The sequence below is a fragment of the Massilia terrae genome, assembly GCF_024753145.1.
Classification (GTDB): domain Bacteria; phylum Pseudomonadota; class Gammaproteobacteria; order Burkholderiales; family Burkholderiaceae_D; genus Telluria; species Telluria terrae.
The window spans coordinates 627,280-857,965 of record NZ_JANUGU010000001.1; the positions used below are offsets into that span (position 1 = coordinate 627,280).

Annotated in this window: 174 protein-coding genes, 1 tRNA gene, 1 pseudogene and 2 riboswitches (2 of these 178 running past the window's edge); of the genes and pseudogenes, 114 read left to right on the forward strand and 62 right to left on the reverse strand. The window is 65.9% G+C overall.

The features are described 5' to 3' along the window. The 7 genes from NX778_RS02905 to NX778_RS02935 all read left to right on the forward strand — a co-directional run. Positions 1-1,947: the 3' portion of a RelA/SpoT family protein gene (locus NX778_RS02905; protein WP_258810176.1), read on the forward strand. 300 nt of this gene lie to the left of the window's left edge; 1,947 of the gene's 2,247 nt are visible here — the last part of the coding sequence; its start codon lies beyond the left edge, outside the window; the stop codon is at positions 1,945-1,947. A gap of 181 nt (positions 1,948-2,128) precedes the next feature. Further along, on the forward strand, positions 2,129-2,935 hold the full coding sequence (locus NX778_RS02910) for an ABC transporter permease (RefSeq protein WP_258810177.1): 807 nt from the start codon (positions 2,129-2,131) through the stop codon (positions 2,933-2,935). A 7-nt stretch (positions 2,936-2,942) separates the two neighbouring features. Next, entirely contained in the window at positions 2,943-3,869 is a 927-nt protein-coding gene (locus NX778_RS02915) for an MlaD family protein (protein WP_258810178.1), read from the forward strand. After that, positions 3,866-4,498 (forward strand): hypothetical protein, encoded by a 633-nt coding sequence (locus tag NX778_RS02920; protein ID WP_258810179.1) that lies wholly within the window; start codon positions 3,866-3,868, stop codon positions 4,496-4,498. The genes NX778_RS02915 and NX778_RS02920 overlap by 4 nt, the downstream gene beginning before the upstream one ends. 104 nt (positions 4,499-4,602) lie before the next feature. Continuing rightward, the gene (locus NX778_RS02925) at positions 4,603-7,407 is read left to right on the forward strand and encodes a type VI secretion system Vgr family protein (protein ID WP_258810180.1); all 2,805 of its coding nucleotides are present in this window, start codon (positions 4,603-4,605) and stop codon (positions 7,405-7,407) included. An 18-nt stretch (positions 7,408-7,425) separates the two neighbouring features. Then, positions 7,426-9,003 carry a hypothetical protein gene (locus NX778_RS02930; RefSeq protein WP_258810181.1) on the forward strand — a complete coding sequence of 526 codons (1,578 nt, stop codon included), beginning with the start codon at positions 7,426-7,428 and terminating at the stop codon, positions 9,001-9,003. A gap of 30 nt (positions 9,004-9,033) precedes the next feature. Continuing rightward, a complete protein-coding gene (locus NX778_RS02935; protein WP_258810182.1) occupies positions 9,034-9,636 on the forward strand; it encodes a hypothetical protein in 603 nt (200 codons plus the stop codon). Here NX778_RS02935 and NX778_RS02940 read toward each other — a convergent pair. Genes NX778_RS02940 through tssK form a run of 4 tightly spaced genes read right to left on the reverse strand, consistent with a single transcriptional unit; the run spans position 9,575 to position 13,544 of the window. Beyond that, entirely contained in the window at positions 9,575-10,552 is a 978-nt protein-coding gene (locus tag NX778_RS02940) for a formylglycine-generating enzyme family protein (protein ID WP_258810183.1), read from the reverse strand. The genes NX778_RS02935 and NX778_RS02940 overlap by 62 nt on opposite strands. Before the next feature lie 8 nt (positions 10,553-10,560). Beyond that, positions 10,561-11,931: a hypothetical protein gene (locus tag NX778_RS02945; RefSeq protein ID WP_258810184.1), complete on the reverse strand. Its 1,371-nt coding sequence runs from the start codon at positions 11,929-11,931 to the stop codon at positions 10,561-10,563. Further along, positions 11,924-12,187 (reverse strand): PAAR domain-containing protein, encoded by a 264-nt coding sequence (locus NX778_RS02950; protein ID WP_258810185.1) that lies wholly within the window; start codon positions 12,185-12,187, stop codon positions 11,924-11,926. Before NX778_RS02950 ends, NX778_RS02945 begins: the two co-directional genes overlap by 8 nt. 16 nt (positions 12,188-12,203) lie before the next feature. Further along, positions 12,204-13,544, reverse strand: coding sequence for a type VI secretion system baseplate subunit TssK (gene tssK, locus NX778_RS02955; protein WP_258810186.1), 1,341 nt, complete (start codon positions 13,542-13,544; stop codon positions 12,204-12,206). 189 nt (positions 13,545-13,733) lie between these two features. Here tssK and tssE point away from each other — a divergent pair, with 189 nt between their 5' ends. From tssE to tssG, 3 genes are read left to right on the forward strand one after another with little or no spacing between them, the layout of a single operon-like run. Then, positions 13,734-14,210: a type VI secretion system baseplate subunit TssE gene (gene tssE / locus NX778_RS02960; protein WP_258810187.1), complete on the forward strand. Its 477-nt coding sequence runs from the start codon at positions 13,734-13,736 to the stop codon at positions 14,208-14,210. A 3-nt stretch (positions 14,211-14,213) separates the two neighbouring features. Next, complete coding sequence (gene tssF, locus NX778_RS02965; protein WP_258810188.1) at positions 14,214-16,058, forward strand: type VI secretion system baseplate subunit TssF; 1,845 nt, start codon at positions 14,214-14,216, stop codon at positions 16,056-16,058. Then, the gene (gene tssG, locus NX778_RS02970) at positions 16,022-17,053 is read left to right on the forward strand and encodes a type VI secretion system baseplate subunit TssG (RefSeq protein WP_258810189.1); all 1,032 of its coding nucleotides are present in this window, start codon (positions 16,022-16,024) and stop codon (positions 17,051-17,053) included. Before tssF ends, tssG begins: the two co-directional genes overlap by 37 nt. Here tssG and NX778_RS02975 read toward each other — a convergent pair. Together NX778_RS02975 and NX778_RS02980 are read right to left on the reverse strand one after the other, a co-directional pair. Beyond that, positions 17,035-17,997 carry an NAD(P)/FAD-dependent oxidoreductase gene (locus NX778_RS02975; RefSeq protein ID WP_258810190.1) on the reverse strand — a complete coding sequence of 321 codons (963 nt, stop codon included), beginning with the start codon at positions 17,995-17,997 and terminating at the stop codon, positions 17,035-17,037. The two genes, tssG and NX778_RS02975, sit on opposite strands and share 19 nt — an antisense overlap. Before the next feature lie 69 nt (positions 17,998-18,066). After that, the gene (locus tag NX778_RS02980) at positions 18,067-18,984 is read right to left on the reverse strand and encodes a cation diffusion facilitator family transporter (protein WP_258810191.1); all 918 of its coding nucleotides are present in this window, start codon (positions 18,982-18,984) and stop codon (positions 18,067-18,069) included. A gap of 234 nt (positions 18,985-19,218) precedes the next feature. On the opposite strand from NX778_RS02980, the gene NX778_RS02985 reads away from it, so the two are divergent. The 10 genes from NX778_RS02985 (at position 19,219) to NX778_RS03030 (ending at position 28,082) form a co-directional block, all read left to right on the forward strand. Beyond that, positions 19,219-19,295 (forward strand) — tRNA-Val (locus NX778_RS02985). A 210-nt stretch (positions 19,296-19,505) separates the two neighbouring features. After that, entirely contained in the window at positions 19,506-21,416 is a 1,911-nt protein-coding gene (gene thrS, locus NX778_RS02990; RefSeq protein WP_258810192.1) for a threonine--tRNA ligase, read from the forward strand. Between the two features lie 36 nt (positions 21,417-21,452). Beyond that, on the forward strand, positions 21,453-21,974 hold the full coding sequence (gene infC / locus NX778_RS02995; protein ID WP_258811029.1) for a translation initiation factor IF-3: 522 nt from the start codon (positions 21,453-21,455) through the stop codon (positions 21,972-21,974). Positions 21,975-22,259: 285 nt separating this feature from the next. After that, a complete protein-coding gene (rpmI, locus tag NX778_RS03000) occupies positions 22,260-22,457 on the forward strand; it encodes a 50S ribosomal protein L35 (protein WP_026354218.1) in 198 nt (65 codons plus the stop codon). 21 nt (positions 22,458-22,478) lie between these two features. After that, complete coding sequence (gene rplT, locus NX778_RS03005; protein WP_078031238.1) at positions 22,479-22,838, forward strand: 50S ribosomal protein L20; 360 nt, start codon at positions 22,479-22,481, stop codon at positions 22,836-22,838. Positions 22,839-22,970: 132 nt separating this feature from the next. Next, entirely contained in the window at positions 22,971-23,987 is a 1,017-nt protein-coding gene (pheS, locus tag NX778_RS03010) for a phenylalanine--tRNA ligase subunit alpha (protein WP_258810193.1), read from the forward strand. A 16-nt stretch (positions 23,988-24,003) separates the two neighbouring features. Further along, positions 24,004-26,430, forward strand: coding sequence for a phenylalanine--tRNA ligase subunit beta (gene pheT, locus NX778_RS03015; RefSeq protein WP_258810194.1), 2,427 nt, complete (start codon positions 24,004-24,006; stop codon positions 26,428-26,430). A gap of 109 nt (positions 26,431-26,539) precedes the next feature. Further along, positions 26,540-26,887: an integration host factor subunit alpha gene (locus NX778_RS03020; protein WP_258810195.1), complete on the forward strand. Its 348-nt coding sequence runs from the start codon at positions 26,540-26,542 to the stop codon at positions 26,885-26,887. A gap of 8 nt (positions 26,888-26,895) precedes the next feature. Continuing rightward, entirely contained in the window at positions 26,896-27,300 is a 405-nt protein-coding gene (locus tag NX778_RS03025; RefSeq protein ID WP_258810196.1) for a MerR family transcriptional regulator, read from the forward strand. Between the two features lie 149 nt (positions 27,301-27,449). Further along, entirely contained in the window at positions 27,450-28,082 is a 633-nt protein-coding gene (locus NX778_RS03030; RefSeq protein WP_036228513.1) for a response regulator, read from the forward strand. A gap of 168 nt (positions 28,083-28,250) precedes the next feature. Here the strand turns inward: NX778_RS03030 and NX778_RS03035 are convergent, their stop codons facing one another. Further along, complete coding sequence (locus NX778_RS03035; RefSeq protein WP_258810197.1) at positions 28,251-29,060, reverse strand: Crp/Fnr family transcriptional regulator; 810 nt, start codon at positions 29,058-29,060, stop codon at positions 28,251-28,253. Between the two features lie 256 nt (positions 29,061-29,316). Here NX778_RS03035 and NX778_RS03040 point away from each other — a divergent pair, with 256 nt between their 5' ends. Then, entirely contained in the window at positions 29,317-29,982 is a 666-nt protein-coding gene (locus NX778_RS03040; protein ID WP_258810198.1) for a response regulator transcription factor, read from the forward strand. Next, positions 29,979-31,280 (forward strand): sensor histidine kinase, encoded by a 1,302-nt coding sequence (locus NX778_RS03045; RefSeq protein WP_258810199.1) that lies wholly within the window; start codon positions 29,979-29,981, stop codon positions 31,278-31,280. The genes NX778_RS03040 and NX778_RS03045 overlap by 4 nt, the downstream gene beginning before the upstream one ends. A gap of 246 nt (positions 31,281-31,526) precedes the next feature. Here the strand turns inward: NX778_RS03045 and NX778_RS03050 are convergent, their stop codons facing one another. Genes NX778_RS03050 through NX778_RS03075 form a run of 6 tightly spaced genes read right to left on the reverse strand, consistent with a single transcriptional unit; the run spans position 31,527 to position 38,674 of the window. Beyond that, entirely contained in the window at positions 31,527-35,558 is a 4,032-nt protein-coding gene (locus NX778_RS03050; protein ID WP_258810200.1) for a pilus assembly protein, read from the reverse strand. 16 nt (positions 35,559-35,574) lie between these two features. Continuing rightward, a complete protein-coding gene (locus tag NX778_RS03055; protein WP_258810201.1) occupies positions 35,575-36,144 on the reverse strand; it encodes a hypothetical protein in 570 nt (189 codons plus the stop codon). Further along, entirely contained in the window at positions 36,141-37,199 is a 1,059-nt protein-coding gene (locus NX778_RS03060) for a PilW family protein (RefSeq protein ID WP_258810202.1), read from the reverse strand. The genes NX778_RS03055 and NX778_RS03060 overlap by 4 nt, the downstream gene beginning before the upstream one ends. Before the next feature lie 10 nt (positions 37,200-37,209). Continuing rightward, positions 37,210-37,794, reverse strand: a complete 585-nt coding sequence (gene pilV, locus NX778_RS03065; protein ID WP_258810203.1) for a type IV pilus modification protein PilV — start codon at positions 37,792-37,794, stop codon at positions 37,210-37,212. Positions 37,795-37,799: 5 nt separating this feature from the next. Next, positions 37,800-38,270 (reverse strand): GspH/FimT family pseudopilin, encoded by a 471-nt coding sequence (locus tag NX778_RS03070; protein ID WP_258810204.1) that lies wholly within the window; start codon positions 38,268-38,270, stop codon positions 37,800-37,802. Beyond that, positions 38,264-38,674: a type IV pilin protein gene (locus tag NX778_RS03075; protein ID WP_307727898.1), complete on the reverse strand. Its 411-nt coding sequence runs from the start codon at positions 38,672-38,674 to the stop codon at positions 38,264-38,266. The genes NX778_RS03070 and NX778_RS03075 overlap by 7 nt, the downstream gene beginning before the upstream one ends. A gap of 196 nt (positions 38,675-38,870) precedes the next feature. On the opposite strand from NX778_RS03075, the gene NX778_RS03085 reads away from it, so the two are divergent. Continuing rightward, the gene (locus NX778_RS03085) at positions 38,871-40,526 is read left to right on the forward strand and encodes a peptide chain release factor 3 (RefSeq protein ID WP_258810205.1); all 1,656 of its coding nucleotides are present in this window, start codon (positions 38,871-38,873) and stop codon (positions 40,524-40,526) included. A gap of 92 nt (positions 40,527-40,618) precedes the next feature. Here NX778_RS03085 and NX778_RS03090 read toward each other — a convergent pair whose 3' ends face one another. After that, entirely contained in the window at positions 40,619-40,951 is a 333-nt protein-coding gene (locus NX778_RS03090; protein WP_258810206.1) for a DUF6677 family protein, read from the reverse strand. Positions 40,952-41,060: 109 nt separating this feature from the next. Between NX778_RS03090 and NX778_RS03095 the strand changes: the two genes are divergently transcribed. Then, on the forward strand, positions 41,061-42,731 hold the full coding sequence (locus NX778_RS03095; protein WP_258810207.1) for a methyl-accepting chemotaxis protein: 1,671 nt from the start codon (positions 41,061-41,063) through the stop codon (positions 42,729-42,731). Here the strand turns inward: NX778_RS03095 and NX778_RS03100 are convergent. The 4 genes from NX778_RS03100 to gcvT form a co-directional block, all read right to left on the reverse strand. Next, positions 42,728-43,510, reverse strand: coding sequence for a fibro-slime domain-containing protein (locus NX778_RS03100; RefSeq protein ID WP_258810208.1), 783 nt, complete (start codon positions 43,508-43,510; stop codon positions 42,728-42,730). The genes NX778_RS03095 and NX778_RS03100 overlap by 4 nt on opposite strands. Before the next feature lie 263 nt (positions 43,511-43,773). Then, positions 43,774-46,668, reverse strand: a complete 2,895-nt coding sequence (gene gcvP, locus NX778_RS03105) for an aminomethyl-transferring glycine dehydrogenase (protein ID WP_258810209.1) — start codon at positions 46,666-46,668, stop codon at positions 43,774-43,776. Between the two features lie 194 nt (positions 46,669-46,862). Continuing rightward, positions 46,863-47,246 carry a glycine cleavage system protein GcvH gene (gcvH, locus tag NX778_RS03110; RefSeq protein ID WP_258810210.1) on the reverse strand — a complete coding sequence of 128 codons (384 nt, stop codon included), beginning with the start codon at positions 47,244-47,246 and terminating at the stop codon, positions 46,863-46,865. A gap of 65 nt (positions 47,247-47,311) precedes the next feature. Next, complete coding sequence (gene gcvT, locus NX778_RS03115; RefSeq protein WP_258810211.1) at positions 47,312-48,430, reverse strand: glycine cleavage system aminomethyltransferase GcvT; 1,119 nt, start codon at positions 48,428-48,430, stop codon at positions 47,312-47,314. Between the two features lie 42 nt (positions 48,431-48,472). After that, positions 48,473-48,578: riboswitch (glycine riboswitch) on the reverse strand. A gap of 18 nt (positions 48,579-48,596) precedes the next feature. After that, a riboswitch (glycine riboswitch) is annotated at positions 48,597-48,683 on the reverse strand. Between the two features lie 144 nt (positions 48,684-48,827). Between gcvT and NX778_RS03120 the strand changes: the two genes are divergently transcribed. After that, on the forward strand, positions 48,828-49,388 hold the full coding sequence (locus tag NX778_RS03120; protein ID WP_258810212.1) for an ATP-dependent Clp protease proteolytic subunit: 561 nt from the start codon (positions 48,828-48,830) through the stop codon (positions 49,386-49,388). Between the two features lie 6 nt (positions 49,389-49,394). Here the strand turns inward: NX778_RS03120 and NX778_RS03125 are convergent, their stop codons facing one another. The 3 genes from NX778_RS03125 to NX778_RS03135 all read right to left on the reverse strand — a co-directional run bounded on the left by NX778_RS03125 (position 49,395) and on the right by NX778_RS03135 (position 51,912). Then, on the reverse strand, positions 49,395-49,889 hold the full coding sequence (locus NX778_RS03125) for a GNAT family N-acetyltransferase (protein ID WP_258810213.1): 495 nt from the start codon (positions 49,887-49,889) through the stop codon (positions 49,395-49,397). A gap of 194 nt (positions 49,890-50,083) precedes the next feature. Beyond that, entirely contained in the window at positions 50,084-50,416 is a 333-nt protein-coding gene (locus NX778_RS03130) for a hypothetical protein (RefSeq protein ID WP_258810214.1), read from the reverse strand. Positions 50,417-50,604: 188 nt separating this feature from the next. Then, complete coding sequence (locus NX778_RS03135; protein ID WP_258810215.1) at positions 50,605-51,912, reverse strand: methyl-accepting chemotaxis protein; 1,308 nt, start codon at positions 51,910-51,912, stop codon at positions 50,605-50,607. Positions 51,913-52,142: 230 nt separating this feature from the next. Here NX778_RS03135 and smc point away from each other — a divergent pair, with 230 nt between their 5' ends. The 9 genes from smc to NX778_RS03180 all read left to right on the forward strand — a co-directional run bounded on the left by smc (position 52,143) and on the right by NX778_RS03180 (position 64,482). Further along, positions 52,143-55,667 carry a chromosome segregation protein SMC gene (gene smc / locus NX778_RS03140; RefSeq protein WP_258810216.1) on the forward strand — a complete coding sequence of 1,175 codons (3,525 nt, stop codon included), beginning with the start codon at positions 52,143-52,145 and terminating at the stop codon, positions 55,665-55,667. After that, positions 55,664-56,791, forward strand: coding sequence for a cell division protein ZipA C-terminal FtsZ-binding domain-containing protein (locus NX778_RS03145; protein ID WP_258810217.1), 1,128 nt, complete (start codon positions 55,664-55,666; stop codon positions 56,789-56,791). The genes smc and NX778_RS03145 overlap by 4 nt, the downstream gene beginning before the upstream one ends. A 13-nt stretch (positions 56,792-56,804) precedes the next feature. Further along, the gene (gene ligA, locus NX778_RS03150; protein WP_502572584.1) at positions 56,805-59,159 is read left to right on the forward strand and encodes an NAD-dependent DNA ligase LigA; all 2,355 of its coding nucleotides are present in this window, start codon (positions 56,805-56,807) and stop codon (positions 59,157-59,159) included. 5 nt (positions 59,160-59,164) lie between these two features. Beyond that, positions 59,165-60,052, forward strand: coding sequence for a UTP--glucose-1-phosphate uridylyltransferase GalU (gene galU, locus NX778_RS03155; RefSeq protein WP_258810218.1), 888 nt, complete (start codon positions 59,165-59,167; stop codon positions 60,050-60,052). Positions 60,053-60,054: 2 nt separating this feature from the next. Then, on the forward strand, positions 60,055-60,591 hold the full coding sequence (gene def, locus NX778_RS03160) for a peptide deformylase (protein ID WP_258810219.1): 537 nt from the start codon (positions 60,055-60,057) through the stop codon (positions 60,589-60,591). Positions 60,592-60,596: 5 nt separating this feature from the next. After that, entirely contained in the window at positions 60,597-61,073 is a 477-nt protein-coding gene (locus NX778_RS03165; protein ID WP_258811031.1) for a hypothetical protein, read from the forward strand. Between the two features lie 140 nt (positions 61,074-61,213). Beyond that, positions 61,214-61,639 carry a hypothetical protein gene (locus NX778_RS03170; RefSeq protein WP_258810220.1) on the forward strand — a complete coding sequence of 142 codons (426 nt, stop codon included), beginning with the start codon at positions 61,214-61,216 and terminating at the stop codon, positions 61,637-61,639. Continuing rightward, complete coding sequence (locus NX778_RS03175) at positions 61,636-63,105, forward strand: ATPase domain-containing protein (RefSeq protein WP_258810221.1); 1,470 nt, start codon at positions 61,636-61,638, stop codon at positions 63,103-63,105. Before NX778_RS03170 ends, NX778_RS03175 begins: the two co-directional genes overlap by 4 nt. 9 nt (positions 63,106-63,114) lie before the next feature. After that, positions 63,115-64,482 (forward strand): hybrid sensor histidine kinase/response regulator, encoded by a 1,368-nt coding sequence (locus NX778_RS03180; RefSeq protein WP_258810222.1) that lies wholly within the window; start codon positions 63,115-63,117, stop codon positions 64,480-64,482. Between the two features lie 6 nt (positions 64,483-64,488). On the opposite strand, the gene NX778_RS03185 is transcribed toward NX778_RS03180, so the two are convergent. The 3 genes from NX778_RS03185 to NX778_RS03195 form a co-directional block, all read right to left on the reverse strand. Beyond that, positions 64,489-65,112: a glutathione S-transferase family protein gene (locus NX778_RS03185; RefSeq protein WP_258810223.1), complete on the reverse strand. Its 624-nt coding sequence runs from the start codon at positions 65,110-65,112 to the stop codon at positions 64,489-64,491. 2 nt (positions 65,113-65,114) lie between these two features. Continuing rightward, entirely contained in the window at positions 65,115-66,863 is a 1,749-nt protein-coding gene (locus tag NX778_RS03190; protein ID WP_258810224.1) for a DUF885 domain-containing protein, read from the reverse strand. Positions 66,864-67,075: 212 nt separating this feature from the next. Then, a complete protein-coding gene (locus NX778_RS03195) occupies positions 67,076-68,716 on the reverse strand; it encodes a M28 family peptidase (protein ID WP_258810225.1) in 1,641 nt (546 codons plus the stop codon). Between the two features lie 74 nt (positions 68,717-68,790). On the opposite strand from NX778_RS03195, the gene NX778_RS03200 reads away from it, so the two are divergent. Then, complete coding sequence (locus NX778_RS03200) at positions 68,791-69,057, forward strand: RNA-binding protein (RefSeq protein ID WP_258810226.1); 267 nt, start codon at positions 68,791-68,793, stop codon at positions 69,055-69,057. Here NX778_RS03200 and NX778_RS03205 read toward each other — a convergent pair. Next, positions 69,054-70,271 carry a pyridoxal phosphate-dependent aminotransferase gene (locus tag NX778_RS03205; RefSeq protein ID WP_258810227.1) on the reverse strand — a complete coding sequence of 406 codons (1,218 nt, stop codon included), beginning with the start codon at positions 70,269-70,271 and terminating at the stop codon, positions 69,054-69,056. The genes NX778_RS03200 and NX778_RS03205 overlap by 4 nt on opposite strands. Positions 70,272-70,403: 132 nt before the next feature. On the opposite strand from NX778_RS03205, the gene NX778_RS03210 reads away from it, so the two are divergent. The 3 genes from NX778_RS03210 to NX778_RS03220 all read left to right on the forward strand — a co-directional run bounded on the left by NX778_RS03210 (position 70,404) and on the right by NX778_RS03220 (position 74,009). Beyond that, the gene (locus NX778_RS03210) at positions 70,404-70,871 is read left to right on the forward strand and encodes an acyl-CoA thioesterase (RefSeq protein ID WP_258810228.1); all 468 of its coding nucleotides are present in this window, start codon (positions 70,404-70,406) and stop codon (positions 70,869-70,871) included. A gap of 67 nt (positions 70,872-70,938) precedes the next feature. Continuing rightward, positions 70,939-71,676 (forward strand): ABC transporter ATP-binding protein, encoded by a 738-nt coding sequence (locus tag NX778_RS03215; protein WP_258810229.1) that lies wholly within the window; start codon positions 70,939-70,941, stop codon positions 71,674-71,676. Next, positions 71,673-74,009 (forward strand): type II CAAX endopeptidase family protein, encoded by a 2,337-nt coding sequence (locus tag NX778_RS03220; RefSeq protein WP_258810230.1) that lies wholly within the window; start codon positions 71,673-71,675, stop codon positions 74,007-74,009. The genes NX778_RS03215 and NX778_RS03220 overlap by 4 nt, the downstream gene beginning before the upstream one ends. Positions 74,010-74,075: 66 nt before the next feature. Here the strand turns inward: NX778_RS03220 and NX778_RS03225 are convergent, their stop codons facing one another. The 3 genes from NX778_RS03225 to map are packed head-to-tail and all read right to left on the reverse strand — an operon-like array spanning position 74,076 to position 78,246. Further along, positions 74,076-74,822: a pseudouridine synthase gene (locus NX778_RS03225; RefSeq protein ID WP_258810231.1), complete on the reverse strand. Its 747-nt coding sequence runs from the start codon at positions 74,820-74,822 to the stop codon at positions 74,076-74,078. 15 nt (positions 74,823-74,837) lie between these two features. Beyond that, the gene (locus tag NX778_RS03230; RefSeq protein WP_258810232.1) at positions 74,838-77,420 is read right to left on the reverse strand and encodes a [protein-PII] uridylyltransferase; all 2,583 of its coding nucleotides are present in this window, start codon (positions 77,418-77,420) and stop codon (positions 74,838-74,840) included. A gap of 1 nt (position 77,421) precedes the next feature. After that, positions 77,422-78,246 (reverse strand): type I methionyl aminopeptidase, encoded by an 825-nt coding sequence (gene map, locus NX778_RS03235; RefSeq protein ID WP_258811032.1) that lies wholly within the window; start codon positions 78,244-78,246, stop codon positions 77,422-77,424. A 340-nt stretch (positions 78,247-78,586) separates the two neighbouring features. On the opposite strand from map, the gene rpsB reads away from it, so the two are divergent. The 17 genes from rpsB (at position 78,587) to NX778_RS03320 (ending at position 95,324) form a co-directional block, all read left to right on the forward strand. Next, positions 78,587-79,333: a 30S ribosomal protein S2 gene (gene rpsB, locus NX778_RS03240; protein ID WP_258810233.1), complete on the forward strand. Its 747-nt coding sequence runs from the start codon at positions 78,587-78,589 to the stop codon at positions 79,331-79,333. A gap of 130 nt (positions 79,334-79,463) precedes the next feature. Further along, complete coding sequence (tsf, locus tag NX778_RS03245; RefSeq protein ID WP_258810234.1) at positions 79,464-80,372, forward strand: translation elongation factor Ts; 909 nt, start codon at positions 79,464-79,466, stop codon at positions 80,370-80,372. A 277-nt stretch (positions 80,373-80,649) separates the two neighbouring features. Beyond that, the gene (gene pyrH, locus NX778_RS03250; protein WP_258810235.1) at positions 80,650-81,366 is read left to right on the forward strand and encodes a UMP kinase; all 717 of its coding nucleotides are present in this window, start codon (positions 80,650-80,652) and stop codon (positions 81,364-81,366) included. Positions 81,367-81,393: 27 nt separating this feature from the next. After that, complete coding sequence (gene frr / locus NX778_RS03255; RefSeq protein ID WP_258810236.1) at positions 81,394-81,954, forward strand: ribosome recycling factor; 561 nt, start codon at positions 81,394-81,396, stop codon at positions 81,952-81,954. Between the two features lie 99 nt (positions 81,955-82,053). Continuing rightward, on the forward strand, positions 82,054-82,803 hold the full coding sequence (uppS, locus tag NX778_RS03260) for a polyprenyl diphosphate synthase (protein ID WP_258810237.1): 750 nt from the start codon (positions 82,054-82,056) through the stop codon (positions 82,801-82,803). After that, entirely contained in the window at positions 82,803-83,633 is an 831-nt protein-coding gene (locus tag NX778_RS03265) for a phosphatidate cytidylyltransferase (protein ID WP_258810238.1), read from the forward strand. Before uppS ends, NX778_RS03265 begins: the two co-directional genes overlap by 1 nt. Before the next feature lie 13 nt (positions 83,634-83,646). Then, positions 83,647-84,825 carry a 1-deoxy-D-xylulose-5-phosphate reductoisomerase gene (ispC, locus tag NX778_RS03270; protein ID WP_258810239.1) on the forward strand — a complete coding sequence of 393 codons (1,179 nt, stop codon included), beginning with the start codon at positions 83,647-83,649 and terminating at the stop codon, positions 84,823-84,825. Positions 84,826-84,829: 4 nt separating this feature from the next. Continuing rightward, complete coding sequence (gene rseP / locus NX778_RS03275) at positions 84,830-86,170, forward strand: RIP metalloprotease RseP (RefSeq protein WP_258810240.1); 1,341 nt, start codon at positions 84,830-84,832, stop codon at positions 86,168-86,170. 73 nt (positions 86,171-86,243) lie between these two features. Beyond that, entirely contained in the window at positions 86,244-88,583 is a 2,340-nt protein-coding gene (gene bamA, locus NX778_RS03280; protein WP_258810241.1) for an outer membrane protein assembly factor BamA, read from the forward strand. A 35-nt stretch (positions 88,584-88,618) separates the two neighbouring features. Beyond that, on the forward strand, positions 88,619-89,140 hold the full coding sequence (locus tag NX778_RS03285; RefSeq protein ID WP_258810242.1) for an OmpH/Skp family outer membrane protein: 522 nt from the start codon (positions 88,619-88,621) through the stop codon (positions 89,138-89,140). A gap of 28 nt (positions 89,141-89,168) precedes the next feature. Continuing rightward, positions 89,169-90,218, forward strand: a complete 1,050-nt coding sequence (gene lpxD / locus NX778_RS03290; protein ID WP_258810243.1) for a UDP-3-O-(3-hydroxymyristoyl)glucosamine N-acyltransferase — start codon at positions 89,169-89,171, stop codon at positions 90,216-90,218. Beyond that, complete coding sequence (gene fabZ / locus NX778_RS03295) at positions 90,215-90,715, forward strand: 3-hydroxyacyl-ACP dehydratase FabZ (RefSeq protein WP_258810244.1); 501 nt, start codon at positions 90,215-90,217, stop codon at positions 90,713-90,715. The genes lpxD and fabZ overlap by 4 nt, the downstream gene beginning before the upstream one ends. Beyond that, positions 90,715-91,506, forward strand: a complete 792-nt coding sequence (gene lpxA / locus NX778_RS03300) for an acyl-ACP--UDP-N-acetylglucosamine O-acyltransferase (RefSeq protein WP_258810245.1) — start codon at positions 90,715-90,717, stop codon at positions 91,504-91,506. The genes fabZ and lpxA overlap by 1 nt, the downstream gene beginning before the upstream one ends. Continuing rightward, positions 91,490-92,644 carry a lipid-A-disaccharide synthase gene (lpxB, locus tag NX778_RS03305; protein ID WP_370661302.1) on the forward strand — a complete coding sequence of 385 codons (1,155 nt, stop codon included), beginning with the start codon at positions 91,490-91,492 and terminating at the stop codon, positions 92,642-92,644. The genes lpxA and lpxB overlap by 17 nt, the downstream gene beginning before the upstream one ends. Before the next feature lies 1 nt (position 92,645). Beyond that, a complete protein-coding gene (gene rnhB, locus NX778_RS03310; RefSeq protein ID WP_258810246.1) occupies positions 92,646-93,293 on the forward strand; it encodes a ribonuclease HII in 648 nt (215 codons plus the stop codon). Beyond that, on the forward strand, positions 93,290-94,075 hold the full coding sequence (locus tag NX778_RS03315) for a TrmH family RNA methyltransferase (RefSeq protein WP_258810247.1): 786 nt from the start codon (positions 93,290-93,292) through the stop codon (positions 94,073-94,075). The genes rnhB and NX778_RS03315 overlap by 4 nt, the downstream gene beginning before the upstream one ends. 52 nt (positions 94,076-94,127) lie before the next feature. After that, a complete protein-coding gene (locus NX778_RS03320; RefSeq protein ID WP_258810248.1) occupies positions 94,128-95,324 on the forward strand; it encodes an EAL domain-containing response regulator in 1,197 nt (398 codons plus the stop codon). Positions 95,325-95,399: 75 nt separating this feature from the next. Here NX778_RS03320 and ppsR read toward each other — a convergent pair whose 3' ends face one another. After that, the gene (gene ppsR / locus NX778_RS03325; RefSeq protein ID WP_258810249.1) at positions 95,400-96,248 is read right to left on the reverse strand and encodes a posphoenolpyruvate synthetase regulatory kinase/phosphorylase PpsR; all 849 of its coding nucleotides are present in this window, start codon (positions 96,246-96,248) and stop codon (positions 95,400-95,402) included. Positions 96,249-96,423: 175 nt separating this feature from the next. Here ppsR and ppsA point away from each other — a divergent pair, with 175 nt between their 5' ends. Then, entirely contained in the window at positions 96,424-98,868 is a 2,445-nt protein-coding gene (ppsA, locus tag NX778_RS03330; protein WP_370661303.1) for a phosphoenolpyruvate synthase, read from the forward strand. 220 nt (positions 98,869-99,088) lie between these two features. On the opposite strand, the gene NX778_RS03335 is transcribed toward ppsA, so the two are convergent. The 3 genes from NX778_RS03335 to NX778_RS03345 form a co-directional block, all read right to left on the reverse strand. Then, a complete protein-coding gene (locus tag NX778_RS03335; protein ID WP_258810250.1) occupies positions 99,089-100,573 on the reverse strand; it encodes an alpha-L-fucosidase in 1,485 nt (494 codons plus the stop codon). 300 nt (positions 100,574-100,873) lie between these two features. Beyond that, a complete protein-coding gene (locus NX778_RS03340; RefSeq protein ID WP_258810251.1) occupies positions 100,874-103,363 on the reverse strand; it encodes a TonB-dependent receptor domain-containing protein in 2,490 nt (829 codons plus the stop codon). Between the two features lie 208 nt (positions 103,364-103,571). Further along, positions 103,572-104,018, reverse strand: coding sequence for a hypothetical protein (locus tag NX778_RS03345; RefSeq protein ID WP_258810252.1), 447 nt, complete (start codon positions 104,016-104,018; stop codon positions 103,572-103,574). A gap of 529 nt (positions 104,019-104,547) precedes the next feature. Between NX778_RS03345 and NX778_RS03350 the strand changes: the two genes are divergently transcribed. The 4 genes from NX778_RS03350 (at position 104,548) to lepB (ending at position 107,071) form a co-directional block, all read left to right on the forward strand. Then, on the forward strand, positions 104,548-104,970 hold the full coding sequence (locus NX778_RS03350; protein ID WP_258810253.1) for an NfeD family protein: 423 nt from the start codon (positions 104,548-104,550) through the stop codon (positions 104,968-104,970). Positions 104,971-105,003: 33 nt separating this feature from the next. Further along, the gene (locus tag NX778_RS03355; RefSeq protein ID WP_258810254.1) at positions 105,004-105,915 is read left to right on the forward strand and encodes an SPFH domain-containing protein; all 912 of its coding nucleotides are present in this window, start codon (positions 105,004-105,006) and stop codon (positions 105,913-105,915) included. A 39-nt stretch (positions 105,916-105,954) separates the two neighbouring features. Next, on the forward strand, positions 105,955-106,320 hold the full coding sequence (locus tag NX778_RS03360; RefSeq protein WP_258810255.1) for a hypothetical protein: 366 nt from the start codon (positions 105,955-105,957) through the stop codon (positions 106,318-106,320). A gap of 85 nt (positions 106,321-106,405) precedes the next feature. After that, entirely contained in the window at positions 106,406-107,071 is a 666-nt protein-coding gene (lepB, locus tag NX778_RS03365; protein ID WP_258810256.1) for a signal peptidase I, read from the forward strand. A gap of 2 nt (positions 107,072-107,073) precedes the next feature. On the opposite strand, the gene NX778_RS03370 is transcribed toward lepB, so the two are convergent. Beyond that, the gene (locus NX778_RS03370; protein WP_258810257.1) at positions 107,074-108,150 is read right to left on the reverse strand and encodes a TIGR03118 family protein; all 1,077 of its coding nucleotides are present in this window, start codon (positions 108,148-108,150) and stop codon (positions 107,074-107,076) included. A gap of 179 nt (positions 108,151-108,329) precedes the next feature. Here NX778_RS03370 and NX778_RS03375 point away from each other — a divergent pair, with 179 nt between their 5' ends. Next, positions 108,330-109,538: a multidrug effflux MFS transporter gene (locus NX778_RS03375; protein WP_258810258.1), complete on the forward strand. Its 1,209-nt coding sequence runs from the start codon at positions 108,330-108,332 to the stop codon at positions 109,536-109,538. A 97-nt stretch (positions 109,539-109,635) separates the two neighbouring features. On the opposite strand, the gene smpB is transcribed toward NX778_RS03375, so the two are convergent. Beyond that, a complete protein-coding gene (gene smpB, locus NX778_RS03380) occupies positions 109,636-110,085 on the reverse strand; it encodes an SsrA-binding protein SmpB (RefSeq protein ID WP_258810259.1) in 450 nt (149 codons plus the stop codon). Between the two features lie 98 nt (positions 110,086-110,183). On the opposite strand from smpB, the gene NX778_RS03385 reads away from it, so the two are divergent. Both NX778_RS03385 and NX778_RS03390 read left to right on the forward strand, forming a co-directional pair. Continuing rightward, positions 110,184-110,615, forward strand: coding sequence for a type II toxin-antitoxin system RatA family toxin (locus NX778_RS03385; protein WP_258810260.1), 432 nt, complete (start codon positions 110,184-110,186; stop codon positions 110,613-110,615). Continuing rightward, positions 110,608-110,904: an RnfH family protein gene (locus NX778_RS03390; protein WP_258810261.1), complete on the forward strand. Its 297-nt coding sequence runs from the start codon at positions 110,608-110,610 to the stop codon at positions 110,902-110,904. The genes NX778_RS03385 and NX778_RS03390 overlap by 8 nt, the downstream gene beginning before the upstream one ends. 69 nt (positions 110,905-110,973) lie before the next feature. On the opposite strand, the gene NX778_RS03395 is transcribed toward NX778_RS03390, so the two are convergent. Beyond that, the gene (locus NX778_RS03395) at positions 110,974-111,492 is read right to left on the reverse strand and encodes a DUF4124 domain-containing protein (RefSeq protein WP_258810262.1); all 519 of its coding nucleotides are present in this window, start codon (positions 111,490-111,492) and stop codon (positions 110,974-110,976) included. 174 nt (positions 111,493-111,666) lie between these two features. On the opposite strand from NX778_RS03395, the gene guaB reads away from it, so the two are divergent. The 5 genes from guaB to NX778_RS03420 all read left to right on the forward strand — a co-directional run bounded on the left by guaB (position 111,667) and on the right by NX778_RS03420 (position 119,141). Continuing rightward, a complete protein-coding gene (gene guaB / locus NX778_RS03400) occupies positions 111,667-113,127 on the forward strand; it encodes an IMP dehydrogenase (protein ID WP_258810263.1) in 1,461 nt (486 codons plus the stop codon). Between the two features lie 167 nt (positions 113,128-113,294). After that, complete coding sequence (guaA, locus tag NX778_RS03405) at positions 113,295-114,905, forward strand: glutamine-hydrolyzing GMP synthase (RefSeq protein WP_258810264.1); 1,611 nt, start codon at positions 113,295-113,297, stop codon at positions 114,903-114,905. 97 nt (positions 114,906-115,002) lie between these two features. Beyond that, positions 115,003-116,385 (forward strand): MBL fold metallo-hydrolase, encoded by a 1,383-nt coding sequence (locus NX778_RS03410; protein ID WP_258810265.1) that lies wholly within the window; start codon positions 115,003-115,005, stop codon positions 116,383-116,385. A gap of 42 nt (positions 116,386-116,427) precedes the next feature. After that, a complete protein-coding gene (locus tag NX778_RS03415) occupies positions 116,428-118,644 on the forward strand; it encodes an OsmC domain/YcaO domain-containing protein (RefSeq protein WP_258810266.1) in 2,217 nt (738 codons plus the stop codon). 98 nt (positions 118,645-118,742) lie between these two features. Beyond that, on the forward strand, positions 118,743-119,141 hold the full coding sequence (locus NX778_RS03420) for a VOC family protein (protein ID WP_258810267.1): 399 nt from the start codon (positions 118,743-118,745) through the stop codon (positions 119,139-119,141). On the opposite strand, the gene ftsZ is transcribed toward NX778_RS03420, so the two are convergent. The 6 genes from ftsZ to NX778_RS03450 form a co-directional block, all read right to left on the reverse strand. Beyond that, positions 119,138-120,292, reverse strand: a complete 1,155-nt coding sequence (ftsZ, locus tag NX778_RS03425; protein ID WP_258810268.1) for a cell division protein FtsZ — start codon at positions 120,290-120,292, stop codon at positions 119,138-119,140. The two genes, NX778_RS03420 and ftsZ, sit on opposite strands and share 4 nt — an antisense overlap. Positions 120,293-120,469: 177 nt before the next feature. After that, the gene (locus NX778_RS03430; protein ID WP_258810269.1) at positions 120,470-121,690 is read right to left on the reverse strand and encodes a M24 family metallopeptidase; all 1,221 of its coding nucleotides are present in this window, start codon (positions 121,688-121,690) and stop codon (positions 120,470-120,472) included. Between the two features lie 9 nt (positions 121,691-121,699). Then, the gene (locus NX778_RS03435) at positions 121,700-122,944 is read right to left on the reverse strand and encodes an FAD-dependent oxidoreductase (protein WP_258810270.1); all 1,245 of its coding nucleotides are present in this window, start codon (positions 122,942-122,944) and stop codon (positions 121,700-121,702) included. Next, positions 122,941-123,204, reverse strand: coding sequence for a 2Fe-2S iron-sulfur cluster-binding protein (locus NX778_RS03440; RefSeq protein WP_258810271.1), 264 nt, complete (start codon positions 123,202-123,204; stop codon positions 122,941-122,943). Before NX778_RS03440 ends, NX778_RS03435 begins: the two co-directional genes overlap by 4 nt. Continuing rightward, positions 123,191-124,309, reverse strand: coding sequence for an NAD(P)/FAD-dependent oxidoreductase (locus NX778_RS03445; protein WP_258810272.1), 1,119 nt, complete (start codon positions 124,307-124,309; stop codon positions 123,191-123,193). The genes NX778_RS03440 and NX778_RS03445 overlap by 14 nt, the downstream gene beginning before the upstream one ends. After that, entirely contained in the window at positions 124,306-125,202 is an 897-nt protein-coding gene (locus NX778_RS03450; RefSeq protein WP_258810273.1) for a dihydrodipicolinate synthase family protein, read from the reverse strand. Before NX778_RS03450 ends, NX778_RS03445 begins: the two co-directional genes overlap by 4 nt. Before the next feature lie 155 nt (positions 125,203-125,357). Here NX778_RS03450 and NX778_RS03455 point away from each other — a divergent pair, with 155 nt between their 5' ends. Next, a complete protein-coding gene (locus NX778_RS03455; RefSeq protein WP_258810274.1) occupies positions 125,358-126,116 on the forward strand; it encodes an AraC family transcriptional regulator in 759 nt (252 codons plus the stop codon). On the opposite strand, the gene NX778_RS03460 is transcribed toward NX778_RS03455, so the two are convergent. Further along, entirely contained in the window at positions 126,113-127,051 is a 939-nt protein-coding gene (locus tag NX778_RS03460) for a 4-hydroxyproline epimerase (RefSeq protein WP_258810275.1), read from the reverse strand. The two genes, NX778_RS03455 and NX778_RS03460, sit on opposite strands and share 4 nt — an antisense overlap. A gap of 192 nt (positions 127,052-127,243) precedes the next feature. Here NX778_RS03460 and NX778_RS03465 point away from each other — a divergent pair, with 192 nt between their 5' ends. From NX778_RS03465 to NX778_RS03480, 4 genes are all read left to right on the forward strand, one after another. Next, positions 127,244-128,200: a DUF4886 domain-containing protein gene (locus tag NX778_RS03465; protein WP_258810276.1), complete on the forward strand. Its 957-nt coding sequence runs from the start codon at positions 127,244-127,246 to the stop codon at positions 128,198-128,200. Between the two features lie 225 nt (positions 128,201-128,425). Further along, a complete protein-coding gene (locus NX778_RS03470; RefSeq protein ID WP_258810277.1) occupies positions 128,426-131,209 on the forward strand; it encodes a TonB-dependent receptor in 2,784 nt (927 codons plus the stop codon). Positions 131,210-131,281: 72 nt separating this feature from the next. Next, positions 131,282-132,790, forward strand: coding sequence for a tryptophan halogenase family protein (locus tag NX778_RS03475; protein WP_258810278.1), 1,509 nt, complete (start codon positions 131,282-131,284; stop codon positions 132,788-132,790). A 19-nt stretch (positions 132,791-132,809) separates the two neighbouring features. After that, positions 132,810-134,342 (forward strand): beta-N-acetylhexosaminidase, encoded by a 1,533-nt coding sequence (locus NX778_RS03480; RefSeq protein ID WP_258810279.1) that lies wholly within the window; start codon positions 132,810-132,812, stop codon positions 134,340-134,342. 12 nt (positions 134,343-134,354) lie between these two features. Here the strand turns inward: NX778_RS03480 and NX778_RS03485 are convergent, their stop codons facing one another. The 7 genes from NX778_RS03485 to NX778_RS03515 are packed head-to-tail and all read right to left on the reverse strand — an operon-like array spanning position 134,355 to position 144,021. Then, positions 134,355-135,179: an alpha/beta hydrolase gene (locus tag NX778_RS03485; RefSeq protein ID WP_258810280.1), complete on the reverse strand. Its 825-nt coding sequence runs from the start codon at positions 135,177-135,179 to the stop codon at positions 134,355-134,357. Positions 135,180-135,197: 18 nt separating this feature from the next. Continuing rightward, the gene (locus NX778_RS03490) at positions 135,198-137,336 is read right to left on the reverse strand and encodes a phosphocholine-specific phospholipase C (RefSeq protein WP_258810281.1); all 2,139 of its coding nucleotides are present in this window, start codon (positions 137,334-137,336) and stop codon (positions 135,198-135,200) included. Further along, positions 137,333-138,283 (reverse strand): 3-keto-disaccharide hydrolase, encoded by a 951-nt coding sequence (locus NX778_RS03495; RefSeq protein ID WP_258810282.1) that lies wholly within the window; start codon positions 138,281-138,283, stop codon positions 137,333-137,335. Before NX778_RS03495 ends, NX778_RS03490 begins: the two co-directional genes overlap by 4 nt. Beyond that, positions 138,274-138,819, reverse strand: a complete 546-nt coding sequence (locus NX778_RS03500; RefSeq protein WP_258810283.1) for a gluconate 2-dehydrogenase subunit 3 family protein — start codon at positions 138,817-138,819, stop codon at positions 138,274-138,276. Before NX778_RS03500 ends, NX778_RS03495 begins: the two co-directional genes overlap by 10 nt. A 4-nt stretch (positions 138,820-138,823) precedes the next feature. Next, on the reverse strand, positions 138,824-140,509 hold the full coding sequence (locus NX778_RS03505; protein WP_258810284.1) for a GMC oxidoreductase: 1,686 nt from the start codon (positions 140,507-140,509) through the stop codon (positions 138,824-138,826). Continuing rightward, positions 140,506-143,154, reverse strand: coding sequence for a beta-glucosidase family protein (locus tag NX778_RS03510; RefSeq protein WP_258810285.1), 2,649 nt, complete (start codon positions 143,152-143,154; stop codon positions 140,506-140,508). The genes NX778_RS03505 and NX778_RS03510 overlap by 4 nt, the downstream gene beginning before the upstream one ends. 9 nt (positions 143,155-143,163) lie before the next feature. Further along, positions 143,164-144,021 (reverse strand): glycoside hydrolase family 16 protein, encoded by an 858-nt coding sequence (locus NX778_RS03515; protein ID WP_258810286.1) that lies wholly within the window; start codon positions 144,019-144,021, stop codon positions 143,164-143,166. 277 nt (positions 144,022-144,298) lie between these two features. Between NX778_RS03515 and NX778_RS03520 the strand changes: the two genes are divergently transcribed. The 19 genes and pseudogenes from NX778_RS03520 to NX778_RS03610 all read left to right on the forward strand — a co-directional run bounded on the left by NX778_RS03520 (position 144,299) and on the right by NX778_RS03610 (position 171,503). Then, positions 144,299-145,534 carry an ABC transporter substrate-binding protein gene (locus tag NX778_RS03520; RefSeq protein WP_258810287.1) on the forward strand — a complete coding sequence of 412 codons (1,236 nt, stop codon included), beginning with the start codon at positions 144,299-144,301 and terminating at the stop codon, positions 145,532-145,534. 4 nt (positions 145,535-145,538) lie between these two features. Then, positions 145,539-146,417, forward strand: a complete 879-nt coding sequence (locus tag NX778_RS03525; protein WP_258810288.1) for a carbohydrate ABC transporter permease — start codon at positions 145,539-145,541, stop codon at positions 146,415-146,417. Further along, on the forward strand, positions 146,414-147,274 hold the full coding sequence (locus NX778_RS03530) for a carbohydrate ABC transporter permease (protein ID WP_258810289.1): 861 nt from the start codon (positions 146,414-146,416) through the stop codon (positions 147,272-147,274). Before NX778_RS03525 ends, NX778_RS03530 begins: the two co-directional genes overlap by 4 nt. Before the next feature lie 3 nt (positions 147,275-147,277). Further along, the gene (locus NX778_RS03535; RefSeq protein ID WP_258810290.1) at positions 147,278-148,330 is read left to right on the forward strand and encodes an ABC transporter ATP-binding protein; all 1,053 of its coding nucleotides are present in this window, start codon (positions 147,278-147,280) and stop codon (positions 148,328-148,330) included. Positions 148,331-148,356: 26 nt separating this feature from the next. Further along, entirely contained in the window at positions 148,357-149,790 is a 1,434-nt protein-coding gene (locus NX778_RS03540) for a glycoside hydrolase family 30 protein (RefSeq protein ID WP_258810291.1), read from the forward strand. An 82-nt stretch (positions 149,791-149,872) separates the two neighbouring features. Continuing rightward, positions 149,873-150,886: a LacI family DNA-binding transcriptional regulator gene (locus tag NX778_RS03545; protein WP_258810292.1), complete on the forward strand. Its 1,014-nt coding sequence runs from the start codon at positions 149,873-149,875 to the stop codon at positions 150,884-150,886. A gap of 108 nt (positions 150,887-150,994) precedes the next feature. Then, the gene (locus tag NX778_RS03550; RefSeq protein WP_258810293.1) at positions 150,995-152,374 is read left to right on the forward strand and encodes a GH1 family beta-glucosidase; all 1,380 of its coding nucleotides are present in this window, start codon (positions 150,995-150,997) and stop codon (positions 152,372-152,374) included. 129 nt (positions 152,375-152,503) lie between these two features. Beyond that, positions 152,504-154,984 carry a glycoside hydrolase family 3 protein gene (locus NX778_RS03555; protein WP_258810294.1) on the forward strand — a complete coding sequence of 827 codons (2,481 nt, stop codon included), beginning with the start codon at positions 152,504-152,506 and terminating at the stop codon, positions 154,982-154,984. Next, a complete protein-coding gene (locus NX778_RS03560; RefSeq protein ID WP_258810295.1) occupies positions 154,981-155,952 on the forward strand; it encodes a glucokinase in 972 nt (323 codons plus the stop codon). The genes NX778_RS03555 and NX778_RS03560 overlap by 4 nt, the downstream gene beginning before the upstream one ends. Positions 155,953-155,974: 22 nt before the next feature. Then, the gene (locus NX778_RS03565; RefSeq protein WP_258810296.1) at positions 155,975-157,273 is read left to right on the forward strand and encodes a sugar MFS transporter; all 1,299 of its coding nucleotides are present in this window, start codon (positions 155,975-155,977) and stop codon (positions 157,271-157,273) included. Positions 157,274-157,387: 114 nt separating this feature from the next. Then, the gene (locus NX778_RS03570) at positions 157,388-159,052 is read left to right on the forward strand and encodes a right-handed parallel beta-helix repeat-containing protein (RefSeq protein ID WP_258810297.1); all 1,665 of its coding nucleotides are present in this window, start codon (positions 157,388-157,390) and stop codon (positions 159,050-159,052) included. A 51-nt stretch (positions 159,053-159,103) separates the two neighbouring features. Further along, positions 159,104-160,162, forward strand: a complete 1,059-nt coding sequence (locus NX778_RS03575) for a LacI family DNA-binding transcriptional regulator (protein ID WP_258810298.1) — start codon at positions 159,104-159,106, stop codon at positions 160,160-160,162. 169 nt (positions 160,163-160,331) lie between these two features. Then, entirely contained in the window at positions 160,332-162,770 is a 2,439-nt protein-coding gene (locus NX778_RS03580) for a TonB-dependent receptor (protein WP_258810299.1), read from the forward strand. A gap of 72 nt (positions 162,771-162,842) precedes the next feature. Continuing rightward, on the forward strand, positions 162,843-163,610 hold the full coding sequence (locus NX778_RS03585) for an SDR family NAD(P)-dependent oxidoreductase (protein WP_258810300.1): 768 nt from the start codon (positions 162,843-162,845) through the stop codon (positions 163,608-163,610). Between the two features lie 35 nt (positions 163,611-163,645). Further along, positions 163,646-165,319 carry a sodium:solute symporter family transporter gene (locus NX778_RS03590; protein ID WP_258810301.1) on the forward strand — a complete coding sequence of 558 codons (1,674 nt, stop codon included), beginning with the start codon at positions 163,646-163,648 and terminating at the stop codon, positions 165,317-165,319. A gap of 41 nt (positions 165,320-165,360) precedes the next feature. Continuing rightward, a complete protein-coding gene (locus tag NX778_RS03595) occupies positions 165,361-167,550 on the forward strand; it encodes a glycoside hydrolase family 88 protein (RefSeq protein ID WP_258810302.1) in 2,190 nt (729 codons plus the stop codon). A gap of 12 nt (positions 167,551-167,562) precedes the next feature. Further along, positions 167,563-168,627 (forward strand): annotated as a pseudogene (locus tag NX778_RS03600) (hypothetical protein); the annotation flags it as partial. Between the two features lie 18 nt (positions 168,628-168,645). Continuing rightward, positions 168,646-169,944, forward strand: a complete 1,299-nt coding sequence (locus NX778_RS03605) for a polysaccharide lyase family 8 super-sandwich domain-containing protein (protein WP_258811035.1) — start codon at positions 168,646-168,648, stop codon at positions 169,942-169,944. 92 nt (positions 169,945-170,036) lie between these two features. Continuing rightward, the gene (locus NX778_RS03610; protein WP_258810303.1) at positions 170,037-171,503 is read left to right on the forward strand and encodes a DUF4214 domain-containing protein; all 1,467 of its coding nucleotides are present in this window, start codon (positions 170,037-170,039) and stop codon (positions 171,501-171,503) included. A gap of 2 nt (positions 171,504-171,505) precedes the next feature. Here NX778_RS03610 and NX778_RS03615 read toward each other — a convergent pair whose 3' ends face one another. Next, complete coding sequence (locus tag NX778_RS03615) at positions 171,506-172,663, reverse strand: glycoside hydrolase family 88 protein (RefSeq protein WP_258810304.1); 1,158 nt, start codon at positions 172,661-172,663, stop codon at positions 171,506-171,508. Between the two features lie 160 nt (positions 172,664-172,823). On the opposite strand from NX778_RS03615, the gene NX778_RS03620 reads away from it, so the two are divergent. From NX778_RS03620 to NX778_RS03630, 3 genes are all read left to right on the forward strand, one after another. Further along, positions 172,824-174,224 (forward strand): glycoside hydrolase family 88/105 protein, encoded by a 1,401-nt coding sequence (locus tag NX778_RS03620; protein ID WP_258810305.1) that lies wholly within the window; start codon positions 172,824-172,826, stop codon positions 174,222-174,224. Between the two features lie 139 nt (positions 174,225-174,363). Then, positions 174,364-175,536, forward strand: a complete 1,173-nt coding sequence (locus NX778_RS03625; RefSeq protein ID WP_258810306.1) for an MFS transporter — start codon at positions 174,364-174,366, stop codon at positions 175,534-175,536. A 197-nt stretch (positions 175,537-175,733) separates the two neighbouring features. After that, positions 175,734-176,471 (forward strand): polysaccharide deacetylase family protein, encoded by a 738-nt coding sequence (locus tag NX778_RS03630; protein WP_258810307.1) that lies wholly within the window; start codon positions 175,734-175,736, stop codon positions 176,469-176,471. A gap of 42 nt (positions 176,472-176,513) precedes the next feature. On the opposite strand, the gene NX778_RS03635 is transcribed toward NX778_RS03630, so the two are convergent. From NX778_RS03635 to NX778_RS03645, 3 genes are all read right to left on the reverse strand, one after another. Beyond that, on the reverse strand, positions 176,514-178,499 hold the full coding sequence (locus NX778_RS03635; RefSeq protein WP_258810308.1) for a glycoside hydrolase family 2 protein: 1,986 nt from the start codon (positions 178,497-178,499) through the stop codon (positions 176,514-176,516). A 17-nt stretch (positions 178,500-178,516) separates the two neighbouring features. Next, positions 178,517-180,442 (reverse strand): NPCBM/NEW2 domain-containing protein, encoded by a 1,926-nt coding sequence (locus tag NX778_RS03640; protein WP_258810309.1) that lies wholly within the window; start codon positions 180,440-180,442, stop codon positions 178,517-178,519. A gap of 68 nt (positions 180,443-180,510) precedes the next feature. Next, positions 180,511-182,469 carry a sialate O-acetylesterase gene (locus NX778_RS03645; protein ID WP_258810310.1) on the reverse strand — a complete coding sequence of 653 codons (1,959 nt, stop codon included), beginning with the start codon at positions 182,467-182,469 and terminating at the stop codon, positions 180,511-180,513. Positions 182,470-182,664: 195 nt separating this feature from the next. On the opposite strand from NX778_RS03645, the gene NX778_RS03650 reads away from it, so the two are divergent. Then, positions 182,665-184,965 (forward strand): glycoside hydrolase family 31 protein, encoded by a 2,301-nt coding sequence (locus tag NX778_RS03650; RefSeq protein WP_258810311.1) that lies wholly within the window; start codon positions 182,665-182,667, stop codon positions 184,963-184,965. Positions 184,966-185,001: 36 nt separating this feature from the next. On the opposite strand, the gene NX778_RS03655 is transcribed toward NX778_RS03650, so the two are convergent. Next, complete coding sequence (locus tag NX778_RS03655) at positions 185,002-186,378, reverse strand: alpha-L-fucosidase (protein WP_258810312.1); 1,377 nt, start codon at positions 186,376-186,378, stop codon at positions 185,002-185,004. A gap of 246 nt (positions 186,379-186,624) precedes the next feature. Here NX778_RS03655 and NX778_RS03660 point away from each other — a divergent pair, with 246 nt between their 5' ends. The 4 genes from NX778_RS03660 (at position 186,625) to NX778_RS03675 (ending at position 191,512) form a co-directional block, all read left to right on the forward strand. After that, complete coding sequence (locus NX778_RS03660; protein WP_258810313.1) at positions 186,625-187,842, forward strand: XylR family transcriptional regulator; 1,218 nt, start codon at positions 186,625-186,627, stop codon at positions 187,840-187,842. Next, a complete protein-coding gene (locus NX778_RS03665) occupies positions 187,842-188,897 on the forward strand; it encodes an aldose epimerase family protein (protein WP_258810314.1) in 1,056 nt (351 codons plus the stop codon). The genes NX778_RS03660 and NX778_RS03665 overlap by 1 nt, the downstream gene beginning before the upstream one ends. Positions 188,898-189,000: 103 nt before the next feature. Beyond that, a complete protein-coding gene (gene xylB / locus NX778_RS03670) occupies positions 189,001-189,795 on the forward strand; it encodes a D-xylose 1-dehydrogenase (RefSeq protein WP_258811036.1) in 795 nt (264 codons plus the stop codon). A gap of 76 nt (positions 189,796-189,871) precedes the next feature. Next, the gene (locus NX778_RS03675; protein WP_258810315.1) at positions 189,872-191,512 is read left to right on the forward strand and encodes an alpha-L-fucosidase; all 1,641 of its coding nucleotides are present in this window, start codon (positions 189,872-189,874) and stop codon (positions 191,510-191,512) included. Between the two features lie 44 nt (positions 191,513-191,556). Here NX778_RS03675 and NX778_RS03680 read toward each other — a convergent pair whose 3' ends face one another. Beyond that, the gene (locus tag NX778_RS03680; protein WP_258810316.1) at positions 191,557-192,459 is read right to left on the reverse strand and encodes an alpha/beta hydrolase; all 903 of its coding nucleotides are present in this window, start codon (positions 192,457-192,459) and stop codon (positions 191,557-191,559) included. A gap of 76 nt (positions 192,460-192,535) precedes the next feature. Here NX778_RS03680 and NX778_RS03685 point away from each other — a divergent pair, with 76 nt between their 5' ends. Continuing rightward, positions 192,536-195,394 (forward strand): glycoside hydrolase family 97 catalytic domain-containing protein, encoded by a 2,859-nt coding sequence (locus tag NX778_RS03685; RefSeq protein WP_258810317.1) that lies wholly within the window; start codon positions 192,536-192,538, stop codon positions 195,392-195,394. A gap of 12 nt (positions 195,395-195,406) precedes the next feature. Here NX778_RS03685 and NX778_RS03690 read toward each other — a convergent pair whose 3' ends face one another. Further along, positions 195,407-197,512 carry a beta-galactosidase gene (locus tag NX778_RS03690; protein ID WP_258810318.1) on the reverse strand — a complete coding sequence of 702 codons (2,106 nt, stop codon included), beginning with the start codon at positions 197,510-197,512 and terminating at the stop codon, positions 195,407-195,409. 243 nt (positions 197,513-197,755) lie between these two features. Between NX778_RS03690 and NX778_RS03695 the strand changes: the two genes are divergently transcribed. From NX778_RS03695 to NX778_RS03725, 7 genes are all read left to right on the forward strand, one after another. Next, the gene (locus NX778_RS03695; RefSeq protein ID WP_258810319.1) at positions 197,756-198,883 is read left to right on the forward strand and encodes an acyltransferase family protein; all 1,128 of its coding nucleotides are present in this window, start codon (positions 197,756-197,758) and stop codon (positions 198,881-198,883) included. Between the two features lie 77 nt (positions 198,884-198,960). Next, positions 198,961-201,201 carry a glycoside hydrolase family 3 C-terminal domain-containing protein gene (locus NX778_RS03700; protein WP_258810320.1) on the forward strand — a complete coding sequence of 747 codons (2,241 nt, stop codon included), beginning with the start codon at positions 198,961-198,963 and terminating at the stop codon, positions 201,199-201,201. 5 nt (positions 201,202-201,206) lie between these two features. Beyond that, positions 201,207-202,688: a tryptophan halogenase family protein gene (locus tag NX778_RS03705; RefSeq protein ID WP_258810321.1), complete on the forward strand. Its 1,482-nt coding sequence runs from the start codon at positions 201,207-201,209 to the stop codon at positions 202,686-202,688. A 173-nt stretch (positions 202,689-202,861) separates the two neighbouring features. After that, positions 202,862-205,939 carry a TonB-dependent receptor gene (locus tag NX778_RS03710; protein ID WP_258810322.1) on the forward strand — a complete coding sequence of 1,026 codons (3,078 nt, stop codon included), beginning with the start codon at positions 202,862-202,864 and terminating at the stop codon, positions 205,937-205,939. Positions 205,940-206,017: 78 nt separating this feature from the next. Beyond that, entirely contained in the window at positions 206,018-207,679 is a 1,662-nt protein-coding gene (locus tag NX778_RS03715) for a GH35 family beta-galactosidase (RefSeq protein WP_258810323.1), read from the forward strand. 28 nt (positions 207,680-207,707) lie between these two features. Beyond that, the gene (locus tag NX778_RS03720; protein ID WP_258810324.1) at positions 207,708-209,210 is read left to right on the forward strand and encodes a tryptophan halogenase family protein; all 1,503 of its coding nucleotides are present in this window, start codon (positions 207,708-207,710) and stop codon (positions 209,208-209,210) included. Positions 209,211-209,254: 44 nt separating this feature from the next. After that, positions 209,255-211,609 (forward strand): dockerin, encoded by a 2,355-nt coding sequence (locus tag NX778_RS03725; RefSeq protein ID WP_258810325.1) that lies wholly within the window; start codon positions 209,255-209,257, stop codon positions 211,607-211,609. A 51-nt stretch (positions 211,610-211,660) separates the two neighbouring features. Here the strand turns inward: NX778_RS03725 and NX778_RS03730 are convergent, their stop codons facing one another. Both NX778_RS03730 and NX778_RS03735 read right to left on the reverse strand, forming a co-directional pair. Next, positions 211,661-213,238, reverse strand: coding sequence for a family 43 glycosylhydrolase (locus NX778_RS03730; protein WP_258810326.1), 1,578 nt, complete (start codon positions 213,236-213,238; stop codon positions 211,661-211,663). Next, positions 213,235-215,583, reverse strand: coding sequence for a glycoside hydrolase family 31 protein (locus tag NX778_RS03735; RefSeq protein WP_258810327.1), 2,349 nt, complete (start codon positions 215,581-215,583; stop codon positions 213,235-213,237). Before NX778_RS03735 ends, NX778_RS03730 begins: the two co-directional genes overlap by 4 nt. 184 nt (positions 215,584-215,767) lie before the next feature. Here NX778_RS03735 and NX778_RS03740 point away from each other — a divergent pair, with 184 nt between their 5' ends. From NX778_RS03740 to NX778_RS03765, 6 genes are all read left to right on the forward strand, one after another. Then, positions 215,768-217,369, forward strand: a complete 1,602-nt coding sequence (locus NX778_RS03740; protein WP_258810328.1) for a GH39 family glycosyl hydrolase — start codon at positions 215,768-215,770, stop codon at positions 217,367-217,369. Positions 217,370-217,403: 34 nt separating this feature from the next. Then, entirely contained in the window at positions 217,404-218,978 is a 1,575-nt protein-coding gene (locus tag NX778_RS03745) for an aldehyde dehydrogenase (NADP(+)) (RefSeq protein ID WP_258810329.1), read from the forward strand. A gap of 2 nt (positions 218,979-218,980) precedes the next feature. After that, complete coding sequence (locus tag NX778_RS03750; protein ID WP_258810330.1) at positions 218,981-219,772, forward strand: SDR family NAD(P)-dependent oxidoreductase; 792 nt, start codon at positions 218,981-218,983, stop codon at positions 219,770-219,772. Between the two features lie 55 nt (positions 219,773-219,827). Beyond that, a complete protein-coding gene (locus NX778_RS03755) occupies positions 219,828-221,993 on the forward strand; it encodes a WD40/YVTN/BNR-like repeat-containing protein (RefSeq protein ID WP_258810331.1) in 2,166 nt (721 codons plus the stop codon). A gap of 87 nt (positions 221,994-222,080) precedes the next feature. Next, entirely contained in the window at positions 222,081-223,283 is a 1,203-nt protein-coding gene (locus tag NX778_RS03760) for an AraC family transcriptional regulator (RefSeq protein WP_258810332.1), read from the forward strand. Positions 223,284-223,579: 296 nt separating this feature from the next. Next, entirely contained in the window at positions 223,580-224,782 is a 1,203-nt protein-coding gene (locus NX778_RS03765) for an AraC family transcriptional regulator (protein ID WP_258810333.1), read from the forward strand. A gap of 94 nt (positions 224,783-224,876) precedes the next feature. Here the strand turns inward: NX778_RS03765 and NX778_RS03770 are convergent, their stop codons facing one another. From NX778_RS03770 to NX778_RS03785, 4 genes are all read right to left on the reverse strand, one after another. Then, a complete protein-coding gene (locus tag NX778_RS03770) occupies positions 224,877-226,553 on the reverse strand; it encodes a sodium:solute symporter family transporter (RefSeq protein ID WP_258810334.1) in 1,677 nt (558 codons plus the stop codon). Positions 226,554-226,853: 300 nt separating this feature from the next. Next, positions 226,854-227,633 (reverse strand): DeoR/GlpR family DNA-binding transcription regulator, encoded by a 780-nt coding sequence (locus tag NX778_RS03775; RefSeq protein WP_258810335.1) that lies wholly within the window; start codon positions 227,631-227,633, stop codon positions 226,854-226,856. Then, entirely contained in the window at positions 227,627-228,595 is a 969-nt protein-coding gene (locus tag NX778_RS03780; RefSeq protein ID WP_258810336.1) for an ROK family protein, read from the reverse strand. Before NX778_RS03780 ends, NX778_RS03775 begins: the two co-directional genes overlap by 7 nt. A 91-nt stretch (positions 228,596-228,686) precedes the next feature. Then, positions 228,687-230,686 carry the 3' portion of a TonB-dependent receptor domain-containing protein gene (locus NX778_RS03785; protein WP_258810337.1) on the reverse strand. The gene runs 970 nt beyond the window's last position, so 2,000 of the gene's 2,970 nt are visible here — the last part of the coding sequence; its start codon lies off the right edge, out of view; its stop codon occupies positions 228,687-228,689.

The window sequence follows — 230,686 nt, forward strand, 5'->3', positions numbered from 1 at the left end:
CTGGGCGTGCACCAGCTGATCCGCCTGCGCGACCTGACCGCCGCGCAGCAGCAGCCGGTCGGGCGCGGCAAGAACGCCAAGGAGCAGGCCGTGGCGCAGGTCGAGACCTTGCGCAAGATGCTGCTCGGGATGGCGTCCGACATGCGCGTGGTGCTGGTGCGCCTTGCTTCATGCGCGACCACGCTGCGCTATTTCGCCGACCAGAAGCGCTTCGACGAGGTCACCCACGCCTACGGCCGCGAGGTGCTGGACCTGTACGCGCCGCTGGCCAACCGCCTGGGCATCTGGCAGCTCAAGTGGGAGCTGGAAGACCTGTCGTTCCGCTTCATCGAGCCCGAGACCTACAAGCGCATCGCCAAGATGCTCGAAGAGAAGCGCATGGCGCGCGAGGGCTTCGTGCAGGGCTCGATCGACCGCCTGGAGCATGAGCTGAAGGCGGCCGGCATCAAGGCCGAGGTCAGCGGACGGCCCAAGCACATCTACAGTATCTGGAACAAGATGCGCGGCAAGGAGCTCGACTTCTCGGAGCTGTATGACGTGCGCGCCTTCCGTGTCATCGTGGCGGACGTGAAGACCTGCTACACGGTGCTCGGCCTGGTGCACAACATCTGGACGCCGATCCCGAGCGAATTCGACGACTACATCGCCAAGCCCAAGGCCAACGGCTATCAGTCGCTGCACACGGTGGTCACCGCCGAGGACGGGCGGCCGCTGGAGGTGCAGATCCGCACCCAGGAGATGCACAACTTCGCCGAGTACGGCATCGCCGCGCACTGGCGCTACAAGGAAGAAGGCGGCTCCAACTTCAAGAGCCAGAAGTACGACGAGAAGATCGCCTGGCTGCGCCAGCTGCTGGCGTGGAAAAACGACGTGGCCGACAACGTGGCCGAGCACGAGGACCAGCAGCGCGAGTGGGTCGAGAAGCTGAAGGCGACCACGCTGGATGACCGCATCTTCGTGCTGACGCCACAGGCGCGTGTGCTGGAACTGCCGGTGGGCGCGACGCCGATCGACTTCGCCTATCACCTGCACAGCGAGATCGGCCACCGCTGCCGCGGGGCCAAGATCGACGGCGTGATGGTGCCACTGAATACGCCGCTCAAGAACGGCCAGACCTGCGAGATCATCACCGCCAAGGGCCAGGCCGGCAATGCAGGGCCGTCACGCGACTGGCTCAGCCCCGGCTATGCGGCCAGCAACCGCACTCGCACCAAGATCCGCGCCTGGTTCCACGCGATGGACCTGGCCGCGACGCTGGCGCAGGGCCGGGCGATGGTCGAGAAGTCGCTGCAGCGCGAGGGCAAGACCGCGGTCAACCTGGAAGCGCTGGCGCACAAGCTGGGCTTTGCCAAGCTGGACGACCTGTTCGTCGAAGTCGGCAAGGACAAATTCAGCCTGCGCCAGGTCGAGGCCGCGCTGCACGACCAGCCGGAAGCCGCGCCTGTAGTGGAGGACGCGGCGGTCGTCAACAAGAGCCGTTCGTCGAGCGTGGAGCAGGGCGCCAAGTCGGGCGTGCTGGTGGTCGGCACCGAGGGCCTGATGACGCAGCTGGCGCGCTGCTGCAAGCCGGCGCCGCCGGATCCCATCGTCGGTTTCGTCACGCGCGGGAAGGGTGTGTCGATCCACCGCACCACCTGCAAGAACTTCGGCGAGATGAGCGCCAAGAATCCGGAGCGCGTGCTACAGACCGCGTGGGGTGCAGCGGAATCGGACACGGTCTACCCGGTGGACCTGTTCATCATGGCCGGTGACCGCCAGGGCCTGCTGCGCGATATCTCGGAGGTTTTCTCGCGCGAGAAGATCAACGTGATCGGGGTGAACACGCAAAGCTCGAAAGGGCAGGCGCGCATGGTCTTCACGGCGGAGATCGCGTCGACCGGGCAACTGCAGAAGGCGCTGGCGGCGATCGGCGAGGTGCCGGGGGTGAGCCAGGCGCGCAGGCAGTAAGCCGCGGGTCGGGTAACTCAGTATGGGTTCCGGCCTGCGCCGGAACGACGGAGCTATCTTTAGCTACTAATCTAAGAACCGTCGTCCCGGCGCACGCCGGGACCCATGCTGAGCGTGCATCTCCGCGCCCCAATACGATACATTTCGAGCCCCTACCCACCAAAAAATGTATCATTTGGCAATGCGTAGCTCATCCGTCCTGCACACCAACCCGAGCCTGTGGGGCCTGCGCGCCCTTCGCTACCTGCGCAGCTGGTGGTACATGATCCATCTCGGCGCGGTCGCGCTGGTGATGGCGTTCAGCCCATCGACCTGGAGCCGCGCTACCCGCCTGTCCACCTCGCGCTACATTTACGCCGCGACCTGGCAGGTGCTCCCGTGGTTCACCATGTTGACCGCGCTGATCGGCCTGGTCGTGATTCGCATCGTGCTGGTCACCGCGCGCAGCTACGGCCTGTCGCACTTCGCGCTCGAGATGGTGGTGCGCGTGCTGGTGCTCGAACTGCTGCCGCTGTCGGCCGCGATGTTCGCCGCGCTGCGGGCCAGCATGGCCTTCGACTCCGCCGCGCTCGGCCTCGCGCGCCGCGGCGTCCCCACCGAATCGGTCAGCGCCGAAGCACTGCGCCAGTTGCGGCGAGACTTGGTGCCGCAAGTACTGGCCAACGCCTTCGCGGTCCTGAGCCTGGCCGCAACCAGCGGGACCGTCGTGCTGCTGCTCGCCTACGTTAATGTCTACGGCCTGTCGCCGTGGGGCCTGACGGAATACACCCGCACGGTCGGCCGCATCTTCGAGCCGATCGTCGCCATCGGCTTCGCGCTCAAGACCCTGCTGTTCGGACTGGCCGTGGCGCTGGTGCCGACCGCCGCCATCCTCGAACTGCAGCGCTATCCGCGCCGCCTGTTGACCCAAGTGCAGCCGGGCGCCCTGCGGCTGCTGTTCGTGCTGCTCCTGATCGAGGCCGCATCACTTGCCATCAAATACATCTGATACCGCCATGACCGACCAAAATCCCGACGAACCGGCCCACGTGGAAGCGAAAGCGGCGATCCTGCTGCTGCTGATCGGCGCTCTCGTTGTCGCTTTCGTGGTGTACGTGATGTACGCGCGTGGCGTGTTCGAGCCGACCCAGCGCCTGATCCTGGAGACCGACAACTCGGAAGGCGTCGCGCCGGGCATGGACCTGACCTTCGCCGGCTTCCCGATCGGGCGCGTGAGCCAGGTCGGGCTGGGCGCCAACGGCCAGGTGTCGATCTTTGTTGACGTGCCGCGCAAGGATGCCAAGTGGCTGCGCGTGTCGAGCGTGTTTACCCTCGAACGCAGCCTGGTCGGCGAGACCCGCCTGCGCGCCTTCAGCGGCGTGCTGACCGATCCGCCGCTGCCACCGGATTCTGCGCGCACGCTGCTGCGCGGCGACGTCAGCGAGCAGATCCCGCGCATGGTCGCGAGCGCCCGCGAGCTGCTCGAGAATATGGTAAGCCTGACCGCGTCCGGCTCGCACATCGATACCACGCTGGGCAACGTCGAGACGATCAGCAACCGCATGGCTGGCCGCTACGGGCTGTTGGGTGCGCTAGGGGGCGACGCCGAGGCCCAGAAGCTGCTGCAGACGCTGGACCGCGTCAACGCGCTGATCGCCAAGGCCGACCAGCGCGTGTTCGGCAAGGACGGCGTGGTGGACGACTCGCAGGCCGCGATCCGGCAGCTGAACGGCCTGCTGATGGATGCGCGGGTCACCCTGCAGAAGGCCGATGCGGTGCTGGTCGAGGCGCAGGGCGTGGCCGCCAACGCGAAGAGCGCCACCAACGACCTGGGCACGCTGCGCGGCGAAGTCGAGGCCAGCCTGCGCAAGGTGAACCGGCTGGTCGACGAGATCAACCGCAAATGGCCCTTTGCACACAGCACGGAGATCAAGCTGCCATGAAGCGCATCCTCATCCTCGCGGCGCTGGCCTTGGCAGGCTGCGCCAGCAAGCCGGTGCCGCCGGCGTGGCAGACCAATGCGCAGGACGCCACCGGCGCTTTCACGGACGCCTACCTGTCTGGCGACACGCGTGTCGCCGACGCGGAGTACGCGCGGGCGCGGCTCGCGACCAGCAGCACCGGCCGGCCGGACGCGGTCGCGCAGATCGAGCTGGTGCGCTGCGCTGCGCAGGCGGCCAGCCTGGTATTTGAAGGCTGCCCCGGATTCGCCGCGCTGGCCGATGGCGCGACACCGGCGCAGCGCGCCTACGCCGCCTACATCGACGGCCGCTGGCAGGACGCGAAGCCGGAGCTGCTGCCCGAGCAGCATGCCGCCGTGGTGCGTGGCGGCGCGGTGGCCGCGGTCACGGATCCGCTGGCGCGCCTGGTCGCCGCCGGCGCTGCGTTCAAGGCCCAGCGTCTGCCGCCGGAGGGCATTGCCGCCGCCATCGATGCGGCGTCCGCGCAGGGCTGGCGCCGTCCGCTGCTGACCTGGCTCGGCGTGGCGGAGAAGCGTGCGCAGGCGGTCGGCAATGCGGCCGAGGCGGAGCAGATCCGGCGGCGGATTGCGCTGGCGTCATCGACGAAATAGCCGACTGTGCTGGCTGTCCCGGCGGCAAATTGTTGCGGGGGCTCAAGAGTTGGGCAGGGGATTTGGCATCAAATGCTATATCCTTCCCCTTGCGCCGCTCCCTCATGCCCCCGCTTGCCTCGCTTTTCGCTGCCCACTTCACCCAAGACACGCGACTGCTGCGCCTGACCACGCCGCTGGGGGACGACGTCCTGCTGGCGGAAAGCGTTCACGGCGAAGAATCTATCGGGAACGGTTACCGGTTCTTGATCACGGCCCTGTCGCTCGATGCGGGAATTTCGCTGCGTTCGCTGCTCGGGCAGCCGGTCTCGCTGGAGCTGCGGACTGTCGAACGTGGCGTGTGGCGGCCATTTCACGGCCATGTAAGCTCGGCTGAAATCAAGGGCGCGAACGGCGGATTCGCGCGCTATGCCTTGACACTGGAGCCGTGGACCGCGTTTCTCGCCCATGGCCGGGATAGCCGGATTTTCCAGGACAAGACAGTCCTCGACATCCTCGACACCGTGTTCAGCGGCTGGCAAGGGCAGGGCAGGCTGGCACCGGAATGGCGACTCGACGTCGCCGACCGCAGCGTCTATCCGGTTCGCAGCCTGACAACGCAATATCAGGAATCCGACCTCGCATTTTCCGAGCGGCTGATGAGCGAGGAGGGGCTTTTCTACTTTTTCGAGCATGAGCGGGACGCGCACCGGCTGGTGATCGCCGACCACAATGGCGCGTTCGCGGCGAATGCGCAGGCTGCGGTGCGCTTCACCCAGCCGGGCGCGGTGATGAAGGAAGACAGCATGGACCGCTGGCGCCGCGAAGTGCGCTTGCAGACCAACGCGGTCGAGCTGTCCAGCTGGGATTACCGGACACGTGGAGTGCGGCCGGTTTCCTGCGCGAGTCCTTCCGATATCCAGCTGGTTTGCCGCGATGTGCCGGGGCAGTACGCGTACGCGAACCGCCAGCACGGCGAGCGCATGGCCGAGCGCCAGCTGCAAGCGATCGAGGTGCGCTGCGAGACCTTCACCGGCGCGGGCACCGTGCGCACGCTCGCGCCGGGAACGACGTTCCGGCTCGACGGGCATGCGGTGGCGGATCGGGAGCCGGACGGCGAAAGGACATTCCTCGTCACGCGCGTCTCACACCTCATGCACAACAACCTGAGCGCGGAACTGAAAGGAGCGGTCGTCGAGCGCCTTGGCGATACCACCGCCGGGCTGGGCGAGCGCGCGCTGTATCGGAACCGGATCGATGCGATTCGTTCGACGGTGCCGTATCGATCTGGAGGTCCGATGCGTCCGCGTCCGACTGTGCGCGGGCAGCAGACAGCGGTGGTGGTCGGGCCACCCGGCGCGGCGATCCATACGGACCGTGACCATCGCGTGAAGGTCCAGTTCCACTGGCAGCGCGGCGCCGGCAACCAGCCGAGTCACAACCGGCTGAGCCATCCCAATCCCGAAGGGCAAACCGGCGCGCCCGGCGACGATAGCGCCGGCACGTGGGTGCGCGTGGCGACGCCGCTGGCGCCGATCGCCGGTGCGAACTGGGGCAGCCATGCGCTGCCGCGCGTCGGACAAGAGGTGCTGGTTGATTTCATGGACGGTGACATCGACCGGCCGGTGATCATCGGCAGCGTGTACAACGGCTGCGGTGAAATGGACGCGCAGTTCAACAAGATCAGTCATGGCGCGGGAGCCGCAACCGGCAATGCGCCGATGTGGTTTCCGGGCGAGACCGATGGGCACGCTCATCCGGCGGCGCTCTCCGGGATCAAGAGCCAAGCCATGCAAGCGAGCCAGGACGGCAGCGGCGCCTACAGCCAGCTGGTGTTCGACGACACGGCGGGGCAGGCGCGCTTATCCCTGCAGCGTCACGCGGCCGCGCATAAGGGCACGGACGAATTGAACCTGGGCTGCCTGCGGCATCAGGCCGATAACCAGTTGCTGCAGCCGGCCGGCTTCGGCGCCGAATTTAAATCCGAGCACAGCGTTGCGCTGCGTGCGGGGCAGGGGATGCTGTTGTCTGCGGATGTGCATGGCGATCAAATGGACTCTCGCGCTGCAAGCGAACAGATCGCCGCAAGACGAGCGATGCAGCGGACTTACGCTGAAACTGCCGCAACGCATAATGCCAAGTTGCCTGGCGAGGTGCTCGACAATGGCGAGGTCGCGGTTGTAGCAAAGCTAGGCGCTGCGGCGGAAACCGTCAATTTCGCAAGCTCTGGTTCAACTGCATACAGTGAGCCGCAACTGCAGCTTTCGAGCCCCAAGGGCATTGTCGCTACCACGCCGGCGAACGCGGTCCTCAATGCGGGCGGTACGACCTCAATTTCCGCCGCTGCGGATATCAATCTGGTGGTGACGTCAAATTATGGTCACGCGGTGGCCGCTGGCATTTGCTTTTTCACTTACGGCAAAATAAACCACAGCAGGCGGCCGAATCAGGAAACGGGCATCAGATTTCACGCCGCGACCGGCCACGTTGTTTGCCAGAGCATTTCCGGTGCAACGAATCTCGTTGCCGACAAGTGCGTCACTGTCGCAAGCGTAAGCGGGGGCGTTCGCGCTGCGGCTAAAACCTACGTCTTACTTGCCGCCCAAGGCGTAGCGATGAAGCTTGAGGGCGGAGATATCACGATCCAGGCACCGGGTAAGGTGGAGTTCAAATCAGGCACGAAGGAGCTCGGTGGCCCGGTCGATGGCAGCTTGAGTACGACGGTTTTGCCGCAGCCCGACCAGATATACAACGAGGCCTTTGTCGTCGTCGACGAGGAAACCAAAAAGCCTTTGGCGCACGTGAGATACCGGCTCGAATCCGAGAGCGGGATCGTCATCGAAGGTATTACCGATGCATGTGGACGGACACAGCGAATCTTCAGCTCCAAACGCGAGAAGCTGACCCTGCATTTGCCGAAAGAAGAATGAGCCTTCAAGGAGAAGCGCATGAGTGAGGTGCTGGCGCCGGTCAAGTATGCTCCTACGACCACCCCACGGGAGACATTCGTACAGGCGGATCGTTCACTGACGGAGGGCGTTCTCGTTTACCGTCCTGAAGACAATTCATTTATCGCCTTGTATCCGGATGAATGGCTGGCATGCCGCGCTGATGGCTACGCCAAGAAGACGGCAATCGATGAACTACAGGCTGCGAACCGGGATGTGACCGCGAACTCGCTGGCGCTGCATGATCTCCTCCAACAACCGAATCCACCGAAAGCTGCTCTTGACGAAGCTCGCAGGCAGCTTGACGTGGCCCTGGACATTCTGGCCAAGAAGAGCGAGGCGGCCAAAAAGCACGTGGAGCCAATCGTCAATCAAAAGAGCGACCCCAACAAAATTGTAGAGCTTTTGCCGTTGACGCTAAAACGTATCGAGGGGCGGACTGCGACCCCGATTTACGTCAGCGCGGAGCACTTGAAGCGGGCGCTTGCGGACAAAAGGGTTTATATGGTCGAGGGACCCGCCGAGCACAAGAAGGGGGCGAAACAGAAATTATTTGATGGTACGAAGCTGAATGCCGACGAGCTCAGGAAGCGGATGCTCAGTAAGGTGCAGGACAAGGCGAAATTCTCCAAGAAATGGAAATGGGCGCCGAAAGACGAGGAACATTTCGGCGGCATTTTGACGGATTGGGCGAAGGTGATGGGGGCGGAGGCAACGGAGTTTCTGCAGCGTGGCCAGCGGGAAATCGTCGAGGGAATCGTGGGATCAGAAAGCGCTGATCCCGATAACCCATACCGCAAGATTGACGTGAAGTCAGTAGCGCAACTTTTTCGCTGGACGGCGGGCGCTGGCTCCGAGCTCAACTTTTCGCCCCTGCAGGGGGCGTCAAACGATCTGCGTGACCTGAACTGGTTTCAACGCTTCAAGCGGATGGCAAAGGCCGCGCAATTCGGACTTAAGGCTAACGGAGAGGGCTCATTTGCGGTTGGCGAGGCCAGGGTCGATACGGTTCTCTATCTGCCGCATGCGGCCGGATGGCATCTCGACACAACCATTGCAGAGCAGCTCTTTGACTTGGGCTATTTCCGCCTTCGAGGAGACCTATCGCTCTTCGCGCTCGCTGGCGCGAGCGTCGTTCTTGAAACCGGTGTCAGCATCACAGTGACGGGGGACAAGCAAGGAATCAAAGGCACGCCCAAGGGCCAGGGCGGTGTAAAAACAAGGCAGGGAGCGAAGGGCGAAGCGAAGATTTTCGCCGGGCTAAAGGAAGGGGTTGGCTTGTCAGGAGCGCTGCAGTGGTTAAACCCGGAAGGATTGGTGCCCAGCGTCCCCAAGAAGGTGGATCTTAACAAGGCAATTGCCGCCTATGTTGACGTTGCGGAGGTCAATGGCGACGTGAGCCTGATCGAAGGCTTGGCAGCCAAGGGCGGCTTCGAATGCGATTATCGAGACGGCTATTTTGTGATCGCAGCCAAAGGATCCCGGTGCCTTGGCCTGGGCTGTGAAGTGAACATTGCAGCGAAGGTCGGGGCAAAGCAGATCAGTGCATTCTTGATGTGCATTGCGCACCAGATGTAGCAAGCCGGCTACAAGAAGTTGACGGACCTGATGAACGCAGATGCCTTCGACACGCTCAATCAACTCTTCTATTTGCTGAGCGCGGATGGGAGAGAACCTGGAACGCTCGTGGGACTGAAGCCGCGTGCTGTCCGCGAAATGTATTCCGAGGCTCGCAATCGCTTAACAAGATCAGGTGCTCAAGGCATGCACCAGCTTGAGTTAAGGCTACGCACAGGTTGGGGGTGGCACGTCTATCTGCCTCCGGAGGCGCGAGGTGCAGTGATTCATGCAGTGATCGAAGCTGTGAAGAATGGTCAAAATATCGGCGATAATCGCCTCAGACAGGCAGCTGCGTTCATTATCAATGAACTATTAGCCACAGTTCAGTCAATTAGCCAACTTAACAATACGATCGATCGAGTCACTTCGGATATTGGCTTGGCGCCAGGTCGCAACCATGGCGTTCAGCTCATTAATTCAATTGTTGATCGCACCGTCTACGCCGACTGCATCGAGCGCTGCCAGACTGAGTTAATTCGATCGCATCCACTATGCGGGCGTCCGTTCCTCCGCAATGACGAACGGGAATTTATCGCCGCCTCGCTGCCTTTACATCACCCGGGGTATTCCGGCGGTCTTGAAATGGCTTAACACTAACGGCACATCGGAACGTATCTACTTCATACGCGGAGTAGCCAGCCATTGGGACTTCAACGGGATGGTTGATATCTCCGTCGGGATAGTTGGGATGAAACCGTTGAGGTGGGCTATTTGCCCGCATGAATACTGCCGCTGCTATTTCAGCTCTTCCCCCGACACTGCCGCGCTGAGTCTTGAACTGGCCATGCTCCGGGCCGCGCGGATTGATTTTCGGTGAAATCGAATAGTATTTGTCGTCGTACCAGTCGTTGACCCACTCGCCTGTATTCTCCGACATGCCATACAATCCGGCCGGATTAGGCGGGAAGCTCCCGACGTCTGGCAACGGCGGTCGCGGGCCGTCCTCCCATTCTTTGGGGAAGTTCCGGCCTCGCTCGATCTTACCGTTGTCCGTTGCAAAAAGTACCCTCCGGCCGCCTGATCTGGCCGCATATTCCCATTGCGCCTCGGTTGGAAGGTCGAATGGCAAGCCAGTCAGCTTACCGAGCCAATTGCAGTAGGCTTTTGCCCCATGCCAGTTGACGCCAGCAGGTCGTTTGGGGGCACGTTCACGGATGCCCAAGTCGTCCATATCAATCCGCTCGGAGCCGATAGCGTCGGTAAAAATGTCGAAATCATCGTAGGTGACCTTGTAGGCCATCATGTAAAAGCCATCCAGCGTCACTTTGTGTAGCGGGCTGGAGTCGCGCTCAAAGTCGTAATGGCGACCAGGGCTTGGCCCCCAGTCGCCCATCTCGAAGGTGCCCGATTTAAGCGGACGAAGCGAGGCTTTCACTTTCGCGACCAGTTGTTGAATACGCTGGTTTATTGGAGCGTCTGATTTGCTGCTGACAGTGGATGGTTGACTACTCACTGCGAACCCGTGGATGCTGCCGCACAGTGCAAGGGCAAATAAGGAGCGATACATATTTCCTCCTATTCCGACGATTGAACGACTTCGGGACGTACGATTGCGACAGCACGCCACATCGCATCTTCATTGCTGGCCCAAGCGATTGGCTTTTGCTGTTTGCAAGCGCAGTGCTGCGCCAGAATCACGGCCGCGAGAGATGGGACTGCGCTGCAATCGCAGCACGCTGCGCCAGTCCTGATCACATCTTCGGATGTATCCAGTTCGGACGATATGGCAGACGCCAACGCCATCATTTCAAGCACACGATTCGGCCGATGACCTGTGTCGCTGACAATCGCAGCCAGCTCTGTTGCCTTAAGTTGTGCACGATCGATCGCGCGCACCGCCAGATCTGTGAGCAGTTTCGAGTCCGTGTTCCGTAAGTTGTCGGCAGCGGTATCCCGGCGATCTTCTTCGACTTGATGCAACACCGCGTGTGGTAGGGCAGTTTGTTCTGGCGCGTGCAGCAAGTCGGAGACAAGCAAGCCCGCCGCGCCTTCACCTGGAATCCTCCCGTTTGAGTTTGAGGACGTAAAAAGTGTTCTGTCCTCGCTCCAGCGCGCCACGGTCTGGTCGCCCACGTTCGATGCGAATGCCACGACCATTGTCAGTACAGCAGTCTCTCCAGACACGGCCAATCGATTTAGAATCTCCGCTAGCCTTTCCGAACCTGTTGCTTCCGACCCCTGCGTGATGCGATCTGCCGGCCACCCGGTTTGGATGATGACGTTCACCATCCACGCACCAGCAGCACGCCGTTGCACGCATGTCCAGTCCTCAGGGGCGATTGCTTGTAAATGAAGCGTCTGCGTTTTTGTCCCAATTGCGCTCGCGAGATCATCGACCACTTGTGTGGCCAGCACTAGCGCGCGCCAGTGCTCGTCGATGAATTCCGCGTTGGCGAGACCGTTTGCGGCCATCCACTCCGCGATCTCATCGCGCAAGCTCTCGTCATCGGCGAGCGCGCAGCGCGCCGTCATCACGGGAAAGCCATCATCGTCGAGCAGTTCGCGGTCGAGATCGGGCCGCGCCTTGTTCGAACGGATCGCGGCGTAGACTTCCTCTGCCGATGATCCGCAGGGCAGCCGCAGCGCGCTGTCGAGGATGAGCAGGCCGCGATCACCGGCGGCGCTGGCTGCGACTGGCGCGGAAGCGGGCGAGGGCGTCGCGCGCTGTTCAAGCATCCTGCGCGACAGCCACACACCGCTGGTGACGAGCAGTGGCGCACCGACCAAGCAGAATGCCAGCTCGCCGGCCGTCGGCATGCGATCCGTAATTCGCCAGTAGAGAATCGCGGCGCCCCAGCATCCGATGAAGAGCAGCCCGACCAGCAGCGCCGTCTTGCCCCACGCCGGCATCGGGCTCGCCACTGCCGCATTGACGGGGCTAGACATTGTCCACGCTCGTCTGCTGTCCGGCGATGAGCGTAGCACCGCACCCGGTCCTGTCGCCGTGCCGTGCGGCCGGCTTGCCGTCCACGATCAAGGTCATGTCTCCGCTCGCGATTTGCGTGTTGCCGTGGATCGGGCAGCTCGCCTTGTCGCCCATGCGCGCGATGCCGACGCCGTCGATGTCGGAATGCTGCGATGCTTCGACGACGGTGCCTCCGTGCGAGGTCTTGTCGCCCAATCGGATCAGTGCTCCGGCCATGCGAGAGTCTCCTTGATTACGATGTCACGGCCAGAAGCTCCAGCCGCAAGTCCTTCAGTCCCGAGGGCACATAGATCGATGCCGACTGCGCCTGCAGCATGCGTTCGTACATTTGGCCTTTCGCCTCGAGCAGGAAGTAGCTGGTCTCCGGCCGCACCGGCACCGCCGCCGGAAGCTGCGGCGCATGCTGCAGCCGGACGCCGGGCAGCGCCGCCAGCACGCATTTCTCGACGTCGTCCGGCGCGCCGACCTTGAACCTTCGCGGCACGATCTCAATCAGTTCGATGGCAGCGATGTCAGCGGAGACCGCGATGTAGAAGTTGGTCTTGTCGTCGATCTTTCCCGAATCGAGTTTGCCGTGGTGGTAGGACGGCCGCGCCTCGGTCAGCGCAATCGCGAAGTATTTGGACGAGATGACGGTGTCGAGCAGCTCACGGATGATCATGTGCAGCCTGGCGAAGCCCGGCGCGGGATCGGCATGCTGGTAGGCCGGCAAATCGGCCAGGGTCCAGCTCTTCGAGAAGGTCAACAGCTGGCCGGCCACGCCGAGCAGCTGTTCGAACAGCCGCTCTGGATGCAGGTCCGGATGGTTGATGTAGTGCGTGAGCGAAGCGCAGGCCGCGCTGGCGGTGTGCAGCAGCCAGAACGAGGACGCGTCGCCCGAGCGGAATTCGATCACGGTGCGGCTCGGTTCGCGCTGGTGCCCGTACAGCGCGCTCACCTTGGCCTGCAGCGCGTCCAACAGGCGGCGCAGCTGCAGGAACAACACCGGCGAAGCGCCAATTGACAGCGACGGCGGGACGAGGCTGTCGTCCAGCTCGAAGCCTCCGGTGGTGGCGCGCCGCAGGCGCAGCAGCGGGAAGCAGATGTACGAATCGCGCGGCTCGAATTCGGACACGATCCGCACCGCGCGCTTCAGGTAGGCCATCTGCACCGGCGCCGCCTGCGTGTACAGATCGGCCGTCTCCTGGTTGGCCTGCACGTAGCGGGCGGCGTTCGATGCCTGTCCCGGTTGCGCGAAATTGCCGCTGAAGGGCTTGAGGCCGGGAAGGGCGGCGTAGTACGTGACCGTTTGCTGCGCCGGCTGCAGCAGGTTCAGGTCCACGGTCTCCGGCAGCTCGTCGATGTCCGGCGCGTCATACAGTTCCCCGTCCTGGTAGCGCAGCGACAGCGCGAGGATGCGCAGCACGCTGTTGGCGAGCGCATCGCGGTCGACCTTGAGCGCCTCGACGCCCCAGGCATAGGGGTGCACGGCGTGGATGCTCTTGTGCAGCCGGTGCTCGTGGTATTCGTCCTGGCGCTGGAAATGCTGCGGACGCAGCAGCAGCCCTTCTCCCCAAAGTACCTTGCAAGACATTTCCCCTCCTAAACATTCGCCGGCAAGCTCTCACCATAGCTTTTTGGGATGAGCTTTTGCACCCAAACAATAGCTACTCTTGCGCCTGCTCAAGGTGAGCGTGGCCGCCAAGCGCCGCGCCTGTTTTTTCCGTCGGATATGTGCAAAGATGTCTGTTGGAAATGCCGAACAGCACCCACCGGGAGGCGCATGAAAGGTTTCACGCCAGGCTTGTTCGACCGCTTGCTGGGCTTGCCGGCACGCTCCGGAACGGCCGCGGTGCGCATGACGGCGGAGGAATTGAAGGACGCAGTGGCGCGCGACCTGGAGGCCTTGCTCAATACGCGCCTGGTGATCCGCGAGGATGCACTGAAGGCCTTCCCCGAGTCCAGCAATTCGATCGTAAGTTACGGACTCACGGACTTCGCCGACCGTTCCCTGTCCAGTCCCGCGGATCGCGCTTTCATCTGCGCCTGCATCGAGAAAGCCATTGCGCATCACGAGCCGCGCCTGCGCAATGTGCGTGCGTTGCTGGAAGTGCGCGAGCAGGCGGTCAACCGCCTGGCGTTTTCGATCTCCGCCCTGCTGGTGGCCAGCAGCACCCATGAGCCGGTGCAGTTCGATGCGGTGCTGCACCCGTCGACGCTCCAGTACAGCATCAGCAAGTCCACCCGTCCGGGAGCCTGAGGGATGGAGGACCTGCTTCCATACTACGAGCGCGAACTGGCCTGCTTGCGGAGCGGCCTGCGCGAATTCGCGGAACGCTATCCGAAGATCGCCGGGCGGCTGCTGATCGGCGGGGAAGTGTGCGAGGACCCGCATATCGAACGCATGATCGAGTCCTTCGGCCTGCTCAATGCGCGCATCGCCAAACGGCTGGACGACGACTACCCGGAATTCACCGAGGCCCTGTTCGAGGCCCTGTATCCGCACTATCTGCGTCCGTTCCCATCGTGCTCGATCGCGCGCTTCGAATTTGGCAGCGCGGTCAACCAGCAGACCAGCGCCGGCGTGATCGCACGCGGAACGCAACTGGGCACAAGGCCGGTGCGTGGCGCGCCGTGCACCTTCCGCACGGTGTATCCGGTGGCGGTGGCGCCGCTGACGTTGGCTGATGCCGCGTTTGCGCCGATCATTCGGGCTCCGGAAGCAGTGACGCTGCCGGCCGGGATCACATCGGGCATCAGCATCACCATCGCCAGTACCGCCGCGCAAGCGTCGGTCTGCCAGCTCGGCGTGGAGAGGCTACACATCTTCATCGATGGCGAACCCTCGTTCTGCGCGGCGTTGCGCGATGCGCTGCTCATGCGCACAGCCGCTGCCTGGGTCGAAGCGGATCGGGGCAGCCGCTGGGTGCCGCTCGGTGCGATCCCGGTGAAGCCGGCCGGCTTCGAGCTGGACGAAGCCCTGATCGATTTCCCGGCGCGCTCGCATGCGGCATACCGGCTGCTGACCGAATACTTCTGCTTCCCGGAGAAGTTCAACTTCGTCGACCTTGACCTCGCCGCCATCGCCGCCGCTCTGCCGCCGGAGACGCGCACGATCACGCTGCACCTCGGCCTCGGCGGCATGCGTTCGGACTCGAACACGGCGCGCATGCTCGGCACGCTGTCGACCAACAATCTGCTGCTCGGCTGTACTCCAGTGGTGAACCTGTTCCGCATGCGCGGCGAACCAATCCGCGTCACGCACACCAGCGCGAGCTATCCCGTGCTGGCGGATGGCCGCCGCGCCTATGGCTTCGAGGTGCATTCAATCGATTCGGTCAACCTCGTGCGCCAGACGCCGCAGGGCGAATCGGTGGTCGAGTTCCTGCCATTCTATTCGCTCAAGCACGGCCAGGCGCCCGAGCGCGAGGGCCACTATTGGGTGATGCGGCGCGACGAGCGACTGGCAGAAAAAAGCCCCGGCTACGAGACCGAAATTTCAATCGTCGACATCGACTTCGACCCGGCCGAGGTGGAGATCCACACCCTGAATCTGGAGTTGACCTGCACCAACCGCGACCTGCCTGCAGCCCTCGGCTACGGCCAGGCCGGTGGTGACCTGTTCGCGGAAGGAGGATCGAGCGTGAAGACGATCAGCTTCCTGCGCAAGCCCAGCCTGTCTTACCGCTTCGAACGAGAACGCAGCGCGCACTGGCGGCTGATTTCGCACCTGACGCTCAACCACCTGTCGCTGACGGACGGCGGCGCAGACGCCTTTCGCGAGATGCTTGCGCTGTACGACCTGCCTCGCTCGCCGTCCTCGCGAAGGCAGATCGGTGGCATCGTCGGCATCGGGCAGAAGCCGGCGACGGCGTGGCTGGCCGGGAATCCGTTCTCCTGCCTGGTGCGCGGCGTCGAGGTGCGCCTTGTCATCGACGAGGAGGCCTTTGTCGGCAGCGGCATCCACGCTTTCGCGCACATCGTCGAGCGCTTCCTCGGGCTGTACGTTCACGCGAACAGCTTTACCCAACTGCTGCTGGTCTCCGCCCGGACCGGCGATGAGCTATTGCGATGCGCACCGCGAAGCGGCGATTTGAGCCTGCTGTAATCGAGCGCCTGTTCAAGGAACCGTATCGCTTCCGGTTCTTCCAGGCGGTGCGCCTGATCGAGCTCTGGCTGCGCCGGCGCGGCGTCACTGGCGATGTGTCGAGCTACCTGCGCTTCCAGAATTCGATGTCGCTCAGCTTCCCGGCAAGCGAGCTGGAAGCCATCTGCGTCGAGCCGGCAGGCGCCGCGCCGGCCGAATTGCGGTACATCCGCATCACGCCCAGCTTCATGGGCTTCCTGGGCGGCCGAGGAGCGCTGCCAGTGCATTACACCGAGCGGCTGGCGCAGCACCAGCTATACCAGCGCGACGACGGACCGCGCGCCTTCCTCGATGCGCTGTCCAACCGTTCCCTGCTGATGTTCTACGAGGCGTGGCGCAAGTACCGGCTGGAGTTCAAATGCCAGGCCGATGGCCGCGACCAGTTCCTGCCGCTGCTGCTGTCGCTCGCGGGCATGGGCGGAACGTCCCTGCGCGGGAGGCTCGCTGCGGACGGAATCCGCGATGAATCGCTGGCCCATTTTGCGGCGGCGCTGCGTCACCGTCCCGCCTCGGCGGCGCAGATGGCGCGTGTGCTGTCGGCGTATTTCGGACAGCCGATCAGCATCGGGCAGTTTTCTGGTGCGTGGTACGAGGTCCCGCACGCGCAGCAGACCACACTTGGCGGCGCCGACGCCGTGCTGGGCGCGGGCGCGCTAGCGGGTTCGCGTGTGTGGCAGCGCGACTTGCGGCTGCTGCTCACCGTCGGTCCGCTCGATTACAGCAGCTTCGACGCCTTCCTGCCCGGCGGCCCGGCCGCACGGGCGCTGCGTGGAATGCTGTCGATGTTCACCGGCGCCGCGCTGGAATACGAAGTCGAGGTCGTGCTGCGCGCCGCCGAGGTGCGCAACGCGGCGCTGCGGCAAGGCGAGGGCGGGCGGCTGGGATGGGACGCTTTCCTGGTCCGCGGCCCGCAAACGCAGGACCGACGCGACGTGCGCTACCTGCTGCCGGATTGAGGCGGCTGGCGCAGCGCGGGTGGCAGGACGTTGTGGATGCGCGTGGCGGCCACCGCCGCCTGTCCGGCCGCCACCGCGATCTGGTTCAGGCTATGGGTGACGTCTCCGACCGCGTACACGCCCGGCACCGTGGTGCGCTGGTGCTTGTCCACTACCAGCTCCGCGCACTCCGTGGTCTCGGCTCCCAGCGCGACGGCCAGCTCCGAACGCGCAGTCTCGCCCAGCATCGGATAGAACACGTCGGCCTCGTAGTCGGCGCCGTCCTGCGTGTGCATCCGCGGCTTCATGTCCGCGGTCAGGGTCACGCCGCGCAGTTGCGATTCAACGTAGCGCACGCCGGCCGCTTCCAGCCTGCGGCGCTGTTCGCCGTCCAGCGAGCACTGCTCGGCGCGCTCGAACAGCGTCACGTCGGCGCTGAAGGTGCGCATGAACAGGGCGTGCCCGACCGGGTTCCTGGCCGCGGTGGCGACCGCGATCTGCTTGTCCATCACGTCGTAGCCATCGCACACGGGACACAGGCGCACCGCGCCGCAAGCGACGGCTTCCTCCCAGTTCTCGATCGGCAGGCCGGCGTCGGCGATGCCGGTGGCCAGCAGCACCGTCAACGCGCGCAGCTCGTGCACGCCGCCTTCCTCGTCGTGGTACTCGGCGGCGAAATGGCCGTCCTCGATCTGAAGGCGCTTGATTTCGCCGCGCATCACACTGCCGCCGTATTGCCCGAGCTGGCGCTCCAGGTTTTCGATCAGGCTTTCGCCGTTCACGCCAAGCGGGAAGCCGGGGTAGTTGTGCGACACCGGAATCAGGCGCAGGCGGCTGCGCCCCTTGTCGACCAGCGCGACGTTGCGGGTGAAGCGGCGCAGGTAGATCGCGGCGGTCAGGCCGCCGGGGCCGCCGCCGATGATGAGCGTGTCGTGGACCTTGGATGCTGGGACGAGCGGAGTCATCCCCGGATTATGGGAAAAGGAGCAGGGGCCGCCTATCGGTCCGCGCCTCAGCGGAGGGTAAGAACCGGCTTACAGGTGACCTACAGGTTCCGGCTGCAGGGTCACGTGGTCGATGCCGTATTTGGACAACAGCATGCCGCGCACGCGGTGCAGCACGGCCGGCCATTCGGCAAGGTCGCGGATTTCCAGGTGGCCAATGAGGGCAGGGTGGCCGGGCGACATGTCCCACACGTGCAGGTCGTGCACCGACAGCACGCCCGCAACCTGGGCCAGGTCGTCGCCCACCTGCAGGTAGTCGATGTGATGCGGCACACCTTCCATCAGGAAATGGTAAGACTCGTGCAGGATGCTCCAGGTCGAACGCAGGATCAGCAGCGACACGAAGATCGACAGCAGCGGGTCGATGCGCACCCAGCCGCTGAAGTAGATGACGGCGCCGGCGATGATGGCCGCGACCGATCCCAGCAGGTCGCCCAGCACGTTGATGAGCGCGGCGCGGGTGTTGATGTTCTGCTCTTCGCGCGACAGCACGAAGGCGACCAGGATGTTGATGCAGGCGCCGATCGCCGCCACCACCAGCACCACGCCGCCCTTCACCGGTTCCGGCGTGGCCAGGCGCTGCGCCGCTTCGTAGACGATCCAGCACACCAGCGCGAGCATGGCCAGGCTGTTGACGAAGGCCGCCAGCGCCTCGGCGCGCACGAAGCCGAAGGAATGGCGCGCCGACGGCGGCCGCTTGGCGATGACCTGGGCCAGCAGGGCCAGGCCGAGGGCGGCGGCATCGGTCAGCATGTGCCCGGCGTCGGAAATCAGCGCGAGCGAGTTCGACAACCAGCCGGTCACCGCCTCGACCGCCGCGAACAGCAGGGTCAGGCCGAGCGCCAGCGCCATCGCGGTCTTGCTGCGCTCTTCGATGTAGTGGGCGTGGCGGGCGTCGCCGGCGCGGTGCTCGTGCAGGTGCGCGGAGGAGGTCGCTTGTTCAGGCATCGTTGTTATAGTGGATAGTGCGATCGGCAAGTGTACTGGAAAACGGGCGGGGGATCAGCCAGCAGCTGTGAAACGCCGTCCCGGCGGAGGCCGGAACCCATTCTGACTGTCCGAAGTAGCAAACGGTCGATGGGCCCCGGCCTGCGCCGGGGCGACGGGGCTATTTCAACGGTGTAATTTTTTGCAGTGCAACGCTTGCGCTGGCAGGGCCGCTTCTCTATAATTGCTGTTCTCGGGCGGTTAGTTCAGCTGGTTAGAATACTTGGTCGACATCCAAGGGGTCGCAGATTCGAATTCTGCACCGCCCACCAGAACACTCTAGTAAGAGCGAGAAAGGCACCGACGGTTATGACACCGCGAACTACCATGATGATGTGGGAGAATCGCTAGACGCGGTATCGGTGTTCTATTGCTCGACACTTCGAAATAAACGCGCCTGGTGCGCGTTTTTTTTCGTCTTTTGTTTTTATCCTTAGCTTCAACGTCCTTTAACTGGCGCGGTGCGCCGAATGGAGATCAGTATGCTGAACGTGCGACTTCCCGATGGTTCTGTCCGCCAATTCGATGGCCCGGTCACCGTCGCCCAGGTGGCGGCGAACATCGGCGCCGGCCTGGCCAAGGCCGCGCTCGCGGGCAAGATCGACGGCAAGGTGGTCGACACCTCGCACCTGATCGACCATGACGCCGAACTGGCCATCATCACCGACAAGGATGCCGAGGGCCTGGACGTGATCCGCCACTCGACCGCCCACCTGCTGGCCTACGCCGTTAAGGAACTGTTCCCGGACGCCCAGGTCACCATCGGCCCGGTGATCGACAACGGCTTCTACTACGACTTCTCGTACAAGCGCCCGTTCACCCCGGAAGACCTGCAGGCCATCGAAAAGAAGATGACCGAGCTGGCCAAGAAGGACGAGCCGGTCACCCGCAAGGTGCTGCCGCGCGACGAGGCGGTGGCCTACTTCAAGTCGATCGGCGAAGCCTACAAGGCTGAAATCATCGCCTCGATTCCGGCCAATGAAGACGTGTCGCTGTACACCGAAGGCAGTTTCACCGACCTGTGCCGCGGCCCGCACGTGCCCTCGACCGGCAAGCTGAAGGTGTTCAAGCTGATGAAGCTGGCCGGCGCCTACTGGCGTGGCGACTCGAAGAACGAGATGCTGCAGCGGATCTACGGCACCGCCTGGGCCAGGAAGGAAGAGCAGGAGCAGTACCTGCACATGCTGGAAGAGGCCGAGAAACGCGACCACCGCAAGCTGGGCAAGGCGCTCGACCTGTTCCACTTCCAGGAAGAGGCGCCGGGCCTGATCTTCTGGCACCCGAAGGGCTGGACCGTGTGGCAGCAGGTCGAGCAGTACATGCGCAACAAATACCAGGTCAACGGCTACAACGAAGTGAAGGCGCCGCAGATCCTGGACGTGACCCTGTGGCAGAAGACCGGCCACTGGGACAACTACCGCGAGAACATGTTCACCACCGAGTCGGAGAACCGTTCCTACGCGCTCAAGCCGATGAACTGCCCGGGCCATGTGCAGATTTACAACGCCGGCCTGCGTTCCTACCGCGACCTGCCGCTGCGCTACGGCGAGTTCGGCCAGTGCCACCGCAACGAGTCCTCGGGCGCGCTGCACGGCCTGATGCGCGTGCGCGGCTTCACCCAGGACGACGGCCACATCTTCTGCACCGAAGAACAGATCGCCGGCGAAGTGACCGACTTCCACGCCCAGGCGATGCAGGTGTACGGCGACTTCGGCTTCGAGAACATCGACGTCAAGATCGCGCTGCGTCCAGATAACCGGATCGGCTCGGACGAAGTGTGGGACCAGGCCGAAGAGGCCCTGCGCGCGGCCCTGCGTTCCTGCGGCGTGAGCTGGACCGAGCTGCCTGGCGAGGGCGCGTTCTACGGCCCGAAGATCGAGTACCACCTGAAGGACAGCCTGGGCCGTCCGTGGCAGGTCGGCACGATGCAGGTCGACTTCTCGATGCCGGGCCGCCTGGGCGCCGAATACGTCGCCGAGGACAATACCCGCAAGGTGCCGGTGATGCTGCACCGTGCGATCGTGGGCTCGATGGAACGCTTCATCGGCATCCTGATCGAACACTATGCGGGCGCGCTGCCGCTGTGGCTGGCGCCGGTGCAAGTGGCGGTCCTGAACATCTCGGATGCGCAGGCGGAGTATGCAAAACAGGTGGCGGATACCTTGCGCAAAGCGGGCTTGCGCGTGCACGCTGATTTGCGAAACGAGAAGATTACCTATAAAATACGCGAGCATTCCGTCCAAAAACTGCCCTACATCCTGGTAGTTGGCGACAAGGAACGTGATGCAAACACAGTGGCCGTACGTGCACGTGGCAATGTCGACCTGGGCGTGATGCCGGTCGATGCGCTCCTGGAACGCCTCTTGGGCGAACAATCCTCCAGGGCGAAGTAAGCGGCCGAATCTTCCCTAACATTCAAAGGAAACAACATAGCTACTGACAAGCAGAATCGCATCAATGGCGAAATCACCTACCCGGAAATGCGTCTCAACGGGGTGAACAACGAGCCGCTGGGCATTGTGAGCCTGGCTGAAGCGTTTCGTCTGGCCGAAGAAGCGAACGTAGACCTGGTTGAGATCGCGCCGACCGCGGTTCCCCCGGTCTGCCGTCTGATGGACTATGGCAAGTTCAAGTACTCGGAGCAGAAGAAGGCGCACGAGGCCAAGCTGAAGCAAAAGGTCATCCAGGTCAAGGAAGTGAAATTCCGCCCTGGCACGGACGAAGGCGACTACTCCATCAAGCTGCGCAACCTGATCAAGTTCCTGGAAGAAGGGGACAAGACCAAGATCACGCTGCGCTTCCGTGGCCGCGAGATGGCGCACCAGGACATCGGCATGCGCATGCTGGAGCGCCTGCGTGGCGACCTGGAAGCGGTTGGCCAGGTGGAACAGTTCCCCAAGCTCGAAGGACGCCAGATGATCATGGTGGTTGCGCCGAAGAAGAAGAAATAAGTTTCGCGACAGTACGCCAGGGCCGGGCCCGGTTTGCAGGAGATCCTTGCAAGCCGGCCCGGCCTTGATTTTTTGTGGGTGGGTCCCGCTGCGCGGGGACGACGGTTGGGGCATATTCAAGCCCGTCATTCTGTGCTAGAATCCCCGATTCCTGTTTTTAGGAACAGGTTGTAGTGAACCTCGCGTTCGCTGCAAGACAAGTGAAAGCAGGCATCCAAGCGCAGCAAAGGGCTGCCACCTGCAATCCTGTCCGACATGGAGCTGCCCTTAACAGGCAGAACACTCATGCCAAAAATGAAAACCAAAAGCTCCGCGAAGAAGCGTTTTCGCGTGCGTCCGGGTGGTACCGTCAAGTCGGGTATGGCGTTCAAGCGTCACATCCTGACCAAGAAGACCACCAAAAACAAGCGCCAGCTGCGTGGCACCCGCAACATCAATGCGTCGGACGTGACGAGCGTCTACCGCATGATGCCGTCTGCTTAATCTCACACTAAAGGAGCTAATATGCCTCGAGTAAAACGTGGGGTTACTGCACGTGCCCGTCACAAGAAGGTTCTTGAGCTTGCCAAAGGCTATCGTGGCCGCCGCAGCAAGGTATTCCGTATTGCCAAGCAAGCAGTCATGCGTGCTGGCCAGTACGCTTACCGCGACCGCCGCAACAAGAAGCGCGTCTTCCGCGCCCTGTGGATCACCCGTATCAACGCGGCTTCGCGTTCGCACGGCATGACCTACAGCGCGTTCATGAACGGCCTGAAAAAGTCCGCGATTGAACTGGACCGTAAAGTGCTGGCCGACATGGCAGTGCACGACAAGCCGGCTTTCGCCGCGATTGTCAACACGGTCAAAGCAAAGCTCGCTGCCTAAGCGATCTGCGCATAGCATCATCAGCGCCGCCGGCGACGGCGGCGCGAAAAGAGCGGGGCAGAGGTGCGAACCTTGTGCCCCGTTTTTGATTGTGGCGCCTCCAAGCCACTGAAAAAACAGGAACAGAACACGATGAACTCGCTGGAAGAACTCGTCGCCGCGGCAGGGTCGGATTTCGCCGCCGCCGTGGACGCCGCCGCGCTGGAAAACGCCAAAGCGAAATACCTGGGCAAGACCGGCCAAATCACCGAGCAGATGAAGGGCCTGGGCAAGCTCGCTCCCGATGAGCGCAAGGCCCAGGGCGCCCTGATCAACGCCGCCAAGGAAAAAATCGAACAGGCCCTGACCGCGCGCCGCGATGCCATCGCCAATGCGCTGCTGGAAGCGCGCCTGAACGCCGAAGCGATCGACATCACCCTGCCGGGCCGCGGCCGCAGCAATGGTGGCATCCACCCCGTGATGCGCACCTGGGAGCGGGTCGAGGAAATCTTCCGCTCGATCGGCTTCGACGTCGCCGACGGTCCCGAGATCGAGACCGACTGGTACAACTTCACCGCGCTGAACAGCCCCGAGAACCATCCGGCCCGTTCGATGCAGGACACCTTCTACATCGAAGGCAACGACAGCACCGGCAAACCGCTGCTGCTGCGCACCCATACCAGCCCGATGCAGGTGCGTTACGCGCGCACGCACACGCCGCCGATCAAGGTGATCGCGCCGGGCCGCACCTACCGCGTCGACAGCGACGCCACCCACTCGCCGATGTTCCACCAGGTCGAAGGCCTGTGGATCGGCGAGAACATCAGCTTCGCCGACCTGAAAGGCGTGTACCTCAACTTCGTCAAGGCCTTCTTCGAGACCGACGACCTGCAGGTGCGCTTCCGTCCCTCGTACTTCCCGTTCACCGAACCTTCGGCCGAGATCGACATCGCGTTCGGCTCCGGCCCGCTGAAAGGGCGCTGGCTCGAAGTGTCCGGCTCCGGCCAGGTGCACCCGAGCGTGGTGCGCAACTTCGGCCTCGATCCGGAAAAATTCATCGGCTTCGCGTTCGGCTCCGGCCTTGAGCGCCTGACGATGCTGCGCTACGGCGTCAACGACCTGCGCCTGTTCTACGAAGGCGACCTGCGCTTCCTGAAGCAGTTCAACTAATACCACCGCCAAGACTATGCAATTCTCCGAAAAGTGGCTCCGTACCCTGGTCGATCCGAAGATGAATTCGGACGAACTGGCCCATCTGCTGACCATGTCCGGCCTCGAGGTCGAGGAAGTCGAGCCGGTGGTGCCGCCGTTTAGCAATGTGGTGGTGGCGCAGGTGCTGGAAGTGACCCGCCATCCGAACGCGGATCGCCTGAACGTGTGCAAGGTCGATGTCGGCACCGGCACCATGCTCAATATCGTCTGCGGCGCCCCCAATGTGCGCGCCGGGATGAAGGCGCCGTGCGCCATGGCCGGCGCGGTGCTGCCGCCCGGCGCGGACGGCAAGCCGTTCGAGATCAAGGTCGGCCAGCTGCGCGGCGTCGAGTCGCAGGGCATGATGTGCTCCGCGCGCGAGCTCAAGCTGTCCGAGGAAAGCGCCGGCCTGCTGGAGCTGCCGGAAGACGCGCCGGTCGGCACCAATATCCGCGACTACCTGCTGCTGAACGACCTGAAGTTCACCATCAAGCTGACCCCGAACCGCGCCGACGCGCTGTCGCTGCTGGGCGTGGCGCGCGAAGTGGCCGCGCTGACCGGTGCGCCGCTGTCGGTGCCCACCGCGCGCGAAGTGGCGGTGACGCTAGACGAAAAGCTGCCCGTGAAGATCAGCGCGCCGGACCTGTGCGGCCGTTTCAGCGGCCGCGTGATCCGTGGCCTGAACGCGCGCGCCGCGACGCCGGACTGGATCAAGCGCCGCATCGAGCGCAGCGGCCAGCGTTCGGTCTCCGCGCTGGTGGACATCTCCAACTACGTGATGCTGGAGCTGGGCCGTCCCTCGCACGTGTTCGACCTGGCCAAGATCCACGGCGGCCTCGATGTGCGCTGGGGCCGCAAGGGCGAATCGCTCAAGCTCCTGAACGGGAACACCGTCGACGTCGACGAGACCGTGGGCGTGATCGCCGACGACAAGGAAATCGAATCGCTGGCCGGCATCATGGGCGGCGACGCCACCGCCGTCACGCTGGACACCACCGACATCTACCTGGAAGCCGCATTCTGGTGGCCGGACGCGATCCGCGGCCGCGCGCGCCGCTACAACTTCTCGACCGATGCGGCGCACCGCTTCGAGCGCGGCGTGGACTACGCGACCACCGTCGAGCACATCGAGCGCATCACCGCGCTGATCCTGGAAGTGTGCGGCACCGCCGATACGAAGGTCGGTCCGGTCGACGACCACGTGGCCAAGCTGCCGCAGCCGAAGCCGGTGGCGATGCGCACCGCGCGCGCCTCGCAGGTGATCGGCATCCCCTTCACCGACGCCCAGGTGGCCGACATTTTCAATCGCCTGAACCTGCCGTTCACGCAAGCTGCGGGCGTGTTCCACGTGACCTCGCCCTCGTACCGCTTCGATATCGAGATCGAGGAAGACCTGATCGAGGAAGTGGCGCGCGTGTACGGCTTCGAGAACATCCCGGCGCTGCCGCCGGTGGCGGCCTCAAGCATGCTGGCCGAGCCCGAAGAACGCCGCTCGCTGTTCGCGATCCGCCACGAGCTGGCCGGCCTGGGTTACCAGGAAGTGGTCAACATGAGCTTCGTGGAGGAGGCGTGGGAGCGCGACTTCGCCGCCAACCTTGAACCGATCCGCCTGCAGAACCCGATCGCCAGCCAGATGAGCGTGATGCGCTCGACCCTGATCGGCAGCCTGGTGGCCAACCTGCGCTACAACGTCAACCGCAAGCAGGCGCGCGTGCGCCTGTTCGAGGTGGCCGGCGTGTACAAGCGCGACGCCCAAGTGCAGGACGGCCCGCTGTCCGTGGCCGGCTTCGAGCAGCGCAAGCACGTGGGCGGCATCGCCTACGGCCCGGCGCTGGACGAGCAGTGGTCGGTGCCGGCGCGCGCGGTCGACTTCTTCGACGTCAAGGCCGACCTGGAGGTCCTGTTCGCGCCGCGCGTGCTGCGTTTCGAGAAGACCGCGCATCCGGCCCTGCATCCGGGGCGCAGCGCCGTGGCATTGCTGGACGGCAAGCAAGTGGCCGTCATCGGCGAACTGCACCCGCGCTGGATGCAGCAATACGAGCTGCCGCAGGCGCCGGTGTTGTTCGAGATCGATGCCGCAGCCCTGCAGCAGCGCGTGGTGCCGCACTATGTCGAGATCTCCAAGTTCCCGGGCGCCACCCGCGACCTGGCACTTGTTGTGAAACAACAGGTTACAGTTCAGGATATTCTCGACTCCTTCTCTGCTGAGGTACAATCGAATCCGCTCGGACGGATCGTGCAAGCCGTTGTTTTATTTGACGAATATCGCGGCAAAGGTCTGGAAACCGACGAAAAAAGTCTTGCTTTCCGGATTAGCTTGCAAGATACTCAATCGACGCTGCAGGACGATGCTGTCGATGCAATCATCGCGGCGCTGGCCGAGGCGGCGAAACAAAAACACGGCGCGCGCTTGCGTGCATGAACCATGTCCGAAACACCGTTTGAACTGAAGGCAGGGCACTAAAATTAACAATAACGATCTCGATTCGGCCGTCCTCCAGGAAGCGCTGGCCGCGGACCTGCATCGTGCGATGCAGGTGGCGCGCTCGCGCAAGGAAGCCGAAAGTGCAATGCCGACCCTGACCAAGGCCGAGCTGGCCGAGCTGCTGTTCGAGCAGGTCGGCCTGAACAAGCGCGAAGCCAAGGACATGGTCGAAACCTTCTTCGACGAGATCCGCAACGCGCTCGAACGCGGCGAAGCGGTGAAGCTGTCCGGCTTCGGCAACTTCCAGCTGCGCGACAAGCCGCAGCGTCCGGGACGCAACCCGAAGACCGGCGAGGAAATCCCCATCACGGCGCGCCGCGTCGTCACCTTCCACGCGAGCCAGAAACTCAAGGGCATGGTCGAAGAGGCCGGTCCGGCCCCGCGTGCCGCCTGAACTGAACAATGAACGAGCGTCCGAGCAAGCTTGAGCCGTCCGCGCTGCCGCCGATTCCGGCCAAGCGCTATTTCACGATTGGCGAAGTCAGTGAGCTGTGCGGGGTCAAGCCGCACGTCCTGCGCTACTGGGAGCAGGAATTTACCCAACTAAAACCGGTCAAACGTCGTGGGAACCGCCGTTATTACCAGCACCACGAAGTGCTGCTGATCCGGCGTATCCGTGAGCTGCTGTACGAGCAGGGCTTCACCATCAGCGGCGCGCGCAACAAGCTCGACAGCCGCGGCGGCGAAACCGTCGCGGTGGCCGACTTCGTGGCCGACGAGCAGGCCCCCGGTCTCGACCCGGCGGCGCTGCGCACCGAGCTTCTTGCCATCCTCGACCTGCTCAAGCACGGTCCGCGCGCTGCCTGACTCAGGCATTCGTGCGCCTGTTGAAGCATTACGCCGGAGTGCTAGAATGTCACATGCGATTTTGCTGAATCAACGCAGTGACATTGGGCGTACGGTTCAGCCTTGGCTCTTTCCTGTGTCAGGAAACTTTAAGGCTTTTAGGGAAGACAATGATACGCGTTGCCATTTGTGACGACCACCAGATAGTACGAGCGGGTTTCAAGCAGATCTTTTCGTCCTCGGGCGAGTTCGAGGTGGTGGCCGAAGGCGCCACCGGGCGCGAAGCCCTGGACATCGCCCGTCGCGAAATCTGTGACGTCCTGCTGCTGGATATCGCCATGCCCGACCAGAGCGGCATCGACATCCTGCGCACCATCCGGCAAGGGCAACCCAATTTGCCCGTGCTGATCCTGTCCGGCTATCCGGCGCAGCAATACGCGCTCAACCTGTTCAAGATGGGCGCCAACGGTTACCTCAACAAGGAGTGCGACGCCGACGAGCTCAAGACGGCAGTGCGCACCGTGTACCAGGGGCGGCGCTATGTCAGCTCGCAAGTGGGCGAGCTCCTGGCGCAAAGCTTCGATCGCGATCCCAACACGGCCTTGCACACCGAGTTGTCGGACCGCGAGTTTCAGGTGTTCTTGCGGCTGGCCAAGGGGGCGACGGTGTCGGACATCGGCAATGCTTTGTCCCTGTCGATCAAGACCGTGTCGACCTACCGCACCCGGATCATGGAAAAGATGGGGCTGCAGTCGAACAGCGACCTGACGTATTACGCGATGAAGAACAATCTGCTCGATTGAGCGGTTGCGGTGCTGAAGAGAATGACGGCCGCGTTGCGGCCGTTTGCTTTTGTTAGCCCGAGTGCGTGGAGGCAGCGTTTTTTCTCGCCAGCACGTCGTGTCGGCGGTGGCTGAAAAAGAGAAAGCGCCCCGCAGGGCGCTCGCTTTTCATTCACTGTCGATGCGGGCTTAGCGCGCCACGTCCATCAGCAGGCGGTCATATTCGGATTTGGCCACCTTGTAGCATTCGCCCGCGTATTCTTCCAGCCCGGTGCGGTCCAGCACGGTGATGTTGCCGCGGCGGTATTGAATCAGGCCTTCTTCCTGCAGCTTGCCGGCGGCGGCGGTGATGCTTTCGCGGCGCACACCCAGCATGATCGAAATGAGTTCCTGCGTCACTTTCAGCTCGTTGCTCGGCGAGCGGTCCAGGCGGTCCAGCAGCCAGCGGCACAGCTTCTGCTCGATCGAGCTGTGGCGGCCGCCGACGGCGTTTTGCGCCATCTGGGCGAACAGGGCATTGGTGTAGCGCATCAGCAGCTGGGGCAGGGCGCCGCCGCGGTTGAAGGCGTCACGCAGGAACTGGGTTTTCAGGCGGTAACCGTAGCCGGCGCTTTGCACCACGGCGCTGCACATGGCGCGTTCGCCCATGAACAGCGACACGCCCACCACGCCTTCGTGGCCTACCACGGCGATCTCGGTGGTCGCACCATCTTCCATCACGTACAGCAGGGAAACGATGGCGGTGGTCGGGAAATACACATACTCCAGTTTGCTTCCATACTCGAACAGTTCCTTGCCGAAGGGCAGCGGGACCAGTTCCAGGTGCTCGAACAGGGTTTCCAGGTCTTGGCGCGGAAGTGCGGCCAACAGTTCGTTCTGTTGCGTACCGCTATAGCTGACAACCGGACGGGACGCAGTTTTCAGTTCCTGGCTGGTAGCGGGGATCTGGTTCAGCGACTGCGCTTTCAACGTGGCACCACCAAGTTGTACATTGTTCATTTTATGTCCTCGTAATCTTCTAGCTTTATGCATCGTTGCGGTCTGGGGCGCGCTTTGCCCGATCGCGATGTGTGTACATTAAGGCCATAGTCCGGTGCCGAACATAAGATTAGCAGTCGCACCAATGTAGGCTCTCAGCATAATGTTTTGTCAGTCCAGTCCTACTGGAGCAAGGGCTGTTTTTGGCCTGTTTTCTTAGGAACGAGCAATGAAATGCCGCATAATGGTGGACATCAAAGCAACTCAGCATTAGGCCATGCAGATCCTCCTGGTGGAAGACGACGCCGTCCTTGTCGACGGCCTGTGCCGTGTCCTGCAAGCCCAGGGCATGCAGGTCGAATTGGCCCATGACGGCCTGCGCGCGGATCAATTGCTGCATGCTGGCAACTTCGCGGTGGCCGTGCTCGACATCGGCCTGCCTGGCATCGATGGTTTCGAGGTCGTGCGCCGCCTGCGCGCCCGCGGCTCGGCCATGCCGGTGCTCCTGCTGACCGCGCGCGACGCCGTCGAGGACCGGGTCAAGGGGCTGGAGCTGGGCGCTGACGATTACCTGGTCAAGCCCTTCGCGACGCCCGAACTGGTGGCGCGCATCCGGGCGCTGGCGCGGCGCAACCAGCCGGCGCCGGCGGCGCTGGCGGCGGGCAAGCTCACCCTCGACCTGGCCGCGCGCCGCGCCCGCGTCGGCGAGCGCGTGCTCGAGCTGTCGGTGCGCGAATGGGCGGTGCTCGAATACTTGTTGCAGCACACGGGCCGGGTCGTTTCCAAACAGCAGATCGTGGACGCGATCCAGCCCTGGGGCGATGACCTGACGCTGAACGCGGTCGAGGTCTACGTGTCGCGCCTGCGCGCCAAGCTGGAAGATGCCGGCGTGGCGATCCGCACCATCCGCGGCTTCGGCTACCTGTTCGAAACGGCCGCATGAGCAGCATCCGGCTGCGCCTGCTCATTCGCCTGGTGGGCCCGCTGATGCTGGTCAACCTGGGCGCGGCGGCCCTGAGCTACCAGCTGGCATGGAAGCCGGCCCAGCGCGCCTTCGACCAATCGCTGTCGGAGGCGGCGCAAGCGCTGGCCTTACGCCCGGGGACGCTGCCGGCCGCCGCCAGCGATGGCATCGACCAGACCTGGTACGCCTTGCGTGATTCCAATGGCGCGCTGCTGGCCGGCACGGGCGACCTGCCGCTGGCTGGCCGTCCGGGCAGCGTCAGCGATGCCATGATGCGCGGCGAAGCGGTACGGGTGGCCATCGCCCAAGCAGCGGGCTCGTCCGGACCGGTGCGCATCGGCGTCGCCCGCACCGTGCGCGCCCGCACCCAGGTGCGCGACGCCATCGTGCGGACCATGGTGGCGCTGGAAGTGGTGGTGAGCCTCGCGCTGGCCGGCGTGGTGTGGTTGTCCGTCACCAACGGGCTGGCGCCGCTGGCGCGCCTGCGCAGCCGCCTGGATGGCCGCGAGAGCGGCGAACTGGAGCCGCTCGACGAGCACGGCTTGCCGGATGAACTGGCGCCGGTGGTGGTCGCCTTCAACGACCTGCTCGGCCGCGCCGCCGCCGGCGCCCGTGCCCAGCAGGAATTCCAGGCCAATGTGGCGCACCAGCTGCGCACCCCGCTGGCCGGGCTCAAGCTGCAGCTGGAATGGCTGGCCGAACATCACAAGGACGATGCCGAATCGCGCGCCTCGCTCGACCTGATGCTGCGCGCCAACGAGCGCCTGATCCGCGAAGTCAACCAGCTGCTCGCGCTGGCCCGTGCCGAGCCCAGCCATTTCGAGACGGCGCGGCTGGAGGCGCTGGACCTGTCGGCACTGGTGGCGGACGCCGTGCAGGCCCTGGTCGACCAGGCCGTGGCGCGCGGCATCGACCTCGGCTTCGCGCTGACGACGGCGCCGGTGCGCGGCGACCGTTTCCTGCTGCGCGACCTGCTCGACAACATGGTCGACAACGCGCTGCGCTACACGCCGGAGGGCGGCAGCGTCACGGTGCGGGTGGGCATGATGGACGGGGCAGCGCGGCTGGTGGTGGAGGATACCGGGCCGGGTATTCCGCCGGCCCAGCGGGCCAGGGTATTCCAGCGATTCGTGCGGCTGGACGAGCGCACCACCGGCAGTGGACTGGGGCTGGCCATCGTGCGCGACATCGCGCAGTTGCACGGCGCCCAGGTCGAGCTGGGCAACGGCCCGGAAGGGCGCGGCGCCGTGTTCACAGTGCGTTTTCCTTCAGCCTAAAATAAATCCCACCCGGGGTCAGGTCGTCCAAAGAATCAAGAGTGCGGAAGAGTCATTACACGACCACAATTTTGATCGATTGGACGACCTGACCCCGGCTAACTGATCCAATAGACGGAACGTCGTTCCCGCGCAGGTCGGAACCCGATTTTCCATGCGTGCCACTTAGCTAAAACGCAACGGCGGGCGTGAGAAATGGGGTTCCCGCTTCCGCGGGAACGACGTTCAAGGTTATCTTGCGCGTGCTTACTCGCCCGAGGTGTAGCGATACGTCCGCTTACGCTTCGAACTGATCTTCGGGCGGTGTTTCTGCGGGCCGATCGCCGAACTGCTTCCGGCCGCGGTCCCGTCGTCGCCGCCTTTCTGGATCGCGCCGATAATCACCGACACCGCCTTGCCGCCGATCGGCACGCTGTTGGCCATCACCGGCGACGGCGGCAGGCCGCCGCCAACGAAGACCGACGAACGCTGGCCGCCGCAGGTGCCGGCCGCGTTGATCGCGCCCGAACCATTGAGCAGGTTGACCCAGTAACCGCGCGCCTCGCCCAGCGCGGTGCTGCAGGATGCCGTGTCCGGCGGGATCGGCCGGTTGGTGCTGAAGGTGGCCATGCCGCTGGCGATCAGCGCCGTGGTCACCACCTGCTCGCCCTGGCCGTACTGGTTCAGGTCCATGAACCAGCCCTTCTTGGCCGAATTCGGCAGCACCGGCGTGGTCGAGCAGCTATTGGTGCTGGTCAGGTTGTCCATGGTGTCCAGGTCATAGGCGGCGGTGCTGGCCGGCGCCGCCAGGTCGTCCTTGTACACGTAGAAGCGGTTGGTCACGTTCGCATACGGGTATTGCGACTGCAGCGGATGCTCGCGGTCGCCGCTGCCCAGCGCCAGGTAGACCTTGCCGGCGGCCGGCAGCAGGGCCGGCGCGAACAGGAACTTGCGCCCGCCGCCGCTGGTGAAGGCCACCTTGCGCATGGTCCAGCCAGTGCTCGGCCGCGACGCGCCATTGCTGCTGTCGATGAAGTCCACCCGGTAGATGCTGCCACCGGTGTCCACCGCATACAGGTAGTCGGGCATGCCGTCGTTGTCGATGTCGACCATCGCCACGTCGGCCGCCAACGCGCGGTCGGTGGCGAAACTACGGATCACGGTGCCGGTGTTGGCGTCGAGGATGTAGATCTGGTTCCCCTTGCCGCCGCTGCACGACGGCGCGGCGGTGTTGGCATCCTCGCAGCGGTCGTAGCCGCCGCCGAACGCAACCGCCGGGCCGCTGGTATAGCCCTTGATCTTGGCCACGCTCGGCGTCGACCAGGTCTGGCCGATGCCGGACATGCCGGCGGTGCAGTCGGTGTCCGCGTTCAGGTCGCCGCAGCCGGCGCGCCACTTGTAGACCGGCGTGTCGGGATGGGTGATGTCGATCGCGTACACGCGGCGGCCGCCGCGGCGCATGCTGGCGTAGATCCAGACCTGGGAGTTGTCGGCGTTCTGGTACAGGCCGACCGAGCCGTCGAAGAAGTAGTCCTTCGGCGTCGGCGTCGGCGTGATCGAGGTGCTCAGGTTCGGGTAGTTGACCAGCGGCGAGTTGTCCTTCAGGCGCGACAGGCGGCTGAAGAACTCCGGCGCCACGAAGGACCAGCTTTCGACGCCGGTGGCGGCGCTGACCGCGTGCAGGGCGCCGTCGTTGGAGCCGTAGTACACCCGCACGCCGGTGGTGCCGCCGTAGTTGACCGGCAGCGGACGCGAGTGGATCACGTCGCCGTGGATCGACGGCCGCGTGGTGGCCAGCGAGGCCGGGTCGGTACTGTTCTTTTCGTTGTTGACGTCGGCGCCCTGGATGAAGCTCACCAGGCTGGCGTCGAGGCCGCTGTTGGCGGTATTGAAGGTGGCGAGCACGCCATTGGCCAGCGTCAGCATATTGCGGCTGACGGCATTGGTCGCGGTGCCGGTGGTGTTGCCGTTCCTGACGACCTCGGCGGCGCCGCCTTTTTCCACCTGCGGGCCGTCCGGCGCGTCCGAGTACTTGTTGGTGCTCGCCGTCTTGCAGTCGCTGGCGGGGTCGGGGTCGATGCCCAGTCCGCTCCAGTAGCTGCCGCTGTCGCTGGTCCAGTAGCTGGCAGCGCATGGTGTGATGAAGCCGGTCTGCGGGTTGATCGCCAGGGCGCCATTGCTGTCGCCGAGGTCGACACCGGCGCCGGAGGCCACCAACTGGTAGCGCTTCAGGTTGCCGAACCAGCGCGGGCGCGCCTTCGGATCCGGGCGGAACATGCCGATGAACACCTGGTTCTCGTTCTGGGCGCGGTTGGTGGCGTTGACCGGGAGGCTGGTCGACGCGAAACTGGTGTTGACGGCCTGGATCTCGACGATGATCTGCTTGAGCGCATCCAGGATCGCATTCTCGTTCTTGGCGGCGAAGTACTTGCCGCCGCCGGCCTTGGCCATGCTCATCAGCAGCGCGGTCTGGACCGGGTTCTGTTGCTTGTTGTAGACGTCGATGGTGTAGGTGACCACCGACGGCTTGATGCTGGAGCCGGCCACCGGCACGCCCTGGTCGTGCAGCAGGCGCGCCCATTCGTCGGCGTTGCGCGGGCCGGTGTCGAGGCTGGTGGTGCCGGTCGGCGTGTCGACCAGTTCGATGTTGACGCCATCGATCTTGTACGCGCTGGTGCCGGCCGGGCAGGAAGCCACGGTCGACGAAGTCGGCGTGTTGCCGTAGGTGCAGCTGATGTTGCTGCCGGTGCACGATGCCGCGTAGTCTCCGGTGCTGCTGGCCGGCGCGCTGGCGTAGCACTGCGAGGTCATGCCGAGCGGCGTGGTGCTGGTGTAGGCCGGGGTGGTGGTGCTGTTGACCGTGGTCGGGGTGATGGTCTGGGTCACCGTGTACTGGCGCTTGGCGGTCGCGGTCTGGATGATGTTGACCTTGCGCTGGTCCTTGCCGGTACAGCCGCCGGCGTTATTGGCCCAGGTGCCGGAATACGTGCAGGTGCTGTTGGATGGGCAGGCCAGGCCGCCGAAGTCGCTGGTGGTGGCCGGGTCCCAGTAGCCGCTGCTGGTGCCGACCCCGGCGTAGCAGGCATTCGAGCTAGTGCTGGGCGACGTGCTCTGGGTCGCGTTGCCGATCGGCGCGCCGATGCTGTAGCTGCAGCTGTAGGTGGTGGTGGCGGTGTTGTTGCCGCTGGTCGTGGTGGTGGTGGCCGGGCAGGTCAGGCTGCCATGGTCGCTGGCCGGCACGCTGCTCGCGCTGGCGTAGTAGCCGGTGGTGGCGACGGAGGGGGGGCTGGTCGGGGTGCCCTGCACCGGCACGCCCGGCGAGGTGGTGGCCGGATGGTAGACTGACTGGATCACGGTGTAGGCCCGGGTGCCGGCCGGGCAGGCGATCGGGTTGATGTTGGCGGTCTGGTCGCCGATCAGGCAGTCCTGGGTGTAGGCCGAGCACTGGGTCGCGAAGTTCGGGATCTCCGCCGCCGCCGCGGTCGGGTTGGCGTAGCACGCCGTCGTGGTCGCCACATTGGTGCGGGTGGTGGTGTTCTGGACCGTGAAGTTCGGCAGGCCGAGCTGGGTGACCGGGATCAGGGCGCCGCTCGCCGTGCGGTTGTTGGTCAGCGTGTTCAGGCGCGAGGTGTTGTCGGCGGTGTCCTTTTCCGGCCCGTTCGAATCGGTATTGCCGATGAAGATCACGAAGCTCTTGCCGCAGGTGCTGTCCGACGTCAGCGGCGAACGGAAGGTCGAGTAGTTGGTCGTGTAGCCGGCGCTGTCGGCCAGGCTGGCCGGCGTCGCGCTGGGCGAAAACGCGTTGGCGCCGGCGAAGTAGTTGTACACGTCATTCATCAGGTCGCCGTAGGGCGTGTTCGAGCTGCGCTTCTCTGGATCGTCCGGCTTGGACGATGTGACGTGGTCGAAGATGGTGCTGAGCTTGGTCGAAAAGGAGGCCTTGTAGGCGGTCGTCAGCGGCTGCACCGCCGAGCGGATGAAGCCGCCGGTGTCGTTGGCGTTGCCGCCGGTGACGAATTCCATCAGGCCCATGCTGACCGTGGTGTCCAGCGTCGGCAGCAGGCTCTGGATCGCGCGCGCTTCCGACTGGCCCTGCTGCAGGCCGCCCGGCCACTGCTGGCTCTGGCGCGACCAGTTCGAGGTATTGTCGAGCACGATCAGGATGCGCGGGTTGGACGAGGTGCCGCCCGAGGTCCCGGTGAAGATGTCGATGTCGTCCGCCGCCGCCACAAGCGGCCTGGAGATCAGGCAGCTGCACAGGGCGTAGGCGAGGCAGGTGGTGAAGGCGCTGCGTTTCATGGCGTCCCTGTTTCGGTTAATTGCAATTGGTGACCATGTCATCCTTGGCGACGCGCACGGCGACGCCCTGGGTGACCTTGACCGAGGCCTGGGTCGCGACGTCGGTCGCCACCGCGGTGACGTCCCAGATCGTGCTGCCGCATTCCGAGCTGCCGTCGTTGGCCTTGTCCACGCCCCAGTTCTGCGGCACGCCGACGGAGCAGCCGGCATCCTCGGTGTTGGACAGGTCGAGCGCGGTGTTCTTGATGGCCTGCGCCTTGACGCAGGCCGGCGACGGCGTCAGCGCGACCTTGACGTCCGCATTGCCGTCACCGTCGACGTCGACGCAGCGCACGTTGGGGCCGTCGCAGGGCGTGGCTACGGCCGCGTCCGGCGAGGCGAAGAAGCGGGTTGAGCTGATGGTTTCCTCCAGCACCTGGTTGGCGGCGGCCACGGCCTGCTCGCGCTGCTGCATATTGCCGACGATCTGCAGATTGGAATTGCCGAGGTTGATGCTGGTGAGCGCGAGCAAGGTCAGCAGGACCAGCATGATCAGGGCCACGATCAGTGTCAGGCCCTGCTGGTGGCGGTGCGGGCGCGGGCTCACGATTGTTTCCTTCCGATCGGGTTGGGCATCGGCACCAGCGACTGGAACACGTGGCGCTTGAAATGGTCGTTGGCGGCGGCGATGGTGTTGTTGCTGCCGTCGGCGAGGTGCCCCAGCACGTAGCTGCGGGTGTCCGTGTAGCCGGGCGTGGCCTCGGTGTTGCGTGCCAATAGGTTGATGCGCACCGACATCACGCTGCGCCAGTTGGCGGCGGCGCAGGCGGCGTCGGTGCAGCCGTTGGCGCTGTCGGGCGTGGGCGTGAACAGGTCGGGCTTGCCGTCGCCGTCGGTATCGACGCCGTATTCCAGTTGCATGTTCTCGATGCCTTCGGCCAGTGGCACGATGACGAAGCCGAGGGTGCCGTCGCTGGCGATGCGCAGTTCGGCGCGCTTCAGGGTGGGGATGCCGTCGCTGCCGTTGTCGTTGTTGGCGACGAAGTAGATATGGGTCTCGTAGCGGCGGGTGTCGGCCACCGTGGTGCAGTCGCGCTTGTGGCGGTTGAGGTTGGTGGTGCTGGTGTCGAGGCGGAAGTATTCGGTGATCGATGCGTTGTCCAGCTCGCTGTCGTTATTGCACAGCGAGGCCTGGAACAGCGGACCGCTCACGTCTTCCTGGCAGTCGCTGGCACCCGCGATGCAGGGCCTGGTGTGGCGTACCACCAGCACGTCGGTGCCGGCGCGCCGGTCCTGCACGCAGATGGGGATGGCGGCGGCGTCGTTGTTATAGCCCTGCACGTGCAGCGGCAGGGCCGCCGCCAGTACCGCCAGCGAGTTGCCGCACGGATCCGGGACGGACGTCGGCGTGGCCATCCCGGTCGGGTCGAATTCGCCGTAGAAGCCGGCGTTGCGCAGGTCGGTGGTCAGCAGGTCGATGCCGAAGCGGCCATTCTCGACCTGGCGGTTGGCCTTTTCGACCTCGGCCTGGGCGCGGCTGTTGCGCACGAACAGGGTGGTCATGCCGACCAGGATCAGCAGGCCGATGGCGATCGCGACCAGCAGCTCGGGCAGGGTGAAGCCGCGCGCGCGGCGCGCCGGCATGGGGGATGGTGAACGCATGCCGGATCTCCTAGCTGCAGTGGGGCAGGCCGACCGCCACCTGCACCGCGATCGCGCGGCGGTAACTGTCGTCCCTGCCGAAAGCGCCGCTGCCGCAGCTCAGGCTCGGCGCCTTGGTCGGGTGCATACCCTGCCAGGCAACGGTTAAACGGTAAATGCCGGGCTGGCAGACGCCCGGCGTGGCGTCCTGCGCCTGCAGTTCCTCGATGCAGCCGCGGGCGCCGAGCATGGCGCCGACCTTGGTATTGCTGGCTGTGTCGACCTCGGCCGCGCCCTTGAGCGTGGCGCTCCACGCGCAAAGGTCCTGGGCGGCGGTGCCGGTGAGGGTGCTGCAGTCGACCGGCTCGCTGTCGCCGGTGCCGACCGCGCTGGCGGTGACGTAGCTGGCGGCGTCGCCGCTGTTGCTGTTCAGGCGCGCGCTGATATCCTGCAGTAGCACCACGGCCTGGGCGCGCTGGTAGGACTCGACGGTGCCGACCTGGGCCTTGGCCTGCAGCGCGGCGATGCCGAGCAGGCCGAAGGCGAGGATGATCACGGTGACCAGCACTTCGACCAGGGTGGTGCCGCGCTGGCGGGAGAGGGAATGGATGCGCATGGCGGTCAGCAAGCCTCGTGTTTCTGGTAAGGGCGGCCGGACAGGTCGACCCCGACACAGCGGTGCATGGTGGCGCGGGCGGCCGAGACGTCGAAGCTCATCGGGCCGTCGCTGCCGCGCACCCGGCCGTTGGCCTGGTACACCACCGATGCCGGCCCGGTGATGGTGGCGGCCGGCACCGCGCCGTGGACTTCGATCGGGTGGCCGGTGTCGCTCGGGTTGGGGATGTGCCAGCCGCCTTGCCAGGTGGTGCCGGATGCCGGCTGCAGGGTCACTTCCATATTGCGTTTGATGGCTTCGCTGCGGGCCCGCGTCAGCGACTGCAGCAGCTCGCTGCCGGCCGAGCGCACGCGCTGGTTGGCGACCAGGGTCGTGATCGACGGCGCCCCGACCGCGGCCAGGATGCCGATGATCGCCACCACGGTGAGCAGCTCGGGCAGGGTGAAGCCGCGCGCGGCCGCCAGCCGGTTTACCATTTGTCCGCCGGCGTCCGGGCGCCGGAATTGTCGATGGTCAGGGTGCCGTCGCCGTCCTGCTGGCCGCCCACGATCGGGATCGCGCTCAGGGTGAAGGTGGCCGGCGGGCCGGCCGTGACGTCGACCTGGATGGTGTACTTGGCGCTGACGTTGGCCGGCGGCGCGAGGTTCAGGGCGGCCGTTGTCGTGGCGTAGCTGCGGGCGTCGGCGAAGTATTCGGTCTCGGCCTGCGCCAGGTTCAGCAGGTAGGCCTGGGCGGCCGCGCGGTTGCCCTTGACCACGTACTTGCTGTAGGCCGGGTAGGCGATCGCCGACAGGATGCCGACAACGGCCACGGCGATCAGCAGTTCGACCAGGGTGAAACCGGGGCTGCGGCTGCGGAAGGAGAAAAACTGGGATCGCATCAGGGCTCCTGGCGGGCAAAAGTGTGGAAATGTTGCCCAGTATAAACTTTTAAGCTGTCAAATGCCTGAAAGAATCCTGACGATTTGCTGACAGGCAACGGGGAGTGGAGGCGGTCCAGCAGGGAGGAGCCACACAAGACGCCCGCAAGCCGGTAAAATCGAGGGTTTTGCAATTGGCCACAGGATGGCCGACATCATGGCTACCGAAAACGCAGCAACGACATCCGGAACGCAGGACGCGGCCTCCGGCAACCAGCCGGCGCAGATCGCGCGCGAAGTGGCGCGCCGCCGCACCTTCGGCATCATTTCCCACCCCGACGCGGGCAAGACCACGCTGACCGAGAAGCTGCTGCTGTTCTCGGGCGCGATCCAGCTGGCCGGCACCGTCAAGGGGCGCAAGAGCGGCCGCCACGCGACCTCGGACTGGATGGACATCGAGAAGCAGCGCGGCATTTCGGTGGCCAGCTCGGTGATGCAGTTCGAGTTCCGCGACCACGTGATCAACCTGCTCGACACCCCGGGCCACCAGGACTTCTCGGAAGACACCTACCGGGTGCTGACCGCGGTCGACTCGGCGCTGATGGTGATCGACGCGGCCAAGGGCGTGGAGGAGCAGACCATCAAGCTGCTCGACGTCTGCCGCATGCGCAACACGCCGATCGTCACCTTCATGAACAAGCTGGACCGCGAGACGCGCGACCCGCTGGAACTGCTGGACGAAGTGGAATCGGTGCTGAAGATCGAATGCGCGCCGGTGACCTGGCCGATCGGCATGGGCAAGCTGTTCCGCGGCGTGTACCACCTGCTGAACGACGAGGTGATGCTGTTCAAGGCCGGCGAGGAAAAAGCCGACGGCGCCTTCGAGATCATCAAGGGCATCGACAACCCCAGGCTGATGGAGATGTTCCCGCTCGAGATGGAGCAGCTGAAGATCGAGGTGGAACTGGTGCACGGCGCCTCGCATCCCTTCGACCTGCAGCGCTTTTTGGATGGCAAGCAGACGCCGGTGTTCTTCGGTTCGGCGATCAACAACTTCGGCGTGCGCGAGATCCTTTCCTCGCTGGTCGAGTGGGCGCCGCCGCCGCGCGGGCGCGACGCCACCGTGCGCGAGGTCGAGCCGGCCGAGCCACGCTTCTCCGGCTTCGTCTTCAAGATCCAGGCCAATATGGACCCGGCGCACCGCGACCGCATCGCCTTCCTGCGCGTGTGCTCGGGGCGCTTCGAGAAGGGCATGAAGGTCAAGCACCTGCGCCTGGGGCGCGAGGTCAAGCTGTCGCAGGTGGTGACCTTCATGGCATCGTCGCGCGAGCAGGTCGAGGAAGCCTATTCCGGCGACATCATCGGCCTGCCGAACCACGGCAATATGCAGATCGGCGACAGTTTTTCGGAAGGCGAGATGCTGTCGTTCACCGGCATTCCCTACTTTGCGCCGGAGCTGTTCCGCGTGGTGCGGATCCGCAATCCGCTCAAGACCAAGCAGCTACAGAAAGGCTTGCAGCAGCTGGGCGAGGAGGGCGCGGTGCAGGTGTTCAAGCCGGTGCTGGGCAGCGACCTGATCCTGGGCGCCGTCGGCGTGCTGCAGTTCGAGGTGGTGGCGAGCCGGCTGATGAACGAGTACGGCGTCGATGCGATGTTCGAGACGGCCAGCATCAGCAGCGCGCGCTGGGTCAGCTCGGATGACAAGAAGGCGCTGTCCGATTTCGAGCAGGCGCTGGCGCCGAACGTGGCGTATGACGCGGCCGGGAACCTGGCTTACCTGGCGACCTCGAGCGTCAACCTGCGCCTGACCGAAGAGCGCTGGCCCAAGCTCAAGTTCCACGCCACGCGCGAGCACGCGGCGAAACTGGATTGATCTGTCCGGTACTGCGTTACCTGAAAACCGTCGTTCCCGGCACTGCCGGAAACGACGGCGTCTTACGGTGCGGCCAATCCTGCGTTCGTACTTTAGCGGCTTTTCTGCCCGATCACGAACGCATCGATGATCGCCCCCACCCAGCACACCCCAAACACAATCTCCGCCAGCGGCACCAGCGGCGAGCCCCCTCCTTGCTTTTCCAGCTTCGCCGCGATCGCCACCGGAACCGGCGCCAGCGCGCCACTCGTCACCTGGTCGAGGATCGTCGACACCTGCGTGGCCACGTCGCCGAACCAGATCACCGCCGCAATCAGGGCCGGCACCAAAAACAGCCAGGCCCGCCGCGGCCGGCGCAGATAGAAGTGCCCGACTCCGGGAAAAACGAGCGCCGACAGCAGGGCGGCGGCGGGTGCGCGGTTCATGTATTCATCCTCTTGAATGCCAGTACGTTTTGAGCAGACTCAAATAAGCGCGCGCGGGACAGCGTAGATTGGCTCAATGCGCCTAAGAAAATTTACGCCAAGGATCTCCATGCTCTCCCGCCTGAAGATCGGCCCCAAGCTGCTGCTGGCGCCCGGGGCCGTGCTGGTGCTGCTGGTCGTGCTCTCGTGCAGCGCCTACTATGCGATGGTACGACAGAACCAGTCGCTGGAGACGATCGTGCACCAGCGTGCCGTGCACATGCGCAGCGCGTCCGACCTGGTCGCCACCGCGCAGACCGCCCACGCCGACATCTACCGCCTGCTGTCGTGGATCAGCGGCAGCTTCCCGCGCAGCCGCACCGACCCGCTGATCGGGCAGATCCAGCGCCGCCATGCGGCCATCGACCAGGGCTTCGCGCAGCTGGCCACCCTGACCGCCGGCAGCGGCGCGGAACGCCGCTACGTCGACCAGGCCGCTGCCGCGCACCGGGTGTACGTACGCGCGGTCGACGACGTGATCGAGCTGGCCCACAACGACCAGTCGATCAGCGCCAACGCGATGCAGAAGGCCGAAGACGCGTTCACCGTGGTGGCGGCGCGCCTGACCGAGCTGTCGCGCCTCGAGCAGGAGCTGGGCGCACGCGCGTCCGGCGACGCCGCCGCCGACTTCCGCTTCACCTCGAGCCTGATGCCGGTGCTGATCGTGCTGTCGATCGCGCTGTCGCTGGCGATCACGGTGGCGGTGCGGCGCGCGCTGCTGGACGAGATCCGCGGCATCGGCGCCGCCGCCACCCACCTGGCCAGCTGCGACCTGACGGTCGCGGAGCGCGAATACGGCAGCGACGAGATCGCGCAGACCCAGCGCGCGCTGGACGCCAGCATCCGCAACCTGAACGTCACGCTGCGCACCATCCTCGATTCGGCGCGCTCGATCGGCAGCGCCTCGCGCGAGCTCGCGCTGGGCAACCTGAACCTCACCACGCGCGCCGTGTTCCGCAGCAGTTCGCTGGAACACACGGCGTCGTCGATGCAGGAGCTGGCCGCCACCGTCAACCTCACCGCCGACAGCGCGCAGGCAGCCAACCGGCTGGCCGCCAGCGCGAGCAGCGTGGCGCAGGAAGGCGGCAGCGTGGTCGGCCAGCTGATGCAGACCATGGAGTCGGTCAAGGGCAGTTCGCTGCGCGTGGCGGAGCTGGTCGGCGCGATCGACGCCGTCGCCAGCGAGACCGGCGCGCTGGCCTTGAACGCGGCAGTGGAGGCGACCCGTGCCGGCGAATGCGGCCTCGGTTTCGCCGCCGTCGCCTGCGAGGTGCGCACGCTGGCGCAGCGCGCGGGCACCGTCGCGCGCGAGATCCGCGAGCTGGCGCTCCAGTCGGTGGCGCAGATCGAGGGCGGCACCGCGTGCGCGGCCGAGGCGGGGCACCACATGGCGGACATCGCCAGTTCGGTGCAGCAGGTGGGCACGATCATCAGCCAGATCAGCAGCGCGAGCGCGGGCCAGGCCAGCGGGCTGTCGGAAGTGAACGAGGCGATCGTGCAGATGGACCAGGTCAGCCAGCGCAATTCGGCGCTGGTGGAGGAGGCGGCCAACGCCGCGCGCGGCCTGCAGCAGCAGGCGATCACGCTGTCGCGCGCGGTGGCCGCGTTCCGGCTCGACGAGGCGGTGCACGAGCCGGCGCATGCCACGCTGGCGCCGGCCCGCACGCCGGCGCCCACGGTTCATAACCGGCGGCGCAATCCATCGCATCCTCACCTGGTGCTGGCGTCCCGCCGCGACTAGCGCTGGCGGCGCGCCGCGTGGGTCCGGGCCAGCGCCAGCGCGGCCAGCCCGAGTCCGATGATGGCCACCGAATCCGGCTCCGGCACATGCACGGGCGCCAGCTGCAGCGAGGTGGTCATCGTGAAGTTCGATCCCGTCGTGTGGCGCTCGGCCTGGAAGATGTCGAGCTTGTAGTTGTTCCCGTCCACCAGGCCGTTGGCCGCGGCGAAGCTGTTCAGGTCCACGCTGGCGCTTTCGGCGCCATGCACGCCGCCCAGGTCGATCGCCAGCTTGCCGTCGATGAACACCCAGACGTCGTCGTCGCCGGTGAAGCTGAACTCGTCGTCATGCGCGGTCAGGAAGGTGAAGATGGTGTGCCACTCGGTGGTGAAGCCGTAGTTGTGGTCGTCGGTTTCCTGGTCGAGCAGCTGGCCGTCGATCGGGAAGAAGGCGCTGCTGCTGTACTGCCAGGTGGTCGGGGTCGCCGGGTCGAGGGTCAGCGTGAGCGAACCGGTGCGATTGACGCTGGGGTCGTCGTGGTACCACTGGTAGAACGAGGCGGCGCTGGCGATGGTCGGGTGGCTGCCGCTCGCGTACACCGGCTTGCCGTCCACCCCCAGCGCGGCGGCGACGATGCCGCGGTCGTCCGCGATCACGTTCTCGAAGTCGGGATGGCCGGCGACGCCGTTCCAGGTGCTGCCCCAGGCGTTGAAGTCGCGCACGGTCCCGGTCAGCGTGATCGGGGCGGCAAGGGCCAAGGCGGGAAACAGGACAGCAACGGCAGCAAAAGAGTGCTTCATGCTCGTTCTCCCCAAGAGTCTTGGTGGCGGGAGAAGGGCGAGCAACTTTCATGCCTAAACGAAATTATTTCGTAAAATCAGCATGTTAAGTTTTGCGGGGGAAATTTTAGCGGGGCGGGTGTAAGAAATCCCGACAGCGGATACTGCAGAAAACGAAGAGTTACCGTCGCCCCGCGAAGGCGGGGGCCCCATTTTGCGTGCGTGGCCATACACGCAAAATGGGGTTCCCGCGTGCGCGGGAACGACGGTCAGGTGACAGCCGATTACTCGTAGTCTTCGATCGGTGCGCAGCCGCAGAACAGGTTGCGGTCGCCGTACACGTTGTCGGCGCGGCCGACCGGCGGCCAGTACTTCTTCTTGCGCAGCGAGGCGACCGGGAAGGCGGCCACTTCGCGCGAGTAGGTGTGCTTCCAGTCGTCCGCGGTCACCACCTCGGCGGTGTGCGGCGCGCCTTTCAGCGGGTTGTCCATCTTGTCGTACTCGCCGCGCTCGACCTTGGCGATCTCGGCGTGGATCGTGATCATCGCCTCGATGAAGCGGTCCAGTTCCGCCTTCGACTCCGACTCGGTCGGCTCGATCATCAGCGTGCCCGGCACCGGGAAGCTCATGGTCGGGGCGTGGAAGCCGAAGTCCATCAGGCGCTTGGCCACGTCTTCGTTGCTGATGCCGGTCTTGTCCTGCAGCGGACGCAGGTCGATGATGCACTCGTGCGCCACCAGGCCGTCGTGGCCGGTGTACAGCACCGGGTAATGCGGCGCCAGGCGGCGCGCGATGTAGTTGGCGTTCAGGATCGCCACTTCGGTCGCCGCGGTCAGGCCCTCGGCGCCCATCATCGCGATGTACATCCACGAGATCGGCAGGATCGAGGCCGAGCCGTAGGCCGCCGCGCTGACCGCGCCGATGCCCGATTCGTCGCGGCGGTAGCCGGTCGACAGCTGGTTCGGCAGGAACTTGGCCAGGTGCGCGCCGACGCCGATCGGACCCACGCCCGGGCCGCCGCCGCCGTGCGGGATGCAGAAGGTCTTGTGCAGGTTCAGGTGCGAGACGTCGCCGCCGAACACGCCCGGCGCGGCCAGGCCGACCAGCGCGTTCATGTTGGCGCCGTCGACGTAGACCTGGCCGCCATGGTTATGCACGATTTCGCATAATTCCTTGATGCCTTCCTCGAATACGCCGTGGGTCGAAGGGTAGGTGACCATCACGCAGGCCAGGTTGGCGCTGTGCTGCTCGGCCTTCTTCTTCAGGTCCTCGAGGTCGACGTTGCCGTTCTCGTCGCAGGCGGTGACCACCACCTGCATGCCGACCATGCTGGCCGATGCCGGGTTGGTGCCGTGCGCCGACGACGGGATCAGGCACACGTTGCGGTGGCCTTCGCCGCGCGACTCGTGGTACTTCTTGATGACCAGCAGGCCCGCGTACTCGCCCTGCGAGCCGGCGTTCGGCTGCAGCGACACGGCGGCGTAGCCGGTGGCGGCGCACAGCATCGCTTCCAGCTGGGCGATCATCTCGCGGTAGCCGACGGTCTGGTCTTCCGGCGCGAACGGGTGGATGTTCGAGAACTCCGGCCAGGTCACCGGGATCATCTCGCTGGTCGCGTTCAGCTTCATGGTGCAGGAGCCGAGCGGGATCATGGTGCGGTCCAGCGCCAGGTCCTTGTCGGCCAGCGCGCGCAGGTAGCGCAGCATCTCGTGCTCGGCGTGGTAGCGGTGGAAGGTCGGGTGGGTCAGGAAGGCGCTGCTGCGGGCCAGCGCGGCCGGGTACTGGTCGGCCACCTGGGCGTCGAGTGCGTCGATGTCGATCGCGGCCGCGCCCTGCACGGTGCTCGCGAACACGGCGTACAGCGCCTCGATGTCCTCGCGGGTGATGGTCTCGTCCAGCGACAGGCCGACGTGCTTGGCGTCGATCTTGCGCAGGTTGATGCCGCGCTCTTCGGCGGCGGCGTGCAGCTCGGCGGCGCGCTCGGTCTTGACGGTCAGGGTGTCGAAGAAGCTGGCGTTGGCGAATTCAAAGCCCAGCTGCGCCAGGGCCGCAGCCAGGATCGCGGTCTGGCGGTGCACGCGCCGGGCGATCGCGGTCAGGCCCGCCGGGCCGTGGTAGACCGCGTACATCGAGGCCATCACGGCCAGCAGCACTTGCGCGGTGCAGATGTTGGAGGTCGCCTTTTCGCGGCGGATGTGCTGCTCGCGGGTCTGCAGCGCCAGGCGGTAGGCTTGGTTGCCTTGCGCGTCGACGGTGACGCCGACCAGGCGGCCCGGCATGCTGCGCTTGTATTCGTCCTTGGTGGCCATGTAGCCCGCGTGCGGGCCGCCGAAGCCGAGCGGCACGCCGAAGCGCTGGCTGTTGCCGACGACGACGTCGGCGCCCCATTCGCCCGGCGGCGTGAGCATGGTCAGGGACAGCAGGTCGGCCGCGACCACTACCATCGCGCCGGCCGCGTGCAGTTTTTCGACAGCGGCGCTGTAGTCGCGCACGTCGCCGTTCACGCCCGGGTACTGCAGCAGCACGCCGAAGCAGCTGTCTGCCAGCTCGCCCACCTTGCCGGCGGCCACGGTCTTGACTTCGATGCCGAGCGGCTGCGAGCGGGTCTCGATCACTTCGCGGGTCTGCGGCAGCACGTCGTCGGCGACGTAGAACACTTTCGAGCCCGATTTGCCGACGCGCTGGATCAGCGTCATCGCTTCGGCGGCGGCGGTGGCTTCATCCAGCATCGAGGCGTTGGCGATGCTCATGCCGGTCAGGTCGGTGATCACCTGCTGGAAGTTCAGGATCGCTTCCAGGCGGCCTTGCGAGATCTCCGGCTGGTACGGGGTGTAGGCGGTGTACCAGGCCGGGTTTTCGAAGATGTTGCGCAGGACGACCTTCGGCGTATGGGTGCCGTAGTAGCCCTGGCCGATGACCGACTTCATGACCTTGTTCTTCGATGCGATGCCCTTCAGCTTGGCGAGGGCGGCTTCTTCCGGCAGCGGCTCGACGAACTGGCCGAGGTCGAGCTGGTCCTTGCGGCGGATGTTGGCCGGGACCACGGCATCGATCAGGGCGGCGCGGGTGGCGTAGCCGAGGGTCGACAGCATGGCTGCCTGTTCGGTGTCGGACGGGCCGATGTGGCGCGGGATGAAGCCGTCGCGGGCTTCGAGTTGGGTCAGGCTGGAGCGGGTCATGGTAGCGGGGCGATTAGTTGAAACTTGAAACGTCGTCCCGGCGAAGGCCGGGACCCATGCTGAGTTACCTGGCCTGCGGCCGTCGAATGTTCGACGCCTCAAACGGTCTATGGGTCCCGGCCTGCGCCGGGACGACGGTATATCTGCTGGTGGTGCTAAAACGACACCGGCGCGATCAAGCGCCGGTTGGTATATCAATGATCTTCGGTGACCTTGCCATACGCAGCCGCGTCCAGCAGGCCGTTGACGGCGCTGGCGTCGGCCGGCTGCAGCTTGAACAGCCAGTTGGCGTAGGCGTCGGCGTTGATCGATTCCGGCGCGTCGGCGACCGGCTGGTTCACGGCGGTCACGGTGCCCGAAACCGGCGCGTAAATGTCGCTGGCGGCTTTCACCGACTCGACCACGGCGGCGTCGTCACCGGCGGTGAAGGACTTGCCAACCTGCGGCAGCTCGACGAACACGATGTCGCCCAGTGCGTCCTGCGCGTACTCGGTGATGCCGACTGTCAGGGTGCCGTCGCTTTCGACGCGGACCCACTCGTGGGACTCGGTGTATTTCAGGTCGGCCGGGATGTTCATGTGTGACTCCTATTTAGGGGTGGGCCCCCGCTTCCGCGGGGACAGGCTTGTTAGTATAAATTCGTTCAGGCGGCCAGCACTTTGCCGTTGCGGACGAAGGGCAGCTTGACCACCGAGGCGGCCAGCTTCTTGTCGCGGATCTCGACGTGCACGGTGTCGCCGACTTTAACCTCGACCGGCACGCGCGCCAGCGCGATCGCCTGCTGCATGCTGGGGCTGAAGGTGCCGCTGGTGATCTCGCCGGCATTGCCGGAGGCCGCCACCACCTTCTGGTGGGCGCGCAGGATGCCGCCTTTTTCGCGCAGGATCAGGCCGACGAAGTTGGCGTTCTGGCCCATCTTCTGCAGCGCGGCCTTGCCGATGAAGTCGCGCTCCGAGACCAGGTCGATGGTCCAGCCCAGGCCGGCGTCGAGCGGGTTGACGGTTTCGTCCATGTCCTGGCCGTACAGGTTCATGCCGGCTTCCAGGCGCAGGGTGTCGCGCGCGCCCAGGCCGGCGGGCTTGACGCCGGCCGCGGCCAGCGCCTTCCACAGCGCTTCCACCTGGCTTGCCGACACGCCCAGCTCGAAGCCGTCTTCGCCGGTGTAGCCGGTGCGCGCCACCATCACTTCGCCGAACTGGGTGTCCTTGACGATGGCGACGTTGAAGGGCTTGAGCGGCTCCGACGCTTCCTTGACGGCCGGGATCACTTCCCACACCTTGGCGCGCGCGTTCGGGCCCTGGACCGCGACCAGCGCGATCGGATCGTTGCCGTCGCGGCGTTGGGTAATGGTGAGGCCGCTGCTGGTGGCGTCGTTCTGCCGCTGGATCCAGGCCACGTCCTTCTCGGCGGTGCCGGCGTTGACGACCAGGCGGAACCAGTCTTCGGTGAAGTAGTAGACGATCAGGTCGTCGATGACGAAGCCCTGCGGGTTCAGCATGCAGGAGTACAGGGCCTTGCCCGGCACCTGCAGCTTGTCGACGTTGTTGGCCAGCAGGCCGCGCAGGAAGGCGCGCACATTGGCGCCCTTGAGGTCGACCACGCACATGTGCGACACGTCGAACATGCCGGCGTCGGTGCGCACGGCGTTATGCTCTTCGATCTGCGAACCGTAGTTGACCGGCATGTCCCAGCCGCCGAAGTCGACCATCTTGGCGCCGGCTGCGCGGTGTACGGAATTGAGCGGGGTCGCTTTGAGCGTCATGGAATCCTCGGGCAGGTAACAGGGTTAGGCACAATTGTGCCATCGCACCCCTCTGTCCTTGGTACCTGAGAGATAGCGGACGTGATCCGCCTGCCCCTTCGGTGGACCGCCGGCTGGTTTGCCGCGGCCGCTCTCCAGAGTTGGACCGCCGCGCGCTGCGCCAGCTGCCCCTTGACCGGTCCTTTTGCCTGAGAGTTTTTTGGGTAATGCCCCTTCGGCGGTCGCGTGCGCGACCCTCTCCCGGTCAAGACTGTGGAGGATATGCCAGCAGCCCTGTCGCTGTCAACCTGGAAACCGGGCCGCGCCATGTTGTCCCGCACGAATGAAGCGCAGGCAAAATGGCTTTCTCCCGGCATTTGTTACACTAGCCCGTAACACTTTTCGAGCAGGGAAGACTATGAGCGAAGAGCAAGCAAAACAGCTAAAAGAGGGCTACTTCACCCTTTCCGGCGACGTCAACAGCGACATGGTGCACCGGGTGTTCGACGCGGTGGCCATGATGACCGAGGACGGCATCGAGCGCGCCCACGTTCTGGTGCAGTCGAATGGCGGCTACGTCAGCGATGGCCTGTGTCTCTATAACTTCCTGGCCAATTCGCCGATCGAGTTCGTCATGTACAACGGCGGGGCGGTGGCGTCGATCGCGGTGATCATGTTCCTGTCCGGCAGCAAGCGCTATTGCAGCGAGACGGCGCGCTTCATGGTGCACAAATCGCATGCCACGGCTTCGCCCGGCTCGCGGCCGGATGCGCTCAACATCATCGTCGAGGGCCTGCGCGCCGACGACGCGCGCACCGAGTCCATCCTGCGCAAGCATGTGGAGCTGACCAAGGAGCAGTGGGATATCCACCAGTACTCCGACCTGCACCTCAATTCGCGCGACGCCAAGGCGGCCGGCATGGTCAACGACATCGTCGATTTCGCGCCGCCCAAGGGGGCGGTGCTGCGCAATATCTGAGGCGCCCTACAACTCCAGCCGCATCGCCTGCGACAGCAGCCTGCTGCCCGGGCGCAGCGGGACCGGCGCGCCGATGTCGCGGAAGCCTTCGCGCCGGTACAGGCGCACGGCCGGCGTGTCGCCCTGGGTGACGCCGAGCGTCATCGCGCGGAACCGGCGTTCGCGGGCCCAGCCGATCGCCGCGCGCAGCAGGGCGGTGGCGAGGCCCCGGCCGCGGGCCTCGGGCGCGACCCAGACCTGGAACAGTTCGACGATGGCCGGATCGGCGGCGTCCGCCTTGGCCCATGCGAGGCCGGCCGGCGCGCCAGCATGTTCGGCGAGCAGCGGCAATTCGTCGGGTGAGCTTGCGGCGGTATCCAAGCGATCCGCCCAGGCCGAATCCGGGCGCGCCAATTGTGCTTCCAGTGTTGCCGCGAAGGCGTCGGGGGAGTCTTCCAGCGCGCGCAGGCGCAGCGCGCGGTAGCTTTGCCAGTCGGCGGCGGTGAGGCGGAGGATCGTCAAGGTGTTTCTCAGGTAAGCGGGCTGCATATATTACAGCAGCTTTCTCAGCTAAATAGAATGGCTGATTGCGCTTGAGTCCGATATTCCAGCTTTTCGGAACTTATAAACCCCACTATTTCCCGAAGCAGGCCATATTTAAAGCCGGGATAAATAAAAAGGGCCGGCAGGCCCTTTTTGTTGCGCGTTAAAACGTATTAACGCTTGTTGTCGTTTTTGTGGCTTTGACGGCCAGCTTCGACGTGTTGCTCATGCGAGCCGCCGCGGCTGCCCGAGCCGGAGCCCGAACCCGAGCCCGAACCCGAGCCCGAGCCCGAGCCCGACGAGCCGGACTGGCGGCTGCCGTCGTTTTTGTGGCTCTGGCGGCCAGCTTCGGCGTGCTGCTCACGGGTGCCGCCGCGCATGCCCGAGCCGGAGCCCGAGCCCGAGCCTGCCGACTGGCGGTTGCCGTCGTTTTTGTGGCTCTGGCTGCCTGCCTGCACGTGTTGCTCGTGAGTACCGCCCTGCGTGCCTTTGCTGTTCGAGTTCATGATCATTCCTTTCTAAAATGGAAAATGTCTTACTCGCCACTCTGCGGGAAATATAAATCCCCAAGCAGTTTTCGGTGGAAGCCATAATGCGAGCAGAGCCGTTGCTTCGGTATCGGAGCATTACCGGATCTCGTGTAGGACATATCTTCCGATTAAAGTCTCGTTTTTTAGAAAAAATGAGCAAATGATCAAAATTCCTCCCATTCCGATTCCGCCGCGCTCATTGCGGCCTGGGCGGAACCGCGTGGGCGCCGCTGCGCGGGAGGAGGGCGCGGCTGGGTGCGTGCCTGGGGCGGCGGGGCGGGAGCCGGAGCGGGGACGGCGGCGCGAACCGGCTGGGCCGGCCGGCGCGGCATGCTGGACTGGGGTGCGCGCCCGAAGGCGGCCACCACGCGCGTCAGGGTGTCGGCCTGCTCGCGCATCCCGGCGGCGGCGGCGGCGGACTGCTCGACCAGGGCCGCGTTCTGCTGGGTCGCCTGGTCCATCGCGGCGATCGCCTGGTTGACCTGGTCGATGCCGGTGGTCTGCTCGGCGCTGGCATCCGCTATCTCGCCGATGATGCCGGTGACCCGCTTGACGCTTGCGACCACCTCGTTCATCGTGCTGCCGGCCTTGTCCGCCAGCGCGGTGCCCGCCGTGACCTTCTCGACCGAATCGTCGATCAGCTCCTTGATTTCCTTGGCCGCCGCCGCCGAGCGCTGGGCCAGGCTGCGCACCTCGGACGCGACGACCGCGAAGCCGCGCCCCTGTTCGCCGGCGCGGGCCGCTTCCACCGCGGCGTTCAGGGCCAGGATATTGGTCTGGAAGGCAATGCCATCGATCACGCCGATGATTTCGGCGATGCGCTTGCTCGATTCGTTGATCGAGGCCATGGTGCCGACCACCTCCGACACCACCGCGCCGCCCTTGACCGCCACCTCGGAGGCTGTGACCGCCAGCTTGCTGGCCTCGTGCGCGTGATCCGCGTTCTGCGTGACGGTGGCGGTCAGCTCCTCCATCGAGGACGCGGTTTCCTCCAGCGCCGCGGCCTGTTGCTCGGTGCGGGCAGACAGGTCCTGGCTGCCTTGCGCGATCTCGCCGGTGCCGCGCACCAGGGCTTCGGCGCCGCCGCGCAGCTCGCCCATCGTCGCCTGCAGGCGGCCGCCCACGTCCTGCAAGCCGTGCAGCAAGACGCGGGCGTCGCCCCCGTCGACAATGTCCAGCTTGCCGTCGAGCTCGCCATCAGCCATGCGCGCCGCGAAGGCGCTGGCCTGGCGCAGCGGCCGGGCCGTCTCCGCCGCCAGCCACAGGCCCAGCAAGGTCGCCGCTGCCGCTCCCAGGGTGAGGAAGACGAATGCGCCCACTGCCGCGCCCTCGATCTTCGCCGCCCCACCACGCCCGGCAATCGCGTCCAGTTGCCCCAGCAGCCAGGCCGACGCCAGCGCGCCCAGCCCGAACGCCAGCAGCGTGCCGCCGCACAGTTTTGTTTTATTGTTAAGTTGCCGAAGTGATTTCATTGCGCTTCCTTCAGTCGGGGAGGGGGAGCATGTTATGTTAGGGAAACGCCGTCCCCGACCTTTGCGCCGGATCAATCCGCCAGCCCGTCCGGCGCCCCCTTGGGCAAATGCAGGCCATCGGTTATAGTCGGGCGAAATCCGCGCCTCGCCCACCTTTTTACATAGCCGTAGAGCAAGGAACAGATGGTATGATTACTTTTTTAACGATTGACGCCCAGCCCTGAGACAACGTGCGACTATCCTCCATTAAATTGTCGGGATTTAAGTCATTCGTCGATCCGACCAACTTCCAGGTGCCGGGGCAGCTGGTCGGGGTGGTCGGGCCGAACGGCTGCGGCAAGTCGAACATCATCGATGCGGTGCGCTGGGTGCTGGGCGAGTCCAAGGCCTCCGAGCTGCGCGGCGAGTCGATGCAGGACGTGATCTTCAACGGTTCCACCCACCGCAAGCCGGCCGGGCGCGCCTCGGTCGAGCTGGTGTTCGACAACAGCGCGGGCAAGGCGGCCGGGCAGTGGAGCCAGTACGCCGAGATCGCGGTCAAGCGCACGCTGACGCGCGACGGCACCTCGTCCTACTTCATCAACAGCCAGCCGGTGCGCCGGCGCGACATCCAGGACATTTTCCTCGGCACCGGCCTCGGTCCGCGCGCCTACGCCATCATCGGCCAGGGCATGATCGCGCGGATCATCGAGTCGCGCCCGGAAGAGCTGCGCGTGTTCCTGGAGGAGGCGGCCGGCGTCTCCAAGTACAAGGAACGGCGCCGCGAGACCGAGAACCGGCTGGCCGACACGCGCGAGAACCTGACCCGCGTCGAGGACATCCTGCGCGAGCTGAACGCCAACCTGGAAAAGCTGGAGGCGCAGGCCGCCGTCGCCAACCGCTTCCACCAGCTGCAGGGCGACCAGGAAGAAAAACAGAAGCTGCTCTGGCTGCTGCGCAAGAACGAAGCGCAGGCCGAGCAGAAGCGCGTGTTCGCCGAGATGGAAGCGGCGCAGACGGCGCTGGAGGCGCAGACCGCCAACCTGCGTCACGTCGAGCTGGAACTGGAGCAGATGCGCCAGGCCCACTTCGGCGTCGGCGACCGCCTGCACACGGCGCAGGGCGCGCTGTACCAGACCAATTCCGAAATCGGCAGCCTGGAAGCGCAGATCAAGTACGTGATCGAGTCGCGCACGCGGCTGGCCAACCAGCTCGGCACGCTGGCGGCGCAGCGCGACCAGTGGATCGCGCAAGGCCAGGAATACCAGGAGCAGCTGGCCGAAGCCGAGATGCGCCAGGAAGAGCTGGCGGCGCGCGCGGAAGGCGCGCAGATCGCGGTCGAGGTCCACAACGAGCGCCTGCCCGAGCTGGATGCGGCCTGGCGCGCGGCGCAGGAAAAGACCAAGGAATCGCGCGAGCGCATCATGCAGCTGCAGCAGCGCATCGAGCTCTCGTCCGCGCACCAGCGCAACGCATCGAACATCCTGGCCAACCTGGCCACCCGGCGCGAGCGCCTGCAGCAGGAAAAGAACGGCCTGAATTCCCCGGACAGCGCCCACCTCGAGAACCTGCGCATGCAGCTCGAGGAAAAGCAGCAGGCGCTGGAAGAGCAGACCATGCTGCTGGAAGAAGCCACCGAACAGCAGCAGCGCCTGGACGAGGAGCGGGCCGCCGCGCACAAGGCGGTGCAGGAAGAAACCGCGGCCAACGCCCAGCTGGAGGCGAAGCTGTCGGCCCTGAAGCAGCTGCAGGACCGCGTCCAGACCCAGGGCAAGGTGCAGCCCTGGCTGCAGAAGCATGGCCTGGACAGCCTGCCGCGCCTGTGGCAGAAGCTGCAGATCGAGGACGGCTGGGAGACCGCGCTGGAGGCGATCCTGCGCGAACGCACCGGTGCGCTGGAGATGTCGAATATCGATTGGGCCAAGGCCTTCTTCAGCGACGCGCCGCCGGCGCGCCTGGCCCTGTTCACGCCCGCCGCCGGCGCCGCGCAAGTGGCGCAGGCACCGGGCCTGAAGCCGTTCGCCGACCTGCTCAAGCTGAACGATCCGGGCCTGCGCGGGGTGCTGAACGACTGGCTGACCAACGTCTATGTCGCGGACGATGCGAACGAGGGCTTCGCGTCGCGCGCGCGCCTGCCCGCGGGCGCCTGCTTCGTCACGCGCCAGGGCCACGTCATCACCCAGTCCAGCGTGCGCTTCTACGCCGCCGACGCCGAGCAGGACGGCATGCTGGGCCGCCAGCACGAGATCGACAATATCGGAAAGCAGCTGCGCGCGCAGGCCCTGCTGGCCGACGAGGCGCGTACCCGCTCGGTGCGGGCCGACGCCGCCGTGTCCGAGCTGGCGCGGCGCCTGCAGGAATCGCGCAGCCGGGTGGCGTCCTTGACCCAGCAGGTGCACGCGCTGCAGATCGACGTGGTCAAGCAAAGCGAAATCGAGGCCCGCTTCAACCAGCGCAGCACCCAGATCGAGGCCGACCTCGCGGAAATCGGCGCCCACGAGGCGGAGCAAAAGCAGGTGCAGCTCGAATCCGAGGCGGAGTTCGAACAGCTCGACATGGAACTGGCCGAGCTGCAGGGCGCGCACGAAGACCGCCAGACCGAATTCCTCGGCAAGGAGCAGGCGCTGGCCGATGCGCGCGACAAGCTGCGCGAGCTGGAACGCTCGGCGCAGGAAGCCGTATTCGCCGAACGCGCCCAGCGCAGCAAGATCGAGGAACTGGGCCGCAGCATCGCCACCGCAGCGGCGCAGGCGGCCCAGGTCGCGGACAGCATCGAGTCCGGCAAGCAGGAGCTGGCCGCGCTCGAATCCGGCACCGCCAGCGAGGGCCTGCAAGAGCTGCTGGACCGCCGTACGCAGCAGGAAAAGGCGCTGTCCGATGCGCGCCACGAGCTGGACCAGATCACCCAGAAGCTGCGTCACGCCGAGGAAGCGCGCATGCAGTCCGAGCGCAGCCTGCAGCCGCAGCGCGACAAGATCACCGAGATGCAGCTCAAGGAGCAGGCCGCGCGCCTGAACCAGGAGCAGTTCGCCGAAGCGCTCGGCGCCACCGGCGCCGACGAGGCCGAGCTGGCGCACAAGCTGACGCCGGACATGAAGGCCCAGTACCTGCAGGGCGAGGTCACGCGCCTGACCAATGCCATCGCAGCGCTGGGCGCGGTCAACCTGGCCGCAGTCGAGGAACTGGCCCAGTCCGCCGAACGCAAGCGCTTCCTCGATTCGCAGAACGCCGACCTGAATGAAGCCATCAACACGCTGGAAGACGCGATCGCGCGCATCGACAAGGAGACCCGCGACCTGCTGCAGGAAACCTTCGACCGCGTCAACCAGCACTTCTCGGAGCTGTTCCCGATCCTGTTCGGCGGCGGCCAGGCCAAGCTCGTGATGACGGGCGACGAGATCCTCGACGCCGGCGTGCAGGTGATGGCCCAGCCGCCGGGCAAGAAGAACGCCACCATCCACCTGCTGTCCGGCGGCGAAAAGGCGCTGACCGCGACCGCGCTGGTGTTCTCGATGTTCCGCCTGAACCCGGCGCCATTCTGCCTGCTCGACGAGGTCGACGCGCCGCTGGACGACGCCAACACCGAGCGCTTCTGCCGCATGGTCAAGCGCATGTCGGACCATACCCAATTCCTTTTCATCTCGCATAACAAGATCGCGATGGAGATGGCCAACCAACTGATTGGTGTGACGATGCAGGAGCAGGGCGTATCGCGCATCGTGGCGGTGGACATGGAGTCCGCCGCGAACTTCGCACAAGAGGCACAAGCAGCATGACAGATTTAGAAATGAGCCTGTTCGCCGCGGGCGGCGTATTCGTCGTCGGCGTTTTCGGCTACAACAAATGGCAGGAATACCGCGCCCGCAAGAGCGTCGAGCGCGCGTTCGCGAACGACCATGACGACGTATTGATGCGCGCCGACGGCACGCCGATGTCGCGCCACGAGCCGGTGCTCGACCTCGGCGTGGCGCCGGCCGGCGAGGGCGTGGTGCTCGAACCTTCGCTCGGCGCCACCGGCGTCGCCGACGAGGCGCCGGACGACGTGCCGCCGCCCGCCAAGCTCACGCTGCCCGGCGCCGCGCCGGACACGCCGCCGGCCGAACTGGCCGAAAGCCTGGTCGATCCGCTGATCGACTGCCTGATCCCGCTCGCGCTGGAAGCGCCGGCGCGCGGCGACAAGCTGCTGCCGGTGCTCCAGAAGCTGCGCCGGGTCGGCAACAAGCCGGTCCACTTCATCGGCCTGCACGTGAACGGCGACTGGGAGCCGATCGTGCATGGCGGCGTCTACACCAAGCTGCAGGCCGGCGTGCAGATGGCCACCCGCACCACCTCGCTGAACGAACTCGAATACTCGGAGCTGGTGTCGCGCCTGCGCCCGCTGGCCGACGAGATCGGCGCCGAACCGGAGCTGCCGGACATGATCGAGGCCGTCAGCGAAGCGCGCAACCTGCACCGATTCGTCGCCGGCCACGACGCCCAGCTGGGCGTGAACCTGCGTTCGAACGGCGCACCGTGGGCCATCGGCACCCTGATCGGCGCGCTGGAAAACCAGGGCTACGACGTGCGCCCGGATGGCCGCTTCGCAATGCCGGACGGCGATGGCGGTGTGCTGTACACGCTGTCGACCAATGTCACGCTGGGCGCGGACACCACCAACAAGCTCACGCTGCTGCTCGACGTTCCCTGCGTTGCGCCGGCCCGCGATGGCTTCGGCAAGATGATCGCCGGCGCGAAGACCCTGGTGCAGCGGCTGGACGCGACCATCGTCGACGACTACGACCAGCCGCTGGTTGACGAGGCGCTGGCCGAGATCAACAGCCAGGTCCAGGACTTCTACCAGGAGATGGAGACGGCCGACATCCCGGCCGGTTCGACCCGCGCGCTGCGCCTGTTCAGCTGAGGATTGCACCGTCGTGACGAATGAGGATTACAAGTCGCGCATGGCGTGGCTGGTCAAGGAACTGAACCGCCACATCTACGCCTACCATGTGCTCGACGCGCCCACCATCCCGGACGCCGAGTACGACAAGCTGTTCGTCGAGCTGCAGCAGCTCGAAGCGGCGCACCCTGAAGCGGCCAGCGTCGATTCGCCGACCGCGCGCGTGGGCGCGGCGCCGATCCCGGAGTTCAAGCAGGTCACCCACGCGGTGCCGATGCTGTCGCTGAACAACGGCTTTACCGATGAAGATGTCGAGAACTTCGACCGCCGCGTGCGCGACGGCCTGGACACGCTGCAGGTCGAGTACGCGGCCGAACTCAAGTTCGACGGCCTGGCGATCAGCCTGCGCTACGAGGACGGGGTGTTCGTGCAGGCCGCCACGCGCGGCGACGGCAGCACCGGCGAGGACGTCACCGCCAACATCCGCACGGTGAAGGTGGTGCCGCTGCGCCTGGCGGGCGAGAACCTGCCGCGCGTGCTGGAAGTGCGCGGCGAAGTATTGATGTTCAAATCCGATTTCGCGAAGCTGAACCAGCGCCAGCGCGACCAGGGCCACAAGGAATTCGCCAATCCGCGCAACGCCGCGGCGGGAAGCCTGCGCCAGCTCGACTCGCGCATCACGGCCCAGCGCAGCCTGCGCTTCTTCGCCTACGGCATCGGGGTGCTGGAAGGCGCGGACATGCCGGCCTCGCATTCGGGCCTGCTCGACTGGTACGTGGAGCTTGGCCTGCCGGTGTCGAACGAGCGCGCGGTGGTGAAGAACGCGGACGGCCTGCTCGGCTATTACCGCGACATCGGCCAGCGCCGCCCGACGCTGCCCTACGATATCGACGGCGTGGTGTACAAGGTCAACCGCCTGCAGGACCAGGCGCGGCTCGGCTTCGTGTCGCGCGCGCCGCGCTTCGCCTTGGCCCATAAATTCCCGGCCGAAGAGGCGCTGACCGTGGTGCAGGCGATCGACGTGCAGGTCGGCCGCACCGGCGCGATCACGCCGGTGGCGCGGCTGGTGCCGGTGTCGGTGGGCGGCGTGACCGTCACCAACGCCACCTTGCACAACGAAGACGAAGTGCTGCGCAAGGACGTGCGCGTCGGCGACACGGTCATCGTGCGCCGCGCCGGCGACGTGATCCCGGAAGTTCTGTCGGTGGTGCTGGAACGGCGCCCGGATCCGGCGCCCGCCGTGTATCACCTGCCGAAGAACTGCCCGGTCTGCGGCGCCCACGTCGTGCGCGAAGCGGGCGAGGCGGTGGCGCGCTGCTCCGGCGGCCTGACCTGCGCGGCCCAGCGCAAGGAGGCGATCCGCCACTTCGCCGGCCGCCGCATGATGGACATCGAAGGCCTGGGCGACCGCTACATCGACAGCCTGGTCGAGTGCAACCTGATCCACGGCGTGGCCGACCTGTACCGCCTGGCGCTGGACGACCTGCTGGCCATGAAGCGCGCCGCCGATGAACGCGACGGCACCACGCCGGAGACGGTCAAGCAGGGCAAGATCGCGACCAAGTGGGCCGACAACCTGCTGGAAGCGATTGCCGCCAGCACCCGGCCGCCGCTGGAGCGCCTGCTGTTCGCGCTCGGCATCCGACACGTGGGCGAATCGACCGCCAAGACCCTGGCCGACTGGCTGGGCAGTCTTGCGCTGGTGCGGCGCGCCCCGGCCGCGCTGCTGCGGCTCCTGCCGGATATCGGTGGCACCGTGGCCGACGCCATCGCCGACTTTTTCTCGGAGCCGCGCAACCAGCAGGCGCTCGATGCGCTGCTCGACGCCGGCGTGAGCCCGCAGGGCGAGCACGCGCCCAAGGCCCAGCTGCGCGACAAGCTGGACGAGGTGCTGATGCTGGCTGCGCTCGACATTCCGAAGCTGACCGAGCCACGCGCGCGCCAGCTGCTGCAGGATGGCCGTACGCTGGACGACCTGGCGCACCTGAAGATCTTCAGCGTGTTCGGCCTGCCGGACACGGTGGCCGAATCGCTGGAGAGCTGGATGGCCGTTCCCGGCCACCGCGAGACGGTGCTGGCGCTGGCCGAGCTGCGGCGCGAACTGCTGGCGCAGCTGCCGGAGCAGGCCGCGGCCGAGGAAGGAGCGCTGTCCGGCAAGACCTTCGTGCTGACCGGGACGCTGCCCACCATGTCGCGCGACGAAGCCGGCGCGCTGATCGAAGCGGCCGGCGGCAAGGTCTCCGGCTCGGTGTCGAAGAAGACCAGCTACGTGGTCGCTGGCGCGGAAGCCGGCAGCAAGCTGGCCAAGGCCGAGCAGCTGGGCGTCACCGTGCTCGACGAAGACGGCCTGATGGCGCTGCTGGCGGCAGCAAATGGAAACAAGGATTAGATCGAATGACGACAATTAAGAAGGCCGTATTCCCGGTCGCCGGCCTGGGCAGCCGCTTCCTGCCCGCGACCAAGGCACAGCCGAAGGAGATGCTGCCGATCGTCGACAAGCCGCTGATCCAGTACGCGGTCGAGGAGGCGGTCGCCGCCGGCATCACCGAGATGATCTTCATCACCGGCCGCAACAAGCGCGCCATCGAGGACCATTTCGACAAGGCCTACGAACTCGAATCCGAACTCGAGGCGCACAACAAGCAGGCCTTGCTGGAACTGGTGCGCAACGTGATCCCGAAGAACATCACCTGCATCTACATCCGCCAGTCGGCGCCGCTGGGCCTCGGCCACGCGGTGCTGTGCGCGCGCCCGGTGGTCGGCAACGAGCCCTTCGCCGTGCTGCTGGCCGACGACTTCATGGACACCGAGCCGGGCACGGCGCCGGTGCTGGCCCAGATGACCGGGCTGTACGAACGCGAAAAGTGCAGCGTGCTGGCGGTGCAGGACGTGCCGCGCGAGCATACGCGCCAGTACGGCATCGTCAGCGCTTCAGGCTACCAGCCGAACCTGGAACTGGTGCACGGCATCGTCGAGAAGCCGCAGCCGGACGTGGCGCCGTCGACGCTGGCGGTGGTCGGCCGCTACGTGCTGTCGGGCGCCATCTTCGACCACCTGGAGAACCTCGGCACCGGCACCGGCGGCGAGATCCAGCTCACCGACGGCATCGCCGCGCTGATGGCGCACGAACGCGTGCTGGCCTACCGCTACGCCGGCCAGCGTTATGATTGCGGCTCCAAGCTCGGATACCTGAAGGCGACCACCGCTATGGGCCTGAAGCATCCGGAAACCGCCGAAGGCTTCCGCGCCTTCCTCGCCGAACTGCAGAACGGACAAGGCTGACTATGGCTGTGCGTGAAATCCTGAAGATGGGCGACCCGCGCCTCCTGCGCGTGGCCGAACCGGTGCTGGCGTTCGACACGCCCGAGCTGCAGGCGCTGATCGCCGATATGTTCGACACCATGCATGCCGCCAACGGCGCCGGCCTGGCCGCGCCGCAGATCGGCGTCAACCTGCAGCTCGTGATCTTCGGCTTCAAGCACAACGCGCGCTACCCGGGCGCGCCGGCGGTGCCGGAAACGGTATTGATCAATCCGCGCCTGCAGCATTTGTCGGATGAGATGGAAGAGGGCTTCGAAGGCTGCCTGTCGGTGCCGGGCCTGCGCGGCAGCGTGCCGCGCTACACCCAGCTGCACTACGAAGGCTTCGACCAGCTGGGCCAGCCGATCAGCCGCGACGTGGACGGCTTCCATGCGCGCGTGGTCCAGCACGAGGTCGACCACCTGCTCGGCGTGCTGTACCCGATGCGGATCAAGGACTTCTCGCGCTTCGGCTTTACCGAGGTGATGTTCCCGGACCTGGTCTCCGGAGGCGATGATTGAAGGCTGTGCTGGCTGCAGCGCTGCTGCTGCTTGCGCCGCTGGCGCAGGCTGATGACGGACTGTTCACCAAAATCGATACCTCGCCAAAGAGCGAACTATGGGTCGACAGCGGCTTCCTGACTGCGCACTTCAACCGCGACAAAGACCTCAACGGCGCCAATCGCGGTCTTGGCGCCGAATATCGCTTCAATGGCGCGCTGTCGGCCGCCGCCGGGCGCTTCTTCAACAGCGACCGCGAGTGGTGCGACTACGCCGGCGTAATCTGGCAGCCCTACGCCATTGGCCCGGTGCGCCTGGGCGCGGCGCTGGCCGCATTCAACGGCTACCCGCACATGCGCGAGGGCGGCTGGTTCCCGGCCGCGATCCCGACCGCCACCGTCGAATACCAGCGCGTCGGCGTCAATATCGGCTTCGTCCCGAGCTACAAGGACCGCCTTTACGGGGGCATTTCGGTCCAGCTGAAATTCAAGCTGTTCGACTGAGGCCCGCCGGTCCGCGCTGCGGCGCACGCGGGACCGCGCACAATTGTTAATTTATTCCCATGCCGATGATGCAAACGATCTATAATCGTTTGTTTATGCGGCGCCACCTACGCGCGGCGTCCCACTCATCTTTGCGGTGCATGGAAAAAAACGACGCAAACAGACAGCAACTGCTCGTCGAGATGATGAGCGGTGTGCAGCGCACGGAAAACGGCAGGGAAGGCTTGCTCCAGCCGTGGCGGCGCGTGGCCGCCCATCTCAGCCCGCTCATTGGGGAGAGCGGATTTTGCGCCTTGCTCGGCAGGGCGCGCCGGCTGGTCGCGCCGCGATTCGGCTGGCTTTCGACAAGCAGCTCGGCCAAAACGATCGATGCCCTGATAGAAAACCTGGGTGACTGCTACGGCAGGCAAAGCGCGGACACGGCCCATGACGGGAATGCCGCCTTACTCGACACTTTCACCAGGTTGCTCGCCGGCTTGATAGGCGAGGCGCTGACGAATCGCCTGTTGCATGCGGCCGCCCGCGGCGACGGCGAACAGAAGAACGCACCGGAGCACAAGGAATGACCGACAAAGTAAGCTTGCGAAAACTGGGCACCGGCGTGCCAGGCCTGGACGTCCTGCTGGGCGGCGGCTTGACCGAGTTCTCGTTCAACCTGATCGCGGGCGCCCCGGGCTCCGGGAAGACCACGCTGGCGCACCAGATCATGTTCGCGCTGGCGCAGCCCGATTGCCGCGCGCTGTTCTTCACCGTGCTGGGTGAGCCGCCGCTGAAGATGCTGCGCTACCAGCAGCAGTACGGTTTCTTTGACCTCGACAAGGTCGGCACGGACATCCGCTATGTGAACCTGGCCGAGGACCTGCGCGCCGGCGACTTCTCCGGACTGATGGAGCGGATCATGACCGAGGTCGAGTCGTTCTCGCCGTCGCTGGTGTTTGTCGATTCCTTCCGTTCGGTGGTCCAGACCGCAAAGAGCGGCATCGAGGGCGTGGCCGACCTGCAGGCCTTCGTGCAGGAACTCGGCACGCGCATGACGAGCTGGCAGGCGACCACCTTCCTGATCGGCGAATACACGCAGGTCGACGCCGAGGCCAACCCGATCATGACGGTGGCCGATGGCATGATCGCGCTGAGCCAGAGCGAGGAAATGAACTCGGTGGTGCGCAAGATCCGCGTGGTCAAGATGCGCGGCCAGGCCCATATGGCCGGATCGCACCCCTTCCGCATCACCGGCGACGGCCTGCGCGTCTATCCGCGCCTGCTGCCGGCGCTGGCCGACGACCGCCGCCCGGGCGGCACCATCGACCGCGACGCGCGCCGCATCGCGATGGGCGTGCCTGGACTGGACAGCATGCTGGATGGTGGCCTGCCGCAGGGGCATACGCTGCTGGTGGTGGGCCCGACCGGGACCGGGAAGACCATCATGGCCACCCGCTTCCTGCAGGAGGGTGCGCGCAACGGCGAGAAGGGCATCGCGGTGACCTTCGAAAAAGGCGCGTCGCGCTTTCGCAATGCGGAGCTGGCCGAGCTGGTGCAGGCCGGGCATGTGCGCTCGATCGAAAGCCGCCTGCTGGACCTGACTGTCGAGGAACTGATCGACGACGTCATGACCGCGATCGACGAGACCGGGGCCACGCGGGTGGTGGTGGATTCGCTGTCGGAGTTCTCGCTATACCTGGCGCCGGAAGTGAAGGCGCAGTTCCGCCTGGCCGTGTTCCGCATGCTGTCGTCGCTGGCCAAGCGCGGCGTGACGGCGCTGGTCACGATCGGGCTGGAGGACCGCTACACCGAGCTGCGCTTCTCGATCGACGACATCTCCTTCCTCACCGATGCCGTCATCGCGCTGCGCTACGCCGAGATCGAAGGCAGGCTGTCCAAGGTGATGTCGGTGGTGAAGGTGCGCGGCAGCGCGCACAGCACCGAGCTGCGCGAATACCGCATCACGGACGCGGGCATCGAGCTAGCGGGGAGCACGGAACGATACAACGGCCTGCTTTCGGGGCGAACACACAAGAGCGGCACAAACCAGTAGAGATGATGCATGGGACACGTCAAAGACAAAGATTCAAAGCTTTCACAACGGGTCCCTGCTGAACACGAGGCCATCGAGGCGCCACACCTGTTGCGCATCGCCGCGCTGGAGGAGGAGCTGGAAGGGCTGCGCCGCTTGGTGCGCGAACGGGCCGCGACGGACGCGACGGTCGCCCAGCTGCGCGAGGCGAACCAACACCTGGTGCTGGCCACGGTCAATGCCCAGACCGGTCGCGACGACGCGGTCGAGGCCCACCGGCGCCAGACCGAATTCCTCGCCATGCTGGCGCACGAGCTGCGCAACCCGCTCGCCCCGATCGGCATGGCGGCCGCGCTGCTGGGACAATCGGCGGTGGTGGCATCGCAGCATCACAAGCTGTCGCAGGTGATCGGGCGCCAGGTCGAACACATGGCGCGCTTGCTGGACGACCTGCTGGATGCCGCGCGCATCAGCAATGGCAAGATCACGCTCGCGCTGCAGAACGTCGCGCTGGCCGACATCATCGAACAGGTGGTAGAGACCGTCGGTCCCGCCATACGCGAGCGCGGCCAGCACCTGGAGGTGGCGATGCCGGAGCAACCGGCCGTGATCCTCGGCGACCGCGTGCGGCTCGTGCAGGTCTTCACCAACCTGCTCGTGAATGCCTCGAAATACACCCGCGAGGGCGGCAGCATCCGCATCGCCGCCAGCTGCGCCGACGGCCACGCCGTGGCCACGGTGGACGACGACGGCGATGGCATCACGCCGGAATTCCTGCCGCAGATCTTCGAGCTGTTTACCCAAGGCCCCCGTTCGCTGGCGCGCTCGGAGGGTGGCCTCGGTGTCGGCCTGAATGTGGTGCGCAATCTGGTCGGCATGCATGGTGGCCGGGTCACGGCCACCAGCGATGGGATGGACCGCGGCAGCCGCTTCACTGTGGTGCTGCCGCTATCGGACGACGCGCCGGCGGCCCTGCCGATTCGCATGCCCGCCGCGGCCGGGCGCGGCCTGCGCCTGCTGCTGGTGGAGGACAACGTGGACGCCTGCGACACCCTGCAGCGCTTCCTGGCGCTGGAAGGGCACGAGGTGCACGTGGCCTATGACGGCGAATCCGGATTGTCCGCGGCTTGCACCGGCGATTACGATGTGCTGATCTGCGATCTCGGCCTGCCCGTTATCGATGGCCTGCAACTGGTGGCGCGCCTGCGCGACGCGGTGGCGGGGCGGCGGCCGTACGCGGTCGCGCTGTCGGGCTATTGCCAGGATGACGACCGCAGCCGCGCGGTTGGCGCCGGCTTCGATGATTACTGCGTCAAGCCGGTCGACCCGGCCAGCCTGCTGGCGCTCCTGGCCTCGGAACCTTGCCAGAGCCGGCGTGCTGCGGCGCCGGAAGGCTGATCCGCTTCACGGCAGGCCGTTGCGGCCATGCTTCAGGAAGGCCGGCCGTTCGGACAGTCGCTCGACATAGGCTTGCACGGCGGGCAGCGCGGGGTGGTCGAACGGCGTCATCAGCCAGCGGTTGGCCGACAGTCCCAGCACGACATCGGCCAGCGTGAACTGGTCGCCGCATGCGAAGGCGCCGCTGCGCTCCAGATGGCGCTCCAGGATCGCCATGTGCCGGTTCCAGCCCGCGATGCTGGCGTCGATGGCTACCGCGTCGCGGTGCGCCGGGCTGTTTTTCACCAGTGCCATGAAAGCATAGCGCCAGGCGTTGTTCAGCTCCGTCGCCTGCCAGTCCATCCACTGTTCGACGATGGCGCGCCGCGCTGGATCGGCCGGCAACAGCGCTTCGCCATGGTAACGGTTGGCGAGATAGCGGCAGATCGCATTCGACTCCCACAGCACGACGTCGCCGTCGACCAGCACCGGCACCATCGCGTTCGGGTTCAGGGCCAGGAACTCCGGCGTGTCGGTCGATTTGAATCCCGATCCCCACTGTTCGTTGTCGACGGCGAGCCCGAGCTCGTCGCAGGTCCACAGCACTTTGCGCACATTGATCGAGGGCGCCTTGCCGAGCAAGCGAAGCATGGTCATTTCTCCTGATAGGGATTGGTTCCGCCGTCGGCGATGAACTGGTCGATGCGCGCCTCTAGCACGGGCAACGGAACGGAGCCCAGCTGCAGCACGGTGTCGTGGAAATTGCGGATGTCGAACTTGGGGCCGAGCGCGGCTTCCGCCTTGTGGCGCGCCTTGGTGATCGCCATCTCGCCCAGGTAGTAGGACAGGGCCTGGCCCGGCCACGAGATGTAGCGGTCCACTTCGGTCTCGATCTCATGGTCGGCCAGCGCGGTGTTCTCGTGCAGGTAGGCCTGCGCCTGCGCGCGGGTCCAGCCCTTGGCGTGGATGCCGGTGTCGACCACCAGCCGCGCCGCGCGCCAGGCCTGGTAGCTCAGCATCCCGAAGGTCTCGTAGGCGTTCTCGTAGATGCCCATCTCGCTGCCGAGACGCTCGGCGTACAGCGCCCAACCTTCGCCGAAGGCCGAGATGTAGCCGCGCCGGAATGGGGGCAGGCCTTTCTGCTCCATCGCCACCGGCATCTGGAAGGCGTGGCCCGGCGCCGATTCGTGCAGGGTCAGCGCGGGAAGGCTGTACAGCGCGCGCGACGGCAGGTTATAGGTGTTGACGAGGTAGACGCCGGGGCCGCCGCGGCCGGCGGTGTAGTAGGGCGCCTGGTCATCCGGCACCGGGACGATGGCGAAGCGTCGGCGCGGGAGGTAGCCGAAATAGTCGCCGGCCTTGGCGTCGAACTTCTTGGCGACCCAGGCCGCGTGCATCAGCAGTTCCTGCGGGGTTTTGGCGTAGAACTGTGGATCGGTGCGAAGGAACTGCAGGAAGGCCGGCAGGTCACCTTTGAAACCGGATGCGCGGATCGTCTCCATCATCTCGGCGCGGATCTTCGCCATCTCGGACAGGCCGATCTCGTGGATCTGCTCGGCGCTGAGCGATGTGGTGGTGAACTCGACGATCTTCGACTGGTAGTAGGCTTTACCGTCGGGCAGGGCGTAGGCCGCCAGCGTGGTGCGCGCACGCGGCATGTAGTCCGTCCGCATGAAGGCCAGCATGCGCTTGTAGGTCGGCTGCACCTGGTCGCGGATGACGGCCACGGCTTCGGCGCGCAGCTGCTCCTGTTCGGCCGCCGGGATCGACGCCGGCATCTGCTTGAACGGCTTGTAGAAGATGGTGTCCTGCGGCGTGGCGGCATCGGCCACCGAGGCAAGCGGAGCGTCGCGGCCGGCCAGCGTCACCTTGGGCGGCGTGAACCCGCGCGCCAGTCCGGCACGCATATTCGCGGTCTGCTCGTCGAAGTAGCGCGGGAATTCGCCCAGCTGGTGCAGGTAGGAGCGGTACTCCTGCGCGTTCTTGTAGCCGCTGCGCGCCGAGTAGGCGAGGTTGGTGTAGAACGAGCTGTCGGCGTTGACCGGCATTTCGTATTCGTGAAAGCGCAGGGCTTCGGCCAGCGCGGCGATCTGGGCGCGGTAGACGGCGAAGTTGATGCGCTCCGGCGGCGGCAGGTCGGCAGGCGCGATGGCGTTGAGCTGTGCCAGCACGCCCTGCCAGTAGGCCAGCCGCGCGGCTTGCGAAGCGGCGTCTTCGTGCGGCAGTTCGCGGCTCGCGCCCGAGGAATCGTCGCGCGCGAGGTGCTTCTCCTGGCGCCACTTCCATTCGGCCGTGTAGATCGATTTGAAGCGCTGTTCGGCGCCGGAATCGGCATGCGCCGGCAGCGTTGCAAACACCAGCACCCCGGCCGCGCACAAGGCGGCGCCAAGCTTCTTGTTCATCGTCCCTTGTCCCTACGCCGTAAGCGGCGTTCTTATCGTTGATCGGACAATTGTTGCTCGTCGGGGGAAAAGAAGCAAGCGGCTATGGCTCAGATAGAACGTCGTTCCCGCGCAGGCGGGAACCCCATTTCTCCAAGCGGAGTGGTAAAAGCAATCGTTATCGGTGTGCCGGCAAAATGGGGTTCCCGCTTTCGCGGGAACGACGTTCGGGGCTAGCGTTTGACCCGCGCAAACGCATCGTTCGGCCGCCACACCGGCATCGCCGCCGCATTGGCCACCGCGTAGCCGAGATTCAGCGTGAACTGCGCCTGCTGCACCATGCCCGACAGGTCCCAGGCCGGATCGTATTCATCCGTCACTTGGTGATAACGCTTGGTGAACGCGATCATCTTATCGTGCGAGCCGCGCTGGTCATGCACGAACTCGAAGCTGCCGTCGCCCGAGAACACCGCCGACCCAACGTTGAAGGCCGGGACGCCCGCCTTGGCGAAGCTGAAGTGATCGGCACGGAAGTAGGCGCCGCCCAGGTCCGGCACCGGCGGCGCGATCTTCAGTCCCATCGAGCCGGCCACCCGCTCGGCGCTCGCGCGCAGCGAGCTGCGTTCGCTGCCTTGTACGCCGATGTCGCGCGTCGGTCCGACGAAGTTCATGCTGTCCAGGTTCAGGTCGGCCGCGGTCTTCGCCAGCGGCCAGAGCGGGTTGGCGACATAACCCTGGCTGCCGATCAGGCCCTGCTCCTCGGCGCAAGGCCACAGGAACACCTGGGTGCGGCGCGCCGGATGCGCCACCGCGGCCTGCGCCATCGCCAACAGCGCGGCGGCGCCGGAGGCATTGTCGATGGCGCCGTTCCAGATGTGGTCGGGTTTGACGTTGTTGGGGTCGATGCCGAGGTGGTCCCAGTGCGCCGAATAGATCACGGCCTGGTCGCGCAGTGTCGGATCGGTCCCCGGCACGATGCCGGCCACGTTGAATTCCTCGGCTGTGCGCACCGCGCTCTTCACGTGCGCATGTACGGTGGCGCCCAGTTCGACCGGTTTGAAGCCGCGCACCTCGGCCTGCGCGCGCAGTGCGTCGAGGTCTTTGCCGGCGGCCGAAAAGAGAGCGCGCGCCATGTCTTCGGTGAGCCAGCCCTGCAGTGCGTTGCCGGCGACGCCGGCCAGGTGGAACTGCTCGTGCGTGAAACTGTTCTGCGGGACGCTCCAGGCATACGAGGCCGAAGGCGTGGTATGGATCAGCAGGATGCCGGCCGCGCCCTGGCGCACCGCTTCCTCGAATTTGTAGATCCAGCGGCCGTACCAGGTCAGCGACTTGCCGCCGAAGCGGTTCGGCTCCGCGCCGGTGGGCTGCGGGTCGTTGACCATCGCGACCAGCAGCTTGCCCTTGACGTCGACACCGGCGAAATCGTTCCAGTGCTCGTCTTCGGCGTGGATGCCGTAGCCGACGAAGACCACCGGCGCATCGACATTGGTCTCGGTATTGCCGTTGGCGTTGGCGAACACGGTGTCCGCGCCGAACTGTGGCGCCAGCGTCTTGCCGCCGACGTCGAAGCTGAGCGAGCTGCCAGGCAGGGTCTTCTCGCCGACCATGCGCACCGCTTGCCGGTAGCTGTTACCGTTGGCCGGTTTCAGCCCGATCGCGGCGGCCTGCGTCTCCAGATAGCGCACCGCGATCGCGCCGCCGCGCTGGCCGGTGCCGCGGCCTTCCAGCAGGTCGTCGGCGAGGAAGGCGAGGTGGGCGCGCAGCGGCGCCTCTTGCACCACCGGCTGGCTGGTCGCGGGCGCAGCGAAGGCCGGCGGGGCGAAGGCCAGGGCAGCTGCGCAGGCGACGTGGCGGAACGGGGAAAAGCGGATCATGCGGTCTGGGGGTAAGCTTGTGGCTAAAACAAGCATTGTAGCCCTTCCGCCTAGCCCCGAAAAGGAGATTGCACATGGCCGCACTCTGGATGACCGACGTCGACCCCATAGCCACGGACGAGGAGATCAGGGACTTCCTGGTCAAGTACGGCTTCCCGCCATACGACGCGATCCAGCACATGCCGGGCGACGGCTCGCACCCGGCGGTGCTGGTCAGTTTCAAGGACGAACCGGCGGAAGCCCTGCGCACGCTGGGCTCGCGCATCAACGACATGTTCTGGCGGGTCCACAAGATCCAGGTCCACGTGATGGAGCACGCGGACGATGCGCCGTCGGCCTAGCGCCTGAACAGCCGTGCCAAGCGCTCGACGGCCTCCTCGATGCGTTCGTATTTGGTAGCGTAGGAAAAGCGCACGTGCTTGTCCGGCGCGGCGAAGCCGAAGTCCCCGCCGGGCACGATCGCCACGTGGGCCTGGCGCAGCACCGACATCGCGAAGGCGCTGCTGTCATTGGCGTCGTGGTGCGGTAGCTGGCTGATGTCGGCGTACACGTAGAAGGCGCCGTCTGGCATCACCGGCACGGCAAAGCCCAGTTCCCGCAGCGCCGGCACGATGAAGTCGCGGCGGCGCTTGAATTCGAGCCGGCGTTCTTCGTAGATGGCGATGGTCTCGGCATCGAAGCAGGCCAGCGCCGCATGCTGCGCGATGGTCGACGGGCAGATGAACAGGTTCTGCGCCAGCTTTTCGAACACCGGCACCAGCGCTTCCGGCACCACCAGCCAGCCCAGGCGCCAACCGGTCATGTTGAAGTATTTCGAGAAGCTGTTCACGGTGATGACGTCGTCGCCATAGGCCAGCGCGCTGGTGGGGCGGCCGTCGTAGGACAGGCCCTGGTAGATCTCGTCGACCACCGCGAAGCCGCCGTGCGCGCGCACCGATTGCAGCATCGCCCGCAGCTGCTCGGCCGTCATCGAGGTGCCGGTCGGGTTGGACGGCGACGCCACCACCACGCCGCGGGTGCGCTCGCTCCAGCGCTCATCGACCTGCTGCGCGGTCAGCTGGTAGCGGTCATCGGGCGAGGAGGGGATGAGTATCGGCTTGCCGCCGAAGGCCGACACGAAGTGGCGGTTGCAGGGGTAGCAGGGATCGGGCATCAGGATCTCGTCGCCTTCGGCCACCAGGGCGGCGCAGGCCAGCAGCAGGCCGGCCGAGGCGCCGGCGGTGACCACGATGCGGCGCGGGTCGACCTTCAGGCCCCAGGCGCTGGCGTAGTGCGCGGCGATCGCTTCGCGCAGCGGCGCGACGCCCAGCGAATCGGTGTATTGCGTGACGCCGGAGCGGATCGCTTCCATCGCGGCGGCGGCCACCGGCTCCGGCGCGGTGAAGTCCGGCTCGCCCACGCTCATGCTGATGACGTCGGCGCCATCGTGCCTGAGCGCGGCCGCGGCCTTGAGCATTTCCATGACGCGGAAGGGTTCGATGGCGTCCACGCGCTGTGCCAGCTGCAGGGCGCGCGCGGTCTGCGACTCAAGATTGTTCGGGGTTGGGATCGACATGCTGCTACCTGTTGGAGTGACCCCGCCATTCTATGCGAAGCGCGCGCCGCCCGCAGCCCCGGGCCGGCGCCAGCAGGTTCGCGCGGGCTGTGCTAATGTCATCCCAACACTTCTGCCCATACGGAGCCTTGCTTGAACCTGCCCAACCACCAGCTGTCCATGACCGTCCTGATGACGCCGGACACCGCCAACTTCGCCGGCAACGTCCACGGCGGCACCATCCTCAAGCTGCTCGACCAGGTGGCCTACGCCTGCGCCAGCCGTTACGCGGGCCGTTACGTGGTCACGATGAGCGTCGACCGCGTGACCTTCCGCCAGCCGATCCACGTGGGCGAGCTGGTCACCTTCCTCGCCTCGGTCAACCACACGGGGCGCAGCTCGATGGAGGTCGGCATCAAGGTGGTCGCGGAAGACATCCGCACCCAGGCGGTGCGGCACGTGAACAGCTGCTTCTTCACGATGGTGGCAGTGGATGACCAGCGCAACCCGGTCGAGGTGCCGCAGCTGGAACCGTCCACGCCCGACGAGCAGCGCCGCTTCGAACAGGCGCAGAAGCGCAAGGAACACAGGCTGGCGCTCGACGGCGGCGTGCGCGGTTAGTTTTCGATAGCTTCTGCAATCACCCGGCGGCTAGAATGTAGGCCGTCGCCATTTTCGAGACCGTCGAGTGATTGAATTCCAAGCGCTGGAAAAACGTTACGGCACTTTCGAGGCCGTCAAGCCGCTGACGCTGACCGTGCGCCGGGGCGAGGTGTTCGGCTTCCTGGGCCCGAACGGCGCCGGCAAGACCACCACCATCCGCATGATGATGGGGATCCTGGTGCCGAGCGCCGGCCGCGTCCTCATCGACGGCAAGGATTGCCATGCCGAGGCCACCGAGGTGAAGCGCCGCGTCGGCTACCTGCCCGATACCCCGATCTTCTACGACTTCCTGCGCGGCCGCGAGATCCTGCGGTTCGTCGCCGAGATGCACGGCTATTCGAAGACCGAGGCGGCCGAACTGACCGCGCGCATGCTGGCCGAATTCGCGCTCGACGAGGCGGCCGAGGAGTTCGCGGTCAACTACTCGCTCGGCATGAAGAAGAAGCTGGGCCTGGCCTGCGCGCTGATCCACGAGCCGGCGGTGCTGATCCTCGATGAGCCGATCAATGGCCTCGATCCGCGTTCCTCGCGCGACGTGCAGGAGCGCCTGCTGGCCGAGGCGGCGCGCGGCACCACCATCTTCGTCTCGACCCATCTGCTGGACATGGCCGAGAAGCTGTGCGACCACGTCGGCATCATCCATCGCGGTTCCCTGGTCGCCACCGGCACCATGGACGAGGTGCGATCCGCGGCGGCCAGCACCGGCTCGCTCGAAGAAGTCTTCCTTAAGCTGACCGACGAAGCCGGGGAGCACGCCCAATGATGGCTGCAGGCCCGGTGCGCGCGGCCTGGCTGCTGACCTGCCTGCGCCTGCGGCGCCTGGCCAACATGGTTCTGTCGCGCCGCTTCCGCGGCAAAGGAGCGCCGCCCACCACCCGCAGCGCGACCCGGCCGAAGCGGCGCCTCAGCGGCGTGCTTGGCGTCGTGCTGCTTATCTGGATGCTGTTCGCGTTCGAGCACGTCGCCCACCAGGCGGTGCTGAACATGCACTGCGGGGTAACGCCGGGCAGTCTGTGTGCGGCCGATACCGCACGCCTGGATGCCGATGCGATCGCCGCATGGGAAATCGCCGAAGACGGGGTCAGCGAGCCGCTGGCGCGCGCGGTCGCCTTCCAGCTGTCGCTGCTGCTGGTCGCCAGTTTCCTGATGTCGCTGGGCAGCCGAGAGATCGCGCAGGCCGACTGGGACCTGGAATGGCTGGTGACGCTGCCGATCAAACGCGGCACGCTGTTGGCGGGCCGCATCGTCGAACGCAGCATCGCCAATCCGTCCGGATGGTTCATGCTGTTGCCGACGTCAGTGGCGCTGGCGTGGCTGAACGGTTTGCGCTGGAGTGCGCCGCTGGCCGGTATCGTCGCCACGCTGGCGCTGCTGCCGCTGACGGCGGTGCTGCGCACTGTGGTGGACACAGGCTTGCGCATGACGCTGTCGCCGTCCAGGCTGCGCAACCTGCAGGCCCTGTGCAGCATCGCCACGCTGCCTTTCCTCTACCTGGCGATGAGCTTCGGCATGCCCGCGGGCGCCGCGCTGATCCGCTCGCTGGGGCGCGGCTTGCCGCAGTGGCTGATGTGGACGCCGCCGGGACTCGCGGTGCGGGCGATCACGGCCGGCGGTGCGGGCGTCGCGGCAGCCAGCATCGCTGCGCTGCTGGCCGAGGTGGCGCTCTTCGCCGCCGCCGGGGTCTGGGTGCTCGGCCGCCAGCTGCGCGATGGTGTCGTCTCCTCGGGCGTGCGCGAGGCCGCGCGGCGCATCCCGCGTCAGGCGCAGGAGCCGTCCGCGTTCTGGCGCCGGCTGCTGCCGCGCTCACCGGTGCAACGGCGCGAACTGCGCCTGCTCTCGCGCGACCGCAACTTCCTCGTGCAAAGCCTGCTGATGCCGGTCGTGATCGTCGGCAGCCAGGTCGTCCTGAACGGGAAGTTGAATGCCTTCGCCGCAGGCCCGGTCCCGCTCGCGCTTACCGCCTGGGGCATCAGCTCCTATATGCTGATGCTGTCGGCATTCCAGACGCTGAACAACGAAGGGCAAGCGCTTTGGATGCTTTACACCTTCCCGGCCACGATCGAGGAGGTCTTGAAGGACAAGGCGAAGATGTGGGCGGTGCTGGCACTGGTCTATCCGCTGCTCATCCTCGCCTTCGGGCTCGCCGCCGCGCCGGCTTTCGAATGGCGTCTCATCGGCGCTTTTGCAGTCGTGTTGGCCGGCCTGCCGCTGTTCTCGGCCATCGCCGTGGCGCTGGGCGTGTTCGCCTGCGATCCGCTGGCCCAGGACGTGCGCAGCAAGGTGCGGCCCAGCTACGTCTACCTGTACATGATGCTGGCCGCAATGTACGGCTACGCCATCTACGCCGAAAAATGGTTCCAGGCGCTGGTCGTGATGGTGCTCACCGCCGGGCTGGCGCAAGCCTTGTGGCAGAAGTCGCGCGATGCGCTGCCCTACCTGCTGGACCCATCCGCCGCTCCGCCGGCGCGCGTGTCCACCGCCGACGGCATGATGGCGGCGATGCTGTTCTTCGTGCTGCAGGTGCTGGGTATCTTCCTACTCAAGCGCGCCCGCGTGGACACGGGACTCGCGATGACCCTGTCCTTCGTTGGCGCGGGTGCGATCGTATATGCGCTGGTGCGCCTGGCATACCGGCGCAGCAGGACCGCCGGCGTTCCGGCGATCCTGGCCGGACAGCCACTGCAGTCCCTGGCTTGGGGATTGGGCGCAGGTCTGGCTGCGGCTTGCGTCGGCGTCGCCTACCTGTACTTCCTGAAGTCCACGCCGTGGTTCGTGGAAATGGCGCAGGCGAGAGCGGCGAGCGGCATTCAGGCGGCTTGGCTTGTCGCGCTGGCGGTGCTGGCCGCGCCCTTGTTCGAAGAGTTCATCTTCCGCGGCCTGGTGTTCGGCGGCCTGCGCCGTTCGGGCGGACTGCTGCCGTCGATGGTGCTGAGCGCCGGATTGTTCGCGATCGTGCATCCGCCGGTGTCGATGCTGCCGGTGTTCGTGCTTGGCTTGTGCACGGCCTACGCCTACGAGCGCTGCAAGGGGCTGCTGGCGCCGATGCTGGTGCATGCGGTGTACAACGCGGTGATCGTCGGTTGGCAGTTGGCCTGAGCGACGCATTGCCAGCAACGTCAAATGGGGCCCCCGCCTGCGCGGGGGCGACGGTAATGTAAGTAATTAGAACTGCTCGTCCGGTCCCAGGTAGCGCCACTGGCCCGGCGGCAGCTCGCCCAGCTTGACACGGCCGATGCGCACGCGCTTCAGGCCGATCACTTTCAGGCCGACCATCTCGCACATGCGGCGGATCTGGCGCTTCTTCCCCTCGCGCAGCGTGAAGCTGAGCTGGTCGTCGTTCTGCCAGCGCACCTTGGCCGGCAGCAGCGGCTTTCCGTCCATCCACAGGCCGTGGTTCAGCTTCTTCAAGTCGGCGTCGGGCAAGCGGCCGGGTTTGGTGTACTGCACCCGCACCAGGTATTCCTTCTCGACCGCGGTGTCCTCGCCGATCAGCTTCCTGGCGATGCGGCCGTCCTGGGTCAGCACCAAGAGGCCCACCGAATCGATGTCGAGGCGCCCCGCGGGCACCAGGCTCTTGAGCTGCGTTGGGTGGAACTGCTCGGGTGACTTGTCTTCAGCCCAGCGATTCTCCGGTCGGATCAGCGTGACCGCCGGCTTGTAGCCATCCTCGGCCTGGCCGCTGACGTAGCCGACCGGCTTGTGGATCAGGACCGTGACCCGCCTGGCCTGCTGGGCGCTGGCCTGGCGGTCGACGGTGACGCGCTGCGAGGGCAGCACCTTGCTGCCCAGCTCCGACACCACCTGGCCGTCGACCCGCACCCAGCCGCGCGCTATCCATTCGTCGGCCTCGCGGCGGGAACAGAGGCCAAGTTCGGACATGCGTTTGGACAGGCGTAGCGGTTCAGTCATCGGTACAACGAAGGTTTAAATGTGGAGCGCGTCGAGCAGCTCGGTCTCGAACTGCACCTGGGTGCGCGGATTGTTGAACACCGCGCCGTCGACCAGGAACACGTCTTCGACGCGCTCGCCGAGGGTCATGATCTTCGCGGTGTGCAGGTTGATGCGGTAGCGATTGAGCACGCCGGCCACCGCGTACAGCAGGCCGGTGCGGTCGTTGGCGACGATCGACAGCACGTGGAACTGGCCGCGTTCGTCCGGCCGCAGCTCCACGCTCGGCGCGATCGGGAAGGTGCGCGACATGCGCGACAGCCGGCCCCGCACCGGCGGCGGCAGCGGGCCCTGCGTGTTCAGGGCTTCGGTCAGCTCGTGCTCCAGCAGGCTGATGATGTCGCGGTAGCTGCCGGCGAAGGTCTGTTCGGTCACCAGGAAGGTGTCGAGCGCATAGCCGTCGCGGGTGGTGTGGATCTTGGCGTCGAGGATGGAGAAGTTCTTGCGGTCGAAGTAGCTGCAGATGCGCGCGAACAGGTCCGGCTGGTCCTTCGAGTAGACCGTCACCTGCAGGCCCTCGCCGATCGGCGCCAGGCGGCACTTGACGACCGGCTTCTCGCTGCCCAGCTTGCCGATCAGGGCGCGCGTCTGCCACGCGATGTCGGAAGCGTCATGGCGCAGGAAGTAGGCGACGTCGAGCTGGTCCCACAGCTGCTGGTGCGCGTCCGCCGGCAGGCCGAACAGGCGCAGGGTGGCCAGCGCTTCCTGCTGGCGGGTGCGCAGTTCGCGGTCGGCGCTGTGCGGTTCGCCGCCCAGCACGCGCAGGGTCATCTTGTACAGGTCTTCCAGCAGCTTGGCCTTCCACGCGTTCCACACCTTGGGGCTGGTGCCGCGGATGTCGGCCACGGTCAGCAGGTAGAGCGCGGTCAGGTGGCGCTCGTCGCCAACCAGGCGCGCGAACGAGGCCACCACGTCGGGATCGGACAGGTCCTGCTTCTGAGCCACCTGCGACATGGTCAGGTGGTTCCCGACCAGGAACACCACCAGCTCGGTGTCTTCTTCCGACAGCCCGTGGCTGGTGCAGAATTCGGTGGCGTCCTCGCGCCCCAGCTCGGAGTGGTCGCCGCCGCGGCCCTTGGCGATGTCGTGGAACAGGGCGGCCACGTACAGCAGCCAGCGGTCGCGGAAGTTGGCGATCAGCTGGCTGCAGAAGGGGTATTCGTGGGCGTGCTCGGTCATCGTGAAGCGGCGCAGGTTACGCACCACCATCATGATGTGCTGGTCCACCGTGTAGACGTGGAACAGGTCGTGCTGCATCTGGCCGATGATGCGGCGGAAGCTGGGCAGGTAGCGGCCCAGGATGCCGAGGTCGTTCATGCGGCGCAGCGCGTGCACCAGGCCTTGCGGCGCCTGCAGGATGCGCAGGAACAGCTGCTTGTGTTCGGGCTTGGCGCGGAAGGCGTCGTCGATCAGCAGGCGCGCGTGCCACAGTGCGCGCGTGGTGCGCGCGGTCATGCCCTTGATGTCGTGGCGCTCGGTCATGGCCACGAAGATCTCGAGCAGGGTGGCCGGTTCGGTCTCGAACAGGTCGTCGCGCGCGATATCGATCAAGCCGTTGACTTCATTGAAGCGCGGGTTGATCGGGGTGAGTTCGAGCGGCTGCGGGAACAGCTGGGCCTCGATGTTCTGCAGCAGGATGGTGTTCAGCTGGGTGACCACCTTGGCCGCCCAGTAGTAGCGCTGCATCAGGAATTCGCTGGCGCGGCGCGCCTCGAAGCCGGCGCCCGAGCTGGCCAGGCCGAAGGTCTCGGCGATCGCGGTCTGGACGTCGAACAGCAGGCGATCCTCGCGGCGTCCGGTGTGCAGGTGCAGGCGCACCCGGATGTCCTTGAAGGCGCGCTCCTTTTCCATCAGCTGGCGCGCTTCCTCGCGCGTGATCAGGCCGCGCGTGGCGAACTGGCTCCAGGAATTGGCCAGCCCGGCGGCCTTGGCCACCCACAGGATCACCTGCAGGTCGCGCAGCGCGCCCGGGCTCTCCTTGCAGTTCGGTTCGAGCGCGAAGGCGGTGTATTCGTACTTGGCGTGGCGCAGCCGCATCTCGGCGGTCTTGGCCAGGAAGAAGGCCTGCGGGTCCATCGCCTCGCGGTAGCGCCGCTGCAGCTGGGTGAACACGGCGTGGCTGCCGGTGACCAGGCGCGCTTCCAGCAGGCTGGTTTGCACCGTGATGTCGGCCGCCGATTCGGTCATGCACTCGTCGACCGTGCGGATGCTGTGGCCGATCTCCAGGCCCAGGTCCCAGAACAGCTGCACCAGCATCTCGACCCGCGCCTGGGTGGCGGCGTCCAGCGGGGCGCCCAGCAAAATGAGGACGTCGACGTCGGAATAGGGGAAAAGCTCGCCGCGGCCGTAGCCGCCCACCGCCACCAGCGCGCAACCCTCGGGCAGGCCGCAAGCCTGCCAGGCCTCGGCCAGCACCGAATCGACGCTCTGGCGCAGGCCGCGCAGCAGTTTCTCGGGCTTGCCGTCGTGGCGGAAGTCGGCGATCAGCTGCTGGCGCTCGGCCTTCAGGCGGTGCTTGAGCAGGGGCCGCGCCTGGTCAAGCTGCGCGCTGGCGGGCATGTCAGGCCGCCGCTTCGGCCTTGGGCAGCACGATCGCCGGCGGCGGCGGGGTCCCGGCCGACTGCGTCATGATCTCGAAGCCGGTTTCGGTGACGAGGATGGTGTGCTCCCACTGTGCCGACAGGCTGCGGTCCTTGGTCTTGATGGTCCAGCCGTCCGGCATCTCGCGGATCTCGCGGCGGCCGGCGTTGATCATCGGTTCGATGGTGAAGGTCATGCCGGCTTCCAGCTTCTCGCCGGTGCCCACGCGGCCGTAGTGCAGCACCTGCGGCTCTTCGTGGAACACGCGGCCGATGCCGTGGCCGCAGAATTCGCGCACCACCGAGAAGCCGTTCTTCTCGGCGTGCTGCTGGATGGCGTGGCCGATATCGCCCAGGTGCACGCCCGGCTTGACCATCGCGATGCCCAGCCACATGCACTCGTAGGTGACTTCGGACAGGCGCTTGGCCTGGATCGACGGCGCGCCGATGAAGAACATGCGGCTGGTGTCGCCGTGGAAGCCGTCCTTGATGACGGTGACGTCGATATTCATCACGTCGCCGGCCTTGAGCACCTTGTCGCCCGGGATGCCGTGGCAGATCACGTCGTTGACCGAGGTGCAGATCGCCTTCGGATACGGGGTGTAGCCCGGCGGCGCGTAGTTCAGCGGGGCGGGGACCGTTCCTTGCACATTGACCATGTATTCGTGGCACAGGCGGTCGATCTCGCCGGTGGTCACGCCCGGCTTGACGAAGGGGGTGATGTAATCGAGCACTTCGGAGGCCAGGCGGCCGGCGACGCGCATGCCTTCGATTTCTTCCGGGGTTTTGATGGAAATGGACATAATCGTTCGTCTTGGAAAAGGAGAGGCACGGCCGGGCAGGGTGCGCGGCCGTGCGGCAATTCGCCACATTATAATAGATGTTGCATTGGCAGCGTTCGCGCCGGCCGGCGCCGGCCCGGGGCGCTCGCCTTCGTTGTTATTATTGCAAAGACCGATTGTGTCATGCCCCGCATGACCATCTTGCCCAAGCCACGGTTGTCGGTGTAAAATCTCGGGTTGCTCGGGCAGGTGTCCGGCAAGCGGCCAAAATGGCCGTTTTTTAAGTAAATCGCGAATCCGGCCCACAAAGGGTGCCTTTCAAAGGTGACTGGCCGGATTTGAGACCTAACCCTGGAGAAATTCAATGTCCGTTACTATGCGCGAAATGCTGGAAGCCGGTGTTCACTTCGGCCACCAGACCCGTTTCTGGAACCCGAAGATGGCGCCGTTCATCTTTGGTCATCGCAACAAGATCCACATCATCAACCTGGAAAAAACCATGGCGATGTACCAGGATGCGATGAAAACCATCAAGCAGATCGCTGCCAACCGCGGCACCATCCTGCTGGTGGGCACCAAGCGCCAGGCCCGCGACATCATCGCCGCCGAAGCGCAACGCGCCGGCGTGCCGTATGTCGACCAGCGCTGGCTGGGCGGCATGCTGACCAACTTCAAGACCATCAAGACCTCGATCAAGCGCCTGAAGGACATGGAAGCCGCGATCGAATCCGGTGAAGTCGAGAAGATGTCGAAAAAAGAAGCCCTGATGTTCAACCGCGAGCTGGACAAGCTGCAGAAGTCGATCGGCGGCATCAAGGACCTGAACGGCGTGCCGGACGCGATCTTCGTGGTCGACGTCGGCTACCACAAGGGCGCCATCACCGAAGCCGGCAAGCTGGGCATCCCGGTCATCGGCGTGGTCGACACCAACCACTCGCCGGCCGGCGTGACCCACGTGATCCCGGGTAACGACGACTCGTCGAAAGCCATCACCCTGTACGCACGCGGCGTCGCCGATGCGATCCTGGAAGGCCGTGCCAACGCCACCACCGAAGTGATGGAAGCTGTCAAGGGCGGCGACGAATTCGTCGAAGTCTCCGAGCAGGCATAATCGTTGGGCAGGCCGCGCGCCTGCCTGACACCGAAGGGGGGCCTGTGCCTCCCCTTTTTTTAAGCAGAATTAGCGCGGGCGGCGGCACACCGGCGCCCGGACCCTGGATACACATTTAGGAGAAACAAACATGGCAGCGATTACTGCAGCGATGGTTGGCGAACTGCGCGCCAAGACCGACGCCCCGATGATGGAATGCAAAAAAGCACTGACCGAAGCCGAAGGCGATATGGGCCGTGCGGAAGAGATCCTGCGCGTCAAGCTGGGCGGCAAGGCGTCGAAAGCCGCAGCCCGCATCACCGCTGAAGGCGTGGTGGCCGCTTACATCAACGGCAAGGTCGGCGCGCTGGTCGAGATCAACAGCGAAACCGACTTCGTCGCCAAGAACGACGACTTCCTCGCGATGGCCAACCAGGCAGCCCGCCTGGTCGCCGAGCAGAACCCGGCCGACGTCGCCGCGCTGGCAGCCCTGCCGGTCGAAGGCGGCCAGACCTTCGACGACGTGCGTACGGCGCTGATCGGTAAAATCGGCGAAAATATGACGGTTCGCCGCTTCAAGCGCTTCGACACTACCGCCAAGCTGGCTTCCTACCTGCACGGCGCGCGCATCGGCGTGATCGTCGAGTTCGAGGGTGACGACCAGGTCGGCAAGGACGTGGCCATGCACATCGCCGCAATGAAGCCGGTGGCACTGTCGTCGGAACAAGTTCCGGCCGAGCTGATCGAGAAAGAGCGTTCGGTTGCTGAACTGAAGGCCAAGGAAGACGCCGACAAGGCCGTCGCCGAAGGCAAGCAGCCGCAATCGGCCGAGATCGTCGCCAAGCGTATTGATGGTTCGGTGCAGAAGTACCTGAAGGAAGTGTCGTTGCTGAACCAGGCGTTCGTGAAGAACGACAAGCAGTCGATCGAGCAAATGCTGAAGGCCAACAACGCGAGCGTAAAATCGTTCGTCATGTTCGTGGTCGGCGAGGGCATCGAGAAGAAAGTCGATGACTTTGCGGCAGAAGTTGCAGCACAGATGGCTGCTTCCAAGCAGTAAAATGGAAAACGGGCCGCGAGGCCCGTTTTTTTAAGGGCGGCTCCTTGTGCACCTTAAAAGGAACCGTCGTCCCGGCGCAGGCCGGGACCCATGCTGAGCTTGATCGGCATGCGGCCCGCAGCAGTACTGCACGCGTTCCATGGGACCCGGCCGCCGGGACGACGGGCAGGGGGAGCGGGCAAAAGGTAACACCTCCATCTGCGTCTGAAGCAGATGAGGCCGCCCCGGCGGCCAGACCAGAATTCGTAACATCACAATTTAAGGAGCCCGCACCATCATGACCAAACCCGCCTACCAACGAGTCCTCCTTAAACTGTCCGGCGAAGCGCTGATGGGCGACGACCCGTTCGGCATCAACCGCGCCACCATCGAGCGCATGGTGGCCGACGTGGCGGAAGTGGCGAACCTGGGAGTGCAGTTGGCTGTGGTCATCGGCGGCGGCAACATCTTCCGCGGCGTCGCCCCCGGCGCGCAAGGCATGGACCGCGCCACCGCCGACTACATGGGCATGCTGGCCACCGTCATGAACGCCCTGGCACTGGCCGACGCCATGCGCCAGCAGGGCATCACCGCGCGCGTGATGAGCGCGATCGCGATCGAGCAGGTGGTCGAGCCCTATGTGCGCCCGAAAGCCCTGCAATACCTGGAAGAAGGCAAGGTCGTCGTGTTCGCCGCCGGCACCGGCAACCCCTTCTTCACCACCGACACCGCGGCCGCCCTGCGCGGCTCCGAAGTGTCGGCCGAGATTGTTTTGAAGGCAACCAAGGTCGATGGCGTATATACTGCCGATCCGAAGAAGGATCCGCACGCTACCCGCTATGAATCGATCTCGTTCGACGAGGCGATTTCGAAGAACCTGCAGGTGATGGATGCCACCGCATTCGCCCTGTGCCGCGACCAGAAGCTGCCGATCAAGGTGTTTTCCATCGTCAAGCCCGGTGCGCTCAAGCGCGTGATCATGGGCGAGGACGAAGGTACACTGGTACACGTTTAATCCATATAGAAAACTCAGGAGAGCAGCATGTCCTTAGCTGACGTTAAGAAGAACGCCCAGGATCGCATGATCAAGTCGATCGAGACCCTGAAGGCCGACCTGGCGAAGGTCCGTACCGGCCGCGCCCACACCGGCATCCTCGACCACGTGATGGTCGACTACTACGGCTCGCCGACCGCGCTGCCGCAGGTGGCCAACCTGACCCTGATCGATGCGCGCACCATCGGCGTGCAGCCGTGGGAAAAGAAAATGCTGGCCGCCATCGAGAAGGCCATCCGCGAATCCGACCTCGGCCTGAACCCGTCCTCGTTCGGCGAGATGATCCGCGTGCCGACCCCGGCCCTGACCGAAGAGCGTCGCAAGGAGATGGTCAAGCTGTGCAAGTCGGAAGCGGAAGACGCCAAGATCGCCGTGCGCAACATCCGCCGCGATGCCAACGAACAGGTCAAGAAAATGGTCAAGGACAAGACCGCATCGGAAGACGACGAGCGCCGTTCGGCCGACGAGATCCAGAAGCTGACCGACAAGTTCGTCGCCGACATCGACAAGCTCGTGGCCGAGAAAGAAAAAGAAGTCCTCACCGTCTGACCGGTGGCGCCCGCGGGCGCCCGCGCCAAACCGGCCTGGGCCAGTAGAGGCCAGGCCGGTTTGCCCTTTTTGTTTTGTAGTGATTCCAGGTCCCGCTTTATGATTTATAAGAGTTCGACGACCGCAGTTCCCGAAGTGCCCAAGGTACCGCGCCACGTCGCCATCATCATGGACGGCAATGGCCGCTGGGCCACCAAGCGCCTGCTGCCGCGCGTGGCCGGCCACGTCAAGGGCGTCGAGGCCGTGCGCGGCTGCGTCGAAGCCTGTGTCGAGCGCGGCATCGAATACCTGACCCTGTTCGCGTTCTCGTCCGAAAACTGGCGCCGCCCGCAGGAGGAAGTCTCGCTGCTGATGCGCCTGTTCGTCACCGCGCTCGAGCGCGAGGTGTCGAAGATGCATGCCAACGACATCTGCCTGAAGGTGGTGGGCGACCTGTCGCGCTTCGACCCCAAGCTGCAGGACATGATCGCCAACGCGATGCGCAAGACCGCCAACAACACGCGCCTCACGCTGACCGTGTGCGCCAACTACGGCGGCCGCTGGGACATCATGCAGGCCACCGCCAAGATGGTGGCGGCCAACCCCGGCCTCACCGAGTTCACCGAGGAGATGCTGGCCGAGCACCTGGCGATGGCCTACGCGCCCGAGCCCGACCTGTTCATCCGCACCGGCGGCGAGGAGCGCATCTCCAACTTCCTGCTGTGGCAGCTCGCGTATTCGGAGCTGCACTTCACCGACACCTTCTGGCCCGATTTCGACAGCCAGTCGCTCGACGCGGCGATCGCGTCCTACCAGAGCCGCGAGCGCCGTTTCGGCCGCACCGGCGATCAAGTGGCAAAGAAAAGCTGATGCTGAAAACCCGGGTCATCACGGCGGTCGTGCTGCTGGCGGTATTGCTGCCGATCCTGTATTTCAACAACACCACCGCCTTCGCCGTCGTGGTGACGGTGGCCTTCGGCGCGGCGGTGTGGGAAGCCTTCCGCCTGTTCAACCCGGAATCGAAGGGCGCGGTGGTGGTGTCCGCGGTCTGGACCGCCACCTTCGCCTGGGCTTTCTTCGTGCACGGGGCCGGCAACCTGACGTTCTGGTTCGCGCTCAGCGCCCTGATCTGGCTGTTGCGGCTGGCGCCCTCGCTCAAGATCGGCCTGCCGCCGCTGGGGCAGGGTGGCAATATGCTGCTGTCGATTACCTACGCGGTCGCCATCGTCGGCTGCTTCGCCGCCATCGTCCAGCTGTTCCAGCATTCGCCGCTGTACCTGCTGTCGGTAATGGCGCTGGTGTGGGTCGCCGACATCGGCGCCTACTTCGCCGGCAAGGCCTTCGGCAAGCGCAAGCTGGCGCCGTCCATCTCGCCGGGCAAGTCCTGGGAAGGCGCGATCGGCGGCGGCATCGCCGTGCTGCTGATCGCCTCGCTGTCGGTGCTGTTCGGCGGCCAGACCATGGCCGACACCTTCGCCGCCCGCATGCAGGGCCGGTTTGGCTGGGCCGCGCTGGTCGCGAGCCTGGTGCTCATCGTCGCCGCCAGCATCGTCGGCGACCTGTTCGAATCGCAGCTCAAGCGCCGCGCCGGCATGAAGGACAGCAGCAAGCTGCTGCCAGGCCATGGCGGGGTGCTGGACCGGATCGACGCGTTGATTCCGGTATTGCCACTGGCGGCGTTGATCGGCGCCTGGCTCTAAGAGGAGCTTCACCATGCAACGCATCACCATCCTTGGCGCCACCGGTTCCATCGGCGCCTCGACGCTCGACGTGCTCGCGCGCCATCCCGGGAAGTACCAGGTTTATGCCCTGACCGCCCACAGCCGGGTCGATGAACTGGCCGCCCAATGCCGCGCCTTCCGCCCGGCGCGCGCCGTGGTCGGCACCGCCGAAGCGGCGCAGCGCCTGTCGCAGCTGCTCGCCGATCTGCCGGTGTCGGTCGAATACGGCGAGCAGGCCCTGTGCGACGTCGCCAGCAGCGACGCCACCGACACCGTGATGGCCGCCATTGTCGGCGGCGCCGGCCTCGCGCCCACCATCGCCGCCGCTCGCGCGGGCAAGAAGGTCCTGCTCGCGAACAAGGAAGCGCTGGTGATGTCCGGCCAGCTGTTCATGGACGCGGTCAAGGAGCACAAGGCCACGCTGCTGCCGATCGACAGCGAGCACAATGCGATCTTCCAGTCGCTGCCCGAGTCGTACGGACGCAAGCCGCTTGACTCCGGCGTCGCGCGCATCCTGCTGACGGCATCCGGCGGCCCCTTCCTGCAGCGCGCCGTCGAGACGCTGGAGGACGTCACGCCCGAGGAAGCCTGCAAGCACCCGAACTGGGTCATGGGCCGCAAGATCTCGGTCGATTCCGCGACCATGATGAACAAGGGTCTCGAAGTGATCGAGGCGCACTGGCTGTTCGGCGCGCCGGCCGAGATGATCGAGGTCGTGATCCACCCGCAAAGCGTGATCCACTCGATGGTGTCCTACGTCGACGGCTCCGTGGTGGCCCAGCTGGGCAACCCGGACATGCGCACCCCGATCGCGCACGCGCTGGCCTTCCCGGAGCGGATCGAGTCCGGCGTCGGCCAGCTCGACCTGACCCGGATGGCCTCGCTGCAGTTCCACCGCCCCGACTTCCAGCGCTTCCCCTGCCTGGCGCTGGCCTTCGAGGCGCTGCGCGACGGCGGCACCGCGCCGGCCCTGCTGAACGCGGCCAACGAGGTCGCGGTGCAGGCCTTCCTCGACCGCCGCATCGGTTTCCGCGACATCGACCGCGTGATCGGCCGCGTGATGGACACGCTGCCGCACGGCGCCGCCACCTCGATCGAGGCGGTGATGGAGCAGGACGGGCGCGCGCGCCAGGCCGCGGGCGAGATCGTGGCGGCCATCTCCGGGGCCTGATGCCATGAACTTCATCTACACGGTGCTGGCCTTCCTGCTGGCCCTCGGGCCGCTGGTGGTGTTCCACGAATTCGGCCACTACATCGTGGCCCGCCTATGCGGCGTCAAGGTGCTGCGCTTCTCGGTCGGGATGGGCAAGATCGTCTGGGCGCGCCGCTTCGGCCGCGACCAGACCGAGTGGGCGCTGTCGGCGCTGCCGATCGGCGGCTACGTCAAGATGCTGGACAAGCGCGACCCGTCCACCGCGCCGGCCGACGACAGCGAGCTGGATCGCGAATTCACCTCGCAGAACGTATGGAAGCGGATCGCGATCATCGCCGCCGGCCCGATCGCCAACTTCATCCTGGCGATCGCGGTGCTGGCCGGCCTGTTCATGCACGGCGTGGAGGAACCCTCGGCGCGGCTGGCCCCGGGCGCTGCCACCAGCGCCGCCTGGCAGGCCGGGATCCGCGGCGGCGACGTGGTCACCGCGATCAACGGTGACCCGGTGCGTTCGTGGCCGGAGCTGCGCCTGCAGGTGCTGGGCGCGGCGGTCGACAAGCGCGAAGCCGACCTCGAACTGCGCGGCGCCTCGGGCGGCAGCTACCGCGCCGTGATCCCGGCGGCCGCCATGGCCAAGCTGGATGTCGACGGCGACGTGATGAACGCCCTCGGCATGGACATGTGGCGCCCGCCGGCCCTGCTCGGCGAAGTGATGGCGGGCGGCGCCGGCGCGCGCGCCGGCCTGAAGAAGGGCGACCTGGTGACCGCGATCGACGGCAAGCCGGTCCCCGACTGGATCGCGCTCACCAAGACCGTCAGCGCCAACGCCGGCCGCGTGCTCGATTTCAGCGTGACCCGCGCCGGCCAGCAGATGCATATACCGGTCAGCCCGACGCTCGACCAGGCCACCGGCCGCGGCATGATCAAGGCCGCCGTCGGCGCCCAGCCCGAGCTGGTGAACGTGGTCTCGGCCCCGCTGCCGGCAGTCGGGATCGCCGCGCGCGTGGCCTGGGACCAGGGCACGATGATGCTCAAGATGATCGGCAAGATGATCATCGGGGAGGTCTCGGTCAAAAACGTGGCCGGCCCGATCACCATCGCCGACGCCGCCGGCCAAAGCGCGCATGCCGGATTGGCGGTGTTCCTGCGCTTCGTCGCCTTCATCAGCATCAGCCTCGGTGTAATGAATCTGTTACCAATTCCCGTTCTGGATGGGGGCCATTTGCTGTATTATGCGGTGGAAGTTTTGACAGGGCGCCCCTTGCCCGCGCGGATCGGAGAGATCGCCCAGCGCGCCGGGGTAGGCCTGCTGTTCATGCTGATGGCGCTCGCCGTCTTCAATGACCTGGTGCGGCTGCTTTGAAAAAAGCCAGACCAAGCACGGGGCTGAGAATACGTACGTTTGTCCAAAATGAGATTGTATCCACTGAGAGCCAATGAAATTACAACCTGATCGTTTTGCCTTGCCGTTCATCCGCCGCAGCCTCATTGGCGCCGCCGTGCTGGCCGTATGTGCCGCGCCGGCGTGGGCCGTCACCCCGTTCGTGGTCAAGGACATCCGGGTCGAAGGCATCCAGCGGACCGAGGCAGGCACCGTGTTCAGCTACCTGCCGGTGCGTGTGGGCGAGACCTTCAACGACGACAAGGCCACCGCCGCCATCAAGGCGCTGTACGCCACCGGCTTCTTCAAGGACATCCGCCTGGAAGAGGAAAACGGCGTGCTGGTGGTGCTGGTCGAGGAACGTCCGGCCATCGCCTCGGTGGACTTCACCGGCACCAAGGAATTCGAGAAGGACATGCTGGTCAAGGCGCTGAAGGAAATCGGCGTCGGCGAGACCAAGATCTTCGACAAGGCGTCGGTCGACCGCGCCGAGCAGGAACTCAAGCGCCAGTACCTGTCGCACGGCCTGTATGGCGTCAAGATCACCACCACCGTCACCCCGATCGAGCGCAACCGCGTGAACGTGATGTTCAACGTGGACGAGGGCGACGTCGCCAAGATCCGCCAGATCAACATCGTCGGCAACAAGGCCTTCAGCGACAAGGAACTGCGCGAGATCCTGCAGCTGTCCACCACTGGCTGGTTCACCTGGTACTCCAAGGCCGACCAGTACTCCAAGACCAAGCTCACCGGCGACATCGAGGCGATCAAGTCCTTCTACCTGGACCACGGCTACCTGGCCGCCAACGTCGAATCGACCCAGGTCGCGATCACGCCGGACAAGAAGGACATCTACCTCACCATCAACATCACCGAAGGCGAGAAGTACACCGTCTCCGGCGTCAAGCTGGAAGGCGAGACCTTCGGCCGCGAGGACGAACTGAAAAAGCTGATCGTGCTGCACCCGGGCCAGGTGTATTCCGGCGCCGCGCAGGAAGCATCGATCAAGCGCATCTCGGCGCGCCTGGGCACCTTCGGCTACGCCTTCGCCAACGTCACCGCCAACGCCGAGATCACCGACCCGGTCAAGCACCTGGTGTCGTTCACCTTCTTCGTCGATCCGGGCAAGCGCGCCTACGTGCGCCACATGAACATCGCGGGCAACACCACCACGCGCGACGAAGTGATCCGCCGCGAGTTCCGCCAGTTCGAAAGCTCGTGGTACAACGCGGACAAGGTCAAGCTCTCGCGCGACCGCGTCGACCGCCTCGGCTACTTCAAGGACGTCAAGGTCGACACCCCGGAATCGCAGGGCACCTCCGACCAGGTCGACGTCAACCTGGAAGTGACCGAACGCCCGACCGGCAACTTCACCATCGGCGGCGCGTTCTCGCAGGCCGAGAAGTTCACCTTTACCGCGGCGATCCAGCAGCAGAACTTCGCCGGCAGCGGCAACACCGTCGGCCTGGAGCTGAACACCAGCCGCTACAATCGCACCATCGCGTTCTCGCAGACCAACCCGTACTTCACCGACGACGGCGTGTCGCGCGCGTTCCAGCTCTACCTGCGCACCTCGCGTCCGCCGGCGATCAACATCGGCATGTTCACCGTGCGCCAGCACGGCGGCAACATGACCTTCGGCGTGCCGTTCTCCGAAGTCGACACCGTGTTCTTCGGTATCGGCGCCGAGACCACCACCATCGAGACCGACCAGACCTCGCCGGCGGTGTACAAGAACTGGGTGATGCAGAATGGCGGCCCGGCCAGCGGCGAAGGCTCGGCCCACACCTACGCGATCCCGCTGACCGCAGCCTGGGGCCGCGACTCGCGCGACAGCGCCGTTACCCCGACCGCCGGCCGCTTCCAGCGCGCCAACATCGAGATCGACCCGTTCGGCGACGCCAAGTACTACCGCCTGAGCTACGAGCACCAGTGGTATCGTCCGCTGACGCGCTGGATGACGCTCGCGCTGCGCGGCGAGGCCGACTACGGCCACGGCCTGGGCGGCAAGGTCTACCCGATCTTCAAGAACTACTACGCCGGCGGCATCGGCTCGGTGCGCGGCTACGAGAGCTCGTCGCTGGGCGTGGTCGACCCGACCACCTTCGACGCGCTGGGCGGCTCCAAGCGCCTGATCGCCAACGCCGAACTGCAGTTCCCGTTCCCCGGCAGCGGCCAGGACCGCAGCCTGCGCTGGTTCGTGTTCGGCGACGGCGGCCAGATCTGGCAGGAGAAGCAGAAGATCCGCCTGAACGAGATGCGCTACTCGGCCGGTATCGGCCTGTCGTGGATTTCCCCGGTCGGTCCGCTCAAGTTGAGTTATGCTAAGCCCTTGAACGCGAAGCCGGGCGACCGCCTTGAGCGCTTCCAGTTCCAGATGGGTACCGGTTTCTGACGCGGGACCCGTCCTGATTCACGATTGCGGAGAATATGTTGAAAACTATGCTAGCCTCGCTGCCCCGGAGCCTTGCGATCGCCGCGCTGTTCGCCTGCTCGCTGGCGCATGCCGAAGATACGATGCCGCCCAGCCGCATCGGTGTAGTGGTCACCGAGCGCCTGATGACCGAGTCGAAGATGGCCAAGGCGGCCGACGCCAAGATCCAGGCCGAGTTCTCCAAGCGCCAGAAGGCCAACGAAGACGCGGTCGGCAAGTTCAAGGCCGCCTCCGAGAAGTTCGACGCCGACGCGCCCAAGCTGTCCGACTTCGAGCGCACCAAGCGTGCGCGCGAGCTGTTCGAGATGGAAAAGGACGTGCAGCGCATGCAGCGCGAGTTCCAGGAGGACCTCCTGCAGCGCAAGAACGAGGAGCGCGCCGCGATCGCGCAGAAAGCCTACAAACTGATCGAGCAGATCGCCGCCCAGGAGCACCTGGACGTGGTGCTGCAGGAAACCGCCTGGTCGAGCCCGCGCGTGGACATCACCGACAAGATCCTCAAGCTGCTCGACAAGTAACGATTTGAAGAATTGAAGGATTAGCAGTATGGGCACTCGACTGGGTGATTTGGTCGAACGCTTCGGCGGGCATCTGACGGGTGACCCGGACATCGAGGTCACCGGCATCGCGCCCTTGCAAGACGCAGGGGCATCGCAGATCAGCTTTCTCTCCAACAGCAAGCTGCGCGCGCTGGCCGCGCAAAGCAACGCGGCGGCGCTGATCCTGTCGCCGCTGGACGATCCCACCGTGGCCGCCACCTATGCAGGCGCGCGCATCGTCACCAGCAATCCCTACGCCTACTTCGCCCGCGCGGCGCAGTACTTCGTGGCGCTCGACGCCGTGGTGCCGGAACCCGGCGTCCACCCGAGCGCGGTGGTGGCGCGCGGCGCACAGGTCGATCCCTCGGCCCACATCGGGCCGCACGCGACAGTGGAAGAGGGCGCGGTGATCAAGGCTGGCGCCGTCATCGATGCCGGCTGCTACATCGGGCGCGAAGCGGAGATCGGCGAGGGCACGCACCTGTTCGCGAACGTGACGTTTCATTCGCGCTGCATCATCGGCAAGCGCGGCGTCATCCAGTCCGGCGCCGTGATCGGGGCCGACGGCTTCGGCTTCGCCAACGAGAAGGGCGTGTACATCAAGATCCCGCAGACCGGGCGGGTGGTGATCGGCGACGACGTCGAGATCGGCGCCAACACCTCGGTCGACCGCGGCGCGCTGGCCGACACCGTGATCGAGGAGGGCGTCAAGCTGGACAACCAGATCCAGATCGGCCACAACTGCCACATCGGCGCGCATACCGCGATGGCGGGCTGCGTGGGCGTGGCCGGCAGCGCGCGGATCGGCAAGCACTGCACTTTCGGCGGCGCGGCGATGGTGCTGGGCCACCTGGAAATCGCGGACAACGTGCACATCTCGTCGGGCACCATGGTGTCGCGCTCGGTGCTCGAAGCGGGCCAGTACACCGGCTTCTATCCGCTGGCGAAGAACGCCGAGTGGGAGAAGAGCGCGGCGATCGTGCGCAACCTGGCCTCGATGCGCGAGAAGATTCGCACGCTCGAAAAAACAATCAAAAAACTCACAGAAGACAAATGACCACTACCGAAAGCAAAGTCCTCGACATCAACCAGATCAAGGAATACCTGCCGCACCGCTACCCGATGCTGCTGGTGGACCGCGTGATCGACTTCGAGCTGGGCAAGCGCATCACCGCCATCAAGAACGTGACCGTCAACGAAGAATTCTTCAACGGTCACTTCCCGCACAAGCCGGTGATGCCGGGCGTGCTGATGGTCGAGGCGATGGCGCAGACCGCGGCCATCCTGTCCTTCATGACCATGAACGTGAAGCCGGACGCGAACTCGGTGGTGTACTTCGCCGGCATCGACGGCGCGCGCTTCAAGCGTCCGGTGGAGCCGGGCGACCAGCTGAAGATGGACGTCGAGATCCTGCGCGTGGCGCGCGGCATCTGGAAGTACAAGGCGGTCGGCAGCGTCGACGGCAAGATCGCGCTGGAAGCGGAACTGATGTGCACCATCCGCGCCAACGAATCGGCCACCCAAGCGGCCCCCGCGCCGGCAGGGCAGCAGTAATGAGCCTGATCCACCAGACCGCGATCGTCGACCCGAAGGCGGAGCTCGACCCGTCGGTCGAAGTCGGCCCGTACTCGATCATCGGCCCCAACGTGCGGATCGGCGCGGGCACGGTGGTCGGGCCGCACGTGGTCATCGAAGGCCACACGACCATCGGCCGCGACAACAAGTTCTTCCAGTTCTCGTCGATCGGCGCCGCGCCGCAGGACAAGAAGTGGAACGGCGAGCCGACCCGGCTGGAGATCGGCGACCGCAACACGATCCGCGAATTCGTCACCTTCAACCTGGGCACCGCGCAGGACAAGGGCGTCACCCGCCTGGGCAGCGACAACTGGATCTCGGCCTACGTGCACCTGGCGCACGACTGCCAGGTCGGCAGCAACACCATCTTCTCGAACAACGCCCAGCTGGCGGGCCACGTCGAAGTCGGCGACTGGGCGATCCTGTCGGGCTACTGCGGCGTGCACCAGTTCTGCAAGATCGGCGCGCATGCCTTCGTGGGCATGTACACCAGCCTGACCCAGGATGTGCCGCCCTTTGTGATGGTGGCCGGTAACCCGGCCGCCGCCAAAGGCATCAATATCGAGGGCCTGAAGCGCCGCGGCTTCACGCGCGAGCAGATCGACGGCATCCGCGCGGCCTACAAGTCGCTGTACCGCGCCGGCCTGACGCTGGAAGAAGCCAAGGCCGCGCTGCAGGAGCAGGAAGCGGAATCGACCGAGGCCGCGGCCGCCGACGTGCGCGCGCTGCGCGAGTTCCTGGGTGTGAGCACCCGTGGCATCGTCCGCTGACGTCTCGCTGGCCCTGGTGGCCGGCGAAGTCTCCGGCGACATGCTCGCGGGCCGCCTGATGGCCGGCCTGCGTCCCCGTCTTCCCAACGTCCACTTCAACGGCATCGGCGGCCCGCGCATGATGGAGCAGGGCCTCGTCTCGGACGTGCCGATGGATACGCTCACCGTGCGCGGCCTGTTCGAAGTGATCCCGCGCTACCGCGAGATCAAGGGTATCCAGAACCGTCTGCGCGACCGCCTGCTGCTGGATCCCCCGGCCGCCTTCATCGGCGCCGACTACCCCGGCTTCAACCTCGGGCTGGAAGAACAGCTCAGGGCCGCCGGCATCCCCACCGTGCACTTCGTCAGCCCGCAGATCTGGGCCTGGCGCGGCGGCCGCATCAAGAAGATCCAGCGCGCGGTCTCGCACATGCTGGTGATCTTCCCGTTCGAGGAGCAGATCTACAAGGACGCCGGCGTGCCGGTGACCTATATCGGCCATCCGCTGGCCGAGGTGATCCCGCTGCGGCCGGATGTCGCCGGCGCGCGCCAGGCGTTGGGCCTGGCGCCGGATGCACGGGTGGTCACGGTGATGCCGGGCAGCCGCATGGCCGAGATCAAATACCTGACCGTTCCCTTCGTGCGCGCCGCGCGCCTGCTCGCGCAGCGCGACCCGTCGCTGAAGTTCGTGGTGCCGATGGCCGGCGAACGCCAGAAGGCCGCGTTCACCGGGCTGGTGGCCACGGCCGGGCTGGCCGACGTGGCGCTGCAGATTGTCGACGGCCAGTCGCACACCGCGATCGCGGCCGGCGACGCTGTGCTGGTCGCGTCCGGCACCGCCACACTGGAGGTGGCGCTGTTCAAGAAGCCGATGGTGATTGCGTATAAAGTGATGGAGGCGTCGTGGCAGATCATGCGCCACATGGGCTATATGCCGTGGATCGGCCTGCCGAACATCCTGTCGCGCGAGTTCGTGGTGCCCGAGTTCCTGCAGCATGCCGCCACGCCGGAAGCGCTGGCCGATGCCGTCTGGCGCCAGCTGGAGGACACGGCTGGCCGCGCGCGGCTCGAGCAGCGCTTCACCGACATGCACCACAGCCTGCTGCGCAATAGCGCGCAAGAGAGCGCCGAGGCGGTGTTGGCCGTCATCGGCAAATAAGATGAGCAAGAAGAAGATCAATTTCTATCCCGGCCTGCCGCCGCGGCTGCGCCCCTTCACCGATGAGGACATCGTGTGCGGCGTGGACGAAGCGGGCAGGGGACCATTGGCCGGCCCGGTGTTCGCGGCCGCGGTCATTCTCAACCCGAAGCGGCCGATCGAGGGACTGAAGGACTCCAAGCAGCTGACCGAGAAGCGCCTGAACGAGCTGGCGCCGCAGATCAAGGAGTTCGCGCTGGCCTGGGCCATCGCCGAGTGCTCGCACGAAGAGATCGACAGCCTGAACATCCTGCACGCCACCATGCTGGCGATGCGGCGCGCGGTGGAGGCGCTGTCGATGCTGCCCACCATCGCCCTCATCGACGGCAACCGCTGCCCGCCGCTGGCGGTGAAGGCACACGCGATCGTCGACGGCGACGACAAGGTGCACGCCATCTCGGCCGCCTCGATCCTGGCCAAGACCGCGCGCGACGCCGCGCTGGTGGCGCTGCACGAGACCTATCCGCTGTATGGTTTCGACCAGCACAAGGGCTACTCGACGCCGCTGCACCTGGCGCGCCTGCGCGAGCACGGCCCGTGCGCGATCCACCGCCGCTCCTTCGCGCCGGTGCGCGAGCTGCTCGAACCGGACCTGTTCGACGGCCTATGAAGACCATCACCTCGCGCGACAACGCGTTCTACAAGGAGCTCAAGCAGCTGGCCACCAGCTCGCAGGCGCGCCGCAAGGCCGGCCAGAGCCTGCTGGACGGCGTGCACCTGTGCCAGGCCTGGCTCGACCTGAAGGGCGCGCCGGACCACTGCCTGGTGTCCGAAGATGCGCTTTCCAATCCCGAGGTGCGGGCCATCGTGCGCCGCTGCGAGGAGCTGCACACCCACGTCACGGCCTTCCCGGAAGCCCTGTTCGGCGCCATCAGCCAGGTCGAGCATGGCGTGAACATCGCCTTCCTGGCCCAGACCCCGCGTCCGCAGCAGCCTGAGGCGATCACCGAATCGGCGGTGCTGCTGGATGGCGTGCAGGATCCGGGCAACGTCGGCTCGATCCTGCGCAGCGCGGGCGCGGCCGGCATCCGCCAGGTGTACTGCGGTCCGGGCACGGCGTTCTGCTGGTCGCCCAAGGTGCTGCGGGCGGCGATGGGTGCGCACTTCGTGCTCGACATCTTCGAAAACGCCGACTTGCCCGCGCTGGTGCGGGCCGCGCGCGTGCCGGTGCTGGCTACCAGCGGCTATGCGGCCGAACAGCTGTATGAGCTGGACCTGTCCGCGCCGGTAGCCTGGGTGCTGGGGCACGAGGGGCAGGGCGTCTCGCAGGAGCTGCTGGACCTCGCTACGCACCGCGTCGCGGTACCCCATGCGGGCCAGGTGGAGTCCCTGAACGTGGCCGCCTGCGCCGCGGTGTGTTTTTTCGAGCAATTGCGCCAGTCCCGGAGATAGACGGCTGGACCGGCTTCGGTTAATCTTCCAGTAGGGAAATACTGGAGCATCAATGGATATCGCGCATTTGAACTTTCTGGTTGCGGAAGCTGACGCCGTCCAGCGCACGGCGCTGATCGAGATGCTCAGGGGACTTGGCGCGAGCCGGGTCACCGACGTCCCGGACGGCCACGCCGCGCTGCGCTATTTCCAGGGTGGTTTCACGCCGCCGGCGGACGTCGCCATCATCGACCTCGAGCTGCAGGGCATGGACGGGCTGGAGCTGATCCGCAACCTGGCAACGCTGGACTGCCACACGCGCCTGATCGTGACCGGCAAGCAGCCTGCCAACCTGATGTTCTCGATCGAGACGCTGGCCCAGGTGTATGGACTCGAGCTGCTTGGGACGATCACCAAGCCGGTCAACCCGGGCAAGCTGGAGTCGCTGCTGGAAAATTACCAGCCGCCGCAGCCGCTGCCGGCGGAGGAAAGCGCGCCGCGCTTCAGCTTCAAGGACATCGGCGCGGCGCTGCAGCGGCGCGAATTCGAGCCGTTCTTCCAGCCGAAGATCGAGCTGGCCACGGGCCAGGTCAAGGGCCTGGAAGTGTTCGCGCGCTGGCGCCACCCGGAATTCGGACTGCTGTCGCCGTCCAGCTTCATCCACGCGCTGGAAGAACACAACCGCATCGACTTCCTCGACTGGAGCATGATCGAGCTGTCGCTGGAGCGCTGCCGCAGCCTGCACGACAAGGGCATCCCGATCTCCATCTCGATCAACCTGGCGCCGGAGACGCTGGCGCATCCGGCCTTCATCCGCCAGATGACGGCGGCGCTGAACCGGCACCGCCTGATGCCGGATTACGTGACCTTCGAGATGCCGGAATCGTCGGTGCTGAACAGCGACCCGAACTTCATCGAGCGGCTGGTGCGGCTGCGGATGATGGGCTTCGGGCTGGCGATCGACGACTACGGCACCGGTCGTTCCAACCTGCAGCTGCTGGCGCGGATTCCGTTCTCGGAGCTGAAGATCGACCGCAGCTTCGTGGACGGGGCGTCGAAGAAGCTGGCGCTGGGCACGGTGCTAAAGTCATGCCTGGGCCTGGCGCACAACCTGGACCGCATGTCGGTGGCGGTGGGCGTCGAGACGCGGCAGGACTGGGACTTCCTGCAGGGGCTGGGCTGCACGTACGCGCAGGGCTACCACATCGCCAACCCGATGGAGGCGCAGGATTTCCCAGGGTGGCTGGAAGACTGGCGCCACTTCTTCTAGAAGCTTGATTAAACAGACCGTCGTTCCCGCCTTCGCGGGAGCGACGGTCTGTATATTTGCCGGGTTCGCGGACGATTAATACTCGCGCCGGTCCGGCTTGATCTCTTGCAGAATCGTCGTGGCGATTTCTTCGATCGACTTGGTGGTCGACGACAGCCACCTGATCCCCTCGCGCCGCATCAGCATCTCCGCCTCATTCACCTCGAACCTGCAATTCTCCAGCGAGGCGTATTTACTGCCCGCCCGCCGCTCATTGCGGATCTGCGACAAGCGCTCCGGCGAAATCGTCAGCCCGAACAGCTTGTGCTTGAACTGCGGCAGCGCCGACGGCAGCCTGCCGCGCTCGAAATCGTCCGGGATCAGCGGATAGTTCGCCGCCTTCAAACCATACTGCATCGCCAGGTACAGGCTGGTCGGCGTCTTCCCCGAGCGCGACACGCCCACCAGGATCACGTCCGCCTCCGCCAGGTTCTTGTGCGACTGCCCGTCATCGTGCGCCAGCGAGAAGTTGATCGCCTCGATGCGGTTCTTGTATTCCTCGGTATCGACCACGTTGTGGATGCGCCCGATGGTGTGGGTCGACTTCACGCCCAGCTCCTGCTCCAGCGGCGCCACGAAGGTCTGGAACAGGTCCATGTGCATGCCCTTGGACTGGCGGATCACCAGCGACAGTTCCGGCTTCACCAGCGTCGAGAACACGATCGGGTTCTGGCCGTCCATCGCAAAGCTGTCGTTGATGCGGCGCGCCGCCTCGTGGGCCTTGTCGATGCTGTCGATGAAGGGCAGGCGCACCGGCCGGAAGCGCATCTCGAACTGGCTCAGCACGGCGTGGCCGAAGGTTTCGGCGGTGATGCCCGTGCCATCCGATACAAAAAAGACAGTTCTGGTTGACGGCGGGAAAGGATTGGGGGCTTCAGTGCTCATGGTCTGCGATGGCGGGAAAAATGGCTGACCCAGGTGCGGTGTGAATCCGTCCCGCACGGGTTAAAATGCTCGGCAACGGTTTCGCATTGTGCGGCACGGCGCCAAGAATAACAAGAAAACACCGTCGTCCCGCCCAGGGCACGAAAGATTTCCATCATCAAAAAGGTGTTTTACCATGACTAACTTGTCTAATGCAGGACTCCAGGTGCCTGAGCGGGCGGTAGGCGGCAGCAATGTCTACGTCGCCTCGTTCGAGGACTTGCGCATGACCGATGTCGAATCGGTCGGCGGCAAGAACGCATCCCTCGGCGAGATGATCAGCCAGCTGGCCGAAGCCGGCGTGCGCGTGCCGGGCGGCTTCGCCACCACGGCCACCGCCTTCCGCGACTTCCTCAGCCACAGCGTCGATGGCGGCCCCTCGCTGGCCGACCGCATCGCCGCGCGCCTGGAAGGCCTGAATGTCGACGACGTGCGCTCGCTCGCCGCCGCCGGCGCCGAGATCCGCCAGTGGATCGTCGCCACTCCGTTCCAGCCGCGCCTGGAGCAGGAAATCCGCGCCTTCTATGATCGCCTGGTCGCAGGTTCGTCCACCGAAGTGTCGTTCGCAGTGCGCTCGTCGGCCACCGCCGAAGACCTGCCGGACGCCTCGTTCGCGGGCCAGCAGGAGAGCTTCCTCAACGTGGTCGGCATCGACAACGTGCTCGAAGCGATGAAGCACGTGTTCGCTTCGCTGTACAACGACCGCGCAATCTCGTATCGCGTGCACAAGGGCTTCACCCACGCCGAAGTGGCGCTGTCGGCCGGCGTGCAGCGCATGGTGCGTTCGGACCTGGGCGCTTCCGGCGTCATGTTCACCATCGATACCGAATCGGGCTTCAAGGACGTGGTCTTCATCACCTCCAGCTACGGCCTGGGCGAGACCGTGGTGCAGGGCGCGGTCAACCCGGACGAGTTCTACGTCCACAAGCCGATGCTGGCGCAGGGCAAACGCCCGGTCATCCGCCGCAACCTCGGCTCGAAGCTGATCAAGATGGAGTTCACGCCTGAAGCGAAGGCCGGCCGTTCGGTGAAGACCGTCGATGTGCCGGTCGAGCTGCGCAACCGCTATTCGCTGAAGGACGAGGAAGTCATCGAGCTGGCCAAGTACGCGGTCATCATCGAGAACCACTACGGCCGCCCGATGGACATCGAGTGGGGCAAGGACGGCCGCGACGGCAAGCTGTACATCCTGCAGGCGCGCCCGGAGACCGTGAAGTCGCAACAGAAGGCGGGCGACGCGCAGCAGCGCTTCGCGCTCAAGGGCAAGGGCACGGTGCTGACCTCCGGCCGCGCGATCGGACAGAAGATCGGCGCCGGTCCGGTGCGCGTGATCCACGACCCGTCGGAGATGGAGCGTGTGCAGCCGGGAGACGTGCTGGTGGCCGACATGACCGATCCGAACTGGGAGCCGGTGATGAAGCGCGCCTCGGCCATCGTCACTAACCGCGGCGGCCGCACCTGCCACGCGGCGATCATCGCGCGTGAGCTGGGCGTGCCGGCCGTCGTCGGCTGCGGCGACGCCACCGAGACGCTCAAGGACGGCAACTTCGTGACCGTGTCCTGCGCCGAGGGCGACGAGGGCAAGATCTACGACGGACTGCTCGAAACCGAAGTCACTGAAGTCACGCGCGGCGAACTGCCGCCGCTGAAGACCAAGATCATGCTCAACGTGGGCAACCCGCAGCTGGCCTTCGATTTCCAGTCGGTGCCGAACGGCGGCGTCGGCCTGGCGCGCCTTGAGTTCATCATCAACAACAACATCGGCGTGCACCCGAAGGCGATCCTGGAGTACCCGAACATCGACGCCGACCTGAAGAAGGCCGTGGAGTCGGTGGCCCGCGGCCACGCCTCGCCGCGCGCCTTCTACGTCGACAAGCTGGCCGAAGGCGTGGCAACCATCGGCGCCGCGTTCTGGCCGAAACCGGTCATCGTGCGCCTGTCGGACTTCAAGTCGAACGAATACAAGAAGCTGATCGGCGGTTCGCGCTACGAGCCGGATGAAGAGAACCCGATGCTCGGCTTCCGCGGCGCCGCGCGCTACATCGCGCCGGACTTCGCCGAATCGTTCGAGATGGAATGCGCCGCGATGAAGCGGGTGCGCAACGACATGGGCCTGACCAACGTCGAGATCATGGTGCCTTTCGTGCGCACGCTGGGCCAGGCGCAGCAAGTCGTCGAGCTGCTGGCCAAGAATGGCCTGAAGCGCGGCGAGAACGGACTGCGCCTGATCATGATGTGCGAAGTGCCGTCCAACGCGATCCTGGCCGAGCAGTTCCTGCAGTACTTCGACGGCTTCTCGATCGGTTCGAACGACCTGACCCAGCTGACCCTGGGCCTGGACCGCGACTCCGGCATGGAGCTGCTGGCCAAGGACTTCGACGAGCGCGACCCGGCGGTCAAGGCGCTGCTGTCGATGGCGATCAAGGCCTGCCGTGCGCAGGGCAAGTACATCGGCATCTGCGGCCAGGGGCCGTCCGACAATCCTGACTTCGCAGCCTGGCTGGTGGAGGAGGGGATCGAGTCGATGTCGCTGAACCCGGACTCGGTGATCGACACCTGGCAGAAGCTGGCCAAGATGTAAGCCTGCAGGGCTTCGCTAAAAACCCTCGCCGCCTGCGGGCCGCGAGGGTTTTTTTTAGTGTTGTCTCCGTTAAGTGTTGAAATAAGCCCGGTCATTCCCGCGCACGCGGGAATTCCATTTCTCATGCAAATTGCTTCGTTGGAGTTCGTCGGCGCGCACACAAAATGGGGATCCCGCTTCCGCGGAAACGACGTGCCCATTCCAAACAGTGCCTTTCAATTTATAGCGCGGGCGCCGCACCCGGCAGCCGGAAAGCCCATGCATAACCGCCGGCGAGATGCTGGCGCGTCGCATCGGGAATATCGACCACGGTGGCGTCGCCGTCGCGGCGCCAGTCCAAGCTGGACTCGTCGCCCAGCAGCTTGACGTCGGTTCCGACGGCCGGAGCAGGGCCGGGGATGCGCACGGTCGACGGCAACGACGTTTCGCCATCAGCGGGCAGGTAGATGGCGTACACCGTGCCGTCTTTCAGCCGGGTATAGCGGAACTTGCCGGCGCTGTAAGGCGCAACGGCGCGGCTGGCGTAGATCGCTTCGCCGTTCACGCGCATCCATTGCCCGATCTGATGCAGGCGTGCGACCGCCTCGGGCGGCAACTCGCCGTTGCCATCCGGGCCGACGTTGAGCAGGTAGTTGCCGCCCTTGGCCACCACGTCGACCAGCATCTGCACCACAGTGCGCGCGGACTTGTACTTGTCATGCGGGACCCAGGACCACGAATCGCCCAAGGTCATGCAGGTCTCCCACGGATACGGCAATGGCTGGTCGGGGATCTTCTGCTCCGGCGTGCGGTAGTTCTCGTATGGCCCGCCCACTGCACGGTCCACCACGATCAGGCCCGGCTGGTGCTTGCGCGCCAGTGCGGCCAGGCCGGGCATGTCGATGTCCTCGGGGCCGGGGCGGAAGTCTGCGATCCCGGTGAGTTCCTTGTTATCGGTGGCGCGCGGCTTGCGCACCCAGCCGGCGTCGAGCCAGAGTACGTCGATTGGGCCGTAGGCGCCGCTGGTCAGCTCGCCGATCTGGGCGTGTGTGAACTTGACGAAGTTCTGCCAGCGCTCCGGGTATTTGCGCGTGTCGTAATTGACGTAGCGGTTCGGCGTGGCATAGCGGCGCCACCAATAATCGTCGCTGTGCCAATCGGCCTTGGAGAAATAGGCGCCGATGCCGAAACCCCGGGCGCGGAAGGCATCGAATACGGCCTTGGTCACGTTGGCGCGCGGGTTGGTGTGGAAGGGGACGTTGGCGGCGGTGATCTTGTAATCGCTCTGCCTGGTGTCGAACATCGCGAAACCGTCATGGTGCTTGGTGGTGAACACCACATATTTCGTGCCGGCGTCCTTGGCGATTTTTGCCCATGCATCCGGATTGAATTTCACCGGGTTGAAGGTGGTGGGCAGTTGCTCGTACGCCTTCACGTATCCCACGTAATCGTCGGCATACTTTGCGGCGAACTTGTTGTGCTTCGGCGGCCCGCACCAATCGACGTCCTCCGAGCAGATCGACCACGATTCGACCAGGCCCTTCTGGCTGTACGCGCCCCAGTGCATCATGAAGCCGAATTTCCAATCCTGCCATTGGTCCAGTTTTCGGATGACCTGAGGGTTGGTTTCGGGGACGTAATCGCCGAGTTCGTCATCGGCTGCCGCGAAGGCGGGCAGTGTCGAGAGCAGCAGGAGTGCAAGCGTGGAAGTGCGGAAGAAGTGCATGGATGATTCCCTGGACTGGAAGTAGTGGCATCTTGTCACTTTTCCATAGGATTGGCCATGCCGATGAGCCGCGACCAACGATGTTTAGCGAGCGCCGAAACAACCGGGCGAATCTGCTAAACAGGGAACGTCGTTTCCGCGCAGGCGGGAACCGTGGCACTATCGAACGCAGGTGAAGCGCCGGCAAAATGGGGTTCCCGCGTTCGCGGGAACGACGGCAGCTCTTAGTCCTCCGATGGGAGATGCAATTGCGAGAACGTCGTTCCCGCCTGCGCGGAAACGACGTTCTGTCTTAGGCTCTTATTGCTGGCTTGGCGGCTGCTGCTGCGGTTGCGCGGGCGAGCTCGCAGGCGCAGCGGCGGGAGCCGGTTGCGCCGCTTCAGCCGCCTTGGCTTGCGCGGCCGCCTTGGCTTGCACATCCTTCTCCATCTGCTGCTGGCTCTGCACCATGCGCATCGCGTTCTTTGCCGCTTCGCTGTCCATGTTCACACCCGCCGACTGCAGCGCGTTGCGCACCGCATCGTTGCCGGTTGTACCGCCGAAGGTGTAGCGCAGGCCGACGTACAGCCGGCGCTGGTGCACGCGGGTGTCGGTGCGGTCGAGCAGGGTGTCGGTCGAGACGCGGAACTTCTGGTCGGTCGAACGCAGCAGGTCGTTGGCGCGCACGTTCAGCGACAGGCGCGGGCTGTACTTGTGTTCATACGCCAGGTTGAACATGCCGAAGGGCTCGCGATAACCCTCGCCCGACAGCAACCTGCCCTGGTGGAAGGTCATGAAGGTCAGCACGTCCGTCGGGGTGACCTGCCACTGGCCGCCGCCCTGCAGTTGCAGCGACGGGGTGCGGCGCTTCTGGCCCGTCAGGCCGAGCGTGCTCACGCTGTCCTGCTCGATGAAGCCGTAGTTACCGTTGAACATGAAGCGAATGTTCGGCAGGGCATAGCCCGACACCTTCATGCCCGGCGGGATCATGCCCATGAGCGAGAACTCGATGCCGCCCGAACGGCGGTCACCCAGGTTTTCCTTCGTGGTCAGCAGCTGGCTGTCGTTGAGGAAGACGCGGCGGTCGGTGATCACATCGCCTTCGCGGCGCAGGTAGCCGCGCACGCTGACCGGCATCAGGCCCTTGATCTTGGTCTCGTAGCCCAGTTCCAGCGAATGCAGCTTGACCGGGTGCAGGCGCGGATTGCCCGAGCTGACGTAGTAATCGTTGGCGTAGTTGACGAACGGATTCAGGTCGCCCGCGTTCGGCCGCGAGATGCGGTCAGCGTAGGACAGGCGCAGGTTGGTGTTCGGGTCCAGCTTGTGCGTCAGGAACAGGCTGGGCAGGTAGTTGGTGTACTGGTTACTGGCCTGGATCGCGGTCGTCACCTGATTCAGGTCGAGGTCGGTGTGCTCGACCCGCAGGCCGCTCTTGAAGGACCACTCCTTGTTGATCGGCATCTCGTAGGTGCCGTAGGCGGCCAGCACGGTCTGGTCCAGCTGGAACAGGTTGGTGCGGCGGCTGTCGAGGCTGCCGTTGTCGAGGAAGAGGTAGCGGTTGTCGAAGGTCTGGCTGGTCTTCTGCCAGCGGCCGCCGGCGGTCAGCAGGCCCGGGCCGACCGGGCTGCTGTAATCGCTGCTCAGGTCGGTCATGCGGACCCGGGTCTCGCCGTTTTGCGCGTAGTTGCGCAGGGTCGGGGCGCCGGTGGCGGGCATCAGCACCGGCTCGTAGACGGTGCCGGTGTCATTGGTGTTGTTGTTGGACGAGTGGCGCAGGTCGACCTTGAGCGACTCGCCATCGGTAGGGTAGCGGCGTTCCCAGCCGGTCACGAACTCGTGGTTGAGTGCGTCGCCCGAGGTCTTGCGGCGCGTGAAGTAATCGACCACCGGCGACTGGCCGGTGCGGAAATCGGTGAAGTGTTCGCTCTGGCTCGCGTCGTTGCCGCGCTTGCTGAACGAGACGGAACCGGTGACGGTGTCGGTCTCGCTGTAGTTGTAGCGGCCGCCCACGCCGGCCTGCAGGAAGTCCTGGATGCCGTGGCGGTGCACGTCTTGCGTCAGGCGGCTGACGGCCTTGGTGACCGGATCGATGCGGTCGCGCTCTTCGTCGGTATCGGTGTCGTTGCCGTCGCGGCGCACGTTCAGGGTGCCGTTCACCGATGCGTAGCCGGAGCTGTAGCTGCCGTTGGCAAAGGCGTTGTGTCGGCCGCCGGGGCCGACGTTGCCGGCCACACTGCCGTTGCCGCCCGGCTTGGTGTAGCGGCGCGAGATCAGGTTCAGGATGGGACCGCCACCGGCTTCGTTGCCGAATTCGGCGCCAGGGTTATTGATCACCTGCACCGATTCGTAGTTCTCGGCCGGCAGGGCATTGATGGCGGCGGCGCGGTTGTCGCCTTGCAGCTGGGCGGTGGGCTTGCCGTCGACCAGCACCGTGACGCGCTCGCTGCCGCGCAGGCGCACCGTGCCGTTCGGGTCCACGTTCACCGAGGGCACGTTGTTGAGTACGTCGCCGATCGACGCGCCGGCGGTGCTGGCGTCGTTCTTGATGTCGTAGACCTGGCGGTCGACGCGGTTGGTCTGGCGCTCACTGACCACGGTGATGGTCGGCGTCGTCTGGCTTGCCGGCTGCGCCGGCTCCGCTGCCTTGGCTTTCTCATCGGCTTTGATTGCGGGTTTGACGGTGGGGTCAGCAGGCTTTTCGCTGCCAGGCGAGGTTTGCGCGTTGGCGCTCAGGCTGAAGACCAACAGGGCGATCGCAGCAGGAATGGCCTTGCAAGCGAATGGAAATTTGGCGGCAGTGTTACTCGACATATTTACCTGGATTGAGGATTAAGAAGCAAAAAAATTAACGGACGGAAAGTATCACTTTTCGTACGTACAATCCAGAGTTGATGCGACCAATTGACGGGAAAGTGGAGCGAAATGCAGGAATGGGGGAATGGGGCGAGGGCGTAATTGATGCCCGGCCTGTGTGCCCCTCGTTCCGAATAACGAGCGAGGGGCTTGGGTCATGAGCCATTCACATGCGCTTAGTTCGCTGCGTACGAAGCGATACGGCGGTCCTCCACAATGTCGTATTTGGAAAAAGCACCCAGATTACCTTCCAAGCATTGCGACGTACGCCTCCCACACAATTTGCAAATTGGCTTGGTGACGATACCGCGCCTTTGTAAATTAGCTGGTCATCCTCGACAAGGCTGTAAAAATTCTTTCCGTTGAAACTGGTCCGTAATAAGGTGCCATTTGGAAGAAACAACTGCTTCCATTGATGCCCCTTGATGACAGGTCGGCCGAACGCTTCGGGCTCATTTCGCGCTAACCACTCGTGAATGGCCGCAGCGCCGATCTCCCAGATCTCTTTCCTGTAGCCGGTTTTGGCAGAGGCGACTAAAAGTTGTTGGTAGGTTTCCAGGGAAATTGGAAGGGTTAGCTCGGGTACAGGTAGGCTGGCAGTGTTTGTTTTCATGGAGTCCTCGATTTATGGTCTTCTTTCTCGATGCCGCCCGATTCGCGGACGACGACACACGTTTTCCACGCGAAAAACAACGCTTTGCCGCCGATTCACTTCGACCAGACGACGTTTTTTACTGAAACCGTTGCGATTTCAGGTGACACAAGTTTTAGACACTAGCGTGCGGATATCGTTCAATTTCATAGGCAATTCGGCCAATTGCGTCATCCGGGAATGCACATTCGTAGTCGATTCGGAACGGTGAGTATGAAGATCGGGCCTAAACGTGATCAACTGGTGAATATCGCGAGGACAGGCTTTGGAGACCCTGCCCACCCGCGCCCCGTTACCGTCGGTCGCTTCGTTTGCAAAAAAACAATTACCCTGTTGACTATCCGCCAAAAAGGGATACACTGCCAGCATCAAGTTGTTTGAACAAAAAGACCATAAAAAGCGTATTACAACGTAGCGAGGACCCTCGTTACCCGGGCCGGGTTGCGGGGGTTTTGTCTTTTGAGCGGGTTTCGACTTGGGGGAGGTTGCGATGCAGGAATGGATGAACTGGCTGGTCGCCGCGGGCGTGCTGGTGATCCTTGAGCTGTTCACGGGCACTTTCTATTTGCTGATGATCGCGATCGGCCTGGCCTTTGGGGCGCTGGCCGCGCTGGCCGGGTTTTCCGGGCCGCTGCAGGCGATCGCGGCCGCCATCGTCGGCGTGATCGCCACCGGACTGCTGCACCGCAGCCGCTTCGGCAAGCCGGCGCGCAGCAACTCGGCCCGCGACCAGAACGTGAACATGGACATCGGCCAGCGCGTCCAGGTGCCGGGCTGGGAGGACGGCAAGGCGCGCGTGCTGTACCGCGGCGCGCTGTGGGACATCGAGCTGGGGCAGGGCGCCACGCCGCAGGCCGGGGAATTCAAGATCGTCGAGGTGCAGGGCAGCCGTCTGATCGTCTCGAATGCATAAGAAAAACTAATTCATCCAAAACAAGGACACATCATGTTCGGAACAGTTGCGCTCGTCATCCTCATCATTGCGCTTGTCTTCGTCATCAAGACCATCAACGTGGTGCCGCAGCAGCACGCGTGGGTGGTCGAGCGGCTTGGCAAATACCATGCGACGCTGGGGCCAGGCCTGAATATCGTGGTGCCGTTCGTCGACCGCATCGCCTACAAGCACGTGCTGAAAGAGATCCCGCTGGACGTGCCGCCACAGGTCTGCATCACCAAGGACAACACCCAGCTGCAGGTGGACGGCATCCTGTACTTCCAGGTGACCGATCCGATGCGCGCGTCGTACGGCGCGTCGAACTACATCCAGGCGATCACGCAGCTGGCGCAGACCACGCTGCGCTCGGTAATCGGCCGCATGGAGCTGGACAAGACCTTTGAAGAGCGCGATCACATCAACACCGCGATCGTCAACGCGATCGACGAGTCGGCTTCGAACTGGGGCGTGAAGGTGCTGCGCTATGAGATCAAGGACCTGACGCCGCCGGCCGAGATCCTGCACGCGATGCAGGCGCAGATCACGGCGGAGCGCGAGAAGCGTGCGCGCATCGCGGCGTCGGAAGGCCGGCGCCAGGAGCAGATCAATATCGCGGACGGCGAGAAGAACGCCGCGATCGCGCGCTCCGAGGGCGAGAAGCAGGCCGCGATCAACCGCGCACAGGGTGAAGCTGCCGCCATCGTCGCGCTGGCCGATGCAAGCGCCACCGCGCTGCGCCAGGTGGGCGGCGCGATCCGCGAGCCGGGCGGCATGGACGCGGTGAACCTGCGGGTGGCGGAGGAATATGTGACTGCCTTCGGGAATCTTGCCAAGACCAACAATTCGGTGATCGTCCCGGCGAACATGGGCGACATGGGGTCGCTGATCGCGGGTGCGCTCACGATCGTCAAATCGCAGAAGTGAGGCGTGGAGGCGTGCTGACGCGCGCCGGCTGTTTTTCGAATGACTCAACAACGTATCCTGATCGCAATCCTGCTCGTCATGCTGCTAGCTGGCGGGCTGGACGCTACTTTCAACGCGCGCGGCGAGTCATTGCCGCTGGCGCTGACGGCGCCGCTGACGCTGGCGATCAACTTCCTTTGCTTTCTCTGGTATCGGCGCGATAGCGATGTGGTGGGCTATCGGCGGTCGCCGTGGTTGAACGTGTGCGTCATCCTGCTGGTGTTTATCGGGATTCCTTACTATCTGCTGCGCAGCAGGGAGCAGGGGCGCAAGCTGCTTGCGCTGGCGAAGTGCCTGGGGTTCGGGGTGCTGATGGTGCTGGCGGATGCGGTGGGGATGGTGCTGAGTGGGCATCCGATATCCTGATCTGATGCGCGCATTAGTGTTTAAGCATCGCTAAAGAATCCCCGCGTATAAAGACATCCACAACAACTCAACGGTGGAGTCTTCAATGAAAAACTGGGTCCGCGACAACAAGGGATTCCTGGCGTTCCTGTTACTGATCGGCGTGTTCCGTTCCGCGGTGGCGGAGCTGAATGCGGTGCCGTCCGGTTCGATGCGGCCCAACCTGCTCGAGGGCGATGTGATCCTCGTGAACCGCACCGCCTACAATCTCAAAGTGCCGCTGACCGACGTGGTGCTGGCGCGCCTGGGCGATCCCGCGCGCGGCGACGTGGTCACCTTCAATTCGCCGCAGGACGGCACCCGCCTCGTGAAACGCCTGATCGCGCTGCCCGGCGACGTGGTCGAGATGCGCAACGAGCGCCTGGTCATCAATGGCAAGCCGGTCGATTTGGCGGTGCAGGGCATGATGCGCGAACCGGCCGGCGGCGGCACCGTCGACGCAGTGCGGCTCGACGAAACGCTGGCCGGCCGCCACCACAGCATCCAGCTGCTGCCCGAGGTCGATGCGCGACGCAACTTCGGGCCGATCACCGTGCCGCGCGACCAGTACCTTTTCCTCGGCGATAACCGCGACAACAGCAAGGACTCGCGCTACATCGGGCTGGTCCGGCGCGACCTGCTGGTCGGACGCGCCGAACGGGTGGTGGTGTCGGCTGACTACCTGGGCAACTGGATGCCGCGGCCGGACCGCTTCGGCCTGTCGCTGCGCTGACCTTACTTGCCCTTGGGCGCGACATCCAGGCGCCCGTACAGCCCGTCGGCCTCGCCGTTCGGGCCGGAGGCGAAGAACAGGGTGTTGGTCGGCTGGTCCTGCAGCCCGTTGCCGAAAGCGATGCCCCACAGGCCGTCGATCTGGATCGGCTTGCGGTTCGGGCCTTGCAGCCGGCCTTTCCATTCGCCGCTGTCGATATCGTAGGCGTTGATCTTACCATCGCCGAAATTCCCCACCAGCAGGCGGTTGGCGAAGCGCCCGAAGCTGGCCGGCGCCAGCGCCATGCCCCACGGCGCATTCAGGTCGCCGCGCGAGACCAGGCGCCGCACCAGCCGGCCTTCCGGATCGTAGACGTCGACGAAGCCGAAGCCCATGCCCTTGACGTCGTCGTGCCGCGCCGCGTCCTGCTTGGCATAGCTGACGTAGATGTCGCCGCCGATATTCTGGATGCCGAAGGGCGCATAGCCGTGCGGGATCGCGTGGTCGGCGAAGGCGCCGGCCAGCAGGACCGGATTGAAGGCGCCATCGAACACGTCGACCCTGGCGTTGTGGAAGTCGGCCGCGTACAGGCGCGCGCCGTTGCCGGTGGCGCTCACGGTGATGCCCTTGTAGACCGCACCGTCGTTGCCGGCGACGCGCAGCGCATGCGTGGCGTCGACATTCGGCGCCCAGGCCGAGATGACGCCATCCTCGCTGGCGAACATGAAGCGCGCCGGGCCGGAGAGCTTGCCTTGCGTGACCACGAACTCCGCGCCGCCGTAGAAGGTGATGCCGGTCGGCGTTCCCGTCGCGCCCGCGGTCGCGGCCGGGATCGTGACCACCAGCGACTGCTTGTTGCCGTCGCCGTCGTACAGCGTGGCGACGCCTGTGCCGTTGTCCGCCACCCAGGCAAATCCGAAGGGATTGAAGGCCACGCCCCATGAATTGACCAGCTGCGGGTCGTGGTGTTCGGCCGGGATCGCGGGGATGTCGGACACGAGGTTGCGTTGGAGGTAGTGACCGTGGGTCGCGCAGCCGGCGGTTGCGGCGAGCGCGGCGAAACCCAGCACTGCGGCCAGGCGGTGCATGATGATGTTCATGGTTAACTCTCCTGCAGAGGTCGTTGAACAGGCACAGCAGTACCGATCATGCGACGGGCCATGCGGGACGCATTGACGCGGCCTAAAGCGGGCTCGTGTAAATACGTCGAAAAGCGGCTACAATCGCGGCCCGTGCGCCCGTATTGCAGGGCCGGAAATTACAGAAAAAGGCGGTTGGGATGGATCGAGCGTTGACGGTGGTATTGGCGTGCCTGGGCATGGTGGGCGCGTTGGCGATCGACACCTATTTGCCCTCGATGCCGGCGATCGGCCGCGTGTTCGAGGTGGGACCCGTGGCGGTGCAGCAGACGCTCAGCGTGTTCATCTTCTGCTTCGCGTTCATGATGCTGTTCTACGGCACCTTGTCGGATTCCTTCGGGCGCCGGCCGGTGCTGCTGGGCGCGCTGGCGCTGTATGTGCTGGCTTCGGCCGGCGCCGCGCTGGCGCCCAGTTTCGGCTGGCTGCTGGCGTGCCGCGCGCTGCAGGGGCTGGCGGCGGGATCGGGCTCGGTGATCGGGCAGGCCATCGTGCAGGACCGCTTCTCCGGCGCCAAGGCGCAGAAGATGATGTCGCACATCATGATGGTGTTCGGCCTCGCGCCCGCGATCGCGCCGATTCTCGGCGGCGCCCTGGACGTGCACTTCGGCTGGCGCTCGACCTTCGTGTTCCTTTCCGTGTTCGGTGCCTTGATGATCGTGCTGTGCTTAAAGATGCTGCCGGAAAGCCTGCCGGCCGAGAAGCGGCATGCCTTCCATCCGGTGGTGATCGCGCGCAATTACCTGATGGTGTTGAAGCACACGCGCTTCCTTTTGCTGTCGCTGTCGGTGGGGCTGGCGTTTGGCGGGCTGTCGCTGTACATCGGGGCGGCGGCCAACTTTGTGATGGAAATCCTGCACCTGCCGGAGACGGCGTTCGCGTGGCTGTTCATTCCGCTGATCGGCGGTTCGGTGATCGGGTCGGCGTGGAGCGGCAAGCGCAGCGGCACTTATGCGCCTGCAACGATGAAATGGGTCGGCTATGGCTGCATGGCGCTGGCCTGCGTGCTCAATGTCGGCTACACGGCTTTGTTCACGCCGGAGATTCCGTGGGCGGTGCTGCCGCTGGCGGTGTTCACGTTCGGGCTGGCGGTGGCGGCGCCGGCCTTGCAAGTGGGCACGCTCGGCTTGTTCCCCCATCACCGCGGGCTGGCGGCGTCGATGCTGTCGTTCATCCAGATGATGTCGTTCGCGCTGGTGTCGGGGCTGGTCGCGCCGATGCTGTTCGGCAGCGCGTTCAAGCTGGCGTGCGGGGTGACGGTGGGGCTGGTGCTCAGTTTCTGTTCGTGGCGAGTCAGCTTGCGCTTGGCCGAAGCGAGCCAGGAAGTAAAGCCAGCCTTGGAAGCAAACTAAAAAACCGTCGCCCCGGCGAAGGCCGGGGCCCATGCTGAGTGTGCGACGGAGCATACGTTCCATGGGTCCCGGCTTCCGCCGGGACGACTTGCATAAGTCAGCGCTTATGCGTCTTCATCGCCTTCTCAACCTCGCGCTTGGCGTCGCGGTCCTTCTCGGTCGAACGCTTGTCGTGCTGCTTCTTACCCTTGGCCAGGCCGATCTCGCATTTCACCCGCCCCGCCTTGTAATGCAGGTTGAGCGGCACCACCGTGTACCCCGAACGCTCGACCTTGCCGATCAGCTTGTCGATCTCGCCCTTGTGCAGCAGCAGCTTGCGGGTGCGCAGCACTTCCGCGTTGCTCCAGGCCGAGGTGGTGCCCAGCGGCGTGATGTGGCAGCCGAACAGGAACAGCTCGCCCCCGCGCGTCACCACATACGCTTCCTTGATGTGCACCCGGCCTTCGCGGATCGCTTTCACTTCCCAACCCTCGAGCACCATCCCCGCTTCGTAACGGTCCTCGATGAAGTAGTCGAAAAAGGCTTTTTTATTGTCAACAATGCTCATGAAATAGCTAAAAGGCGCGGGTCGGTTAAACTATGCGTCGCGGCGCTGCGAAGCGCAAAAAATGGCAACATCCCAACATCATAGCAAACGGTTGACCAATGGCAGTAGTACACAAGTCAGTTTTCCTCGGATACAGCGCCGAACAGATGTTTGACCTCGTGGCGAAGGTCGAAGATTATCCCAAGTTCCTGCCCTGGTGTGGCGGGGTCAAAGTGATCGAACGGGGCGACGACAAACTGGTGGCCTGCCTGGCGATCAATTTCCACGGTGTCAAACAGAGCTTCACCACCTCCAACCACAACGAGCGCCCGACCCAGATGAAGATGCACCTGGTCGACGGCCCGTTCAAGATGCTGGAGGGGACCTGGCATTTCAAGGCCCTGCGCGCGGATGCCTGCAAGATCGAGTTCGACCTCGTCTACGAATTCTCCAGCATTATCCTCGAACAGCTGATCGGCCCCGTGTTCGGCATGATCGCCAACAGCATGGTCGATTCCTTCTGCAAGCGCGCGGAGACCGTGTATGGCTGAGGCGCTGCACATCCAGGTCTGCTACGCCAGCGACAAGCACGAGTTCCTGCGCGCGCTCGAGGTCGAGCCGGGCGCGACCATCGGCCAGGCGATCGAGCGCAGCGGTGTGCTGGAAGCCTTCCCGGACATTAGCCTGAGCACGGCCCCGGTCGGCATTTACGCGAAGAAGAAGACGCTGGACACGGTGCTGCGCGAACACGACCGTATCGAGATCTACCGGCCGCTGGTGGCCGATCCCAAGGATTCACGGCGTCGCCGCGCGGCCAAGAAAGACGCCGCCGCGCGCTGAAGCTGCGGGATAAACGCGCTTTAGGTATCAAAAGAGAACGTCGGTCAGTTGCTTATCGCAGTGAGCTACTCAGCGGCAAGCCGCCAGCACGTTATTCGTTTCCGCCAGGTGCCGCGCGCGTGATTCGTCCGACATCCACTGCGGCCCGCCGTCGCTGCCGGATTCGGTCATCCGCATGCCTGAGTCGAGGGCGTTCTTGTAGCGCTGCGCCTGCTCGCAATTGGCGTGCTGGGCCTGCTGGCGCTGGGCTTCATCCGCCGCTTTCTTTTCTTCCTTGGCCCGGTCCTGGGCACGCTTGCGGAAGTCCGCTTCGCGCTCGGCCAGCGTCGGCTGCTTCGGCGCGGATCCGGCGTCGGCCGACTTCGCGTCCGCCACCTCGGCCTGCTCGGGCGTTGCGAACAGCTCCGCCGGTTTGCCCGGCGTTTTCAGGATCTTGCTGGCCGGCGTGCCCGGCGGCGGCGGGCGGTCCGAATAATGCTTGACGCCTTTCTCGTCGACCCAGGCAAACTGGGCGTGGGCGATGCCGTAGGCCAGCAGCAGGAAGGCGCCGAGCAGGCGCGGCAATTGGGCGGGCAGGGTAGGACGCATGAGATGTTTCTCCACGAAAACTAAGACGATTTCGCCATGAAAGCGCGCGGCTGTCAATTGCGCGTCCTTACGGCCGGGTGGCCGATCATGCCGGCCGCGGGCCATTTTTGGGGCCTGTCGTGCCGGCCGGCGAGACTTTCTGTATAATTCACTTTTGCGCCTATAGGAAATGCTATGCGTCTAATCCAGAAAGCACTCACGTTCGATGATGTGCTGCTCGTCCCGGCCTACTCCAATGTTCTTCCGGCCGAAACCTCCCTCCGCACCAAGCTGACTCGCAACATCACGCTCAACATCCCGCTGCTGTCGGCGGCCATGGACACCGTGACCGAAGCCCGTCTCGCAATCGCCATGGCGCAGGAAGGCGGCATCGGTATCATCCACAAGAACCTGGCCCCGAAAGACCAGGCGCGCGAAGTGGCGCGCGTCAAGCGTTTCGAGGCGGGCGTGCTGCGCGATCCGATCACCATTCCGCCGGACATGAAAATCCGCGAAGTGCTGGCCCTCGCGGCGCAACACGGCATCAGCGGCTTCCCGGTGGTCGAGGGCAAGAAGGTGGTCGGCATCATCACCAACCGTGACCTGCGTTTCGAAGAGGACCTGGAAGCCGAGGCGCGCGCCAAGATGACCCCGCGCGAGAAGCTGGTGTACGTCAAGGAAGAAGCCGACACGGCCGAAGCCAAGCGCCTGATGAACAAGCACCGCCTGGAGCGCGTGCTGGTCGTCAACGACGAGTTCGAACTGCGCGGCCTGATCACCGTGAAGGACATCCAGAAGTCGCACGAGCACCCGCTGGCATCGAAGGACGCCCGCGGCCAGCTGCTGGTCGGCGCGGCGGTGGGCGTGAGCCCGCGCGACGAAGAGCGCATCGACCTGCTGGTCAAGGCCGGCGTGGACGTGCTGGTGGTCGACACCGCCCACGGCCACTCCCAAGGCATCCTGAACCGCGTGAAATGGATCAAAGATAACTACCCGGGCGTGGACGTCATCGGCGGCAATATCGCCACCGCGGCCGCCGCGCGCGCCCTGGTCGAGCATGGTGCTGATGCGGTCAAGGTCGGCATCGGGCCCGGTTCCATTTGCACCACCCGTATTGTGGCCGGCGTTGGCGTGCCGCAGATCACCGCCATCCACAATGTAGCCGAAGCGCTCAAGGGCACCGGCGTGCCGTGCATCGCCGACGGCGGCATCCGCTACTCGGGCGACATTTCCAAGGCGCTGGCGGCAGGCGCGAACACCGTCATGATGGGTTCGATGTTCGCCGGCACCGAAGAAGCGCCGGGCGAAGTCATCCTGTACCAGGGCCGCAGCTACAAGTCCTACCGCGGCATGGGCAGCCTGGGCGCGATGGTCGAGGGTTCGGCCGACCGCTACTTCCAGGAAGCGCAATCGAAAGCCGAGAAGTTCGTGCCGGAAGGCATCGAAGGCCGGGTTGCCTACAAGGGCAGCGTGGTGGCGATCCTGTACCAGCTGGTCGGCGGCGTGCGCCAGTCGATGGGCTACTGCGGTTGCCCGACCATCGACGACCTGCGCGAGAAAGCCGAGTTCGTCGAGATCACCTCGGCCGGCATGCGTGAATCGCACGTGCACGACGTGCAGATCACCAAAGAAGCGCCGAACTACCGGACGGAATAATCCACGAAGCGGCGCTGATGCGCCGCTTTTTGTACGAGCATGCAGACCACGTCGTCCCGGCGCAGGCCGGGACCCATGCTGAGGTGGCCTGCTCGCGCCGTATGGGTCCCGGCCTACGCCGGGACGACGGTTCCATTGATCAGAATTCAACTCGATTTTCGCTACCCATGCACTCCAAAATCCTCATCCTCGATTTCGGTTCCCAGGTCACCCAGCTGATCGCCCGCCGCGTGCGCGACGCCGGCGTGTTCTCCGAAGTCTTCCCCTACGACGTCAGCGACGACTTCATCCGCAGCTACGGCGCGGCCGGCGTCATCCTGTCCGGCAGCCACAACTCGACGCTGGAAGGCGAATCGCCGCGCGCGCCGCAAGCCGTGTTCGAACTCGGCGTGCCGGTGCTGGGCATCTGCTACGGCATGCAGACCATGGCCATGCAGCTCGGCGGCAAGGTCGAGAACGGCAAGGTCCGCGAATTCGGTTACGCCGAAGTGCGGGCCCGCGGCCATACCAGGCTGCTCAATGAAATCAACGACTTCGTGACCAGCGAAGGCCATGGCATGCTCAAGGTCTGGATGAGCCACGGCGACAAGGTGCTGGAAATGCCGCCGGGCTTCAAGCTGATGGGCTCGACCCCGAGCTGCCCGGTCGCCGCCATGGCCGACGAAGAGCGCGGCTTCTACGCGCTGCAGTTCCACCCGGAAGTGACCCACACCACGCAAGGCGAAGCCATCATCGGCCGCTTCGTGCATGAGATCTGCGGCTGCAAGTCCGACTGGAACATGCCGGACTACATCAGCGAAGCGGTCGAAAAGATCCGCGCCCAGGTCGGCAGCGACGAGGTCATCCTCGGCCTGTCGGGCGGCGTCGATTCCAGCGTGGCCGCCGCGCTGATCCACCGCGCGATCGGCGACCAGCTGACCTGCGTGTTCGTCGACCACGGCCTGCTGCGCAAGGACGAAGGCAAGATGGTCATGGACATGTTCTCCAAGAACCTCGGCGTGAAGGTGGTCAATATCGACGCCTCCGAGCAGTTCATGGGCCACCTGGCCGGCGTCACCGATCCCGAACAGAAGCGCAAGATCATCGGTCGCGAGTTCGTCGAAGTGTTCCAGGAGCAGGCCAAGAAGCAGTCGAAGGCGCGCTGGCTGGCGCAGGGCACCATCTACCCGGACGTGATCGAATCGGCCGGCAAGGGCAAGAAGGGCCAGACCATCAAGAGCCACCATAACGTGGGCGGCCTGCCGGAAACGCTGAACCTGAAGCTGCTCGAGCCGCTGCGCGAGCTGTTCAAGGACGAAGTGCGCAAGCTGGGCGTGGCGCTCGGCCTGCCGCACGATATGGTCTATCGCCACCCGTTCCCGGGTCCGGGCCTGGGCGTGCGCATCCTCGGCGAAGTGAAACGCGAATACGCCGACCTGCTGCGCGAAGCGGACGCCATCTTCATCGAAGAACTGCGCAAGACCCCGTTCGAAGCGCCGATGGTGCCGGGCATCGATGCCGGCAAGGCGCCGGTCAACTGGTACGAGGCAACCAGCCAGGCCTTCGCCGTGTTCCTGCCGGTGAAATCGGTCGGCGTGATGGGCGACGGCCGCACCTACGAATACGTGGTGGCGCTGCGCGCGGTGCAGACCCTGGACTTCATGACGGCGCAGTGGGCGCACCTGCCGCACAGCCTGCTGGGCACGGTGTCGAACCGCATCATCAACGAAGTGCGCGGCCTGAACCGTGTCGTGTACGACATTTCGGGCAAGCCGCCGGCGACGATCGAGTGGGAGTGATCGGAGTTCGGTAAGTAGCCGAATCCAAAGAAGGCCGTTGATCATTCCGCCAGAATGATCAACGGCTTTTTTGATTTTATGTAGAGCGCAAGCAAGCATGTCCACGCCATCGCTGACCATCTCGAGAATCCTCCACGCCGGCTATGTGTTCGAATGCGAGGGCACGCGCATTGCCTTCGATACGATTTTCGAAAACCCGTTCAGCCGTAACTGCCACGCCTTTCCCGACGTTCGCTTCGACCGCGAGCAGATCCGGCGCCAGCACTTCGACGCCGTATTCATCTCCCACTTCCACGACGATCACTGTTCCCTGGAAAGCCTCGATCTGCTGGACCGCGCCACGCCGCTCTTCATCTACTGTCTCTTCGACGAGCTGTTCGACATGGTGCGGCAACTGGGCTTCAGCCGCGTGCACGCCTTGCGCCTGGACGTGCCGGTCGACGTCGGCGCTTTCCAGGTGGTGCCGCGCGAAGCCATGGATGCCGAGGTGGATTCGATGTTCCAGGTGAAGGCGGCCGGGCTGAATGTATTGAACGTCGTCGATTCCTGGATCGACGATGCCGCGCTCGCCGGACTGCTTGCGCAAGGGCCCTGGGACATGGTCCTGTGGCCGTTCCAAACCATGCGCGAGCTCGAAGTGCTGGCGCCGTCGCGCACGGTCGCCGCTCCTCCGAATCTGCCGGAGGAGTGGCTGCCTCAGCTGCGGGCGCTCGATCCGCGCTACGTCGTGCCGAGTTCCTGCCAGTTTTTGCAGGAACCGTGGTCGTGGTACAACCGCGCCTTTTTCCCGATTTCCTACGCGCGGTTTACGGCCGAGGTGGTGGCGGCATTGCCAGGCACCCAGGTGGTGCGTCTCGATCCTTCGGTCTCAGTGCGCCTGGACGCCACATCCTTGCGGCCGGCCCCTTCCTTGAGCTGGGTGCTGCCGATCGGCGACCAGAATGTCGACTACAGCTACCACGGCAATGCTGCCGCCCCGTCCACGGCCGACATCGCGCGCCAGTTCGCGCCCTTGACGGCAGCGCAGCTTGCGCGCGTCATGGAATACTGCCGCGTGGGCCTGCCGGAGAGGTACGGCGCGGTGGACGCCGCATCCGACTATTTCGACCGGCCCCGGATCTGGCAGTTGTCGATCTACGATCACACGGGAGCGGTGACGCGGTTCCGCTATCGTCTTGAGGCCGACGGCCGCTCCTGTCCCGCCGAGGGCAACACACCGCTGGCCTGGACCACCGACATCCCAGCCGCAAAACTGTACGCGGCGCTGGAACTGGGCGAGTCACTGACGTCGATCTACCTGCGCATCAACGACGCAGGATTCGATGCCGACACCGAACGCGAGCTGGCGCAAGCCGATGTGATCGACGATCCCCTGATCCGCTGCCTGTTCAGCGACACCTTCGGGGCCTACCAGGCGGCCCAGCTCCGCCGATTGCTGGCTCACCGGCCGGCTATGCCGGCTGCCGGAAACCACGGATAATAGCGGGCTGTACCCTTTTGCGCAGCGGTTTGGAATTCTCCCATGGAAATTAAGGTTAACTTTCTCGACAAGCTACGTCTTGAAGCCAAGTTCGATGACTTCACGGTGATCGCCGACCAGCCGATCCGCTACAAGGGCGATGGCTCGGCGCCTGGTCCCTTCGATTACTTCCTGGCCTCATCGGCCTTGTGTGCGGCTTACTTCGTGAAGTTGTACTGCAACACCCGGAATATCCCGACCGACAATATCCGCTTGTCGCAAAATAATATCGTCGACCCGGAAAACCGCTACCAGCAGATCTTCAAGATCCAGGTCGAGCTGCCGCCGGATATCTCGGACAAGGATCGCCAGGGCATCCTGCGCTCGATTGACCGCTGTACCGTGAAAAAAGTGGTGCAGGCCGGGCCCGAGTTCGTGATCGAAGAGGTGGAAAACCTGGATGCGGATGCACAAGCCCTGCTGACATTGCAGCCTGCCGCCGACGCCAGCACCTATATCACCGGCAAGGACTTGCCGCTGGAGCAGACCATCGCGAATATGTCGGGCCTGCTGGCGGACATCGGCATCAAGATTGAAATCGCTTCGTGGCGCAATATCGTTCCCAATGTGTGGTCGCTGCATATCCGCGATGCCCACTCGCCGATGTGTTTCACCAATGGCAAGGGAGCGACCAAGGAAAGCGCACTGGCGTCGGCCCTGGGCGAGTACATCGAACGTGTAAGTAATAACCACTTCTACGCCGGCGCCTTCTGGGGCGAGGAGATCGCCAACGCGGCGTTCGTGCATTACCCGGACGAGCGCTGGTTCAAGCCCGGCCCCGGCGATGCTGTGCCGGCCGGGATCCTCGATGCCTACTGCCTCGAGATCTACGATCCGGATGGCGAGTTGCGCGGCTCTCACCTTATCGACACCAATTCCGGCAACGTGGAACGGGGTATCGTGGCGCTTCCGTACGTGCGGCAGTCGGACGGCGAGGTCGTGTATTTCCCGTCCAACCTGATCGAAAACCTGTACGCCAGCAACGGCATGAGCGCCGGTAATACGCTGGCAGAAGCACAGGTGCAATGCCTGTCCGAGATTTTCGAACGCGCGGTCAAGCGCGAAATTATCGAAGGCGAAATCGCATTGCCTGATGTGCCCCACGAGGTGCTGGCGAAATACCCCGGCATCCTGGCCGGGATCCGCGGCCTGGAAGAGCAGGGCTTCCCGGTGCTGGTCAAGGATGCATCGCTGGGTGGAAGCTATCCGGTCATGTGCGTCACGCTGATGAACCCGCGCACTGGCGGCGTTTTTGCCTCGTTTGGCGCGCACCCGAGCTTCGAGGTGGCGCTGGAGCGGAGCCTCACCGAGTTGCTGCAAGGGCGCAGTTTCGAGGGCCTGAACGATTTGCCCCAGCCGACCTTCGCCAGCGAGGCCGTGACCGAGCCATACAATTTCGTCGAGCACTTCATCGATTCCAGCGGTGTCATCTCGTGGCGCTTTTTCAGCGCCAAGGCGGATTTCGATTTTGTCGAATGGGATTTCACCGGCCAGGGCGAGAATTCCAACGCGGAGGAAGCCGCGACCCTGCTCGCCATCCTCGAAGAGATGGGCAAAGAGGTCTACATGGCGGTGTACGACCAGCTGGGCGCGACGGCCTGCCGGATCCTGGTTCCCGGTTATTCGGAAGTCTATCCGGTCGAAGACCTGGTCTGGGATAACACCAACAAGGCCTTGTTGTTCCGCGCCGATATCCTTGGCTTGCATGAGCTGGACGATGCCGCCCTGGCGGCATTGCTGGATCGGCTCGAGAACAACGAGCTGGATGAGTACTCCGACATCGCCACCCTGATCGGCATTGAATTTGACGAGAATACGGACTGGGGCCAGTTGACGGTTCTCGAGTTGAAGCTGCTGATTCACCTCGCTTTGCAGCAATTCGAGGAGGCGCACGAACTGGTGGGGGCCTTCTTGCAGTACAACGACAATACCGTCGAGCGCCGCTTGTTTTACCAGGCCCTGAACGTGGTGCTGGAGGTGATGCTCGACGACGAGCTCGACCTGGACGATTACGTGGTCAATTTCCGCCGGATGTATGGCGACGCGCGGATGGACGCGGTGCTTGGTTCGGTGGACGGCAGCGTGCGTTTCTACGGGCTGACGCCGACCAGCATGCGGCTGGAAGGGCTCGACAGGCATCACCGCCTGATGGATAGCTACAGGAAATTGCATAGGGCGCGGGCCGCCGTGGCGGCTGCACGCGGTTCCGGAGGCGCGTAGAGGACAATATTTTTTCGAAAGCGTGTCGATTTCGTGTGCCCCCATCCGACTAGGGATGAGGCACTGGTTGCCCATTCCACCTGAACCAAGGAGACGCCGTGAAGAAACAGATCATCCTCAACCTGCCCGTGAAGGACCTGGCCAAGTCCAAGGCTTTCTTTTCCGCGCTCGGCTTTACTTTCAATGACCGATTCAGCGGCGAGAACGCGGCATTCATGAACATCGTCGGCGACACCATCCAGGCCATGCTGACGACCGAGCCTTTCTTCAAGTCCCTGATCGACAAGCCCGTCGCGCAGGCCAAGGAAGCCAATGAAGTCGTCATCTGCCTGAGCTGTGAAAGCCGGGAGGAAGTCGACACCCTGATCGCCAAGGCCGTTGCTGCTGGCGGCCGCACGCCGCACCCGCCGGAGGACCACGGCTTCATGTACGACCAGGGTTTCGAGGACCTTGATGGCCACCTGTGGAACCTGGTCTGGGCGGCGCCGGAGGACTAAATCTGCTTGCCAGCGTCCTCGCTGGCGTTCAGCCCAGGTAAGCGCGTTCCCGTTCGCGGGCCAGCGGTCTGGCGCAGGATTGCTTGTACTGCGGAGTCGCGGTATCCACTGCCACGCATCTGGGTAGGTGAGTTCGACGCGCTGCCACTGCCCGGCGCCGAACGTGCCATCGGCGATCGCTTCGCACCGGCAGCGAAGTCGCTGGGCCGGTTCAAGCCGGTGGCCACCACGGTAACGCGCATGGCGTCGCCCAGCGATTCGTCAAAGACCGCGCCGAACTTGATGATGGCGTCGCTGCTGGTCTGGGCGCAGACTGCGTTCATCACCTCCTTGGTTTCACGCAATTTCAGCGTTTCCTCGGATGCGGCGATGTTGACCAGCAGCCCGCGCGCGGCGCGCAGGTTCGAACCATCCAGCAGTGGGCAGGAAATCGCCTCCTCGGCCGCCTTGACGGCACGATCCTCGCCGGAGTGCTGGGCAGATCCCATCATTGCCATGCCGGTCTGGCGCATGACCGTGCGCACGTCCTCGAAGTCGACATTGACCATTCCGGGAACGGTGATGATGTCCGCGATGCCGGAGACCGCCTTGCTCAAGACCTCGTCAGCGGCGGCGAACGCCTGTTTTTGCGTGATATCGTCGCCGAGCACCTCCTCCAGGCGACTATTGAGGACGATGACGAGCGAGTCGACACACCGTGCCAGCGTCGCAATTCCTTCGTCGGCGACGCGCATGCGCCGCGGGCCTTCGAATTCGAAGGGCTTGGACACGACGGCGACAGTCAGGATACCCATCTCGCGCGCCACTTCAGCGACCACTGGCGCGGCGCCTGTGCCGGTGCCACCACCCATGCCGGCGGTGATGAAAATCATGTTCGCGCCCTTGATGGCGTCAGCGATGATGGAGCGTTCGCGAATGGCGCTTTCGCGCCCGACCAGCGGGTCGCTGCCCGCGCCAAGGCCGCTCTCGCCAAGCTGGATCTGTTTTTCGGTGCGGGTATTCGTCAGTGCCTGCGCGTCAGTATTCGCGCAGATGAATTCGAAGGCAGACAGTCCGGAGGAGGCCATGTGGTTGATGGCATTCCCGCCGGCGCCGCCGACGCCGATTACTTTGATTACCGTCTCGGGGTGGGCATTTTTTTGGTCGGACAAGGAGGACTCCATTTGATGAAATTGCGCCCGGCGAGCGGTGAAGCCGCTGCGCTAGCGCTGGATAATGCAGAGTCCATTAGACTACTTGCGGATGCGCGCACGATAAAGGCTGTAAACGTTACATTCGCAAGCATTTGTAATAACGCGTGCGGCGCAGCGCGAGGCAGGGCATGCCTGTCAGTCCGAAGCAAAAGGCTGGTCAATGCTGTTTGCCGGCTGCGTGAACCATTTCGGCCCCGCCGGCGTCATGTAGAAATGGTCTTCCAGCCGCACGCCGAATTCGCCGGGCACGCAAATCATCGGCTCGTTCGAGAAACACATGCCGGGTTCGAGCAGCGTGCGCTCGCCGCCGACCAGATAAGGGCCTTCGTGAATATCGAGCCCGATGCCGTGGCCGGTGCGGTGCGGCAGTCCCGGCAATTTGTAGCCGCGTCCGAATCCATTGGCTTCGAGAGAGCGCCGCGCGGCTTTGTCCACTTCTTCGCAGGCGATGCCCAATTGCGCCGCCTCGAATGCCGCGTGCTGTGCCCGTTTCTCGGCATTCCAGACAAAGCGCTGGCGTTCCGACGGCTCGCCGAACACATAGGTCCGCGTGATGTCGGAGATGTAGTGATGGACTTTGCAGCCAGTGTCGATCAACACCGTATCCCCGCGCTTCAAGGTCTGGATGTAATTGACGCCATGCGGATAGGCGCTCGCCTCGCCGAACAGCACGATGCAGAAATATGAACCGCTCGCCCCCACCTTTCTATGAGCGAGCTGGATGAATTCCTCGACCTCGGCAGTGGTGATGCCTTCATACAGGATTGACGCCGCCGCCACATGCACTGCCATCGTCATGTCCATCGCGCACTGGATCAGCGCGATTTCCGCATCCGATTTGCGCATGCGGCAGAAGGATGTCACCGGATACGCGGTCTGCAGGACGTAGCCAGCGGTCGCTGCGCGAATCGCCTCGAACAGGAACAGTGGCGTGCTCTCGTCGATGCCGATCACCGGTGATTGCGCGGTGCCGGCCGCGATCCCCATCTTTTCCAGCACCTGGCGCAACAACGCTGCCGGCTTCTCGTGCTCATCCCAGCAATGCACGTCGCCCGGCACGACCATGAAATTGCGGATCGTGTCGTGCTCGAAGGCAGGCGCGATATAAGCCAGTTCGCCCACTGAGGGCAGGATTGCGCCAACCATGCGCTCGCTGGGATTCCATTTGGTGCCCGAAAAATAAGTCAGGTTGCTCCCGGCATTCAGGTAGAGCGCGTCGAATCCGTTTGCTTTCATGAATTCCTGCGCGCGCCGGATGCGGGCCATGTACTCGTCCAGGCTGATCGGTACAGCGCGGCCGGTCATGTTTTGCAGCGCATCGAGTGCTGCTTGTCTGGATGTTCCACCAATATTCATATTTGCTCCTTAGTCAATCTGGGAGAGGACCCGCGCACTCGCGGGCATGATCGGTAAGCGGGAAGCCGGCAATGACCAGCCGTACAGGAATTGGCAGGCAGGCCCGCAGGTCTTGCCCTGGCAAGGGCCCATCCCGATCCGCGTGTTCAGTTTTGCCTGGCGCCAATCGTGTTGGCCCGCGAGGCTGGATGCGCGGACGTCTTCGCAGCGGCACACGATGATGCCGGGGCGGCACATCTCGCGCAGGGAGGCGTCCGGCGCGAAGTTGTGTGCCAGCAAGGCCGCGAAATCATGGCACTGCCTGTGCAGCGACAGGTCGCGCGGCGAGGGAGGCAGCCCAAGTGCGCCGAGGGCGGCGATCCGTCCCTCGACGATGGCCTTGTCCACGCCGCCGACGCCGGTGCACTCGCCGGCGGCCCAGATATTCGTGCGGCTGGTCCTTTGCAGGCGATCGACCGCAATGGCGTCATCCGCAATGTCGCAGCCCAGTGCACGCGCCAGGTCGACGTTCGGCACCAGCCCAAATCCGGCCGCCAGGAAATCGCAGGCATATTCCTGTTTCGCGCCATTCTTCTCGATGACGACGCCCTGCAGGACGCCGTCGCCCCGTGCCTCGACGATCTGCGCTCCGGTAAGGTAAGGTATTCGCCACAGTCTTGCGAACAGGGAGACTGCCTGGAGAAATTTTTCTCGATGCCTGAGCAGGAGTCCGAGCCCGAATGTCGCCAGCCGCGCGGACGGCTGGTGCTCGATGATCGCCTCGACCTGTGCGCCGGCTTGCAGGGCGCTCAACGCCGTTGCGAGCAGCAGCGGGCCGGAACCTGCGATCACGACCTTGCGCTGGCGTACCGGCATGCCTCCCTTGATGAGCGCCTGCAAACCGCCCGCGCCGACGACGCCGGGCAGCGTCCATCCGGCAAACGGCAAGAGCAACTCGCGCGCTCCCGAACAGAGCAGCAAGCGTTCGAATGGGAGGCGCAGGCCTTCGCCTTCGATCTCCAGCAGCAGGGTATCCGGGGCGACGGCGCCGATGACCGATGCGCGTTTCAGCTGCGTGAAATCCGGATGCGCGTCCAGGGAATGCCACATGGCGGCGGCGCGCCGATCGATCCACTTGCCAGGGCCACCCCGCCAGATCTGTCCGCCCGGCGCAGGGTTATCGTCGATCAGGCAGACCTTGGCCCCGGCATTGACCGCAGTGTGCGCGGCGGATAGCCCGGCCGGGCCGCTGCCCACGATGTGCAGCGAACTCATGGATGGGCTCCGGTCACGATGCGCATGCCTTCCTTGCACAGGGTCCGGCAAGCCAGCACATTCGCCTTGCCGTCGACGGTCACCCGGCATTCCTGGCACTGGCCGATGCCGCACACGGCAAAGCGCGGCCTGCCGGTGGCAGACCGCCGCGTGCACAGCGTGCCGGCGGCGACCAGGGCGGCGACGGCGCTTGCTCCTGCGGGCACTTCGACCGTGATGGCGTCGACGGTCACGATACAGCTGGGCTCAGGCGTGGGCATGCGCGAATCTCGATGGTGAATAGAGGCTGGCATCGATCGTGGAAGGGCGCCCGTGCATCAGGTCGGCCAGCAATTCGGCCGTGCCGAATGCCGTGGTCACGCCCAATCCCTCGTGGCCTGCGGCGAGCCAGACATGGTCGAAGGCCGGATGCGGCCCGATGATCGGCCTGCCATCCGGCGTCGCGGGGCGCATGCCGGTCCAGGTCCTGATGATGTTCATGTCGGCCAGGCATGGCAACAAGGCGATCGCCGAACGCAGCACCTGCGACAGCACCTTCGGGTCGACGTCCGGATGGGTAATGCCATCCTGGCGGCAGGAGCCGACCAGCCATTGTCCGGTGGCGCGCGGCTGCACATTGGCGGCGACGGCCAAGGCATCGCTGCCAGCCTCGGTCTGTCCGTAAGCCATGCTGACGATCTGGTGAAACAGCTGCCCCGGATAGCGGTCCGTGATGGCGAGATGGCCTTTTCGAGGGAAGATGGGCATATCGGGAAGCAGGCGTGGTACGCCATGTCCCGCCGCAAGCACGATATCGCCCGCGAGGAGCCGGCGGCCGCAAGCGAGCAGGACGGAATGGCCGTTCAGGCCGACGACCGCCGACCCAAATTCCGTCCGGCCACCGCGCGCAACCAAGGTCTGTGCCAAATCCCGCGCCACAGCCGGCGGGTACACGACGCCGTCACGCGCGACCCTGACCCCGCCGGCCAGGCCGGGACGCAGCGCGGGCTCGACCTTCGCGAGCCCGGCGCCGGAGACCGGCGACGCGTCCCATCCGCGTTTGGCCAGACGCTCGGCGCGGGCCAGCGCGTGGCCCATTTGTTCATCGTCCTCGGCCACCCAGAGCGTGCCGCATTGCGAATACTCCGCCGGGCCGCCCCGGTTCGAAAGATATTCCTCCCAGCGCTCCAGCGACAGCAGGCAGAGATCGAGTTCGTCCGGGGATTCGTCGAGCGCGACCAGATGGCCCATGCCGGCGGCAGTCACACCGGCGCCGGGGTAGCAGGCATCGACCAGCGTGACGCAGCGGCCCCGGGACTGCAGTTCCAGGGCGCAGGCGGCGCCGATGATGCCGGCGCCGATGACGACAAGGTCCGGATGCTTCACGCCAGCGCGGGAAGCTTGGGACGGCAGGCGATCGCCGACTTGATGACTTGCTCGACCTTCGCACGGCGTTCGCCCGCCAGCGGCAGGCGCGGTGCGCGCACGCGCTCGTTCGATCCGATCGCCAGGGCTTCGGCCAGCTTGATGTTCTGGACCAGGTAGGTGGACACGTCGAGATCCAGCAATGGCCTGAACCAGCGATAGATGTCGAGCGCTTCCTTGTAGCGCCCCGCCTGGACCAGGCGATAAATCGCGACAGTCTCGTCAGGGAACGCCAGGCACAAGCCGGCAACCCAGCCGATCGCGCCGATGCTGAGCGCTTCGAAGGCGAGGTTGTCGACTCCGGTCAGGAGGTCGAAGCGATCGCCGAAGCGGTTGATGATCTCGGTGCTGCGGCGGATATCGTCCGACGATTCCTTGACCGCGACGAAACGGGCGTCTTTCGCCAGTTGTTCCATGATCTCGACCGTAACGTCGACGCGGTAAGCCAGCCGGTTGGAGTAGATCATGATCGGCAGGTCGCCGGCCTGTGCGATGGCCTTCAGGGTGGCGACCGTCTCGCGCGGATCGGTGTGGTAGATCGTGCTGGGCACCACCATCAGGCCATCGGCGCCCGCTTTCGCGGCTTTCTCGGCCAGTGCGCAGGCGTCCCTGGTGGCCGCCTCGGCGACGGTCAGCAGGGATGGCTTGTCGCCGCTCACCGCCTTGCACAGCTTGAACACCTCGATGCGTTCGTCCTGCGACAGCATCGGCCCTTCGCCCAGCGAGCCGCATGCGATCAGCCCGTCGACGCCGGCGTCCATCTGGATCTGGAAACAACGGGTCATTTCCTCATGGTCCAGGGAGCCGTCCTCCTTGAACTTGGTCGTGACGGCCGGAAGAACACCTTTCCACATAGCGATACCTCTCCTTGTCTGCGGCATTTGAAAGGCTCCATGCTAGAGCCTGGCGAAGGGACGGTCTTGCGTGAAGCGGCGAGAAAGGAGGCCGAAATCGGCACAGGCTTGCCAGGCTGGAGCACAGCGCCTATATTGTGGCTCCGGAGGAAACGATGATCGAGCAAACAGCGGTTCAGGCTTTCGAGACAATCGGCATCGAGGCGGTCGAATCCATGTTCGACGCCTTGAACGACATTGCATTTTTCGTCAAGGACAGGGAAGGGCGCTATCTCAGCATCAACCGCACCATGGTCCGGCGCTGCGGAGTCCGGCACAAGCGGGACGTGCTGGGAAAGACCGCGCTGGAACTGTTCCCGCGAGCGCTGGCCGAAACCTATCTGGCACAGGACCGGATGGTGATCGACAAGGGCGTGGCGATCGACAAGCAGCTGGAATTGCATATCTACCCCGGGCGCAGCCGTGGCTGGTGCATCACGAAGAAGACGCCGCTGTACGGCAAGGATGGGACAGTGATCGGCCTGATAGGAACCTCGCAAGACCTCGGCTTGCTCGACGACCTGCATCCCGCCTACGGAAAGATCGCGCAGATCGCGCAGACCATCAGCGAAAAGTATCAGGAGAATATTTCGCTCAAGGCCTTGGCGGAGGAGGCCGGACTATCGCTGTCGCGGGTGGAGAGGCTATTCCAGAAGGTGTTTCACCAATCCCCGCGACAACTTTTATTGCAGTGCCGGCTGTCCGCCGCCAGGACCCTGATCGAGCAAAAGCCCGGCACGAAAATCGCCGAGATCGCCTATGAATGCGGGTACACGGACCACAGCGCTTTCAGTCGCCAGTTCAAGGCCTATGCCGGCATGAGCCCGACCGAATACGGCGTGCGGATGCGCAAAGGCCTTGAAGCGACGGACTAGCGCGCTTGTGGAATGCCCCACGCGAACGGGTCGTTGTCATCGAAGAGCAGGGTGGCTTCGCCGCTGATCCAGGCGCTGCCGCGGATGGTCGGCGCAATGCGCTCCGCCTCGCGCCGGTAGCTGCCTTCGAACACGCTGCCGATGATGCTTTCCTGGCGCCAGACCGCGCCTTCGGCCAGCTTGCCGTCAGCCGCCAGGCAAGCCAGCTTGGCGCTGGTGCCGGTGCCGCAGGGCGAGCGGTCATAGGCCTTGCCCGGGCACAGGACGAAGTTCCTGCTGTCGGCAGCATTCGATGAGGAAAACAGCTCGACGTGATCGATGGGCGCGCCGCCGCTGCCGGTGATGCCCTGGTCGCGCAGGCTGTCCATGATTTTTTCGGAAAACTGCATCAGGGCAGGGATGTTTGACGGCGCGATATCGGCAGCGCCGCCGTCGACAAGGAAGAACCAGTTGCCGCCCCACGCGATATCGCCGGTCACGCTGCCGTAGCCCTCGACTTCGAGCGCGACACCCTTGCGCAGGCGATAGGACGCGACATTGTCGACGCTCACGGCACCATCCGCGTGAAGTTCGGCGGTGACGACGCCGACCGGCGTGTCGATGCGGTGCCGTCCCACCGTGATGCGACCCATGTGGGCCAGCGAAGCGACCAGGCCGATGGTGCCGTGCCCGCACATGCCGAGATAGCCGACGTTGTTGAAGAAGATCGCGCCGGCGACGCAATCCTCCGCATGCGGTTCGCAGAGCAGGGCGCCGACCAGGACGTCGGAGCCGCGCGGCTCGCACACCGTGCCGGTACGGATATGGTCATGCTGCTCCCGCATCAGGGCGAGCCGTTCGGCCAAGGGGCCGGTGCCCAGGTCGGGGCCGCCGCCGACGATGAGGCGGGTCGGTTCGCCGCCGGTATGCGAATCGATGATCGATATTTTTTTCATGGTCCCTGCTTCGAGTGTTAGCAGGCCAAGACTACCGCAGGCGCAGCGCATGGTCTTGTGCGTTTTAGGCGGCATCGCGCTGTAAAAAGGCATATTGGCCGCGCTTGCGCCTGCCTTGACTTTTCAAGGACGTGATTCCAGAATCTGCCGCGCTCCCCAACCCCTTGCCGGCCACTCACACCAGGACGCTTCATGACCAGACCCGCTGGCTCGCCCGAGCCACTAACCCGATTCGCCACGACCTTGCGCCGCGCCGCGCTGCTGTGCTGCGTGCTCGCGCCACAGGCCTTCGCCGCCAACATCCTGTTCGTCGGGAACAGCTTCACCTTTGCCGCCGGTACCCCAATCATGCAGTACCGGGCCAACACGGTGACCGACCTGAACCAGAACGGAACGGGCGGTGTCCCGGCGCTGTTCAAATCGTTCACGGCCCAGGCCGGGCTGCATTACGACGTCTTCCTCGAGACGAATCCCGGCGTGGGGATCGACTGGCATCTGGATCACGCCTTGGGAAAAATCGGCCAGCGCCGCTGGGATACCGTGGTCTTGCAAAGCTATAGCACCCTCGATGCCGCACACCCCGGCGATCCCGCCACCCTGGTCCGTTCGGTCAAGCGCATGGCGCAGGTGCTGAAGGACAAGAACGCGTCCGTCGATATCCGCCTGATGGCGACGTGGTCGCGCGCGGACCAGACCTATCTGCCGACCGGCCATTGGTACGGCAAGCCGATCGTCGCCATGGCGAACGATGTCCGCGCCGGCTACGACCAGGCCGCCGCCGGCGCCGGGCTGGTGAACCGTGTGATTCCGGTCGGCGAAGCCTGGAATCGCGCGATCCAGTCTGGCGTCGCGGACGCCAATCCCTTCGACGGCATCGATCCGGGCAAGGTGAACTTGTGGGGCACCGACAATTACCACGCCAGCGTGTACGGCTACTACCTCGAAGCGCTGACGATCTTCGGCAGCATCACCGGCCGCGATCCGCGCGCGATGGGACCGCAGGAATGCGCCGCGGCCGATCTCGGCATTTCGCCCGAATCCGCGGTCGCCCTCCAGCACATCGCGCACGAGCAGTTGAGCGCTTCCGGCGTCGCGCTGGCGTCGTCCACACCGGCCGCCAAACACGTCGCCTGCGCAACGCTGCGATGAATCCGGCGACCCGGCCCACGGCGGCCGGGTCCCCAACGTTGTTTTCCAATCTCCTCCCGTGGCGTCGCCCGACGTTCTAAAACAAAACAATTGACAAAAAACAGCGCCCGCCGCACTATCGGCCCTGAGGAATTGGGAACGATTCCAATTTGGGGAGACCGGTCGGCTTGCATTGACCATTCGATAACAATTAAATTCCGCCTAGACATGAAAAAACCAGCACCCATGAAGTCGCGCCAGCCGGCGCGCCTTTACCAACGCTTTCAGATCAAGCCGATTGCGGCAGCTTGCACGCTGCTGCTGGTGTCCGGCGCAGGCTATGCGCAAGAAGTCACCGACACCACCCAGACCGTCGTCGTGACCGGCATCCGCAAGGGGATCGAAGGCGCGATCGAAGCGAAGAAGGCGTCGAACCTGATCATCGAGGCGGTGTCGGCGGAAGACCTCGGCAAGCTGCCCGATTCCAGTATCGCCGACTCGATCGCCCGCCTGCCGGGCCTGGCCGCGCAACGGGTCGACGGCCGCCCGTCGGCGATTTCGATCCGCGGCCTGGGCCCGGACTATGCCGGTTCCGTGATCAATGGCCGCGAAGTGGTGAGCTCGGGCGACGGCCGCGCCGCCGAGTACGACCAGTTCCCGTCCGAACTGGTGAACCAGGTGCTGGTCTACAAGACGCCGGATGCGACCCTGGTCGGCCAGGGCCTGTCCGGCACGATTGACATTCGTCCGGCCATGCCGCTGGATTTCCAGGGCCGCCAGATGTCGGTCAACGTGCGCGGCGAGAAAAACTCCTACGGCAAGCTGAACGCCAATGGCGCCAGCGGCGTGGGCAACCGGATCAGCGCGTCCTACCTGAACCAGTTCCTCGACCGCACCGTCGGCTTCTCGATCGGTTTCGCCCACCTCGATTCGCCGGGCCAGGCCAAGAATTACGAATCGTGGAAATACGGTGACTACGTCGGCCAATGGGGCGCCGGCGCCACCGGCTTGCCGGCCGGCTCGGTGGCCTCGCAGGGCTTCACTGCCAGCAACGTGTCCAGCAAGCAGAAGCGCGATGGCTTGATGAGCGTGCTGGAATACCGTCCGAACAAGAATTTCCGGACCGAAGTGGACATGTACTATTCCAAGTTCACCCAGGACCGCGTCACCAACCAATGGACCGGCGACCTCGGCTTGTGGGCCGACCCGGCCTCGGCCTATTCGAACGTCGGCACGTCCAGCCTGAACGGCAACACCGTGGTCTCCAGCGGCACCGTGGCCAACGGCACCAACATCATCGACGACAAGAATTTCAACCGCACCGACGACATCCGTTCGGCCGGCTGGAAGAGCGAGCTGAAGCTGGATCCGAAATGGACCACCAGCCTGGACGTGGGCCTGTCCAAGGCCAAGCGCCACGAGCGCCTGATCGAATCGATCGCCACCGCGCAGCCGGGCAAGGCGATCTTCAAGTTTTCCGGGCTGGACAGTGAATCCGATCCGGGCTGGTCGACCAACCAGGATCTGACCAATCCGGCGCAGGTGACGCTGACCAACAACCCGAACTGGGCGCAACTGGTGACGCCGAGCTACACCGACGAGATCAAGTCGCTCCGCCTCAACGCCGCGCGCACGCTGGACAGCACGCTGTTCAGCAAGGTCCAGTTCGGCATCAACCAGACCCGTCGCGACAAGGTGGTCAACTCCGCCGAATACAGCCTGGCGCTGGCCCATGACAATATGGCGATCCCGGCCAATGCGCTGGCCGGCACCACCAATATCCGGATGGGCAATATCGACAACAACATCCTGGCGTGGAACGTGCCGGCCATCCTCGGCCTGTACACCGCGACGTCGAAGAATCCGTGGGACGCCAAGGACCAGGCCTATTCGATCCACGAACGGGTGACCACCAGCTACGCCAAGCTCGACATCGACACCGACCTGGGCAAGGTCCCGGTGCGCGGGAACCTCGGCGTCCAGGCGGTGCATACGCAGCAGCTGTCGAACGGCTTCGCCTGGAACGACAGCAGCACGCCGGGCGCGCCAGGCGCGGGCTCCGTGATTCCGGTCACCGGCGGCGCCAAGTACACCGACTACCTGCCCAGCCTGAACCTGAACTTCGAGCTGATGCCCGACCTGTACGCCCGCGTCGGCGCGGCCAAGACCATGGCCCGCCCGCGCATGGATGATATGCGGGCCGGCGCCGACCAGCCCAAGCTGACCGCGGTCGCGCTCGGCTCCAGCGTCGGCACCTGGTCCGCTGGTTCGGGCGGCAAGCCGGACCTGCAGCCGTGGCGCGCGAAGTCGCTGGACTTCTCGCTGGAGAAATATTTCGGCAAGAGCAGCTATATCGCGGCCGCCATGTTCTACAAGAAGCTGCAGACCTTTATCTACAACCAGACCACGACCCGGGATTTCAGCGGCTTCCCGAACTATTCGAACCTGACCCCGGGCTGCCCGGTCTCCAACCAGTCCTGCAACCCCAACCTGGGCACCATCTCGGCGATGGCCAACGGCGAGGGCGGCAAGGTGTACGGCATGGAGCTGAGCGCCTCGCTGGATGGTTCGCTGCTGACCCCGGTCCTGTCCGGCTATGGCGTGGTCGCCAGCGTGTCCGGCACCAGGAACCAGCTGCCGGACGACAATAACGGCAACAAGATCAACCTGGACGGCTTCTCCGGCGTGGTCAACAGCGTCACCGCCTATTACGAGAAGAACGGCTTCTCCACCCGGATCAGCCGCCGCTATCGTTCGGCCTTCACCGCCTCGACCCGCAGCATCCTGCTGAGCACGGAGTATTCCTCGCACATCGACGCCGAGTCGCAAGTCGACTTCCAGCTCGGCTACTCGTTCGAGCAGGGACCGTACAAGGGCTTGTCGATCCTGCTGCAGGTGAACAACGTGACGAATGCGCCGTCGGCGGAGACGGCCGGACCGGAAATTGGCGGCAACGGCAAGGGCCTGCTGCCGTGGAAGTACAACACCTACGGCCGCCAGTTCCTGCTGGGCGCGTCCTACAAGTTCTGAGCCTGTTTGTAGCCTGACCCTGCCGTCCCCCCCGGCAGGGTTTTTTTTATCGTATTCATGGCAGGGACGCAGATGCAAGAAAAGAATATCCGGGACATCGTGATCGTCGGCGGCGGCACCGCGGGCTGGATGACCGCCGCCGCGATGACGCGCATCCTGAAGGGCGACTACCGGATCCGCCTGGTGGAATCGGACGACATCGGCATCATCGGTGTGGGCGAGGCCAGCATTCCCCACCTGGCCACCTTCAATTCCATCCTCCGCATCGACGAAGCCGAATTCATGCGGGCCACGCGCGGCACCTTCAAGCTGGGCGTCGAGTTCGTCAACTGGGGCGCGCTCGGTGACCGCTACGTGCACGGCTTCGGCAAGCTGGGGCCGGAGCTGGACGGGCTGCCCTTCCACCATTTCTGGCTGCGCCAGATGCAGGAAGGGAAGCCCAGCGATCTCGCCAAGTATTCCATCAACACGGCGGCGGCGCTGCAGGCCAAGTTCATGCGCGCGCCGGCCGACATGGCTGGTTCGCCGCTGGGCGAGATCGTCCAGGCATACCACTTCGACGCCGGCCTGTATGCCCGTTACCTGCGCGGGCTGGCCGAGCAGGGCGGGGTGCGGCGCACCGAGGGCAAGGTGGTGCGGGTGGTGCAGCGCCCGGCCGACGGCTTCATCGAGGCGGTCATCATGGAAAGCGGCGAGAGCATCGGCGGCGACCTGTTCATCGACTGTTCCGGCCTGCGTGGCCTGCTGATCGAGCAAACTCTCAAGACCGGCTACGAGGACTGGTCGCGCTGGCTGCCCTGCAACCGCGCGGTGGCGGTGCCGTCCAGCGCGGTCGAGCCCCTGATCCCGATGACGCGCGCCACCGCCCATACGGCCGGCTGGCAGTGGCGGGTGCCGCTGCAGCACCGGATCGGCAATGGCCACGTCTACTGCAGCGAATTCATGGGCCAGGACGAGGCCACCGCCATCCTCCTGGACAACCTGGATGGCCAGCAGCTGGCCGAACCGCGCCATATCGCCTACACGTCCGGGCGGCGCAAGAAAATCTGGAACAAGAACTGCGTGGCGATCGGGCTGGCCGCCGGCTTCTTCGAACCGATCGAATCGACCAATATCCACCTGATCCAGACCGGCATCCTGCGGCTCCTGACGATGTTCCCGCGCGCCGGCTTCGACGCCGCCGACATCGCGGAGGCCAATGCCCAGGCCCAGACCGAGTACGAGCGCATCCGCGACTTCATCGTCCTGCACTACAAAGCCACGCGGCGCGACGACTCGCCGTTCTGGAACTACTGCCGCACCATGGACATCCCGGACAGCTTGCAGCACAAGATGGACCTGTATCGCAGCAATGGCCGCCTGGTCCATTCCGAAAAAGACTTGTTCGGCGAAGTCAGCTGGCTGCAGGTAATGCATGGCCAGCACATCGAGGCGAAGGGCCATCACCCGTTTGCCGACGTCCGTCCGGCCGCCGAGGTGGCCGAATTCCTGGGCGACGTGGAGCAGGTGGTGCGCAAATGCGTCGACTTCATGCCCAGCCATGCCGACTACGTCCGCCAGTACTGCGGCGTGCCGGACTGAGTACCAAGAAAGCGCAAGTATGCTGACCGACACCAGAGCTGCACTGCCGCGCCTTGTCGCGGCGTTTCTCGGCGCCTGCGCCATCGCCGTGAGCGCGCAGGCTGCGCCCGTGCTGGCCGCCGGCGATGCCGTCATTCCGCGGCCCATGCAGGCCAGCGCCGGCCAGGGCGTGTTCGTGCTCGGCCCGGCCACGCCGGTGATCGGCCGCGGCGCGGCTGCGGCGACGGCGGCGCAACTGGCGGCTGCGCTGCATCTCCCTATTGGCGCAGGCAAGAGCCCGGCAATCGTGCTGGAGATGGCGCCACCCGCCGCCGGCGCGCGCCCGGAAGCATACGCGCTGTCGGTCGCGCCGGACCGGATCCGCATCCGTGCGTCCGATAGCGCGGGGCTGTTCTATGGCGCCCAGAGCCTGCGCCAGCTGGTGCTTGCCGCCCATGGCGCGCCCTTGCCCGCGGTGGAGATCTCCGATGCCCCGCGCTTCGCCTGGCGCGGGCTGCTGGTCGATGTGGCCAACCATTTCTTCCCGAAGCAGGTGCTGATGGGGATCATGGACCAGATGGCCTACTACAAGCTCAACGTCCTGCATCTGCACCTGACCGACGACAGCGGCTGGCGCCTGGCGATCCCGGCGTATCCGAAACTGACGGAAAACGAGGACGGCCAGTTCTACACCGCAGACGACATCCGTGCCTTGGTGGCTTACGCGGAGGAGCGCCACATCACGGTGGTGCCGACGGTGGAGATGCCCAGCCACGCCGGCACCTCGGCGCGCGCCTATCCCCAGTTCTTCGACGGCGGGCATAGCATCAACCCGGCCAATCCGGACAGCTACCGCTTCATCGAGGCCGTGTTCGCGGAAGTGGCGCGCCTGTTCCCGTCGCCAGTCCTGCATTTCGGCGGCGACGAACTGGCCTTGGGCAGCAACTGGAACTCGCTGCCGGAGGTGCAGGCGCTGCGCCAGCAACTGGGCGGCAAGGACCTGCGCGCCGTGGAGGGCCACTTCGACCGGCGCGTGGCGCAGATCATCCGCGGCCTGGGGCGCCAAGCGATGGCATGGGACGAAGCCTTCAGCGCGGGCGTGGACCACACGGTGATCCAGTGGTGGCGCAAAGCCCATCCCGAGGCGCGCGACCAGGCGGTGAAGGCCGGCTTCGACGTGGTGCTGTCGCCGGTGGACCAGGTGTATTTCGATTATCCGCAGGGCCTGGGCGAACCGGGCGCGCCATGGGAGGGCAACGACAACGGCCCGACTTCGCTGGCCAAGGTGCTGGCGTGGGAGCCTGTGCCGGCGGACTATACGCCGGCCGAGTTGTCGCGCGTGCGCGGCGTGGAGGCCTGCATCTGGACCGAATACATCCGCACCGAGAGCTTCCTGCAGTTCATGCTGTATCCGCGCATGATGGGCTTCGCGGAAGTGGCCTGGTCACCGGCCGGCCCGCGCGACATGGAGAAGTTCGAAGCCCGGCTGCAGCCGCAGGTCGAACAGCTGGACGCCGCCGGCATCACTGTGCGCCACGGTCCGGACGACGCGTCGAAGTACATGGTGCATTGAAGGGCTGGCAGCCTAGTTCCGTTCCTGCCTGAACCGGGTCGAGAAGAACAGCATCTGGTACTTGATGGCGTTGGTCCAGTAGTCCCAGGTATGCCCGCCCGGACGCTCGGTATAGTCGTGCGCCACCTTCAGTTCCAGGAGACGCTGGTGCAGCGCGCGGTTGACGGGGGCGAAGAAATCGTCCACTCCGCAATCGATCGCCAGTCCGATGCCGCTGGCCCCGAGGCGCTCTGCGTTGCTGATGATCGCCTGGCTGTTCCAGTAATCGGCATTGCGAACCGGATCGCCGAAGGCTGCCTTGAGATTCCACTTCTCGGTGAAGGGGCGCGGATCGACGCCTCCACTGATGCTGCCGGCGGTTCCGAAAGTTCCCGGGTGGCCGAGCGCGATGTGCAGCGCGCCGAAGCCGCCCATGCTCAAGCCGGTGATGGCGCGCGCCTGCCTCTGCGGGACGGTGCGGAAGTGCTGGTCGACGAAGGCCACCACTTCCTCGCCGACGTAGGTATCGTACTTGTCGCCGGATGAGACCGGGCTGTCGACGTACCACTTGTCGTAGCCGCCGTCGGGCATGACGAGGATCACGCCGTAGGTGTCGGCCAGCGGGCCGGCATTGCCTTCCATGGCCCAGTCCTGATCGTTGCCCGACCAGCCGTGCAGCAGGTACACCGTGGGGTAGCGGGCGTTGCCCTGGCGGTAGCTGGCGGGCAGGATCACGGTGGTGTTGGGCGCCTTGTGCATCGACTGGCTGGGGACCGGCATCCGGAGCGTCTCGAAGGCCAGGGCCGGAACTGCCAGCGCCAGCGCGGCCGCCAGCACGCCAATTTTCAATTTGCGCATCGTGCCTCTCTCCTGAAATCAGACTGCCTGTTCGCGCGCGGCACCGAAGGCCGGGTCGCTGCGGCTCGGCATGCCGTCCTCCACGTGGCCGCAGAAGCGCCGCGCGAACGCGCCATCGTGGCCGGTGGTGATCCCGATATCGTACCAGCCATGGCTGGCCTCGACCGGCCACGGCAGAACCACACTGGCGCCGGCATCGAGCAGCAGTTCCCGCACGCCGCCACCGTAGGCGTGGTCCTCGATCCGCACGGGCGCCGCGCGCGCCGCATGATTTTCAAGCCGCAGCGCCAGGGTTCCGCGCGCTGTCTCGTCCACGCGGGCTTCGACATCGCTGTCGGCGCCGCCGCGGAACACGCGCAGGAAGCCGTTTGGCCCGTACACGCGCAAGTCGTATTGTCGGTCCCGGAATTCCTGCAGGCCCCAGCTGCCGATGGCGGCATCGCCGGGCGGCAGGGTGTAGTACCACGGTCCGCCATGATGCCGCAGCGAATACACGGTGAAGGCGGCGCCGGCCCGGCCGCTGTTGGCGAAGGCGATCCGGAAGCGGTCGCCCTCGCGCGCGCCGTCCGCCGCCAGGTGGTAGGGAAGGGGACGCGCGGGCCGGGTGGCGTCGCCGCCGGCGCCGCGTTCCTGGGCCGGCAGCGCCTGGTCCAGCGGCGGCGCCACCGGGCCATGGTTGCGGCACAGGGCGTCGGCCCGGTCGAGGTAGCTGCGGTGGCTGGTGTCGAACAGCGCGCCGGGCCGGTCCGCATTCGGATGGGCAAAGTCGAACATCGAGGTGAGGTCGCCGCAGACAGTGCGCCGCCACGGCGAAATGTTCGGCTCGGCGACGCCGAAGCGGCGTTCGAGGAAGCGCAGGATGGAAGTGTGGTCGAACACTTCGGAACACACCCAGCCGCCGCGTGTCCATGGCGACACCACCAGCAGCGGCACGCGCGCGCCCAGACCGACCGCTTCGCCGCCGCTGGTCTCGCCGGTCGTCGGCACACCGCTGTAGCCCTCGCCGGGCGATGCGGGCGGCACCGGCGGCGGCACATGGTCGAAGAAGCCGCCTTCCTCGTCGTAGCAGATGATCAGGGCCGTCTTCGCCCAGACTTCCGGGCTCGCGGTGAGCGCGTCGAGGATGCGCGCGACCAGCGATTCGCCGTAGCCGGGCGGGTTCATCTCCGGATGTTCGCAGAACTTCGCCGGTGACACGATCCACGACACGGCCGGCAGGGCGCCGCTGCGCACATCCGCGGCGATCAGGTCGACCAGCGCCTGGGCGTCCGGCGGGTTGGCGTTGACCGGAACGCCGCTGCCGTCCAGGCCCGCGGCTTCGCCGGCATAGGCACGCGCGCACCGGTAGCGCTCGCGCTGCTCCGGATCGGACAGGTCGAGCTTGCGGAACTGGGGGAAGTAGGCCAGCGCGTTGCAGCCGTAGTTATCGTATTCCTGGTAGACCTTCCAGCTCACCTGGTGCGCGCTGAGTCGTTCGGCGTAAGTGGTCCAGGTGTAAGGCGAGATCCACGCCGCCTGGTCGAGCGCCATCGGCGCCATGTAGTTCAAGTCATCGACGTTGTCCAGCGCGTGGAAGCCGTCGCGGTTCACCGACAGGCCATTGGTGCCGCTGAACAGGAACATGCGGTTCGGATTGGTCGGGCCGAACAGCGAGGCGTGGTAGGCGTCGCCGATGGTGAAGGCGTCGGCCAGCGCGAAATAGAAGGGGATGTCCTGGCGCGTCAGGTATCCCATCGAGCCGTGGCCCTTCCTGTGGACCCAGGCATCGTGGAAGGCCCAGGTGCGCTGGCTGCCTTTCCAGGTGTGCGGCAGGTCCGATTCAAGGCATTGGCTACGGTCGTCCGCGCCGCCGCCCGCGCGCAGGGCGAAGGGCAGCACGTGGCGGCCATCGTCGCCCGGCTGATACCACACCGGCCTGCCTTCGCGCAGCGTGAGCGGGCGCGGATCCCCGAAGCCGCGCACGCCGGCCAGCGTGCCGAAGTAATGGTCGAAGCTGCGGTTCTCCTGCATCAGGATGACGACGTGCTCCACATCGGCGGTGGTGCCGCTGACGCGCGCGGCCGGGATCGCGAGCGCGCGCGCGATGCTCGCGGGGAGGGCGGCGGCGCCGGCGGCGACAGCGCCCGCGCGCAGGAAGCGCCGGCGGCCTGGCTTCATGGCTTCACCGCAGGGGTGATGACGATATTGCGGTAGCTGACCTGGCCGTCCTCGCTGCCTTGGAGGACCAGCGGCCCATCCTCGCCCTCGCGGCTGTCGAGCGCGCCGCCGGTGATGCCCGGGATTTCGCGCCGGTCGATCACGGTCTGCCCGTTCAGCTTGACGGTGACATAGCGCCCGACCAGGGTGATGTCGTAGCTTTGCCACACGCCCGGCGTGCGCGGCGCGGCCGGCGACGGCGCGAGATAGCCGTAGATCCCGGCGGTGCGCATGTTCGCGGCCTCCGGTTCGCGGTCGTTCTCGATTTGCAGCTCGTAGCGGCCGCGCAGGTAGACGCCGCTGTTGGCTCCCGGCACGCAGTTGAATTCGAGGTGCAGCTTGAAGTCGCCGAAGCTGGCGACGCTGCGCAGGTCGGTGCCGGCGCCGGGGCTGGTGAGGACGCCGTCGGCGACGCGCCACTGTTTGGCTGCGGTGTCCACCGGCGTCCAGGCGCGGGCGTCCCTGCCGTCGAACAGGCTGACCGGCGTGCCCCATTTCGGCATGTACGCGGCCTTGAGCGCCGGCGCACGGGTGGCGCGCCAGGTCCAGGTGGCGCCGTCCGGGCCGGTGGTCGTGCCGCGCAGTTCGCCGCCGTCGAGCGCGCCGTCGAACACCATGTCGCCGTCCGTGCGGCCTTCTTCTTCCTTCGGCGAGACGAAGCGCAGGTGGCCATCGGAGAGCGACGCTTGGGGCAGCCAGCGCGCATGGCCCCAGCGGCCGACCATTCGCACGCGTGGCTGGCCGTGCTCGGCGCGGATCTCGAGCCACGACGAATAGGCGCGTTGCGGCGTCTTCAGGGTGACGTCCCAGCGCCCGGCAAAGGACTGCAGCGGCGTGGCGGCGCCCACGGCGAGCGGCGCCGTGCACAGCGCCGCCAGCGCCATGCGGCGCAACGCGGTCATGCCCATGAGCTCTCTCCCTTCTTGTACGGTACGCAGCCCCGGTATTTGCCGGGCACCGGCCGGTAGCGTAGCACGCGCGTGCTGCCCGGTTCGGAGGTGAAAAAACCGAGCAGGGTCAGTTGCTTCATCAGCGTGAAGTAATGGGGCGCCGGCCGGGCGGGATCGTTCGCCTGCTGCTTCGCCTCGCGGTCGAGGTCCGAGAGCAGCGCGTGGCGCTGCGCCGGGGAAGCTTGCCGGAAGCCGACCCTGGATTGTGCGCGCATCGCCGCCTCGATGTTGCCGATGCCCTGTTGCAGGCTGCGCAGCTGCGCCGGTTCGTAGCAGGTGTGGGCGTAGCGCGCGATGAAGGGACCGACGCCGGCATCCTTCGCGCCTGGCGTATCGGTGCGCGGAATGATGGTCTCGGCGATTTCATCGAGCATGGCGATATCGTGCGCCGAAAACGCGGCGCCTGCCGCCGGCGCGGCGAGCGCACGTTCGGTCCCGACCAAAGCGCAGCCGGTGGCGGCGGCGATCAGCTTGAGCAAGTCGCGGCGGTGCATGGCCTTATCCTTTCTTGAGTTCCCTGACCGCGTGGTCGACGGCGCGCGCGGTGAGCGCCATGTACAGGATCGACGGGCTCTGGTTCCCGGTGCTGGTCATGCAGGCGCCATCTGTCACGTACACGTTGCGGCACAGGTGCAGCTGGTTGTGCTCGTTGAGCAGCGAGGTGGCCGGATCGCGCCCCATGCGCACGCCGCCCATCTCGTGGATGTCGAGCCCCGGCGCCTGGTGGTTGTCGGTGGCCTGGATGTTCTTGAAGCCGGCCGCCTCCATCATCTTGCGCCCCTCGGCGAGGAAGTCCCTGACCATGCGGTCGTCGTTGTCGTCGTAGCCGACCGAGGTCACCAGCAGCGGAATGCCCCACTGGTCGGTCTGGTCCTCGCTCAGGCGCACGTGGTTGCCGGCCTTCGGGATGGTCTCGCCCTGCATATACATGTAGGCGGTCCATTTGCCGGGCTGGCTGGCGGCCTTCTTCAGTTCCGCGCCGATTCCGGCATCGGCGCCGGCCTCGCCCCAGCCCTGGCGCCCGGCGCCCGAGAAGATCACGTAGCCGCCGACGAAATCGGTGTCCTGGCGATGCACGTTGCGGAAGTTCGGGATGATGCATTCGGACGGCTTGCGCACTTCGTAGTACTGGTCCTCGAAGCCGTCGATCTCGCCGCTCATGCCGGCGCGGTAGTTCTGGAAGGCGATGTACTTGCCGAGCAGGCCGTTGTCATTGCCCAGGCCATTCGGGAAGCGCGCCGACTTTGAACTGAGCAAAATGAGGTTGGTGTTCAGGGCCGAGGCATTGACGAAGATGATCTTCGCCTTGAACACCAGGACCTCCTTGCTCTGCGCGTCGATCACCTTCACGCCGGTGGCGGCGCCCAGCTTGTCGTCGTACAGGATCGAATGCACCACCGAATGCGGCCGGATGGTGAGATTGCCGGTGCGGGCGGCCCAGGGCAGGGTGCCGCTGTTGGAGCTGAAGTAGCCGCCGAAGGGGCAGCCGCGCATGCACAGATTGCGGTTCTGGCACTGGCCGCGGCCCTGCTCCAGGTGGACCTGTTGTGGCTCGGTCAGGTGCGCCCAGCGGCCCGGCACGTAATGGCGCCCGAACTTCTCCGCGATCACGGTGCGCAGGTGCTGCTCGACGCAGTTGAGTTCATACGGCGGCAGGAATTCACCGTCCGGCATGGTCTCGATGCCTTCCTTGCTGCCGCTGATGCCGACGAATTTCTCGACGTGGCTGTACCAGGGCGCGATGTCCTCGTACGTGATGGGCCAGGCGATGCCATAGCCGTCGCGCTCCGGCGCACGAAAATCGCTGTCGGCCCAGCGAGCGCAGGCGCGGCCCCAGGTGAGCGACTTGCCGCCGACCTGGTAGCCGCGGATCCATTCGAACGGCTTTTCCTGGATGTACGGATGGTCGGCGTCCTTCACGAAGAAGTGCGCGGTGGTGGCGTCGTAGCCGGCGGCCTTGGAGATGTAGGGGTTCTCCTCCTGCTGCTGGCGGCTGATCGATCCGCGCAGCTTGAAGTCCCAGGCCGGATTGCTCATGGTCGGATAGCCGGCGATATGCTTCACGTCGCGCCCGCGCTCCAGCACCAGGGTCTTCAATCCCTTCTCGCACAGCTCCTTGGCAGCCCAGCCGCCGCTGATGCCGCTGCCGATGACGATCGCATCGTATTCCGTTTCAATTTTCATTGGCTGACCATTTTCGAAAGTGGCAGATCGCGCGAGGAGCGGCCGATGTAGACCGTGCGCCCGTCGCGGGCGTCGTGCCAGGCCTGGTCGCGCTTCGACCAGTAGCGCAGGCGTTCGGGCGCAATGTGGAGTTGCACGCGCCGTTCCTCGCCCGCCGCGAGCGTAATCCGGTCGAAGGAGGCGAGCGCGCGTTTGGCGAAAGCTGCGCCGGCGGGGGCAGGATGCGGGGCGCCAAGGTAGGCCTGCACCACCTCGTCGCCGTCGCGCTGGCCCGTGTTTTTTACCACCACGCTTGCATCGAGGCCGCCGTCGGTTGCGCGCGCCAGCTTCAGGTCCGAATAGCGGAAGCTGGTGTAGCTCAGGCCGAAACCGAAGGGGAACAGCGGCGCGAGGTCCTGGTGGTCGTACCAGCGGTAGCCGACGAAGATGCCTTCCTTGTAGACGGTTTTGCCGTTCACGCCTTTGGACGCACGTTCGGGATGGGCCGGGTCGTTGGCCGGCCCGTCGGCCAGGCGCGCCGGCCAGGTGATCGGCAGGCGGCCGGCCGGATTGGCGCGGCCGGTCAGAAGCCTGGCCGCGGCCCAGCCGCCTTCGTCGCCGGTGTACCACATTTCGAGCACGGCGCGCACCTTGTCGAGCCAGGGCATGGCCACAGCGTGGCCGGTGTTCAACACCACGACCGTATTCGGATTGACCGCGGCCACCGCCTCGATCAGCCGGTCTTGCTCACCCGGCAAGCCGAAGGCCGGATGATTGCGCGCCCATGCGAAGACCACCGCGGTCTTGGCACGGCGCGCGGCGTCGACCGCGGCTTCGAACGCGTCCTGCTTCATGCGCGGCGTGACCCAGGCGAGGCGCACCTGTACCGGCGCGCCGCTGCTGTCGGCGGTGGCCTCGACCTCGATGCGGTGCGGGCCCGCGCTGAGCTGGACCAGGCGCCGCACGTTGTCCAGGCCGTCGGTGGTCGGGATCACGTTGTCGCGGTTGGCGAACACGATGTCGCCGTGGCCGCCCCACCAGCCCATATTGCCGATCTTGCGGCCGTCGATCGCGAACTTGCCGGTGGCGCCGATCAGCTGGAGGTCGATGTCGTAGGCGCCGGCGGCGTCCACGTTCAAGGTGCCGCTCCATTTGGCGCTGGCGCCGGCAGGTAGCGCTCTGCCGGAGCGCAGGGTGTGGTCGATGTCGGCGGCAGCCGCCTGCTGCTTGCCCTCGATGCGCACCAGCCCACTGAAGGCTTGCGGCGGGATTGGCGCCCCAGTCATGTCATCGGCCACGGCCAGGCGCAGCCCGTCGCCGGCGCCCATGGCGCGCAGGGCGTGGTAGGCGCCAAGCTGGCGCTCGGCGCGGCCGAAGGACTGCTCTTCGCCGGCGACGATGGCAAAGGTCTGCTGCGCGCCGGGGCCGACCAGGGCCAGCGAATCGAGATCGGAGGGCTTGAGCGGCAGTACGCCGTCATTCTTGAGCAGCACGGCGCCGCGTTCGGCCAGGCGCTGCACCGCGCGGGCATTGGCCTCGACCGCTTGCGCCTGCACCGTATGGTTCGGCGCGCGATCGAGCCAGCCGAAGCGCTCCATCTGCCCCAGCACGTGGCCGGCCGCGCGATCGAGGTCGGCGTCGGTGACGCTGCCCTTCGCCAGCGCCGCGCCGAGATTCTTCGACATGCCGGCCGGCTCGGCTTGCGGCGCTTCGGCCGCCGGGGCGGTGATGTAGGGCTGCTCCTCCGGCACGCCGGCAGCCAGGGTTTCGACCAGCTCCGCCTTGTCCTCGTCCGTCATGCCGGCGGCGGCGGCCTCCTTGCCAAGGGCGAAGTAGGCGTCGGGGCCGATGCCCGGCTGTTCCATGTCCAGGCCGCGCGCGATGAACTCGGCGCCATGGGTCGCGCCCCAGTCGGAAGTGACGAAGCCGCGAAAGCCCGATTCCTTGCGCAGGATGCCGTTCAGGGTGGACGCGTTGCCGCAGGCGTGCACCCCATTGACCTTGTTGTACGAGCACATCACGGAGGCGACGCCGGCCTGGGCCACGGCGCGGAACGGCTCCGCGTAGATTTCGCGCAGCGCCTGGCCATCGACCTCCACATCCGCCGCCGCCGCATCGTAGGCGACAAAGTGCTTGGCCTGGGCCATCACGTTTTGCGCCTGGGCGCCGCGCACGAAGCGCGCCGCCAGTATTCCGGTGAGGACCGGATCTTCGCCGTAGGTGTTATACGCGCGCTCGAAAGTCGGGTCGCGGTAGATGTTGATGAAGGGCTGCAGGATCACGTCCACGCCCAGGGCGCGGGCGTCGCGGCCGATCAGCGCGCCCGTTTCCTCCGCATCGGCCGGGCTGAAGGTGGCCGCCATCGAGAGGGTGGAGGGCATGCCGGTCGACGGGTGGCGCACCAGCACGCCGGGCGGACCGTCGGCAAAGCGCAGGTCAGGGATGCCCAGGCGCGGGACGCCGGCGGTCCAGCCGGCCTGGCCCAGGGTTACCCCGGCCGGTTCCTGGGCGCCGCGGATGACGGCCATTTTTTCCGCGCGCGACATCTGGGACAGCAGCTGGCGCACGCGCGCGCTGCTTGCCGCTTCGGGCGCCGCGGCGGCGCACAGGCCGGCGCCCAGCAGAAGGGCGGCGAGGGTGGAGGCTTGCTTGAATTGGTGCGGCACGATCATCGCTTAGCGCCGGTAGACGCGGACGTAGTCGACTTCCATCGTGGCCGGGAAGATCTTGTCGTCCACCGGGCCGCCCATCATGCCGCCGATCGCCAGGTTGAGGATCAGGTATTGCGGGTCGCTGAATGGCCACTTGTGGTGGTCGCCGTCCTTCGGATTGGCGAACTGCAGGTAGTTGCGGTCATCGACGCCGATGGAGATGTGGTCCGCATCCCAGGTCAGCTGGTAGCGATGGAAGGCGTCGCACACCGTCTCGACCCGGGTCGGCGCGGTAATCTGGGTCTTGTTCGGCCAGTTGAACGCGCCCGTGTGCAGGCTGCCCAGCACCTCGCCCTTCTTCATGCCGCTGTGTTCCATGATGTCGATCTCGCCCTGTTCCGGCCAGCCGTCGGTGGTGCCGAGCATCCAGATCGCCGGCCAGGTGCCAAGGCCGCAGGGCAGCTTGGCGCGCACCTCGACGAAGCCATAGGTGAATTCGAATTTGCCGCGCGTGTACAGGCGCCCGGAGCTGTAGGCCTGGCCGCCGTAGTCGCTTTCACCGGCCAGCTTTTCCTTGCGCGCCGTGATCAGCAGCTTGCCATGCGCCACCCGCGTCGTGGCCAGCCGGCCCTTGGCGTAATACTGCAGCTCCTCGTTGGCCCAGCCGGTCTTGTTCATGCCGGTGTCGTAGTCCCATTTGGCGGGGTCGGGCAGGCCGGGCTTGCTGAACTCGTCGGCCCACACCAGCTTGTAGCCGGCCGGCTTGCCGCCAGGCGGCAGCGGCGCGGCCTCACTGGCGGCCGGCGTTGCGGGGCCGGCCATGGCCTGGCAGGCGGCCAGCGCACACAGGCTGGCGATGAGAAGGCTGGTCTGGTATTTCACTGGGTCTCCGTTCAGCGTTCTGGAATCGTTTCCAACTTTTCCGGAAATATATCACCCCGGCGTGCCGGTGGCGATATTTTTTTAGCGCACGGCAGACCCATCAGATGGAAGTCGGCAATTGTCGATAAACCCCGTAAAATGGCGGGGCGCCGAGGGCCGCATTGACACCAAAACATCGCGGGTGGTATAGTCCATCAAGGCGGTGGTAACGTTTCCAATCCATTTGAGAGCGGCCTCCCACCGGCAAGCGGACCCAGATCCGCTACAAGGAGATTCGATGTTCAGAGCACACAAGCTGGCGCTGGCATGGATGCTGGCGTTTGGCGCCGGCAGCGTGGCGCATGCGGCCGGGCCCAAAGCGGAAGTCATCCATTGGTGGACCTCGGGCGGGGAATCGGCCGCGGTCAGGAAACTGGCCGACGCCTACCGCGCGGCCGGCGGCGTGTGGGTCGACACCGCGATCGCGGGCAGCGAGCAGGCGCGCGCCGTGGCCATCAGCCGGGTCGCCGGCGGCAATCCGCCCACCGCCGCCCAGTTCAACACCTCCAAGCAGTTCCTCGACGTGATCGAGGAGGGCATGCTCAATAACGTCGACGACGTCGCCGCCAAAGAACACTGGGACAGCACCCTGCCTGAGCCGATCCGCGACGTCATCAAGGTCCACGGCCACTACTACGCCGTGCCGATCGACATCCACATGCCGACCTGGATCTGGTATTCGAAGGCGGCCTTCAAGAAAGCCGGCATCACGCGCGAGCCGGCCACGATGGACGAACTGTTCGCGGCGCTCGACAAGCTGAAGGCGGCCGGCCTGGTGCCGCTGGCGCACGGCGGCCAGTCGTGGCAGGAAAATATCGTGTTCATGGCGGTGCTGGCCAATGTCGGCGGCAAGGACCTGTACCTGTCGGTGTTCCGCGACCGCGATCCGCGCGCGATCCGGTCAAGCGCATTCCGCAACGTGCTGCTGGCCTTCAAGCGCCTGCGCGGCTATACCGACGCGGCGGCGCCGGGACGCAACTGGAACGACGCCACCGCCATGCTGATCTCCGGCCGCGCCGGCGTGCAGATCATGGGCGACTGGGTCAAGGGCGAATTCAATGCGGCGCGCCAGGTCGCCGGCAAGGACTACGGCTGCATCGCCGGCTTCGGCCCCAAGACCCCCTACCTGATCCAGGGCGACGCCTTCATCTTCCCCAAGACCGACAATCCGGACACGCTCAAGGCGCAAAAGCTGCTGGCCAGCGTGATCGTGGCGCCGGCCACCCAGATCGAGTTCAGCCGCCTGAAGGGATCGGTCCCGGTGCGCTCCGACCTCGACGCCTCGCGCATGGACGCCTGCGCCCAGGCCGGCATGGCCATCATGAAGGACCGCGCGCGCCACGTCGGCAACGGCGAGGTATACCTGACGCCGGCCCAGAACGGCGACCTGGCCGACGTGCTGACCGCCTACTGGAATTCCGCGATGCCGGTCGAGAAAGCCCAGCAAGGCATTGCAGCCGCGCTGCAGAACTAGGACGATGCGCGCCTTGAAGCGGGCACGCGCGATCGTGCCGTTTGCCGCGCTGCTGCCGATGGCGCTGACCGTCATCGTCGGCTACCTCGGCGCGGTGCTGTGGTCGGTCCGGATCTCGCTGACCAGTTCGCGCAGCTTCCCGTCCGACCACTTCGTCGGACTGGCCCAGTACACGCGCCTGTTCGACAACGAGCGCTGGCTGGTGTCGCAGCATAACCTGGTCCTGTATGGCCTGCTGTTCGTGGCCGCTTGCATGGTGACCGGTTTCCTGCTGGCGGTGTTCATCGACCAGAACGTGTCCGGCGAGGGCGTGCTGCGGACCGTGTTCCTGTATCCCTACGCGATGTCCTTCGTCGCCACCGGCCTGGTGTGGCAGTGGATGCTCACGCCCGATGCCGGCATCGGCCAGGCGCTCGCCCAGCTCGGCTTCGGCGCCGGCGGTTTCGACTGGATCGTCGACCAGGACAAGGTGATGTACACGATCGTCATCGCCACCGCCTGGCAGGCGTCCGGGCTGGTGATGGCGATGATGCTGGCCGGCCTGCGCGGCATCGACCCCGACATCTGGAAGGCGGCGCGGGTCGAGGGCATTCCGGCCTGGCGCGTCTACCTGTCGGTGGTGCTGCCGATGATGGGGCCGACCATCGCCACCGTGTTCCTGCTGCTGTCGACCGCGGTGGTCAAGCTGTACGACGCGGTGGTGGCGATGACCCAGGGCGGCCCCGGCACAGCCAGCGAGGTGCCGGCCAAGTTCATCATGGATAACCTGTTCGGGCGCGCCAACATCGGCCTCGCCTCGGCCGCCGCCGTGATGCTGCTGGTGCCGGTGCTGGCCTTGCTGGCGCCCTACGCCTATGCGCGCAGCCGCAAGGGGCGCGCATGAAGCGGCGCAGCTTCACGCCGGCGCGCATCGGCATCTACGCCTTCCTGCTGACGGCCGCGCTGTTCTTCCTGCTGCCGCTGTACATCATGGTGGTCACCTCGCTCAAGCCGATGGAGGAGATCCGGCTCGGGAATATCTTCGCGCTGCCGCTGCAGCTGACCGTGGCGCCGTGGCGCGACGCGTGGACCGCGGCCTGTACCGGCGTATCGTGCGAAGGCATCAGCGCCGGCTTCTGGAATTCGGTGAAGATCGCCGTGCCGAGCACCGTGCTCGCCATTTTCCTCGGCGCGCTCAACGGCTATGCGCTGTCGTTCTGGAAGCCGCGCGGCGCGCAGCTACTGTTCGGCGTGCTGATGCTGGGCGCCTTCATTCCGGTGCAGGTGATGATGTTCCCGCTGGTGCGGGTGCTGGGGGCGATCGGTATCTTCGGTTCGCTGGCCGGCATCGTGCTGGTGCACCTGATCTTCAGCATGCCGGTCATGACGCTCCTGTTCCGCAATTACTACGCGTCGATCCCGCATGAACTGTTCCAGGCCGCGCGCATCGACGGCGGCGGCTTCTGGCGCATCTTCCTGCAGCTGATGCTGCCGATGTCGCTGCCCATCATCGTGGTCGCCGCCATCATGCAGGTGACCGGCGTGTGGAACGACTACATCCTGGGCCTGGTGTTCGCGGGGCGCGACAACCTGCCGATGACGGTCCAGCTCAATAACGTGATCAACACCAGCACCGGGGTGCGCCTGTACAACGTGAACATGGCCGCCACCATCCTGACCTCGTTGGTGCCGCTGGCGATCTATTTCATTTCGGGGCGCTGGTTCGTGCGCGGCATCGCCGCCGGCGCGGTAAAGGGATAATTCATGTCGAACGTGCGTCTTCGGAACCTGGACATCCGCCACGGCGGGCACGAGGTCATCAAGGATCTCGACCTGGCGGTGGAGGAGGGCGAGTTCCTGGTGCTGCTCGGTCCTTCCGGCTGCGGCAAGTCGACCCTGTTGCACGGCATTGCCGGCCTGCTCGACGTGACCGCCGGCAGCGTCGAGATCGGCGGGCGCGACATGACCGACGCCGAGCCGAGCGAGCGCGGGATCGGCATGGTATTCCAGTCCTACGCCCTGTACCCGACCATGACCGTGGAACAGAACATGGCCTTCGGCCTGCGCGTGGCGGGCACGCCGAAAGAGGAGATCCGGCGCCGCATCGCGCGTGCCGCCGGCATGCTGCAGCTGGAGCCGCTGCTGGGCCGCAAACCGGCGCAGCTGTCCGGCGGCCAGCGCCAGCGTGTCGCGATCGGCCGCGCGCTGGTGCGCGAGGCCGGCGTGTTCCTGTTCGACGAGCCGTTGTCCAACCTCGACGCCAAGCTGCGCGCCGAGCTGCGGCGCGAGCTCAAGCTGCTGCACCAGGCGCTTGGCTCGACCATGATCTATGTGACCCACGACCAGGTCGAGGCGATGACCCTGGCCACCCGCATCGTCGTCATGCGCGCCGGCCGCGTCCAGCAAGTGGGCGCGCCGGCCGAGGTGTACCAGCGCCCGGCCAACCTGTTCGTGGCCGGCTTCCTCGGGGCGCCCGCGATGAACTTCATTCGCGGCGAGCTCGATGGCGGTGGGCGCTTCGGCGCCGGAACGCTGGCGCTCGATCTGCCGGCCGCCGCCACGCTCGGCGCGCGCCCCGTGGTGCTCGGCATCCGGCCGGAGCACATCGCCATCGAGCCCGGCGCGCCCCTGGCCGGCAAGGTCACCCTCGTCGAGCCGATGGGTAACCACCAGGTGGTGAGCATCGAGGCCGGCGGCCAGCAGCTGTCGGCGATCGACTACGCCCAGCGTGGCTTCGCCATCGGCGAGGAACTGCGCTTCGGCTTCGACGCCGATCGCGCCTCCCTGTTCGACCCCGCCAGCGAGCGGCGCTTATGAGATTCAATAACGAAGGAGAGGGAAGCATGACGGGACTGTCTGGAATGCGGCTACGCGCCGTGCTGCTACCGCTGTTGGCAGGTGTCGCGCTGCAGGCCGCCGCCGCGCCGCAGCCGGTGCAGGCATGGATCACCACCGGCGACCAAAAGCTGCTGCTCGCGCGCGGCAAGGATGCCGCCTTCGGGGCCGCCACCCGCGCCGGGATCGTGATCGACGTCGATCCGGCGCAGCGCTTCCAGGAGATGGCGGGCTTCGGCGCCGCCATCACCGACGCTTCGGCGCAGCTGATCCAGCAGCGCCTCGATGCGCCGCAACGTGAGGCGCTGATGCAGGAACTGTTCGGCCGCGGCCCGGGCGGCATCGGTCTGTCGTTCACCCGCCTCACCATTGGCGCCTCGGATTTCTCGACCAGCCATTACAGCTTCGACGACATGCCGCCCGGCCAGTCGGACCCGAATCTGGAGCACTTCTCGATCGAGCCGAACCGCGCGGCGCTGCTGCCGACCGTGAAGGAGGCGCTGGCGATCAACCCGCAGCTGAAAGTGATGGCGTCGCCGTGGAGCGCGCCGGCCTGGATGAAGACCAACGACAGTCTGATCCAGGGCAAGCTGAAGCCGGAAGCGTTCGCGCCCTTCGCCCAATACCTGAGCCGCTACGTGTCGGCTTACCAGGCCGAGGGCGTGCCGATCTTCGCGCTGACCTTGCAGAACGAGCCGCATTTCGAGCCGGGCGACTATCCCGGCATGCGCGTCGATCCGGCCGCGCGCGCCGCCTTCATCGGCGGCTTCCTCGGGCCGGTGCTGGCCAAGCAGAACCCGGGCACCCAGATCTTCGACTGGGACCACAACTGGGACCAGCCGGAGTCGCCGCTGGCGGTGCTGGCCGATCCCACTGCAGCCAGGTATGTCAGCGCGGTCGCCTGGCACTGCTACGCCGGCGACGTCAAGGCGCAGGGGCCGGTGCACGATGCGCATCCCGACAAGGATGCCTGGCTCACCGAATGCTCGGGCGGCGAATGGGCGCCGGGCTTCGCTCCCAACCTGCAGTATTTCACGCGCACCCTGATCATCGGCGCCACCCGCGGCTGGGCGCGAGGCGTATCGCTGTGGAACCTGGCGCTCGACGAACACCATGGGCCGCACAAGGGCGGCTGCGGCGACTGCCGCGCAGTGGTCACCATCGATTCGCAGACCGGCGCGATCAGCCGCAACGTCGAATACTACGCGCTCGCGCATGCCAGCCGCTTCGTGCGCCCGGGCGCGCGCCGGATCGCATCGAGCACCGGCAAGGGCGGCCTGGATACGGTCGCTTTCCGCAACACCGACGGTGAAATCGCGCTGCTGGTGGCGAATCCGGCGCCGCGGCCGCGCGCGTTCTCGGTGCGCGCCGCCGGGCGCAGCTTCGGCTACACGCTGCCGGCCGGCAGTGTGGCGACTTTCACCTGGAACGACCAGCCTTGAAGGGCGGGGCCGGGTGGTTCCGGCGCCCCAAATGCAGTATGCTTTTGCTAATGCGCGAATCAGCGATCAACCGAAGGATGCCGTGGCAACGATCAAGGATGTAGCCCGCCTGGCTGGCGTGGGACTGGGTACCGCCTCGCGGGTAGTGAGCGGCAAGGGCTCGGTGTCGCCGGCCACGCTCGAAAAGGTGCAGAAGGCGATCGAACAGCTCGACTTCCGGCCGTCGCACACGGCGCGCGCGCTGCTGTCCGGATCCTCGCGCATGATCGGCGTGTACATCCCGATCCTGAAGGGCACCTTCTACACGCCGATCCTGCAGCTGATCGATACCGAACTGCGCGCCGCCGGCCTGAACATGGTGGTCGCCTTCGGCACCGGCACCGGCGATGCGCGCCGCCAGGCGATCGAGGGCATCGGCTTCCTGATCGCGCGCGGCTGCGACGGCCTGCTGGCGATGAGCAACGACCTGAGCGACGAGGACATCGCCGCGCTGGGGCCCAAGCAGTCGCGCGTCGTGCTGCTGAACTGTTCCGGCAAGCTGCCGGGCCAGTGCTTCAGCCCCGACCACCGCGCCGGCGGCACGCTGGCGGCGCGCACCCTGCTGGCGCGCGGCCACCGCAAGATCGCCGTGATCGCCGGCCCGGCGACGGCCTCCGACAACGTCGCGCGGATCCAGGGCTTCCTCGATGAACTGGGCCGGGCGGGTGTCGATACCGGCGCGCTGTGGATCGCCGAGAGCGACTTCTCGCCGCAGGGCGGGTGGTCGGCGGCGGCGGAACTGGTGGCCTCGGGCCAACTGTTCACCGCGCTGTTCTGCGCCAACGACGAAATGGCGGTGGGCGCCTTGTCGTATTTCCAGGAGGCCGGGATCGCGGTGCCGGGCCAGGTCTCGGTGCTGGGCTACGACGACACGCCGAGCGCCGAATTTTCGGCGCCGCGCCTGTCCACCGTCCACATCCCCTGGAGCGACATCGCCCTCAGCGGCGTCAACGCCTTGCTCAACCGCTGCTACGGCGGCGAGCGTCCGGTGGCGGCCGAGTTCCCGATCCGGCTGGCCGAACGGGCCTCGCTGGCCGCGCTCGCAAGCCGGCAATAAAACACGGATGCGGACAGTGCGCGCCGGCCGATTCTTTGCTACACTTGGAAACCTTTCCATGCGCCGGCGCAAAATGCCGGCCGTGTCAGTTTGCACGATCGCCAACAGATGACTAAGAAAATTCACGACCCCGCACCACCGGCCATCGCGCGCAGCGACTTCGCGCGCGACTTCCTGTGGGGCTGCGCGACCTCGTCCTACCAGATCGAAGGCGGCGTGCGCGCAGGCGGGAGGGGCGATTCGATCTGGGACCGTTTCTGCGAACAGCCGGGCGCGATCCGCGACGGCTCCAGCGGCGCGGTGGCCTGCGACCATTACCACCGCTGGCCGGAGGATCTCGACCTTGGCCGCGACCTCGGCCTGAATGCCTACCGGTTCTCGATCGCGTGGCCGCGCATCTTTCCCGAACCCGGCGCCCGTCCCAACCCGCAGGGGCTGGACTTCTATTCGCGCCTGGTGGACGGCATGCTCGAACGCGGCCTGCAGCCGTGGCTGACGCTCTACCACTGGGACCTGCCGCAGCACCTGCAGGAGCGGGGCGGCTGGAACGAGCGCGACACGGTCCATGCCTTCGCCGAATTCGCCGATGTCGTCAGCGCCCACCTCGGCGACCGCGTCAAGCACTGGATCACCCACAATGAGCCGTGGTGCACCGCCATCCACGGCCACTTCGAAGGCGTGCACGCGCCCGGCGTGAAGGACTTCCGCACCGCGCTGCAGGTGGCGCACCACGTGCTGCTGTCGCACGGGCTGGCACTGCCGGCGATCCGCGCCAACGTGCCGGATGCGCAGGCCGGCATCGCGCTCAGCCTGCATCCGCTGAGCGCCGCCTCGGACCGGCCGGAAGACATCGCCGCCTGCGTGCGCCACGACGGCTTGCGCAACCGCTGGTTCCTCGACCCGCTGCACGGGCGCGGCTATCCGGCCGATATCCTCGAACGCTGCGCCGCCGATGCGCCGGCGGTGCTGGCCGGCGACCTCGAGGCGATCGCGGCGCCGACAGATTTCCTCGGGGTGAACTACTATTTCCCCGAAATCATCGCGCATGCCCCCGGCGCCGCACCGCTGGAGGCGCGCGTGGTGGCGCGCGAGGACGTGGCGCGCACCGCCTTCGGCTGGGAAGTGGCGCCGGATGGACTGGGCGCCCTGATCCGCCGCATCGAGGCCGATTACGACTGCGCGCCGATCTACATCACCGAGAACGGCTCGACCTGGGACGACGTGGTCGGCGCCGACGGCCAGATCGACGACCACCAGCGGCGCGACTACCTGGTGCGGCACCTGGCGGCGCTGCGCGACACGATCGCGCAGGGCAGCCGGGTCAAGGGCTACTTCGCGTGGAGCCTGCTCGACAACTTCGAATGGGCCGAGGGGTACACGCGCCGCTTCGGCCTGACCCACGTCGATTTCGCGACCCAGCAGCGCCGGCTCAAGCGCAGCGGCCAATGGTACCGCGCCTTCCTCAAGCTGGAGCCGCAGCAAGGCTGACGGCGGCGGCAGCGCCGTGGATCTTTTCGGTTGACAAATCTATCCCGGGAACGCACTATTGATGGCCAGGTTGGGAACGTTTCCAATTTTGCTTCGGCCCGCATAACATCCATAAGAGAGACCAGCTCCATGCATAAGAAAATCTATCTCATCGCCGCCGCGCTGCTGTCCGCGGGCGCCGCTGCCGCAACCGCGCCGGCTCCGCTGGCCGACTGGCCGCACATCCGCAGCGCGGTGCGCCCCGATGCCGCGCTCGAAGCGAAGATCGCCAGGATCATCGCCGGCATGACGCTGGCGCAGAAGATCGGCCAGATGACCCAGGCCGAGATCAAGACCGCCACGCCGGAACAGGTGCGCCAGTACTACCTCGGCTCGGTGCTGAACGGCGGCGGCAGCTGGCCCGGCAACGACAAGCACGCGAGCGCCGCCAAGTGGGTCGCGCTGGCCGACCGCTACTACGAGGCTTCGATGTCGACCGATATGGCGGTCAAGGTCCCGGTCATCTGGGGCATCGATGCGATCCACGGCAACAGCAATGTGCTCGGCGCGACGCTGTTCCCGCACAATATCGGGCTGGGGGCGGCGCATGACGCCAGACTGGTCGGGCGCATCGGCGCCGCGGTCGGGCAGGCGGTGCGCGCCACCGGCATCAACTGGGTGTTCGCGCCGACCCTGGCGGTGGTGCGCGATGACCGCTGGGGCCGCACCTACGAGAGCTTTTCCGAGGAGCCTGCGCTGGTGAAGGAATATGGCGGCGCCTATGTGCGCGGCCTGCAGGGCAGCTTCCGTTCCGACGCCAACGTGGTCGCCACCGCCAAGCACTTCATGGGCGACGGCGGCACCGACCAGGGCAAGGACCAGGGCGTGAACAAGTCGACCCTCTCGCAGATGATCAACATCCACGGCGCCGGCTACTACAGTGCGCTGGCGGCGGGCGCGCAGACCGTCATGGCCTCGTACAACAGCTGGGACGATGCCGGTGAAGGCGTCAACTACGGCAAGATGCACGGCTCGAAAGCGATGCTGACCGAGGTCCTGAAGAACAAGATGGGCTTCGACGGCTTCGTCGTGTCGGACTGGAACGGCATCGGCCAGGTGCCGGGCTGCAGCAACGACAGCTGCGCCCAGGCGATCAATGCCGGCATCGACATGGTGATGGTGCCGGACGACTGGAAAGCCTTCATCGCCAACACCATCAAGCAGGTCGAGAGCGGCGAGATCCCGATGGCGCGCATCGATGACGCGGTCACCCGCATCCTGCGCGTGAAGCTGCGCGCCGGCCTGAAGAAGCCCTCGGATAACAAGTACGCCGGCAAGCAGGAGGCACTGCAGGCGCGCGCGCTGGCGCGCCAGGCGGTGCGCGAGTCGCTGGTGCTGCTGAAGAACGACGGCGCGGCGCTGCCGCTCAAGCGCGGCAAGCGCATCCTGGTGGTCGGCAAGAGCGCGGCGAATATGTCGAACCAGACCGGCGGCTGGAGCCTGACCTGGCAGGGCACCGACAACAAGGACAGCGACTTCCCGGTCGGCGACACCATCCTGGCCGGCATCGTCGCCGAGGCCGGCGCGGCCAATGTGCAGTACAGCGCCGATGGCGCCGGCGTCGACGTCGCCGGCTTCGATGCGGTGGTCGCGGTGGTCGGCGAGACGCCGTATGCGGAAGGCGCGGGCGACATCGGCCCGTCCGGCACGCTGCGCCACAGCGGCCGCTATCCCGAAGACCTGGCCGTGCTGGAACAGGTCGCGCGCAAGGGCAAGCCGGTGATCACGGTGCTGGTGGCCGGGCGTCCGCTGTACGTCAACGACCTGATCAATCTGTCCGACAGCTTCGTCATGGCCTGGCTGCCGGGCACCGAAGGGAAGGGCGTGTCCGATGTGCTGTTCAATGACCACGCGGGCTTCAGCGGCAAGCTGTCGTTCTCCTGGCCGAAGTCGGTGTGCCAGACCCCACTCAATGCGGGCGACCGCGATTATGCGCCGCTGTTCGCGACCGGCTATGGCCTGAAGTACGGCAGCAAGTCGAAAGTCGGCCAGCTCGATGCTTCGTATCCGGAAGGCGGCTGCGGTGTCACCACCTCGTACCCGGTGTTCAACCAGGCCGACCGCGCGACCTGGCCGCTGTATATCGTCAGCGGCGCCCAGCGTGAGGCGCTTGGCGCCGACCTGAATCGCGTGATCACGCTGCCGGCCGTGAAGGTCGAGACCACCCAGGTCAATACCCAGCAGGACGGCAAGCTGGTGACCTGGAGCGGCGCCGCCTCGCTGGAGGCGCACGGCGCCAAGGCCGCCGCTTTGCCGGCGTTCGCCACCACCGACGGCGCGCTGCAGTTCGATACCATCGTCACGGCCGCGCCGAAGGCCGGCGTCAGCGTGGCGCTCGGCGGCGCGCAGCTCGACTTCGGCGCGCTGTTCGCCGCCATGGCGGGCAAAGGCAAGCAGACCATCAAGATCCCGCTGGCCTGCTTTGTGGCCAAGGGCGCCGATCTTGCGCACGTCGACACGCCGTTCCGCGTCACCAGCACCGGCGCCTTCACGGCCGCCTTTGCGAACATCCAGATCGTCGGCGGCGCGGCCAAAGACAAGGACGCACTCACTTGCCCGGCCCAGCAATGAACGATGCCGCTTTCGCGTGCCCGCGCCTGCTGGCCGATGTAGGCGGCACCAATGCCCGCTTCGCCGTCGAAACCGCGCCGCTGCAGTTCGAGGCGGTGGCGGTGCTGGCCTGCGCCGATTACCCCAGCCTGGGCGCTGCGATCCAGGCCTACCTGGGCAGCGTCGCGGCGCGCTGCTCCACACCGATCAGGCATGCGGCGATCGCCATCGCCAACCCGGTGGACGGCGACCAGGTCGCCATGACCAACCACCACTGGAGCTTTTCGATCGCCGGCTTGCGCGACGCGCTCGGCCTGGCCACTCTGGCGGTGGTGAATGACTTCACCGCGCTGGCGATGGCGCTGCCGCAGCTGGGACCGGCCCAGCGGGTGCAGGTCGGCGGCGGCGCGGCGCAGGCCGGGCGCCCGATCGGCCTGGTCGGCCCCGGCACCGGCCTGGGCGTGTCCGGCCTGGTGCCGGCCGGCGGCGCCTGGATTCCGCTGGCGAGCGAAGGCGGGCATGCCAGCTTCGCGCCCGGCGATGTATTCGAGGACGCGGTGGTGTCTCAGCTGCGCGCCCGCTTCGGCCATGTGTCGGCCGAGCGCCTGCTGTCCGGCCCCGGCATCGAACTGATCCACGAGTGCCTGTCCGGGAAGGCGCTGGGCGCCGCCGACATCACCCGCCGCGCGCTGGACGGCGACTGCCCCGACTGCGTGCGCAGCATCGACGTGTTCTGCGGCGCGCTCGGTAGCGTGGCCGGCAACCTCGCCCTGACGCTGGGCGCGACCGGCGGCGTGTTCATCGGCGGCGGCATCGTGCCGCGGCTGGGCGCGTTGTTCGAACGCTCGCCGTTCCGCGCGCGCTTCGAGGACAAGGGCCGGCTGTCGCCGTATGTCGCGCGCATTCCGACCTGGCTGATTATCGAGCCGTACCCCGCATTCTTCGGCGCCTCGGCGATCTTGACCGGGCAGCTGGCCGAGCAGCATTAAAACAGACAACAGGAGACTTCCCATGGAACACGTTTCGCAGCCGGCCGTGCTGCAGCAAACCCGCGCAGGCGCCGCCAACACCGGGCCCCTGATCATCGTCACCATCCTGTTCTTCATGTGGGGCCTGCTCACCGCGCTCAACGACGTGCTGATCCCGCACCTGAAGGCGCTGTACACCCTGACCTATGTGCAGGCGATGCTGGTGCAGTTCTGCTTCTTCGGCGCTTACTTCCTCGTCTCGATCCCCGCCGGTATGCTGATCAGGAAGATCGGCTACCAGAAGGGCGCCGTGACCGGGCTGGCGGTGGCCGCCGGCGGCTGCGCGCTGTTCTATCCGGCGGCGAACAGCGGCTATGCCTTGTTCCTGCTGGGCTTCTTCGTGCTGGCCGCCGGCATCACCATCCTGCAGGTGGCCGCGAATCCCTACGTGACCGTGCTGGGCGATCCGCGCACCGCATCGAGCCGCCTGACGCTGACCCAGGCTTTCAATTCGCTGGGCACCACGGTGGCGCCGACCCTGGGCGGCATCCTGATCCTGTCGGGCAGTGTGCTGGGCGCGTCCGAACTGGCGCGGCTGCCGGAGGCGCAGCAGTTCGCCTACCGTGCATCGCAGGCGGCGAGCGTGCAGGGGCCCTACCTGTCGCTGGCCGCCGCGCTGCTGGTGCTGGCGGTCCTGTTCGCCTTCGCCCGCCTGCCGCAGATCAGCCACACCGATGACGGCGCCACGCAGCAGGCCGACACCGGCGCCCGGCATTCGGCACTGGCCTACCCGCAGCTGGTGATGGGGGCAATCGGTATCTTCCTCTACGTCGGCGGTGAGGTGAGCATCGGCAGCTTCCTGATCAATTTCTTTGGCGAGCCGGACATCACCGGCCTGGCGCCGGCCGATGCCGCGCACTTCGTCAGCTTCTACTGGGGCGGGGCGATGATCGGGCGTTTCATCGGTTTCGCCGTCATGCGCGTGGTCAGCCCGGGCAAGGCGCTGGCCTTCAATGCGGCCTGTTCGATCGCGCTGATCATGGTTGCCATCTTCGGCCACGGCCCGACGGCCATGTGGGCGATCCTCGCGGTCGGGCTGTGCAATTCCATCATGTTCCCGACGATTTTCAGCATGGCGCTGCACCAACTCGGAAAATTTACCGGGCAGGCGTCCGGCATCCTGTGCATGGCCATCGTCGGCGGCGCGGTGGTGCCGTTCTTGCAGGGCGTGCTGGCCGACAGCGTCGGCTTGCACCTGTCCTTCCTTGTGCCGGCGGCGTGCTATACCTTCATCCTGTTCTTTGGCCTGAAGTTCGCGGGCTTGTACAAGAAATCCCCGTGAGCACTGCAGATTTTTCTTGGCTATGTGCGAGTGTGAACGTTATCATCGACGGCGTACGACCCCATAATTAGCCGGGCGGCCGATTCGCGCACTCCTGGCATGCCAGGAGAATGAATGAACAAGTACGCACATCTGTTTCGCGCCCTGGCGCTGGCCGCCCTCGCCACCGGGGCGGGCCAGGCCGCGGCGGCCACTTATCACGTCGATTGCTCGGCCGGCGGACCTGAGGCCGGCCTTGAAAATCCGGTGCGCTCGCTGGAGCAGTTGAACCGGATCCGATTCGCGCCCGGCTCGCACATCCTGTTCAAGCGCGGCACCGTTTGCCATGGCACGTTCAAGCCGATGGCAGGCAGTTCGGGACGGCCGGAGGCGCCGATCGTGGTCGACGCCTATGGCCCGGCCAATCTCCCGCGGCCGGCCATCGCCGCCGGCTGCGTGCAAAGCAGGCGTGATCCGGACCAGTCGTATACCGAGGCCGGCAAGCCGCCGACCGGCATCAGCCCATACCGTTCCCTGTGCACGGCCGACGACGGCCCGGCCAGGCGCGCCGCGGTGCACCTGCTGAATGTCGAGCAGTGGGAAATCAATTCGCTGGACCTGAGCAACGACGGCCTGGGCGAGGGGCCGCGCGTCGGCCTGCTGGTGCAGCTGGAGGATTTCGGCGCCGGCACGCATTACCGCATCAACGACGTCTACGTGCACCACGTGCACGGCTTCTCGCTGGACGTCAAGGGCCCGGTGATGTACAAACAGACCGGCGGCATCCTGTTCGACATCACCCGCAGCGTCGCGAAAGAAGGGCGCAAGCCGACCCGCTTCGATGACGTGCTGATCGAGAACAGCGAGGTCTACCATGTCGACGCCATCGGCATTTCGAACCGCTCGGCATGGATGTGCCGTGTCGGTGGAGCACCCTGCGGCGACTACCTGAAGGAAGGGGAAGCGCCGGTACAGCGCAAGGGGCTGGCGGACCGCACTTCCATCGATTTCCTGCCGTCGACGCGCCTCGTGATCCGCAATAACAAGATCCACGATATCGGCGGCGACGGGATCATCGTGCGCACGGCCACGGCGCCGCTGGTGGAATCGAACCTGATTTACGATGTATGGATGCGCGTGGCCGGCAACAGCGCCGGCGCCTGGGCCATCAACACCGACGATGCGCTGTTCCAGTACAACGAAGTGCACGGCGTGCGCAAGCGCGGCAGCATGGCCGATGGCATGGCCTTCGATGCCGACCTGGGCACCTGGGGCACCATGGTCCGCAACAACTACAGCCATGACAATGAAGGCGGCCTGATGCTGTTCTGCGGCTGCGGCACCGATGGCATGGGCAATTGGGCCAAGGCGGCCAGCGCGCTGGTCGAGAACAACCTGAGCGTCAATGATGGCCACCGCATCGTCTTCATCGTCGGCGCCGAGGGGGGCACGGTGAAGGACAACCTGGTCGTGACCACCAAGCCGGGCCTGGATGTGACGGTGATCGAATCGGCCCACGAGAACAAGAACGAGGTAACGCTGAGCGGCAACGTCATCCTGCGGGCCGACGGCGGCGGCAAGCTGGCCCGCCGGGCGGAGCAGCCGGGCAGCCTCAAGGACATCAGCTGGAGCGGCAATACCTTCGCCGGCTACCCGGCCGCGGCGGATGCCGCCGGTGCAGACTACAAAGCTGGCGCGCAGCCCAACCGCACGCTGCCGGCCGCCGGCCAGGATCTCGCCGCCGCCATCGAGCGCTGGTTCGCCGCCACTGATTTCGCCGCGAAACGTTACAAACCCTAGCCGTTGCCATTACAATCAGAATATCGTTAACGGAGCGACGGCAGGGACCCTATGAAGAAAAAAGCAGGCGTGACACTGGTCGACGTGGCGAAGCTGGCGGGCGTCTCGGTGATGACGGCATCGCGTGCCCTCAGCGGCGAAGGCTATTCTTCGGAAGAAACCAAGGCCAAGGTACAAGCCGCGGCCAAGCAGCTGGGCTACATCCCGAACGCGCTGGCGCGCATGATGAAGGGCGCCAAGACCAATGTCATCGGCGTGGTCGTTAACGACCTGTCCTCGTCCGTCGTCAATTGCTTCGTGACGGCCCTGAGCGAAGAGGTGCGCAAGGTCGATATGGACCTGTTCATCTACAACTCGCTGGGCGACATGGGCGGCGGCAAGGGTAAGCGGCTCAGCCAGATGCTGCACGGCCTGTGGGACGGTCTGGTCTACGTGCTGCCGCGCATGACCGACGATTACCTGGAAACACTGGAGAAGAGCACCAGTCCGATCGTCATGATCAACTACTTCCGCCACGAGACCAGCCTGCCCGTGGTTGGCGGCGACAACGTCAATGGCGCGCGCGATGCCGTGTCCTACCTGCTTGAACTCGGCCACCGCCGCATCGCCTTCGTGCGCGGCAGCGCCTACACCGGCCAGAGCGACCTGCGCGAACGCGGCTATGCGGCTGCGCTGGCCGAAGCCGGCATTGCGCTCGACCCGGAGCTGATCTGCGAGGGCAACTTCCAGGAACAGATGGCGATGGAAGGGACGCGCAAGCTGCTGGCGCTGGCCGATCCGCCCACGGCCATCTTCGCCGCCAGCGATGCGATGGCGCTGGGCTGCTTCAATGCCATCCGCGAAAAAGGCCTGCGCATTCCGCAGGATATTTCCGTGATCGGCTTCGACGACATTCCGGCCGCGGCCATGGCCCAGCCGCCGCTGACCACCTTGCGCCACCCGTTCGAGGCGATGGCGCAGGCGGCGGTGCAGGAGCTGATGCGCCGGATCAAGGGCGAGCCGGGCCGCCGCCACCGCATCGAATTCCCAAGCGAGCTGGTGATGCGCGAATCCACCGGGCCGGCGCCGGCCGCCATGCCCGCCAAGCGTAGCCGCGCGCGCCAGGTGTAGTTTTTTTCGCACACATCAAAAATCGCTTGAGTTTCGGATAATTTCAATGATATCGTTATCACATAGATGCGCAGTCACGTACTGCGTTTTTATAAAATAAGAACTGATAACGTTATCGCATACACGTTTGGCCGTGGACGCGTTCAATGTCCGATGAGGAGGAGTAGCTGTGAACAGAAACATGCAACAACAGGGCGGCAAACCGATGGTTCGGCCGGTCGTGGCCGCAGTGGCCTTCGCCGTGGCCACCATTGCCCACGCCCAGGAAGCGAAGAAAGATGATTCGGCGCAGCTGGAAACCGTCGTCGTGACGGCCAACAAGCGCGCCCAGAACCTGCAGGACGTGCCGACCGCGATCACCGTGCTGAGCGATGCGGTGCTGCAGCGTAACAACGTCAAGGACTTCGATGACCTGCCGGCCCTGTCGCCGGCCCTGAGCGTCAGCTACAGCTCGCAGCCGGGCAACTACAGCATCAATATGCGCGGCATCGGCACCTTCTCGCTGGGCGTCGGCGTCGAGGCGGACGTCTCGGTCATCATCGACGACGTGCCGTACGCGATGCAAGCCAACGCCTTCAAGGACCTGTCCGACGTCAACCGTGTCGAGGTGCTGAAAGGCCCGCAAAGCACGCTGATGGGCAAGAGCTCGATCGCCGGCGCCGTCAACATCTCGACCAAGCCGATCGACAGCCTGTGGAAGACCAAGGTGTCGACCTACATCACGGACGACCAGGAGTGGCGCGTCAGCGGCAGCGTGTCCGGCGCCCTGTCCGATACCATGCGCATGCGCCTGGCCGCCGGCACCTCGTCCTTCCCGGGTGTGGTGAAGAACCTGACCAACGGCAAGCACCTGAACGGCTCCGACAACACCAACTTCGTCGGCAAGTTCGAGTGGACCCCGACCGACCAGTGGACGGTGGTGCTCTCGCCGCACGCCAGCACCTTCAACAAGAACTGCTGCGTGAGCCCGTTGCGCCTGGTGTCGAACATGAACGGCTTGTACTCCCTCAACAACGGCTTCACCTACGCCTCGCCGGCAAGCCAGATCCCGGTGTCCCAGATCCTGGCCGGCATCACGCCGGGCCCGGACAACGTCTCCGTGCGCAACGACTACCCGGCGGGCGGCAAGGCGAATGACGTCGGCACCGGCCTGAAGGTCAATTATGCCTTCGGCGACACCGGCTTCCTGGCCAACCACACGCTGACGTCGATCACCTCCTGGTCGCACTACAAGATGACCGACTACCAGGACGGCGACAACACCGACAGCGATGTGCTGGCCAACGCGCTGGTGGGCGGACAGCCGACCGGCCTGCACGGCGGCCTGTACCAGACCGGTAAATTCGACGTCAAGTCGAAGACCGAGGAAGTGCGCCTGATCTCGCCGGATAAAGGCCGGATCCGCTATGTCGCCGGCCTGTTCTACGGCAAGAACGACCTGGGCCGCCATCTCGAGCGCTTCCCGGCAGGTACCTACATCACCAACTATTCGGCGCGTGCGTTCAACACCAACTACGCCATTTTCGCCAATGGCACGATCGACCTGACGCAGAAGACCAGCATCATCGCCGGCCTGCGCTACAACAAGGAAGATGTCGGCTACACCTTCGACAGCCCGCTGCTCGCGCCGATCGTCACCAACCGCTCGCAGCACCATTACGAGGACAGCGACAGCGAGCGCAAGACCACCGGCAAGATCGGCCTGGAGCACCGCTTCAATCCCGGCGCCATGGGTTATGTGACCTATTCGACCGGCCACAAGGGCAAGGGCATCGACCTGACCAGCTCGTTCAACGACGCCAACTTCAACAACGGTTTCGTGGCAGGTGAAGATGCCAGGAGCGTCGAAGGCGGCTTGAAGCTGAGCCTGCTGGACAACCGCATGGCCCTGGACCTGGCCGTGTTCAAGACCGACTTCGACGGCTTCCAGCAGTCGGCCGGCCAGACCGACGCGGACGGCATCTACCGCACCCAGCTGCACAGCATCGGCAGCGTCCGCAGCAGCGGCTTCGAGGCGGACATGAACTGGCGCGTGCTGCGCGACCTGTCCCTGAACGGCTCGTTTGCCTACACCAAGGCGATCGTCACCAGCTTCCCGAACGGTCCTTGCTACAGCCGCCTAAACGACGCCGGCACCGGCGGCACCGTGGTCGGCGCGGGGAACTGCATCGTGAACAATCCCCTGTTCGGCAAGGCCAACACGGCGGACCTGGCTGGCATGACCTTGCCGAATGCGCCGAAATACAAGCTGAACCTGGGCGGCCAGTACGACATCCGCACCGACCGCTCGTACGACGCCTTCATCACGGCCGCCTACCGCTGGCAGAGCAAGATCAACTTCCGCATCGACCAGGACCCGACTTCGGTCCAGGGCGCCTACGGCATCTTCAACCTTGGCGCCGGCCTCAAGGACAAGAAGGGCGCCTGGAAGTTCTCCTTCAACGTGAACAACGTGTTCAACAAGTCTTACGCGGCCAGCATGGGTAACGTCAGCTGGGGCAACACGATGTACGGCAGCAAGCCGACGGCGCTCGTGAACATCCAGCAGTGGACCCCGGCGCGCGACTACAAGCGCTACTTCGCGGCGCGCGCCGACTTCGCGTTCTAAGCATTACTGGCTGTCCCCTGTTTGGCGTACAAGGCCCCCTCCTTGTACGCCATCTTTTTGGGACAAGACTCGATGAAAACAAAACCAATCTATCCCGACCTCGCCGGCAAGGTGGCGCTGGTCTCCGGTGGTGCATCCGGTATCGGCGCCGCCATCGTGCGGCACTTGCATGCCCAGGGCTCGCGGGTCGCCTTTGTCGATATCGACGACCGCGCCGCGCGCGCCTTGTGCGAGGAGCTTGGCGCGGCACCCGGTGTGGCGCCGTTCTACCAGCGCTGTGACCTGACCCAGCTCGACCAGCTGCACCAGGCAATCGCTGCCGTCATGGAGCTCTGGGGCCCGGTCGACGTGCTGGTCAATAACGCCGCCTTCGACGGCCGCCACAGCATCGCCTCGGTGACACCGGACGACTGGGACCGCCGCATGGCGATCAACCTGCGCCACTACTTCTTCGCGATCCAGGGGGTACTGCCCGGCATGGCGAAGCAGGGCGCGGGCTCCGTGATCAACTTCAGCTCGACCAGCTGGAAGATCAAGAACGGCAACTACCCGCTGTATGCCACCGCCAAGGCGGCCTGCCACGGCATGACACGGGCGATGGCGCGCGACGTCGGCGCCATGGGCGTGCGCATCAACACCGTCACGCCGGGCTGGGTGATGACCGAGAAGCAGCTGGCCCTGCACCTGGACGAAGAGGGCAAGCGCGACATCGCGCGCAACCAGTGCCTGCCGGGTCCGGTGATGCCGGACGACCTGGCGGCCATGGTCCTGTTCCTCGCTTCCGAGGCCAGCCAGATGTGCACCGCGCAGGAATTCGTGGTCGACGGCGGCTGGACCTGAATCGCCACCAGATAAATAGAACAGAGACACACAGCATGAATGCCTTCAGTACCCTGGACAGCCTGGTCTTCCTTTGCTATTTCATCGTCGTCGCGTCCTACGGCATCTTCGTCTACCGCCGCAAGCGTGCGCGCGCAGCCAGCGCATCGCATGACTACTTCCTGGCCGAAGGTTCGCTGACCTGGTGGGCCATCGGCGCCTCGGTCATCGCCTCGAACATCTCGGCCGAGCAGTTCATCGGCATGAGCGGCGCCGGCTTCAGCATGGGCCTGGCGATCGCCAGCTACGAGTGGCTGGGCGCCGCCTCGCTGCTGTTCGTGGCCGCCTTCTTCATGCCGGTCTACCTGAAGAACCGCATCTACACCATGCCGCAGTTCCTGCACCAGCGCTACAACGGCACGGTGGCGATGGTGATGGCGGTGTTCTGGCTGCTGCTGTACGTGGTGGTCAACCTGACCTCGATCCTCTACCTGGGCGCGCTGGCGATCAGCAGCATGGGTGGGCTGCCGCTGCTGCCGTGCATGCTCGCGCTGGCCTTGTTCGCGGTGTTCATCACGCTGGGCGGCATGCGGGTGATCGGCTACACCGACGTGATCCAGGTGGCCTGCCTGGTGCTGGGCGGACTGGTGACCACCTGGCTGGCCCTGGAGCTGGTGGCCGGCCTGGACGGCGGCAGCAGCGTGCTGCACGGACTGCGTGTGCTGGGCGCGAAGGCGCCGGAACACTTCGACCTGGTCTTCAAGCGCGACAATCCCTTCTACATGGATTTGCCGGGGCTGTCGATCCTGCTCGGCGGCATGTGGATCGTTAACCTGAACTATTGGGGCTGCAACCAGTACATCACCCAGCGCGCGCTGGGCGCCAGCCTACCCACCGCGCGCGCCGGCCTGCTGTGCGCCGCCTTGCTCAAGCTGCTGATGCCGCTGATCGTGGTGCTGCCCGGGATCGCCGCCTATGTGCTGCACCACCACAATGCGGGCTTCGCCGCGGCGATGGTGCAGGGTGGTGAAACCAACCCGGACCGTGCCTATCCGACCCTGCTGAACCTGCTGCCGCCCGGTCTGAAAGGGGTGGCCTTCGCCGCGCTGACGGCGGCCGTGGTGGCCTCGCTGGCCGGCAAGGCGAACAGCATCGCCACCATCTTCACGCTCGACGTGTTCCAGAAAGCCTCGAAGCGCGAAATCAGCGAGACCCGGCTGGTGTGGATCGGCCGCGTGGCCGTGCTTGTCGCCATGGCGCTGGCCTTGCTGATCGCGCCGATGCTCGGCATCGACAAGAAAGGCGGCTTCCAGTATATCCAGGAATACACGGGCTTTGTGTCGCCGGGCATTTTCGCCATGTTCCTGATGGGCCTGTTCTGGAAGCGCGCCACGTCGGCCGCGGCGATGTTCGTCGCCATCGGCGGCTTCTTCGCTTCCTTGCTGCTCAAGTTCCTGCCCGGCTGGTGCGACCTGTCCGGCCTGGCGCGCTGGGGCCTGTCCAAGGCCGACGCGGCCGGCGCGTACCAGATCCCTTTCATCGACCGCATGGGCATCGTGTTCGTCGCCTGCGTGGTGGCGATGGTCGCCATCAGCCTGATCGCGCCGCAGCGCCAGGGAACCGGGGAGCTGGTGGTCGATGCCGCCATGTTCCGGCCGGACAGGCGCTTCCTGTGCGGTTCGCTGATGGTGATCGGCATCCTGGTCGCGCTCTACGCAGCGTGGTGGTAAGGCTCGCTTCCCTGAACATTTCAACGAATAACGGAGTAATCATGCAAAAACCACGCCTTTCCCTGCTGCCGGTGGCGGCCCTCTGCACGGCCCTGTGCGTGGCCGCGGCTGGCCTGCCGATGCCGGTGTCGGCCGCCACGGCCCAGGCCGCCACGGCATCGCTGCCCAGCGCCCGTGCGACCCTGAACCTGATGGAAAAGGTCGCCGACTGGCAGCTGGAGCATCCCACCGCCTATCCGCGCGACGACTGGACCGAAGCAGTCGGCGACAGCGGCTTCATGGCGCTGGCCGGCATCTCCGGCAGTGGGCGCTTCCGCGACGCGATGCTGGCGATGGGCGAGCACAATCAATGGAAGCTCGGGCCCAGCATGTACCACGCGGACGACCAGGCGGTCGGCCAGACTTACGCCGAGCTCTACCAGATGCTGCGCGACCCGCACCAGATCGCCGCGATGCGCGCCCAGTTCGACGCCATCCTGCGCGACCCGCGCGAGGGCAGCCTCGACTTCCTGCTGCCGGGCGTGCAGCAGCGCTGGTCCTGGTGCGACGCCCTGTTCATGGCGCCGCCCGCCTGGGCGCGGCTGTCGGCGCTGACGGGCGACCCGCGCTACCTCGATTTCGCGATCGAGCGCTGGTGGAAGACTTCGGACTACCTGTACGACAAGCAGGAGCACCTGTTCTTCCGCGACAGCCGCTATTTCGCGCAGCGCGAGGCGAACGGCAAGAAAGTGTTCTGGGGACGCGGCAACGGCTGGGTGCTGGGCGGCCTGGTGCGCATGCTCCAGTACATCCCGGAAAACCATCCGCAGCGCGCGCGCTTCCTGCAACAGTATCGCGAGATGGCCGAACGCATCGTTGGCCTGCAGCAGGCGGATGGCCTGTGGCGTTCGAGCCTGCTCGATCCGGCCAGCTACCCGAGCCGCGAGAGCAGCGGCTCCGGCCTGTACACCTATGCGCTGGCCTGGGGCGTGAACCAGGGCCTGCTGCCGAAGGAGCGCTTCGAATCGGCCGTGCTTCGCGCCTGGGCGGCGCTGGGCAGCCACGTGCACGCCGACGGCAAGCTGGTCCACGTGCAGCCGATCGGCCAGGACCCGAAGAAATTCGATCCCGAATCGACCGACATCTTCGCGGTCGGCGCCTTCCTGCTGGCGGGCGCGGAAGTCTATCGCATGGACCTGGAACGTGCTCGCACCGGCACCGTCACGGTCAGCAATGCGACCCCGCTGCGCCGTAGCGAGGAGAGCATCGAAGCGCCCGGCCTCGGCGCGGACACGGTCGTGATGGACGCGCTGACCTCGCGCATCCTGCCGACCCAGAAGGTCGAGCACGGCCTGCTGTTCCAGGCCGACCTGGCGCCGGGCGAGACCCGCCGCTACCTGCTGCTGGCGCGCGACAAGGTGCCGGCCCAGCCGCCGGTGGTGGCGCGCGCCCATGCCCGCTTCGTCCCCGAGCGCATGGACGACTTCGCCTGGGAAAACGACAAGATCGCCCACCGCGTCTACGGCCCGGCGATCATGACCGACCCGCGCGAAATGCTGGTCTCGAGCGGCGTCGACGTCTGGTCCAAGCGCACCAGCAAGCTGGTGCAGGACGCCTGGTATGCGCGCGGCGACTACCACCTGGACAAGGGCGAGGGCCTCGACTTCTACCACGTGGGCACGTCGCGCGGCTGCGGCGGCCTGGGCATCTATGACGGCAAAACCCTGTACACCTCGAAGAATTATGCGGGCTGGAAGATCCTGGCCGATGGCCCGCTGCGCACCGAATTCGAATTGCGTTTCGACGCCTGGGACGCCGGCGGCCGCAAGGTGGCCGAAACGCGCCGCATCTCGCTCGACGCCGGCAGCCACTTCAGCCGCGTCGACAGCCGCTTCGCCAGCCCCACGCCGGGCCCGATCGAGGTTGGGGTGGGCATCGTCCAGCGCAAGGAAGAAGGCCACTACCGCGAAGACCGCCGCGGCTGGATGAGCTACTGGGAGCCGACCATGGAAGCCGGAAACAACGCCTGCGCCGTGATCCTGCCGGGCGCCACTGGCTTCACCGTCAACAAGGCCGAGTACACGCACTACCTGGCCCTCGGCAATGCCAAACCGGAGCAAAGCTTCGTCTACTATCTGGGTGCGGGCTGGAGCAGGAGCGGCGAATTCGCCGATGCCGCGGCCTGGGACGCCTATGTGGCGAATATCGCGGCGCGCGTGACGGCGCCGGTGTCGGTCACCGTCTCGCGTTAAGGAGCACGGATGATGCGCAAGCTGATCGCGGTGGCACTGGTGGGCCTGGCCGCCGGCGCGGCCCACGCGGGGGACGATTTCGACGTCCTGCGCGAGCGCTGGCAGGTCCGTCTGGCGGGCTCGCCTGGGCTGGACCGCAAGGACCCGGCCGTACGCGCCCAGCTGCAAGCGATCGGCGAGGCAGGACGCAAGGCGATGGCTGCGCTGACGCCGGGCACCGGCCCGGTGCTGTGGGCCGATATCGCCGACTTCGACAACCCCAAGGGCCTGCTGGCGTCGGCCACCGTGACCACCAATGCGCGACGCATCGAAGACATGGCGCTGGCCTGGGCCACGCCCGGTTCGCCGCTGTACCGCGATGCGGCGCTGGCGGCGGCCGTCAGCGCCAGCCTGGACCGCTTCGTCCGGCATCACTACCGCCAGGGCCGCGCGGCCTTTGGCAACTGGTGGAATTGGCAGATCGGCACGCCGCTGACGGTGCTGGATGTGCTGGCCCTGATGGACGGCGCGCTGGCGCCGGAGCTGAAGCGGCGCGCGCTCGACGCCGTCAACTGGTACGTGCCCGACCCGCGCTTCAAGACCCGCGATGACGGCAGCCTCAACCGCAATTACCTCGAGACAGGCGCCAACCTGCTCGACAAGGCCCTGGTCGCCATCCTCAGCGGCATGCTGGACAAGGATGGCGCCCGGATCGCGCTCGGCCGCGACGCCATCGGTCCCAGCCTGGAATTCGTCGAGCGCGGCGACGGTTTCTACCGCGACAGTTCCTTCATCCAGCATGGCTACATCGCCTAAGCCGGCAATTATGGCGCGGTGGCGCTGGGCGACTATGCGCGCCTGCTGTTCCTGCTGGCGGATTCGCCGTGGGCGCTGCGCGATCCGCATGTGGCGCGCGTGTTCGTCTGGGCGCGCGAGGCGTTCGGTGACCTGCTGGTCGATGGCGCCATGCCCGATGCGGTGCGCGGCCGCAAGATATCGGGCCGCGGACAGACCGATCATAGCGTCGGCCGTGGCGTCGTCGCCACCATTGCCGAACTGGCCGAAGTGGCGCCGCCGGAATCGCGCGCCAGTTTGCGTGGCATCGTCAAGGGCGCCATGCAGCGCGACCGAACTTATGGCGCGGCGTACCTGGGCGCGCCCGGCGGCGTTGGCACGTCGGGCGTTTCCTTGTACGACCTCGGCCTGCTGCGCGCGATCGCGGCCGATCCGGCCACCGCAGCCGCACCGGAACCGCCCGGTGCGCGCCTCTACCCGTCGATGGACCGCGCCGTCCTGCGCGGGCCCGGATTCGCGGCCGTGCTCAGCCTGACCTCGCCGCGCACCTCGTCCTTTGAGTTCGGCAATGGCGAGAACCTGCGCGGCTGGTGGACCGGCATGGGTTCGCTGGCCGTGTACGACGCCGACCAGGCCCAGTTCGACGGCCCCTACTGGCCGACCATCGACAGTGGCCGCCTGCCGGGCACCACCACCGACCATAGCGGCAGCGGCCGGCCGGTCGAGTGGAAGCAGTATCCGAATCTACACAGCTGGGTGGGCGGCGCCAGTCTCGATGGTTTCGCGGCGCTGGGCATGGACTTCAGCATGCGTGGCGTGACCGGCTCCGGGCTGCAAGGGAAGAAGTCGTGGTTCCTGCTGGGCGAGCGCATCGTTGCCCTGGGCGCCGGCATCGGCGGCGGCGAGGGCGCGGCCGAGACCATCGTCGAGAACCGCCGCCTGCGCGATGCCGCCGGCGCGCGCCTGCTGGTCGATGGCCGGCCGCTGGCGAACGGCAAGCGCGAGGGCGCACGCTGGGCCTGGCTCGAAGACCGGCAGGCGGGCAGCCACCTGGGTTACCTGTTCCCGGCCGGCGCCGAACTGGTCAGTGAGCGCGCCGAACGCAGCGGCAGCTGGCGCGATCTGAACGAGCAGGGCGGTAGCGAGGTCCTGCACGCCACTTACCAGAGCCTGGCGATACCGCATGGCGCTTCGAGCTACGCCTATGTGCTGCTGCCCAATGCCAGCGAGGCGGCCACGCGGGCCGCCGCCGCCGACCCGGGCTTGCGCATCGAGGCGAACGACACGCAGGCGGCCGCCGTCAGCCAATCGGGCGCCAGCCTGTACGCGGCCAATCTGTGGCAAGCCGGCAGTGCGCCGCGCGCCGGCGAGGCTTATCTGCGGGCTAGCGGCCCGGCCGCGGTGCTGGTGCGCGGCGGCGAAGCGGGCTGGCGCATCGCCGTGGCCGATCCGACCCAGGGCCAGGACACGCTGGACATCACGCTGGAACAGCCGGTCGGCGCACTGCAGCAGGCCGATCCCGGCGTGACGGTGCTGGCGACCGCGCCGCGCCTGCGCTTGCGGATCGCCACCAAGGGCGCGGCCGGCGCCACCTTCGGCGCCAGTTTCGGCCCGCGCTGAAGGCAGCGTTTTTTTCCTGCCCTGTGGAAACTCATGCTATTCTGGCATCTTTCTTTTCACGTCAATACAAAATGCGGACGAAACGGAGTAGCTTGCTGATTGGCGTGGTGCTGGCAGCGCTGGCGGGGTGTAGCGGGGACGCTTCACAGGCCCCGCCTCCGCAATTGGCGGCGCAAGTCACGTCTCGCAGCGCAAGCGATTACTACCCGGCGCTGCAGGCGATCTACGTTGCCGATTTCGGCCGCCCTGCGGATCCTGCCGGTATGGCGTGGCATGCCAATAACCTCCTTGCGGCCGGCGCGCCGACGACGGTGGCGGGACTGCTCCAGGCCTACCAGAGCAGCGTTGCCGTGCGGGCCGTGATCGACGCCTTCGGCAATAGCGCGGAGTACAACGCGCTGTACGCCGGCGACGACGACCGGTTCGTGACGGCCATCTACCAAAGCCTGTTCAATCGCGTGCCGGACGACGCCGGCAAGCAGTGGTGGTTGAACGCCATCCGCAGCGGATCGATGAGCCGTACGCAGGCGGCACTCACCATCCTGTCCAGCGCGCGCGACAGCGACGTCGACCGCATCGCCATCAAGACCAGGGAAGCCGCCGCATTTACCGACGCGCTCGGCGGCGAGCTGCAGCGCATGGCCTACGACGGCCTGGATGCCAATGTCCTGGCGCGCACCATGCTGGCCGGCGCCCAGCCGGGCCGCGACGATGCGGCGCTGGCCAAGTCGGTCAGCGATACGGTGGCCCAGCTCGTGCAGCAGTCAGGCGCCGGCTTCCACTGGGATATCGCGGCGAACGTGCCGCCGGACCAGGCCGCGATCGTGAAGGGCGCCGCCGTGCTGGCGCAGACTTTCATCGACAGCAAGCTCGGCGGCGGTTTGCCGGCCGCGGTGCGCACGGCCACCACGTTCAAGGTGGTCGCGAGCGGACTCGGCAATCAGGAGCTCGGCGGTGGCGGTTCCTGCTGCACGGCGCTGGCCGTGGGCCCCGGCGGCAGCTCGCAGCTGCGTCCCTTCATCGACGTCAAGCACAGCGATTGGGACCGGCCGGCGGATTCGTCGGTGTATGCCCACTGGACGCAGCTGGCGGACCATCAAAAGGTCGTGGTGCATGAATACACCCACGCCTGGCAAAGCAGTCTCGGCTGCCTGAGCATCTCGGTGCAGCCGCTCGGATTCTGGATCAACGAGGGCCTGGCGGAGTTTGTCGCCAACGAGGCGATGTTTGCGCAAGGCAGCATGAGCCGCGCCGACGTCCGCCAGTTCATGTTGCAAAGCGCCGACTATACCGGCGAGCTGGGCATGCCTTTGCGCCAGCTCGGCGGCACCAGCGCGGCCGTGTGGCCGGGCCATATCGGTTACCTGGCGATCGACTACCTGGTCGGCCGTGCGCCTGCCGGCATCGGCGCGGTCCGCATCCTGTGCGAGCAGGTGGCCGCCGGCGCGACCACGGCGGCCGCCTTCCGCACGGCCTTCGGCGTCGACATGGACAGTTTTTATACCGACTTCGAGGCCCTGCGTCCGCAGCTGGTGATCCAGGCGCGGCAGGGCGGTTGAGCTTATTGCGACGGCGTCCAGCGGCCTTGCAGGCGGGCCAGCGCTTCGAGGTAATAGTAGTCGCCCCACAGTGTGGCTTCGTCGACCCCGAGGCTGGCTGCGCGGTGGTAGACACTGTGGCGCAGCAGGCCGCCGCTTTCCGGGCGCGCGCCGGCGCAATGCGTGATCATCGCCTGGACCAGGTCCTGCGCCGCCTCGTAGTAGCGGCTGCGGGTCGCGCCCGCGGGCAGCTGGGCCGCGATCTCCAATAGTCCGCAGGCCGCGATGGCGCAGGCCGAGCTGTCGCGCGGCTCGCCGCTGTCGTGCTGCAGGCTCAGGTCCCACAGCGCGATGCGGTCCGGCGGCAGCTGGTCGAGGAAGTAATCGGCCAGGCGCATCGCGTCGTCCAGCAATCCCATCTCCGGCAGGTAGCGGTGATTGATGGCGAAGCCGTACAAGCCCCATGCCTGGCCGCGGGCCCAGCACGAATCGTCCGACAGGCCCTGGTGGGTGGAAGGGCGCAACGCCACGCCGCTGGCCGGGTCGAAGTGATAGGTGTGGTAGGTGGCGCCGCCCGGGCGCACCAGGTGCTCGCGGGTGCGCTGCAGGTGGCTGCGGGCGGCTTCGGTATAGGCCGGGTTGCCGCTCGCCCTGGCCGCGTAATGCAGCAGCGGCAGGTTCATGATGCCGTCGATGATCACGCGGCCGCGTTGCTCCTGGCTGTCCATGCTGCCCCACGACTGGATCACGCCCGCGTGCGGCAGGAAGCGCGACAGCAGGCGCTTGCCTGCGCCGAGCGTGGCCTGGTGCGCGGCCTGGTCGCCGGTCAGGTAGTGCGCGGCCGCGCAACTGAGGATGTACAGGAAGCCCAGATCGTGGTGCTCCAGGTCGACCCCGTCGCGCAGCCGCTCGATGAAGCTGGCGGTCTGGCGCTCGGCGGCGGCGCGCAGGGCGGCCCGGCCGCCGAGTGACCAGCCCAGCCACAACTGGCTGGTCCAGAATCCCGTCGTCCAGCCCACGTTGGCGCCAGCCGGCGCGCCATCCAGGCGGCGCGGCTGGTAATGCTGGGCCACCGAGGTGTCGCCAGGGAAGGTATCCGGACCGAGCTGGGCGAGCGTGCATTCCAGCTGGTGCAGCGCCAGGTCGAGCGCGCCGGCAAGTGTAGGAATACGGACAGTCATGGGGCGGAGGGCTTAGTGAAGATGGGGTAACGTTATCACATCCGATCGAAAGATTCAAGCCGCGCTCGCTTCCATTTGGCCAAGTGACGAAAAACCACGCGCTTTTCCGGGAAACCTGTGGTATCGTTATCGCATTAATGGTTCAGTAACGGTGCTTTACATGAAAACTTGCGGTTTGACTTCCCTGGCCAGCCTGCTTGCGGGCGTGTTCCTGCTTGCCTCCGCCCAGGCCGCGGCGCCTGCGCCGGCGCCTGCCGCGGTGCTAGCCTTGATGGAGAAGGCCGCCGACTGGCAACTGGCGCATCCCACCACCTATCCCAAGGATGACTGGACCGAAGCCGTGGGCGACGCCGGCTTCATGGCGCTGGCGGATATCTCGGGTAAGCCGGCGTATCTGGACGCCATGCTGGCGATGGGCCGTGCGAACCGCTGGCGCCTTGGCCCCAGCCTGTATCACGCGGACGACCAGGCGGTCGGCCAGACCTATGCCGAGCTGTATCAGCAATTGCGCGACCCGGCCATGATTGCGCCCATGCGCGCCCAGTTCGACGGCATCATCGAGGAGCCGCGCGACGGCACCCTGGATTTCCTGCAGCCGGGCGTACTGATGCGCTGGTCGTGGTGCGACTCGCTGTTCATGGGGCCACCGGCATGGGCGCGGCTGTCGGCCGTCACCGGCGATCCCCGCTACCTGGAATTCGCGATTGCGCACTGGTGGCGCACCTCGGATTATTTGTACGACAAAGAAGAGCATCTGTTCTACCGCGACAGCCGCTACTTCAAGCAGCGCGAGGCCAACGGCAAGAAAGTGTTCTGGGGACGCGGCAATGGCTGGGTGCTGGGCGCGCTGGTGCGCATGCTGCAATACGTGCCGGCCAACCATCCTTCGCGCGAGCGCTTCGTCCAGCAGTACCGCGAGATGGCGCAGCGGCTGCTGGAACTGCAGCAGGCGGATGGCTTCTGGCGTGCCAGCCTGCTCGATCCGGCCAGCTATCCGATGCAGGAAACCAGCGGCACCGGGCTGTACACCTATGCGCTGGCATGGGGCGTGAACCAGGGCTTGCTGCCGCGCGAACGCTACGAGCCCGCCGTCAAGCGCGCCTGGCAGGCGCTCGCCGCCAGCGTGAAGGCGGACGGCAAGCTGATCCACGTGCAGCCGATCGGCGCCGACCCGCGCAGCTTCGATCCCGAATCGACCGACATCTTCGCGGTTGGCTCCCTGCTGATGGCCGGCAGCGAGATGTACCGTATGGGACTGGAGGAGGCGGCCACGCCGCAGGTGGCGACCGTCTTCAGCGCCAGCCCGTTCTACCGGCTGCAGGAATCGGTTGGCACCAGCGCCCGCGACGTCGTCGTGATGGATGCGCTGACTTCGCGCGTGCTGCCCTCGCAAGCCGGCGCCGGCGGCACCCTGTTCCAGACCGATTTGGCGCCGAACGAGACGCGGCGCTTCCTGCTGTTCCCGCGCGCGGTAGTCCCGGCGGTGCCGGTGGGCGCGGCGCGCGCCAGCACGACCATTGCGCGCGCGGCGGCGCCGCTGCAGGTACAACTGTCGCGCTAAACGTCATGGATGAGGCGCGCAGTCCGCAGGGCCGGCGGGCTTGGGTTTCCCGGCGACTGGCTCTATAGTAGAGGGAAACCAGAAGTGGAATAGGGAGAGCTGGGTGCGGGATGAGGAGGCAAGCGTACGGACCGGGCGCATGGGATTGCCGGTCCTGTGCGTCCTGTTGTTGATCGGGGACCTGGGCTGGTCCTTGCGCGAGCGCTCGGTGCAGGAGTTGTTCAAGGTGCACCTGCTGGGCTTCAGCCAGGATGCCACGCTGCTCAACGTCCTGATCGGCGCCATGCCGGCGCTGCTGTCCCTGACGCTCGGCCCCCTGATCGGCGCCTGGAGCGACCGTACCCGTACGCGCTACGGCCGGCGCATTCCTTTCGTCTTCGGCACCGCCGTGGTCACCACCATCGGCATGACCGGCATGATCTTCAGCACCAGCCTGACCGGGCTGGCCGTCAGCTGGACCGTGTTCGAGATGGCCACCATCGTCGGCAATCCGCTGTTCCTCGCGCTGATCAACGATACCGTGCCGCGCCACATACTGGGGCGCTTCTTCGGCCTGTTCCGCATTGTCAGCCTGGCGACCGGCGCCGGCTTCTTCGCGCTGTTTTTCCGTAACGGCCTGGTGGCGGTGTTCCAGCCGCTGCTGGCGGCCATCGCGGCGGTCTACATGGCCTGCATGCTGCTGGTGTGCCTGAAGGTGCGCGAGCCGCCCTACGCGGCGCCGCCGCCACGCTCCGGCTGGCGCCTGGTCCAGGCGGGCGACAAGCAATGGGGCAGGCTGTTCGCCGCGGTGGCGGTGGGCGCGATCGCAGTCCTGCCCATCAATATCAACGGCATCAACGCCTGCGCCCAGTTTGGCGTCGATGCGGGCAGCTTCGGCCGCGCGATCGCGCTGACCTATGCCATCTCGATCCTGCTGGCCTGGCCCGTTGGCTGGCTGGCGGACCGCTTCCATCCCTTGCGCGTGGGCGCCGTCACGCTGACCCTGTACACGGTCTGCATGCTGGCGTCGTGGCAGCTGGTCCACGGCCGCACCGGCTTCCTGGTCGCGTTGATTGTCCACGGCGTGCTGGCCGGCTGCTACCTGACCGGCACGGTCTCGCTGCTGCCGGCGCTTTTGCCGCGCGAACGCTTCTTGCAGCTGGCCGCCGTCTCGGCGTCGGTCACGGCGCTGCTGGTGCTGGTGTCGGCCGTCGGCCTGGGCGCGCTGCTGGACGCGGCGGGACGCGATTACCGCCTGCTGTACCTGGTCGGCGCGGCGACGGCAGGCTGCGGCGTGCTGCTCTGGCGCGGGCTGCTCAAGCGCTACCTCTAAGCCTGGGCCACCAAATTCGCCAAGTTGCCCGCATTTTGAGGCGGCCAGGCAGTGCGAAATTTGATTTCCGCACTTGCCGTTTTTCGCAATTGTGGCGCCATCACGTGCTAAGTATGCTAGGCAGATTATCCTGACATGATGAGGTGTAGATGCGCAGCCCGAATCAATCGCCAGAGCTGAAGGCTCGGATTTTTCGTATGGCCGTTCTCGCGGCCCTGGTGGTGCTGGCAGGCGGCAAAGCGGCATCCGCCGCGCCCGCCGCATCTGCCGGATGCGGCGCCGACGCACTGGGCACGAGCCGCACGCTCACGCTCAAGCGCGCATACGGCGCCTGGGGCAAGGTACAGCATGACCCGCTTCCCTTGAACAAAGGCGAAGTCGTGCTGACCTTCGACGACGGTCCGCGTCCGGAAACGACGCCCCGCGTGCTCCAGGCGCTGGCCGCGCAATGCGTCAAGGCGACCTTCTTCATGGTGGGCGACAACATCGCCCGGTTTCCCGACCTGGCGAGGCGCGTTGCCGGCGAGGGCCACTCGACCGGGATGCACAGCTATCGTCATACCCACCCGGGAACGCTCACGCCGGACCAGCAACTGGCCGACTTGAAGCAGACCCAGGACGTGTATCGGGCGGCCTTCGGCGCGGCGGCGCCCGCATATCGCTTTCCGTTTCTCGAGGAGACGCCAACCCTTATGGCGGCGCTGAAAGCCGAGAAGCTGGCAGTCATGTCGGTCGACCTGGGCATCGGCGACTGGGAAGCGGATGTCACGACCGGAACGCTGGCGGCGCGCCTGCTGGAGAGCCTGCAAGCGACCGGCGGCGGCATCATCCTGATGCACGACGCCTACGGCCCGCCTGCCGACGCCTTGCCGGTGCTGCTGAAGCTGCTCAAGCAGAACGGCTACAAGGTGGTGCACCTGGAATGGCGCGACTGACCGGAACGCGTGTCGCGCCCGGCCGCCGGCCGGGCGCCTATGCTAGCGGTAGTCCCACTCCACCGCGTCGTGTGCGGTGCCCGCAACGACTTCGATGCGGTTGATGCCTTCGCCGAGCCGCAGCGGCCACGCGGCGATATGGCCGGAGACAGGCTGTTCGCCCAGGTCGGCGCCATTCACACGGAGCCGCACGCTGGCCTGGTTGCTGTACACCTTGAGCTGCACCGCGCTGTCGCTGCGCTGCGCCAGGCGGCGCGAGGTGATGTGGACCATGGGCCGCGCCGACCAGTTGGCCTGGTACCAGAAATAGGCATCCTTTTTCACGCTCCGGTCGAAGCTGACCAGGCCCTTGTCGTTGAAGCCGGGATGCTGGCCCTCGTTGCGCCCCGCCGAGGGAAAGTCGAATCCCGCCCAGACGAAGCTGGCCCACAACCAGGGCCGCGCCGCCAGCTGATTCCATGCCGCCTCGTGGTAGAGGGCCTGGTACTGCTCGGGGTGCCAGGGGCCGGCCGGGGCGGGGCGTGCCGGCGGGTCTTCCTCCTGTTGCGTGCCGGCGCCGGCGCCGTATTCGCTGACCGCCTGCGGCGTATTCGGCCGCACCGCGTGGTTCCGGTCCAGGAAAGGGCCGAGGTCTGCAAAGGCGCCGTCATACCAGCCGAAATACACGTTCGATCCGACCGCATCGGTATGCGAGGCCTGCGGCCCCTCCACCGGCGCACAGCAGTTGGCATACACGGTCGGGCGGGACGGATCCTCCGCCCGCGCGGTCTGGTGCAGCAAGGCCAGCATGCGCGCGCTGTCGGCATCGACCCGGTAAATTTCATTGCCCAGGCCCCAGACCATGACAGCGGGGTGGTTGCGGTTCTGCCGGATCAGTTCACGCAGCTGTTGGATGCTGTTGGCCTGGAAGGACGGCGTCGCACCGACCTCGGCGGTCAGCGGCGCTTCGGTCCACACCAGCCAGCCGAGTCGGTCGGCCAGCTCGTAGGCGTGCTGCGGGTGCTGGTAGTGGGCGTAGCGCAGGCCGGTGACGCCCAGATCGGCCAGGATGCGGTAGTCGGCATCGATATCCGCCTCGGTCACCGCGGTGCCTTTGCCTGGCAGCCAGGTCTGGTGTACATTGACCCCGTGGACCGCGTACGGCCGGCCATTAAGCAGGAGGCCGCGCGCCGGGTCCATGCGGATGTCGCGCAGGCCGCTGTGGAACTCCATCCTGTCGCCGGTCCCGTCCGCGCGCAGTTCGGCCTCGCTGGTGTACAGGTACGGGTCAGCCACGCCTTGCCAAAGGTGCGGCCGGGCCAACCGGGTTTGCAGCGAGACGCTGGTGACGCGGTGTGGCGGCAGGGTTACCTGCTGGCGCGCGGTGGCGACGACACGGCCGGCGGCATTGCGCAGGCGCATCGTCACGACGGCAGGCACCGCGCGGCCACGCTCGTTGGCGATGCGGACGGTCCATGCCAGGGGCGCCGAAGCCGGGGTGACGCCGGTCGCGTCCAGGTACACGCCCGGGCCGCCGTAGTCCAGCAGGTCGAAATGCAGGTCCGGCGTGCTGATCAGGCGGACCGGGCGGTAAAGGCCCCCGGCCATCGTATAGTCGCCGCCGAGCGGCGCCACGCCGGGGTCGCGCGCATTATCGACCCGCACCAGGATCTCGTTGCGGCCGGGCTTCAGCCAGCGCGTGACATCGAAGCGGAAGCGCGCGAAGCCGCCCGCGTGGCGTCCCGCGGGATGGCCGTTGACCCAGACTTGCGTGGTCAGGAAGGCGCCGTCGAATTCCAGGAAGTGGCGCTGGTTCTTGTTTGGCCTGGCCAGGTGCAGGGTGCGCTGGTACCAGGCCGGTCCCCGGTAGTAAGCCGGGGTGGTGGCGTCGCCCGCATTGAAGCTGTGGGGCAGGGTGACTGCTTGCCACGCTTGCCCATCTTCCTTGCGGAACAGCCAGCCGCTGTCCATGGGCAGCGTGGCGCGCGCCAGCGCCAACGGCGGCGCGATGGACAGCAGTGCCGCCGCCATCCATCGCGCAAGCCGCATCAAGATCGGCATCGGACTTAGTCGTGCCGGGCGGAGGAGAGCAGCGCCGCGTCGCCCCAGCTGACGGGCAGCTGCGCATTGCCGCCGGCGCCGGTGCGCGCCACCAGTTCGATGATCTTGACGCCGGCCACGTCGGCGTTCAGCGCCTGGGCCGGCTGGCCCCAGCGCATCGGCTTGCTCTTTGCCAGCAGCTTGCCGTCGCCGTAGACCAGGAAGGTGACGGCGCGCGCGCGGTCCTGCGCGGAGTCGTCCACGCCGACCTGCGCGCTGAGGCGGCGATAACCATGGTTGCGCACCTCCAGGCGGGAATTGGCCAGGATGCCGATGCCCGCCGCGTAGCGCGCGCCGGCGATCTGCAGCAACTGGCCGTAAGGCGTGCTGTCGGCGCGCGCGCCGCCCCAGCCGGCATACATGGGCCGCTCGCCCGGACCCTTGGTGCCGCTCCAGGCGAACGAGGAACGGAAAATGGTCGGGTCGGCCTGCGGCTGGGTGACGCCGTCCACCGCCGGATTGACGCTGCCGGGCATCTCCGACAGATACAGGCCATCGGCCAGCGTGCGCTGGCCCTGCACGCGGAAGATGCGGGTCTCGCGCGGCGCGACATGCAGCCGGGTCTCATTGGTGAATGTGGTGTCGGCCTTGCTCCACAGGTCGGTCAGCGTGATCGGCGCGTCCTTGCGCAGCTTCAGGTGCTCGGCAGTCAGGTCGACGTCGATGGCCGTGACGCCGCGGTTGAAGATCGCGACCGCCTTCTGACCCGAGGCCAGTTGCTTGACCAGGATCTGCAGGTCGTCGGCGTCATAGGCCAGCGTTGCCTGGTTGCCGGCCGGGTCCTGGTTGAGCGCGATGATATCGGCATTGCCCAGGATGTCCACCAGCGGCTGCGGCGTGGTGCGCAGGTCGGCGCCGATCAGCAGCGGCGCGTTCAGCATGGCCCACAGCGAGAAATGCGAGCGCGCCTCCACCAGGTGCTCGGCGTCGAAGTCGCCCTTGCCGATGAAGAGCATGTCGGGGTCGTTCCAGCTGCCGGGGTGGGCATACAGCTCGCGCTTGGCCGCGCTGTCGAAATTGCTGAGCATGCGCGACCAGGCCGGCGTGATGTCGTCGCTGGTGCGCGAGACATTGCCGAAGTTCTTGCCCCAGGCGCGCACGTCGCCCGAGCCCCAGATGCACAGCGAGAGCAGGAAGTCGCCATTGGGCCGGTAGCGGCGCAGGGCGGCGTTGATCTGGCCGAATTCGGCCTGCACGACAGGGATGTCGGAGCGGGTGACCGATTCCATGTCCAGCACCGGCGCCAGCGCGCGGTACTGGCCGGAGCGCACCTTGGCCTCGTTGGCGCCAAAGGCGCGCACGCCGCAGCCGTCCACCTTGATGTAGTCGAAGCCCCAGTCGGCGAAGTACAGCTTGATGTCCTGGTCGATACGGCCGTACAAGCCCACTTCGCGTTCCAGCACGCTGCCCTTGGGCAGGTCGGGGCTGTCGGGGGAATAGGCTTGGGAGCAGGTGTTGCGGCCCAGGTCCGAGTAGATGCCGGCCTTGAAGCCCATCGCATGCAGCCGGTCGGTGAAGGGGCGGAAGCTGCTGCCGCCGGCCGTCACGGAAGAGGGGAAGCGCTCGGGCCGGATCAGCAGGCGGCCATCGGGCATGCGCCGGTGCGCCACCCAGCCGTCATCCAGGTTGATGTAGCGGTAGCCCTTGGCGGCCAGGCCGCTGTCGAAGATGCGCTGGGCCGAGCCGAGGATCTTGGCTTCGTCGATATTGGTGGCGAAGGCGTTCCAGCTGTTCCAGCCCATCGGCGGCGTGGCCCCTTGGCCGGCCGTGTAGGCGCTCCAGCCTGCGCTCGGCGCCAGCGGGTCGGAGGCCGCGTGCGCGGCGGCCATGGCCAGGCATAAGGGTAACAGTGCCAGGCGATGGCGCCAGCCCAGGGTTGCTTGCTCTTGCATCAAATACTCCCATTCAAAGTGTGATGAGCGGCGCCGCGTGGGCGCCGTGGTGCCTGCCCGCTTCCGCTTCAGTGAACGTCGAGCTGGAAGCTGCCGGGCGGCAGGCCGTCGGCGCCGAACAGGTTCACGAAGGGGGCGTCGGCCCAGGCATAGCGCACGCGCGTGACGCCGGTTTTGGCGGCGCCGGGCAATACCACCGTGGCGCCGGCCACGCGCGCATCGGCATAGCGGCAAGCCGTGCCCGCGCACACCTCGAAGCCGATGGCGCGGTCGGACGAATAGGTCGCGAGGCCAGCGCCCGCGTCGCGGAAGGCGATCACGATATCCTTGCCGCTGCGCCGGGCAGATACCGCATAGGGGCTGCCGGGCGCCGTCTTTTCGCCATACGCGAGAGTCCGCGCCGCGCGCGCCAGGCGCTCGCCGACGACGGTCTTCTGGGTCGGATGGATGTCGAAGCGGTCGCCCACGTCAAGGGTGACGGCCAGTCCGGCGTGGGCGTCGTGCGCCACCGCCTCGGCCTGCGCGGCGCGCAGCTCGGCCCAGCTGGATTTGCCTGGCGTTGTGGCGGTGTCGCCGAAGTTGGGCAGCTGGGCGACCAGGAACGGCAGTTCGGGCTGTCCAAGTCGCTGGCGCCAGTCGCGCATCAGCAGGGGCAGCAGGGTGCGGTATTCCTGCGCCGCGTCGGCGTTGGCTTCGCCCTGGTACCAGGCCGCCAGCTTGAACTTGTAGCCCAGCAGCGGCGCGATCATGCCGTTGTACAGGGTGGTGATGCTGTTCGGCCAGTCCCATGGCGCCGCTGGCACGGTCAAGCCTTTCAGCGCGCTGCCGCGCTGCACCTTCCAGGCGGCCGGCAGCGGGATCAGCTGGCCGTCGGCGGTGCCGATGCCGCGCAGTTCGGGCGGGCCCGACAGGCCGCCGCCCTGGCCGCCGTTCAGTACGCGCATGGCGATCACGTTGCGGCCGGCGTGGAACAGGCCCGCCGGCACCGCGTATTCGCGCCAGATCCAGGGGATGCTGGCGCCGCCCACGCGCACGCCGTTGACCCAGGTGGTGTCGCTGGTATCGACCGGACCGAGGCGCAGCAGATTGGCCGCCTTGGCCTGGGCTGCGGTCAGGGTGACGGTACTGCGGTACCAGGCCACACCGTCGAAGTCCTTGAAGCCGGGCAGGCCGGTGTTCTTCCACGAGCCGCTGGGCGTCACGGACGGCCAGGCGCTGTCGTCGAAGTCCGGCGTGCTCCAGGCGCGCTGCGCGGCGGTGGCCGGATCGTGCTCCTGCCACCACGATTCGCTGCGCGCGTCTTCGTCCAGATTGGCGGCGGCAGGATTGGCGCCGTAGCGGGCGACGGCATCGATGCCGGCCTGGTAGCCGCCGACGGTGCCGAGCGACTCCGCACCGATCCAGCTTTGAATCGTGGTGCCGCCCCAGCTGGCGTTGATGAAGCCCACCGGAACCTGGTACCTGGCCTGCAGCGAGCGCGCCATGTAGTAGCACACGGCGGAGGCGTCGCCGACCGATTGCGCCGTCAGCGGAGTCCATGCCACCGGGCCCTTGAGCTCATCCTGCGGCGTCATGGCGCTGTTCTTCTGCACGTTCAGGTAGCGCAGCTTGTCGTTGTTGGCGCTGTAAGTGGCGCCCTGGGCATTGGTCGAGGCGCGCTGCGCGAACTCCATATTCGATTGGCCCGCGCACAAGTAGACGTCGCCGACCAGAATGTCGGCGCGGCTCACCGTCTGGCCGTCCGAATTCACGGTCAGCTGGTAAGGCCCGCCGGCGTGCAGCGGCGGCAGTGCGATGCGCCACTTGCCTTGCGCGTCGGTTGTGCCGCTCGCACTTTGGCCGCCCAGCGTCACGGCCACCTGGCGCCCGGCGCCGGCCGTGCCCCAGATGGTGATGGGCTGGTCGCGCTGCAGGACGGCGTGGTCGGAAAACAGTTGCGCCAGCTTGAGATCGGCCGCCTGCGCGGGCAGGCCCAGGCAGGCCAAAGTAAGCGCCAGTAGGGGCGCGGTGGTACGGGGTGTCTCCATCTTGTTCTCATCGTGTGGTTGCGAATGCCCGACGAGCTTGGCTTGTCTGGCGAGGCGATTGTGCTGTCTTGTCCGGGGCCGGGCAATTATGAAAATTTTCAAATCGCTCAACATAATTGAGCAAAGCGGACAGGGCGGATGGCTGCGCGGCGGATCCGCCGATAGAATCGAATTCCTTAAAATTCAGGGAAGGTCATGATGAAGAGATTGCTGCAAGTTGCCCTTGCATCGGCCATCGCGGGCGTGTGCGCGACTGCGCTGCCGGTGTGCGCGCAAGGCGCCGCGCCCGCGGTGCTCCGGAGCCCGCGCGGCCTGGTCGTGAGCACCGCACAGGGCACCGTGCGCATCGAGCCGTGGAGCGAGCGCATCGTGCACGTGCTGGCCGGTCCGGCGTCAGGCTGGGAGGGCAACTACAATCCCGCCGTCATCGCCCAGCCGGGCAAGCCGGCCTGGACCGGCAGCGAAACGCCGGACTACTACCAGCTCGCCACCGCGGCCTTGCAAGTGCGGGTGGCCAAGGGCAGCGGCGCGGTCAGCTTCCACGATGCGCAGGGCAAGCTGCTGCTGGCCGAGGCCGGGCGCGATGTCGGCACGGGCGGCGTCATGCAGGGTTTCGGCTACGACGGGCCGGTGTTCGGCCTGGGACAGCATCAGAACGGCAAGCTCGACTACCGCGGCACCTCGGTGCGACTGCAGCAGGCCAATCGCGACGTGGCGGTGCCGATGCTGGTGACGCCGCAAGGCTTCGGCCTGTTGTGGAACAATGCCGCCGTCACCGAGGTCGAGGCAGGCCTGCCCAATGGCCACTATCCGCTGAGCTTCCGCTCGGAGGGGGGGCAGGGCGTCGACTACCATTTCATCCTCGGGCCGGAACTGGACCAGGTGGTGGCGGGTTACCGTGAGCTGACCGGACGGGCGCCCATGATGGCGCGCTGGACCTGGGGCCTGTGGCAGTCGAAGGAACACTACAAGACCCAGGCCGAGCTGCTGGGCATCGCGGCGCGCTACCGCGCCATGCACGTGCCGCTGGACGCGGTGGTGCAGGACTGGCAGTACTGGACACCGGGCGCCTGGGGCGAGCACCGGATGGACCGGGCGCGCTACCCGGACCCCAGGGGCATGCTGGACCAGCTGCATGCCCAGCATGTGCACGCCATCGTTTCCGTTTGGGCGCGCTTTGACGCCGGCACCCGCAATGCGGCGGAGCTGGAAGCGGCCGGCGTCCTGTATCCCCAGCTGTACAACAACGTCTACCCGGCCGGCAAAGGGCGCTGGTACGACGCCTACGCGCCGCGCGGGCGCCAGCTCTACTGGGACCAGATCAGCCGCACGCTGGGCAAGGCCGGCTGGGATGGCTGGTGGCTGGACGCCAGCGAGGCAGAACTGGGCGGCTGGTGGGGCCAGATGCGCGAGGTCGCCACTGCCGCTGGTCCAGGCAAGGAGGTGTACAACGCCTATCCGCTGCTGCACACGACGGCCGTGTTCGAGGGCTCGGCCAAGGACGCGCCTGCCAAGCGGCCCTTCATCTTGACCCGTTCGGCCTACAGCGGCCAGCAGCGCAACGCGGCCATCACCTGGTCGGGCGACACCATGGGCACTTGGGACGTGCTGCGCGCCCAGCTGCCGGCCGCGCTCAACTTCACACTGAGCGGCATCCCGTACTGGGCGGCCGACATTGGCGGCTTCTTCGGCCGCGATCCGGCCGATCCAGCGTATGCCGAGCTGTACACGCGCTGGTACCAGTTCGGTGCGTTCAACCCGATGTTCCGCGTGCACGGCACCGGCGAGGGCAAGGAGATCTGGCGCTTCGATCCGGCCACGCAGAAGATCCTGCGCGACGTGACGGCGCTGCGCTACCGCCTGCTGCCCTATATCTATTCGGCCTCGTGGGACGTCACCAGCCGCAATGGCACCATGATGCGCGCGCTGGCGATGGACTTCCGCGCCGACGCGCAGGCCGTGGCCACGGCCGACCAGTACATGTTCGGCAAGGTGCTGATGGTGGCGCCCGTCACTTCGCCCAACACGGCGGTACGTACCGTGTATCTGCCCGCGAAAATTGAGTGGTTCGATTTCTGGACCGGCCAGCGCTACGCGGGCGGCCAGGTGATTGCGGCCAAGGCCGATATCGCCGCCATCCCGTTGTTCGCCCGCGCCGGCAGCATCCTGCCATTGGGGCCAGTGCGGCAGTTTGCCGATGAGCCCAGCGACGCGCCGATCGAACTGCGCGTCTATCCCGGCCGGGACGGCAGTTTCGAGCTATATGACGATGCGGGCGACGGCCAGGGCTATGCGCAGGGTGAGTATGCGGTGCGGCGCTTCAGCTGGGACCAGGCGCGCGGCAAGCTGGCCATCGCGCCGTGGCAGGGCAGTTTCCCCGGCATGCGCCGCCAGCAGGCGTTTATCGTGCGCTGCGCCGCCACCCCCGCGCGCGCGGGCGTGCGCGTGCTGGCCGGCGGCGCCCCGGTCGAGGTGACCTTGCCGGGCTGCCGCTAGTCCAGCTTAGGTGGGGGCGGGCAAGCTAGCCTGCCCTCATTCCGTCTTGATTGGGGCGTCGACCGCTGCGTCAAGTTCCAACGCGATGATGGTGTCCATACGGTCGTGCGCGGCGGGCGGCACGGCCAGTTCGATGCCGTGGCTGGTCTGGGCAAAACTCACTGCGCCGCCGGTGAGCGCGGACGCGCGCAGGACCTTGGCCGGAATGGCGGGCAGCACCAGCTTGTGCTGCGGCCAGTTCAGCACGTGCACGTAGATGGTCTTGTCATGATGGGTCGAGACGCCGTACGCGCCCGGCAGGAATGGTCCGCCACGCGTGCCGTAGATGCTCTGGCCGTACTTGCCCAGCCAGCCGCCGATCTCGCGCAGGCGCTGGGCCTGGGCCGGATCGATGCGGCCGTCCGGATCGGGACCGACGTTCAGCAGCAGGTTGCCGTCGCGTCCCACCACGTTGACCAGCAGGCGGATGTAATGCTCCAGTGGCTTGGGCTGCATGCCCGGCTGGTAGCCCCAGGCGCCGGCGATGGTAGTGGCCAGCTCCCAGGGATGCTGGTTGTCGAAGCCGCCCAGCGCGCCGTCGCCCTCGCGCGAATGGAAGTCTTCCGGCATGTCGGCGCGCCCGTTGATCAGCAGGTCCGGCTGCAGCTGGCGCAGCATGGCGTAGGCCTTGTCATGCTCCCAGCTGAAGCCGCCGTGGTAGTGCTGGCCCCACGGACGCTTGACCCAGCTTGCCCCTTTGTCCACCGGGGTCCAGTCGGCGCCGAAGTTCAGCCAGTCGGTCTCGCCGCCGTCGAACCACAGCACGTCGATCTTGCCGTAGTTGGACAGCAGCTCGCGCAGCTGGCGATGGTATTGGGCGCGCATGGCCTCGGCGCTTTCGCGCTGCAGGTCGGGGAAATAGAAACCGGGGAAGCGCCAGTCCAGCGGCGAATAATACAGTCCCACCCCCAGTCCGGCCGCGCGCACGGCTTTCACATACTCGGCCACAAAGTCGCGATGCGCCGCCGTATTCACGCTGGAGAAGGGATTGTCGCCATCGTTGAACATGGCAAAGCCGTCGTGATGGCGCGCGGTCAGCACCGTGTACTTCATGCCGGCCGCCTTGGCCAGTTCGGCCCAGGCGGCCGGATCGAAGGCGGCGGGCTTGAACCGGTCGGCCAGCTTGGCGTATTCGTCGACGGGAATCTGCTCGTTCCATTGCACCCATTCGCCACGCCCCGGGATGGCATACACGCCCCAGTGGATGAACATGCCGAAGCGCGCCTGGCGCCACCAGTCGATGCGGGCGGGGGCGCTGGCCTGGCCGGCCGCGGGCGCGGTGGAAGGCGGGTCCGCCGCGAGCGCGCCATGCGACGCCAGCGCCGCACCAAGCGACAACAGTGCGGCGCCGAACAGCCGGGTCGTCCGATTCATCCTGCACTTCATCTCTTGTTCCTCATTGGACTTGATCGGCGCATTGTGCGAACCGAACAGGGCGCGCGCAATTGCAAAACTCGCCAAAGCGGCTAATGAAATCACCGCGCCGCTCCGGCGCCGCGGCGCGCGCTCGCAAAGAATCGCTAGGCCGCTTGGTAATTTTCATAATTGAGCTGGCAAGCAGCTGCTTGCAGAATGGCCGGGCAGTACATAAAAAAATGAAGACGCCGAGGAGACCGCCGCATGTCGACGCTGAAAACGCATCGGGTCGCGCTGCTATTTAACGCGAACAAAATCTACGACCGGCAAGTGATTACTGGCATCGCCGATTATCTGTCGAGTACGCGAAGTTCCTGGGACCTGTTCCTGGAGGAAGACTTTCGCCTGCGCCTGTCGGGCATCGAGCGCTGGCAGGGCGACGGCATCATTGCCGACTTTGACGATCCGGCCGTGGCGGCCGCGCTGGCGGACAGCCCGGCTCCGGTGGTGGCGGTGGGCGGTTCTTATGGCGAGGAGGCCAGCTATCCGGCCGGCGTGCCCTATGTGGCCACCGACAATTTCAAGCTCATCAAGCTGGCCTACGATCACCTGATCGAGGCCGGGCTGCGCCATTTCGCCCTGTTTTCCCAGCCGGTATCGGAAGGCAACCGCTGGGCCCAGGAGCGCGAACAAGCCTTCATGGCCCTGATGCGGCGCGAGCGCTTCGATGGCGAGACCTTCCGCGGCGTGGCGACCTGCGCCCAGTCCTGGGAAGAGGCGATGGAGCAGCAGATCCACTGGCTGCAGCAGCTGCCCAAACCGGTTGGCATCATCGCCGTCACCGATGCGCGCGCGCGCCAGCTGCTGCAGGCCTGCATGATCGCCGGCATCGCCGTGCCGGAGCAGGTGGCCCTGATCGGCATCGACAACGACCCGCTGGCGCGCATGCTGACCCGCATTCCGCTCAGCTCGGTGATCCAGGGTGCCCAGGAGATGGGGCGCACCGCCGCCCACCTGCTGGACCAGATGCTGCACGGCGTGCGCCTGGCCGGGCGGCGCATCCTGATCCCGCCGGCCGGCATCAACGTCATGGCCTCCAGCAAGCACGAATCGACCAAGCATCCCTACGTGATGCGGGCGCGCCACTTCATCCGCCAGTACGCCTGCCAGGGCATCAAGACCGACCAGGTGGCGGACTATGTGGGCATCTCGCGCTCCTCGCTGGAAGCCTATTTCCGCCGCGAGCTGGGTTGCAGCGTGCATGACGAGATCCTGCGCCTGCGGCTGGAAGCGGCCACCGCGCTCCTGTCGCGCGGCGACTGCAACCTGGTCGATGTCGCGCTCAAGTGCGGCTTCACCTCCAGCCAGTATATGCACCTGGTGTTCAAGCGCGAGCTGGGCTGCACGCCGCGGGCCTATCAGCACCGCGCCGTCCTGGACCGGCACGCGCCCACCGTCTCCCTCGAAGAAAGCCCTATGTGATGATCGACACCTCCTCGGATGCCACCTGCGTGATGGACCCGGAAGACCAGCTGTTCACGCTGCGCAATGCCGCCGGCATGCGCGTGACGATCAGCGAGCGCGGCGCGGCCCTGGTGTCGTGGTGGACGCCGGACCGCTATAACCGCTATGCCGATGTGGTGCTGGGCTACCCGGACGCGGCCGGCTACCGCGACAACCCGGCCTACCTGGGGGCGGTGGTGGGGCGCTGGGCCAACCGCATTGCACACGGACGCTTCCTGCTGGACGGCGCGCCGGTGCAGATCGTGGCCAACGACCGCGGCAACCACCTGCACGGCGGCCCGCAGGGCTTTCACACGCTGCGCTGGCACGGCGCGGCGCGCCGGGACGAGGTGCTGCTGCGGCTGGTGTCGCCGGACGGCGCGGGCGGTTTTCCCGGCCGGGTCGAGGTGCAGGTGCGTTACCGCCTGGGCGACGACGGCGCCCTGGCGATCGACTACGAGGCGGTGACCGACGCGCCCACGCCGCTCAACCTGAGCGCGCATCCCTACTTCAACCTGAACGGCGGCAGCGACGACGTCGGCGACCACATGCTGCAGATCGAAGCTGATCATTACCTGGAGACCGACGCCGGCGGCATTCCGCGCGCGGTAGCCTCGGTGAGCGGCACGCCATTCGATTTTCGCCGCCCGGCCGCGATCGGCGCGCGCCTGTGCTGGCCCGATGAACAGCTGCGCCAGGCCGGCGGCTTCGACCACTGCTACTGCGTGCGCGGCCGCGCGTCCGGCCGCGCCGGCGAGCTGCGCGAAGTGGCGCGCGTGGTCGATCCCGGCTCGGGGCGCTGCCTGCAGGTCTCGACCACCGAGGCCGGGCTGCAGTTTTACAGCGGGAATTCCCTGGGCGGCGTGCGCGGCCGGGCGGCGCGCCCCTATGCGCGCCACGACGGCTTTTGCCTCGAGGCGGGCGCTTTTCCCGACCAACCCAACAGCGAGCATGCGGCGTCCGTGATCCTGCGTCCGGGCCAGGTCTACCGCCAGACCACGGTCTATCACATCTCCTTGCAGCAGTGCGCGTAATCATGGGCTTTGTTGGTGAGTTTCGTAATTGCGGCCGCCGAACGCAACGGGCAACATTTCGCGCATCAATGTAATCGGGGAGAACAAGCAAGTGAGCAATGAAATGCAGCCCGCCGATGTGGCGGCGCCTTACGCCAGCTATCGCGACCTGGCGGGGCGCTGCGTGGTCGTCACCGGCGGTGGCAGCGGCATCGGTGCGGAGATCGTGACGGCCTTCGCGGGCCAGGGCGCGCGGGTGTACCTGCTCGACATCGCCGACGCGGAAGCGCACAGGCTGACCCAGGCGCTCGGCGCAGCGGCCCATCCGCCGGTCTACATCCGCTGCAATATGGCCGACCTGGAGGCGGTCGGCCGCGCCTTCGCCCGCATCGCGCAGGAAGCCGGCGTGATCGACGTGCTGGTGAATAACTGCGCCAACGACGACCGTCACGCAGTGGACGACGTCACGCCCGCCTACTGGGACGAGCGCATGGCCGTCAACCTGCGCCACCTGTACTTTTGCGCGCAGGCGGCCGCGCGCACCATGCGCACGGCGGGCCGCGGCGCGATCCTGAACCTCGGCTCGATCTCCTGGCATCTGGCGATGCCGAAACTGAGCTTGTACATGACGGCCAAGGCGGCCATCGAAGGCATGACCACCGGCCTGGCGCGCGACCTTGGCGTCGACGGCATCCGGGTCAACTGCATCATCCCGGGCGGGGTGCGCACGCCGCGCCAGGCGGCGCTGTGGCATTCACCGGAAGAAGAGGCGCGCATGCTGGCCGGCCAGTGCCTGCCGCAGCGGGTCGAGATGCAGGACGTGGCGGCGATGGCGCTGTTCCTGGCCTCGGACAGCGCGGCGCGCTGCAGCGGGCGCAATTACTTTGTCGACGCCGGCTGGTACGGCTACGAAGCATGAGCCTCGGGCAAGCGCCGGGATATATTCACTAACCAGCCCACTGGAAAGGGCAGCCGCACAAGCGGAAAGGATAACAATGAGACGACGCGAATTACTGAAGCATATGGCCGCCGCCATTCCGGCGCTGGCCCTGTCCCCCGATCTCCTCGCGGCAGAGGGCCAGGCCGAATCGATGGCTGCAGGCCCGTTCACGCCGGACTGGACTTCGCTGTCCACCTACCAGACCCCGGACTGGTTCCGCAACGCCAAGTTCGGCATCTGGGCGCACTGGGGCCCGCAGTGCGAGCCGGAATTCGGCGACTGGTACGCGCGCGCGATGTATGAGGAAGGCAGCGAGGCCTACCGCCATCACCTGCAGAAGTACGGCCACCCCTCGGAGGCCGGCTTCAAGGACGTGATCCCGCAATGGAAGGCGGAACAGTGGGACCCCGACAGCCTGGTGGGACTGTACAAGAAGGCTGGCGCCCGCTACTTCGTCGCGCTGGCCAATCACCATGACAATTTCGACCTGTACGACAGCAAGCACCAGCCGGAATGGAACGCTACCAGGATCGGTCCGACGCGCGACCTGGTCGGAGGCTGGAGCCAGGCGGCCCGCAAGCATGGCCTGCGCTTCGGCGTCAGCGTGCACGCGGCCCATGCCTGGACCTGGTACGAAGTATCGCAGGGCGCCGACAAGGCCGGTCCCAAGGCCGGCATTCCCTACGACGGCAACCAGACCGCGGCCGACGGCAAGGGCAAGTGGTGGGAGGGACTCGACCCGCAGGCCCTGTATGCGCAGCGGCACCCGCGCAGCAAGACCGACGCCGAAGGCGGCATCTACTACGAGCAGTGGCACTGGCGTGGTGGCGCCTCGGTGCCCAGCAAGGCATACGCCGACAAGCTGTTCGACCGTACCGTCAACCTGATCGACGCCTACGATCCGGACCTGCTCTACTTCGACGACACCGTGCTGCCGTTGTACCCGGTCAGCGACGTCGGCATGCGGCTGGCGGCGCACATGTACAACCGCAGCGTCATGCGCAAGGGCCGGCTGGAAGCTGTCGTCAACGGCAAGATCCTCGATCCGGTGCAGTGCCGGAGCATGGTGATGGACATCGAACGCGGCCAGAGCAACCAGATCGAGCCGCTGCCGTGGCAGACGGACACCTGCATCGGCAGCTGGCATTACGACCGCCGCATCTACGACAGCAAAGGCTACAAGAGCGCGCAGACCGTGGTGCAGACCTTGATCGACGTGGTCAGCAAGAACGGTAACCTGCTGCTCAGCGTACCCGTGCGCGGCAATGGCACCATCGACGAGCAGGAGCGCGCCATCGTCGAAGAGATCGGGCGCTGGATGGCGGTCAACAGCGAGGGCATCTACGACACGCGCCCCTGGCACGTGCTGGGCGAAGGCCCGGCCATGGCAACGGTGGCGCCGACCGAGGGCGCAGGCTTCAACGAGGGCAAGAGCAAGCCCTTCACCGCGCAGGACATCCGCTTCACCACCAAGGACGGCATGGTGTACGCCTTCGTCATGGGCTGGCCGGACGACGGCAAGGTGAGCATCAAGTCCATGCGCAGCGGCGGCTACCTGAAGCAGCGGGTGGCGCGGGTGGAGCTGGTGGGACGCGGCAAGCCGCTGGCGTTCAAACAGGATGTGCATGGCTTGCACGTCACGCTGCCGTCCGAAAAGCCGGCGCTGCCGTACGCCATCGCCCTGAGAGTCGCCTGACGCTCCTGGCCGCAATGCTCCCGGCGCACCGGAAGCATTGCGGCTTATTGCACGATCAGCTGGCGGTCGCGCAGCCATTCCTCGGCGCGCCTGGTCCAGTTGGAAGCGGTGCCCAGGCCGGGACGCATGGCCATGCCGTGGCCGCCGTGCTCGAACAGATACATCTCGGCCGGCACATGGGCGCGGGTCAGCGCCTGGTAGTACAGGATGCTGTTCTCGACCGGGACCAGGCCGTCGTCCTGCGAGTGGATCAGCAGCGTCGGCGGGGTCTTGTCGGTCACCTGTTTTTCGACCGACATCAGCTGCGCAAGCTGCGGGGCCGGCGCGTTGCCCAGCAGGGCCCTGCGCGAGTCTTCGTGCATGGCGGGGGAAGTCATCGTGATGACCGGGTACATCAGCATCACGAAGTCGGGACGGGCGCTGACGGCATCGAGCGCATTGCCGGTGCGGCCAGCCGGATTGTCGTACAGCGTGGCGGCGCTGGCAGCCAGGTGGCCGCCGGCCGAGCTGCCCATGACGCCGATGCGGTCCGGCGCAACGCCGTACTGGGCGGCATGCGCGCGCACCGTGCGGATCGCGCGCAGCACGTCCTGCAGCGGCGCCGGATGGCCGAAGTCCGACAGGCGGTATTTCAGCACGAAGGCAGCGATGCCCAGGTGGGACAGCCACTGCGCGTACTGCTCGCCCTCGCGGGTGAAGGACAGGAAGCGGTAGCCGCCGCCGGGGCAGATGATGACGGCGGTCTTGGCCGGGCGGTCGAAGGAGGCCGGGTACACGGTCAGCGTGGGCTGCGAGACGTTGCTGATGCGCTCGCCGTCATGGTGCTCGGGGCCGGCATTGGCCTTCGCGTTCGGCACGCCTTCCGGCCACAGCGTGATGGTCTGGGTTTGCGCCTGGGCGACGCCGCAGGCGACGAAGAAGAGCAGGGGAATGATGAGTTTTCTCATGGTTGGATCATGCATTCGGTTGAACGAGAAGGCATGGTAATCAACCGCCGCACCCGAAAACAGGAACCAATAAATTATGTACACCACCTTACGCAATTTCATACAGGCCGTGCCGGCACTGGCTTTCCCATTGGCGGCATTGGCGCAACCGGACGCGGTACTGGAGTCCCTCGATCACCGCATCCGGGTGGAGCTGACGGCCGCCGATGGGCAGCTGAGCTATGCCATCAGCCGCGACCAGCATCCCATCATCGCCAGCTCCGCGCTTGGCCTGCAGACCACGCAGGGCGCGCTGGATGGAGGCACGCTGCGCGTCGTTGGCAGCGAGCGCAAGACGGTGAACGAGACTTACCGGCCGGTGGCGGGCAAGGCCGCCAGCGTGGCCAATCACTATAACCAGATCGAACTGCACTTCGCGGGCAAGAGCAAGGACATCAAGCTCGATCTGGTGGTCCGTGCCTACGACGAAGGCGTGGCGATCCGCTACGTGCTGCCGCAGCAGGCCAGTGTCGACGAGATCGGCATCCACGGCGAAGCGACCCGCTTCGTGTTCCCGGCCGACTACCGCTGCTGGGGCTTCAATCCGGGGCAGCCCGACAATGCGCATGAAGGCGAGTTCGATCCGGTCAAGGCGTCGGCGATTCGCCCCGCCCACTTGTTCGACGCGCCGCTGGTCTGCAAGACCGGCGTGAAGAACACCACCTTCGCCCTGGCCGAAGCCGACAAGCGCGATTATGCCGGCGCCTACTACTCCGGACGCGGCGAGGGCGGCCTGGGCGTGCAAATCAAACTGGCGCCGCACCACAGCGATCCGAAAGCGCCGGGCTACTTGCCGCCGGTGCGCGCCTCGCTGGCGGCCGGGCCGCTGCTGACGCCATGGCGCGTGGTGATGCTGGCCGACTCGCCGGGCGCGCTGGCCGCATCGAGCCTGATCGCCACGCTGGGCAGCCCGTCCGTGATCGCGGACACCAGCTGGATCAAGCCGGGTAAGTCGGCCTGGGACTGGTGGAACGGCTGGGCGGTGAACCTGCCCGATGCCGGCATCAACACCGCCACCTATCGCGCCTACACCGACTTCGCCGCCGCGCTGGGGCTGGACTATATCCTGATCGACGAAGGCTGGTACGAGGGCAGCGCTGAATGGGGGCAGGCCGCCAATGTGACCAAGCCCATTCCACAGATGGACATGGCCGCCATCATCGGCCACGCGCGCAAAAAGGGCGTCGGCGTCTGGGTCTGGCTGCAGTGGGAGCAGCTGGACCGGCAGCTGGACGAGGCCCTGGCCCTGTATGAATCGTGGGGCATCAAGGGCATCAAGGTCGACTTCATGAACCGCAACGACCAGGACATGGTCGGCTTTTACCACAAGGTGCTGGGCAAGGCTGCTGCGCACCACCTGATGGTCGACCTGCATGCCGCCTACCCGCCGGACGGCCTGCTGCGCACCTACCCGAACTACATGACGCAGGAAGGCGTGATGGGCGCGGAGTACAACAAGTGGAGCAGCCGCGTCACCGCGACTCACAACGTGACCCTGCCGTTCACTCGCATGATCCTGGGACCGATGGACTATACGCCGGGCGGCTTCCGCTCGCTGGCGCCGGAGCAGTTCAGCGCGCGCCAGCGTAACGTGAAGCCCTTCGTGCAGACGACGCGCGGGCAGGCGGTGGCGATGTATGTGGTGTACGACTCGCCGCTGGTGATGGTTGCGGATAACCCGGAAGCGTACAGGAACCCGGACGGCAGCTGGGCCGACGGCGCGCAGTTCATCGGCAAGGTGCCGACCACCTGGGATGAAACGCGGGTGGTGGACGGCGACATCGGCCAGTACATCGTCTCGGCGCGCCGAAAGGGAAGCACCTGGTACATCGGCGCCATGACCAACGAGAGCGCGCGCAAGCTGGAGATCCCGCTGACTTTCCTCGACGGCGGGGTGCGCTATGGCGCCGAGATCCTGCAGGACGGGAAGGACCGCGACCACCTGGCCGCCAGCACGGCGCAGGTCAAGCAGGGCAGCCGCATCAGGCTGTCGCTGGCGGGCGGCGGCGGCGCGGTGGTGGTGCTGACACCTGAGGCGCCCGTCGCCAATCCCGAGCAGCCGCATGCCGGACCGCCGCCCGGCGTCTATCAGGCGCCACAACTGGCGGCCGATGACGTGCGTGTCTTCTCGGTTCCGCCGGCCGGATTCGCGGACGCCCGCTCCGGCGTCGCGCAGGGCAGGGTGGAAGAGTTCAGCTACGATTCGCCGGTGACGGGCACGCGGCGCAAGGCAAATGTGTATCTGCCCGCGGGCTACAGCAAGGAGCGCCGTTATCCCGTGCTCTACCTCTTGCATGGCCTTGGCGGATCGCTGGACGACTGGCGCTATTACGTGCGTTCCAGCGCCATCCTCGACCAGCTGATCGCGGACGGGAAAGCGGTGCCGATGATCGTCGTGATGCCGAACGGACGCGCACTGGCGGACGACCGGGCGCCGCCGCCCGAACGCACCTACACGCCCGAACATATCGCCGGCTTTGCGGCATTTGAGCGCGAGCTGCTGGAAACGCTGGTTCCCGCCATCGACAAGCAGTACCCCACGCTGCCCGGCCCGCGGCAACGCGCCATTGCGGGTCTGTCGATGGGCGGTGGCCAGGCGCTGAATTTCGGCCTGGCGAACCTAAACAGTTTCAGCTGGGTGGGCGGCTTCTCGTCGGCGCCCAATACCGCCGCAGCGGCCGCACTGCTGCCCGACGCGGTGCGCGCGCGGACGCAACTGCGCCTGCTGTATCTGTCCTGCGGCAGCAAGGACGGCCTGTTCCACATTTCGCAGGACTTTCACCGCTACCTGAAGTCCAGCGGCATCGCGCACGTGTGGAACGTCGACCCGTATGGGCACGACCGCGACAGCTGGGCCGAGAACCTGTATGACTTTGCCCAGCTGCTGTTCCGCTAAGCTGGTTCGGGGTCAGGCGCCGTCTTCCTCGATGATCGCCAGGTTCCACGGCCCCAGTTGCAGCGTATCGCCGGAGCGCAGGCGGCGGCCGCTCAGCAGGTCGGTGCCGGGTTGGCGGCGGTAAGTGAAGCTGACCGCGTCGCCGGAATAGTTGAAGTAGTAGCGCAGCGTCCGGCCGAAGCTGTTGCTGCCGCTGCTGGCGTGTACGCGCGGCGGCAGCTGCTGGTCCGGCCCGGCCAGGCCTGCATCCTGCAGCGCCGCGCGTAGCACGCCGGCCTGCAGTTTATCCGACAGATAGCTGCCTTCGTAGACCACCTTGCCAGCGCCGTACTGGTTGGAGGTGATGGCGGGCCAGCGGCCGAAGAAGGGATGGTCATACCAGGCCAGGGCTTTGGCGCTGTCGAGCTGCAGGAACTCGGCCCAGTAGCGCACCTTGTTGTCCTCGCCGACATGGTAGGGATCGTCCTTCAAGGCCAGCGGCTGGGCCAGATTCGAGAATTCCTGGTAGTGGAAGCCGAGCGCCTCGCGTAGCGGCCCCGGCGCCATGGTCCAGCGCACCGCCGCGTTTTCGTTCGTGAAGCCGCTCTTGAAGGTCATCACCACGTGGCCGCCCTTGCGGATGTAGTCGGCAATGCGATTCAGCAGCGCATCGTCCGCCACGTACAGCGACGGCACGATCAGCAGCTTGTAGGGCGAGAAGTCCTGGCTTTCGGGGAAGACGAAATCGGCGCCGACGTTCTGGTCGTACAGCGCGCGGTGGATCTGCCGCACCAGCGAGCTGTAATCGGCCTTGCTGCCGCCCGCCCCCCATTGCGAGTCCTTGGCGAAGGGCATGTCGTTGATGGCGTTGAGCGAGTCGCGGCTCCACAGGATCGCTACCTCGTTGTGGATGCGCAGGTTGGCGAGGCGCGGGCCGATCTTCTGCAGCTCGTGCCCCGTGCGGCTAATTTCGCCGTAGGCGCGGTTCGGTTCCAGGTCGTGCGACAGCACGCCTTTCCAGTAGGTCTCCTGGTTGGCGTGGATCGAGGCCCAGTGCCAGTATTCGACCATGTTGGCGCCGTTGGCGATGTGGGTGTACACATCCTCGCGGAACTGGCCGTCGTAGGGCGGATACTGGAAGGACGAGCTCCAGTCCGTGGTCTGCGCATTGGTCTCGGTCACCAGGAAGTTGCCGCCCTTGAGCGAGCGTGTGAAATCGGCCTGCAGCGCCTGGTCCGCGCCGTTGTAGTACTCCTGCGGCGACCAGTGGTAGATGTTCACGCCGGGGACATCCAGCGCTTTGGCGACGGCGTTTTCGTTGACGTCGCCGTGCATGGCGCCCGCGAAGTCGTGCGTGACGAACTGGCGCGGCCCGGCGCATTCGCGCACCAATTGTGCCTGCCAGTGCAGGAAGTCGGTCACACGCATCTGGCTCCAGCGCGACCATTCGAGCTTGTAGCCGGTGCTCTGGGCGCTGTCCGGGCGCGGCAGGTCTTCCCATGTATGCAGGTTCTGGCCCCAGTAGTTGAGGAACCAGGCCTTGCTGAGGTTCTCCGGCGTGCCGAACTTCTTTTCCAGGTAGTGCTGGAAGCGGATGAAGCTGTCGTCATTGGTGGCGCCGTAACTGGCGGTCTCGTTATCGACCTGCCAGCCGATCACGTTCGGATTGTCCTTGTAATGGGCCACGATGCGGCGGATCAGGCGCTCGGCGTAGAAGCGGTAGGCCGGGGCGTCGGTGTCCATGTTCTGGCGCATGCCGTAGCTGTTCATGCCGCCGCCGGCGCGGCGTGCCAGGATCTCGGGATGCTGGTGCGCCATCCAGGCCGGCAGCGAGTAGGTCGGCGTGCCCATGATGACCTTGATGCCGGCCTTGCCCATGGCCTCGACCACGCGGTCCATCCAGGCGGTTTCAAAGCGCCCGTCCTCCGGCTCCCACAGGCTCCAGGTGGACTCGCCCAGGCGCACCACGTTGAAGCCGGCCGCCTTGATCATGGCCACGTCCTTGTCCAGCCGTTCGTAGGGCATGTATTCGTGATAGTAGGCGGCGCCGTACAGGATGGTCGGGAATTCCGGAGCGCCCCAGGCGCTGGCGGCCACCAGCCACGAGGCGGCAAGAGAGATTACTGTCCGTTTGAGCATGCGGGAACCTTCCAGTCTGTGATTGCCTGCCATTCTGTGATGCCGCACGGTGGTGGGCAATTATGAAATTTGCGCAGGCCCTGAATGATTTTTTGTCCTGGGACGCACCCGTAGCTGCGTAATTTCATGTGCCTCATTAACAAATTTCGCAATTGCCGCAAGTGGGCCCGGATTCCAAAATGCGAAAAAACATAAAGGAGACATCGGCATGAAGATCTGCTATCAGTGCGGCGAAGGTCGGACATGAAATCGCACTACCACGTGCTGGACGGCCTGCGCGGCACCGCTGCCTTCAGCGTGTTCATGTTCCACATCTGGGAACTGCTGGCGCCTACGCCGGAACAGAATCCTTTGCAGCACGCCTACCTGGCAGTGGACTTTTTCTTCGCCTTGTCCGGTTTCGTCCTCGGCCATGCTTACGATGCGCGGCTGGCGGGGCATTCCGCCGGCGGCCCGCAGTTGTCGAAGGGCGGCTTTTTCCTGCGCCGCCTGATCCGCCTGCATCCGATGGTGATCGTCGCCATGCTGGCGGGGATCGTGGGTTATGTGCTGGATCCCTTTGTCGGCGATGCCCAGCGGGTTGGCGTGAAGCTGTCGCTGGGGATGCTGCTGCTGACGTTTGGCCTCAACCTGCTGCTGCTGCCGGCGCCCACGCTGCCCAATTATTTTGGCGAGACCCATCCCGTCGATGGCCCATCCTGGACGCTGTTCCAGGAATATATCGCCAACCTGCTGTATGGCCTGTTTGCGCCGCGGCTGGGCCGCAAGCTGCACCTGGTGCTGTGCGCCGCCAGCGCGCTGGCGCTGCTGCTGACCGCGCGGTACTTCGGCAACCTGGGTGTGGGCTGGGGTTGGGATCATTTCTGGGCCGCGCCGGTGCGGCTGGCTTGCCCCTTCCTGCTTGGGCTGCTGGTCTACCGCTCGCGCTTGCGCATTGCGCTGCCGTCGGCCTACCTGCTGCTGTCGCTGGTGCTGCTGGCGGTGTTCATGTCGCCCGCGATGGGCAAGTACGGCTGGCTGTTTGAAGCGGCCTGCGTGATCGTGCTGTTCCCGCTGGTGCTGATGGCCGGTGCCGGCGAGGTGCAGCCGGAAGGGCGCGGCGGTCGGATCTGCCGCCTGGCCGGCGAATTGTCTTACCCGGTGTATATCGTGCATTACCCCTTCATTTATCTGTTCGCCCACTGGAACTGGAGTACCCATCCCTCCAGGCCCGTGCTGGCGGCGGTCGCCATCGCGATGTACTGCGGAGTGACCTTGTTTGCCTTGATGTTGTCGCGCTGGTACGACCGGCCGCTGCGCGCCTGGCTGTCGCGTGTCTGCCTCGAACATGAGGCAAGGGCGGGCCTGCACGCGCGTGCCCTCCAGTCTTAGTTGTGGTCTCCTCTCTGCCTCCACCGGCAGGTTTATGGGGCGGCGTTGGGCTGCCCCTTTTTTTTCGATACATTGCCATGAAAATCTCCAAAAAAATCAGTGTGATCTCTGCCGCAGTCGCCCTGTTCTGCGGCACCGCTATGGCCGTCGCGGCCGATACCAAGGACCAGCCATGGATGAACCAGAAACTGGCCGCGCGTGAGCGCGCCGACCTGGTCCTGAAGGAGATGAGCCTGGACGAGAAGCTCAAGCTGGTGTTCGGCTACATGGGCGCCGAGTGGAAAAATACGCCGCCGCCGGCCGAAGCGCGCACGCAGTCCGCCGGCTTCATCCCGGGCGTGCCGCGCCTGGGCATTCCCAACCTGTGGGAAGCCGACGCCGGCATCGGCGTGGCCAGCCAGGCCGGTCCCAATGCGCGCGAGGCCACGGCCCTGCCTTCGGGCCTGAACACGGCCGCCACCTGGGACCCGAACACCGCCTACGCCGGCGGCGCCATGATCGGCGCCGAAGCGCGCGCCTTCGGCTTCAACGTCATGCTGGCGGGCGGCGTCAACCTGATGCGCGATCCGCGCAACGGCCGCAACTTCGAGTACGGCGGCGAAGATCCCCTGTTGGCCGGCAGGATCGTCGGCGCCCAGATAAAGGGCATCCAGTCCAACCGCATCGTCTCCACCCTCAAGCATTACGCGCTCAACGACCAGGAAAGCGGCCGCACCACGCTCGACGTGAAGATCGACGACCGCTCGGCCCGCATGTCGGACCTGCTGGCCATGCAGATCGCCAAGGAAGAGGGCAATCCCGGCTCGGTGATGTGCTCCTACAATCGCGTCAACGGCGTGTACGCCTGCGAGAACAGCTATCTGCTGAACGAGGTGCTCAAGCACGACTGGGGCTTCCAGGGCTGGGTGATGTCCGACTGGGGCGCGACCCACAGCACCATCGCCGCCGCCAATGCGGGCCTGGACCAGGAGTCCGGCTTCCCCTTCGACCTGTCCAATTACTTTGCCGCGCCGCTCAAGGAAGCGGTGCAAAACGGCTGGGTGCCGCCGGCGCGCCTGGACGACATGGTGCGCCGCATCCTGGTGCCGATGTTCGAGCACGGCGTGATCGACCATCCGGTCGCCGCGCCGGCGCCGGCCACCATCGACTTCAAGGCCCACGCCGCGGTGTCGATCAAGGATGCGCAGGAGGGCATGGTGCTGCTGAAGAACAGCGGCGGCGTGCTGCCGCTGAAGGCTTCGGCCCAGCGCATCGCGGTGATCGGCGGCTACGCGGACAAGGGCGTGCTGGCCGGCGGCGGTTCCTCGCTGGTGTATCCGGTGGGCGGCAATGCGGTGCCGGGACTGGAGCCCAAGACCTGGCCTGGCCCGGTGATGGTGTATCCGTCCTCGCCGCTGAAAGCCCTGCAGCGCCGCCTGCCCAAGGCCAGTATGCGCTTCAATGACGGCGCCGATCCGGCCGCCGCCGCGCGCCTGGCCAAGGACAGCGACGTGGTGGTGCTGTTCGCCACCCAGTGGACCGGCGAGGGCATGGACGTGCCCAATTTGTCGCTGCCGAAAAATCAGGACGCCCTGATCGCGGCGGTCACGGCGGCCAATCCGAAAACCGTGGTGGTGCTGGAGACCGGCGGCCCGGTGACCATGCCCTGGCTGCCGCAAGCCGCGGCAGTGCTGGAAGCCTGGTTCCCCGGCACCGGCGGCGGAGAAGCGATTGCCGGCGTGCTGACCGGTGAAACCAATCCGTCAGGCCACCTGCCTGCCACCTTCCCGGCCTCCGAGTCGCAATTGCCGCGCCCTGTACTGGACGGCTATCCGGAAGTCGAGAACCGGCGCTTCGACGTCGACTACCACGAAGGCGCGGCGGTCGGCTACAAGTGGTTCGACTTGAAGGAACTCAAGCCGCTGTTCCCGTTCGGGTATGGCTTGTCCTACACCGAGTTCGCCATGTCGGACCTGGCGGCCGAGGTGAAGAACGGCGTGCTGCAGGCTTCGTTCAAGGTGAAGAACACCGGCCGTGTGGCGGGCAAGCAGGTGGCCCAGGTCTACGTGGCGCCGCTGCAGGCCAAGTGGGAAGCGCCCAAGCGCCTGGCCGGCTTCCAGAAGCTGGACGTCAAGCCCGGCGCCAGCGCCAGGGGCAGCGTCAGCATCGACCCGCGCCTGCTGGCGGTGTATGAATCGGCCAGCAAGACCTGGAAGGTGGAGGCCGGCGACTACCGCCTGGTGCTGGCTGCCAGCGCGATGGACCCGCAGGCCAGCAGCGTGGTGGTGCACCTGGACGCCGCCACTTATGACGTGAACGGCAAGCCACTCAAGGAATAGCCATCATGAGCAACTTTGACCGCATCGTCGTCGTCGGCGGCGGCACGGCCGGCTGGATGACCGCGCTGGCCCTGGTGACGGGCCTGCGCGGCCGCACGGTGGAAGTGATCGAGTCGGAGGAAATCGGCATCGTCGGCGTGGGCGAGGCCACCTTTCCCTCCATTCTCGAGTACAACCGCCTGGTCGGCATCGACGAAGCCGACTTCCTGCGCGCCACCGAGGGCACCTACAAGCTCGGCGTCGAGTTCCGCGACTGGCGCCAGCAAGGCGAGAGCTACTTCCACACCTTCGGCGATTTCGGCAGCCTGACCGGCTCGCATTCCCTGTGGGGCCAGCACCGGCGCCTCGGGGATGCCGTAGCCGGCGCGTTCGGCGCGCAATGCCTGCCGACGGTGATGGCCCAGGAGGGCCGCTTCTGCGCGCCAAACGCGATCCAGGGCGCGCCCTTCAAGTATGCCTACCACTTTGACGCCAGCCTGTATGCGAGCTACCTGCGGCGGCTGGCGGTGCGGCGCGGCGCCAACCGCACCGAGGGCCGCATCATCGCCGTCAAGCGGCGCGAGGATGGCGGCGTGCGCAGCGTGCTGCTGGCCGATGGCCGCGAGATCCACGGCGATCTGTTCATCGACTGTTCCGGCTTCCGCTCGTTGCTGCTGGGACGCACGCTGGAGGAACCGTTCGTCGACTTCAGCCACTGGCTGCCGGTGGACCGGGCCTGGGCCTGTCCCTGCGAGCCCAGCGGCGACGGCATTACGCCGTACACGCGCGCCACGGCTCTGGAAGGCGGCTGGGCCTGGCGCATCCCGCTGCAGCAGCGCACCGGACATGGCCATGTGTTCTCGAGCCGCTACATCTCCGAGGAGCGCGCCCGCGACCAGCTGTTGCAGCAGTTGGACGGCAGGCCGCTGGCGGAGCCGCGCCTGCTGCGCTTCACCACCGGCCACCGGCAGCGCTTCTGGGTGCACAACGTGGTGGCGCTGGGCCTGTCGGCGGGCTTCCTGGAGCCGCTGGAATCGACCAGCATCTTCCTGATCCAGAGCGGGCTGGGCAGGCTGATGCGGCTGCTGGCCGCAGCGGCGCCGGTCGATGCGGCGGCGGTGGAGGACTTCAACGGCGGACTGGTGCGCCAGTTCGCCCGCATCCGCGACTTCATCATCCTGCACTACTGCCTGACGGCGCGCCGTGACAGCGCCCTGTGGCGCGACATGGCCGGCATGGCGTTGCCGGAGACGCTGGCGTTCCGCTTGCATGCGTGGCGCGAGAGCGGAGTGTTGCTGGAGTACGACGAAGAAGGCTTCGACGCCACCAGCTGGCTGGCGATCCACGCCGGCATGGACCATTGGCCGGGACGGGCCGATCCGGTGCTGCAGGAGCTGTCGCGCGAGCAGGCGCAGCAGGCGCTGGCCCAGCGCCGCGAGGCGATTGCGCGCCTGGTGGCGCAACTGCCGGCGCATGCCGATTACCTGGGCCAAGTGCTGGCGCGCTGAGCTGGCGGGCCATACGTGTTTTCCACATACGGATTTTCATTTTTGGGATTGGTGATTTTCACAATTGCGAGCAACGGATGCGGGAAGCAAAATTTGCTTGTCGCATTGCGGTATCAAGCGATACAAATGTGCCAGATCTGCCAGATGGCCTGAGAACAACGACGGAGATAAAATTGAAAGACTTTAAGAGAACGGCGATTGCCGCCGGGGTAGCGCAAGTTATTCTTTTGGCCAGTGGCGCAGTCTTTGCGCAAACCGCCGATACCAACGCAGACAAAGACAAGGACGCCAAGAACACCACCACGGTGGTCGTGACCGGCCAGCGCGCGGCGCTGGAATCGGCGGCGAACATCAAGCGCAATTCGGACGAGATCGTCGATTCGATCGTGGCCGCCGACATCGGCAAGCTGCCTGACCGCTCGGTGACCGAAGTGCTGCAACGCATCCCCGGCGTGTCGATCGACCGCACCCAGTACCGCGCCGACCCGCTGCAAAGCACGGGCGACGGCATCCAGCGCTTCGCCGCCGAGGGTACCGGCGTGTCGGTGCGCGGCATGAACTATGTGCGCTCGGAACTGAACGGACGCGACTCGTTCTCCGCCAACGGCGGCCGCGCGCTGAGCTTCGAAGACGTGCCGCCCGAGCTGATGGCCGGCGTGGACGTGTACAAGAATCCGTCGGCCGAGCAGATCGAGGGCGCTATCGGCGGCCTGGTCAACCTGCGCACCGCGCTGCCGTTCGACTACAAGGGCTTCAAGGCGGCGATTTCGGCGGAGGCATCGCGCGCAACGCGCAGCGAGAAAACCAAGCCGGGCCTGTCCGGCCTGGTCTCCAACCGCTGGACCACCCCGCTGGGCCAGTTCGGCGCGCTGATCGACGTGGCGCATTCGGAGATTTCCACCGCCAGCGACAGCATGGGCGTGAGCCCGTATATTCCGCGCACCGACATCACGCCGGGCCAGACGCGCTGGATCAGCCCCGGCGCGAGCTGGAGCTCGAACATCTTCAACCGTACCCGTGACGGCCTGTATGGCGCCCTGCAATGGAAGAACGAGAACTGGTCTTCCGCGATGACGTACTTCAAATCGAAGTACAAGATGTACACCGAGGAAAGCGGCTTCTTCATGTCCACCACGCCGTCCACGCTGACCGTCGATCCGGGTGCGACCTACGACGCCCATGGGGCGCTGCTGACCGGCGTCCTGCACAATCCGACCGATGGCGGTTTCGGCCTGAGCAACGGCATCGGCTTCGGCACCGACGCGCGCCAGTCGAGCCGCAAGGCCGACACCTCCGACCTGGCCTGGAACGTCGAATGGCGCGCCACCGACCAGTGGGCCTTCCGCGCCGACTTGCAGCACACCCGCGCCACCACCCAGGCCTATGACAACACGGTCGGCCTGGGCGGTTTCATGCCCAAGGAGACGGTTGACCTGCGCACCTCGGTGCCGACCTACACCTTCGACGCCAGCGACCGCGCGTGGCTGGCCAATCCCAATAACTACTACTGGAGCTTCGCCCAGGAGCACCGCGATGCCGCGGTGGCCACGCAAAACGCGGCCAAGTTCGACGCCAAATTCACCTTCGATTCGCCGGTGCTGCAGGATCTGCGTTTTGGCTTCCGGATGACCGATCGCGATTCGGTCACCAACCGTACCCACGGCGGCAGTGGCGGCAACGAGTGGCAGAACATCACCCAGTCCTGGTCGGTCGGCAACAGCTGGCAGCCCTACAACCACTTCGCGGTCCTGACCGATCCGCGCCTGAGCCAGACCAACTACGTCGCGCACAGCTTCGGCAACTTCTTCAATGGCACGCTGCCGGCCGCGCCGACCATCATCGTGCCGACCCAGTCGACGGTGACCAGTTCCTTCAACTCGGTGCCGGCGGCGTACCAGGAGCTGCACAACTACGCCAACTATTACTGCGCCAATCCCCCCGCCAACGGCGATTGCACCAACTGGAAGCCATCGGTGTTTGGCGGTCCGAGCGACACCAACCTCCAGAAAGAGCGCACCAAGGCCGTCTTCTCGCAGCTGCGCTTTGGCTTCGACAACTTGCGTTACCCGATCGACGGCAATATCGGCGTGCGGGTGGTGCGCACCGAAGAGAAGGCTTCCGGCATGTTGATGTTCAGCCCGCCGACCGGCACCCAGCCGCCGGGCGTGCCGACGATCGCGGCCGTGAACGGCATGCAAACGATCGAGCACAACTACACCAATGTCCTGCCGAGCCTGAACATGCGCATGAAGGCCAGCAAGGAGCTGCAGTTCCGCTTCGCCGTCTCGAAAGGCATGTCGCGGCCGGACTTCTACCAGATGCAGCAGTACACCACGCTGACGATGCAGCCGAACTCGCACGTCGACCCGGTGACCAAGCAGAGCGTGCTCGATTCGATCGACTTCAAGGGCACCGCCAACGGCAACCCGATGCTCAAGCCGGTCCTGTCGAACAACGTCGACCTGACGGCGGAGTGGTATTCCAGCCAGGGCAGTTCGTTGACGCTGTCCCTGTTCAACAAGCAGATCAAGGACATCATCATCCAGCGCACGGTGGTCAACACGCTGACCGACTCCAACGGCGTTGGGCATGATTTCCTGACCAATGGGCCAGCCAACGGCGCCGATGGCCGCGCTTACGGCGCCGAGCTGGGCTTCCAGCATTATTTCGACAATGTGCCTGACTGGCTGAAGGGCATCGGGGTGCAGGGCAACTACACCTATATCCGTAGCCACCAGAATATGCATGCACCGACCGCGCTGTGGTGCACGCCGTCCGGGACGCTGGAGGCAAATACCCTGCTGAACCTGTCCGGTTGTGACACCAACGGCCGCGTGCTGGGCAACGAGCCGATGCTGGGCATGTCGAAGAACGCCGTGAACTTTGCCCTCCTGTACGACAAGGGGCCGTGGTCGTCGCGCCTGGCCTACAGCTGGCGCTCCAACTACCTGCAGGTGATCAATGCCTTCGGCACCAATAACAGCGACGGCCTCGACCAGAACCCGAACAGCCCGAACATGGGCAAGCCGGGCTCGGTGGCCTACGCGCTGCCGGTCTGGGGCGGGGCCTACGGCCAGGTGGACTTTGGCCTGCAGTACAAGGTGAACGAACACTTCGACGTGTCCTTCAACGTCGGCAACCTGACCAACGCCATGTTCAAGCAGTACATGCAGCAGCAGATCGGCCTGAAGGAGCACTTTGCCAACTTCACCGGCCGCAGCTACTACCTGAAGGCGCATTACAACTTCTAAAGTCGATGCAGCACCAGCCTCTTGCGGCCCCGCGCGGCCGCAGGAGGCTTTCCTTTTGACCTTCAGGGAATCTGCCACGTGAAAATCCGTTTCCGCCGTTTGCTGGCGGCCGGCTGCCTGCCGGCGCTGGCCGCCGTACTTCTTCCTGCCTGGGCCGCCACGCCCATGCCGCAACTGGTGCAACAGGACGGGCGCTACGCCTTGCTGGTCGATGGCCAGCCGTACACCATGCTGGGCGTACAAGCCCACAATTCAAGCAATTATCCGGACGCGCTGAAGCAGGTCTGGCCGGCTGTCAAGGATGCCCACGCCAACACCCTGGAAATCCCGGTGGCGTGGGAACAGATCGAGCCGGCGGAAGGCAAGTTCGACTTCAGCTATCTCGACACCTTGCTGGCGCAGGCGCGCCAGCACAAGGTGCGCCTGGTGCTGCTGTGGTTCGGCACCTGGAAGAACACCGGCCCGCAATACACACCCGAATGGGTCAAGTTCAACAACCAGCGTTTCCCGCGCATGGTCGACAAGGACGGCAAGCTGACCTACTGCCTGTCGCCGTTTGGCGCCGAGACGCTGAAGGCCGACCAGCGCGCCTTCACGGCCCTGATGCGCCACCTGAAAGAGGCCGACCAGGCGCAGCACACCGTCATCATGGTGCAGGTGGAGAACGAGGTCGGCACCTATGGCAATCCACGCGACTTCGGCCAGCAGGCGGAGGCGGAATTCCGCCAGCCGGTGCCGGCCGCGGTGCTGGCGCGCCAGAAGCCCAGCGTGGCCGGCGCGGCCAGCGGCAGCTGGAGCGAAGTCTACGGCCCGTATGCCGACCAGTATTTCCATACTTATGCGATCGCCCGCTACATCGAAGAGATTGCCAAGGCGGGAAGGGCGGTCTACAACCTGCCCATGTACGTCAACAATGCGCTGCGCGATCCGCTCGAGCCGCTGGCGCCGTGGAAGAACAATTTCGCCAGCGGCGGCCCGACCTATGACGTGATCGGCATCTACAAGGCGGCCGCGCCGCATATCGATATCGCCGGCCCGGATTTGTACGCGCCGGAGTCGCAGCGCATCACGGCCAACCTGGAACGCTTCCAGCGCCCGGACAATGCGCTGTTCGTGCCGGAGATGGGCAATGCGGCCGGCTACGCGCGTTATGTGTACCAGATTCTGGGGCGCGGTGCGCTGGGCGCGGCGCCGTTCGGCATCGACTACGCCGACTACAGCAATTACCCGCTTGGCTCGCAGCTGACCGACAAACGCATGGCCGAACCCTTCGGCCAGGTCTATGAGGCCTTCCGTCCGATGGAGCGCCTGTGGGCAAAATGGGCCTTCGAGGGCCGCACCCACGGCGTGGCCGAAGGCGACGATCGCACCCCGCAGCAGGTCGGGCTGAAGAACTGGAAGATGACAGTGGCCTTCCGCCTGGGCCAGTTCGGCGACGAGGGCTGGCTGGCGCAGCGCAAGGAGTTCGCGCCCGGCACCGAACAGCCCAACGGCGGCGTGGCGCTGGCGCAGACCGGCGAAAACGAATTCATCGTGGTCGGCCAGCGCGCGCGGCTGCGCTTCGAAGGCGATGGCGCCAACGCCGGCAAGCCTTCCATGTTCGCGCGGGTCGAGGAAGGGCATTTCGACGCCAGCGGCAAATGGGTCATGGAGCGCAACTGGAATGGTGACCAGACCGACTACGGCCTTAACTTGCCCGCACGGCCTGTGGTGCTGAAGGTCCGCTTGGGCACGTACTGATCCGGGCATGCAAAAAGGAGACGCAGGAATGAGCGATCAGGCCATCCGAAAAATCGTCATCGTCGGCGGCGGCACCGCCGGCTGGATGAGCGCGGCCGGGCTGGCAAGGCTGCTGGGCGCGGCCTGCCAGATCACGCTGGTGGAATCGCCGGAAATCGGCACCGTGGGCGTCGGCGAGTCCACCTTGCCGACACTGCCGTACTTTAACCGCACACTCGGCATCGACGAGGCGGAGTTCATGCGCAGGACGCAGGCGACCTTCAAGCTGGGCATCGAGTTCAAGGACTGGGGCCGGATCGGCAACCGCTTCTTCCACGGTTTCAGCGACTTCGGTCCGCTGGTCCACGGGCGCCAGCCGCACCTGTCATGGCAGCGGCTTGCGCGTGAATTCAAGGACATGCCGCCGCTGGAAGAGTGGTCGATCACGGCCATGATGGCGCGCAAGCAGCGCTTCCTGCCGCCTCTCGAGCTGGTGCCGGGGATGGGGCCAGCCTATGCCTACGGCTACCAGTTCGACGCCGGACTGTACGCGGCCTACCTGCGCGAATACGCCGTGCAGCGCGGCGTACGTCGCGTGGAGGGCATGATCAACGAGGTGGAGCAGCATCCCGAAACGGGCTTCGTCACCGCCGTCAAGCTGCGCGACGGCCAGCGCGTCGAGGGCGAGCTGTTCATCGATTGCTCCGGTTTCCGCGGCCTGCTGATCGAAGGCGTGTACAAGGCCGGCTACGAGGACTGGAGCGCCATGCTGCCCTGTAACAGCGCGCAGGCGGTGCCATGCGCGCGCAAGGAGGGCATCACGCCGTACACCGTGTCGACCGCGCGCCCGGCCGGCTGGACCTGGCGCATCCCGCTGCAGCACCGCACCGGCAACGGCCATGTGTACTGCGACGGCTTCACTACCGACGCCGAAGCGGGGCGCCTGCTGCTCGAGAACCTGGATGGCGAAGCGCTGGGCGAACCGCGCCAACTGCGCTTTACCGCCGGTCGCCGGCGCAAGTCATGGATCAAGAATTGCGTCGCGATTGGACTGTCGAGCGGCTTCCTGGAGCCACTCGAGTCGACCAGCATCAACGTCATCGAAAACGCGGTGGGCTGGCTGGTGCAGTACTTCCCGGACCGCGGCTTCCGCCCCGAACTGGCCGACGAATTCAACCGCCTGGTGTCGCAGCGCTACGAATATGTGCGCGACTTCATCATCCTGCACTACAAGATCAACGACCGCTCCGACAGCGAGTTCTGGCGCTACTGCGCGAATATGCCGATTCCCGACACCCTGCGCCACCAGATCGAACTGTTCCGCGAAACGGGCCATGTGATGATCTACGACCTGCAGGGCTTCCGCGAGGCGTCCCATCTGTCGATCATGCAGGGCCTGGGCCTGCAGCCCAAGCGCTACGATCCCATGGTCGAGCTGCTGGACCTGCGCCATTTGCAGGCGCACTTCTGGAACCTGCGCAAGGCGATCGAACGCGCGGTGGACGGCATGCCGGACCACGCGCAATTCCTGCAGAAGCAAGCTGCCGCTTGATGCGGCGCCCCGCTCAATCCGTGTTTTTTTTGAAGGACAACCGAATGAATCGGAAGCACGACTTCGTCTTGCCGGCCTTGTTGGCGGGCGTACTGGCTGCCTGTAGCGGCGGCAGCACGCCCGACACCGCCGCGGCCAGCAGTCCGAGCTTGCAGCCAGCCAGCAGCGGCCCGGCGGCCACTACGTCGAGCACTCCGGCCGGCAGCTGGACCAGCGTAAAGTGGGGCGGCGGCGGTTATGTCACCGGCCTCATTTACCATCCGACCAGCGCGAACGTCATGTACGCGCGCACCGACATCGGCGGCGCCTACCGCTGGAATAATTCGAACGGCTCGTGGACGCCCATCACCGACGGCCCGGGGTTTGGCGGCGGCGAGAGCGAGTTCCACGGCGTGGAAAGCATCGCCCTCGATCCGTCCAACGACCAGCTGGTCTACCTGGTCACTGGCATGTACACGGTCGACGGCGGCGGCAATCCGCAAAACGGGCGCATCTACGCCTCAAGCAACCGCGGCGCCAGCTGGACGCACTACGACCTGCCGTTCCCGGTGGGCGGCAATGAAGACGCACGGGCGATTGGCGAACGCCTGCAGCTCGACCCCACCAACCCGTCGACCATGTTCTACGCCTCGCGCACGGCCGGGCTGTGGAAGAGCACGAACTCGGGCCAGACCTGGACCCAGGCGGCGCTGTCGAGCACCGTGCTCACGGGCGCCCAGATCAAGGTGATCGGCAGTGTGAAGGGCGTCGAGCAGATCATGTTCGACAACTCGAATGTGGGCGGCGGCGCGGCCACCCGGAACATATATGCCGCCGTCGCACCGGACTACGCCCAGGCGGCGGGCCTGGGCTCGACCCTGTACAAGTCCCAGGACGGCGGCTCCTCGTGGACGCCGGTGCCGGTCCCGTCCAGCGTGTCCGGCTACTACGTTCCGCATATGGTGCGTACCAGCGATGGCTATTTCTACGTGGTGTTCAACAAGACCGCAGGACAGGGCGCCGGCGGGCCCGGCTATCTCTACAAGTTCGGCGGCACGAGCTTCGGCGAGTCGTGGACCCAGCTCGCCGCCACCACCACGGGGGGCTACGGCGGCGTGTCCGTGTACGGCAGCGGCGCGATGGCCCGCATCGCGCTGGCCGTCACCGGTACATGGACCAGCACCAGTCCGGTGGTGCAGCTGTCCGACAACGGCGGCGGCAGCTGGCGCGAAATCGCCGGCGGCATGCAGCACGGGGGCGCAGGCTACTGGGGCTGGGTGGACGACATCGAAATCGATCCGGCCAACCGCGACCACATCATGCACATCACCGGCGGCGGTGTCTGGGAAACCTGGAACGCGTCGTCGGCCACGCCGAGCTGGGATGCGCCGGTCAACAATCTTGAGGAAACCGCCACCCAGGCCCTCGTTACGCCACCGGCCGGCGCGGCCTACACCCTGGTCAACAGCGCGGGCGACATCGGCACCTGGGTCCAGACCGACGTCACGGCGCATCCGACCCGGGGCCCCACCAGCGCCTGGAGCAATGGCAATGCCGCCGACATGGCCTGGTCCGATCCGAGCTACATCGTCGGCAGCGGCGTGCTGAACTCGTCCTCGACCGCCTTCGGCTTCTGGTCGGGCGACAGCGGCAACACGTGGTCGAACTTCGCGGTCCTGCCCAACGGTGCTGCCGCCAACCAGGCCGCCGCGTCGAGCATTGTCGCCACCGCGCGTGGCCAGGTGATCTGGGCGCCCGCCAACTCGGTGCCGTCCTATTCCACCGACAATGGCGCGAGCTGGACGCCGACCAACCTGCCTGCGCTGCCCGCGGTCGGCTGGGATCGCGGCTATCGCCTGGTGGTCGACCGCAAGAATCCGGCCAAGGTGTATGCCTACGATTCGGCCGGGGTACCGTGGAATAACACGGCGGGCAAGGTCTATGTCTCGACCGATGGCGGCCACAACTTCACGCTGAGCCAGGGTTCGGTGTCGGCCAAGCTGGCGCCCAACGCCTATTGGACCACCTCGATGGCGATCAACCCCAAGGTGGAGGGCGACATCTGGCTGGCCGACGGCAACGCCGTCTACCACTCGACCGATTCCGGCGCCAATTGGGCCAAGGTCGGCAACTTCGCGACGGTCGCGGCCAGCGGTTCGACCGGCCAATTGCAGGGTGCCAGCGTGATCGCCCTGGGCAAGGCGCTGGGCGGCTCCTCGTACCAGGCCGCCGTCTACGTGGTCGGGGCGATGAACGGCGTGTGGGGCGTGTACCACTCCGACGATGGTGGCGCAAGCTGGGCGCGCTACAACGATGATGCGCACCAGTTCGGCGGCATCGGCGTCATGGCGGCCGACTGGAACACCTACGGACGCATCTACCTGAGCGGTACCGGCCGCGGCCTGCTGTACACAAACTGATTGAGCACCGCGCGCCGCCCGGCAAGGCGCCGCGCGGTTCGTCGTTGAGAGTTACAGCAGCGCGCGGTAGCGGAAGTTGCGGGCGCGTACTTCCCCCTGGCCGGCGCTGAAGATCCCCGGTGTCAGGCTGAGGAAGCCGCCGAAGGTGTTGTGCTGGAAGCCGGACACTTCCACCTGCCACGGGTGCTGGATCCAGTGCCGGCCATCCAGCGAGTAGTGGAAGGTGACCACCTGCGAACGGTTCGTGACCTTGAGGTGCACCCGGCCGCCCTTGAGCTCCTGGCGCATCCAGCGCTGTTCCTCGCCGTACTGGTAGGTGAACATGTGCGTCGTGCTGAATCCCACGCCGCAGTAGCCGCGCTGGTTGTAGAACAGCGTCAGGCCGCCTTGCGCGCCGTCCGACATCTCCAGCTCCACGCTAGCCTCGTAATCGCGGTCGCCGGCGATGCAGGTCAGCGGCGAGGAGTCGGCCAGTGTGCTGCCCTTGGCGCGAATCACCAGGCTGTTGTCCTCGTAGCGCACGCGCTGCATCTCGTCCGGGGCGGGGTCGAAAAAGCTCCACTGCACACCGAATTTATTGCTGGAGAAGTCATCCGACAGCGCGTGGCCGGCCGGACCGGCCGTGCCGCCTTTGGGCTTGGGCAGCGGCTTCGCCAGCGTGCCGCCTTTGGCCCGGAACCAGGCGTCGCTGGTCCATTCAATCGGTTCCAACAGGGTTTGGCGCCCCAGGGTGCGGAAGCCGTTTTCGTAGCCGTGATAGATCAGCCACCAGTTGCCCGCCGGTCCCTCGACCGCGGTGGCGTGGCCGCGCGACCACCATGGCTCGTCGGCGCTGGCGGTATGCACGATCGGATTATGCGGACAGTTCTCCCAGGGGCCGTGGATGGAGCGCGAGCGCGCCGCAATCACCATGTGGCTGGTGGGCGGGCCGGAAGTGCCGCCCACCGCCAGCACCATGTAGAACCAGGGTCCGCGGCGGAAGATTTTCGGACCTTCGGGGGCGAACATCTCCACCACCCAATTGTCCGGGTAGCGCCAGGGCTGGTAGACGCTCTCCAGTGCACCCGCCGTGGCCAGACCGTCATCGGTCAGCGCCACGCGGCGCACGCCGTTGACGAACAGGTAGCGCTTGCCATCTTCGCCTACCGCATGGCCGGGATCGATGCAGGCGTCCAGCTTGAGGTCGACCGGATCGCTCCACGGTCCCTGCATCCTTTCGGCGTGGATCACGTAGATCGAACCACCGGCCGGAATGTAGATGAAATAGCGGCCCTTGTGCTTGACGATGTCCATCGACCACACCGAGCCGATCGGCTTGCGCAGCGCGGCGGTAATGGGCGTCCAGTTGACCAGGTCGCGCGAATGCCAGATCACCACGCCCGGATAGGACATGAAGGACGAGAAGGTCATGTAGTAATCGTCGCCGTCCTTCAGCACGGCCGGGTCGGCATGGTCGCCGGCGACGATGGGGTTGAGGTAGGTGCCGTCACCCAGGTCGGCCTTGCGCTGGCCTTCGATGCCGCGCGCCCGGCGCGGCGCCGGCGTGGCGGCCAGGGCCACGCCCGACGGCGCCAGCTGGGCGCCGGTGGCGCCGGCCAGCGCCGCCTTGAACAACTCGCGTCGCTTCATTTGGCGACCTTGAGCAGCTGCTGCGCGCTGCGCGCCAGCTCCTTGTCGGCGCCGTTCACGCTCAGGCTGCGGGTGGCGTCGTTCCACTGCAGTCGGGTGAGGGCGCCCTTGCCCTGTTCGTAGTCGTAGGACACGCCGTCGTCGTCATACAGCGCGAACTCGCCGTCCTGGCCGGGATACACGCGGATCTCGGCAATCGCCTGCTTGCTGGCGGTGGACTGGATCTCGGCGCCAAGCGGCACGATGGAACCGGCCTTGACGAACACCGGAATGCGGTCGATCGGCGCCGCCACCTTGATCCAGCGGCCGCCGGCATGCTTTTCGTTGGTCCAGAAGTCATACCACTCGCTGCCGGCCGGCAGGTAGACATCCTTTTCGGTCTGGCCCTGCGCGGTCACCGGCGCCACCAGGAATGCCGGGCCGAACATGTACTGCGTGCCGATATCGGCCACGTTCGGATCGAGCGGGAAGTCCATCCACAGCGGGCGCATGAAAGGCGCGCCGTTGTCCCAGGTCTGCTTGGCCAGGCTGTAGATGTAGGGGATCAGCTGGTAGCGCAGGCGGTCATAGCGCGCCAGGATCGCTTCGGCGGGCGCGCCGAATTCCCAGATCTCGGTGTGTTTGCGGTCGCCGTGCACGCGCAGGGTGGGCAGGAAGGTCCCGTACTGGAACCAGCGCGTGAACAGCTCGGGATAGTCATTGTTCTGGCCCACCGTGTCGCGCGCCCCGGACGGATCGAGCAGCGGCGCATGGGTGGCCTGGGTGGATTGCGGCAACCACTGCCAGCCGCCGATGTCGTTGCCCCAGTAGGCGATGCCGGAGGCGGTCATGTTCAAGCCGGTCGGGATCTGGCGCGCCAGCGCTTCCCAGCTGGGGTTGATGTCGGACGACCAGAACAGCGCGCCGCTGCGCTGCGAGCCCAGGTAGGCCGCGCGCGACAGGATCAGGCGGCGCTTGTTGGGCTTCCAGGCGCGCATGCCGTCGGCCACGCCTTCCACGTGCAGCAGGGGGAAGACGTTGTGGTAGCGGTCGCCGGAGCCGATCGAATAGAAGTAGCCGTCCGGGACCAGGTCCGGTTCGGTCTCGTCCAGCCATGGATAATCGAAGCCGTGCGACAGGATATTGTCGCGCGCGTGTTCCCAGAACCACTTGCGGGCGGCCGGATTGGTGGCGTCGATCAGGGCGCCGGCGCGGTCGGCACGGAAGGGCAGGCCATCCACGGTCTTGCCATCCTTGTCCTTGAGCAGATAGCCCTTGGTATCGAGCTCGTTGAAGTAGCGGCCGGAGGTTTCAAAGCGCGGCCAGATCGAGATAATCGACTGCATGCCCATCGCGTGCAGCTGCTTGTTCATGCCGTCCGGATCGGGGAATTGCGCCGGGTCGATGTCGAGCTGGCCCATGCGGGTCCAGTAGAACCAGTCCACCACCATGATGTCCAGCGGGTAGCGCTTTTCACGGTAGGTTTTGGCCACGCGCAGCACTTCCTGCTGGCTCTCGTAGCGCGCCTTGGACTGGATCAGGCCGAACGCGGCCTTGGGCGGGATCGGGGTCTTGCCGGTCACGCGCGCGTAGCCGGAGTAGATTTCCTCGGGCGTCTTGCCGGTGACGATGAAGAAGCTCAGGCGCTCGCCCACCTTGGACTGCAGGCTGGTGCGGCCGTTGATGGCGGCCTGCAGTCGGGTCGGCGAGGGGTTGTCCCAGATAATGCCATAGCCTTTGGACGACACCAGGAAGGGTACGCACACCGATTCGCCGCCCGGCGCTTCGTACCAGTGCTGGCAGTCGATCACGCGGCCGCGCAGGTCGAGCGGACCGGTCGATTCCTGGTTCTGTCCCATGCCGTAGTAGTGCTCGTCGGCCGGGGCGGCGAAAGAGGCGCCGACCTGGTAGGTCTTCTCGCCGCTGACGGTGGTGGGCGCCATATCCCAGCCGGTCATGTTCAGGATGGTCTGTCCGTCCGCGTTCCTGACCTGCAGCCCTACCGGGGCCAGCGACGGCGCGAAGTATTTTTCCATTGCGCTCGGCACGTGCGGCGGCGGGGCCGGATTGACGTGCAGGCTCAGTGCCGCAGAGCTGAAGGTGTCGCCATCCTTGCCGCTGCTGTGGCGGAAGGCGGCATGGTCGGCGTTGGCGGCAAGGATGCCGTAGCCGGGGCCTTTCAGCGCCTCGGCCTTGTCGGCGGCGATCGTCACGTGGACCACGTTGGGACCGTAGGCTTCGACGCTTACCCAGGCGCCGTCGCGGTCGAGGGTGGCGAGCGGGGCGCCGGCAGCGGCGCCGAAAGCGCTGCTTGCAATTGCGGAAATCGATGCGGCCAGTAGCCAGCGCCGGGGGCGAAATACCATGTCTTCTCCAGGAAAGTGGACGTATTGTTGTCGAGTGTGAGGTATTGTGCGCAGCCCCCTCTGGCGCGGCAATTATGAAAATCACCAATCACGCACATGATTAGTAGCAAGTGACGGCTGTGCAGGTCTCAAGCGGAAAATGCGGTGATAGCATGCGCCGAAGACACCTCAGGAGACCCCTTGCATGACGCATTTCCCACCGCATTTCCGGCGCACGATGCTGGCCACGCTGGCCGGGCTGTGGCTGGCACAGACGCCTGCCGCCGGCCACGCCGCCGCGTCTGCAGCTGAAGTTCCGCGCCAGATCATCGTCGACACGGCGCGCGCCGAGCAGCCGCTGGACCGCTTCTTCGACCTGTCGGTCGGCTCGGACTTTCCGGGCACCTTGCGCCGCGACGACAGCATGGCCCAGCTCAAGACCACGGTCGACGAACTGGGCTTCCGCTACCTGCGCTTCCACGACATTTTCCATGACGTGCTCAAGACGGTGCGGGAAGTCGACGGCAAGATCGTCTACGACTGGAGCGGTATCGACGCCCTGTACGATGCCATGCTGGCCCGCCACATCCGTCCCTTCGTGGAGCTGGGTTTCACGCCCCAGGCGCTGGCCACCTCCGGCCAGAAGATCTTCTACTGGCAGGGCAATACCTCGATTCCCAAACAGCAGGCGTGGAAGGACCTGGTGGGCGCCTTCATGCAGCACCTGGAAGCGCGCTACGGCCCGGCCGAGGTGCGCAACTGGTTCTTCGAAGTGTGGAACGAACCGAACCTGGCCGGCTTCTTCGAAGGTGGCAAGCTGGAAGACTACCTGGCCCTGTATGACGACACCGCCCGCGCCATCAAGGCCGTCGACCCGCAGCTGAAAGTGGGCGGACCTTCCACCGCGGGCGCGGCCTGGGTGCCGGAATTCCTGGCCCATGTGGCCAAGAGCGGCGCCGGGGTCGACTTTGTTACCACCCACACCTATGGCGTGGATGGCGGCTTCCTCGACGAAAAGGGCAAGGAGGACACCAAGCTGTCGCCGTCCCCGGACGCCATCATCGGCGACGTGCGGCGCGTGCGCGAGCAGATCTCCGCCTCGGCCTTCCCCCAGCTGCCGCTGTACTTCACCGAGTGGAGCACCAGCTACACCCCGCGCGACCTGGTGCACGATTCGTACATCAGCGCGCCCTACATCCTGAGCAAGCTGAAGGCCACGCAAGGGCTGGTGCAAGGCATGAGCTACTGGGCCTACACCGACCTGTTCGAAGAGCCGGGACCGCCGGACACGCCGTTCCACGGCGGCTTCGGCCTGCTGAACCGCGAGGGCATTCGCAAGCCTGCCTATTTCGCCTACAAATACCTGCATGCGCTGCAGGGCAAGGCGATCCCGCTGGCGGACGGCCAAGCCATGGCGGCGTACGGCGGCGGCACGGTCAGCGCGCTGGTATGGGACTTCCAGCAGCCGGAGCAGAAGCTGAGCAACCGCTCGTTCTATAGCCGCCTGCAACCGTCCGTGCCTTCGGCGCCGGTGGCGCTGCAGCTGCGCCATCTGCGACCGGGCACTTACCGGATGCAGCTGCGCCGCACCGGCTACCGCGCCAACGACGCTTACTCGGCCTATATCGAGATGGGCGCGCCCAAGGCGCTGACGCTGGAACAGCTGGCCCGCCTGCAGGCCCTGACGACGGATGCGCCGGAGACCGCGCGCGTGCTCAAGGTCGGGGCGGGCGGCACGGCCAGCGTGCGCGTTCCCATGCACAGCAACGACATCGCGCTGGTCACCCTGCAGCGCGTTGGCAAGTAGTACACGAAACCCGATTTGCAAAGATAAGAGCAATATGAAACTTCTTGGACAAGCCCTGATCGGCGGCCAGCCGGTACGCGGCGCCGGCGATTCCTTCCGCGCCTTCGACCCCCAGCGCGGCGAGCACATTGAACCGCCGTTCCACAGCGTCAGCGAAGAACAGGTCAATCAAGCCTGCGTCCTGGCCGGCGCCGCCTTCGACGCCTTCCGCGCCAGCAGCGACGCGCAGCGCGCCACGCTGCTGGAAGCCATCGCCGGCAATATCCTCGACCTGGGCGACGAGCTGATCGAGCGCGCCATGGCGGAAACCGGCCTGCCGCGCGCGCGGCTGGAAGGGGAACGGGCCCGCACCTGCAACCAGCTCAAGCTGTTTGCGGGCCTGCTGCGCGAAGGGTCCTGGTGCGATCCGCGCATCGACCCCGCCATGCCGCAGCGCGCGCCGCTGCCGCGCGCCGACCTGCGCTACCGCCTGATCGGCGTGGGGCCGGTGGCGGTGTTCGGCGCCTCCAACTTCCCGCTGGCGTTCTCGGTGGCGGGCGGCGACACCGCCTCGGCGCTGGCGGCCGGCTGCCCGGTGGTGGTGAAGGCGCACTCGGCCCATCCCGGCACCTCGGAACTGGTGGCCCATGCGGTGGTGGCGGCGGTCCAGGGCTGCGGCCTGCCGCCCGGCGTGTTTTCCCTGCTGCCGGGTTCCGGTTCCCATATCGGACAGGCGCTGGTGCGCCACCCGGCCATCCAGGCGGTCGGCTTTACCGGCTCGCGGGCGGGCGGCACGTCGCTGATGGCGACCGCCGCCGCGCGCCGCCAGCCGATTCCCGTGTATGCGGAAATGAGCAGCATCAACCCGGTGTTCCTGCTGCCGGCCGCACTGGCGGCCCGCCACGACGCGCTGGCGGCCGGCTTTGCCGCCTCGCTGACCTTGGGCGTGGGCCAGTTCTGCACCAATCCCGGCCTGGTGCTGGGGCTGGAAGGGCCGGCGCTGGACCGCTTCTGCGCCGCCGCCGCGCAGGCCCTGGGAGGCTCTGCCGCCGGCACCATGCTGACGGCGGGGATCGCGGCCAGCTATCAGCGCGGCGTGCAGGCGCTGGCGGCCCAGTCCGAGGTCAGCACCCTGGTCTCGACCGCCCACACCGGCTGCCAGGGCGGCCCGGCCCTGTTCCGTGCCGGCGCGGCCAGCTTCCTGGCACAGGAGTCGCTGTCGGACGAGGTATTCGGCCCGGCCGCGCTGGTGATCGCCTGCCGCGATCTGGATGAGATGCGGCGCGTGGCCGAGCATCTGGAAGGCCAGTTGACCGCCACCCTGCACATGAACGATGCCGACATGGACGCGGCGCAGGCGCTGCTGCCGGTACTGGAGCGCAAGGCCGGGCGCATTGTCACCAATGGCTTTCCGACCGGCGTCGAAGTGGCGCATGCGATGGTGCACGGCGGTCCTTTCCCGGCCACCTCGGACGGGCGCAGCACTTCGGTCGGCAGCGCGGCGATCCACCGCTTCCTGCGCGCGGTGTGCTACCAGGACCTGCCGCAGCCGCTGCTGCCGCCAGTGCTGCGCGACGCCAATCCCGCCAAGGTATGGCGCCGCCGCGACGGCTTGCTGACGCAGGAGTGAGCATGACCGAAGTCATCGTGAAACAGACCAGGAAAGCCGCTTATCCCAGCCTGCAGGGACGGCGCGTATTCGTCACGGGCGGCGCCAGCGGCATTGGCGCCTGCATCGTGCGCGCCTTTGCGGAGCAGGGTGCGCGGGTGGCGTTCGTCGATATCGCCGGTGAGGCCGGTGCGGCGCTGTGCGAGGCGGTGGAGCAGGAAGGCTTCGCGCGTCCGCTGTTCACGCGCTGCGACATTACCGACGTCGGCGCCCTGCAAGCGGCCATTGCAGGCAGTGCGCGGGAACTGGGCGGGTCCTTCGACATCCTGGTCAATAACGCCGCCAACGACCAGCGCCACCGCATCGAAGACGTGAGCGTGTCCTACTACGACGATCGCATCGCCATCAACCAGCGCCCGCTTTTTTTCGCCGTGCAGTCGGTGGCGCCGGGCATGATCGCGCAGGGTGGCGGATCGATCATCAACATCAGCTCGATCTCCTGGCACGCCAAGGGTGCGGGCTATCCCGTTTACGCGGCAGCCAAGGCGGCGGCGCACGGGCTCACACGCGGGCTGGCGCGCGATCTGGGCCGGCACAATGTGCGAGTCAACACCGTCACACCGGGCTGGGTCATGACCCAGCGCCAGATGGAAATGTGGGTGGATGCGGCGGCGCTGGAGGAGATCGGACGCAACCAGTGCCTGCCGGGCCAGCTCTTGCCCGAGCACATCGCATCGATGTGCCTCTATCTTGGCGCCGACGACAGCGCCATGTGCAGCGCCCAGGAATTCGTGGTCGACGCCGGATGGACCTGAACAAACGGGATGTGGCGCCTGCCGTGGCGCTTGGCTTGCCTGGCGGCGCATGGCGATGAAGTGGCTGTGTCTTGGTTGGCGCCGCTGCGCCGCGGGCCTGGTCGCCATGCTGGCGCTGGCCGCGCCGGCAGCCGTGGCGCCCGCCCCGGTGGCGCCTCCCACTTACACCTGGGACAGCGTCGCCATGGGCGGCGGAGGTTTCGTCTCGGCCCTGGTTCCCGGCCCGCCGGGGACGGGCGCGCTGTACGCCCGCACCGACGTCGGCGGCGCCTACCGCTGGGACGAGACCCACGGGCGCTGGCTGCCGCTGCTGGATTGGCTGCCGGAAGAGCAAGCCGGCTACCTGGGCGTCGATGCGCTGGCGGTCGATCCCGCCAACGCGGCGAATATCTATCTGCTGGCGGGAACCGCCTATCTGAATGGCGGCAAGACGGCGGTCCTGCGTTCGCACGATGGCGGCGCGAGCTTTGCCGTCACCGACGTGAGCGCCCAGTTCAAGACCCATGGCAACGGCATGGGCCGCCAGAATGGCGAACGCCTGGTGGTCGATCCCGGTTCGGGCCAGGTGCTGTACGCGGGGACGCGCGCGAATGGACTGTTCCGCAGCAGGGATGCCGGCGCCAGCTGGGGCAGGGTGGGCGCGCTGGATGTCACCACAACCCCGGACGGCAACGGCATCTGCCTGCTCGTCGCCGATCCGTCCAGCGTGGCGCGCGGCGCCGCGCAGCGCCTGTTCGTGGGCATTTCGCGCTACGGATCGGCGGGAGCCAACCTGTACCGCAGCGATGACGGCGGCGCGTCCTTTCGCGCGGTGCCGGGCGCGCCGGGCGACCTGATGCCGCAACGCGCCGCGCTGGATGGACAGGGCAACCTGTATCTCAGCTATGCCAACGGCGCCGGGCCGCATCCGCTGCGGGCGGACTCGATGGACCGCGGCCAGATCTGGAAGTACGCCATCGCCAGCGGGCGCTGGAGCAATGTCACGCCGCCAGGTGTGACGGCGGCGTTCAGCGGCATCAGCGTCGATCCGGCCAATCCCCGCCGCCTGGTGGCGTCGACCATCAGCCTGTACGCGCGCCAGGGCACGGCCAACGGCGACCGGATCTTTGTCTCCAGCGATGGCGGCGCCAGCTGGAGCGATGTGATCGCGCGCGGCTTCGCCCAAAACAACGGCGGCGTGCCATGGATCGCGGGCAAGGCCATCCACTGGGCCAGCACCGTGGTGTTCGATCCGCGTGATGCGAGATCGGTCTGGGTCAGCTCGGGCAATGGCGTGTTCAGGACCGCCGATATCGAGGCCAGGCCCGCCACCTGGACCTTCACCGTGAAGGGCCTGGAAGAGACGGTGCCGCTGAACATCGCCAGCATTCCCGGCGGCGCGCTGCTGTCGGCGATCGGCGACTACGACGGTCTCCGCCATCTCGACACCGCCAGCTACGGCAGCCCGATCCACACACCGGAAATGGGCACGACCACCGGCCTGGCGGTGGCCGACCGCAACAGCAGGATGGTGGCGCGGGTGGGCCGGCTGCTGTACCTGTCGGCCGATGGCGGCGCCAGCTGGACGCAGGCAGCCAGCAAGGCCGGCAAGGGCCAGCTGGCCTGGTCGGCCGATGGCGCGGTGCTGCTGCATAGCCCGGAAAACAGCAGCACAAGTTATCGCTCGGCTGACCGGGGCGCGCATTGGACGGCGGTGACCGGGCTGGCCGTGAAAAATGCGCGCCCGCTGGCCGATCCGGTCGATGCCAGCCGTTTTTACGTGTACGACCCGCTCACGGGCGGCTTTTGGGCCAGCACCGATGGCGGCGGCTCCTTCAGCCAGCGCAACACGCTGGCCAGCGGCGGCGCCAGCCTGATCCGCGCCGCGCCAGGCCGCCCGGGCGATGTCTGGGTCGCGCTGAACGAGAGCGGCCTGGCGCGCAGCACCAGCGCGGGCCGCCAGTTCAGCAAGGTAGGCGGGGTCGGCTACTGCGGCGCCGTGGGCTTTGGCAAGGCGGCCAGCGGCGCCGCCTATCCGACCGTGTTCATTTGGGGCACGGTAGGCGGCGTGCGCGGCGTGTTCCGCTCGACCGACGCCGGCGCCAGCTGGCTGCGCGTGAACGACGACGCCCACCAGTACGGCGGTCCGGGCGACGGCGCCTTCGTCGTGGGCGACAGCAATGCCTTTGGCGTGGTCTACATGAGCACGGCGGGCAGGGGCATCGCGGTGGGGAAGCCCTGAGCGTGGCGAGACGAAAGGGAACTGTTATGATGGGGCATCGCAGCTGTCAATATACGTGGCGCGCGAGACAGTTCGGGACCGTATCGTATGCAAGAGTTTTACAAGAAAGCGCTGCTGGCGCTGATTTTCCTGGTGGTGGCCGACGCGCTGCTGGCGTGCGTGCTGGTCTATCAAAGTTTTCTGTCGCTGTCCCTGCTGCCGGCGAACGACGCCGACGCGCGTTGGCAATACAACACCTATTCCGACGGCGACAGCGGCGGCACCTCGACCTCGCGACTGCATGACAGCTCGCGCGAGCGCCTGCGTTTCGACTTTCGGATCACCGACCAGAGTCGCTATCCCTATGCCGGCGCCGGGCTGCTGCTGGTTGACAGCAAGGGCAAGCTGGTACACGTGGACTGGTCGAAGTATCAAACGGTGAGCTTCCTGGCCAAATGTGCGCCGGCCAACTCCATGTTCCTGGTGATGTCCACCTTCGACAAGAATTTTTCGCGGGTCGGCGATTTCCACACCTACCGCTCGCCCGGCACCTATTTTTCCTGCACCCCGCGCGGCGTGCCGGTTTCGCTGGACCTGAATCGGTTTTCCCAGCCCGACTGGTGGTTCGTGCAGATGAACCTCGACCTGTCGCGGCAGTCCTACACGCTGGACCAGGTGGCAAAGGTGCTGTTCGGGACCAGCGGCACCAGCCCGCACAATGTCGACTCCTACCTGGAAGTGAGCGAACTGACCCTGCATGGGCGCGACTACCGCTACCTGATCGCGCTGGGCGTGGCCATCGCGGCCAGCTGCGCCGGCTTTGCCACCTGGTTTTTCCTGGCCCATACCCGCGCGCTGACGGCCGCCCTGGATTTAAAAATGAAAAAAGATTTGCCGCTGCTGGCCTATCGGCAATTAACCCTGGAGCCTTATAAGGACAAGGAAAAAGCCTCGGTATTGCGGTTTATTGCGACCAATTATACGAATCCCGATCTCGATCTCGAATGCGTGGTGAATCAAACAGGCGCCAACCGGAATAAGGTGAATGAAGTCCTGAAAACGGAATTGGACATGACATTCACCAGTTATCTGAATAAATTGCGGCTGACCGAGGCCGCCAGGTTATTGGCTGAAAAAAGCAGTGCCACGGTGGCGGAAATCGCCTATTCTGTAGGCTACGCGAACGTATCGTATTTTAATAAGCTGTTCAAGGAAGAATACTGCTGCACGCCGAAAGCTTTCCGCACTATTGCAAACCAACAACCTCCTGCCGCTTCTTCCCCCGCCGAGACCGTCAAAGACACGGTTTGAGCCACTTGCACTTCCTGCAGAACTGATCGCAATTCCTGCACTTTGCTAGAAATCGCGCCGCCGGCGTTAGTGCCGTGGGCGCGATGCCGCCTATCCTTTATCCGTGGGTTATTTTAAAACGGAGGGGCGTGGGCGTCGAACCAGATAATGCCGTTCATCTCGATTTAATGACCGGCGGCTTTGTCTGGATAGCTGCAAGACCACCATCCCCGATGTCATCCCGTATCTGGCCTGAGAGCCAGCTCCCCTTGTGGAGCATAAACAGAGCATTCAAGATAAAACGGAGACAAATCGCGATGAAAACCAGCAAGGCAAACCGTATTGCGCTGTTGTTTAATGCGAACAAGAGCTTTGATCGTGAAATTATCGCCGGCATCGGCGCTTACCTGGGCAGTACCCGCTCGGCCTGGGATTTATTTCTGGAAGAGGATTTTCGCCTGCGCCTGAATGGCATCGAGCACTGGCAGGGCGACGGCATTATTGCCGACTTCGACGACCCCGCCGTGGCGGCGGCGCTGTCGCGCTGCCAGCTGCCGGTGGTGGCGGTGGGCGGCTCCTACGCCGACCCGGCCCAGTACCCGCAAGGCCTGCCCTATGTGGCAACCGATAATTACAAGCTGATCAAGCTGGCGCGCGACCATCTGATCGATGTCGGCCTGCACCGCTTTGCCCTGTTCAGCCTGCCTGAGACCGAGCACAACCGCTGGGCCCAGGAGCGCGAACAAGCCTTTCGCAGCCTGATGCAGGAAGAACGGATGGAGGCCGAGATTTTCCGCGGCTGCGGTACCTCCGCCTCCTCGTGGGACGAGGCGGTGCAGGGCCAGATCGCCTGGCTGCGCAGCCTGCCCAAGCCGGTCGGCATCATTGCCGTGACCGATGCGCGCGCGCGCCAGCTGCTGCAGGCTTGCACCCTTGCCGGTATCGCGGTGCCGGAGCAGGTGGCGCTGATCGGCATCGACAACGATCCGATGGTGCGCATGCTGACCCGTATTCCGCTCAGCTCGGTGATCCAGGGCGCCCAGGAAATGGGACGCACCGCCGCCCACCTGCTGGACCAGATGCTGCACGGTGTGCGCCTGGGTGAGACCCGCATCCACGTGCCGCCGTCCGGCATCAATGTGCTGGCCTCCAGCCAGCATCGGGCGGTCAAGCATCCCCATGTGATGCGGGCCCAGCACTTTATCCGCCAGTACGCCCGCCAGGGCATCAAGACCGAACAGGTGGCCGAATATGTGGGCGTGTCGCGCTCCTCGCTGGAAACCTACTTCCGCCAGGAGCTGGGCTGCAGCGTGCATGACGCGATCCTGCGCTTCAAGCTGGAGGCGGCCAAGGCCGGCGTGGAGGACGCCTCGCGCAGCATTGCCGACGTGGCGCTCGATTGCGGCTTCACCTCGCCCCAGTACATGCACCTGGTGTTCAAGCGTGAACTGGGCTGCACCCCGCGCGCCTACCGCGAGCGCGTGCTGGGCGGCAGCGAAGCGCAGCTGGCTTGCGCCTGACCGGGCGCCGTTCCCAAAAAAAATCGGCGGGCGCCAGCACGGGCCCGCCGATTTTTTATGGCCCGGCTGGACCGGGCCATCACTTATCCGCCGCTTACCACCACAGGCCGTAGATCGTCGTCAGCACCACGCCGATGATGGCCGAGCCGAGCACGAAGGCGCCGTCGACGCGGAACAGCGAGGCGTCGATATGCAAGGGCTTGAGCGTCTCGCTGCGCTTGGCCTCCGCCATTTTGCTGATCAGTACCATGCCCGCCACCACCACGAAGAACACGATGAACATGCGGTCGAGGAAGGGGATCTCGGCCACGCCGGCGGCGTTGGCCTTGGCGAAGCCGATCGCTTCCAGGAAGGACAGGTCCGTCATCTGCGGCAGGAACTTCAGCACAATCGAGCCGAGCAGGCCGCCAACGGTGGCGAACATGGCCGCGCCCGGCGTGGTTTTCTTCCAGAAGAAGCCCAGCAGGAACATGGCCAGGATGCCGGGCGAGACGAAGCCGGTGTATTCCTGGATGTACTGGAAGCCGCCTTTCTTGTCGATGCCCATCATCGGCGCGATCACCACCGCCAGCAGCATCGACAGCACCACCGCGACGCGGCCGATCCACACCATGCGCTGCTCGTCGGCGGCCGGGTTGAAGGACTTCTTGTAGATGTCCAGCGTGAAGATGGTGGCGATGCTGTTGGCCTTGCCGGCCAGCGAGGCCACCACAGCCGCCGTCAGCGCCGCGAAGGCGATGCCCTTCAGGCCCGATGGCAGCAGGTTCAGCAGGATGGGGTAGGCGCGGTCCGGATTCAGCTCGCCGCCCTGGGACATGGCGCCGCCCAGCGCGCCGGATTTGTCGAGGGCGAAGGCGGCAATGCCTGGCAGCACCACGATTACCGGCATCAGCAATTTCAGGAAGGCCGCGAACAGCAGGCCCTTGCGCGCGGTGGGCAGGTCGGCGCCCAGCGCGCGCTGGGTGATGTACTGGTTGCAGCCCCAGTAGTTCAGGTTGACGATCCACATGCCGCCCAGCAGGACCGACAGGCCGGGCAAGTCCATATAGTTCGGATTGTCGCGCTTGAGGATCATTTCAAAGTGGTCGTGGGCGCGCACATACAGTTCCGAGAAGCCGGCCAGCGCGCCGTGCCTGGCGCCCAGGTTGGCGACCAGGTCGAGCGCCAGCCAGGTGGTGACCAGGCCGCCGATGACCAGGCAGGTCACCTGCACCACGTCGGTGTAGCCGATCACTTTCATGCCGCCCAGCGTGATGATGGCGGCGAACACGGCCAGGAACAGCATGCAGGGCAGCAGGGCGATGCCGGACAGGCTGCTGATGGCCAGCGCGCCCAGGTACAGGATCGAGGTCAGGTTGACCACCACGTACAGGCCGAGCCAGAACAGCGCCATGGTGGTGGCCACCGCCTTGCCGTAGCGTTGCTCGAGGAATTGCGGCATGGTGTAGATGCGGTTCTTCAGGTAGACCGGCATGAAGAAGACGGCGACGATCACCAGGGTGGCGGCCGCCATCAGCTCATACACAGCGATGGCCATGCCGATGCGGTAGCCGGAGCCGCTCATGCCGATGAACTGCTCGGCGGAGATATTGGACGCGATCAGCGAGGCGCCGATGGCCCACCAGGTCAGCGAGCCTTCGGCCAGGAAATAGTCGTGCGAGGCGGAGCCGGAACCGGCTTGCTTGCGGCGGTAGACCCACAGGCCATAGCCAGCCACCAGCAAAAAATAACAGAGGAAGACGATCAGGTCGACAGTCGAGAATGTACTCATGAATTGCTCACGTTGAAAAATTGTCTCAATGCAGGCAACCGTGCGCGCTGCGCCGGGCCCTGTTCTTGACGCGATCAGTCAGGGCCGGCAGCGTTGTGGAACCGGATTTTCGTGCTGACTATGCGTGCGTTGCCGACGGGTGGAGTGGATTAGGCTCGCACACCCGGCGGCTGCGGAGGCATTATTGCCCAATATCGGCGCACGCAAAGGCCATGGAAGGGCCGTTGGAAAGAATCATTCGCCGGGTTGGTGGATTTTGTAACGGCGGCCTGTTATGCCTGCGACTTTTGCCGGCCCATGTCAGTTCTCCTTCGCGATCAGGACGCGGACCTTCTGTCGCTCCAGTGCCGCCTGCAAGGCTGGCGCAATGCCGGCGTCGGTTACCACGGTGCTGATGCGCGACAGCGCGCAAATGCGGTGCAGGCATGTCTGGCCCAGTGTTTTGGCGTCCGCGAGCACGATCACTTCGCGTGCGTGGGCGACCATGCGCTGGTTCAGGCGCGCTTCCGCATCGTCATGGGTGGACAGGCCGAATTCGGGATCGAAGCCGGCGGCGGCCAGGAACAGCTTGTCGAATACATAGGCATCCATGCTCGCTTCGGCGCGCGGTCCCTGGAACGATTGCGAATCGGTGCGCAGCACGCCGCCGGACAGGATGAGTTCCATGTCCGGCACGGACGCCAGTTCATTGGCGATCGGCAGGCTGCTGGTGAAGACGGTCAGCCGCGGCGCCGTCGATGGCTGCGCCAGCGAGCGCGCGAGGTTGAGCGCGAGCTGCAGCGTGCTGGCCCCCGCATCGAGAATCAGCTTGTCGCCCGGCTGCACCAAGTCGGCGGCGCAGTCGGCGATGCGCTGCTTGCGGTCGTGGCGCAGGGCGCGTGCGGGCCGCGGCGTGCGCTGGGTGGGGCTGGCGCCGCCATGCTGGCGCAGCAGCAGCCCGGCCGTCGCCAGCGCTTCCAGGTCGCCGCGGATGGTCCCGGCGGACACGCCCAGGCGCTGCGCCAGATGCTTGACGCGCACCTTCTCCTGCGCGTCCAGGGTTTGCAGGATGCGCTCGCGGCGCAGGCCGGCGTTCAGCACGGCGCCTCCGCGGCGTCGGCATGGCAGGCGGTCACCGTGTGGGCCTGGCGCGCCAGCAGCGCCGCGCCGCGCGCGCCGCCGGCATCGCCGAAGACCGGCGGCAGGATCGGCGGCACGCCAAGGCCGGGAATCAGGTGCGGACGAATCGCGCCCGGCAGGCCGCTGTACAGATGCGGCAGCTGCGACAGGCCGCCGCCCAGCACGATCACATGCGGGTCGTAGGCGAGCACGATGCGCGCCAGCGCCGCGCCCAGCAAGTCGAGGTGCACCTCGAACACCGTCCTGGCCTGGGCGTCGCTGCTGGCGCGCCGCGCCGCCAGTTGTTCGGCGCTGTCGCCCGCACCGCCGCAAATCTGGGCGTGCAGGCCGCGCAGGCCGGTGCCGGAGACATAGCATTCGAGGCAGGCCTCGCGCCCGCAGGCGCAGGGCAGGATCGGCAGGCGGTAGAAGCGCAGCAGGGCCGGGTCGAGCGGCCAGTGGCCCCATTCGCCGGCGGCGCCGTGCAGCCCGCGCACCAGGCGGCCCTCGACGACGTAGCCGGCGCCGGCGCCGGTGCCGAGAATCAGGCCGAAAGCGCTGGGCGCCTGGTCGGCGGCGCCGCCGTGGGCTTCGGACAGGGCGAAGCACTGGCAGTCGTTGCCGAGCGTGACTGGGCGGGCCAGGCGCGCGTGCAGCAGAGGCAGGAGCGTGCGGCCGGTGAGGCAGGGGACGTTGGCGCACAGGTGATAGCCGGTAGCGCTGTCGACGATACCGGGCACACCGACGCCGAGCGGGGCACGGCAGCCCAGCGCGGCATCGGCGTCGAGCACCAGCCCGGCGATGGCGTTCACCAGCGCATGGTAATCGTGCACCGGTGTCGACACGCGCCGGCGGTAGCGTACTTCAAGGCTGGCATCGCAGGCCACCAGTTCGATCTTGGTGCCGCCCAGGTCGATGCCGTAATAGAAGTCAGGCGTTTTCATACGCGTGGATGGTGACGCCTCGCGGTATGGCCGTCCCGGCGGGCGTCCCATAAGCTTGCAGGAAGATTCAGGATCATCATCGTTGACCAGCTCAGAACTTCTGGGTGTACTCCATGTAGAAGAAGCGGTCCGGCATCCCGAAGTTGAGCGGGAAGCTGCGGTTCGAGTTGATGGCCAGCGGCGGCGTCTTGTTGAACGCATTGTTGACCCCGAACTTGATCCGGCTCTTCGGCGCTGGCGTGTAGGCGACGCTGATGTCGTGCAGCGTGTAGGCGGGAATGCGGTTGGCGCTGCCGCCGCCCAGGAAGGGCAGGTATTTTGCCGTCGCCGGGTTGTTGGGATCGCTCTGCGACTGCACCGGGCCCAGGTCATTGCAGACGCTGGCGTAGGCGCTGCCGGTCAGCGTGCAGTTCTCGGTCTGGCTCGAGAAGTAGCGTGCGCCCCAGCGCGCGCTCCAGTTGCCGCGCGCCCAGTCCACGTTGAGGTTCGAACGCAGGCGGTAGTGCGAGCCCGACGACGTGGTGGCCGTGGTGAACACGCCGACCTTGTCCACCGGCGTGGCCGGAGTGTCGATCACTTCGGTGAGGATGGAGTTGTTCAGCTCGATCCCGAACTTGCCCCAGGGCGTGGTCTTCGGCCGGTAGCGCAGGCTGACGTCGACGCCCTTGAAGCGCTCGCCGCCGGGGCCGTTGAGCGCACTGGTGCGCAAATTGGTAACCACGCCATTCGCGTTGCGCTGCAGCCAGCCGTCCGGGCACAGGCGCGGGTCGCCGGGATTCGACAGGCAGTTGAGCACCATCTGGTTCGCGTTGGGTTTGAGGATGCTGTCGCGGAAGATCACGTCCCAGTAATCGACGGTGACATCGAGACCCTTGGCGTAGTGCGGGCTGTACACGAAGCCGAAAGTACGGAAGATGTCGCGCTCCGGGCCGAGCTGCTGGTTGCCGGTGTTCAGCTGCGTTGCCTGGGCTGGAATCGCGGTGCGGGTATCGTAGCCGCCAGCCGGCACGCCGGCCGCCTGGCACTGGGCCTGCTGCGCCGCCGTCAGTTGCGCGTAGCGGTTGCTGGCGACGGTGCCGTTGGTATTGGTGGTGAACGAGCACGGATCGGTCACCGTGATCGCTGAGGTGGCGGTATTCTGGATGATGCCCGACAGGTCGAGGCGATACCCGGTGCTGTAGCTGCCGCGCAGCGCCAGGTCGTCGATCACCTTCCATTTCAAGCCGAACTGCTTGTTGTTGACACTGGCGCCGCTGTCGTACTTCGAATGGCGGAAGGCGACGCTCAGGTCGAGCATCTTGATGAACGGCTTATCCTTCAGCACCGGTACGTAGAACTCGGCATAGGCGTCCTTCGAGCCAAAGCCGCCGTCCGTGTTGCCGCGCGTGCCAGACAGTACGTCGACCTGGTCGTACGCGGCGGAGCGCACCGTGCTGCCATACTCGATGTGCCGTTCGAAGCCGCTGGCGAAGCCGAGCGAGCCGGCCGGCAGTTCGTAAAGGTTCGCCGAGCTCATCTGCACGAAGTAGTCGTGGTCGCGGAAGTCGTTGGTCCAGCCCACCTCGCTCGGGTTCAAGCGGATGTAGTTCAGCATGGCCGGGGTCAGGGTGCCGGCGCCGAGCAGGTTGGCCGGGACGCAGCCGGCGATCACCTGGCCTGGCGTGCCGCACACGATGTTGCCGTTGGCATCCTTGAAGGACGGGCCGAGGGCATTGGTCAGGCGGCTGCTGCTGACCTCGTTCAGGCGGTTGGCATGCTGGCGGGTCGCGCCATATTCCATTCCCGCTTCCCAGTCGAAGTTGCGGTTGGCGAAGCTGAAGTCGCCCGACAGGACCGGCGAGATCGCCGTGGTCTTGGTGTTGGCGACCCGCGTCGCTGCGCCAAGTTCGGTGCCGGCACGCTGGATGCGGCCGACCGGCACGCCGAACGGGTTGTAGTAGCTGTTCGGCGAAATGAAGATGCCGGTGCCGTTGGCCAGGCCGCCCGGGCCGAGGTTCAGGTCATTCGGCGCGGCATCGGAATTGGCGTCGACGTCCATGAACTGCGCGGTCACACGCAGTTTCATGTGATCGGTGAAGCGGTAGGACAGGT

Excerpts from the sequence above, each read along its gene's own strand:
- NX778_RS02910 (WP_258810177.1), top strand. The coding sequence starts at position 2,129 with ATGCGTAGCTCATCCGTCCTGCACACCAACCCGAGCCTGTGGGGCCTG.
- NX778_RS02915 (WP_258810178.1), top strand. The coding sequence starts at position 2,943 with ATGACCGACCAAAATCCCGACGAACCGGCCCACGTGGAAGCGAAAGCG.
- NX778_RS02920 (WP_258810179.1), top strand. The coding sequence starts at position 3,866 with ATGAAGCGCATCCTCATCCTCGCGGCGCTGGCCTTGGCAGGCTGCGCC.
- NX778_RS02925 (WP_258810180.1), top strand. The coding sequence starts at position 4,603 with ATGCCCCCGCTTGCCTCGCTTTTCGCTGCCCACTTCACCCAAGACACG.
- NX778_RS02930 (WP_258810181.1), top strand. The coding sequence starts at position 7,426 with ATGAGTGAGGTGCTGGCGCCGGTCAAGTATGCTCCTACGACCACCCCA.
- NX778_RS02935 (WP_258810182.1), top strand. The coding sequence starts at position 9,034 with ATGAACGCAGATGCCTTCGACACGCTCAATCAACTCTTCTATTTGCTG.
- NX778_RS02940 (WP_258810183.1), bottom strand. The coding sequence starts at position 10,552 with ATGTATCGCTCCTTATTTGCCCTTGCACTGTGCGGCAGCATCCACGGG.
- NX778_RS02945 (WP_258810184.1), bottom strand. The coding sequence starts at position 11,931 with ATGTCTAGCCCCGTCAATGCGGCAGTGGCGAGCCCGATGCCGGCGTGG.
- NX778_RS02950 (WP_258810185.1), bottom strand. The coding sequence starts at position 12,187 with ATGGCCGGAGCACTGATCCGATTGGGCGACAAGACCTCGCACGGAGGC.
- tssK (WP_258810186.1), bottom strand. The coding sequence starts at position 13,544 with ATGTCTTGCAAGGTACTTTGGGGAGAAGGGCTGCTGCTGCGTCCGCAG.
- tssE (WP_258810187.1), top strand. The coding sequence starts at position 13,734 with ATGAAAGGTTTCACGCCAGGCTTGTTCGACCGCTTGCTGGGCTTGCCG.
- tssF (WP_258810188.1), top strand. The coding sequence starts at position 14,214 with ATGGAGGACCTGCTTCCATACTACGAGCGCGAACTGGCCTGCTTGCGG.
- tssG (WP_258810189.1), top strand. The coding sequence starts at position 16,022 with ATGCGCACCGCGAAGCGGCGATTTGAGCCTGCTGTAATCGAGCGCCTG.
- NX778_RS02975 (WP_258810190.1), bottom strand. The coding sequence starts at position 17,997 with ATGACTCCGCTCGTCCCAGCATCCAAGGTCCACGACACGCTCATCATC.
- NX778_RS02980 (WP_258810191.1), bottom strand. The coding sequence starts at position 18,984 with ATGCCTGAACAAGCGACCTCCTCCGCGCACCTGCACGAGCACCGCGCC.
- thrS (WP_258810192.1), top strand. The coding sequence starts at position 19,506 with ATGCTGAACGTGCGACTTCCCGATGGTTCTGTCCGCCAATTCGATGGC.
- rpmI (WP_026354218.1), top strand. The coding sequence starts at position 22,260 with ATGCCAAAAATGAAAACCAAAAGCTCCGCGAAGAAGCGTTTTCGCGTG.
- rplT (WP_078031238.1), top strand. The coding sequence starts at position 22,479 with ATGCCTCGAGTAAAACGTGGGGTTACTGCACGTGCCCGTCACAAGAAG.
- pheS (WP_258810193.1), top strand. The coding sequence starts at position 22,971 with ATGAACTCGCTGGAAGAACTCGTCGCCGCGGCAGGGTCGGATTTCGCC.
- pheT (WP_258810194.1), top strand. The coding sequence starts at position 24,004 with ATGCAATTCTCCGAAAAGTGGCTCCGTACCCTGGTCGATCCGAAGATG.
- NX778_RS03020 (WP_258810195.1), top strand. The coding sequence starts at position 26,540 with ATGCAGGTGGCGCGCTCGCGCAAGGAAGCCGAAAGTGCAATGCCGACC.
- NX778_RS03025 (WP_258810196.1), top strand. The coding sequence starts at position 26,896 with ATGAACGAGCGTCCGAGCAAGCTTGAGCCGTCCGCGCTGCCGCCGATT.
- NX778_RS03030 (WP_036228513.1), top strand. The coding sequence starts at position 27,450 with ATGATACGCGTTGCCATTTGTGACGACCACCAGATAGTACGAGCGGGT.
- NX778_RS03035 (WP_258810197.1), bottom strand. The coding sequence starts at position 29,060 with ATGAACAATGTACAACTTGGTGGTGCCACGTTGAAAGCGCAGTCGCTG.
- NX778_RS03040 (WP_258810198.1), top strand. The coding sequence starts at position 29,317 with ATGCAGATCCTCCTGGTGGAAGACGACGCCGTCCTTGTCGACGGCCTG.
- NX778_RS03045 (WP_258810199.1), top strand. The coding sequence starts at position 29,979 with ATGAGCAGCATCCGGCTGCGCCTGCTCATTCGCCTGGTGGGCCCGCTG.
- NX778_RS03050 (WP_258810200.1), bottom strand. The coding sequence starts at position 35,558 with ATGAAACGCAGCGCCTTCACCACCTGCCTCGCCTACGCCCTGTGCAGC.
- NX778_RS03060 (WP_258810202.1), bottom strand. The coding sequence starts at position 37,199 with ATGCGTTCACCATCCCCCATGCCGGCGCGCCGCGCGCGCGGCTTCACC.
- pilV (WP_258810203.1), bottom strand. The coding sequence starts at position 37,794 with ATGCGCATCCATTCCCTCTCCCGCCAGCGCGGCACCACCCTGGTCGAA.
- NX778_RS03070 (WP_258810204.1), bottom strand. The coding sequence starts at position 38,270 with ATGGTAAACCGGCTGGCGGCCGCGCGCGGCTTCACCCTGCCCGAGCTG.
- NX778_RS03075 (WP_307727898.1), bottom strand. The coding sequence starts at position 38,674 with ATGCGATCCCAGTTTTTCTCCTTCCGCAGCCGCAGCCCCGGTTTCACC.
- NX778_RS03085 (WP_258810205.1), top strand. The coding sequence starts at position 38,871 with ATGGCTACCGAAAACGCAGCAACGACATCCGGAACGCAGGACGCGGCC.
- NX778_RS03090 (WP_258810206.1), bottom strand. The coding sequence starts at position 40,951 with ATGAACCGCGCACCCGCCGCCGCCCTGCTGTCGGCGCTCGTTTTTCCC.
- NX778_RS03095 (WP_258810207.1), top strand. The coding sequence starts at position 41,061 with ATGCTCTCCCGCCTGAAGATCGGCCCCAAGCTGCTGCTGGCGCCCGGG.
- NX778_RS03100 (WP_258810208.1), bottom strand. The coding sequence starts at position 43,510 with ATGAAGCACTCTTTTGCTGCCGTTGCTGTCCTGTTTCCCGCCTTGGCC.
- gcvP (WP_258810209.1), bottom strand. The coding sequence starts at position 46,668 with ATGACCCGCTCCAGCCTGACCCAACTCGAAGCCCGCGACGGCTTCATC.
- gcvH (WP_258810210.1), bottom strand. The coding sequence starts at position 47,246 with ATGAACATCCCGGCCGACCTGAAATACACCGAGTCCCACGAGTGGGTC.
- gcvT (WP_258810211.1), bottom strand. The coding sequence starts at position 48,430 with ATGACGCTCAAAGCGACCCCGCTCAATTCCGTACACCGCGCAGCCGGC.
- NX778_RS03120 (WP_258810212.1), top strand. The coding sequence starts at position 48,828 with ATGAGCGAAGAGCAAGCAAAACAGCTAAAAGAGGGCTACTTCACCCTT.
- NX778_RS03130 (WP_258810214.1), bottom strand. The coding sequence starts at position 50,416 with ATGAACTCGAACAGCAAAGGCACGCAGGGCGGTACTCACGAGCAACAC.
- NX778_RS03135 (WP_258810215.1), bottom strand. The coding sequence starts at position 51,912 with ATGAAATCACTTCGGCAACTTAACAATAAAACAAAACTGTGCGGCGGC.
- NX778_RS03145 (WP_258810217.1), top strand. The coding sequence starts at position 55,664 with ATGACAGATTTAGAAATGAGCCTGTTCGCCGCGGGCGGCGTATTCGTC.
- galU (WP_258810218.1), top strand. The coding sequence starts at position 59,165 with ATGACGACAATTAAGAAGGCCGTATTCCCGGTCGCCGGCCTGGGCAGC.
- def (WP_258810219.1), top strand. The coding sequence starts at position 60,055 with ATGGCTGTGCGTGAAATCCTGAAGATGGGCGACCCGCGCCTCCTGCGC.
- NX778_RS03170 (WP_258810220.1), top strand. The coding sequence starts at position 61,214 with ATGGAAAAAAACGACGCAAACAGACAGCAACTGCTCGTCGAGATGATG.
- NX778_RS03175 (WP_258810221.1), top strand. The coding sequence starts at position 61,636 with ATGACCGACAAAGTAAGCTTGCGAAAACTGGGCACCGGCGTGCCAGGC.
- NX778_RS03180 (WP_258810222.1), top strand. The coding sequence starts at position 63,115 with ATGGGACACGTCAAAGACAAAGATTCAAAGCTTTCACAACGGGTCCCT.
- NX778_RS03185 (WP_258810223.1), bottom strand. The coding sequence starts at position 65,112 with ATGCTTCGCTTGCTCGGCAAGGCGCCCTCGATCAATGTGCGCAAAGTG.
- NX778_RS03190 (WP_258810224.1), bottom strand. The coding sequence starts at position 66,863 with ATGAACAAGAAGCTTGGCGCCGCCTTGTGCGCGGCCGGGGTGCTGGTG.
- NX778_RS03195 (WP_258810225.1), bottom strand. The coding sequence starts at position 68,716 with ATGATCCGCTTTTCCCCGTTCCGCCACGTCGCCTGCGCAGCTGCCCTG.
- NX778_RS03200 (WP_258810226.1), top strand. The coding sequence starts at position 68,791 with ATGGCCGCACTCTGGATGACCGACGTCGACCCCATAGCCACGGACGAG.
- NX778_RS03205 (WP_258810227.1), bottom strand. The coding sequence starts at position 70,271 with ATGTCGATCCCAACCCCGAACAATCTTGAGTCGCAGACCGCGCGCGCC.
- NX778_RS03220 (WP_258810230.1), top strand. The coding sequence starts at position 71,673 with ATGATGGCTGCAGGCCCGGTGCGCGCGGCCTGGCTGCTGACCTGCCTG.
- NX778_RS03225 (WP_258810231.1), bottom strand. The coding sequence starts at position 74,822 with ATGACTGAACCGCTACGCCTGTCCAAACGCATGTCCGAACTTGGCCTC.
- NX778_RS03230 (WP_258810232.1), bottom strand. The coding sequence starts at position 77,420 with ATGCCCGCCAGCGCGCAGCTTGACCAGGCGCGGCCCCTGCTCAAGCAC.
- rpsB (WP_258810233.1), top strand. The coding sequence starts at position 78,587 with ATGTCCGTTACTATGCGCGAAATGCTGGAAGCCGGTGTTCACTTCGGC.
- tsf (WP_258810234.1), top strand. The coding sequence starts at position 79,464 with ATGGCAGCGATTACTGCAGCGATGGTTGGCGAACTGCGCGCCAAGACC.
- pyrH (WP_258810235.1), top strand. The coding sequence starts at position 80,650 with ATGACCAAACCCGCCTACCAACGAGTCCTCCTTAAACTGTCCGGCGAA.
- frr (WP_258810236.1), top strand. The coding sequence starts at position 81,394 with ATGTCCTTAGCTGACGTTAAGAAGAACGCCCAGGATCGCATGATCAAG.
- uppS (WP_258810237.1), top strand. The coding sequence starts at position 82,054 with ATGATTTATAAGAGTTCGACGACCGCAGTTCCCGAAGTGCCCAAGGTA.
- NX778_RS03265 (WP_258810238.1), top strand. The coding sequence starts at position 82,803 with ATGCTGAAAACCCGGGTCATCACGGCGGTCGTGCTGCTGGCGGTATTG.
- ispC (WP_258810239.1), top strand. The coding sequence starts at position 83,647 with ATGCAACGCATCACCATCCTTGGCGCCACCGGTTCCATCGGCGCCTCG.
- rseP (WP_258810240.1), top strand. The coding sequence starts at position 84,830 with ATGAACTTCATCTACACGGTGCTGGCCTTCCTGCTGGCCCTCGGGCCG.
- bamA (WP_258810241.1), top strand. The coding sequence starts at position 86,244 with ATGAAATTACAACCTGATCGTTTTGCCTTGCCGTTCATCCGCCGCAGC.
- NX778_RS03285 (WP_258810242.1), top strand. The coding sequence starts at position 88,619 with ATGTTGAAAACTATGCTAGCCTCGCTGCCCCGGAGCCTTGCGATCGCC.
- lpxD (WP_258810243.1), top strand. The coding sequence starts at position 89,169 with ATGGGCACTCGACTGGGTGATTTGGTCGAACGCTTCGGCGGGCATCTG.
- fabZ (WP_258810244.1), top strand. The coding sequence starts at position 90,215 with ATGACCACTACCGAAAGCAAAGTCCTCGACATCAACCAGATCAAGGAA.
- lpxA (WP_258810245.1), top strand. The coding sequence starts at position 90,715 with ATGAGCCTGATCCACCAGACCGCGATCGTCGACCCGAAGGCGGAGCTC.
- rnhB (WP_258810246.1), top strand. The coding sequence starts at position 92,646 with ATGAGCAAGAAGAAGATCAATTTCTATCCCGGCCTGCCGCCGCGGCTG.
- NX778_RS03315 (WP_258810247.1), top strand. The coding sequence starts at position 93,290 with ATGAAGACCATCACCTCGCGCGACAACGCGTTCTACAAGGAGCTCAAG.
- NX778_RS03320 (WP_258810248.1), top strand. The coding sequence starts at position 94,128 with ATGGATATCGCGCATTTGAACTTTCTGGTTGCGGAAGCTGACGCCGTC.
- ppsR (WP_258810249.1), bottom strand. The coding sequence starts at position 96,248 with ATGAGCACTGAAGCCCCCAATCCTTTCCCGCCGTCAACCAGAACTGTC.
- ppsA (WP_370661303.1), top strand. The coding sequence starts at position 96,424 with ATGACTAACTTGTCTAATGCAGGACTCCAGGTGCCTGAGCGGGCGGTA.
- NX778_RS03335 (WP_258810250.1), bottom strand. The coding sequence starts at position 100,573 with ATGCACTTCTTCCGCACTTCCACGCTTGCACTCCTGCTGCTCTCGACA.
- NX778_RS03340 (WP_258810251.1), bottom strand. The coding sequence starts at position 103,363 with ATGTCGAGTAACACTGCCGCCAAATTTCCATTCGCTTGCAAGGCCATT.
- NX778_RS03345 (WP_258810252.1), bottom strand. The coding sequence starts at position 104,018 with ATGAAAACAAACACTGCCAGCCTACCTGTACCCGAGCTAACCCTTCCA.
- NX778_RS03350 (WP_258810253.1), top strand. The coding sequence starts at position 104,548 with ATGCAGGAATGGATGAACTGGCTGGTCGCCGCGGGCGTGCTGGTGATC.
- NX778_RS03355 (WP_258810254.1), top strand. The coding sequence starts at position 105,004 with ATGTTCGGAACAGTTGCGCTCGTCATCCTCATCATTGCGCTTGTCTTC.
- NX778_RS03360 (WP_258810255.1), top strand. The coding sequence starts at position 105,955 with ATGACTCAACAACGTATCCTGATCGCAATCCTGCTCGTCATGCTGCTA.
- lepB (WP_258810256.1), top strand. The coding sequence starts at position 106,406 with ATGAAAAACTGGGTCCGCGACAACAAGGGATTCCTGGCGTTCCTGTTA.
- NX778_RS03370 (WP_258810257.1), bottom strand. The coding sequence starts at position 108,150 with ATGAACATCATCATGCACCGCCTGGCCGCAGTGCTGGGTTTCGCCGCG.
- NX778_RS03375 (WP_258810258.1), top strand. The coding sequence starts at position 108,330 with ATGGATCGAGCGTTGACGGTGGTATTGGCGTGCCTGGGCATGGTGGGC.
- smpB (WP_258810259.1), bottom strand. The coding sequence starts at position 110,085 with ATGAGCATTGTTGACAATAAAAAAGCCTTTTTCGACTACTTCATCGAG.
- NX778_RS03385 (WP_258810260.1), top strand. The coding sequence starts at position 110,184 with ATGGCAGTAGTACACAAGTCAGTTTTCCTCGGATACAGCGCCGAACAG.
- NX778_RS03390 (WP_258810261.1), top strand. The coding sequence starts at position 110,608 with ATGGCTGAGGCGCTGCACATCCAGGTCTGCTACGCCAGCGACAAGCAC.
- NX778_RS03395 (WP_258810262.1), bottom strand. The coding sequence starts at position 111,492 with ATGCGTCCTACCCTGCCCGCCCAATTGCCGCGCCTGCTCGGCGCCTTC.
- guaB (WP_258810263.1), top strand. The coding sequence starts at position 111,667 with ATGCGTCTAATCCAGAAAGCACTCACGTTCGATGATGTGCTGCTCGTC.
- guaA (WP_258810264.1), top strand. The coding sequence starts at position 113,295 with ATGCACTCCAAAATCCTCATCCTCGATTTCGGTTCCCAGGTCACCCAG.
- NX778_RS03410 (WP_258810265.1), top strand. The coding sequence starts at position 115,003 with ATGTCCACGCCATCGCTGACCATCTCGAGAATCCTCCACGCCGGCTAT.
- NX778_RS03415 (WP_258810266.1), top strand. The coding sequence starts at position 116,428 with ATGGAAATTAAGGTTAACTTTCTCGACAAGCTACGTCTTGAAGCCAAG.
- NX778_RS03430 (WP_258810269.1), bottom strand. The coding sequence starts at position 121,690 with ATGAATATTGGTGGAACATCCAGACAAGCAGCACTCGATGCGCTGCAA.
- NX778_RS03435 (WP_258810270.1), bottom strand. The coding sequence starts at position 122,944 with ATGAGTTCGCTGCACATCGTGGGCAGCGGCCCGGCCGGGCTATCCGCC.
- NX778_RS03440 (WP_258810271.1), bottom strand. The coding sequence starts at position 123,204 with ATGCCCACGCCTGAGCCCAGCTGTATCGTGACCGTCGACGCCATCACG.
- NX778_RS03450 (WP_258810273.1), bottom strand. The coding sequence starts at position 125,202 with ATGTGGAAAGGTGTTCTTCCGGCCGTCACGACCAAGTTCAAGGAGGAC.
- NX778_RS03455 (WP_258810274.1), top strand. The coding sequence starts at position 125,358 with ATGATCGAGCAAACAGCGGTTCAGGCTTTCGAGACAATCGGCATCGAG.
- NX778_RS03460 (WP_258810275.1), bottom strand. The coding sequence starts at position 127,051 with ATGAAAAAAATATCGATCATCGATTCGCATACCGGCGGCGAACCGACC.
- NX778_RS03465 (WP_258810276.1), top strand. The coding sequence starts at position 127,244 with ATGACCAGACCCGCTGGCTCGCCCGAGCCACTAACCCGATTCGCCACG.
- NX778_RS03470 (WP_258810277.1), top strand. The coding sequence starts at position 128,426 with ATGAAGTCGCGCCAGCCGGCGCGCCTTTACCAACGCTTTCAGATCAAG.
- NX778_RS03475 (WP_258810278.1), top strand. The coding sequence starts at position 131,282 with ATGCAAGAAAAGAATATCCGGGACATCGTGATCGTCGGCGGCGGCACC.
- NX778_RS03480 (WP_258810279.1), top strand. The coding sequence starts at position 132,810 with ATGCTGACCGACACCAGAGCTGCACTGCCGCGCCTTGTCGCGGCGTTT.
- NX778_RS03485 (WP_258810280.1), bottom strand. The coding sequence starts at position 135,179 with ATGCGCAAATTGAAAATTGGCGTGCTGGCGGCCGCGCTGGCGCTGGCA.
- NX778_RS03490 (WP_258810281.1), bottom strand. The coding sequence starts at position 137,336 with ATGAAGCCAGGCCGCCGGCGCTTCCTGCGCGCGGGCGCTGTCGCCGCC.
- NX778_RS03495 (WP_258810282.1), bottom strand. The coding sequence starts at position 138,283 with ATGGGCATGACCGCGTTGCGCCGCATGGCGCTGGCGGCGCTGTGCACG.
- NX778_RS03500 (WP_258810283.1), bottom strand. The coding sequence starts at position 138,819 with ATGCACCGCCGCGACTTGCTCAAGCTGATCGCCGCCGCCACCGGCTGC.
- NX778_RS03505 (WP_258810284.1), bottom strand. The coding sequence starts at position 140,509 with ATGAAAATTGAAACGGAATACGATGCGATCGTCATCGGCAGCGGCATC.
- NX778_RS03520 (WP_258810287.1), top strand. The coding sequence starts at position 144,299 with ATGTTCAGAGCACACAAGCTGGCGCTGGCATGGATGCTGGCGTTTGGC.
- NX778_RS03525 (WP_258810288.1), top strand. The coding sequence starts at position 145,539 with ATGCGCGCCTTGAAGCGGGCACGCGCGATCGTGCCGTTTGCCGCGCTG.
- NX778_RS03530 (WP_258810289.1), top strand. The coding sequence starts at position 146,414 with ATGAAGCGGCGCAGCTTCACGCCGGCGCGCATCGGCATCTACGCCTTC.
- NX778_RS03535 (WP_258810290.1), top strand. The coding sequence starts at position 147,278 with ATGTCGAACGTGCGTCTTCGGAACCTGGACATCCGCCACGGCGGGCAC.
- NX778_RS03540 (WP_258810291.1), top strand. The coding sequence starts at position 148,357 with ATGACGGGACTGTCTGGAATGCGGCTACGCGCCGTGCTGCTACCGCTG.
- NX778_RS03550 (WP_258810293.1), top strand. The coding sequence starts at position 150,995 with ATGACTAAGAAAATTCACGACCCCGCACCACCGGCCATCGCGCGCAGC.
- NX778_RS03555 (WP_258810294.1), top strand. The coding sequence starts at position 152,504 with ATGCATAAGAAAATCTATCTCATCGCCGCCGCGCTGCTGTCCGCGGGC.
- NX778_RS03560 (WP_258810295.1), top strand. The coding sequence starts at position 154,981 with ATGAACGATGCCGCTTTCGCGTGCCCGCGCCTGCTGGCCGATGTAGGC.
- NX778_RS03565 (WP_258810296.1), top strand. The coding sequence starts at position 155,975 with ATGGAACACGTTTCGCAGCCGGCCGTGCTGCAGCAAACCCGCGCAGGC.
- NX778_RS03570 (WP_258810297.1), top strand. The coding sequence starts at position 157,388 with ATGAACAAGTACGCACATCTGTTTCGCGCCCTGGCGCTGGCCGCCCTC.
- NX778_RS03575 (WP_258810298.1), top strand. The coding sequence starts at position 159,104 with ATGAAGAAAAAAGCAGGCGTGACACTGGTCGACGTGGCGAAGCTGGCG.
- NX778_RS03585 (WP_258810300.1), top strand. The coding sequence starts at position 162,843 with ATGAAAACAAAACCAATCTATCCCGACCTCGCCGGCAAGGTGGCGCTG.
- NX778_RS03590 (WP_258810301.1), top strand. The coding sequence starts at position 163,646 with ATGAATGCCTTCAGTACCCTGGACAGCCTGGTCTTCCTTTGCTATTTC.
- NX778_RS03595 (WP_258810302.1), top strand. The coding sequence starts at position 165,361 with ATGCAAAAACCACGCCTTTCCCTGCTGCCGGTGGCGGCCCTCTGCACG.
- NX778_RS03605 (WP_258811035.1), top strand. The coding sequence starts at position 168,646 with ATGCAGCGCGACCGAACTTATGGCGCGGCGTACCTGGGCGCGCCCGGC.
- NX778_RS03615 (WP_258810304.1), bottom strand. The coding sequence starts at position 172,663 with ATGACTGTCCGTATTCCTACACTTGCCGGCGCGCTCGACCTGGCGCTG.
- NX778_RS03620 (WP_258810305.1), top strand. The coding sequence starts at position 172,824 with ATGAAAACTTGCGGTTTGACTTCCCTGGCCAGCCTGCTTGCGGGCGTG.
- NX778_RS03625 (WP_258810306.1), top strand. The coding sequence starts at position 174,364 with ATGGGATTGCCGGTCCTGTGCGTCCTGTTGTTGATCGGGGACCTGGGC.
- NX778_RS03630 (WP_258810307.1), top strand. The coding sequence starts at position 175,734 with ATGGCCGTTCTCGCGGCCCTGGTGGTGCTGGCAGGCGGCAAAGCGGCA.
- NX778_RS03635 (WP_258810308.1), bottom strand. The coding sequence starts at position 178,499 with ATGCGGCTTGCGCGATGGATGGCGGCGGCACTGCTGTCCATCGCGCCG.
- NX778_RS03640 (WP_258810309.1), bottom strand. The coding sequence starts at position 180,442 with ATGCAAGAGCAAGCAACCCTGGGCTGGCGCCATCGCCTGGCACTGTTA.
- NX778_RS03645 (WP_258810310.1), bottom strand. The coding sequence starts at position 182,469 with ATGGAGACACCCCGTACCACCGCGCCCCTACTGGCGCTTACTTTGGCC.
- NX778_RS03650 (WP_258810311.1), top strand. The coding sequence starts at position 182,665 with ATGATGAAGAGATTGCTGCAAGTTGCCCTTGCATCGGCCATCGCGGGC.
- NX778_RS03655 (WP_258810312.1), bottom strand. The coding sequence starts at position 186,378 with ATGAATCGGACGACCCGGCTGTTCGGCGCCGCACTGTTGTCGCTTGGT.
- NX778_RS03660 (WP_258810313.1), top strand. The coding sequence starts at position 186,625 with ATGTCGACGCTGAAAACGCATCGGGTCGCGCTGCTATTTAACGCGAAC.
- NX778_RS03665 (WP_258810314.1), top strand. The coding sequence starts at position 187,842 with ATGATCGACACCTCCTCGGATGCCACCTGCGTGATGGACCCGGAAGAC.
- xylB (WP_258811036.1), top strand. The coding sequence starts at position 189,001 with ATGCAGCCCGCCGATGTGGCGGCGCCTTACGCCAGCTATCGCGACCTG.
- NX778_RS03675 (WP_258810315.1), top strand. The coding sequence starts at position 189,872 with ATGAGACGACGCGAATTACTGAAGCATATGGCCGCCGCCATTCCGGCG.
- NX778_RS03680 (WP_258810316.1), bottom strand. The coding sequence starts at position 192,459 with ATGAGAAAACTCATCATTCCCCTGCTCTTCTTCGTCGCCTGCGGCGTC.
- NX778_RS03685 (WP_258810317.1), top strand. The coding sequence starts at position 192,536 with ATGTACACCACCTTACGCAATTTCATACAGGCCGTGCCGGCACTGGCT.
- NX778_RS03690 (WP_258810318.1), bottom strand. The coding sequence starts at position 197,512 with ATGCTCAAACGGACAGTAATCTCTCTTGCCGCCTCGTGGCTGGTGGCC.
- NX778_RS03695 (WP_258810319.1), top strand. The coding sequence starts at position 197,756 with ATGAAATCGCACTACCACGTGCTGGACGGCCTGCGCGGCACCGCTGCC.
- NX778_RS03700 (WP_258810320.1), top strand. The coding sequence starts at position 198,961 with ATGAAAATCTCCAAAAAAATCAGTGTGATCTCTGCCGCAGTCGCCCTG.
- NX778_RS03705 (WP_258810321.1), top strand. The coding sequence starts at position 201,207 with ATGAGCAACTTTGACCGCATCGTCGTCGTCGGCGGCGGCACGGCCGGC.
- NX778_RS03720 (WP_258810324.1), top strand. The coding sequence starts at position 207,708 with ATGAGCGATCAGGCCATCCGAAAAATCGTCATCGTCGGCGGCGGCACC.
- NX778_RS03725 (WP_258810325.1), top strand. The coding sequence starts at position 209,255 with ATGAATCGGAAGCACGACTTCGTCTTGCCGGCCTTGTTGGCGGGCGTA.
- NX778_RS03730 (WP_258810326.1), bottom strand. The coding sequence starts at position 213,238 with ATGAAGCGACGCGAGTTGTTCAAGGCGGCGCTGGCCGGCGCCACCGGC.
- NX778_RS03735 (WP_258810327.1), bottom strand. The coding sequence starts at position 215,583 with ATGGTATTTCGCCCCCGGCGCTGGCTACTGGCCGCATCGATTTCCGCA.
- NX778_RS03740 (WP_258810328.1), top strand. The coding sequence starts at position 215,768 with ATGACGCATTTCCCACCGCATTTCCGGCGCACGATGCTGGCCACGCTG.
- NX778_RS03745 (WP_258810329.1), top strand. The coding sequence starts at position 217,404 with ATGAAACTTCTTGGACAAGCCCTGATCGGCGGCCAGCCGGTACGCGGC.
- NX778_RS03750 (WP_258810330.1), top strand. The coding sequence starts at position 218,981 with ATGACCGAAGTCATCGTGAAACAGACCAGGAAAGCCGCTTATCCCAGC.
- NX778_RS03755 (WP_258810331.1), top strand. The coding sequence starts at position 219,828 with ATGAAGTGGCTGTGTCTTGGTTGGCGCCGCTGCGCCGCGGGCCTGGTC.
- NX778_RS03760 (WP_258810332.1), top strand. The coding sequence starts at position 222,081 with ATGCAAGAGTTTTACAAGAAAGCGCTGCTGGCGCTGATTTTCCTGGTG.
- NX778_RS03765 (WP_258810333.1), top strand. The coding sequence starts at position 223,580 with ATGAAAACCAGCAAGGCAAACCGTATTGCGCTGTTGTTTAATGCGAAC.
- NX778_RS03770 (WP_258810334.1), bottom strand. The coding sequence starts at position 226,553 with ATGAGTACATTCTCGACTGTCGACCTGATCGTCTTCCTCTGTTATTTT.
- NX778_RS03780 (WP_258810336.1), bottom strand. The coding sequence starts at position 228,595 with ATGAAAACGCCTGACTTCTATTACGGCATCGACCTGGGCGGCACCAAG.